This window comes from Streptomyces sp. NPDC005533 (assembly GCF_042871845.1).
Taxonomy (GTDB): Bacteria; Actinomycetota; Actinomycetes; order Streptomycetales; family Streptomycetaceae; genus Streptomyces.
On the sequence record NZ_JBIAJH010000013.1, the window covers coordinates 1 to 209452 of the forward strand.

The following is a 209452-nucleotide window of genomic DNA, read 5'->3' on the forward strand; positions in this document are numbered from 1 at the left end:
ACCTTCGAAGCGACCGCTCCGATCCCCGCCGCCACAGCGGCATGAGACGGCTCTCAAGAGCCCGTCACTGCGGCTTGACAGCATCATTGGGAATCTCCTTCGGGCACACGGCGGGGGCGCGCCAGCGGAATCGGAAGCGGAATCGGGCCCAGCGGCGCCGCCCCCCGGCGGCGCCACGTGCGGCCCTTCCTGTCCTGGCCCGGCCAAGCTAGCCCCCCGCACCACGCCTTTCGCCTGCTCCGACCCCCTGGAGCGGATCCTTAGGGTCCTCTTAAGGAAGGAGTAAGGACGGGCTCAGGAAGCGGGCTTCGGGTGGGTTGCCGTCCGGGTGTGGGGGCTACGCTCCGGGGATGAGGCGAGCAGAGGTTCTCAAACGAGTCATCGGCATCCTCACGGAGGCCCAGGAGATCCGCCGGGCGGCGGAGGCAGGCGAGGACGACGACGGCCCGGAAACGGACAGCCGCGTGGTCACCAACCTGCTGAACGAGATGCTGCCCTCGATCAGCGTGCCGGCCGACTCGTCGCCCGAGCAGGTGGCCCGGCTGGTCGCGCAGGCGCTCGGACCCGCCCTGCAGACCATGGTCGCCGGGTTCAGCCTGGCCTTCACGAGCCTCGCCATCGAGCACGACAGCGGCCGGACGGACGTCTCCGCGATCGAGGTCCTGCAGCGGCTCGCCCTTGAGGTGGAGGCCGGGTTCTTCGACGAGGACGCGTAGCCGACACGCCGACAGGCCGGCCGGGCCGGCCGGGCGGTGCGGGGACCGGCCGTGCCCGGCCGCGCCCCTACGTGGTCAGGGCGCGCAGGCCGGCCGCGGAGCGGGCCTGGTCGTCCAGGGCGTCGAGGGCACGGACGGCCTGGGCGGCCGCCTCCGGATCGCTCGTGGCGAGCCCGCTCTCGGCGAACTCGTCCTCGTCCAGCCGCAGGACGGAGGTGAGGTCCGCCGAGACCCACAGGTCCAGGTCCAGGTCCTCCACGAGGATCTCACCGGCCCGCACCAGGGCCGGGCGGGTCACGTCGCAGTACCAGCCCTTCAGGACCCCGTCGCCGGTCCACACCTCCTTGATCGCGTACCACCGCGTGCGCCAGAAGTGCTCGACGAACACGTCGCCCGGCTCGAAGCGGACGAAGCCGAAGTCCCGCACGCCCTCGGCCGCCCAGGGGGCGCGTACGGAGATCCGGTCGCCGTCGTCGGCGACCTGCGTCGCCGGATAGCGGATCTTGGTCCGTCCGGCCTTGGTCAGGACGACGGTCAGCTGCTGGGTCACGCTGTCTCCAGTTCCTTCGTCTCGGATCGACGCGGCGGTCGTGCGGCAGACGCTACGGGCGCTTTCGCGCCGGGCGCCTCCCAATTAACCGGCGATGGGGGACAATCACCCGCGTGACCTCGACGAACCTGAAGATCACCCTTGACGGCTCGGCCGGGGCGGCCGCCCCGTACGAACAGTTGCGCGCGCAGATCGCGGACCGGGCCCGGTCGGGAAAGCTCCCGGCGGGCTTCAAGCTGCCGACGGTACGGGGGCTCGCGGAGGACCTCGGGCTGGCCGCGAACACCGTGGCGAAGGCGTACCGGGCGCTGGAGGCGGACGGGGTGATCGAGACGCGGGGCCGCAACGGGACCTTCGTCGCGGCGGCGGAGGGCGCGTCCCGCGAGGCCGCGTCCGCTGCGCAGGCCTATGCGGAACGGGCCCATCGCCTCGGCCTGACGCAGGCCGAGGCGGTCGCGGCCGCCACCGAGGCCCTCCGCGCCCGGTACGCCGCCCGCTGACCGCCGGGGCTCCGGCCCCTGGCCCCCTCCGGCGCGCCGGCTACAGGTACAGCCCCGCCTCCGACGTGTGCGGCTGCGGCGGCAGGATCGCCGCCGGGCCCGAGCCGCGCCGCAGGGCGAAGAGTTCGGCCAGGCTGGCGCCCTCGCGGGAGACGCCCTCGTCCGTGCCCAGCCAGTCCACCGCCTCCCGGTGGGTCAGCCGGCCGACCTCGATGCGGGCCAGGCAGCGCCCCGGCCGGACCACCGCGGGGTGGAGCCGTTCCAGGTCCTCGTTGGTCGTCACGCCGACCAGTACGTTGCGGCCCTGCCCCAGCAGCCCGTCGGTCAGGTTCAGCAGGCGTGACAGCGCCTGCCCCGCGGTGTGCCGCGCCTCGCCGCGGATCAGCTCGTCGCAGTCCTCCAGCAGCAGCAGCCGCCAGCGGCCCTTCGACGTGCCCTCGTCCTCGCCGATCGCGATGTCCATCAGGTAGCCCACGTCGTTGAACAGCCGCTCCGGGTCCAGTACGCAGTCCACCTGGCACCAGTCCCGCCAGGACCGGGCCAGCGTGCGCAGGGCGGAGGTCTTGCCCGTGCCGGGCGGGCCGTGCAGCAGGAGGAGCCGGCCCGCGATGTCGTCCGGGGTCACCTTCATCAGCCGGTCCATCGCCCCGGCCACCGGCGCGGTGTAGTTCGGCCGCACCTCCGCCCAGGTCCCGGCCGCGATCTGGCGGGTCGTCCGGTACGGTCCGCGGCGCGGGGAGACGTACCAGAAGCCCATGGTGACGTTCTCCGGCTGCGGTTCGGGTTCGTCCTGCACCCCTTCCGTGGCCTCGCCGAGGACCTTTTCCGCGAGTGCGTCGCTGACCGCCGTGACGGTCACGTCCGCGCCGCGGCTCCAGCGGGAGACGAGCACGGTCCAGCCCTCGCCCTCGGCGAGGACGGCGCTGCGGTCGCTGTCGCGCGCCGAGCGCAACACCGTGGCCTCCGGCGGCAGGAGGGTCGCGTCCACCTTGACCCGCTCGATCGACACGCTGTGCGAGTACGGCTGCTCACCGGAGGCGAACCGGCCGAGGAACAGCGCATCGACGACGTCCGACGGCGAATCGCTGTCGTCGACGTTGAGCCGGATCGGCAGCGCGTCATGCGGGTTGGCTGGCATGGCGCCCATGATCCGGCACACCGTGCCCCCGTGCACCCGTGTTTCGCCGGATCGGGTGCTCGAGTTCCCTCTTCAAACGCGTTCGGAGTGAAGATTCGGGCCGCAACTCTGCCCCGAACATTCTTGGCATGAACACTTCCAGACAGGCGCGGCTGCTTGTACCACGGACTCAGGAGTAACCCCCACAAGGAGCCGCACACATGAGCATGAGACTGTCGCGCTTCGCCGCCCTCACCTCCTCCGTCTTACTCGCCGCGGGCGCCGCCCTGTTCGGCGCCCCCCAAGCCACCGCCGCCGCCGACTTCGGCTACGTCGCCCTGGGCGACTCGTACTCCTCCGGCGTCGGCGCCGGCGGCTACGACGGCGCGAGCGGCGACTGCAAGCGCACCCCCCGCGCCTACCCGGCCCTGTGGGCCGCCGCCCATTCCCCCCAGACCTTCTCCTTCACCGCCTGCTCGGGCGCTCGTACGGGTGACGTCCTCGCCAACCAGCTCGCCCCGCTCAACTCCGGCACCGACCTGGTCAGCATCACCATCGGCGGCAACGACGCGGGATTCTCCGACGTCATGACGACTTGTGTGCTCCAGTCCGAAGCCACCTGCGTGAGCCGCGTGAACCAGGCCAAGGCCTACGTGGACTCCACCCTTCCCGGCCGGCTCGACCAGGTCTACGACGCCATCGACAGCCGCTCGCCCGCCGCCCACGTCGTCGTCCTCGGCTATCCCCGCTTCTACAAGCTGAACGGCACCTGCACCACCGGCCTGACCGAGGGCGAACGCGCCGCCATCAACGGCGCCGCCGACTACCTCAACGCCGCCATCGCCAAACGCGCCGCCGACCACGGCTTCACCTTCGCCTCGGTCGCCGGAGCCTTCACCGGTCACGAGATCTGCTCCGGCAACGCCTGGCTGCACAGCGTCAACTGGCTGAACATCGGCGAGTCGTACCACCCGACCGCCGCCGGGCAGTCCGGCGGCTACCTGCCCGTCTTCACCAACGCGGCCTGATCCGCTCCGCCGGCCGCGGGGCTCGCCGCCGCGCTCGCCGTCGGCGAGGGCGGTGACGCACTCGCCGCGGGGGAGGAGGCCCCGGCCGTCGGGGTCTCCTTCCGGCACGTCACGGACGTGGCCACCCACGGGGTGGCCACCTCCGCCGGCCCCCGCACCTCCAGCCGGACCGCGTCCTCGAAGGTCGCGTCCGGGACGTGCGCGAGCTCGACGTGCTCCAGCTGCCGGCTCCGCGTGCCGCCCGCCTCGTACGTGACGGACTGCCAGCCGCGGCCGGAGGTCCGCCCGCTCCGCGTGGCCCAGCGGTACTCCAGCACCACCGGGACCCGCTCCACCTCGACGGTGGCGGTGAAGGCGGGCGCGTGGTCCTCGGGCGGCGGACAGCTGCCCGTGTAGGTGGAGCGCACGGCGACGACGTACACCGAGACGTGCTGACCCGCGGTGGCCGAGGCGGAAGCCGAGACCGCAGCCGACGGCGAGGCGGAGGGAGGAGCCGAAGGGCTGCTCGTGGAGGCGGTCCGGGCCGTGGTCGCCGCGCCCGTCGGAGCGCCCGAGCCGCCGCCGCGGCCGTCCGTGTCCCCGCGGTCCTTCAGCAGCACCCACCCCAGCGCGACCAGGGCGAGGGCCAGCACCGCGATCCCGGCGGCCAGCACCAGCCCGGCCCGGCCCTCGCGTTCCGCCGGTCCGGGCCCCCGTCCCGCTCCGGACACCGGCGGCGTGGGCTGCCCGTACGGTCCCGCCGGCGCGCCGGGCGCGCCGACCGCCCCCCGGCCCGCCCGTACCCCACCATCCCGCGGCTCGTGCCCGTGGTGTGCGACGGCCGTCGGCGAGTCCGGGCCCGACACCGGGCCGCCGGAGGCCCGTACGGTCCCGCCCGCGCCCACCACCCGCAGCGTCCGGGCCGCCTCCGCCGCGGGCAGCCGCTCGGCCGGGTCCTTGCGCAGCAGTCCCTCCAGTACGGCCTCCAGCGGCCCCGCCCGGCGCGGCGGCGGCACCTGCGCGTCCACCACGGCCCGCAGCGTGTCCAGCGGGGTGGCCCGGCGGAACGGCGTGACCCCCTCGACGGCCGCGTAGAGCATGACCCCGAGCGACCACAGGTCCGACGCGGGTCCCGGATCGCGTCCCAACGCCCGCTCGGGCGCCAGGAATTCGGGGGACCCGACCACCTCGCCGGTCATGGTGATCGCGGAGGAGCCCTCCAGGCTGGCGATCCCGAAGTCGCTGAGCACCACCCGGCCGTCATTGGCGATCAGTACGTTGCCCGGCTTCACGTCCCGGTGCAGCACCCCCGCGTCGTGCGCGGAGCGCAGCGCGGCCAGCACCTGTTCCCCGATGTGCGCGGCGCGCTGCGGAGCCATCGGCCCCTCGGCCTCCAGTACGTCGGCCAGCGAGAGCCCGCGCACCAGCTCCATGACGATCCAGGGCCGCCCGTCCTCGGACGCCACGTCGTAGACGGTGACGACCCCGCGGTGCGAGACGCGGGCCGCGGCCCATGCCTCCCGCTCCAGCCGCCGGTACATGCGCTGCAGTTCGGCGGGGTCCAGTCCGGCGGGCGCCCGTACCTCCTTGACCGCCACGTCGCGGGCCAGCACCTCGTCGCGGGCCCGCCACACGACGCCCATCCCGCCGCGGCCGATCGGTTCGAGCAGCCGGTAGCGCCCCGACACGACGCGATCGGAGTTCGTTTCCTCACTCACACGGGCCCCCCGAGTGCGTCACCTGCGCCCGCGTGTCATCGGGCGATCACTCCAAGTTAGCGCAGCGTGCGCCAAGTGACCCCGGTCGTGACGGGACTCGCGGCGCGACCTTCCGCAGCGTCACCTCTGTGCGGAGAGTGACGGTCGACTCCGCTGAGTAACCGTCAACTCCCCGTCCCCATAGGGGTAATTCACACCACCGGGATACCCGGGGGCGACGCGGGGGCGATAGGGTTAACCTGCCCGGGCCGGGTGCCCTCGTACGGGTGGGGAGAGAACATGGAACAGATAGCTATGCGCAGCAGGCCGCCCCGCGTGCCTGCCATCACCTGCGGCGGCGGTGCGACCAGTTCGCGCCTCGACCGCCATCTCGCCGTGCTGGGCGGACCCGCCGTCCCGCACCGGGAGACAGCGGAGGCGACGCTGCTGATGCGCGAGCTCACCTCCCGCGACCACACGCACCGTCTGCGGAGCCGGAGCGCGCGCGTCTCGCTCTTCGCGCCGCTGCGCCGTCTGCGTCGCACGCTCTTCGGCAGCCGCCGTTCGTAACCGTCCCCGCACCGCGGCCGCTCGCCCTCGGGCCTGCGGCCTCCCGGCCCTACCCGATCACACCGTCCCGGCGCAGTTCCGAGATCTGCGCGTCCGCCATCCCCAGGGCGCGCAGCAGGGCTTCGGTGTGTTCGCCCAGCGCGGGCACCGCACCCATGTGCGGTGCCGCGCCGCCCGGCAGCCCGATCGGCGGCAGCAGGGCCCGCAGCGGACCGGCCGGTGACCCCACCTCCCGCCAGCGGTCCCGGGCCGCCAGCTGCGGATGCCCGGCCAGCTGGGCCACCGAGTTCAGTCGTGCGCAGGCGATGCCCGCCGCCTCCAGCCGACCGATCGCCTCGTCCGCGCCCAGCCGTCCCAGGGCCTCCGCCACGACCGCGTCGGTCTTCTCCCGGTTCGACGTGCGTGCCGTGTTCGTCGCGTACGCCGGATCGTCCGCCAACTCCGGCCGCTCCAGCACCTGTCGGGCCAGCCGCACCCACTCCCGGTCGTTCTGCACCGACAGCAGCACCCGGTCCCCGTCGGCCGTCGGGTAGGCGTCGTACGGCGCGATCACCGCGTGCGCGAGTCCGGTGCGCACGGGCTGCTCCCCGCCGTGCATCGTGTGGTGCAGCGGATGCCCCATCCACTCGGCCAGCGCGTCCAGCATGGACACCTCCACCCTGCCCCCGCGCCCGGTGACCCCCCGGCGCAGCAGCGCGGCGAGGACACCCGAGAAGGCGTACATGGCCGCCGCGATGTCCGCCGCCGGGATCCCCGCCTTGACGGGCTGCTCCGGGGTTCCGGTCACGGAGACCAGCCCCGCCTCGCACTGCACGAGCATGTCGTAGGCCCGCTTGTGGGCGTACGGGCCCTCGGGGCCGTAGCCGGAGACGTCCACGGCGACCAGCCGCGGGTAACGCGCGCACAGCGCGGCCGAATCGAGGCCGAGCCGGGCGGCGGCGCCCTGCGCGAGGTTCTGCACGAACACGTCGGCGCCGGCGAGCAGGCCGTGCAGCACCTCCCGGCCGCGCGGGTCCTTCAGGTCGAGCGCGATCGACTCCTTGCCCCGGTTGGCCCAGACGAAGTGCGAGGCGAGGCCGTGCGCGGCGGTGTCGTAGCCGCGCGCGAAGTCGCCGCCGTCGGGACGCTCGACCTTGATCACCCGCGCGCCGAGGTCGGCGAGCTGTCGGGTGGCGAAGGGGGCCGAGACGGCCTGTTCGACGGCGACGACCGTGACACCGTCCAGCGGGAGCGGTTCGGAAGCCGGTCCGGAGGACGGTTCGGAGGCCGGTGGTTCAGGAGCCGTTGCGGTAGCCATGGGCCCTGCCTACCGGCTCGGACGGGAACTGTCACCCCACGCGGTGGTGACATCCGTCATCCGCGCGCTGCCTCCCCGCGGGCGAACCTGCGCGTGGCCAGCGGCACGAACAGCACGAGGAGCAGCAGCGACCACAGCAGGGCCCCGGCCACGGGATGCGCCGCGGGCCAGGCCGCGCCCGCCGGCGCCTCGGCCCCGGCGTTCCCGCACAGTTCGCGCACGGCGGTGGCGACGGCGCTGATCGGGTTCCACTCGGCGACCGCGCGCAGCCACCCGGGCAGACCGGCGGTCGGCAGGTACGCGCTCGACAGCATCGGCAGGACGAAGGTGGCGCTGCCGAGCTGGCCCGCGGCCTCCTCGCTGCTGCTGAGCAGGCCGAGGTACGTGCCCACCCACGCGGTGGCGAAGCGGAACAGCAGGAGCACGCCCAGGGCGCCCAACGCGCCGGGCAGGCCGTTCTCGATCCGCCAGCCCATCGCCAGCCCCACCAGCATCAGCGGCACCATCGATACGCCCGTGGTGAGCAGATCGGCCGCCGTCTGCCCGAGCGGGACGGCGGTGCGGCTCATCGGCAGGGTGCGGAAACGGTCCATCACGCCGCGGTGGGCATCCTGCGCCGCCGTGAACATGCCGGTCATCAGGCCGTTCGCGGCGGTCGCCGCGAGCAGTCCCGGCACCAGGAACTCCCGGTACTCGGCGCCCGGCATCGCGAGGGCGCTGCCGAAGACGTAGCCGAAGAACAACAGCATGGTGATCGGCATGGTCTGGGTGAGGATCAGCAGCGCGGGGGCGTGCCGGGCCTTCTGGAGCTGGCGGGTGAAGACGGCTCCGCCGTCGGACAGCAGGGTGCTCATGCGGCGTACTCCTGGTGGGTGGGTCGGGCCTGGGTGAGGCGCAGGAACACCTCGTCGAGGGTGGGCGGGCGCAGGCCGGCGTCGGTCACCGCAACGCCGGCCGTGTCGAGCTCCCGGATGATCCGGGGCAGGGTGAGCCCGCTGTCGAGGACGGTCGCACCGACGGTCAGCCGCTCCTCGTCGAGCACGGGCCGGCCCCCGGTGAGCTGGTCGAGGACGCAGGCGGCGCCGGACAGCGCCGCGCGGTCGGTGACCGTGACCTCCGCGTAGGCGCCGATGCGGGCCTTGAGCGCGGCCGGGGTGCCGGTGGCGGCCACCCGGCCGCGGTCGACGACCACGATGTCGTGGGCGAGCCGGTCGGCCTCCTCCAGGTACTGGGTGGTGAGCAGCACGGTGGTGCCCTCCTGCGCGAGTTCGCGCACCGCGCTCCAGATCTGCTCCCGGGCCGCCGGATCGAGGCCGGTGGTGGGCTCGTCGAGGAACAGCACCCGGGGGCGGGTCACCAGCCCGGCGGCCAGGTCCAGGCGCCGCTTCATACCGCCGGACCAGGTGCCGGACACCCGGTCGGCGGCCTCGGCGAGCCCGAACCGCTCCAGCAGTTCGTCGGCGCGGGCCCGGCCCGCGGAGCCGCGCAGTCCGGCGAGCCGGGCGAAGAGCCGGAGGTTCTCGCGGCCCGTCAGGTCCCCGTCGACGGAGGCGTACTGGCCGGTGACCCCGATCGCGCGGCGGACGGCCGCGGGCTCGCGGGTGACGTCGTGGCCGGCGACGAGGGCGCGGCCGGCGGTGGGCGCCGTGAGGGTGGTGAGGATCCGGACGGCGGTGGTCTTGCCCGCGCCGTTGGGGCCGAGGAGACCGCAGACCGTGCCCTCGGGGACGGCGAGGTCGAGGCCGCGCAGGGCATGGACCTCCCCGTAGCTCTTCTCCAGACCCTCACTAAGTACAGCGTACGTAGAAGTCATGTGCCACACCGTACCTCACTACGTACGCCGTACGTAACTAAGATGGAGGCGAGACGACGAGGTGATCTGAGCGATGACAGCCGGCGGGCGACCCGCTGAACCCGAAGTGATCTGGTCCCGGCCGCAGCGGGCCGGCCGCGGCCCGAGGCCCGCGCACAGCCGCGAGTCCATCGCGGCCGAGGCGGTGCGCGTCGCCGACGCGGAGGGGATCGAGGCCGTCTCGATGCGGCGCGTGGCCGCCGGGATCGGTGCGGGGACGATGTCCCTCTACAACTACGTGCCGCGCAAGGAGGACCTGTACGAGCTGATGGTCGACGCGGTCAGCGGGGAGTACGAGTTCACCCCGCCGACGGGCGACTGGCGCGCCGACCAGCTGGCGCTGGCCCGGCAGACGCGCGCGCTGATGCACCGCCACCCCTGGCTGCCGCGGCTGCTGAGCCCCGTGTACGGATTCGGCCCGAACGCCCTGCGCTACCTGGAGTACAGCCTGGACTGCCTGGCGCCGCTGGACGTTCCGGACGCCGAGAAGCTGGAGCTCGTCGCCGCGGTCAACGGCACCGTCGCGACCTACGTGGCGGGCGAGCTGGCGCTGGCCGAGCGGGCCCGGACCCTGCCGTGGAGCGAGGCGGAGGAGCAGGGCGTACGGACGGCCTGGCTCGGCTCCCGGCTGGCCACCGGGGAGTACCCGCGGCTGGCGGCGGCCCTCACGGGCGGCGGCCCGGTCCCGGGCGCGGGTCTGGACATGGCGGCGGTGTTCGACCGCTCGGTGTCACGGCTGCTGGGCGCCTGGGGGTCGTAGGGGGCTGCGTCCGGACGTCGTGGGCGCGGGGTGGCCCGGCGCGGGTGGGGCTACGCCGGTTCGTCCGCGCGGACGCTGTGCGTGCGGGGTTCGTGCGGGCGGGCGTCGAGGGCGCGGGTCGTCCCTGCCCGGGTGGGGCCACGCCGGTTCGCCCGGGCGGGGTTCGGTGGCGCGGCGCTCAGAGCAGTGCGAACTGCCCGCCTGGGCCCTCCTCGTGGTGGTCCAGCACCGAGGCCGGCCGCCGGGCCCAGCCCGGTGGCGGCAGCACCCCGGCCGCGCGCAGCCCCTCGGTCGACAGGCCCGGCCCCGGCTCGAACGCGGCCCGTTCCGGCGCCAGATCGGCCAGCAGCGCCAGGGTCGTCACCAGGGCGAGCAGCTCCGAGGTCCAGCTCTGCGGCCACTCGGCGGGCCCCAGCGCCGCCAGCCCGTCGGCGTCCGGGCCGCGGTGTGCGGTGCGCGCGGCGAACCACGCCTCCAGCACCCGCACGCCCTGCGCCTCGTACTCCCAGGCCCCGGCCGACACGGGGGAGACCGTTCCGCTCCCGAGACTCAGCGTCTCGCTCTCGGCGTCGTACGCCAGCCCCTCCGGCCACGCCCCGACCGCCGAGCGGACGTACGGGCGCCGGCCGCCCGGCAGCCGCGGCGGCTCCCCTCCGCGCGCCCCGCGCAGCTGGACGGTGAGCAGCCGGTGCCCCAGCTCCAGTCCGGCCCGCCAGCGCGCGGGATCGGCCGCGAGCGGGACCTCCCGGCCGCGCGGTCCCGGCCTGCCCGCGGCGAGCACCCAGCACAGGAAGTCCTCGGGGGTGACCCAGCCCCCGTAACGCTCGCCCAGCAGGGGCAGCAGGCCCGGGGCGAGGTTGGGCTCGGCGCCGCCGGGGCGCCGGTGCAGCGGGCGGATCCGGCCGAGCCGGCCGGCCGGGAGGTGCGCGGTGACCAGCGGCTCGGGGGTCTCGACGAGGAACACCTGGTGCTCGTCCCGGACCCGCCAGAGCTCCGGACGGGCCGTGTCGATCAGCCGTTGGTCGGGCAGCAGCCACTGCTCGTCGAAGGCCTCGCGGAGCACCCGTACGGGGTCGGGGCAGGGGCCGGGCGCGTCGGCGAAACGGGCCGTGGCCGCCGAGCGCTGGCCCGGCAGCGCGGCCGCGCCGGCGGCGGGCGTACGGACCCGGCTCGGGCGGAACAGCCGCTCCCGCTCGGCCCCTTCGGAGCCGGTCAGGGCGGCCCAGCGGGCGCGCAGGGCCGCCGGATCGGGTGCGGCCACCCAGTCCCGGCCCAGGCGCAGGGCGCCCACGGCCCAGGGCATCAGATCGTCCAGCAGCGGTACGTCTTCGCTCACGCCGCCGATGGTAGCGACGGGATCCGATGGCCGGGCTGCGTCCAGGCCGAAGCGCTACGCTCCTTATGTACGCAATCTACGGAATGTGCGCATACGTGAGGCGTGCGTACGGGATCGACCGAGGAGACGGTCATGAGCCAGTACGACGAATACTCGACTCCGTCGCAGGCCGAGGGCGAGCGTCTCGACGAGGACATGGACGAGAAGCAGCGCAAGGAGCGGCACCCCCAGACGATGCGGACCACCCCGTCCCAGGCGGAGGGCGAGCGCGCCGCGGAGACCGACGAGAAGTAGGCCGCCCACGAGGCGGGCCCCGTCAGTGCCGTCAGTGGGCGTCGACCGTCACGGTGAAGGAGAAGCGGTCGCCGCGGTAGCGGATCCGCGCCACGTCCACCACGCGGCCGTCCTCGTCGTACGTCACGCCCGTGTAGTGCAGGATCGGGCTGAGCAGCGGGACCTGGAGCAGCTCGGCCGTCTCCGGGTCGGCGAGCCGGGCCTCGACCGTGTCCGTGATGCGGCTGATGCGGACGCCCACGACGTCCCGCAGCACCTTGGTCATCGGCCAGCGCTCCAGGTCGGCGAGGTCCACGGCCTCGGCGAACTCCGGCAGGACCGCGTTCTCCACCCAGTTCGTCGGCTCGCCGCTCTCGCGGTCGTGGCGCAGCCGGCGGTAGGTGACCACCTCCGGGGTGGCCGGGAAGTGCTCCAGCAGCTCCCCGGCCACGGGTGTGCGCCCGTGGCCGAGGATCGTCGTGCGATCACCCGACTGCTGGGCCACGATCGCGTCGACCGAGCCCAGCAGCCGGACCGGGGTGCTGCGCAGCGCGCCCGGTTCGATGAAGGTGCCGCGCCGCCGGTGCCTGCTGATCAGCCCCTCGCCCTCCAGCTCCTTGAGCGCCTGCCGCATGGTCAGCACGCTCACCCCGTAGTGCTCGGCGAGCTGCTCCTCGGTGGGCAGGCGCAGCGAGGCGTCCGGAGTGCGCCCGAGTATCGAGGCGCGCAGGGACTGCGACACCTGATACCAGAGCGGCAGCTTCCGGTTCAGTACCAGCGAGTCGGGGGCGAAGGCGGTCACGGGGGTCACGGGTGGATCTCCGAACGGGGCTGGACAGGGGTGACGTGCAGCGCATGCAGGGTATGCAGTGCAGGTCAGGCGCGGAAGTGGCGCTGCAGACCCTGCCACACGTCGTCGTAACCGCGCTGGAGGTGATCGGCGCCGGCCGCCTGGGCGGTGGCGGTGATCGGCCAGCGGGTCTCGAACATGAAGGCCAGGCCGTCGTCGATCTTCTGCGGCTTCAGCTCGGCGGCGCTCGCCCGGTCGAAGGTCTCCCGGTCCGGGCCGTGCGCGGACATCATGTTGTGGAGCGAGCCGCCGCCGGGGACGAAGCCCTCGGCCTTGGCGTCGTAGGCGCCCTCGACGAGGCCCATGTACTCGCTCATCACGTTGCGGTGGAAGTAGGGCGGCCGGAAGGTGTCCTCGCCGACCAGCCAGCGCGGGGCGAAGACCACGAAGTCCACGCCCGCCAGGCCCGGGGTGTCGGAGGGCGAGGTCAGGACCGTGAAGATCGACGGGTCGGGGTGGTCGTAGCTGATCGACCCCAGGACGTTGAAGCGGTGCAGGTCGTAGACGTACGGGACGTGGCTGCCGTGCCAGGCGACCACGTCGAGCGGGGAGTGGTCGTAGGTGGCCGACCAGAGGTTCCCGCAGAACTTGTTGATCACCTCGGTCGGGCGCTCCACGTCCTCGTACGCGGCCACCGGGGCCTGGAAGTCGCGTGCGGCGGCGAGGCCGTTGGCGCCGATCGGGCCGAGGTTCGGCAGTTCGAAGGGCTGGCCGTAGTTCTCGCAGACGTAGCCGCGGGCGTCGGCGTCCAGCAGCTCGACGCGGAAACGGACCCCGCGCGGGATGAGGGCCATGTCACCCGGCCGGGCGGCGAGCAGGCCCAGTTCGGTGCGCAGGAGCAGGCCGCCGCGCTCGGGCACGATCAGCAGCTCGCCGTCGGAGTCGCTGAACACCCGGTCCGTCATGGACGCGTTGGCGGCGTAGAGGTGGATGGCCATGCCGGTGCGCTGGGCCGCGTCGCCGTTGCCGCCGAGGGTCCACAGGCCGGACAGGAAGTCGGTGCCGGGGGCCGGATCGGGCAGCGGGTTCCAGCGCAGCCGGTTCGGGTCCGCCGGGGCCTCGGTGAAGGGGGCGGTGCGCAGGGCCCCGTTCTCGGTCCGGGTGAAGGGCGGGTGCGCGGCCGAGGGGCGGATCCGGTAGAGCCACGAGCGGCGGTTGTGGGTGCGGGGCTCGGTGAAGGCGCTGCCGCTGAGCTGCTCGGCGTAGAGGCCGAGGGGGGCGCGCTGGGGCGAGTTCCGGCCGAGCGGCAGGGCGCCGGGGACGGCCTCCGAGCTGTGCTCGTTGCCGAAGCCGGTGAGGTACTCCAGTGCCTCCGCCGTCTTCCGGGCCTGCTCGTTGCCGGCCTGCTCGCTCATGTGCTGCTCCCGCTCCGTCGAAGGAATCCTATGGTTGACAGTAGGATTCCGCGGCCCGTGCGTCAACGGGATCCCGGAGAGTTGTGTTCCGGGTGGCTGGGGAGTGGTGTTCCGGGCGGTCCGGGGGTCGCGTTTCCGGATGGGGGTCCCGGGAGTCGGCGCCGGAGGTCCGGGACGGATTCGTGCAGAGGGGGATCCCAAAAGATGAACATTGCTCTACTCTCACGCGCATGTCGTGGACCCGCAGGTTCCCTGCCGTGCCGGCGGCGCTCCTCGCCGCCCTCCTTGCCCTCCTGACCCTCCTCGCCGCCGCGCCCGCCGCCCGCGCGCACGAGGAACGCCCGATCACCCTCCCCGACGGCTCCGGATCCGTACCGCAGTACCGCGACGCGGAGCCCGACCTGGTCGTCTGCAAGACCGACCGGCCCGCCTTCGAACGCCGGATATCCGCCTTCCCGGACGAGCTCCGCCGGCGCAACCTCGCCCTGTACGAGCGGTGCGAGAAGAGCGGCTACCGCCACCTCCAGGAGGCCGTCGACGCCGTCGACCGGCCCGGGATGAACATCGCGATCCTCCCCGGCCTGTACGAGGAGGAGCCCTCGCTCCCGAAGCCGACGGGGGAGTGCGCCGCACTGAAGGCCCCCGAGTCCTCGCTCGGCTACCAGATCCTGTCGTACGAGCAGCAGGCCCGCTGCCGGCACAACCAGAACCTCGTCGCGATCCTCGGCAAGACGAACCTGCAGATCGAGGGCACGGGCGCGTCACGGCTCGACGTGGTCGTCGACGCGAAGTACCAGAAGCTGAACGCCATCCGGGCCGACAAGTCCAACGGCATCTACTTCCGCAACTTCACCGCCCAGCGCACCACCTTCAACTCGCTGTACGTGCTCGCAGGCGACGGCTTCGTCATCGACGACGTGCTGACCCGCTGGAACGACGAGTACGGCTTCCTGACCTTCGCCAGCGACCACGGGCTCTACAAGAACTGCGAGTCGTACGGCAACGGCGACTCCGGCATCTACCCCGGCAGCGCCTCCGACATCAACGACGGCCGCGGCTACGACGTCCCGCGCTACTCCATCGAGATCACCGGCTGCCGCAGCCACCACAACATGGTCGGCTACTCGGGCACTGCGGGGGACTCGGTCTGGGTGCACGACAACGAGTTCGACCAGAACATGGGCGGCGCCTCGATGGACAGCGCCTTCCCCGGCCACCCCGGACTCCCCCAGAACCACGCCAAGTTCGAACGGAACCTGATCCACGACAACAACCAGGACTACTACCACCACGTCGCCGACGGCACCTGCGCCAAACCGCCGATCGAACGCGGCTACGAACGCGGTGTGGTCTGCCCGCAGATCTCCATGCCGCCCGGCACCGGCATCATCACCGCGGGCGGCAACTGGAACCTCTACGAGGACAACTGGGTCTACGGGCACCGGCGCGCGGGCTTCTTCCTCAGCGCCGTCCCCGCCTTCATCCGGGGCGAGGAGAAGTGGTCGAAGCAGACGGACACCTCCCACCACAACCGGTACGCCGGCAACGTCATGGGCAAGGACAAGTCCGGCGCCGCCCGCCCCAACGGCATGGACGTGTGGTGGGACGGGCAGGGCCGCGGCAACTGCTGGCAGGACGGCCCCGACGGCTCCACCCCCGGCACGGTCCCCCAGTGCGGTGAGCGCCGGGGCGCCGTCTCCGGCGCCTCGGCCCGGCTGGTCGGGGAACCGGTCAAGCTGGTCCAACTCCTCGTCTGCGCCGACTACAACGTCCAGGCGCGCAAACTCCCTGCCGGCTGCGACTGGTACGGCGCGCGCGGCCTGGAACGGGTGGAGACCCAGCTCGCGCTCGCCGTGGCCGCGGTCCTGCTGTTGGTCGGCGGGGTCCTGTGGTGGCGCCGCCTGCGGGGCTCCCGGCTGGGCACGGTGGCCACCCTCCTGGGCCTGGCCGGCCTCGCCCTGGACGTGGCCGGCTCGACCACGGCGATGACCGCCACCTTCGTCCCGGCCCTCGCCCTCCTCCTGCTGGGCCTGTGGTGGACGGGCGTCGGCCTGGCCCTGCGCCCCACCCGCCCCTGGCTGGCCCGCCTGACCCTGCTGCTGGCCGCGCTCACCCTGCTGGACGCCTTCGACAAGGCCGTCCTGATGATCCCCTGGACCCCCCTCAGCCCCGCCTGGGCCCGCGCCCTGGTGGCCGTCGTCTGGACCCTGTGGGCAGTCGTGGCCTCAGCCCGCACCGACACCCCCGCCCCAGCAGCCACCCACCCCCCGACCCCTACAGACACTGCGGCCACCGCAGCCCCCGCCGACCCCGCAGGCGCTGCCGGCCGCGCAGGCACCGCAGACGCAGGTGGCCCCGCAGGCACCGGAGGTCCTACTCGCACCGCTGCCACTGCCGGCCCCGCAGGCAACGCAGGTTCCGCTAGAGCTGCCGGCCGCGCAGGCGCTGCCACCACCGGCGACACCGCAGACCCGGCAAGGGCTGCCGGGACCTCAGCCCCCTCCGACCCCGCAGCCACGGCCGGCACCGCAGGCCGCGCTCCGATCCACCCCGCGGCGTCCACCGAGGCGCCGACCCGCCCGGACCCGGCCCCGTGAGCGCCGCCGCGCCCTTGCCGAGCGCCCCGACCACAGGAGGCCAGCCGTGACCGGCCGCCCCGACCACGAGATCCGGTGCGACGCCTGCTGTACGCCGCCCCGCGCGGCCCGCAGGACCCGCCGGGCCGCCCGCAGCGCGGCCCTGCTCGCCCTCGCCCTGCTCCTGGCGTGCGGCGCGGCGACGGGCTGCGGCGGGCGGGCCACCACCCACCACAAGCCCGGCACGAGCCACGAACAGGCCTCCGGCAACGTCGGCACCCTGCTCGCCACGGACGACGGCGCCGGCCACCGGCTCCGCGAGGTCCCGGCCCAGGGCGCGCCGGAGGTCCAGCTGGCGGTCCGCCCGGACTCCGAGGACGGCTGGAACCTCCAACTGACGGTGAAGAACTACCGCTTCACCCCCGACAGCACCGGCGGCGCCGCCCTCCCGGGCGCCGGCCACGCCCACCTGGAGCTCGACGGACGCAAGGTCGCCCGGCTGTACGGCCCGTGGTTCCACCTGCCCGCCGCACAGGTCCCCGAGGGCGCGCACACCCTGACCGTCCGCCTCTACGCGGACGACCACACCGCCTGGGCGGTGTCCGGCAAGCCGGTGGAGGCCACGGCCCAGCTCACGGCCACCGTCCCGGGCGCCTCCGCGGGCCACAGCCACGGGGAGACCGAGGCCGCGCCGAAGCCATCGGATCCGCAGCAGGCCGCCCGGACCGTCACCGTCACCGTCCGGGACGGCAAGGTCAGCCCGGCCCCCGCCCGCACCGAGCTGCGGCGCGGGGAGCGCGTCGCCCTGCGCGTCACGAGCGACCGAGCGGACACCCTGCACGTCCACGGCTATGACAAGGAGCTCGCCCTGCCGGCAGGCCAGGAGGCCACCCTGATCCTGACGGCAGACCGCACGGGCCTCTTCGAGGTCGAGACCCACGGGTCCCACCTCGTCCTGACCCAGCTCCTCGTCCGATGACCCCACCGGGCGACGGAGGGTCGCGGACCCGGGCGGGGCGGCGGTGAGCCCCGCCGGTTCCGGCCCCGTCGGCTTCGGCAGCGCCACCTCCGGCTTCGGCGCCTCCGGCTTCGGCGCGTCCGGCCTCGGAGCGTCGGGCGCCGACGCGTCGGGCCTCGGCGGTGGCGGCGTCGGTCAGGGCGTGGTCCTTCACCCGACCGATCCACTCGCCGTGCTCGCGCACGGGATCGGCTCCCAGCACGATCTGCCGATCTCGCCCTTCTACGCCTTCGCCGGCGCCTTCGCCGCGCTGTTCGTCTCCTTCCTCGCGCTCGGCCTCCTCTGGTCCACCTCCCGCTTCGGCGGCGAGCACTCGGGGCTCGCCCTGCCCGCCGGCCTCCAGCGGGTGGCCGACGCGCCGACCACCCGAATCGCCCTGCGCGGACTGGGACTCACCGCCGGACTCGCCGTCCTGCTCCACCTCCTCCTCGGTCCCGACGACCCCGCGCACAACCCCGCTCCCGGCGCCGTCTACGTCCTCCTCTGGGTCGGACTCGTCCCCGCCTCCCTCCTCCTCGGCCCCGTCTGGCGCCTGCTCAATCCGCTCCGCACCCTGCACCGCCTGCTCTCCCGGGCCCTGCGCCGCGGCCCCGACCGCCCCCTCCCCGCCCGGCTGGGCCAATGGCCCGCAGCCGCCGGGCTGTTCGGCTTCACCTGGCTCGAACTCGTCGCTCCCGATCCCGCATCCACCACCACCCTCCTGATCGCCCTCACCGGCTACGCCACCGTCCAGCTACTGCTCGCCGCCCGCTTCGGCGAGCGCTGGTTCGACGACGGAGACGCCTTCGAGGCGTACTCCGCCCTCCTCGCCCGGCTCTCCCCCCTCGGCCGTCGCAGCGACGGCCGCCTCGTCCTCCGCAACCCCTTCCACGGACTCGACGCGACGCCCGAGCGGCCCGGACTCGTCGCCGCCGTCTGCGTCCTGCTCGGCTCCACCGCCTACGACGGCTTCTCCGACAACCCCTCCTGGATCAACGCCGTACAGACCTCCCCCCTCGGCCGCACCCCCGCGGCCACGCTCGGACTGCTCGCCTCCATCGCCCTCGTCGCCACCCTGTACTGCCTGTGCGCGGCCGCCACCCGCCTCGTCAGCGGCCCGCACCCCGGCCCGCTCACCGCCTTCGCGCACTCACTCGTGCCGATCGCGCTCGGCTATCTCATCGCCCACTACTTCTCCCTCCTGGTAGTCGAAGGACCACGCACAGTAAGCATGGCACTGGGCACTGACAACGCCCCCGAACCCGCCCCACCACTGGGTCCCGGCGCCCTCGCCACCCTCCAGGTCCTCGCCGTCGTCACCGGCCACGTGCTCGGCGTCGTCGCCGCCCACGACCGCTCCGTACGCCTTTTCCCGCCCGCGAAGGCGGTGGCCGGCCAACTGCCACTGCTGGCGCTGATGATCACGTATACGGTCGGGGGCCTCAGCCTCCTGCTGAACTGAGGCCCCTGCCGACCCCGGAAGCGAGGAGCGGCATGATGGACCCCGTGCCTCCCGCCCACTCACTGCGCCGTACGCCCGTCCAGCAGCGCAGCGCCGACCGGCTCGCCCGGATCCTCGACGCCTGTGCCGAGCTGCTGGACGAGACCGGGTACGAGAACCTCAGCACCCGCGCCGTCGCCCTGCGCGCCGGAGTGCCGATCGGCTCCGTCTACCGCTTCTTCGGCAACAAGCGGGCCATGGCGATCGCCCTCGCCCACCGCAACCTGGACCGCTACGCCGACGGCATCGCGGACCGGCTCGCCGGCCTCCCCGCCACCGACTGGCGGCCCGTCGTGGACGCCGTACTGGACGAGTACCTGGCGATGAAGCGCAGCGTCCCCGGATTCGCGCTCGTCGACTTCGGCGTCCCCGCGCCGCCTGCCGAGGGTCCGGAGGCCGACCCCAACCACCAGGTCGCCGCCCGCCTGACCGAACTGCTCTCCACGCACCTCGGCCTGGCCCCGGACGCCGTACTGGAGCGGGCGGTCCTCGTCGCCGTCGAGGCCACCGACGCCCTCATCCAACTGGCCTTCCGGACCGACCCGGCCGGTGATCCCGACATCGTCGCCGAGACCCGCGCGATGATGCAGGCGTACCTCGCCCGCGTACTGGACTGACCCCCGCGCCCTCCGCTTCCCCGACCCCCGGGGCCCCGGCCCCGGCTCCGGCGTGCGTTCCACGGCCCGGACTCGGTCCCGCAGGCCCCTCCCCTCCCTCCCTACCGGTCGGTATGCTCGGTGTTCCCCGCGTGCCCGTGCCGTTGCCTGCCGCCCATGGAGGGCCCATGCCCCGCACCGCCCTGCGCATCTGCCCCCTCTGCGAAGCCACCTGCGGCCTCACGCTGACCATCGAAGGCACCGCGGTCACCGGCGCCCGCGGTGACCGCGACGACGTGTTCAGCAAGGGCTTCATCTGCCCCAAGGGCGCCGCCTTCGGACAGCTCGACGCCGACCCCGACCGCCTCCGCACCCCACTCGTCCGGCGTGACGGACGACTGCGGGAGGCCACCTGGGAGGAGGCCTACGACGCCATCGCCGCCGCCGTCCCCGCACTCGTGCGGGAGTACGGCGCCCAGTCGGTCGGCGTGGTCCTCGGCAACCCGAACGTCCACACCATGGCCGGCGCCCTCTACCCGCCGCTGCTCCTCAAGGCCCTGGGCACCCGCAACCTGTTCACCGCCAGCACGCTCGACCAGATGCCCAAGCACGTCTCCAGCGGGCTGCTCTTCGGTGACCCCTTCGCCATCCCGGTCCCCGACCTCGACAGGACCGACTTCCTGCTGCTCCTGGGCGCCAACCCCGTCGAGTCCAACGGCTCCTTGTGCACCGCCCCCGACTTCCCCGGCAAGCTCAAGGCGCTGCGCGCCCGCGGCGGCACCCTGGTCGTCGTCGACCCGCGCCGCACCCGGACCGCCGCGCTCGCCGACCGTCACCTCCCGCCGCGCCCCGGCAGCGACGCCCTGCTGCTCGCCGCCCTCGCGCACACCCTGCTCGCCGAGAAGCTCGCCGCCCCCGGCGCGCTCGAAGAACGGATCGAGGGACTCGGGGAACTCGAGGCCGCCCTCGGGAGTTTCACTCCTGAGGCCGTCGCCCCCGCCTGCGACCTCCCGGCCGACGAGATCCGCACCCTCGCCCGCGAGCTCGCGGCCGCGCCGACCGCCGCCGTCTACGGGCGGATCGGCAGCTGCACCGTCGAGTACGGCACGCCGGCCAGCTGGCTGGTCGACGTGCTGAACATCCTCACCGGCAACCTCGACAGGCCGGGCGGAGCCCTCTTCCCGCTCCCGGCCGCCGGCCCGCGGCCCCGCCCCGCCGGGCCCGGCAAGGGGTTCGCCATCGGCCGCTGGCACAGCCGGGTCAGCGGTCACCCCGAGGTCAAGAGCGAACTGCCCACCGCCGCCCTGGCCGAGGAGATCGACACCCCGGGGGAGGGGCGGATCCGCGCCCTCATCGCCATCGCCTCGAACCCGGTCCTGTCCGCACCCGACGGAGACCGGCTCGACCGGGCCCTGGCCGGCCTCGACTTCATGGTCTCGGTCGACCCGTACCTGAACGAGACCTCACGCCATGCCCACGTCGTCCTGCCACCGCCGCCGCCCTCGCAGAGCGCCCACCACGACTTCGCCTTCAACGGCTTCGCCGTCCGCAATCAGGTCCGCTACACCCGCGCCGCCGTCCCGCTCGAAGCCGGCCGCCTCGACGAGTGCGAGATCCACGCGCGCCTCGTCCTGGCCGTCTCCGGCATGCACGGATCGGCCGGACCGGAGGCCGTCGACGAACTGGCCGTCCAGGGCACCCTGGCCAAGGAGACCGCCGACCCGGGCTCGCCCCTGCACGGGGAGGACCCGGCACGCCTCGCCGGCCTCCTGACGGGCGAGAACGGCCCCGAGCGCCGGCTCGACCTCATGCTCCGACTCGGACCGTACGGGGACCGGTTCGGCGCGGCGGACGAGGGAGAGCTCAACCTGGAGCGGCTGCTCGCGCACCCGCACGGCATCGACCTGGGCCCGCTGCGGCCCCGGCTCCCGGGCGTGCTGAGGACCCGCAGCGGCAGGATCGAGCTGCTCCCGGACCCGATCGCGGCCGAGCTCCCCAAGCTGCGCGCGGCGCTCGCCGACCGCCCCGCCGCCCTGGTGCTCGTGGGCCGCCGCCATCTGCGGTCCAACAACAGCTGGTTGCACAACGTCCCGGCCCTCACCGGAGGTTCCAACCGCTGCACCCTCCAGATCCACCCGCAGGACGCCGACCGGCTGGGCCTCACCGACGGCGGCCGGGCCAGGATCAGCGCCGAAGGCGGAAGCCTGGAGGTGCCGGTGGAGGTCACCGACGCCGTCCGCACCGGTGTGGTGAGCCTTCCGCACGGCTGGGGCCACGACCGCGCGGGCGCCCGCCTCGCGGTGGCTGCCGCGGCGCCCGGCGTCAACGTCAACCAGCTGCTCAACGGCACCCGACTCGACAGGCTGTCCGGCACGGCCGTGCTCAACGGCTTCCCCGTCGAGCTCACACCCCTGCCCTGAGCTGGGGTTTTGCTCGTATTGCTCACGCGTGGACGTCTTGTTGGCCCCAGGAGGCGGCACCTACCTTCCCCCCATGCTGACCTTCCTCGGCTTCGCCATGATCGCGACCTTCCTGGTGCTGATCATGATGAAGAAAATGTCGCCCATCGCGGCCCTCGTCCTCATCCCCGCACTCTTCTGCGTGTTCGCAGGCAAGGGCGCGCACCTCGGCGACTACGTCATCGACGGCGTCGGCAAGCTCGCGCCGACCGCCGCCATGCTGATGTTCGCCATCGTCTACTTCGGCGTGATGATCGACGTCGGCCTCTTCGACCCGGTCGTGCGCGGCATCCTGCGCTTCTGCAAGGCGGACCCGATGCGGGTGGTGGTCGGTACGGCCGTCCTCGCCGCGATCGTCTCGCTCGACGGCGACGGATCGACCACCTTCATGATCACCGTCTCGGCCATGTACCCGCTGTACAAGCGGCTCGGTCTGAGTCTGGTGGTCATGACGGGCGTTGCGGCGACGGCCAACGGCGTCATGAACACCCTGCCCTGGGGCGGCCCCACGGCCCGCGCCGCCACCGCCCTCAAGCTCGACGCCGCCGACATCTTCGTCCCGATGATCCCGGCCCTCGCGGTGGGCCTGCTCTTCGTGTTCGTCCTGGCGTACGTCCTCGGCGTGAAGGAGCGCCGCCGGGTCGGCCTCCTCGTCCTCCCCGGCGGGGCGACCGAGTCGGAGTCGGAGGCACAGCGGGAGTCGGGGCAGGAGTCCGCGGCCCTCGTCGCGGCCGGCTCCGGCCTCAGCACCACCGGTGGCGCCCCGGCCGCCACCCTCGCCCCCGCCCCTGGCTCGGGCCCGGAGTCCGGCGCCGGTCCCGCTTCCGGTCCCGGTGCCGAGTCCGCGGAGGCCCCCGGGTCCGCCGCCCCCGGCGACCACGGCAGCGCCGGCGCCGACGGCGGCTTCCAGGGCCTCGATCCGCAGCGCCCCACCCTGCGCCCGCGCCTCTATTGGTTCAACGCCGCTCTCACCGTCGCGCTCCTCACCGCGATGATCACGGAGCTGCTGCCCATCCCGGTGCTGTTCCTCCTCGGCGCCGCCCTCGCGCTCACGGTCAACTTCCCGCACATGCCCGACCAGAAGGCCCGGATCGCCGCCCACGCCGACAACGTCCTCAACGTCGCCGGAATGGTCTTCGCCGCCGCCGTCTTCACCGGGGTCCTCACCGGCACCGGCATGGTCAAGCACATGGCCGACTGGCTCGTCGGCGCCATCCCCGAGGGCATGGGCCCGCACATGGCGCTGGTCACCGGGCTGCTCAGCCTGCCGCTCACCTACTTCATGTCCAACGACGGCTTCTACTTCGGGGTCCTGCCCGTCCTCGCCGAGGCCGGCGCCGCCCACGGGGTCTCCCCGCTGGAGATCGCCCGCGCCTCCCTCGTCGGCCAGGCGCTGCACATGTCCAGCCCGCTGGTGCCGGCCGTCTACGTGCTCGTCGGCATGGCCAAGGTCGAGTTCGGCGACCACACCCGGTTCACCGTGAAATGGGCGGCTCTGACCTCTCTCGTCGTCCTCGCGGCAGGGATGCTTTTCGGCATCATCTGACCCCGGGCACCCTGGCCGATAAAAACTACCGCCGCTAGTTTGTAGGGTGTCGGGGAGGTCGGACCCACGCGCAGACGCGTACGCACTCGGGAGGAACGCCATGAAGGCCCAGGACGGGATGTACATCGACGGCGCGTGGCGGCCCGCCGTCGGAGCCGACCGCATCGAGGTCGTCAACCCGGCCGACGGCGAGGTCATCGCCGAGGTCCCGGCCGGCACCGCCGAGGACGTGGACGCGGCCGTACGCGCGGCCCGTGCGGCCCTGCCCGGCTGGGCGGCCACGCCTGCGGCCGAGCGCGCGGCCCTGATCGGAGCGCTCCGCGACGCACTGCAGGCCCGCAAGGGCGAGCTGACCGAGACCGTCACCGCAGAACTGGGCGCCCCGCTCCCCTTCGCGAAGGCGGTCCACGTCGGAGGGTCGATCGCCGTCACCGCCTCCTTCGCCGAGATGGCCGCCTCGTACGCCTTCGAGGAGCGCCTCGGGAACTCCACCGTCCTGCTGGAGCCGGTCGGTGTGGTGGGCGCCATCACGCCCTGGAACTATCCGCTGTACCAAGTCGTTGCAAAAGTGGCGCCCGCTCTCGCCGCCGGCTGCACCCTCGTCCTCAAGCCGGCCGAGGACACCCCGCTGACCGCACAGCTCTTCGCCCAGGCCGTGCACGACGCGGGGATCCCGGCCGGAGTCTTCAACCTGGTGACCGGTACCGGTCCGGTCGCCGGGCAGGCGCTGGCCGCGCACGAGGGGGTCGACTTCGTCTCCTTCACCGGCTCCACCGCCGTGGGCAGGAAGATCGGCGCCACGGCCGGCGCCGCCGTCAAGCGCGTCGCCCTCGAACTCGGCGGCAAATCGGCCAATGTCATCCTGCCCGGGGCCGACCTCGCCAAGGCCGTCGCGGCAGGCGTCGGCCACGTCATGAACAACTCCGGCCAGAGCTGCAACGCGCTCACCCGGATGCTCGTCCACCGCGACCAGTACGAGGAGGCGGTCTCGCTCGCGGCCGCCGCCGTCGCCGAATACCCCACCGGCGACCCCCGCGAGGCCGGCACCCGCATCGGCCCCGTCGTCAACGCGAAGCAGCACGAACGCGTCCGCGGCTTCATCGCCAAGGGCGTGGAGGAAGGCGCGCGCCTCGTCGCGGGCGGGCTCGACGCGCCTCAGGAGCAGGGCTACTTCGTGACCCCCACCGTGTTCGCCGACGTCACCCCCGACATGACCATCGCCCAGGAGGAGATCTTCGGCCCCGTGCTGTCGATCCTCGCCTACGAGGACGAGGAGGAGGCCCTGCGCATCGCCAACGGCACCGTCTACGGCCTCGGCGGCGCCGTCTGGGCCGCGGACGAGGAGACGGCCGCGGCCTTCGCCCGGCGCATGGACACCGGCCAGGTGGACATCAACGGCGGCCGTTACAACATCCTCGCGCCCTTCGGCGGCTACAAGCAGTCGGGCGTCGGCCGCGAGCTGGGCCCCCACGGCCTGGCGGAGTACCTCCAGACCAAGTCCCTGCAGTTCTGATCCCGCGACACCGCAGCGCTCCCCGCCCCTCCACCCTCCCCAGCACCGGAAAGACGAGACGACGACCATGGTCCGCGCCGCCATCCTGCCCGCCGTCGGAGCCCCGCTGGAGATACGGGAGATCGTGCTGCCCGATCCCGGTCCCGGGCAGGTCCGCGTACGGCTCGCCGCAGCCGGGGTCTGCCACTCCGACCTCTCCCTCACCAACGGCACCATGCGGGTGCCCGTGCCCGCCGTCCTCGGCCACGAGGGCGCGGGCACGGTCCTCGCCGTCGGCGAGGGCGTCACGCACGTCGCGCCCGGCGACGGCGTGGTGCTCAACTGGGCCCCGTCCTGCGGGAAGTGCCACCACTGCACCATCGGTGAGGTGTGGCTCTGCGCCAAGGCGCTCAGCGGGGTCGGCGCGGTCTACGCGCACGACGCGCAGGGCACCGAGCTGCACCCCGGGCTGAACGTGGCCGCCTTCGCCGAGGAGACCGTCGTGGCGGCCGACTGCGTGCTGCCCGCGCCCGCCGGGATCCCGCTGGCCGAGGCCGCCCTGCTCGGCTGCGCCGTCCTCACCGGCTACGGGGCCGTCCACCACAGTGCCCAGGTCCGGCCGGGCGAGTCGGTGGCCGTCTTCGGCGTCGGCGGGGTCGGCCTGGCCGCCCTCCAGGCCGCCCGGATCGCGCAGGCGGGCCCGGTCATCGCCGTCGACGTGTCCCCGGCCAAGGAGGAACTGGCCCGCGCGGCCGGGGCCACGGAGTTCGTCCTCGCCTCCGACACGACCGCCCAGCAGATCCGCGCGCTCACCGGCGGGCAGGGCGCGGACGTCGCCGTCGAGTGCGTCGGCCGGGCCGACACCATCCGCGGAGCCTGGGAGTCCACCCGCCGCGGCGGCCGCACCACGGTCGTCGGCATCGGCGGCAAGGACCAGCAGGTCACCTTCCACGCCCTGGAGATCTTCCACTTCGCCCGCACCCTCACGGGCTGCGTCTACGGCAACAGCGACCCCGCCCGCGACCTGCCGGTGATCGCCGAACACGTCCGCGCCGGCCGCCTCGACCTCGGCGCCCTGGTCACCGACCGCATCACCCTCGACGACATCCCGGCCGCCTTCGACGCCATGCTGGCGGGCAAGGGCGCCCGCTCCCTGGTCATCTTCTAGCGGTACCGGCCCCGGGCCCCGTCCGGTCCCTCCCCGCGCCCGCGCGGCCGTGATCAAGGGGGGCCCGGGTGTCATGCGGTTTCCTGCACCGCCTCGTACTGGAGGGCCAGGCCGTCCAGCAGGGCCGCGAGGCCCGTCTCGAAGGCGCCCTCGTCCACCTCGCGCTGCCGCTCGGCCAGCAGGTGGGCCTGGCCCAGGTGGGGGTAGTCGGCCGGGTCGTACGCGGCGCGGTCGTCCACGAAACCCCGGGCGAAGGAGCCCACGGCCGAGCCCAGGATGAAGTACCGCATCAGCGCGCCGATCCGGGTCGCCTGCGCCGGCGGCCAGCCGGCCGCCGTCATCGCGCCGAACACCGCGTCCGCCAGCCGCAGTCCGGCCGGGCGGCGCCCCGGCCCGCGGGCCAGCACCGGCACGATGTTCGGATGGTCCGCCAGGGCGTCGCGGTACGAGTGCGCCCACGCGTGCAGGGCGGCCCGCCAGTCCAGGCCGCCGTCGAACATCGACAAGTCGACCCGTGCGCTCACCGCGTCCGCCACCGCGTCCAGGATCTCGTCCTTGGTGCGGAAGTGGTTGTAGAGCGAGGGTCCGCTGACGCCGAGCGCCGCCGCCAGTCGCCGTGTCGACACCGCCTCCAGCCCCTCGGCGTCCACCAGCGCGCCGGCCGCCTCGACGATGAGGTCGCGGCTGAGGAGGGGCTTGCGCGGTCTGGCCATGCGCCACATAGTAGGGCCCGGCCGCCATAAACTACCGGTGCTAGTTAAAGCCCCGGACGACACGCCCGGAGGTGCCCGGTGAACCTGGAGCTGAGCGAGGAGCAGAGCGCCGTACGCCGGCTCGCCCGCGAGTTCACCGAGCGCGAGGTCGTCCCGTACGCCGCCGCGTGGGACCGCGCCGAGAGCGTCGACCGGTCCATCGTCAAGAAGCTCGGCGACCTCGGCTTCCTCGGCCTGACCGTCCCCGAGGAGTACGGCGGCTCCGGCGGCGACCACCTCGCCTACGTCCTCGTCACCGAGGAGCTCGGACGCGGCGACTCCGCCGTGCGCGGGATCGTCTCCGTCTCCCTCGGCCTGGTCGCCAAGACGATCGCGGCGTGGGGGACCGAGGAGCAGAAGCACGCCTGGCTGCCCCGCCTCTGCTCCGGCGAGGCGCTCGGCTGCTTCGGCCTGACCGAGCCCGGCACCGGCTCCGACGCGGGCGCCCTCACCACCCGCGCCGTGCGCGAGGGGGACGCGTACGTCATGAGCGGCAGCAAGATGTTCATCACCAACGGCACCTGGGCCGATGTGGTGCTGCTCTTCGCCCGCACCGGCGACGAGCCCGGCCACCGCGGGATATCCGCCTTCCTCGTCCCCACCGACACGCCGGGCCTGACCCGCCGCGAGATCCACGGCAAGCTGGGCCTGCGCGGCCAGGCCACCGCCGAGCTCGCCCTCGACGGCGTCCGCGTCCCCGCCTCCGCGCTGCTCGGCCCCGGGGGCAAGGGCTTCTCGGTCGCCATGTCCGCCCTCGCCAAGGGCCGGATGTCGGTCGCCGCCGGCTGCGTCGGCATCGCGCAGGCGGCCCTGGACGCGGCCGTCTCGTACGCCGCCCAGCGCGAGCAGTTCGGCAAGCCGATCGCCCACCACCAGCTGGTGCAGGAGCTGATCGCCGACATCTCCGTCGACGTGGACGCGGCCCGGCTGCTGACCTGGCGGGTCGCCGACCTCATCGACCGCGGCCAGCCCTTCGCCACCGAGTCCTCCACCGCCAAGCTCTTCGCCTCCGAGGCCGCCGTGCGCGCCGCGAGCAACGCCCTCCAGGTGCACGGAGGCTACGGCTACATCGACGAGTACCCGGCCGGCAAACTGCTGCGCGACGCCCGCGTCATGACCCTGTACGAGGGCACCAGCCAGATCCAGAAACTGCTCATCGGCCGTGCCCGCACCGGGGTTTCCGCCTTCTGAGCCCCGGCCGGCCGAGCCGGATGAGTACCCGTATGAGTACGTGTGCGGATGTGTCCGACACCGCCGCGCCCGATGCTCGACCCATGAACGAGACACCGGTCAAGCAGCAGAGCACGGGGGCGTACTACGGCCAGGCCGTCGCCTCCTTCGGCATCGCCATCGGCGCCGTGTCCGTGGGGATCTACAACCTGGAGGCGAACGGCTGGGTCCGTGCCTTCCTCGGCATCGCGGTCCTCTACCTGACCACCTCGGCCTTCACCCTCGCCAAGGTGATCCGTGACCGCCAGGAGGTCACGCAGATCGTCAGCAGGGTGGATCAGGCCAGGATGGAGAAGATCATGGCCGAGTACGACCCCTTCTCGCCTAAGTAGTCGGCCCGTCCGCACTAAGCGCTTGCTCACCCTCCGGTAGGGTGTTCACTTCCACTCGGTGAAGACACGGTGAAGAGGTGAGCGGGCGATGGACAGCGCGGAGGAGACGGTCGAGCGTGACCGGCCGTGGTCCGAGGTCACGCCCGACGCCGCCCGGCGGCTGCTCGTCGCCGCCGTCGAGGCCTTCGCCGAGCGCGGGTACCACGCCACCACCACGCGTGACATCGCGGGCCGGGCCGGCATGAGTCCGGCCGCGCTCTACATCCACTACAAGACCAAGGAAGAGCTGCTCCACCGGATCAGCCGGATCGGCCACGACAAGGCGCTGGAGATCCTGACCACCGCGGCCGAGGGGCCCGGCTGCGCCGCCGAGCGGCTCGACGCCGCCGTGCGGTCCTTCGTGCGCTGGCACGCGGCGCACCACACGACCGCGCGCGTGGTCCAGTACGAGCTCGACGCCCTCGCTACGGAGCACCGCTCCGAGATCGTGGCACTGCGCCGGCAGAGCGACGCCGCCGTCCGCCGGATCCTCGCCGACGGGGTCGCGGCGGGGGAGTTCGACGTGCCCGACGTACCGGGCACCACCCTCGCGGTGCTCTCGCTGTGCATCGACGTGGCCCGCTGGTTCAACGCGGCCGGACAGCGCACGCCCGACGAGGTCGGCGGGCTCTACGCCGACCTCGTGCTCCGCATGGTGGCCGCGCGGCCGCGCCCCCGGAAGCAGCCCGCCTGAGGCAGCCCGCCTGAGCGGTCCGCGTGAAGCGGTCCGCGTGAAGCGGTCCGCGTGAAGCAGTCCGCCTGAGACGGCTGCCCGAAGCGGTCCGCCGGGGGCGGTCCGTCCGTCAGAAGTAGTACCGGGACACCGACTCGGCCACGCACACCGGCTTGTCGCCGCCCTCGCGTTCGACCGTCACCGTGGCCGTGACCTGCACGCCCCCGGCCGCCTCCGTGACCTCCGTGATCGCGGCCGTGGCGCGCAGCCGCGAGCCGACCGGCACCGGCGCGGGGAAACGGACCTTGTTCGTCCCGTAGTTGAGACCCATCTTCATGCCCTCGACCCGCATGATCTGCGGCACCAGGGCGGGCAGCAGGGACAGCGTCAGATAGCCGTGCGCGATGGTGGAACCGAAGGGTCCGCCCGCGGCCCGCTCCGGGTCCACGTGGATCCACTGGTGATCGCCCGTGGCGTCCGCGAAGAGGTCGATCCGCTTCTGGTCCACCTCCAGCCACTCGCTGGGGCCGAGTGGCGCGCCGATCCCGGCGCGCAGTTCCTCGGCGGACGTGAAGACCCTCGGCTCGGACATGCCTGTTCCTGCCTCTCACGGACGAATAAGCGCTTGCTCAGCATGCTGGGACCGCATGTGTATGTCAACGGACCTCCGACTACCCTCGGCCGGGTGCCGCAGATTCCCGAGAAAGTCCACGAGCTCACCGTCGGCCAGCTGTCCGCCCGTAGCGGCGCGGCCGTCTCCGCACTCCACTTCTACGAGGCCAAGGGCCTGATCAGCAGCCGCCGCACTGCCGGCAACCAGCGCCGATACACCCGTGACGCGCTGCGCCGCGTCGCCTTCGTGCGCGCCGCCCAGCGCGTCGGCATCCCGCTGGCCAGCATCCGCGACGCCCTGGCCCGGCTCCCCGAGGAACGCACGCCCACCCGCGAGGACTGGGCCCGCCTCTCCGAGGCCTGGCGCACCGAGCTCGACGAGCGGATCATGCGGCTCGGACGGCTGCGCGACCACCTCACGGACTGCATCGGCTGCGGCTGTCTCTCGATGAAGACCTGCGCCCTGTCCAACCCCGACGACGTCTTCGGCGAGCGCCTCACCGGCTCGCGGCTGTAACCCCCGGGGCGGCCGCGCCCCGCCGTATCAGTTCCCGGGCCGCCGCCACCAGTTCGGCGGTCGACCGCGCCGGCCGCCCGTCCGGCAGGTGCAGTACGTCGCCCACGCCGGTGCGCGCACCCGTTCCGCAGCGCGCGGCCAGCCGCAGCACCGGCCAGGCGGCCGCCTCCCGCCCGTACACCAGGACCGCCACCGGAGGCAGCCCGCGCAGCCCCGCCACCAGCGCCGGATCGGCCTCCGCGAGCTCGACCGCGAGCCGGACCCGCCCGGGCTCGCGCACCGGCCAGGCCAGGAACCGTGCCATCGGCTCCGGGCCGGCCGGTCCGCCCACCGGCACCACCGCGTCCACCGACACCCCGCGCGCCAGCAGCGCCCGCCCCAGCTCCCCGGCCCCCGGCTCCCCGAAGTGCACCACCGCCCGGTCCGGCAGCACCGTCCACGACCGCACCCGCTCCAGCCGCCCCGCCGGATCGCGCTCGGCCCCGATGGCCGCCGGCACCGACAGCGGTACGTGGACCCCCGCGCCCCGCATCGCCGCCAGCACCGGTCCCACCACCCGCGGCGAGAGGCTCTCCCGCCCGCACGGCGTCCGCGGGTGCACCAGCACCTCACCGGCGCCCGCGGCCACCGCCGCCAGCGCCGACTCCGTCAGATCCGCCGGCGACATCGGCACGGCCGGGCCGTCGGCGGCGCTCCGGGCGCCGTTCACCGACGCCAGCAGCACGGTCCTCACGCCGCTCCCGCCGCGGGCGTCTCCGCCAGCGCCGGTCTCGGCACCACGATCCCGCAGCCCGCGCACACCGGCCCGTCCCAGGCCCAGGCGCCCTCCCACGGCCCCATCGCCGTCACCGCCGGCCACCGCAGCTCGGTGTCCCCGCAGACCGGGCACCCCGTCCCGGGCTCCGACTCCAGCGCCCGGACCAGCCGGCGCAGCACCTCGCCCAGCGCCCCCTCCGGCCGCACGCCCGGATCCGCGCACCGCACCACCGCGTCCCCGCTCCCGCCCCACGCCCACTCCGGCCGGCGCAGCCCGTCGTGCTTCTCCCGGCGGCGCCGCTCCGCGAACTGGCGCTCGTACGCCAGCCAGACCGCCCGCGCGTCCTCCAGCTCCTCCAGCGCGGCGACCAGCCGCAGCGGATCCGCCCCCCGGTCCTCGGGGGCGATCCCGTGCCGGTCGCACAGGTGCCACCACGTGGCCCGGTGCCCGTAGGGCGCGAACCGCTCCAGGCAACGGCGCAGCGAGTGGCGCCGCAAGGCCCGGTCATTGCGCGCGTCGCGCACCTGGTAGGCCAGACTCCGGAATCCCGCCATCACACCATCACCTCCGCCGATGTGCCCAACATGCCCTGCCGGGGCCGGGCGCATGCGGGGGCGGTCGAGGCGTGCGGGTGGCACATGGCCGGAAGTCAGCGCCCCATGCGCCCCGCGGCCACCACCACCCGGGCCAGTTCCTCGTGGCAGATGTCGCTGTGCGCCCCCGAGGGAGCACCGCCGCGGCGGACCACCGAGCCCGCGTCCACACTGACGCAACCGGCCGTCGGCACCCCCTCGCGCAGGGCGGTGGCGAGGCTCAGCCGCGGCGCGCCCGGCACCGCCTGCACCCCGTCGTGCCCGAGGGCGCCCCACCGCTCGTCGAAGCCGAGCACTCCGGCCGAATCCCCTGCCATCCGGGAGGCCAGCGGGTAGAACAGCCCGAGGGCCGAGTCGTGCGGGGAGTGGCAGGCCACGACCGGCCCGTCGACCCTGCGCTGGAGGCCGCGCAGGGCGCCGCCGTTGTTCCGGTCGTGCGGCAGCCGGTCGGCGAACGCGTAGTGGGAGAACGCCCCCTGGAGCAGGGTGACCGACTTCACGTACCGGGCGCCGTCCGGCACCGCGCGCAGCGCGAAGGACACGACCCGCGCGCCGAAGCTGTGTCCGATCAAGTGGAAGCGCAGGGCCGGGCGCTCGGCGGCCAGCTGGGCCAGCACCGGGCCGAGGCCGCGGTCGCCGACCACACCCGCCCGCTTTTTCATCTTGTAGTACGTCGCCTGCCGCAGCAGCTCCTTGGCGCCGCCCCACAGACCGCGCAGGGCGCCGTCGACCGCGAAGGCCTGACCGCCGACCGCCGACGCCGGCCCGTCGGCCCCGAGGACCAGCCCACCGGCCCCGGGGCCCGGTCCGCCGGACGCCGAAGCGGGCCCCTCGGCGCCGCCGGCCGCCGCGCCCGCCGCGACCAGGGCCACGGAGAGGGCCCGGCACACCTCCAGCACGTCGTCCGTGAAAAGGGCCGGAACCGCCACAGCCGCCACCGTGGGCGCCGCGTCCACCCCCGCCAGCTCCCGTACGAGCGCGCCGAACTCGATGAACGCGGCCGGCGACTCCGGCCGTTCCTCCAGCAGCTCCGCCACCCGGTCCAGCTCCGCCTGCCGTCCCGGCCAGAACTGCGCGAGCGCCCGCCGGGTGAGGGGGTCCAACGCCGTGCCGAAGCCGGGTTCCCCGAGGGTGCCGGGTGCGTCGAAGTCGGGGATCGGCTCGTCGGAGAACCGCATCGAGGGCCATACGACGCCTACGTACCCCAGCCGTACCCCCGACCCCACCAGCGCCGGGAAGGGGGCGAAGAAGCGGTCGTAGAGCCGGGTCGCGGTGGACCGGTCGCTGTTCCAGCCGTGCGCGAAGACCAGTACGTCCGTGGCCTCCATGCGGGCCACCGTGCCCTGAGTGGCCCGGTCCACGTCCCCCTCGGAGTCGAAGGTCAGCTCCGCGTACGGCCCCACGCCGATCCCGGCCGTGAGCCCGGGCCCGTTCCTCGCCGTGAGTCCGGCCGCCGTCCCGGGCGCCGTGATCCCGAGCCCGGCCGTCCCGTGCATGGTCGCCCCGTGCCCGGTCGTCGCCTGCCCGGTCGTGCCGAACCCGCCGCCGATGTCCGCCATGACGTCCCCCTCCATGCCGTGCCTCCGGTGCTGTCAGCATCCTGCTGACGCGCCCGCCCGGCCAGCCCCCCGACGCGGTCGGCTCACTCGTAGAGGAGGTACTCCCCGCGCGCCGCCGAGAACCGCGCCAGCCCCGCCGCCCAGTCGCCCACGACCTCCTCCACCCCGGCCCCCGCGTCCACCATCGTCCGCACCCGGTCCGAGCCGGTCAGCCGGTCGATCCAGTGGTCCGTCCGCCAGCCGAAGCCGCTCCACGCCCGCCGCGCGGTGACCAGCAACCCGATTCCCGCCCGTACCGGGTCGAAGGCCTCCCGGTCGTGGACGATCAGCCGGACCCCGCCGCACACCTTCCCCACGTGCTTCGAGAAGGTCGGCGTGAAGTACGCCTCCCGGAACCACACCCCGGGCAGGCCCAGCGCGTTCGCCGCCTCCGCCCACCGACGGTCGATCCCCTCCGCCCCCACCACCTCGAAGGGCGTGGTCGTGCCGCGCCCCTCGGAGAGGTTCGTCCCCTCGAACAGGCAGGTGCCGGCGTACGCGAGGGCCGTGTCCGGGGTCGGCATGTTCGGGCTCGGCGGCACCCAGGGCAGCCCGGTCTCCCCGAAGAACGACTGCCGCCGCCACCCGGACATCGCCACCGTCCGCAGCCGCACCGGACGGTCGGACAGGAACTCGCCGTTGAAGAGCAGGGCCAGTTCGGCCGCCGTCATCCCGTGCGCGAGCGCGATCGGCTCCCGGCCCACGAAGCTCGCGTACGGCCGCTCCAGCACGGGCCCCGCCGCACGGCGGCCGCCCACCGGATTCGGCCGGTCCAGCACCACCACCGCCTTGCCGGCGAGCGCGGCCGCGCGCATGCAGTCGTAGAGGGTCCAGATGTAGGTGTAGAAGCGCGCCCCCACGTCCTGGATGTCGAAGACGACGGTGTCGACCCCGGCCGCCGTGAACACGTCCGCGAGCCGCTGCCCGCTCTTGTCGTACGTGTCGTACACCGGCAGCCCGGTCGCCGGATCACGGGAGGCCCCCTCGGAGTCGCCGGCCTGCGCCGTGCCGCGGAACCCGTGCTCGGGCCCGAACACCGCGACCAGGTCCACGCGTTCGTCCGCGTGCAGGACGTCGACCAGGTGGCGGGCGTCGGCGGTGATCCCGGTGGGGTTGGTGACCACCCCGACCTTCTGCCCGGCCAGGAGGGCGTACCCGTCCGCGGCGAGCCGCTCGAAGCCGGTACGCACCCGGTCCGCCGACGCCCCCGCGGCAGCCCCCGCCGTTCCCACGGCCGCCACGGCTCCGACGGCCCCCACGGCCCCCGCCGTTCTCACCGATCCCAAGGCCCCCGCCAGTCCCAGCACCCCGCGTCGCGACAGCGTCATCCGGCCACGCTAGGGGTCCGACCCCTTCCACCCGCACATACCGACTGGTTAGTCTGCCGCCATCCGCATCGGATATCCGGCACTCGGCACTCGGCCGCCGGCCCCCGGCCCCCGGCCTCCGGCCGCACGAAAGGTGATCCCCGTGAACGCGTACCAGGACCAGCGAGTCGTCGTCACCGGCGCGGGCGGCGGCATCGGCGCCGCCCTCGCACACCGCTTCGCGGCCGAGGGCGCCACGGTCGTGGTCAACGACCTCGACCCGGCCAAGGCCGCCTCGGTGGCGGGCGCGATCGGGGCCCGGGCGATCGCCGTGCCGGGCGACGCCTCGGCGATCGTGGCCGAGGCCCGCGAGGCCCTCGGCGGGACGGTCGACGTCTACTGCGCCAACGCCGGACTCGCCTCGGGCGGCGACGCCTTCGCCGACGAGGCCGTCTGGGAAGCGGCCTGGGACACCAACGTCATGGCCCACGTGCGCGCCGCCCGACTGCTGCTGCCGGACTGGCTGGAGCGGGGCACCGGCCGCTTCGTGTCCACCGTCTCCGCCGCGGGACTGCTGACCATGATCGGAGCGGCCCCGTACAGTGTCACCAAGCACGGCGCGCTCGCCTTCGCCGAATGGCTCTCGCTGACCTACCGCCACCGCGGTGTCCAGGTCCACGCGATCTGCCCACAAGGGGTGCGCACCGACATGCTGACCGCCGCGGGCTCGGCGGGCGAATTGGTCCTGGCGCCGACCGCGATCGAGCCGGAAGCGGTCGCGGACGCACTGTTCGACGCCATGGAGAAGGGCCGGTTCTTGATCCTCCCGCACCCCGAGGTCGCCGACTTCTACGCAGCCCGCGCCACCGAGCCGGACCGCTGGCTGAGCGGCATGAACCACCTCCAGCAGAAATGGGAGACCCGGTGACCTCCTCGTACGCCGCCCGGCCGTGGCTGGGGCTGCTCGCCCCGGCCCAGCGGGAGCCCGTAGCGCCACCGCCCACCGTGCTGCACGCCTTCCGCGAGGCCGCCGCCCGGGCGCCGGAGCGCACCGCGCTCGCCTACTTCGACGGCCGGATCGGTTACGCCGAGGCCGACGCGCTCTCCGACTCCGTCGCCGGTCACCTCGCGGCGCGCGGCGTGCGCCGCGGGGACCGGGTCGCGGTCATGCTGCAGAACACCCCGCACTTCGTGCTGTCCGTCCTCGCCGCCTGGAAGGCCGGGGCCGTCGTCGTCCCGGTCAACCCGATGTACAAGGCCGGCGAGGTCCGGCACGTCCTGCGCGACTCGGGGGCCGCCGCGCTCGTCTGCGACGGCCGCGCGTGGACGGAGTACCTGGACGGGGCCGCGCGGGACACCGCCGTACGGACCGTCCTGACCGCCTCGGACCTGGACTTCCAGACGCGCGACGACCCCCGCGTCCTCGACCCCCGCGTCTTCGACCCGCGGCCCGGACCGGACGCGTCCGGTCCGCGGGCCCGGCCCGGCCTGCCGGCCCAGCGCGGACCGGCCGCCCCGGACGGGCCCGCCCCCGACGGGCCCGCCGCCGCCGTACCCGCCCCCTCGTCCGGAGCGGACACCGCCGACCTCCTCACCGTGGCCCGCGGCGGGCGCCCCGCGCCGGACGACCCGCGGCTCACCGCCGCCGACACCGCCCTCATCAGCTACACCTCCGGCACCAGCGGCACCCCCAAGGGCGCCATGAACCCCCACGGCGCGCTCACGTACAACGCCGTACGGCAGGTCACCTCCCACCCCCTCCCCGAGGGGGCCGGCTACTTCGCCCTCGCGCCCCTCTTCCACATCACCGGCATGGTCTGCGAGCTCGCCGCCTGCTTCGTCAACGCCGGCACCCTGGTCCTCGCCCACCGCTTCGAGGCGGGGACCGTCCTCGACGCCTTCCTCGAACACCGCCCCGCCTACACCGTCGGCCCGGCCACCGCCTTCATGGCCCTCGCCGCGCACCCCGCCGTCACCCCCGACCACTTCGCCTCGTTCCAGGTGATCTCCTCCGGCGGCGCCCCGCTCCCGCCCGCCCTCGTCGAACGCCTGCGCGCCGCCTTCGGCTTCTACCTCCGCAACGGCTACGGCCTGACCGAGTGCACCGCCCCCTGCGCCAGCGTGCCCGTCCACCTCGAGGCCCCCGTCGACCCGGCCTCCGGCACCCTCTCCGTGGGCCTGCCCGGCGCCGACACCGTCGTCCGCATCCTCGACGAGCAGGGCACCGAGGTCCCCTTCGGCGAGACCGGCGAGATAGCCGTCCGCGGCCCCCAGGTCGTGCCCGGCTACTGGGGGCTGCCCGCGGCGTCCGCGCAGGCCTTCCCCGGCGGAGAACTGCGCACCGGGGACGTCGGTTTCATGGACCCCGAGGGCTGGCTCTACGTCGTCGACCGCAAGAAGGACATGATCAACGCCTCCGGCTTCAAGGTCTGGCCGCGGGAGGTCGAGGACGTGCTCTACACCCACCCCGCCGTCCGCGAGGCCGCCGTGGTCGGCGTCCCCGACCCGTACCGCGGCGAGAGCGTCAAGGCCTACGTGAGCCTGCGCCCCGGGGCCTCGGCGGAGCCGGAGGAACTGTCCGCCTACTGCGCCGAGCGCATCGCCGCGTACAAATACCCGCGTCAGGTGGAGATCCTGCCTGTCCTTCCGAAGACGACCAGTGGCAAGATCCTGCGACGGGAACTGCGCGATCGCGGCTGAAAACAGTCGGACGGTCGTACAGCTGGTCGCAGTGACCAGGCAGGAATCAGGAAGGGAAGGTCAGCGCCATGGCGGTCAGGACCACCGAACCCGCAGGCACGCACGAGGCCCCGGTACCCCAGCGGCTGCTGGCCGTCGCCACCCGGCTCTTCGCCGAGCGCGGCTACGACCGCACCTCCGTCCAGGAGATCGTCGAGGCGGCCGGGGTCACCAAGGGCGCCCTCTACCACTACTTCGGGTCCAAGGACGACCTGCTGCACGAGGTGTACGCGCGGATGCTGCGCCTGCAGCAGCAGCGGCTCGACGCGGTGGCCGACTCCGACGCGCCCGTCGAGGAGCGGCTGCGGGCGGCCGCCGCCGACGTGGTCGTCACGACCATCGAGAACCTCGACGACGCGATGATCTTCTTCCGGTCGATGCACCAGCTCAGCCCCGAGAAGTTCAAGCAGGTCCGGGCGGAACGCCGGCGCTACCACGAGCGCTTCCGGGCCCTGGTCGAGGAGGGCCAGCGCACCGGGGTGTTCTCCAGCGCCACCCCCGCCGACCTCGTCGTCGACTACCACTTCGGCTCCGTGCACCACCTGTCCACCTGGTACCGGGCGGACGGCCCGCTCACCCCGCAGCAGGTCGCCGACCACCTCGCCGACCTGCTGCTGCGCGCGCTGCGTCCCTGACGGGTCACCGCTCCAGCGCGGGGTAGTCGGTGTAGCCCTCCGCCCCCCGGACGTACATCAGGAACTCCGGGCGGAGCTCGTTGAGCGGCGCGCCGGTGCGCAGCCGCTCCACGAAATCGGGGTTGGCGAGGAAGCCGCGGCCGAGGGCGACCAGATCGGCGCCCGCGGCCAGCAGCAGCTCGCCGCGCAGCCGGCCGCCGTCGGCCGCGACCTCCTCGTGGGTGAGCGCGGGGTTGGCGATCAGCGTGCCGGGCCAGGCCCGCCGGATCCCGGTGAAGGCGGGCTGGTCCGGGGCGGCGTGGACCTGGTGCAGATAGGCCGGTCCGACGTCCGCCAGCGCCTTGACCAGCGCCGGGTAGATCTCCTCGGTGTCGCCCTCCTCGACGCCGTTGACGTTCACTCCGGGTGAGATCCGTACGCCGACCCGCTCGGGGCCGATCGCCTCGGCGACGGCCCGCACCACCTCCACGGTGAACCGGATCCGCCCCTCCACCGACCCGCCCCACCCGTCGGTGCGCAGGTTGGTGTTCCGCGCGAGGAACTGGTGGAGCAGGTGGCCGTTGGCGGAGTGCACCTCCACGCCGGCGAAGCCCGCCTCGACGGCGTGGCGGGCGGCGTCCGCGAAGTCGGCGATGGTCGAGCGGATGTCCTCGGCCGTCATCTCCCGGGGCACGACGGCCTCCCGCAGCCCGCCGGGCGTGTGCAGCGGTTCGGGGAACCGCACCGCGGACGGGGCGAGCGGGACGTGCCCGCTGGTGTCGGGGTGGCCGACCCGGCCGCCGTGCTGGAGCTGGAGGAACATCCGCCCGCCGGCCGCGCGCACGGCCTCGGTGACCCGGCGCCACCCGGCGATCTGCGCCGGGCTGTGGATGCCGGGGATGTGCGGATAGGTCTGGCCGACGGCGTTCGGGGTGGTGCCCTCGGCGATGATCAGACCGGCCGAGGCGCGCTGCGCGTAGTACGTGGCCATGAGCTCTCCGGGGACCCCGTCGGCCCCGGCGCGGTTGCGCGTCAGCGGGGCCATCACCAGACGGCTGGGCAGCTCCAGGCCGCCGAGGCGGGCCGGTTCGAAGAGGCGGGATGCGGTGGGAGCCTGCTGTGTCTGCGTCATGCCGGTACCGTAGAACCTGACATTGATGTCAGAATCAAGACCGAGGTGGGCCATGCGGATCGGGGAACTGTCGGCGCGCACCGGCGTCGGCGAGCGTTCGCTGCGCTACTACGAGACCCAGGGCCTGCTCGTGTCCGACCGCACGCCCGGCGGCCACCGGGACTTCTCCGAGCGGGCCGTGGACCGGGTCATCCGCATCCAGGAGCTCTACGCGGCCGGCCTGAACAGCACGAAGATCGCGCGGATCCTGCCCTGCATGCGGGACGAGGACGGCGGCCCGTCCGTGCGCGCCACCCCACAGCTGGTGGCCGAACTGTCCGCCGAGCGGGAGCGGATCGACCAGCTGATCGGCGACCTCCTCCGCTCCCGCGAGGTCCTGGACGAGGTCATCGACGCGGCGGCGGGCCGCGCCGGCGCCTGACCCACGGCCCGGCCGCGGTTCAGGCGCAACGGCCGCACGCCCGGGCCCCTACATGTGGCGCTTCAGCTCCCGCCGCGCCAGCGACCGCTGGTGGACCTCGTCCGGACCGTCGGCCAGCCGCAGCGTCCGCGCGGCCGCCCACAGTTCGGCCAGCGGGAAGTCCTGGCTCACCCCGCCCGCGCCGTGCAGCTGCACCGCGTCGTCCAGGATCCGTACGACCGCCCGCGGGGTAGCGATCTTGATCGCCTGGATCTCGGTGTGCGCGCCCCGGTTCCCGACCGTGTCCATCAGCCAGGCAGTCTTCAGCACCAGCAGCCGCAACTGCTCCACCGTGACCCGGGCGTCGGCGATCCAGTTCTGTACGACGCCCTGGGCGGCCAGCGGCTTGCCGAAGGCGGTACGGTCCACCGCGCGCCGGCACATCAGCTCGATCGCCCGCTCCGCCATGCCGATCAACCGCATGCAGTGGTGGATGCGGCCCGGGCCGAGCCGGGCCTGGGCGATGGCGAAGCCGCTGCCCTCCTCGCCGATCAGGTTCGCCGCCGGGACCCGCGCCCCGTCGAAGACCACCTCGGCGTGGCCGCCGTGGTCGTGGTCCTCGTACCCGTAGACCGTCATGGCGCGCCGCACCTCGACCCCGGGGGTGTCGCGCGGGACCAGGATCATCGACTGCTGACGGCGCGGATCAGCGCCTTCCGGGTCGGTCTTGCCCATCACGATGAAGATCTTGCAGTCCGGGTTCATGGCCCCGGAGATGAACCACTTGCGCCCGGTGACCACGTACGCGTCGCCGTCGCGCTCGATCCGCGTCTCGACGTTCGTCGCGTCCGAGGAGGCCACCTCGGGCTCGGTCATCGCGAAGGCGGAGCGGATCTCCCCGGCCAGCAACGGCTCCAGCCACTGCTTCTTCTGCGCCTCGTCGCCGAACTGCGCGAGCAGCTCCATGTTCCCGGTGTCCGGGGCCGCGCAGTTCGTCGCCGTCGGCGCCAGGTGCGGGCTGCGGCCGGTGATCTCGGCGAGCGGGGCGTACTGGAGGTTGGTCAGCCCGGCGCCGTGGCCGCCGCCCGGGAGGCCGTGCTGGTCCTGGTCCACGAAGAAGAGGTTCCACAGGCCCTGGCGGCGCGCCTCGGCCTTCAGTTCACCGAAGACGGCCGGGGTGTCCCAGGGCGAGGCCAGCCGTGCGCGCTGCTCGGCGGCGACGGGCTCCGCCGGGTAGACGTACTCCTCCATGAACGCGAGCAGCCGCTCGCGGAGTTCCTCGGTCCGGGCGTCGAATGCGAAATCCATGGGTGCGTGCCTCAGCCTTCCTGGAGTTCCTGCAGGGTGGTCAGTCCGTGCTCGATGAAGACCGGCACCAGCTCGCCGATCTGGTCGAAGCCCGCACCGACGGTCTGCCCGAGCGTGTAGCGGTAGTGGATGCCTTCGAGGATCACCGCGAGCTTGAACCATGCGAAGGCCGTGTACCAGGCGATGCCGCCGGTGTCCCGGCCGGAGCGGGCGGCGTACCGCTCGACCAGCTCGGCGGGCGCCGGATGGCCCGGTGCGCCGCTCGTCGTACTGACCGGAGAGGCGGTCAGGCCCAGGTCGGAGCTGTACATCACGAGCAGCCCGAGGTCGGTCAGCGGATCCCCGAGCGTGGACATCTCCCAGTCCAGCACCGCCCGGATCGTGTCGTCCGGGCCGCCGATCAGGACGTTGTCGAGCCGGAAGTCCCCGTGCACGACCGTCGGGGCGGGGGAGACGGGCAGGGTCCGGCCGAGCGTGCCGTGCAGCTCGTCGATCCCGGCGAGCTCGCGCCCCCGGGAGGCCGCGAGCTGCTTGCCCCAGCGGCGCAGCTGCCGGTCGAGGAACCCCTCGGGCCGGCCGAAGTCGCCCAGGCCCACCGCCTCCGGTTCCACCGCGTGCAGGTCGACCAGGGTGTCCACCAGGCCCAGCACCGCCCGCCGGGTGCGCTCCGGGCCGAGCGCGCCGAGCTCGCCGGCCGTCCGGTACGGCACCCCGTCCACGTACTCCATGACGTAGAACGGCGCCCCGAGCACGGCCTCGTCCTCGCACAGCAGCACCGGCTCGGGCACCGGCACGGCCGTGCCGTGCAGCGCCTCGATGACCCGGTGCTCGCGCCGCATGTCGTGCGCGGTGGCCAGGACGTGGCCCAGCGGCGGCCGGCGCACCACCCAGCGGGCGGCCCCGTCCGTGACCTCGTACGTGAGGTTCGACCGGCCGCCTTCGATCAGCCGGCCGCGCAGCGGTCCGGTGACGAGGCCCGGCCGCACGCGGTCGAGATGACCGCGCAGCCGCTCCAGTTCCAGGCCGCGCGGGTCGGCCGGGGCTGAGGTCATGGGTGCGCACCTCCGTGCGGAGTGGTGAGTACAGCGGAAGGCCATCATGCCGACCAGTCGGTATGCCGTCCAGAGCGCAGGGCGAAAGAAGACCTTCCGCCCGGCGATGTCACCTCACGCGTGACACAGGATCGGCGTTCCGCCGTTCATCACCGTCATGTCCTTCAGGACCGCCAGGATGTCCAGCGGCACCCCCTCCGGCTCCCCGGCCAGTTCCGCGTACGCCCGGTGCACGTTCGCCACCAGCCGCTCGCTCTCCCGCCACGCGCCGAACTCCCCGAGATCGGCCTGCTGGGCCACCTCCAACGGGGACAGCCCCTTCGCCCGCCCCTCGCGGGCGAGTTCGGCCACGTACCGCAGGTAGCGCTCGGTGGCCTCGTAGGCCGAGGCGTCGGTCAGGGGCCCGTGACCCGGGACGACCGTCTCCGCGTCCAGCGAGCGCAGCAGCTCCAGGGCCCGCAGCGAGCCGGCGAGGGAGCCCATGGCCAGGAACGGGGTCCCCTCCGCGAAGACCAGGTCCCCGGTGAAGACCACCCGCTGCCGGGGCAGCCACACGACCGAGTCCCCGGTGGTGTGCGCCACGCCCGGGTGGATGACCTGCACCTCCGTGTCGCCCACGTGCACGGTCGCCCGGTCGCTGTAGGTGAGGTCGGGCGCGGTGATGTCGATCGCGCCGAAGTCGGTGGCGGGCCAGATCAGCTCCAGCTGGTGCCCGGCGGCGAGCTGCTCGGCGCGCGCGTGGTCGTGCCCGAGGACCAGCGCCTCGGGGGTGAAGACGCCGTTGCCGTAGGTGTGGTCGCCGTGGTGGTGGGTGTTCACCACGGTGCGGGGGAGCGGCACCCCGGCCGCCAGGACCGCGTCGCGCAGCGCCAGGGCCCGCCGCTCGGTGGCGGCGGTGTCTATGAGCAGGGTCCGGCCGCCGTCGCTGACGAAGCCGGCGTTGTTCAGGCACCAGCCGCCGTCCGGCTGGACGTAGGCGTACACCCCCGGCGCGGGCTGGACGAGGTACGGCTCTTCGACGGGCATCTGTGCTCTCCCCGGGTCGCTTTGACGGGCGGTCAGCATCCTGCCAGCCGTCGTCGCGCCGGGGGAGAGCGGGTCCGCGGCGCCGCTCGGGGGCGTGCTGCTCAGGGGCGCCGGTCAGTGGTCGTCGTAGTGCCCGTCGTGAGCGGCGTGCCGGTGCCCGTCGTGCAGGTAGTCGACGTGGTCACCGTGCCGGACCGTCTCGTGCCCGCAGTCCGCGCCGTGTGCGTGGTCGTGGCCCTCGTGGGCGGTGTGCCCGGCGGGCTCGCACTCGTCCCAGTGCCCCGAGTGCTCCCGGTGCAGATGGCCGTCGTGCGCGTAGTCGACGTGGTCGCCGTGCCGGACCGCCTGGTGCCCGCAGTCCGCACCGTGCGTGTGCTGGTGCGTGGGGTGTTCGTGGTGCAGGGTCGTCATGCGGCCGAGATTAGTGTGGATCACCGGGTATCGCCCGTTGTGTCCGAGCGACGCGCAAAACCGCGATCATCGGACCGGCGGCCGGGACCCGGGGGTCAGAGGACCACCGCCACCGCGAACAGCGCCAGCGCCACCGTGCATCCCGCCGCCGCCAGCGCCGCCCGCGGCGAGAGCCCCCGCGGCCGGTCCGTCGCCAGCGCCCGGATCCGCCGGTGCGCCACCGCCAGGAACGCCAGCCAGAGCAGGGCGGTCACCGCCGCCCCCGCGGCCGTCACCGGCGTCGCGGATCCGTGCAGGGCCTGCCGCATGCCCAGTACCGCGACCACCGAGCAGGCCAGCGTCGTACGCCGCCACGCCAGCCGGGTCCGCTCCGGCTGGAGCCCGGCGTCGCGCGTCTCCCCGTAGGCGGTCACCGGCCCCGCGTCCAGCCCAGCAGCACGACCACCACCATCGCCACCGCGACCAGCCCCACCCCCAGGCTCAGCACCACGGGGAACCGCGACAGCGGCAGGTCCTCGCCCCGCCGCATCGCCCGCTCGCACCGCACCCAGTGGTTCACCGCCCGCAGCGCACAGGCCGCGCCCACCGCGAGCAGCGCGACGGACATGCCGACCCGCACCCCCCAGCGCAGGTCGGGCAGGAACTGGTCGACGGCGAAACCGCCGCCCACCAGGGCCAGGGCGGTCCGGATCCAGGCCAGGAAGGTCCGCTCGTTGGCCAGCGAGAAGCGGTAGTCGGGGGTCTCGCCCTCGTCCTTCAGCCGCGCGGGTGCGAACCAGAGGCGCACGTCCTTGACGAAGTCGATCACCCGGCCAATCTACTGGCCCGCCTCCCGGAACCCGCGCAGCCGCCGGTAGGCCTCCAGCCCGTCCGGCACCCAGGCCCAGTCCCCGTCCTCCACCCGCCGGTCCAGCTCCTCCTGCGTGAGGTGCGTGTGCCAGTCGACCTCCGACACCTGGGGGGCCACCGGCAGCTCGCACCGCACCTCGTGCACGTACGACCACCAGGCCCCGCCCGGCCCCTCGTACAGGAACTTGAACAGCGGGGTCGGCTGCGGCAGCCCCCGGACGCCCAGCTCCTCCTCGGCCTCCCGCAGCGCGGCCTGTGCGTAGGTCTCGCCCGCCCCCAGCACCCCGCCCACGAACATGTCGTAGTGCGAGGGGAAGACGAGCTTCGAGGCGGTGCGCCGGTGGACGAAGATCCGCCCCTGCGCGTCCCTCGCCTGCACGAACACGCAGCGGTGGATCAGCCCGCGGGCGTACACCTCGCCCCGCGGGGCCTGCCCGGTGACCCGGTCCTCCCGGTCCACCACGTCCAGTACTTCATCAGCGGCACTCACATGGCTCATCCAACCACCCCTGTTGACTGGTTACCGCTCCGTAGCCAAGGATCTGCCCCACCACCGACGGAGGACGGGTAGCCGCATGACGTACGACGCAGACGTGATCGTGATCGGAGCCGGGCTCGCGGGCCTCGTGGCCACCGCCGAGCTCGTCGACGCGGGCCGCAAGGTCATCCTGCTCGACCAGGAGCCGGAGCAGTCCATCGGTGGCCAGGCGCACTGGTCCTTCGGCGGCCTGTTCCTCGTGGACTCGCCCGAGCAGCGCCGGATGCGGATCAAGGACGGTCACGCGCTCGCCCTCCAGGACTGGCTGGGCACCGCCGGCTTCGACCGCGAGGAGGACGCCTGGCCGCGCCGCTGGGCCGAGGCCTACGTCGACTTCGCGGCCGGTGAGAAGCGCTCCTGGCTGCACGCCCAGGGCGTCCGCTTCTTCCCCGTCGTCGGCTGGGCGGAGCGCGGCGGCTACGACGCCAACGGCCACGGGAACTCCGTCCCCCGCTTCCACATCACCTGGGGCACCGGCCCCGGCCTCGTCGCGCCCTTCGAACGGCGCGTCCGGGCCGGCGCGGCCCGCGGCCTCGTCCGGTTCGCGTTCCGCCACCGGGTCACCGGGCTGTCCGCCACCGCCGGCGCGGTGGACACCGTCACGGGCGAGATCCTGGCGCCGTCCGGCGTCGAACGGGGCGCCGCGAGCAGCCGCGAGGTCACCGGGGCCTTCTCCCTGCGGGCCCAGGCCGTGATCGTCACCAGCGGCGGCATCGGCGGCAACCACGACCTGGTGCGCGCCCAATGGCCCGCCCGGCTCGGCACCCCGCCGCAGCGGATGCTCTCCGGGGTCCCGGCGCACGTGGACGGCCTGATGCTGGGCATCGCGGAGGCGGCCGGCGCCAGCCACATCAACAAGGACCGGATGTGGCACTACACCGAGGGCATCCAGAACTGGAACCCGATCTGGGCCCGGCACGGCATCCGGATCCTGCCCGGCCCGTCCCCGCTGTGGCTGGACGCCACGGGCAAGCGGCTGCCCGTACCGCTGTTCCCCGGCTTCGACACCCTCGGCACCCTCGACCACATCATGAAGACCGGGCACGACCACACGTGGTTCGTGCTCAACCAGCGCATCATCGGCAAGGAGTTCGCGCTCTCCGGCTCCGAGCAGAACCCCGACCTCACCGGCAAGTCGATCCGCGACGTGATCACCCGCGCCCGTCAGGCCGTACCGGGCCCGGTCAAGGCGTTCATGGACAACGGCGCCGACTTCGTCGTCGAGCGCGACCTGTCCGCCCTGGTCCGCGGGATGAACGCGGTGACCAAGGAGGACCTCCTCGACGAGGCGGCCGTCCGGGGCGAGATCGTGGCGCGCGACCGCGAGATGGCCAACCCGTTCACCAAGGACCTCCAGGTCACGGCCATCCACGGCGCCCGCAGGTACCTGGGCGACAAGCTGATCCGCACGGCCGCGCCGCACCGCATCCTCGACCCCGCCGCGGGGCCGCTGATCGCGGTACGGCTCTCGATCCTGACCCGCAAGTCCCTGGGGGGCCTGGAGACCGACCTCTCCTCGCGCGTCCTGACCGGGGCGGGCGAGCCGCTGCCGGGCGTCTACGCGGCGGGCGAGGCGGCCGGGTTCGGCGGCGGCGGGGTCCACGGCTACCGGGCCCTGGAGGGGACCTTCCTCGGCGGGTGCATCTTCTCGGGCCGCGCGGCGGGCCGCGCCGCGGCCCTCGCGACGGCCTGACGATCCCGCCGACCTGCCCGGCCGGTCCCGCCGGGCAGGCCGGCCGGAGCCTCCCCGCAGACCAGCCGCTCGGTGACCCGGAACCGTTCCGCGATCCCGAGCGTGTCGTCGTCGACGGGGAACCCCGGATCGCCGACGGCCGCGCGCACCGGGTCGCCGTGCCGGAACTCCTCGTGTGCCGTACGCCATTCGGCCACCGACGCGAATCCCTCGCCCTCGTCGAGCCCGTGCGCCAGCCCGACGCCCCCGAGCCGCAGCACCTCCACGGCCGTCACCTCGGTACGGCCGCGACCAACGGGTCGCCCAGCGGGCCGGGGAATCCCAGCAGGTAGGGAGCAGGAGCGTCACGAGTGGTCACGGGGGCCACCCCGTCACGCCGCCACCACGTCCTCCCGAACCCGCACAACCAGCCCAACTCGTATCGACATCCGGGCAGTTGAAACCCGCCACGCAGTGGACTGGACCTTGACTCGGACGCGTGCGTACCGCTTTGCTGTGCGTGATCACCGGTGCGCTCACCGGCACGATCTCCCGACCACCAGGCCGAACCGCTCGCGTGCGCCCTGCGCGCGTTTTCGGCCGCCGCCGACCTTCGTCCGCCCGCGTCCTGGAGGGAAACCCGCGGATGTCCCCGCCTCCGCCGCCCCTCGGCCGCGCCCGCAAGCGGGAAGCCCAGCTCTTCGACCCGGCCCTCTGCGACGCCGAACTCGTCGACGTCCGCTCCCAGTTCACCCAGGGCCGGTGGGCCAGGGCCCGCGCCCTCCTCGTCGGGACCGGCGACGACTGGGACCGCCGGGCCCACCGTGTCGTCGTCCTCGGCCAGACCCCGGCCGCCACCGCCTGGGCCCGCGAGTGGCTGCTCGCCGAGCCGGAGAGCGCCGACGCCGCCACCCTCCTCGCCTGCGCCACCGTCTTCACCGCCCTGCGCCACAAGGGCACCCCCGCCGCCGCCGAGCAGGCCTGCCGCCGGGCCGCCGCCCTGCACCCCGCCGACCCGACCCCCTGGCTCGGGCTGCTCCTCCTCTCCCGCGCCTTCGGCAGCGAGGAGGAGTTCAGCCGCCACTTCGACCAGGTCCGGGCCCGCCACCGCGAGCACCACCACGCCCACCACCTGATGGTCGCCCGGCTGGCCGAACGCGCCCTCGCCTCCGGCCAGGACCCGCTCCACGAGGTCTACGACTTCGCGGCCTGGGCCGCCGAGGAGTCCCCGGCCGACTCCCCGCTCGCCGTGCTCCCCGTCGTCGCGCACGCCGAGCGCTACCGGGTCCTCGCCGCCACCCACGGCCACACCCCCGAGACGGCCGCCGCCCACTGGGCCGGCCGCCGCGCCCGCCAGGTCCTGCGCTCCGCCTTCGACTGGTGGCTGGAGTGGGAGCGCGACGACCACCCCCGCAACCGCGTCGACCTCAACTTCCTCGCCCACGCCAAACTCTGCGAGGGCCGCCCCGCCGAGGCCGCCGCCCTCTTCCACCGGATCGGCAGCCACGCCACCCCCGCGCCCTGGTCCTATCCGGACCGGGACCCGCAGAAGGCCTTCCTCGCCGCGCGTAGCGTCGCGCTCGGCACCGCCTGACACCGGACACACCGGCCCCCGAAGAACCGCGCCCCGAAGAACCGCGCCCCGCAGAACCGCCCCCGAGAGAACCGCGCCCCCGAAAGGACGCCGCCATGCCGACGGGCAGATCCACCACGCTCCAGGACCCGGCAGAGATCCGTACGTACAAGGGCCAGGACCGCGCCCTGCGCGCCGACCGCCTCGGCACCGCAGGACTGCTCCTGTCCGTACTCGCCGCCAGCGCGCCCCTGATGGTCGTCGCCGGCGTCATGCCCACGACCTTCGGGGTCATGGGCATCGTCGGCCAGCCGCTGCTCTTCGTCATCCTCGGCGCCGTCCTCGCGCTCTTCAGCATCGGCTACGCCGAGATGAGCCGGCACGTCCACAACGCCGGCGCCTTCTACGCGTACATAGCCCGCGGCCTCGGCCCCACCGCCGGCGCCGGTGCCTCCTTCGTCGCCCTCGTCGCCTACAGCGCCATGCAGTGCGGCGTCTACGGCATCCTCGGCTTCGAGATCTCCGGCCTGTTCGCCACCTACCTGGAGATCGAGGTCTCCTGGTGGATACCGGCCCTGCTGGCCGTCGCCCTCACCGGCGCGCTCGGCTGGCTCAAGATCGACCTCAACGCGAAGGTCCTCGGGGTCCTCCTCCTCATCGAGTGCGCCCTCGTCGTAGCCTTCGACCTCGCCGCGCTCGCCGAACCCGGCGCCGAAGGCCTCTCGCTGCACGCCTTCAACCCCGAGACCCTCAGCGGAGCCGGCCTCGGCACCGCCCTCTGCTTCTGCATCGCCGCCTTCGTCGGCTTCGAGCAGTCCCCGGTCTACGCCGAGGAGACCAGCAAGCCGCACATCGTCGTCTCCCGGGTGATGTTCCTCGCCGTCGGCTTCGTCGCCCTCTTCTTCGCCCTCAGCGCCTGGGCCCTCACCGTCGCCACCGGTCCCGCCGAGGTCGTGAAGACCTCCGCCGAAGCCGGCCCAGGCCTCCTCTTCCAGCTCACCGAGAGCCGCCTCGGCGCCACCTTCACCGACGTCCTGCACGTCCTCTTCGTGACCGGCATGTTCGCGGCCATGCTCAGCTTCCACAACGTGGTCGCCCGTTACGCCTTCGCCATGGGCCGCGAGGGACTCCTCCCCGCCGCCTTCGGCCGGACCAACGCCGGCACCGGCGCACCCGGCACCGGTTCCCTCCTGCAGACCGGCATCGCCGCCCTCGTCGTGATCGCCTTCGCCGTCACCGACGACCTGCCCGCCGGCGACCCCACCGCCCCCGTCCTGCACCTGTTCACCTGGATGGGCAGCGTCGGCGCCCTCGGCGTGACCCTCCTCATGGCCGCCGCCTCCTTCGCCGTCATCGCCTTCTTCGTCCGCCGCGGCACCGCCGGCGCCCAGGTCTGGCGCCTCGTCGCGGCCGGCGCCGCAGGCCTCGCGCTGCTCGCCATCGCCGTCTACACCGTCAAGGACTTCGGCGTCCTCGTCGGCGCCGAGAAGGGCTCCGCGCTCAGCTGGCTCCTGCCCGCCGTCATCGGCGCCGCCGCCGTGGCCGGCCTGCTCTACGGAGCGCTGCTGCGCCGAAGCCGCCCCGAGGTGCACGCCCGCATCGGCCTGGGCAACGAGGCCTTCCGCCTCGACCAGGCGGCAGGGGCCGACAGCGCCGACTGACCTCGCTTTCGAGTCCCTACGAAGCCCCCGAGACCCCTTTCCAAGGTCGTCGGGGGCTTCGACGCATGAGGGGCCGATTTTGGCGGGTGGCGGACCCTCATGGTCTCCTGGGGCGACAAAATCACCGGACCGCGACACAGGGGACACCACCCAGCTCCCCTGCGCCGTGGAACGGACCTGCCGTCCGACCCCACGAAGGCGAAGTCATACATGAGTGACCTGAGTGACCGCACCTTGACCGAGGCTCCAGCCCCGGCGTCTTCCCGCCATGTCGACGCCGGTGACGAGGGCTACAGCAAGGACCTCAAGTCCCGCCACATCAACATGATCGCGATCGGCGGAGCGATAGGCACCGGGCTGTTCCTCGGCGCCGGCGGCCGCCTCGCCGGTGCGGGCCCCTCCCTCGCGATCGCCTACGCGGTCTGCGGAGTCTTCGCCTTCTTCGTCGTCCGCGCGCTCGGCGAGCTCGTCCTGTACCGCCCCTCCTCCGGTGCCTTCGTCTCCTACGCCCGCGAGTTCATGGGGGAGAAGGGCGCCTACACGGCCGGCTGGCTGTACTTCCTGAACTGGTCGACCACCACGGTGGCCGACATCACGGCCGCCGCGACGTACGCCCACTTCTGGTCGCTGTTCACCGACGTCCCCCAGTGGGTCCTCGCGTTCATCGCCCTCGCCGTCGTCCTCACCGCCAACCTGATCTCGGTGAAGTACTTCGGCGAGATGGAGTTCTGGTTCTCCCTGGTCAAGGTCGCCGCCCTGGTGATCTTCCTGATCGTCGGCATCTGGCTCGTCGCCACCAGCCACGAGATCGGCGGCCACACCCCGGGCCTCTCCTCCATCACCGACAACGGCGGGATCTTCCCCTCGGGGGTGCTCCCGATGCTCCTGGTCATCCAGGGCGTGGTGTTCGCGTACGCCTCCGTCGAACTCTGCGGCGTCGCCGCCGGCGAGACCGAGAACCCCGAGAAGATCATGCCGAAGGCGATCAACTCGATCATGTGGCGCGTGGGCCTCTTCTACGTCGGTTCGGTCGTCCTCCTCGCCCTCCTGCTGCCCTACACCGAGTACAGCTCGGACCAGAGCCCCTTCGTCACCGTCTTCGACAAGCTGGGGGTCCCCGGCGCCGCCGGCGTCATGAACCTGGTCGTGCTCACCGCGGCCCTCTCCAGCCTGAACTCCGGCCTCTACTCCACGGGCCGCATCCTGCGCTCCATGGCCGTCTCCGGCTCCGCGCCGAAGTTCACCGGCCTCATGAACAAGGGCAAGGTGCCGTACGGCGGCGTCCTGTTCACCGCCGCCTTCGGCATCGCGGGTGTAGGCCTGAACGCCTGGATGCCGGGCGAGGCCTTCGAGATCGTCCTCAACCTCGCCTCCATCGGCATCCTCGGCACCTGGGCGATGGTCATGATCTGCTCGCTGTTCTTCTGGCACCGCGCGAAGAACGGGCTGGTCGAGCGCCCGTCGTACCGCCTGCCGTGGGCCCCGTACACGCAGATCGTGACCCTGGTCTTCCTCGTCACGGTCCTGGTCCTGATGTGGAGCGACGGCGGCGTCGGCCGCACCACCGTCATGTTCCTCCCGGCCATCGCGGCCGCCCTGGTCGGCGGCTGGTTCCTGGTCCGCGGCCGCGTGGCGGAGATCGCCGCCTCCCGCGACTGACCCCCACGCCGAGACGACGAAGGACCCCGCCCACCGGCGGGGTCCTTCGTCGTACGGGCCCCCGTCGTCGACCCGGCACGGCCGGGCGCCGCGAGCACACCGGGAAGTCCGGAAAGTCCGGGAAACGCAGAAAACCCCGCCGAAGTGGGGTTCTCTCGCTGGTGTCCGAGGGGGGACTTGAACCCCCACGCCCGATAAAGGGCACTAGCACCTCAAGCTAGCGCGTCTGCCATTCCGCCACCCGGACAAGGTGTCTGTCTCGCGTCCCTCGCGGGCCGTTCCGACGTGGAAAACATTACCAAACATTCCGGGGTCCTCGATCACACCCCCCGACGGCCGGGGATCGCCCTTGGGGAGAGCGTCCCGGGACGCGAGGATGGAGGGGTTCGGTACTGATCAGTGGGAGGAAGCAGCGTGAGCGAGTCGAGCGCGGGCAGGACCGTCTCCGGCGAGGACGAGGTAGTCGACCTCTGCCGGGACCTCATCCGGATCGACACCAGCAACTACGGAGACCACTCGGGCCCCGGGGAGCGCAAGGCGGCGGAGTGGGTCGCCGAGAAGCTCGCCGAGGTCGGGCTGGAGCCGCAGATCTTCGAATCGCACAAGGGCCGGGCCTCGACCGTGGCGCGGATCGAGGGGGAGGACCCCTCGCGGCCGGCGCTGCTGATCCACGGGCACACCGACGTGGTTCCGGCCAACGCCGCGGACTGGACGTACGACCCGTTCGCGGGCGAGATCGCCGACGGCTGCCTGTGGGGCCGCGGCGCCGTCGACATGAAGGACATGGACGCGATGACGCTGGCCGTCGTGCGCGACCGGATGCGCAGCGGCCGCAAGCCCCCGCGCGACATCGTGCTCGCCTTCCTCGCGGACGAGGAGGCGGGCGGCATCTACGGGGCCCGGCACCTGGTCGACAAGCACCCCGGCCTGTTCGAGGGCGTCACGGAGGCGATCGGCGAGGTCGGCGGCTTCTCCTTCACGGTGAACGAGAACCTGCGCCTCTACCTCGTGGAGACCGCCCAGAAGGGCATGCACTGGATGCGGCTCACGGTGGAGGGCACCGCGGGCCACGGCTCCATGACCAACAACGACAACGCCATCACGGAGCTGTGCGAGGCCGTGGGGCGGCTCGGCCGCCACCAGTGGCCGGTGCGGGTGACCAAGACCGTACGCAGCTTCCTGGACGAGCTCTCGGACGCGCTCGGGACCCCGCTGGACCCGGACAACATGGACGAGACGCTCGCCAAGCTCGGCGGCATCGCCAAGATGGTCGGCGCGACGCTGCGCAACTCGGCCGCCCCGACGATGCTCGGCGCCGGCTACAAGGTCAACGTCATCCCCGGCCAGGCCACCGCCCACGTCGACGGCCGCTTCCTGCCGGGCTACGAGGACGAGTTCTTCGCCGACCTGGACCGCATCCTCGGCCCGCGCGTGAAGCGGGAGGACGTGCACGGCGACAAGGCGCTGGAGACCGACTTCGACGGGCGGCTGGTGGACGCCATGCAGGGCGCCCTGAAGGCCGAGGACCCGATCGCGCGCGCGGTCCCGTACATGCTCTCGGGCGGTACGGACGCCAAGTCCTTCGACGACCTCGGCATCCGCTGCTTCGGCTTCGCGCCGCTCCAGCTGCCGCCGGAGCTGGACTTCGCCGGGATGTTCCACGGCGTGGACGAGCGCGTGCCCGTGGACGGACTGAAGTTCGGCGTGCGGGTGCTCGACCGGTTCCTCGACAACGCCTGAGATTCGAGAGGGTGTGCGCACGCCACTGAGAAGAGTGAATGCACTCATACGCTCGTAGCCCCGGTGATCCCTCCTCGTTACAGGTGGTGCGGTCCGCGGCTGGGACCGCATTGCCTACTAGGAGGAACAATGATCAAGAAGGTTGTCGCCGCTGCGGCTGCCACCGGTGGCCTGGTTCTCGCGGGTGCGGGCCTGGCTGTCGCCGACGCGGGTGCCCAGGGTGCGGCCATCGGCTCGCCCGGTGTCCTGTCCGGCAACGTCGTCCAGGTTCCGGTCCACGTTCCCGTGAACGTCTGCGGCAACTCGGTCTCCGTCATCGGCCTGCTGAACCCGGCCTTCGGCAACACCTGCGTCAACGCCTGACACGTTTGAGGTCTTGGGCCCCGGAGCGCAATCCAGCGCTCCGGGGCCACCGGGCTTTCCGGCCCGGATTCTCATCTTCGGCGTACCAGGCGGGGGAGCCTGGACGGCCTGGCCGCCGAGAGCGGCCGAAACGCACTCACCAGGGGACGAGTACACATGCGACGACCGGCACAGGTCACCAGGAAGACCCTGATCACCATGGCTGCCGCGGGGGGTGTCCTCGCGCTGGGCGGGGGCCACGCACACGCGGACTCCCACGCGACGGGGCACGCGGCGAACTCTCCGGGACTGCTGTCCGGGAACACCGTGCAGGCGCCCGTGGACGCACCGGTGAACGCCTGCGGGAACACGGTCACGGTGGTGGGAGGCCTCAACCCGGCCTTCGGGAACCAGTGCGCCAACGGCGGCCACGGCAAGCCGGGCCACCCGGGCAACCCCGGTCATCCGGGCAACCCCGGTCATCCGGGCAACCCCGGTCACCCGGGCAACCCCGGACACCCGGGCGGGGGCGACGAGCCGTGTGACGACCACCCGGGCCACCCCGGCACGCCGGGCGGCGAGCACCCCGGAAACCCCGGAAACCCCGGCAATCCGGGCACTCCGGGTGGCGAGACCCCGGGGAACCCGGGCCACCCCGGCAACCCGGGAGGCGGGACGCCCGGCACCCCGGGCAACCCCGGCACCCCGGGCGGCGAGCTTCCCGGGAACCCGGGCACTCCCGGTACGCCGGGCGGTGAGACCCCGGGGAACCCGGGCCACCCCGGTACGCCGGGCACGGGCACCCCGGGTACGCCGGCCAACCCCGGCACGGGATCCGTCACGCCCGTCACCCCGATCACGCACCCCGGCCCCGGGACCGGCACGTGGACCGGGGGCGACTCCGGGCAGTCGGCGGCTCTCGCCGCCACCGGCTCCGGTGACGTCCTCACCGCCGGCCTCCCGATCGCGGGCGGCCTGCTGCTGGCGGGCAGCGTGCTCTACCGGCGCGCCCGTAACGCCGCCTGACGGCTGCTTCCGACGCGGGCCCCGCCCCCGGGGCCCGCGTCACCAGGTCGCGCGGACCTGGCGGATGATCCGGCGGCGCAGTCGCACGCGGCGACTGCCGTCCCGGTACAGGCTCAGGCGGTCGAGTTCCCAGTTCCCGTACTCGGCATGGTCGGTCAACAGGCGGGTCGCCTCGCTGCGAGGGACCCCGCGGGGCACGTACACGTCGACAAATTCGTATTCCGGCATCGCATCTATTGTGCGGGCAGAGCCCTGCTACGGATAGCGTCTGCTCTATGTCTGATGCCGCTCTTCCCACTGTTGCCGAGGTACGCGCCGCCGCCGAGGCGGTCAAGGCCGCGCTCGACCGTCACCTCGCCGCGGTCGAGCGCAGGATCGGGGACGAGGACCCCGACGTCTACGCGGCGTTCAACGAACTCGCCGCCGCGGCCGAGGTGTACGACGAACTCCTCTACGACCGCCACGACGAGGTCACCCCCTTCGAGATCCCCACGCCCGAGGACGGCGTGCCGTACACCGGCCCCGCCGAGCCCGCCGCCTTCAGCGTGCTCATCCGCCGCGACTACGCCGTCGTCGAGCCGCCGCGGCTGATCGCCCAGGCCGAGCGGATCGCCGCGCACGACCGGGACGCCGAGTTCGTCCAGGACGGCGGCACCGCCGAGGCGCTGGGCGTCCTCTTCGGGGAGTACGAACCCGACGAGATCGCCTCCCGCTTCAAGGACTTCGGCCTGGAGGAGGGTGACTCCACGCTCTGGATCGCCGCCTCGGAGGAGATGGCGGAACCGGGGGAGTGGCTCAACTCGCCCTTCGGGAACATCGATCCGCAGGACGTGCTGCACCGGTTCGACGTCAGCTCCGTCTTCGACGAGGAAGAGGACGACGACGAGGACGAAGACGCGGACGAGACCGCGGAGCCGGGGCTGACCCCGGCCTGACCCCCCGCCCGTCCCCCGTCCGGCACCCGCCCGGCACCCGTGGCCCCCGCCCCGTAGGGCGGGGGCCACGGCCCCAGGTCACTCCGCCTGCTCGCCCGCCGTCGCGAGCGCCTTCAGCAGGCCCGCCAGCCGTGTCGTACGCGGCTTCGGCAGCACCTCGGCCACCGCGTGCGGCAGCGCCTGGTCGACGCCGTGCACCACCGACAGGTGCCGCTCGGCCCGACCGAACGCCGTGTACACCCAGTCCCGCGACAGCGCCTGCGCCGCGTCACCCGGCAGCACGACGACCACCGCCGGCCAGCGCGTGCCGACGGCCTGATGCGCCGTCACCGCCCAGCCGTGCCGCACCCGGGACTCGACCAGGTCCTTCGGTACGACGATCCGCTCGCCCGCCCGGTCCAGGTGCAGGCCCTCGGCGTCGGCCGACACCACCCGGGCCGGCAGGGCCCGCCCGGGGGACGGCACGTGGACGACCCGGTCGCCCGGGTCGAAGCCGCCGAACCGGCCGGGACCGGGGTTCAGCCGCTCCTTGAGCGCGGCGTTCAGCGCCCGCGTCCCCGCGGCGCCGCCGTGGCCCGGGGTGATCACCTGAACGCCGTCCGCCGGGATCCCGAAGGCCCGCGGCACCGACTCGGCCACCAGCTGCACGGCCCGGTGCACGGCCTCGCCGGCGTCCTTCACGGGGACGATGACGACCTCCTTGCCGGGGGCGTCGACCTGGTTCAGCTCGCCGATCCCGACCCCGGAGACGAGCTCCCCGAGGGGGCCCGGATCCGGCGTGCGGGAGACGACCTGGGGGCACGTACGGGCCGCCAGCACATCGGCGAACACCCGTCCGGCCCCCGCGGACCCGAGGACCCCGGGGTCCCCGGAGAGCACCAGCCGAGCCCCGTCCGGCACGGACTCCACCAGTGCGGCCGCGGTCTCCACGTCCAGCTGCGGCGCGTCCAGCACCACGAGGAGGTCCAGCGCGAACTGCCCGTCCGCGTCCCGCCCGGGCCCCTCCGCCCCCGACAGCAGCCCCGCCACGGTCACGGAGTCCGGGCCGGCGGGGGAGTGCGCGGCCGGCCAGGCCCGCAGCCCCAGCTCCCGGGCCGCCGCGACCAGGGCGAACACCTCGGCGCGCGCGGCCTCGCCGCCGGTGTGGGCGACCAGGCCGTGACCCGCGACCGTACGGATCAGTTCGGCGGCGGACGGGCCCGGCGCGGCCGCGGCGGCCTGCTCCCAGTCCGCCGTGCCGCCGAAGGTGCCGGCCAGCCGGGCCAGGCCGTCGGCCAGGCTCTCCTCGGCCATGGCGGCGCCCTCCAGGCCCACGAGGAGACGTACGGGCTGCTCCTCGCCCTCCTCGACCGGCGGCCCGAGGGGCTCGTGGAAGACCAGCACGGAGCCGTCCGCGATGGCCCGCTCCAGTGCTTCGGCCGGATCCGGTACGCCGTACTGGGCCAGGGCCTTCTCCAGGACCGGGGCCTCCAGCGCGGTGTGCCCCTTGAGCCCGGCCTGGGTCAGCAGCCAGCCCACCAGGACGGTGGTGCGGCGCTCGTCCCCGGGGCCGGCCCCGGAGCCCAGCAGGGAGCGGGCGAAGCCGTCCGCCTGGGTCGGGCGCACGGCGGGCAGCGACAGCAGCCGCCAGGGGTTCTCGGCGAGCTGCTCGGCGGCTCCCTCGCCGAGGGCCGCCGCGGCCGGATCGGCCAGGTCCTCGGGGGCGCCACCGCGGGCCAGCACGGCCCGTACGTCCTCGACGGCGTCGGCGGAGGGCGCCGCCGCGGTCACCGGCGCCGGGGCGGCCGGACGGGGCGCGGCGGGGGCGGGGGCGGGCCTGCGGGGCGCGGCCGGGGCCTCGTCGAAGTACACGGCGGGGGGCTTCTCCCCGCTCTCCACGGCCCGTACGGCGGCCAGCAGATCGGCGGCCTTCCCGCTGAGCTTGGCCCCGGCCTCGACCGGCGCCTCCCGCTCCGCCTTGCGCCGGGCGATCCGCTCCCGCTCGACCTTCTGCGCGGCGAGCTCGGCCTGCGCCTCGGTGAGCGCGGGCGCCGCCGGGGCCTCGGCGGCCGGCTCGGCGGGTTCCGCCGCGTCGGCGTCGGCCTCCGCCTCGGCGTCGGTCTCGGGCGCCGCGGGGCTCTGCCCCTCCCCGCTCCCGGCGGCCGGATCCGCTGCGGCCCCGGCTCCGCCCGACCCGGGCTCGTGCGCGCCTTCCTCGGCTGCGGACGTCTCGACCTCCGGGGCGGCCGGGTCCTCCGCGGCAGCGGTATCGGCCTGAGGGTCCGTACTCACAGCGTGCTCCAGTCCTGATCGGGGTAGCGGTGCACCGGAGCCGAAACATCGTCCAGCGCCCGGCAGATCTCCTCGGGAAGACTAAGGGCCTCCACCGACAGTGCCGCCGCGAGCTGCGCCGACGTCCGTGCGCCCACGATCGGCGCGACCACCCCGGGCCGGTCCCGGATCCACGCGAGGGCCACTTCGAGCGGGGTCACGGCCAGCCCCCGGGCCGCCGTCACCACCGCGTCCACGATCCGGCCCGCCGCCTCGTCGAGGTACGGGTCCACGAAGGCGGCCATGGCGTCCGAGGCGCCCCGGGAGTCCGCCGGCACGCCGTCCCGGTACTTGCCCGTCAGCACCCCGCGCCCCAGCGGGGACGAGGGCAGCAGGCCGATCCCGAGGTCCAGCGCGGCCGGCAGCACCTCCCGTTCCACGCCGCGTTGCAGCAGCGAGTACTCCATCTGCGTCGAGGCGATCCGGGTCCGTACGCCCGGCGCCGCGAGCTGCCACGTCGCCGCCTTCGCGAGCTGCCAGCCGCAGTAGTTCGACACCCCGGCGTACCGGGCCCGGCCGCTGCTCACCGCCAGGTCCAGCGCCTGGAGGGTCTCCTCCAGCGGGGTCGCCGGATCGAAGGCGTGCACCTGCCAGAGGTCGACGTAGTCGGTCCCGAGCCGCTCCAGCGAGGCGTCGAGGGCGTCGAGCAGGTGCCCCCGCGAGCCGTCGAACCGCCGGTCCCGGTCCGGCACGCTCCCCGCCTTGGTCGCGATCACCAGGTCCCGGCGCGGGACGAGGCCGCCCACCAGCCGCCCGAGGAGGTACTCCGCCTCCCCGCCCCCGTACACGTCGGCCGTGTCGACGAGCGTGCCGCCCGCCTCCCAGAAGGTCTTCACCTGCTCGGCGGCGGCTTCCTCACCGATGTCGCGGCCCCAGGTGAGGGTGCCGAGGCCGATCCGGGAAACGCGCAGTCCGGTGCGGCCGAGATGCCTCTGCTCCATGAGCGCTGAGACTACTGGGGCGCTGACGCGGAACGCCCTGGCACGCTACAGTCCCCGCACACCAACGTTACTGATCGGTAAACCGGTAAGGGGACGACACATGCGGCTCGGCATCAATCTCGGTTACTGGGGCGCGGGCATGGACGGCGACAACCTCGCCGTCGCCCAGGAGGCCGACCGCCTGGGCTACGACGTCTGCTGGGCCGCCGAGGCCTACGGATCCGACGCCCCGACCGTGCTCGCCTGGGTCGCCGCCCAGACCGAGCGCATCGACGTCGGCTCCGCGATCATGCAGATCCCGGCCCGCCAGCCCGCGATGACCGCCATGACGGCGGCCACCCTCGACTCCCTCACCAAGGGCCGCTTCCGGCTCGGTCTCGGCGTCTCCGGCCCGCAGGTCTCCGAGGGCTGGTACGGCGTCACGTTCGACAAGCCGCTCGCACGGACCCGGGAGTACGTGGAGATCGTCCGCAAGGCGATGAGCCGTGAGCGCCTCACCTACGACGGCGAGCACTGGACCCTGCCGCTGCCGGGCGGACCGGGCAAGCCCATAAAGCTGACCGTGCACCCCGAGCGCGAGCACATCCCGCTCTACATCGCCGCCATCGGTCCGAAGAACCTGGAGCAGACCGGCGAGATCGCCGACGGCGCCCTGCTGATCTTCCCGGCCGCCGAGCACCTGGAGGCCACCGCGCTCACCCACATCCGGGCGGGCCGCGAGAAGGCCGGGCTGACCATGGACGGCTTCGACGTCTGCCCGACCGTGCCGCTGGCCCTCGGCGAGGACGTGAACGCGCTCGCGGACATGTTCCGCCCCTACACCGCCCTGTACGTCGGCGGTATGGGCAGCCGGAAGCAGAACTTCTACAACCAGCTGGCCCAGCGCATGGGCTACGAGAAGGAAGCCGCCGAGATCCAGGACAAGTACCTGGCGGGCGACAAGACCGGCGCGGCCGAGGCCGTCCCGCACGCGCTGATCGACTCGACCACGCTGCTCGGCCCCGTCGCCCGCATCGCGGACGGGATGCGGGCCTACGCGGAGGCCGGGGTCACCACCCTCACCCTGGCGCCGGCCGGCTTCACCCTGGACGAGCGGATCGCCGCCCTGCGGGCCGGCACCGAGGCCATGGAACTGGCCGGTCTGGCCTAGGAAGACCCGGGGCCAAAAGGAGTCTGCGGCCGTGGTGGGGGCTCGGGGGGTCTTCCCCGCCACGGCCGACACAGCCAACAACGCCCCGGGTGCCCGCGGGGTTACGCGCGGCGGTCCATCCCCCCGTTTCGTTCATTCGGACGAGTAGCGCGACCTCTCGGTTGCCGGTCCCCACGCCCGGCGTTTGACTCGGTTCATGCTCTCTGCCCGCAGCGTGTTCCAGGAGATCGTCGACCACGACGACTCCTTCCGGCTGTTCTGCTCCATCGCCGCCAGCGGGGAGACCCAGGGCGGTTGGGAGAACGCCCGCATCGCGGCCCTGGTGCCCCACGCCATGCGCGACCTCGCACCCAAGATCACCCGGCACGGCGCCGACGAGGACAAGCACGGCCGCATCTTCAACGCGCTGCTGCGCAAGCGCGGCCTGCGGCCCGTCCCCGTCCCGCCCGAGACCGACTACACGATGCTGCTGGAGCGCCGCGGGATCGGCCTCGCCCACGACAAGCTGCGCCGCGAGCAGGCGCTGAGCGAGCAGGACATCGTCGTCTACCTCGCCCACAGCCGCGTCACGGAACAGCGCGCCGCCGACCAGATGGACCTGCTCGTCAGGTACTTCGGCGACCACCCCGAGCTCGGCAAGGCCATCCACATGATCAGCGACGACGAGGCCAACCACCTCGCCTACTGTCACGAGGAACTGCTGCGCCTCGCCCGCGCGGGCCACGGCCGCACCATCCAGCGGGTGCTGCGCGAGAGCGCGCTCGCGGAGATCAGCGTCTACCGGGAGGTCAGCCTCGCCGTCATGGCCCACATGGGACGGCTGCTGGACTGGTCCGCGCCGAAGGCGGCCGCGCTCGCCGCCGGCATCCGCGCCGCGTACGCGTACGAGCGGTTCAGCGGCTGGCACCGGATGGTCGACCTGCGGATGCCCCAGCGCCGCGACGCGCTGGGCGGCGCACCGGTCACGGCCGCCGAGTTCGCCCAGATCGAGACAGCCTAGAGCCAGCCCCGGCGCTTGAACATGCGGTGCAGGCCGAGGCAGATGCCCACCATGACCACCACCACCGCCGGGTAGCCCCAGACCTGCCTGAGCTCCGGCATGTGGTCGAAGTTCATCCCGTAGATCCCCGCCACCATCGTGGGGACGGCCGCCATCGCCGCCCAGGCCGAGATCTTGCGCATGTCGTCGTTCTGCCGCAGGCCCATCTGCGCGAGGTGCGCGGACAGCGCGTCCGACAACAGCCGGTCCAGGCCCTCGATGTACTCGCTCGCCTTCGTCAGGTGGTCGGCGACGTCGCGGAAGAAGGGCTGGGCGTGCTCGTGGACGAAGGGCACCTCCCCGAAGGCGAGCCGGTCCATCGGCTGGAGCAGCGGGTTCGTCGCCCGCCGGAACTCCAGCACCTGCCGCTTGAACCCGTAGATCCGGGCGGCGGTGTTCTTGGTGTCCGAGGGGTTCGGCGAGAACACCTCGGCCTCCAGCTCCTCCAGGTCCACCTGAAGCTCGGCCGCCACCTCGATGTAGTGGTCCACCACCGCGTCGGAGACCGCGTACAGCACCGCCGTCGGACCGTGCCGCAGCACGTCCGGCTCCTGCTCCAGCCGGCGGCGGACGGCGGCCAGCGGAGCCCCCTCGCCGTGCCGGACGGTCACGACGAACGAATCGCCCACGAACACCATCAGCTCGCCCGCGGTCACCGTGTCGGTGTCCTCGTCGTACTGCACCGGCTTGAGGACGACGAACAGGGAATCGTCGTACACCTCCAGCTTCGGACGCTGGTGCGCGGTCAGCGCGTCCTCCACCGCCAGCCTGTGCAGCCCGAACTCGCGGCTGACGTGGTCGAACTCCTCCTCCGTCGGCTCGTACATGCCGATCCAGAGGAAGGCGTCACCGGTCGCCCGCGCCTCGTCGAGGGCGTCGGAGAGGTCCTCCTGTCCCTCGGTACGGCGGCCGTCCCGGTAAATCGCGCAGTCGACAATCACGCGGCGCATTCTTCCCTGCCCGCGACCCGTCCGCACGCCACCGGCACCGCATACGCTGGCACCCATGGCCACGCTGATCCTCGTACGACACGGGCGGTCCACCGCCAACACCGCAGGGCTGCTCGCCGGGTGGACCCCGGGAGTGGGCCTCGACGAGCGCGGCGCCGAGCAGGCCGCCGCCCTTCCCGGAAGGCTGGCCGGCGTGCCGCTCGCCGCCGCCGTCACCAGCCCGCTGCAACGCTGCCGGGAGACCCTCGCACCCCTGCTGGCCGCACGGCCGGAGCTGGAAGTGCACACCGACGAGCGGATCGGCGAGTGCCACTACGGCGACTGGTCCGGCCGCAAACTCTCCGAGCTCGCCGACGAACCTCTGATGAAGATCGTCCAGCAGCACCCCTCGGCCGCCGCCTTCCCCGGCGGCGAGTCCATGCGCGCCATGCAGGCGCGCGCCGTGGACGCGGTACGGGAGTGGAACGCGCGGGTCGAGGACGAGCACGGCGGCGACGCCGTCTTCCTGATGTGCTCCCACGGCGACATCATCAAGTCCCTTGTCGCCGACGCCCTCGGGATGCACCTGGACCTCTTCCAGCGCATCCACGTCGACCCCTGCTCGGTGACCGCCATCCGGTACACGCCGACCCGACCGTTCGTGTTCCGGCTGGGCGACACCGGGGACTTCGGCCCGCTCGTGAAGCGTCCGGCCGAACCGGAAGCCATCGCCTCCGACAAGGACGCCGAGGACACCGGGAACGCGGTCGTGGGAGGCGGCGCGGGCGCGGCGTGATCGGACGGCGCAGTAGGGTGGACGGGCCACAAGGGCGCAGACCTGCCCCTGCCGCCGAGACTTGGAGACTGGACGTGCCCCGTCAGGTGTTCCTCTACGACCCCCCGGACCGCTTCGTGGCCGGCACGGTCGGTCTGCCGGGACGCCGTACGTTCTTCCTGCAGGCCTCCTCCGGCCCCCGCGTCACCAGCGTCTCCCTGGAGAAGACCCAGGTCGCGGCGCTGGCCGAGCGGATGGACGAGCTGCTGGACGAGGTCGTGCGGCGCACCGGCGGCAACGCCCCGGTGCCGGCCGTCGCCCCCGCCGAGGCCGCCGACACCGCCCCCCTCGACGTCCCCGTCGAGGAGGAGTTCCGCGTCGGCACCATGGCCCTCGCCTGGGACGGCGAGGAGCAGCGGATGATCGTCGAGGCCCAGGCCCTGGTGGAACTCGACGCCGACTCCGACGAGGACCTCGCCGAAGCGGAGGAGCGGCTGCTCCAGGACGAGGAGAACGGCCCGCCCATGCTGCGGGTCCGCCTCACCGGCGCCCAGGCCCGGGCGTTCGCCAAGCGGGCCCTGGACGTGGTCAACGCCGGCCGCCCGCCGTGCCCGCTGTGCAGTCTGCCGCTGGACCCGGAGGGGCACGTGTGCCCGCGCCAGAACGGCTACCGGCGCCAGGGGTGACCGACACGGGGGAGATCGAGGAACTGCTCGCCAAGGGCGAGCTGACCGTCGTCGGCCGGATCCGCGAGGCGTCCAACGCCGTGCTGCTGTGCACCGTCACGCACGAGGGCGCCAGCGCCGACTGCGTGTACAAGCCCGTCAAGGGCGAGCGGCCGCTGTGGGACTTCCCCGACGGGAGTCTCGCCCAGCGCGAGGTCGCCGCCTACCTGGTCTCCGAGGCCACCGGATGGGGCCTGGTGCCCACCACCGTGCTCCGCGACGGACCGTACGGCGAGGGCATGGTCCAGCGGTGGGTCGAATCCGCGGAACCGGAGGGGGACACCGGCGGACTCCTCGCGCTCGTCGACGGCGAGGAGGCGGGGGAGGGCTGGAAGCCCGTCGCCCTGGCTGAGGTCGGGGAGGGCCGCACCGCGCTCCTCGTCCACGCCGACGACCCGCGGCTGCGCCGGCTCTCCGTACTCGACGCCGTGATCAACAACGGCGACCGCAAGGGCGGCCACCTGCTGCCCGCCCCCGACGGCCGCCTCTACGGCATCGACCACGGCGTGACCTTCCACGCCGAGGACAAGCTGCGCACCCTGCTGTGGGGCTGGGCGGGGGAGCCGCTGACCGACGAGGCGCGCGAGGTGCTGACCGGGCTGGCCGCCGAGCTGGCCGAGGGCGCCCCGCTCGCCACCCGGCTGGCCGAACTGATCACCTCCGTCGAGCTGGCCGCCGTACGGGCCCGCGTGGCGCACCTGCTGCGCACCGGAACCCACCCGCAGCCGTCCGGCCAGTGGCCGTCCATCCCCTGGCCACCGGTCTGAACCGGCCATCCGTCACACGCACAGATCCGGCCAGAGCGCAAGAGTGCCGATCAAGACAACAGTGCAGGTCCGGTTCGTTTCCGGAACATGCGTCCGGTTAGGCTCGAGACATGCATGCCTGGCCCGCTTCTGAGGTCCCCGCCCTTCCTGGCAAGGGCCGCGACCTCCAGATCCACGACACCGCGACCCAGGGGACGATCACCCTCGCCCCCGGTCCCGTCGCCCGTATCTACGTCTGCGGCATCACCCCGTACGACGCGACCCACATCGGTCACGCGGCGACCTACAACGCGTTCGACCTCGTGCAGCGCGTGTGGCTCGACACCAAGCGGCAGGTCCACTACGTCCAGAACGTCACCGACGTGGACGACCCGCTCCTGGAGCGGGCGCTGCGCGACGGCCACGACTGGACCGAGCTGGCCGAGCGCGAGACCGCGCTCTTCCGCGAGGACATGACCGCCCTGCGGATGCTGCCGCCGCAGCACTACATCGGAGCCGTCGAGGCCATACCCGGCATCGTGCCGCTGGTCGAGCGGCTGCGGGACGCGGGCGCGGCGTACGAGCTCGACGGGGACGTCTACTTCTCGGTCGAGTCCGACACGCACTTCGGCGGGGTCTCGAACCTCGACGCCGAGGCGATGCGGCTGCTCTCGGCCGAGCGGGGCGGCGACCCCGACCGGCCCGGGAAGAAGAACCCGCTGGACCCGATGCTGTGGATGGCCGCCCGTCCGGGCGAGCCGAGCTGGGACGGCGGCTCGCTGGGCCGCGGCCGGCCGGGCTGGCACATCGAGTGCGTCGCCATCGCCCTGGACCACCTGGGCATGGGCTTCGACATCCAGGGCGGCGGCTCCGACCTGGCCTTCCCGCACCACGAGATGGGCGCCTCGCACGCCCAGGTGCTGACGGGCGAGTTCCCGATGGCCAAGGCCTACGTGCACGCGGGCATGGTCGCCCTGCACGGCGAGAAGATGTCGAAGTCGAAGGGCAACCTCGTCTTCGTCTCCGCCCTGCGGCGCGCCGGCGTGGACCCGGCGGCGATCCGCCTCGCCCTGCTGTCGCACCACTACCGGGCCGACTGGGAGTGGACCGACGACGTCCTCGCCGAGGCGGTGGCCCGGCTGGAGCGCTGGCGCGCGGCCGTGTCCCGGCCGGACGGCATCGCGGCGGACGCGGTCCTCGAAGAGGTCCGCGAGGCCCTGGCGAACGACCTGGACGCCCCCGCGGCGCTCGCGGCCGTGGACCGCTGGGTGGAGCTGCAGAACGCCACCGACGGCGACGACGAGTCGGCCCCCGGCCTCGTCTCGCGCACCGTCGACGCGCTCCTCGGCGTGGCCCTGTAAGCACCCTTCGCGCTGCCCCCGGCCCCACCCGGACCGGGGGCAGCGCCCTGTCCGGGTCCGGGCAGGGCCCGGGCGGGGACGGCTCCGCACAGCGGCAGCCACCCCGCGCCCGCCCGCTACGGGCTACGCCTCCGGCGGCTCGGGGGTGTCGTCCTCGCCGGGGGACGGGGCGGTCGGCGGCTCCGGATCCTCCCCGGAGGGGTCCGGCTTGCGCTTCGGGGGCCGCGTCAGGCCGGACGACGTGTCCCGCAGGTACGTCGGGTCACCCGGCTCGGCGGCCGGTCCCGCCGCCGGATCCCGCCGCCGCAGGTACCGCTCGAACTCCCGGGCGATCGCGTCGCCCGACGCCTCCGGCAGGTCCGCCGTGTCCCGCGCCTCCTCCAGCGTCTGGACGTACTCCGCCACCTCGCTGTCCTCGGCGGCCAGTTGGTCCACGCCCAGCTGCCACGCCCGCGCGTCCTCCGGCAGTTCGCCCAGCGGGATCCGGATGTCGATCAGGTCCTCCAGCCGGTTCAGCAGGGCCAGCGTCGCCTTCGGGTTGGGCGGCTGCGACACGTAGTGCGGCACCGCCGCCCACAGCGACACCGCCGGGACACCCGCGTGCGTACAGGCCTCCTGAAGGATGCCCACGATGCCCGTCGGGCCCTCGTACTTGGTCTCCTCCAGGTCCATCGTCCGCGCCAGGTCCGCGTCCGAGGTGACCCCGCTCACCGGCACCGGCCGGGTGTGCGGCGTGTCCCCGAGCAGCGCCCCGAGGATGACCACCATCTCCACGCCCAGTTCGTGGGCGAAGCCCAGGATCTCGTTGCAGAACGACCGCCACCGCATGGACGGTTCGATCCCCCGGACCAGCACCAGGTCGCGCGGCTTCGCCCCGCCGATCCGGACCACCGACAGTCGCGTCGTCGGCCACGTGATCTTCCGTACCCCGTTGTCCAGCCACACCGTCGGCCGGTTGACCTGGAAGTCGTAGTAGTCCTCGGCGTCCAGAGCCGCGAAGACCTCGCCCTTCCACTCCCGGTCCAGGTGTGCGACCGCACCGGAGGCCGCGTCACCCGCGTCGTTCCAGCCCTCGAACGCGGCCACCATGACCGGGTCGATCAGCTCGGGCACGCCCTCAAGCTCGATCACCCAGGTCTCCTTCCGAAGTTCCCTTGCGTACGTGGTCAGCCTAAGCCTTGATACGACGCCGGCCACAGCCCACGACAGAGGGGCGGTTCCCCTCGGAACCGCCCCTCTTCCCCACCTGCGTGACAGCTATGCCTTGCCGCCCAGCATCTCCTCGACGCGGGCCCGAACGGCCTCGTCGTCCAGGCCGCGGATCGTCACCGTCGTACGGCGGCGCAGCACGTCGTCGACCGTCTCGGCCCACTCGTTGTCGCGGGCGTAGGCGACCTGCGCCCAGATCTCCGGACCGTCCGGGTGGATGCGCTCGGCCAGCGCCGGGTCCTCGTTCGCCAGGCGCGCGATGTCGAAGGCCAGCGAGCCGTAGTGCGAGGCGAGGTGGCGGGCGGTGAGCGGGTCCATCCGGGTGCCCGGCTCACGGTCCACCAGCAGCCGGTGCGCGACCGCGTTGGGGTTGGCGACACCGGGCAGCGCGATCCGGCGCACGAGGGACTTCACCGGCTCCATGTCCTCGGTCAGCGGGCTGCCCGGGAGCTTCGCCAGCTTGTCCATGACCACGCGGCCGATGTGGCGGTACGTCGTCCACTTGCCGCCGGCCACCGACAGCATGCCGCCGGCGCCCTCGGAGACGACCGTCTCGCGCTTGGCCTTCTCCACGCCGCCGGGGCCGCCGGGCAGCACCCGCAGGCCCGCGAAGGCGTACGTCATCAGCGAGCGGTCGAGGTCCGCGTCCTTCACCGAGAAGGCCGCCTCGTCCAGGATCTGCGCGATGTCGGCCTCGGTGGCGCGCACGTCGCCCGGGTCGCCCTCGTACACCTCGTCGGTGGTACCGAGCAGCAGCTGGTCCTCCCACGGGAGGGCGAAGGTGATGCGGTACTTGTCGATCGGGGTGGCCATGGCGGCCTTCCACGGCGACTTGCGCTTCATGACGATGTGCGCGCCCTTGGAGAGGCGGATCGACGGCATCGAGTGCTTGTCTTCCATGCGCCGCAGGTGGTCCACCCACGGGCCGGTGGCGTTGAGCACGACGCGCGCGTCGACCCCGAACTCGGTGCCGTCGAGACGGTCCTTGAGCTCGGCGCCGGTGACCCGGCCCCGCGTCTTGCGGAGCCCGGTCACCTCGGCGTGGTTGAGGACCACCGCGCCCGACTCGACGGCCGCGCGGACCGTCATGACGGCCACGCGGGAGTCGTTCATCTGGTGGTCGTAGTAGACCGCGACGGCCTTGAGGTTGTCCGTCTTCAGGCCCGGGTTGTCGGCGGCGGCACGGGCCGGCGATATGACCTTGCCCATGCCGTCGCCGAAGGCCGAGAGGGCGGAGTAGGCGAAGACGCCCGCGCCCAGCTTGGCCGCACCGACCGGTCCGCCCTTGTAGACCGGCAGGTAGAAGGTGAGCGGGTTGACCAGGTGCGGGGCCACGTCCTTGGCCAGCACCCGGCGCTCGTGGTGGTTCTCCGCGACCAGCTTGACCGCGCCGGTCTGCAGGTAGCGCAGACCGCCGTGGACCAGCTTGGAGGAGGCCGAGGAGGTGGCGCCGGCGAAGTCGCCGGCGTCCACCATGGCAACCCGCAGGCCCGACTGCGCGGCGTGCCAGGCCACCGAGGTGCCCAGGATTCCACCGCCGATGACCAGCAGGTCGTACGTGGCCTTCGACAGCTGGTCACGGGTCTCGGCGCGGCTCGCGTTCGAACCGGCGGTCGGGTGCGTACCCAGGGCGGGAACGCTCTGCAGGCTGCTCATATCTCTTTAGCTCCTCGTCGATTGACTCAGCTGAGTGCGGTCAGCTGGCGTCTTCGTCGTCGACCCAGCCCATGGACCGCTCCACGGCCTTGAGCCAGCTCTTGTACTCGCGGTCCCGCTGCTCGGCGGGCATCCGCGGGGTCCACTCCGCCGCGCGGCGCCAGTTGGCGCGCAGGGCGTCGGTGTCGGGCCAGAAGCCGACGGCCAGGCCGGCGGCGTAGGCGGCGCCGAGGCAGGTGGTCTCGGCGACCATCGGGCGCACCACGGGGGCGTCCAGGAAGTCCGAGAGCGTCTGCATCAGCAGGTTGTTGGAGGTCATGCCGCCGTCGACCTTGAGGGCCGCGAGCTCGACGCCCGAGTCCTTGGTCATGGCGTCGGTGATCTCGCGGGTCTGCCAGGCGGTGGCCTCCAGGACGGCACGGGCGATGTGCGCCTTGGTGACGTACCGGGTCAGGCCGGCGATCACACCGCGGGCGTCGGAGCGCCAGTACGGGGCGAACAGACCGGAGAAGGCCGGCACGAAGTAGGCGCCGCCGTTGTCCTCGACCGAGGACGCCAGGGTCTCGATCTCGGCCGCGGACTTGATCAGGCCCATCTGGTCGCGCATCCACTGGACGAGCGAGCCGGTGACGGCGATGGAGCCCTCCAGCGCGTAGACCGGCTTCTGGTCGCCGATCTGGTAGCCGACCGTGGTCAGCAGGCCGCTGTAGGAGTTGATGATCTTGTCGCCGGTGTTCATCAGCATGAACGTTCCGGTGCCGTACGTGGACTTGGCCTCGCCCTCGGCGAAACAGGTCTGGCCGAAGAGGGCGGCCTGCTGGTCACCGAGCGCCGAGGCGACCGGGACACCGGCGAGGACGCCGTCCTTGACGTGCCCGTAGACCTCGGCGGAGGACTTGATCTCGGGGAGGACGTTGAGCGGGACGCCCATCGACTCCGCGATCTTCTCGTCCCACGCCAGGGTGTGCAGGTTCATGAGCATGGTGCGCGAGGCGTTGGTGACGTCGGTGACGTGCACGCCGCCCTGGGCGCCACCCGTGAGGTTCCAGATGACCCACGAGTCCATGGTGCCGAAGAGGATGTCGCCGGCCTCGGCGCGCTCGCGCAGGCCCTCGACGTTGTCGAGCAGCCAGCGGACCTTAGGGCCGGCGAAGTAGCTCGCCAGCGGCAGGCCGGTCTCGCGGCGGAAGCGGTCCTGGCCGACGTTGCGGCCGAGCTCCCGGCACAGGGCGTCGGTGCGGGTGTCCTGCCAGACCAGCGCGTTGTGCACCGGCTCGCCGGTGTGGCGGTCCCACAGGAGGGTGGTCTCGCGCTGGTTGGTGATGCCGACGGCCTTGACGTCGGCGGCGGTGATCTCGGCCTTCGCGATGGCCCCGGCGACGACCTCCTGGACGTTGGTCCAGATCTCGGCGGCGTCGTGCTCGACCCAACCCGGCTTCGGGAAGATCTGCTCGTGCTCCTTCTGGTCGACGGCGACGATGCGGCCGTCACGGTCGAAGACGATGCAGCGGGAGGAGGTGGTGCCCTGGTCGATCGCGGCGATGAAGGGGCCGGTGCTGCTGGTCATGTGGCTGCTCCTGGCAGGTCTGGTCAGTAGGCGGAATCAGGAGGGCGGTGCGGATCTTACGAACGCGGCCGTGCTGATCAGGCGAACGCGATGTTGTAAAGACCACCGGCGAGTGCGGCACCGACGAGCGGGCCGACCACCGGGATCCAGGAGTACCCCCAGTCGGAGCCGCCCTTGTTGGGCAGCGGGAGCAGGGCGTGCACGATGCGCGGACCGAGGTCGCGCACCGGGTTGATGGCGTAGCCGGTCGGGCCGCCGAGCGAGAGGCCGATGCCGACGACCACGAACGAGGTGATCAGGACGCCGATGACACCGAGGCCCTTGCCGTCGTCCTGGAGGCCCTGGGTGAGGATCGCCAGGACCAGGACGGCGGTGCCTATGATCTCGGTCGCGAGGTTCTGTACGACATTACGGATCTCGGGGCCCGTGGAGAAGATGCCGAGCACGGGACCGGCCACGTCGTGCGGGTGCGGGTCCTCCGGACCGAGCTTGGCGTCGCGGATGTGCTCCGGGTCCGCCAGGTGCACGCGGAACTGGCCGTAGTAGGTGATCCACATCAGGACCGCGCCGAGCATGGCGCCGAGCAGCTGGCCGGCGAAGTAGACCGGGGTGTCGCCCCACTCGCCGGTCTTGACCGCGAGGCCGACGGTGACCGCCGGGTTGAGGTGCGCACCCGAGAGCGGCGCGGAGACGTAGGCGGCGATCAGTACGGCGAATCCCCAGCCGAACGTGATGGCGAGCCAGCCCGCGTTGCGGGCCTTGGAGCTCTTGAGCGTCACTGCGGCGCAGACGCCACCGCCGAGCAGTGTGAGCAGGGCGGTACCGATGGTCTCGCCGATGAAGATGTCGGAGCTGGACACCCGCGACTCCTTACGTACGTCCAGGGGTGGGCGGACACCGGGTCCCTCCGGTGGTTCCGCGCACTCGGTGAGTGCTGCACCGGTCCATGGCCTTGTCGCATACTAGCGCGTATTGCCGGTAGCTGTTCGACAATGCCGACCGATGAACGGCAGTTTTCCGCCCAGGTGAAGAATGCGTCAAGGGCTGGCCAGGCCAAAGTGTCGGATCGTTACCACTCGGTGCGATCAACCAAATCCAGCCATTCGATGGCCAGGATGTGGCGAAAAATGGGCATGATGCGGCCAGGGTGTGGCCGCATCGTGCTAGAGGGGGCTCAGAACCGGCCTGCGCCGAGATCGCGTGAAACCGCGCGCGCACAGTCCCGCACCGACGCCACGAGGGACGCACGGGGCTCCCCGGACTCCCCGCAGACCCGCTCCACGGCGCCCGCCACCGCCACCGCGCCGACCGGCATCCGGCGCCGGTCGTGGATCGGCGCCGCCACCGAGGCGAGCCCCTCCCACGTCTCCTCGACGTCGGAAGCCCAGCCCCGCGCCCGCGTCAGGCTCAGGACCTCTTCGAAACCGACACCGTCCGTGACCGTCCGAGGGGTGAACGCCTCACGCTCCGCCTCCGTCACCTGGGTGTGCGCGACGGGGTCGTACGCGGACAGCACCTTGCCCAGCGCGGTGGAGTGCAGCGGCTGCATGGCCCCCACCTCCAGCACCTGGCGGCTGTCGTCGGGCCGGAACACGTGGTGCATGATCAGCACCCCGCTCTTGTGCAGCACCCCCACGTACACGCTCTCGCCGCTCGCCCGGGCCAGGTCGTCCGTCCAGACCAGGGCGCGGGCGCGCAGCTCGTGCACGTCCAGGTAGCTGTTGCCCAGGCGCAGCAGCTCCGCGCCCAGCTGGTAGCGACCGGAGGCCGGGTCCTGCTCCACGAAGCCCTCGGCCTGCAAGGTGCGCAGGATGCCGTGCGCCGTGCCCTTGGCCAGTCCGAGCGAGGAGGCCACGTCGGAGAGCCCCAGCCGGCGCTCTCCGCCCGCCAGGAGCCGCAGCATCGCAGCGGCTCGTTCGAGCGACTGGATGTTCCGTGCCATCGCGCAGCCTCCTGCTGACCTTGCTGTCATTACTGACCATCTTGATGCGGTTCGACAATGCTGAACAGTATCGGTCGATGTCGACCTTGCGCACGAGGGGGAACTGTTCGCCGTACCGTCGCCGGGACACCCTTGGCAACCCCCGCCACAGAATGCAGTCCGCCACGTGGGACACCCGCACCGGGGCAGGTGCCTCGCGGTTACGCTGACGACGTGCACCCTTGACACAGAGGGGGTGCAAAGCCGACAGCCGTCGCATCCCAGGGAGCACAACCATGGCTTCGTTGCCCAACCCGCCCGCCGACACCCAGACCCGGGCCGATGCCCTGCGAGAGGCGCTCGCGACCCGTGTGGTCGTCGCCGACGGGGCCATGGGAACGATGCTCCAGGCGCAGGACCCCACGATGGAGGACTTCCAGCAGCTGGAGGGCTGCAACGAGGTCTTGAACGTCACCCGTCCCGACATCGTGCGTTCGGTGCACGAGGCGTACTTCTCGGTGGGTGTGGACTGCGTCGAGACGAACACGTTCGGTACGAACTATGCGGCGCTGGCCGAGTACGACATCGCCGAGCGCAACTTCGAGCTGTCCGAGGCGGGTGCGCGGATCGCCCGCGAGGTCGCCGACGAGTTCACCGCGGACACCGGGCAGCAGCGTTGGGTGCTCGGCTCCATGGGCCCCGGCACGAAGCTGCCCACCCTGGGCCACATCGCCTACGGCCAGATCCGTGACGCCTACCAGATCAACGCCGAGGGTCTGATCACCGGCGGTGCAGATGCGCTGCTGGTGGAGACCACCCAGGACCTCCTCCAGACGAAGTCCTCCATCATCGGTGCCCGCCGGGCGATGGAGGCGCTGGGGGTGAGTGTGCCGCTGATCTGCTCGGTGACGGTGGAGACCACCGGCACGATGCTCCTGGGTTCGGAGATCGGTGCGGCGCTGACGGCGTTGGAGCCGCTGGGCATCGACATGATCGGGCTGAACTGCGCCACCGGTCCCGCCGAGATGAGCGAGCACCTGCGCTATCTGGCGCGCAACGCCCGGATCCCGCTGTCCTGCATGCCCAACGCCGGCCTGCCCGTCCTGACCAAGCAGGGCGCGCACTACCCGCTGACCGCCCCCGAGCTGGCGGACGCCCAGGAAACCTTCGTCCGCGAGTACGGGCTGTCCCTGGTGGGTGGCTGCTGTGGTACGACGCCGGAGCATCTGCGGCAGGTGGTGGAGCGGGTCCGCGGCACGGCGGTCGTCCCGCGCGATCCGCAGCCCGAGCCGGGCGCCGCCTCCCTCTACCAGACGGTGCCGTTCCGTCAGGACACCTCCTACATGGCGATCGGTGAGCGGACGAACGCGAACGGGTCGAAGAAGTTCCGTGAGGCGATGCTGGAGGGGCGCTGGGACGACTGTGTGGAGATGGCGCGGGACCAGATCCGTGAGGGCGCGCACATGCTCGACCTGTGTGTCGACTATGTGGGCCGCGACGGGGTCGCGGACATGGAGGAACTCGCGGGTCGTTTCGCGACTGCCTCCACGTTGCCGATCGTGTTGGACTCGACCGAGGTTCCCGTGATCCGGGCGGGTCTGGAGAAGCTGGGTGGGCGTGCGGTCATCAACTCGGTGAACTACGAGGACGGTGACGGTCCCGAGTCCCGTTTCGCGAAGGTCACCCGGCTGGCCCAGGAGCACGGTGCGGCGTTGATCGCGCTGACCATCGACGAGGAGGGTCAGGCCCGCACCGTCGAGCACAAGGTGGCCATCGCCGAGCGCCTGATCGAGGACCTGACGGGGAACTGGGGGATCCGTGAGTCGGACATCCTCATCGACACCTTGACCTTCACGATCTGCACCGGTCAGGAGGAGTCGCGGGGCGACGGCATCGCCACGATCGAGGCGATCCGCGAGCTCAAGCGCCGCCACCCCGACGTCCAGACCACCCTCGGCCTGTCCAACATCTCCTTCGGTCTGAATCCGGCGGCGCGGGTGCTGCTGAACTCGGTGTTCCTGGACGAGTGTGTGAAGGCCGGTCTGGACTCGGCGATCGTGCACGCCTCCAAGATCCTGCCGATCGCCCGGTTCGACGAGGAGCAGGTCACCACCGCCCTGGATCTGATCTACGACCGGCGTGGTGAGGGCTACGACCCGCTGCAGAAGCTGATGGCCCTGTTCGAGGGCGTCAACACCAAGTCGCTGAAGGCCGGGCGGGCCGAGGAGCTTCTCGCGCTGCCGTTGGACGAGCGGTTGCAGCGGCGGATCATCGACGGGGAGAAGAACGGCTTGGAGGCCGACCTCGACGAGGCGCTGGAGACCCGGCCGGCCCTGGACATCGTCAACGACACCCTGCTGGAGGGCATGAAGGTCGTCGGTGAGCTGTTCGGGTCGGGGCAGATGCAGCTGCCGTTCGTGCTGCAGTCGGCGGAGGTGATGAAGACGGCGGTGGCCTATCTGGAGCCGCACATGGAGAAGACCGACGACGAGGGCAAGGGCACCATCGTCCTGGCCACCGTCCGCGGGGACGTCCACGACATCGGGAAGAACCTTGTCGACATCATCTTGACGAACAACGGCTACAACGTCGTCAACATCGGTATCAAGCAGCCGGTCTCCGCGATCCTGGAAGCCGCGCAGGAACACAAGGCCGACGTGATCGGCATGTCGGGTCTGCTGGTGAAGTCCACCGTGATCATGAAGGAGAACCTTCAGGAGCTCAACCAGCGCAAGCTGGCCGCCGACTACCCGGTGATCCTCGGCGGCGCCGCCCTCACCCGCGCCTACGTCGAACAGGACCTCCACGAGATCTACGAGGGCGAGGTCCGCTACGCCCGCGACGCCTTCGAAGGCCTGCGCCTCATGGACGCCCTCATCGCCGTCAAGCGCGGCGTGCCCGGCGCGACCCTGCCCGAGCTCAAGCAGCGCCGCGTCGCCAAGCGCGACACGCCCGCCCTCCAGGTGGAGGAGCCCGAGGAGCCGGGCGGCCGCTCGGACGTGTCCGTCGACAACCCGGTGCCCACCCCGCCCTTCTGGGGCACCCGCGTGGTGAAGGGCATCCCGCTCAAGGACTACGCCTCCTGGCTCGACGAGGGCGCCCTCTTCAAGGGCCAGTGGGGCCTCAAGCAGGCCCGTGCGGGCGGGGCCACGTACGAGGAGCTCGTCGAGAGCGAGGGCCGCCCGCGGCTGCGCGGCCTCCTGGAGAAGCTGCACACCGAGAACCTGCTGGAGGCGGCCGTCGTCTACGGCTACTTCCCCTGCGTCTCCAAGGGCGACGACCTGATCATCCTCGATGACGACGGCAACGAGCGGACCCGCTTCACCTTCCCGCGCCAGCGCCGCGGCCGCCGGCTGTGCCTGGCCGACTTCTTCCGCCCGGAGGAGTCCGGCGAGACCGACGTCGTCGGCCTCCAGGTGGTCACCGTCGGCTCGAAGATCGGCGAGGCCACAGCCAAGCTCTTCGAGTCCGACTCCTACCGCGAGTACCTCGAGCTGCACGGCCTCTCCGTCCAGCTCGCCGAGGCCATGGCCGAGTACTGGCACGCCCGCGTCCGCGCCGAGCTCGGCTTCGGCGGCGAGGACCCGGCCCAGGTCGAGGACATGTTCGACCTCAAGTACCGCGGCGCCCGCTTCTCGCTCGGTTACGGTGCCTGCCCCGACCTGGAGGACCGCGCCAAGATCGCGGACCTCCTGCAGCCGGAGCGGATCGGCGTCCACCTGTCGGAGGAGTTCCAGCTCCATCCGGAGCAGTCCACGGACGCGATCGTGATTCACCACCCCGAAGCGAAGTATTTCAACGCACGCTGAGGTCAACCGACGTACACTTGTCGGTCCCATACAGGCCGGTCGCCTGTTCCCAGGGGAATGCCCCGCGGGAAGAGGTGACCGGCCTTCTCGTCCCTTCGAGAGGTACGCGCATGACGAGCACCATTCCCGCCCCCGTCGCCCGTACGGCCGACGGTTCGGCCCTGCAGGCGGTGCTGCTCGACATGGACGGCACCCTGGTGGACACCGAGGGCTTCTGGTGGGAGATCGAGGCGGAGATCTTCCAGGAGCTCGGCCACCGGCTGGAGGACGCATGGCGGGACGTGGTCGTCGGCGGCCCGATGAGTCGCAGCGCGACCTTCCTGATCGAGGCGACCGGCGCCGCCATCGGCCTCGCCGAGCTGAGCGTGCTGCTCAACGAGCGCTTCGAGGCCCGCATCGCGGACCGGGTGCCGCTGATGCCCGGCGCCGAGCGGCTGCTCGCCGAGCTGGCCCGGCACAACGTGCCCACCGCCCTCGTCTCCGCCTCGCACCGCCGGGTCATCGACCGCGTCCTGCTCACCCTGGGCCGCGACCGCTTCACGATGACGGTCGCCGGGGACGAGGTCGCCCGTACCAAGCCGCACCCCGACCCGTACCTGTTCGCGGCGCGGACGCTGGGCGCCCACCCCTCGCGCTGCGCGGTCATCGAGGACACCAGGACCGGGGTGGCGGCCGCCGAGGCCGCCGGCTGCCGGGTCGTGGCGATCCCCTCGGTGGGCGTGATCGAACCGGCTCCCGGGCGTACGGTCGTGCGCTCGCTGGAGGACGTGGACCTGGCGTTCCTGCGCTCCCTCATCGCGCCGATGAACTGAGCCGAGGACCGGACGGGTGAGCGGAGCGGGGGAGCCGGGCGGGCGAACCGGGCCGGCGCCCGCCGCTCCCGGCACCACCCCCTGTTACCCACGGCAACATCGGCACGCACGGCTGCCCCCCGATACGGACCGGCACGCCCTGAGCACGCTCCGTACCGAACGGAACGCCTGTGGGATCGAGGTCCAGCGGAAGGATCTTCCGTCGCAGGCCCCGGAGGCTGAAATTCCATCCCATCTCGGACGGTTGCTCAGAGTGAGCTTGGTCACCCGTCAACCCCCCCATGGGCCTGTCCGAGGCCCCCTGCACCTTCCCTTGTGTCCGGATTGATCAGTCCCTGACCGAATCTGCGCCCCCCTGCGCATGAACAGGCAGTTCGCTCCCATCACGGTGCGATTACACCCCAAGTCCGGCCAGTTCCAGCCATCCCGTCCCGGGCCACTAGTGTCAGCGCGGGCACTACGCCGCACCTCTGCCGTCCCGGACGCACACCCCTGTGCCGGGACCGCGTGGACCGATCGTCACTACACCGGCCCGATCGTTCCGCCCTGAACGGGCGACCGCCGCGAAGTGCCCTTTATGCCGCTTTGAGCAAGTGCCGGTTACAGGGAGTACTTCCAGCATGAACCGCAAGACCTTGGTGCTGACGGCCGCGGCCGGACTGCTCACCCCCGTGCTCGCCGCATGCGGCAGCGCGAGCGGCGGAGGAGCAGGATCCGGAGCGATCGTCGTCGGCACCACCGACCGGTTCGAGGCCGCAGACTTCGCTCCCGCCCCCTTCGACCCGGCCTACGCCTACGACGCCGGCGCCTGGAACGTCCTGCGCCAGACCGTCCAGACGCTGATGCACACCCCCCGCGGCGGCGGCCAGCCCGTCCCCGAAGCGGCCTCCTCCTGCCGCTTCACCGACGCCGGCAACGAGAGCTACCGCTGCACCCTGCGCCCCGGGCTGAAGTTCGCCGACGGCGAGCCGCTCACCGCCAAGGACGTCAAGTTCTCCCTCGACCGCGTCCTCGCCATCAAGGACGAGAACGGCCCGTCCTCGCTGCTCTCCACCCTCGACAACGTCGAGGTCAAGGGCGCCGACACCGTCGTCTTCCACCTGAAGACCCCGGACGCGACCTTCCCGTTCAAGCTCTCCACCCCCGCCGCCGGCATCGTCAGCGAGAAGAACTACGACGCCAAGAAGCTCCGCGAGGGCTTCGCCGTGGACGGCTCCGGCCCGTACACGATGAAGGCCGAGGTCAAGGGCAACCAGCTGGTCCGCGCCGTCTTCACCAAGAACCCGCACTACAAGGGCGACCTCAAGCTGCAGAACGACAAGGTCGAACTGCGCACGTTCGCCGACTCCCCGGCCATGGGCAAGGCGCTCACCGACGGGAAGATCCACATGGTCTCCCGCACCCTGTCGCCCGCCCAGATCACGCAGTTCTCCGCGCAGCCGCCCAAGGGCGTCAAGCTCGTCCCGATGCCCGGCCTGGAGATCCGCTACATCGGCTTCAACACCGAGGCGCCCGTCGTCAAGGACAAGGCCGTGCGCCAGGCGCTCGCCGCCGCCGTCGACCGCGGCGCACTGATCTCCAAGGTCTACGGCAAGTCCGCGCAGCCGCTCTACTCGCTGGTCCCCACCACCGTGACCGGCCACGTCAACTCCTTCTACAACAAGTACGGCGAGGCCAACACGGCCAAGGCCGCCGCGCTGCTGAAGGACGCCGGGATCAAGACCCCGGTCAAGCTGACGCTGCACTACACCAACGACCACTACGGCGACGGCACGGCCGCCGAGTTCGAGGCCCTCAAGGCCCAGCTCAACTCCACCCAGCTCTTCGACATCACCGTCCAGGGCAGCGAGTGGGCCGACTTCCGCCCCGCGCAGAAGAAGGGCGACCACGCCGCCTACGGGCTCGGCTGGTTCCCCGACTACGCGGACGCCGACAACTTCCTCGCCCCGTTCCTGGAGCAGGACAACTTCCTGGGCACGCCGTACGCCAACAACACGGTGCGCACCAGGCTCATCCCCGAATCGCGGCGCGCGGCCGACCGAGGCGTCGCCGTTCCCGCGATCACGGAGATACAGGACATCGTCGCCGAGGACGTGCCCGTCCTGCCCCTGTGGCAGGGCAAGCAGTACGTCGCCGCACGCGACGGGATCACCGGAGTGGAGTGGTCGGTCAACGCCATCTCCGACCTCCAGCTGTGGGAGCTCGGCCGCGGCGTAAGCGGCTGAGCAAGGCAACGACCGGCAGCGGGTGTCGCGAGCCGGGCAACGAAACAGTTCGACTGTGAAGGACGTTCGCGTGAATCGACGTAACCAGTGGCTGGCGGCTCCGCTCGGCGCAGCCACCGCCGCCGCGCTGCTCAGCGGTTGCGGTTCGACCGATGGCTCCAATGCCGGCAGCGGCAAGGGCGTGGTCATGGGCATATCCGACAAGGTGAAGTCCACCGACCCCGCCGCGGGCTACGACCCGGGCTCCTGGCTGCTCTTCAACAACGTCTTCCAGTCGCTGCTGAGCTTCCCCAAGGGCGGCACCACGCCCGAGCCCGACGCCGCGCAGTCCTGCGCCTTCGAGGGCGGCGACAGCAAGCTCTACAAGTGCACCCTGCGCGAGGGCCTGAAGTTCAGCAACGGCCACAGCCTCACCGCGAAGGACGTCAAGTTCTCCTTCGAGCGCACGCTGAAGATCAACGACGAGAACGGCCCCGCCGTGATGCTCGCGTCGATCGCCGGCATCGACGCCCCCGACGACAAGACCGTCGTCTTCCGCCTCAAGACCTCCGACGCGACCTTCCCGAGCAAGATCGCCTCCGGTGCGGGCTCCATCGTCGACCACAGCGAGTACCCGGCGGACAAGCTGCGTACGGACAACAAGGCGATCGGCTCCGGCGTCTACAAGCTCGACTCGTTCAACGAGAAGAGCGCCACCTTCTCCGTCAACGAGTCCTACAGCGGCAAGGCCAAGGCCAAGAACACCGGCGTCACGCTGAAGTTCTTCAACGGCGACCAGAGCGGCCTCAAGAAGGTCCTGGAGAGCGGCGACGTGGACTTCGCGTTCCGCGGCCTCGCCGCCAAGGACATCGCCGCCCTCGCCTCGACCAAGACCGGCGACAACAAGGTCGACGTCGTCCAGGGCACCGGCGCCGAGGTCGAGCACATGGTCTTCAACGTCAACGACCCCGTCGTCGGCAAGCTGCCCGTCCGCAAGGCCATCGCCTACCTCGTGGACCGCGAGGCCCTCGTCCGCGACGTGTACGCGGGCACCGCCACCGCGCTCTACTCCATCGTGCCGACCGGCATCGCCGGCCACACGACCCCCTTCTTCGACCGCTACGGCGGCACCCCCCAGCCCGAGAAGGCCAAGGCCGTCCTCAAGGCCGCCAACATCACCGGCAAGGTCAAGCTCACCCTGTACTCGACCCCCTCCCGCTACGGCCCCTCCACGGACCAGCAGTTCGAGGTCATCGCCAAGCAGCTCAACGAGAGCGGCCTGTTCGACGCCGACGTCAAGTCCGTCGAGTTCGAGCAGTACGAGAAGGACATCCAGGACGGCAAGTACGGCATCTACGTGAAGGGCTGGGTCCCCGACTACCCGGACGCCGACAACTTCACGCAGCCGTTCTTCGGCCCGGACAACGTCCTGCGCAACAACTACGACAACAAGGAGATCACCGGGACCATCATCCCGTCGACCTCCGCGAAGTCCGACCGCACCGCGGCCAACACCGACTACAACCGGCTCCAGGACATCGTCGCCGACGAGCTCCCGATCCTCCCGCTCTGGCAGGGCAAGCAGTACGCCGTCACCCGCCAGAACGTGAACGGCCTCCAGTGGTCCCTCGACGCCTCCACCGTCTTCCGCTTCTGGGAGATCAGCAAGGGCTGACCCGACCGGGCCACGCACGACGGGCCGGCAGCCGCACCACGCGGCTGCCGGCCCGTTCCGCCACCCCGCGGCCCTACTGGGCGCCGGGACGCACCAGACCGCTCTCGTACGCGTACACGGCCGCCTGCACCCGGTCGCGCAGCCCCAGCTTCGTCAGCACGTGCCCCACATGCGTCTTGACCGTCGTCTCGCTCACGAACAGGTCCGCCGCGATCTCCGCGTTCGACAGCCCCCGGGCCACCAGCTTCAGCACCTCGACCTCACGCTCGGTCAACGTCCCCAGCGTGTCCGGGACGCTCTCCTCACCCGACGGCAGATGCCCCGCGTACTTGTCCAGCAGCCGCCGCGTGATGCTCGGCGCGAGCATCGCCTCACCGCCCGCCACCACCCGGATCGCCTGCACCAGCTCCGCCGCCGGCGCGTCCTTCAGCAGGAACCCGCTCGCCCCCGCCCGCAGCGCCTCCACCACGTACTCGTCCAGATCGAACGTGGTCAGCACCAGCACCTTCGCCGGACCGTCCCGGCCCGGACCGGTGATCTGCCGGGTCGCCTCCACCCCGTCCATCCGCGGCATCCGGATGTCCATCAGCACCACGTCGGGCTGCAACGCCCGCACCTGGTCCAGCGCCTGCAGACCGTCCCCGGCCTCACCCACCACCGCCAGGTCCTCCTCGGCCTCCAGGATCATCCGGAAGCCGGTGCGCAGAAGTGGCTGGTCGTCGACCAGCAGGACGCGGATGGCCACGGGGTCTACCTCGTATTCGTCGGACGGCTACGGCGGGCCCGTCCATTCTGCCCTGATCCGACGATCATGACGGCGCCGGGCGTTCCGACCCCGGCCGGGGCACGATCGCCAGCGGATACGGCGGGGGAGTCCCCCCGAACTCCGGACACACCGCCTGATGATCACACCAGCCGCACAGCTTCGTCGGCCGCGGCCGCCACTCACCCGACTCCGTCGCCTCCCGGATCGCCTCCCACAGCGCGAGCAGCTTGCGCTCCACCCGCTCCAGGTCCGCCACCACCGGGTCGTACGTCAACACGTCACCACTGCCCAAATACACCAGCTGTAGCCGCCGCGGCACCACCTGCTTCAGCCGCCACACCACCAGCGCGTAGAACTTCATCTGGAACAGCGCACCCTCGGCGTACTCCGGCCGCGGCGCCTTGCCCGTCTTGTAGTCGACGATCCGCACCTCACCCGTCGGCGCCACGTCCACCCGGTCGATGATCCCCCGCAGCCGAAGACCCGACTCCAGCTCCGTCTCCACGAAGAACTCCCGCTCCACCGGCTCCAGCCGCGTCGGGTCCTCCAACGTGAACCAGCGCTCGACCAGCGCCTCCGCCTCCGTCAGCCACCGCGCCAGCCCCGCCCCCTCATCACCCTCCGGGAACAGCTCCGTCAGCTCCGGCTTCGCCTCCAGCAACCGGTCCCACTGCCCCGGCACCAGCGCCTTCGCCCGCGGAGCCGTCCGCTCCGGCGCCGGATGATCAAACAACCGCTCCAGCACCGCATGCACCAACGTCCCGCGGGTAGCCGCAGCACTGGGCTTCTCCGGCAGCTTGTCGATCACCCGAAACCGGTACAGCAGGGGGCACTGCATGAAATCGCTCGCCCGCGAAGGGGAGAGCGAAGCGGGCGCCACCGCACTCGGCGTCACGGCATCGGCTGCGCCTGGCACAGCACCGGGGCTCGTCGTCATGGACAAAACCCTACGACCCGCCACCGACAGCACGCGCATACCATCGACTCCGGCCCCCCTCGCACTGCATGATCGGAGCATCACAGCCCGCTTACGCACTGCGGACCACACTGGAAACACCGATCCCCGGAACTCCCTCCGGGGAACCCCGAGGAACGAAGGACAGCCGTGGCAGACACCGACGAGACCGGCGAGCGCGCGGGCCGGCGCTCAGGACCGGGCGGCGGACTCCTCATGGGCCGCCCCTTCGGCGTACCCGTCTACGTCTCGCCCAGCTGGTTCCTCGTCGCCGCCCTCATCACCTGGGTCTTCGGCGACCAGCTCGACCGCATCCTGCCCGACCTCGGACCCGTCCGCTACCTCGTCTCCCTCTTCTTCGCCGTCGCCTTCTACGCCTCCGTCCTCGTCCACGAACTCGCGCACACCGTCGCCGCCCTCCGCTTCAAACTCCCCGTGCGCCGCATCCAGCTCCAGTTCTTCGGCGGAGTCTCCGAGATCGAGAAGGAATCCGAGACCCCCGGCCGCGAATTCGTCCTCGCGTTCGTCGGCCCCCTCCTCTCCCTCCTCCTCGCCGGCGCCTTCTACCTCGGCATGAAAGCCGTCGAACCGGCCAGCGTCCCCGGCGTCCTCCTCGCCGGCCTGATGATCTCCAACCTCCTCGTCGCCGCCTTCAACCTGCTCCCCGGCCTCCCCCTCGACGGCGGCCGCATGCTCCGCGCCGTCATCTGGGGCATCACCGGCAAGCCCATGGCCGGCACCGTCGCCGCCGCCTGGGTCGGCCGCGGCCTCGCCGTCGCCGTCCTCCTCGGCCTGCCCCTGCTCACCCACACCGGACTCCTCGGCAACCGCACCCAGGAGATCGGCGGCATGAACACCGTCATGGACGCCCTGCTCGCCGCCATCCTCGCCGCCATCATCTGGACCGGAGCGGGCAACAGCCTGCGCATGGCCCGCCTGCGCGCACACCTGCCCGAACTGCGCGCCCGCACCCTCACCCGACGCGCCATCCCCGTCGAGAACGCCACCCCCCTCTCCGAAGCCCTCCGCCGCGCCAACGAAGCCGGCGCCCGCGCCCTCGTCGTCGTCGACGGCCAAGGCGACCCCACCGCCATCGTCCGCGAGAGCGCCATCGCCTCCGTCCCCGAACACCGCCGCCCCTGGGTCGCCGTCAGCACCCTCGCCCAGGACCTCACCGACGGCATGAAGGTTTCCGCGGAACTCACCGGCGAGGAACTCCTCGACCGCCTCCGCGCCACCCCCGCGAGCGAGTACCTCGTCCTCGAACCCGGCGGCACCATCTACGGCGTCCTGTCCACCCTCGACGTCGAAAAGGCCTTCGTGAAGGCCATGGCACGGCCCCAGTCCTGAAGCCAATACACTGGTCACATGTCCGAACCGACCGGTGCCGCCCGCCGACGCGGGCCCTTCGAGGTCGGGGACCAGGTTCAGCTCACCGACCCCAAGGGCCGCCACTACACGTTCACGCTCGAAGCCGGGAAGAATTTCCACACCCACAAGGGTTCCTTCCCCCACGACGAGCTGATCGGTGCCCCCGAGGGCAGTGTTGTCCGTACCACGGGCAACGTCGCCTACCTCGCGCTGCGTCCCCTGCTCCCCGACTATGTCCTGTCCATGCCCCGCGGCGCCGCCGTGGTCTACCCCAAGGACGCCGGCCAGATCCTGGCCTTCGCCGACATCTTCCCCGGCGCCCGCGTCGTGGAAGCGGGCGTCGGCTCCGGCTCCCTGAGCAGCTTCCTGCTGCGCGCCATCGGCGACCAGGGCATGCTCCACAGCTACGAGCGCCGCGCGGACTTCGCCGAGATCGCCACCGCCAACGTGGAACGCTACTTCGGCGGCCCCCACCCGGCCTGGCAGCTGACCGTCGGCGACCTCCAGGACAACCTGTCCGACACCGACGTCGACCGCGTCATCCTCGACATGCTCGCCCCCTGGGAGTGCCTCGAGGCCGTCTCCAAGGCACTCGTTCCCGGCGGCATCCTCTGCTGCTACGTGGCCACCACCACCCAGCTGTCCAAGACCGTCGAGTCCATCCGCGAGATCGGCTGCTTCGCCGAGCCGCAGCCCTGGGAATCGATGATCCGCAACTGGCACGTCGAGGGCCTGGCCGTCCGCCCGGACCACCGCATGATCGGCCACACCGGCTTCCTCGTCACCGCCCGCCGCCTCGCCGACGGCGTCGAGCCGCCCATGCGCCGCCGCCGCCCGGCCAAGGGCGCCTACGGCGAGGACTACGACGGCCCCGGCAGCGACCGCTCCGCCTGACCGCTCCGCGTCACCGCACCGCCGACCCAACACGACGGCGCTGTGGCGCAGTTCCCCGGACCGACCGGGAACTGCGCCACAGCGCCTTTTCGTTGTCCGGGTGCCGACCCCCGTCCCGTCCGGGAACACACCGGACCGGACCCAGCCGTTCCACCCCCGTGTGAGGTATGGCACGATGCTGGCTCCCCGTCACCCTTCGCACAGGAGACACCCCGCGTGCTGCACAGCCCCGCCGAGCTGACGCCGATCCCGGACACCCTGGCGCACAGCATGGCCAGGCCCCTCCACTGGCTCGCCACGGCCACCGCCATGGCCGCCGTCATAGCCACAGCGGGACTCGTACAGCCGGCCACCGGCACCCCTGCCGCCACGCCGGGCCCCACCGCGAACGGCCCCCAGGCCGCCGCTCCCGACGCCGCAGCCGCCACCTACCCCCTCGACTGCAACGGCGCCCCCCAGACCGTCACCGCCACCGCCCAGGGCGACCTCGACGGCGACGCCCGCCCCGAGACCGTCGCCGCCGTCCGCTGCGCAGCCGGCTCCGGCACCCCGCCCCACGCGATCTACGTCCTCACCCAGGACCGCACCGAAGGCGCCCGCCCCCGCGTCGTCGCCACCCTCCTCGACACCGGAAAACGACAGACCGCCACGGAACTCACCGTGCGCGACCGCGTCGTCACCGCCACCCTCCTCGGCTACTCCGCCCCCGCCGTACCGCGCTGCTGCCCCGACACGAAGCAGCTCGCCAAGTGGCGCTGGAGCGACGGAAAATTCCGCCAGGAGCTGACGGACTCAGCCGCCAGGAGTGTTTGAAACGTCACTCGGCGTCAGGACCGAACACTTCCACCCTGTCCGAAACGCGCCTTACGTGAATACAGTCCCCCGGGCATTCCTTCGCCGAGTCGACCACGTCCTGGAGCAGCGTCAACGGAACCGGAGTGGTCGCCCCCGCGTCCTGCAGCAGCTCGTCCTCAGGGCTCTTCACGTACGCCAGACCATCGATGTCCAGCTCGAACACCTCCGGCGCGTACTGCGCACAGATGCCGTCCCCGGTACACAGGTCCTGGTCGATCCAGACCTCAAGCGGCTCGCCGGCCTCACCGGCCGCGCCCGTCGGAGCCTCGTGCTGCACGGTCATATCTCCTGCCGTTCCCTGCGCTGAGTGATCCATCCCGGTCACAACCCGCAGCAAGTCGCGCGGGCCCTGACGGGTGTTGAACAGTTCGACCTTACAACCGGCCGCTTCCCGAGTTTGATGGGTGGGTATTTCCTTGGCGTGAGGGAGTACGCAAGGGTGAAGATCGGACACACCTCTACCGTCTTTGTGATCTAGGGGTTTCAATCACCACCAGCCCAGGTAGGGTCAGGAAGCGTCCAGCTCCCCTTGGAGGAGGTGAGGACCGTGGCAGCCCACGACGACGACATCAACCGCGGCATCCGGCCCGGGCGAGGGTCTGAGGACCCCGCCGGCCAGGTTGCCTATCTCGAGCAGGAAATCGCCGTCCTGCGACGTAAGCTCGCCGACTCTCCGCGACACACGAGGATTCTCGAAGAGCGGATCGTCGAGCTGCAGACAAATCTTGCCGGCGTATCCGCACAGAACGAACGACTCGCGAATACCCTCCGTGAGGCCCGGGACCAGATCGTGGCCCTCAAGGAGGAAGTCGACCGGCTCGCCCAGCCGCCGGCCGGCTTCGGTGTCTTCCTGCAGGCCAACGAGGACGGCACCGTCGACATCTTCACCGGAGGCCGAAAGCTCCGCGTGAACGTCAGCCCCAGCGTCGACCCGGAAGACCTCCGGCGCGGCCAGGAGGTCATGCTCAACGAGGCCCTCAACGTGGTCGAGGCCATGGAATTCGAGCGGGCCGGGGACATCGTCACCCTCAAGGAGATCCTCGAGGACGGCGAGCGCGCCCTGGTCGTCGGGCACACCGACGAGGAGAGGGTGGTGAGGCTCGCCGAGCCGCTCCTGGACATCACCATCCGCCCCGGCGACGCCCTCCTGCTCGAACCCCGCTCCGGCTACGTCTACGAGGTCGTCCCCAAGAGCGAGGTCGAAGAACTCGTCCTCGAAGAGGTCCCCGACATCGACTACGACAAGATCGGCGGCCTGGGCGACCAGATCGAGCTGATCCGCGACGCGGTCGAGCTCCCGTACCTCTACCCGGACCTGTTCAAGGAACACGAACTGCGGCCCCCGAAGGGCATCCTGCTCTACGGCCCGCCCGGCTGCGGCAAGACGCTCATCGCCAAGGCCGTCGCCAACTCCCTTGCCAAGAAGGTCGCCGAGGTGACCGGCCAGCCCGCCGGGAAGTCCTACTTCCTGAACATCAAGGGCCCCGAACTCCTCAACAAGTACGTCGGCGAGACCGAGCGGCACATCCGCCTCGTCTTCCAGCGTGCCCGGGAGAAGGCGAGCGAGGGCACCCCCGTCATCGTCTTCTTCGACGAGATGGAATCCCTCTTCCGCACCCGCGGATCCGGAGTCAGCTCGGACGTGGAGAACACCATCGTCCCCCAGCTGCTCGCCGAGATCGACGGCGTGGAAGGCCTGGAGAACGTCATCGTCATCGGCGCCTCCAACCGCGAGGACATGATCGACCCCGCCATCCTGCGCCCCGGCCGCCTCGACGTGAAGATCAAGATCGAGCGCCCGGACGCCGAGGCCGCGAAGGACATCTTCGCGAAGTACCTCAAGGCCTCGCTGCCCCTGCACACGGACGACCTGTCCGAGCACCAGGGCTCCAAGGACGGCACCGTCCACAGCATGATCCAGACCGTCGTCGAGCAGATGTACGCCGAAACCGAGGAGAACCGCTTCCTCGAGGTCACGTACGCCAACGGCGACAAGGAAGTCCTCTACTTCAAGGACTTCAACTCGGGCGCGATGATCCAGAACATCGTGGACCGTGCGAAGAAGATGGCGATCAAGGCCTTCCTCGAGCACAACCAGAAGGGCCTCCGGGTCTCCCACCTCCTCCAGGCGTGCGTGGACGAGTTCAAGGAGAACGAGGACCTGCCCAACACCACCAACCCGGACGACTGGGCCCGAATCTCCGGAAAGAAGGGAGAGCGGATCGTATTCATCCGCACCCTCGTCACCGGAAAGCAAGGCGCGGACACCGGACGCTCCATCGACACGGTGGCGAACACCGGTCAGTACCTCTGAAGCGGAGCGGCTGCGGATGCCCGCCCCGGGCATCCGCAGCCGACTGCTTTACCCGACCGCTTTACCGGCCGCTTTTCAGCCGGTGAAAGGGCGGATTCAATGACGGAAATGATCTCCCCACGAGCGCGCAGTGGTTCTAGGCTCTTCCGTACCGCCGGACGCGCAGTGCGGGGACGGGCACCGCACAGGCACACGCACCGGAGCACCAGCGGTACTTGAGCGCCGCTCCCGAAGGGGAGCGCCGCCGGGCAAGGAGGGCCGCATGACCGTACGGCGAGTAATGGGGATCGAGACGGAGTACGGGATCTCCGTCCCGGGGCACCCGAACGCCAATGCCATGCTCACCTCGTCCCAGATCGTCAACGCCTACGCGGCGGCGATGCACCGGGCGCGACGCGCCCGCTGGGACTTCGAGGAGGAGAATCCGCTGCGGGACGCCCGCGGCTTCGACCTCGCCCGCGAGGCCGCCGACAACAGCCAGCTGACCGACGAGGACATCGGCCTCGCCAACGTCATCCTCACCAACGGCGCACGGCTCTACGTCGACCACGCGCACCCCGAATACAGCTCGCCGGAGATCACCAACCCGCTCGACGCCGTGCTCTGGGACAAGGCCGGCGAGCGGATCATGGCCGAGGCCGCCGTACGGGCGGCCCAGCTGCCCGGCGCCCAGCCGATCCACCTCTACAAGAACAACACCGACAACAAGGGCGCCTCCTACGGCACGCACGAGAACTACCTGATGAAGCGGGAGACCCCCTTCTCGGAGATCGTGCGCCACCTGACCCCCTTCTTCGTCTCCCGCCAGGTCGTGACCGGCGCCGGCCGCGTCGGCATCGGCCAGGACGGCCGCGAGGACGGCTTCCAGATCAGCCAGCGAGCGGACTACTTCGAGGTCGAGGTCGGCCTGGAGACCACCCTCAAGCGGCCCATCATCAACACCCGCGACGAGCCGCACTCCGACGCGGAGAAGTACCGCCGGCTGCACGTGATCATCGGCGACGCGAACCTCTCCGAGATCTCCACGTACCTGAAGCTCGGCACGACCGCACTTGTCCTGTCCATGATCGAAGACGGGTTCATCAACGTCGACCTCGCCGTCGACCAGCCCGTACGCACCCTCCACCAGGTCTCCCACGACCCCGACCTCAAGCACCTCATCACGCTGCGCAGCGGCCGGACACTCACCGCGGTGCAACTCCAGATGGAGTACTTCGAGCTGGCCCGCAAGTACGTGGAGGAGCGTTTCGGCTCCGACGCGGACGAGCAGACCAAGGACGTGCTGGTCCGCTGGGAGGACGTGCTGGGCCGGCTGGAGAGCGACCCGATGAGCCTGTCGGGGGAGCTCGACTGGATCGCCAAGAAGGAGATCCTGGAGGGCTACCGGCGCCGGGACGGGCTGGGCTGGGACGCGGCGCGGCTGCACCTGGTCGACCTCCAGTACTCGGACGTACGGCCCGAGAAGGGCCTGTACAACCGTCTGGCGGCCCGGGGCAAGATGAAGCGACTGGTGGAGGAGTCCGCCGTGGAGCGGGCCCAGAGCAAGCCCCCGGAGGACACCCGGGCCTACTTCCGCGGCCGCTGCCTGGAGCAGTACGCGGACGACGTGGCCGCGGCCTCCTGGGACTCGGTGATCTTCGACCTGCCCGGCCGGGACTCGCTCCAGCGGGTCCCGACGCTGGAGCCCCTGCGGGGGACCCGGAACCACGTCAAGGAGCTCCTGGACCGCTGCCGCACGGCGGAGGACCTGGTGCGGGTGCTTTCGGGGCAGTGAACGCGGCTGAAATGCGGTCGGTCCGGGAATCATGAAGAGAACCGGACTGTGAAAGTACGGGGACGAATGTCGGACCCTCCCTATAGGGTCCGGCGTAGGGTCTGATCTTGAGAGATCCCGAATCCCGGGGTCTCTCGACGTGAGCGTGCGAACCGAGCGGGGTGAGGTAGACATGGCGACCAAGGACACCGGCGGCGGACAGCAGAAGGCGACGCGCTCGACCGAGGAGGTCGAGGAGGCGGCGGTCGAGGAATCGACCGACCTCAAGGAGCGCCAGGAAAAGCTCTCCGACGACGTCGACTCCGTACTTGACGAGATTGACGATGTACTTGAGGAAAATGCCGAGGATTTCGTTCGGAGTTTCGTACAAAAAGGCGGCGAATAGCCTTCGAATCTAAGGCGAACTCGCCAGCATTGGCTCCATGTCCAATGGAACGAAGTGGTGTCCCGGCTGCAGCCGGGACGTGCCGCTGAGCGGGTTCGCCCTAGATCGAAATCGTGGCGACGGCCTTCAGCCGAGGTGCCGTGAGTGCGTGGCGGAGTACGGCGCCGCGCACTACCGGCGCCGCCAGGCTGCAAGAGGCAAGGTCGTCAAGGAGAAAGTGGATGTCCCGTCCGGCCACAAGCTCTGTCGTCAGTGCGGTGAGGTCAAGCCGCACAGCGACTGGCACAAGAACGCGTCGGCGTCTGACGGCTTATCCACTCGGTGCAAGGCGTGCAGGGCCATCCAGGGCCGGGCTGGGCACTTGAAGCGTTCGTACGGCATCACTGAGGCTGAGCGCGACAAGATGATCGCTGCTCAGGGCGGGGTCTGCGCGATCTGTCAGATGGCTCCGGCCGAGCACGTTGATCACGATCATCAGACGGGTAAGGTCCGAGGCGTACTGTGCTTCAGCTGTAACGCAGCCCTGGGGCAGTTCAAGGATCGGCCGGACGTCATACGGCGTGCAGCCGCTTACGTGGAAGGAAACCTGTGGAACCCAACACTCGTAGCACAGGGCGTCTACCGGCAGCCTTCCTGACGCCGGGGTCGTCGTCCTTCATGGACTTCCTGGGCGCGCACTCGCCCGAGATGCTGCCCGGCAACCGCAGGCTGCCGGAGGGTGTCGTCGAGGCGCCGCACGGGACGACCATCGTGGCCGCCACCTTCCCCGGCGGGGTCGTCCTCGCCGGTGACCGGCGGGCGACCATGGGGAACATGATCGCGCAGCGGGACATCGAGAAGGTGTTCCCGGCGGACGAGTACTCCGCCGTCGGCATCGCCGGTACGGCCGGCCTGGCCGTGGAGATGGTGAAGCTGTTCCAGCTGGAGCTGGAGCACTTCGAGAAGGTGGAGGGGACGACCCTGTCCCTGGAGGGCAAGGCCAACCGGCTCTCCACCATGATCCGGAGCAATCTGGGGATGGCCATGCAGGGGCTGGCCGTCGTGCCGCTGTTCGCGGGGTACGACGAGGCCAAGGAGAAGGGCCGGATCTTCTCCTACGACGTGACCGGCGGCCGCTCCGAGGAGCACGGTTACGCCGCCACCGGTTCCGGTTCGATCTTCGCCCGGGGCTCCATGAAGAAGCTCTTCCGCCCCGATCTGACGGAGGAGCAGGCCACCACGCTGGTCGTCCAGGCGCTGTACGACGCCGCCGACGACGACTCGGCGACGGGTGGGCCGGACCTGTACCGCCACATCTACCCGATCGTCACCGTGATCACGGACGAGGGGTTCCGCAGGCTGACCGACGACGAGTCGCAGGAGCTCGCCCGTACGGTCACCAATCGTCGGCTGGAGCAGCCCGACGGCCCGCGCGCCGCCCTGCTCTGACCATCCGTCGCCCCGTAGGAGCCCAGAAGAAAGGGACGGACAGCCGGTGTCGACTCCGTTCTATGTGTCACCCCAGCAGGCCATGGCCGACCGGGCGGAATACGCCCGGAAGGGCATCGCCCGCGGTCGCAGCCTTGTCGTGCTGCAGTACGCCGACGGCATCGTGTTCGTCGGCGAGAACCCGTCGCGTGCGCTGCACAAGTTCAGCGAGATCTATGACCGGATCGGCTTCGCGGCCGCCGGCAAGTACAACGAGTACGAGAACCTGCGGATCGGTGGTGTGCGGTACGCGGATCTGCGCGGGTACACCTATGACCGTGACGATGTGACGGCCCGTGGGCTGGCGAACGTGTACGCGCAGACGCTCGGCACGATCTTCTCCAGTGCGGGTGAGAAGCCGTACGAGGTGGAGCTGGTCGTCGCCGAGGTCGGTGCGACCGCGGCCGGTGACCAGATCTACCGGCTGCCGCACGACGGGTCGATCGTGGACGAGCACGGTTCGGTCGCGGTCGGTGGCAATGCCGAGCAGATCAGTACGTTCCTGGACCAGCGTCACCAGGACGGGATGACCCTGTCGGAGGCGTTGAAGCTGGCGGTGCAGGCGCTGTCCAGTCAGGCGAACGGTGCGGACAAGGCGATTCCGGCCGAGCGGCTGGAGGTGGCGGTGCTGGACCGTACGCGGGCGCAGCAGCGCAAGTTCAAGCGGATCCGGGGCCGGCAGCTGGCGCGACTGCTGGAGGCGGACGTGACGGCGGCGGTGCAGGCCGATGCCGTGTCCAACGACGAGGCGCCGGAGGACGACGCCGAGTAGGACCTTGCCGGCCGGGGCCCCGGTTCGCCGTTCTCGGCGGGCCGGGGCTTCGTCGTGTCCGGGTCCGGGCGCGGTCAGGGGGTGGGGGCGGGGCCGGAGGAGTCGCGGACGACGAGGCGGACGGGAAGGTCGGGGGCGGTCCAGGCGGTGCCTTCGAGGACGGCGAGGAGGGCGGTCATGCCTTGTTCGCCGACGCGTTCGGCGGGGAGGTGGACGGTGGTGAGTTCGGGTTCGACGGCGGTGGCGAGGGCGAGGTCGTCGAAGCCGGTGACGGAGAGGTCCTCGGGGATGCGCAGGCCGAGGCGGCGGGCGGCTTTGCAGGCGCCGGCGGCGAGGATGTCGTCGTCGCAGACGATGGCGGTGGGTCTGCCGTGGGGGGTGGCGAGGGCGGTCTCCACGGCCGTGCGGGCGCCGTCGACGGTGAGGGGGGACCGTACGGTGCGCAGTTCGTTGTCGGGGCCCAGGAGGGCGGCCAGGGCTTCGGCGCGGATGTCGAAGGTCCAGGAGTCGACGGCGGAGGCGAGGTGGAGGTAGCGGCGGTGGCCGAGCGCGAGGAGGTGTTCGGTGATCTGGCGCATGCCGTCGGCCATGGCGAGGTTGACGTGGGCGGCGGCGGTGCCGGCGGCGGGGTCGCTGTCGAGCATGACGAGGGGGAGGGTGTTGCCGCCGATGGCGTCGAGGGCGTCGGCGGCCATGGAGGAGGCGATGACTCCGTCGAGGGCGGCGCGGGCGGAGGCGAAGGGGTCGCGGGCGGGGCCGGTGCCGTCGGGGGAGGGGTAGAGGACGACGCCGAAGCCGTGTTCGGCGGCGACGCGGGCGGCGCCGGTGTAGACGCGGGCGAAGAACTCGTTGGTGAGGGCGGGGACGACGAGGAGGGCGGTGCGGGTGGAGCCGAGGCGGAGGTTGCGGGCGGCGAGGTTGGGGCGGTAGCCGAGGCGGGTGGCGGTTTCGCGGACGAGGGTGGCGGTGCGTTCGGAGACGCGGCCGGGCCATTTGTCGCCGAGGACGAGGGAGACGGTGGCCTGGGAGACCCCGGCGGCGGTGGCCACGTCGCGGCTGGTGGGTCTCGTCACAGGGTGCTCCTGAAGTGCGAGGTCGTGGGTGGGAGAGGGGGTGGTGGGGGGTGGGGGCGGGGTCTGCGGGGTGGACCCGTGGACTGCGGCCATGGTACGTATGACGCGTTAAGTTATACGTATTACTTCGCTACTCCCGGCGGGATCCGGGCAGAAGGGGGCGGACATGGCCGCGGGATACGCGGAGCTGCTGCGGACCCGGCACGCCGCGAGGCTGCTGGTGGGCACGCTCGTGGGGCGGCTGCCCAATGCCACGGGGCCGATCGCGATCGTGCTGTTCACGCGGGCCGAGGGCGGCAGCTACAGCCTGGCGGGGGCGTTGGCCGCCGCGTACGGGCTGGCGAACGCGGTGGGTCAGCCGCTGCTGGGGCGGGCCGTGGACCTGTTCGGGCAGCCGCGGGTGCAGCTGCCGGCCGCGGTGCTGTCCGCGCTGGGCATGGTGGGGCTGGCGCTGGCGGGCACGGGGTCGGCGGTGGCCGCGTACGCCGCGGTGGTGGTCGCGGGGCTCTTCACGCCGCCCCTGGAGGGCGGGCTGCGGGCGCTGTGGCCGGGCGTCCTGGGGGGCCGCGAGGAGAAGGTGCACGCGGCGTACGCGATGGACGCGGTGGCCCAGGAGGTCATGTTCACGGTCGGTCCGCTGCTGGTGACGCTGTTCGTGGCGCTGTGGTCGCCGGCGGGGGCGCTGCTGGCGCTGAACGCGATCGGTGTGCTGGGCGCGCTGTCCGTGGTGGTCAGCGAGCCGTCCCGGAAGTGGCGTTCGGAGCCGCGGGAGGCGCACTGGCTGGGGGCGCTGCGTTCGCGGGGGCTGCTGGCGCTGCTGGGCGCGTTCTTCTTCGTGGGCATGGCGCTGGGTTCGATCACGGTGGCGGGCGTGGCGTACGCGGACGATCACGGCGGTCAGGCGGTGTACGGCTGGCTGATGGCGGCGCTGGGGCTGGGCGCGCTGATCGGTGGCGTGTTCTACGGCGCGCGGCAGTGGGCCGGTGCGCCCGAGCGGCGGCTGCGGCTGCTGGTGGGTCTGCTGGCGGTCTGCTACCTGCCGCTGATGCTGGTTCCGGGTGCGGTGGCGATGACGGGGCTGTCGGCGTTGTCGGGGGTGTTCCTGGCGCCGGCGCTGGCGTGCGCGTTCATCGTGGTGGACCGGCACGCCCCGGCGGGGACGGTGACGGAGGCGTTCTCGTGGCTGGTGACGTTCTTCGGGGTGGGCGCGGCGATCGGTACGGCGGCGGCGGGGCCGGCGGTGGAGCTGGGCGGTACCGCGGCGGGCTTCGGGGTGGCGGGCGTGGCGGGCTTCTCGGCGCTGCTGGTTCTGATGCTCACTCAGCGGGCGCTCGCCCGTGGTGGGCGGAGCCGCGCGGTGGCGGCCTCGTCTGACGGCCTGTCGGAGGGTGTCTGCGACGTGCCGTCGCAGGTGCCGTCGGCGCCCTGATCGGTGGGGAGCGGGATGGGCCGATCGGGCCGTGATCGGGGCGTGGATCGGCCCGCTGACGGGAACTGATCGAAACGGCGCTCCCGAACCCGGTTTCAGAAGAGGGCAGAAGGCGTAATGTTCAGTCATGGACCGCCGCATTTTCGGGCTGGAGAACGAGTACGGCGTCACGTGCACGTTCAGGGGACAGCGCCGACTGTCTCCTGACGAAGTGGCGCGCTACCTCTTCCGCCGTGTCGTGTCATGGGGCCGCAGCAGCAATGTCTTCCTGCGGAACGGCGCCCGCCTGTACCTCGATGTGGGTTCGCATCCGGAATATGCAACTCCCGAATGCGACAACGTGACCGAACTGGTCACCCACGACAAAGCAGGCGAGCGCATTCTCGAAGGACTGCTCGTCGACGCCGAACGCCGCCTGCACGAGGAGGGAATCGCGGGCGACGTCTATCTCTTCAAGAACAACACCGACTCGGCGGGCAACTCGTACGGCTGCCACGAGAACTACCTGGTGGCCCGGCACGGGGAATTCTCCCGCCTGGCGGACATTCTCATTCCGTTCCTCGTCACGCGGCAGCTGATCTGCGGCGCGGGCAAGGTGCTGCAGACGCCCCGGGGCGCGGTCTACTGCGTGAGCCAGCGGGCCGAGCACATCTGGGAGGGTGTCAGTTCCGCCACGACCCGGTCGCGGCCGATCATCAACACCCGGGACGAGCCGCACGCGGACGCCGAGCGCTACCGGCGGCTGCACGTCATCGTGGGTGACTCGAACATGTCCGAGACGACCATGCTGCTCAAGGTCGGGGCCACCGACCTGGTGCTGCGCATGATCGAGGCGGGCACGGTGATGCGCGACCTGACCCTGGAGAACCCGATCCGGGCGATCCGCGAGGTGAGCCACGACATCACCGGTCAGCGCAAGGTGCGCCTGGCGAGCGGGCGGGAGGCCTCGGCGCTGGAGATCCAGCGGGAGTACTACGACAAGGCGGTGGACTTCGCGGAGCGCCGGGGCATCCGTACCGGTGTGGTGGACCAGGTGCTGGAGCTGTGGGGCCGCACGCTGGACGCGATCGACGCGGAGGACCTGGACCGGATCGGGACCGAGATCGACTGGGTCATGAAGTACCAGCTGATCGAGCGGTACCGGGCCAAGCACAACATGACCATGTCGAATCCGCGGGTGGCTCAGATAGACCTCGCGTATCACGACATCCACCGTCGGCGCGGGCTCTACTACCTGCTGGAGCGCAAGGGGCAGGCGGCGCGGATCTGCAACGACCTCAAGATCTTCGAGGGCAAGTCGGTGCCCCCGCAGACGACGAGGGCGCGGCTGCGCGGGGACTTCATCCGCCGGGCGCAGGAGCAGCGGCGGGACTTCACGGTCGACTGGGTGCACCTGAAGCTCAATGATCAGGCGCAGCGGACGGTGCTGTGCAAGGACCCGTTCCGGTCGGTGGACGACCGGGTGGAGAAGCTGATCGCCGGCATGTAGGACCGCAATGTGACATCGCACTCCTTACCGGGGCCCCGTACGTCTCTCGTACGGGGCCCTGTGCACGGCTTAGAGTGGCGGGCGACCGCCTTGCCGTCTGAGATCTGAGGAACACGTGCGCCGACTTGCCGGCCTGCTTGTCGTACCCCTTCTGCTGCTGACCACGGCAGCGTGTGGCGACGACAGCGGCTCCGACTCCGCCCAGATGAAGAACGGGGCGCCCGCGATCACCAAGGGTGCCAAGTTCGGGGAGACGCCCACCCTGTCGAAGGGGCAGGGCACGCCGCCCAAGGAGCTGAAGGTGGTGACCATCAGCGAGGGCACCGGGCAGGTGCTGAAGAAGAACGACATCGCGCAGGTCAACTACCTCGGTCAGGTGTGGGACGGCAAGGAGCCGTTCGACCAGAGCTTCGGCCGGCCCGCGCCGTTCGACCTGACCATCGGTGCCGGAGCCGTCATCAAGGGCTGGGACCAGGGCCTGGAGGGCCAGAAGGTCGGCAGCCGTGTCGAGCTCGTGATCCCGCCGGACCTCGGTTACGGGGCGCAGGGCTCGGAGCCGAAGATCAAGCCGAACGCCACGCTGGTCTTCGTCGTGGACATCGTCAAGGGCGCCACCGTCCCGGCCTCGGCCACGGGCAAGGAGGTCGCCCAGGAGAACAAGGACCTGCCCAAGGTCGGCACGAACACGGACGGCCAGGAGGTCTCCGTGGCCGTCCCGAAGGACGTCGCCGAGCCGGCCAAGCTGGTCTCGAACTACGTCCTGGAGGGCGACGGCCCGGTCGTCAAGGACACCGACTCCGTCGTGGTGAAGTTCAACGGCAAGACGTGGAAGGACGACAAGACCTTCGAAAGCACGTACACCTCCGGTCAGACGGTCACGTGGCCGCTGAAGGAGCTCTCCGTCCCGGGTCTGAAGGACGGCCTGATCGGCAAGAAGGTCGGCAGCCGCATCCTGCTGGTCATCCCGCCGGACCAGGCGTTCGGCGACAAGGAGCAGGGCACCATCCCGGCCAAGTCGACGCTGGTCTTCAGCCTCGACATCCTCGCCGTGATGTAAGACTGTTCCGGTTGACCGTTTCGTACGTATGAGGAGCAGTTCCGTGAGCCAGAAGCTCGAGAAGCCCGAGATCGACTTCCCCGAGGGCCCGGTCCCGACGGACCTCGTGATCGAGGACATCTGGGAGGGCGACGGCGCCGAGGCCAAGGCCGGTTCCATGGTCTCCGTCCACTACGTGGGTGTGGCCTTCTCCACCGGCGAGGAGTTCGACGCTTCGTGGAACCGCGGCTCCGCGCTGCAGTTCCCGCTCGGTGCCGGCCGCGTCATCGCGGGCTGGGACCAGGGCATCGCGGGCATGAAGGTCGGCGGCCGTCGCAAGCTGACGATCCCGGCGCACCTCGCCTACGGTGACCGTGGCGCGGGCGGTGCGATCGCCCCGGGCGAGACGCTGATCTTCGTCTGTGACCTGATGGCCGCCTGATCCACCGGCAGCCGTTCCGAGGGCCCCCGCCGTGAGGCGGGGGCCCTCGCTTTTGTCCGGGACCGCCGGGGCGGTACGGTCAACGGTCACGAGTGTGTCGAGAACGGGGGAAGGGCGTCGATGGCGATTGCCAAGGCCGAGCGGCTGATGAATCTGGCGCTGTGTCTGCTGGGGACCCGTCGGCCGCTGAGCAAGCGCGAGTTGCGCGGCTCCATCGAGGCCTACATGGAGGCCGGCAACGACGAGTCCTTCAACCGCATGTTCGAGCGGGACAAGGACGATCTGCGCGAACTCGGTCTGGTCATCGAGACGGTGGAGAACCTCGACGGCGAAATCGGTTACCTGGCCCGCCGGGACAGCAACCGGCTGCCTCCCGTCTCGCTGGACGCCGAGGAGGCCGCCGCCCTGGGGCTGGCGGCCAAGGTCTGGCAGCAGGCCCGCCTGGCGGGAGCCGCCAGCGGGGCCCTGCAGAAGCTGCGCGCGGGCGGGATGCCCGAGGCGGGCGACCCGTACGAGGGCCAGCACAGTGCCATCGAGCCGCGCATCCCGGTCCACGAGGCGGCCTTCGAGCCGCTGATGCTGGCCTGCCGGGACCGCCGGCCGGTGGTCTTCGACTACCGCAAGTCCACCGCCGCCCGGCCCGAGACCCGGCAGGTGGAGCCGTGGGCGCTGGAGTGCTGGCGCGGCCACTGGTACCTGGCCGGCTACGACCGCGACCGCGGGGCGGAGCGCGTGTTCCGGCTGTCCCGGATCACCGGCAAGGTCCGCTCCCGGGCCGCCAGGTACACGGCGGAGGTGCCCGACGTGGTGACCGTGCGGGAGACCGTGGCGAGCTGGGCCGGGGAGAGCGCGGACCGCTCCGCGCTGATCCGGCTGCGCGCCGGGGCGGGCTACCCGCTGCGGGCCAAGGCCACCGCGGTGTGCGAGGGCACGGACGGCTGGGACGAGCTGGAGATCCCGTACGGGCACGGCCTGGACGCCTGGCTGGTGGAGTTCGGGCCCGACGTCGTCGTGGTGGGGCCCGCCGACCTGCGGGCCGACGTGGTGGACCGGCTGAGGGCCGTCGCCAAGGCCTGAACCGGTTCCGCCGCATTCGAGACCGCCGCATTCCGGATCGCGCATGCGCGACCGGCCCATTCGAAGACGTGCCCTGAGGGGGAGACGTACCAGCATGGCTGCCAACGCCATCGACCAGACCCGCCGCATGCTGTCCCTGGTGACGTACCTGCGCGAGCGCCCCGGGGCGCACGTCGCCGACGTCGCCCGCGCCTTCGGGATCACCGAGGACGAGCTGATCTCGGACCTCGACGTGCTGCCCATGTGCGGGACCAGCTTCCGCGGCGGGGACCTGCTCGACATCGACACCGACGGGGAGCGGATCTGGTGGCGCAACCCCGACGCCTCGGGGGAGTCCACCGCCGAGCCGCTGCGGCTGGCCGCCGACGAGGCGACCGCGCTGCTGGTCGCCGCCCGCGCGGTGGCGACCCTGCCCGGGCTGCGCGAGAGCGACCGGGAGGCCCTGCTGCGGGCCACCGCCAAGCTGGAGGCGGCCGCGGGCGAGGCCGCCGGGGCCAGCTCCCGGCTGTCGGTGACCTTCGAATCGGAGGGCGGGGTCTTCGCGGACGTCGACCGGGCCATCGCGGAGCGCCGGCGGCTGTGGCTGCGCTACTACTCGCCCGCGCGGGACGAGCTCACCGAGCGCAAGGTCGACCCGATCCGGCTCTTCGCGGTGGGGCACACGTACATGGAGGGGTGGTGCCACCTCTCGGAGGCCCGGCGCACCTTCCGCCTCGACCGGGTGGCGGAGATCCGGCTGCTGGACGAGCGGGCCGAGCCGCCGGCCATCGAGCCGCGCGATCTGTCCGAGGGCCTGGTCCAGCCGGCCGCCGAGGACCCGGAGGTCGTCGTCGAGGTCGGTCCCGGCGGGCGCTGGGTCGCCGAGTACTACCCGCACGACAGCGCGGAGGAGCTGGCCGACGGAGGCCTGCGGATCACGCTCCGCAGTCCGGATCCGGCGTCGCTGCGCCGGCTCGCGCTGCGCCTCGGGCGGGAGGGGCGGATCGTCGCCCCCACAGAGCTGGCGGAGAGCGCGCGGAGCGCCGCTCGAGAGGCACTCGCGGGGTACGGGGAACAGGTCTGAGGGGAGCGGGGTCGATGTCGCCAACGTCCGGGCCCGTCGCCTTCAAGGCCTCCTGCCCCGACTGCCGGGCCCGTTTCGAGCTGGCCGCGGGAGCCCTGCGGCTGGCCATCGGCGGCAGCCGGCGGGCCACCTTCTACTCCTTCACGTGTCCTGAATGCGGTGCCTCCGTCCGTAAACCGGCTGGTGAGCGCATTGTGGAGCTGCTGACGGGCGGTGGCGTGAGCACCCTGCGCAGCATCTGAGGCGGGCGGTGGCCTAGGCTCGCCCCATGCTGTGGCCGATGTTCGCAATTGCCCTGGGCTTCCTCGGAGTCGCCGTGCTCGCCGTCCTGGCCGTGCGGGTCTACGCGGAGGTGCGCAGACTCTCCGTGCAGGTCGCGCAGGCCAGCCGGCGGATCACCGATGCCTCGGGTGATCTGGAGCGGGCGGCCACGGACCTGGCCAGGGCGGGTCGCGGCGTGCGACCGTAGCGAACGAGTCGGGCGTGTGACGAGGGGATTGACAACCGGCCAGGACGCAAGACGGGGTATGCCCGGGGATTGCCGGGCGTTAACCCCCTGGGGTTACGATCCTCGGTAGAGAAAGTCCCGGGCGCCCGTATCAGGTGCGCTGCGAACCTCGGAGAAAAGGAAGATTTCTATGGGCAACCTCAGGGGTTGGGAAATCCTCGTCATCGTCGGCGTGATCATCCTGCTGTTCGGCGCCAAGAAGCTTCCTGACATGGCCCGCTCCCTCGGCAAGTCGGCCCGCATCCTCAAGAGCGAGGCCAAGGCCATGAAGAAGGACGGCGAGGCCGAGGACGCGGCCGCCGCGACCGCCGCCGCGGACGCGTCCGCGCAGCAGCCCGTCGCCCCGCGCACCATCCAGGCCGCCCCCGGGGACGTCACCAGCTCCCGCCCGGTCAGCGAGCCGAACCGCGCCGCCCAGGGCTGACGCCTCCGTAGGCGCCAGTCATCTGCAACGAGACAAGGGACGTGGGTTGCTCAAGTCTGCCCGCAAGCAGGGGAAAGCGGACAAGGACGCCGAAGGGCGGATGCCACTTGTCGAGCACCTGCGTGAGCTGCGAAACCGCCTGCTGAAGTCGGTCCTGGCGATCCTGGTGATCACCATCATCTCGGCCTTCTTCTACAGGGACATCATCAACTTCCTGCTGAAGCCGATGCTGGACTCCGTCGGCTGTAGGGACGGCGTGGTGACGCAGCGCAACGGCCACCCCTGCGCCGACATGACCGTGAACGGTCTCATCTCGGCGTTCTCGATCGCCCTGAAGGTCTCGCTGATGTCCGGTGTGGTGCTGTCCGCGCCGGTGTGGCTGTACCAGCTGTGGGCGTTCGCCGCGCCGGGGCTGCACAGCCACGAGAAGAAGTACGCGCGGAGTTTCGTCGCGGTCGGCGCCCCGCTGTTCGGCGTGGGCGCGGTGCTCGCGTACAAGATCCTTCCGCAGACCGCGACGATCATGCTGGAGTTCACGCCCGACCACGCGCGCAACCTGCTGCCCGTCGACGACTACCTCGACCTCGTCACCCGCATGGTGATCGTGTTCGGCCTGGCGTTCGAGCTGCCGCTCCTGCTGATCCTCCTGAACTTCACCGGTGTGCTCACCGGCAAGCGGCTCGGCGGCTGGTGGCGGGGCATGGTCCTCGGCATCACGATCTTCGCCGCCTTCGCCACGCCCACGGGTGACCCGCCGACCATGCTCGCGCTGGCCCTGCCCATCGTCGCCCTGTACTTCCTGGCCCTCGGCATCTGTCTGCTCAACGACCGCAGGCGCCGGCGCAACGACCCCGACGCGGGTCTGAGCGACGACGAGGCCTCCGAGCTGGACCTGACCCCGGCGCCGATCGGCGCGCTGGAGTCGGTGCCCGCCCCCGCCGCGCTGCCCGGCCAGGCCGACGGCGGACGCCAGCGGATCAACGGTTACGACGACGCCACCTGACAGGTACGTTCCGTGGCTGAGCTCTGAGGTCACCCGCTTCGTCAATCCCACCGCCGGACGCGGCCGGGGCGCGCACGCCGCGCAGCCGGCCGCTTCCGCGTTGCGGGCGGCCGGCTTCTCCGTACGGTTCACATACGACCTGGCGATGATCGCGGAGCCGGCCGCCTTCCGGCCGTTCCCGCACCGGATCACCCTCGGCGACGGCCCGGTGATCGAGACGGAGGCGACGCTCGTGGCCGTCCGGGGGGACCCCCAGGGGCGCTGCCGGTGACCGCGGAGTGCGTCCCCGGAGCGGTCCGCCTGCTCACTTAAATGATCGCGACTGTTGTCAGAGGTGGCGGGTAGGCTCGACAGCAAGATGACCGAAGAACTCTCACCCGCCGAGCGGTACGCCGCTGCCCGGATCCGCGCCGCCGAAGAGGCCACTGCCCTGGCCCCCTTCCGCGAGATGTACGAATTCGAACTGGATCCGTACCAGATCGAGGCCTGCAAGGCACTGGAGGCGGGCAAGGGCGTCCTCGTCGCCGCCCCGACCGGCTCGGGCAAGACCATCGTCGGCGAGTTCGCCGTGCACCTGGCCCTCCAGCAGGGCCGCAAGTGCTTCTACACGACGCCGATCAAGGCGCTGTCGAACCAGAAGTACGCCGACCTCGTCAAGCGCTACGGCGCCGACAAGGTCGGCCTGCTCACGGGCGACAACAGCGTGAACTCCGAGGCGCCGGTGGTCGTGATGACCACCGAGGTGCTCCGCAACATGCTGTACGCGGGCTCCCAGTCGCTGCGCGGTCTCGGCTACGTCGTGATGGACGAGGTCCACTACCTCTCCGACCGGTTCCGCGGGGCCGTCTGGGAGGAAGTGATCATCCACCTCCCCGAGTCGGTGACCCTGGTGTCCCTGTCGGCCACCGTGTCGAACGCCGAGGAGTTCGGTGACTGGCTGGACACCGTCCGCGGGGACACCGAGGTGATCGTCTCCGAGGAGCGGCCCGTCCCGCTGTGGCAGCACGTCATGGCCGGCCGCAAGATCTACGACCTCTTCGAGGAGGAGTCCGACCACGGCGGCCGCGGCTCCGCGCGCCGGGAGGTCAACCCCGACCTGCTGCGCATGGCGCGCGAGGAGAACAGCCGCACCTACAACCCGAAGGACCGGCGGCGCGGCAAGATGGTCCGCGAGGCCGACCGCGAGCGGGAGCGGCGCTCCCGCGGCCGGATCTGGACCCCGTCGCGCCCCGAGGTCATCGCCCGGCTCGACGGCGACGGGCTGCTGCCCGCCATCAACTTCATCTTCAGCCGGGCCGGGTGCGAGGCCGCGGTCCAGCAGTGCCTGTACGCGGGCCTGCGGCTCAACGACGAGTCCGCGCGGCTCCGGGTCCGCGAGATCGTCGAGGCGCGCACCGCCTCCATCCCCACCGAGGACCTGCACGTCCTCGGGTACTACGAGTGGCTCGAAGGCCTGGAGCGGGGCATCGCCGCGCACCACGCGGGCATGCTGCCCACCTTCAAGGAGGTCGTGGAGGAGCTGTTCGTCCGCGGCCTGGTGAAGGCCGTCTTCGCCACCGAGACGCTGGCGCTGGGCATCAACATGCCCGCGCGCACGGTGATCCTGGAGAAGCTGGTCAAGTGGAACGGTGAGCAGCACGCCGACATCACCCCCGGCGAGTACACGCAGCTGACCGGCCGGGCCGGACGGCGCGGCATCGACGTCGAGGGCCACGCGGTGGTGCTGTGGCAGCGGGGCATGGACCCGGCGGGGCTCGCCGGCCTCGCGGGGACCCGTACGTATCCGCTGCGTTCCAGCTTCAAGCCCTCGTACAACATGGCCGTGAACCTGGTCAGCCAGTTCGGGCGGCACCGCTCGCGCGAGCTGCTGGAGACCTCCTTCGCCCAGTTCCAGGCCGACCGCTCGGTCGTCGGGATCTCCCGGCAGGTGCAGCGCAACGAGGAGGGCCTGGAGGGCTACCAGGAGGGCATGACCTGCCACCTGGGGAACTTCGAGGAGTACGCGCAGCTGCGCCGCGACCTGAAGGACCGTGAGACGGAGCTGGCGAAGCAGGGCGCCGCCCAGCGCCGGGTGCAGGCGGCCGGTTCGCTGGAGAAGCTCAAGCCGGGCGACATCATCCACGTGCCGACGGGCAAGTTCGCCGGGCTCGCGCTGGTCCTGGACCCGGGCGTGCCGGCCGGGCGGGTCCACGGGCACCGCGGGTACGAGTACGCGGAGGGCCCGCGCCCGCTGGTGCTCACCGCCGAGCGGCAGGTCAAGCGGCTCGCCGCGATCGACTTCCCGGTCCCGGTGGAGGCCCTCGACCGGATGCGGATCCCCAAGACCTTCAACCCGCGTTCGCCGCAGTCGCGTCGGGACCTGGCCTCGCAGCTGCGGAGCAAGGCCGGGCACATCACGCCGGAGCGGCGTGCGCGCGGCCGGGCCGCGGCGGCCGACGACCGCGAGATCGCCCGGCTGCGGTCCGAGCTGCGGGCGCACCCCTGCCACGGCTGCGACGAGCGCGAGGACCACGCCCGCTGGGCGGAGCGCTACCACCGGCTCAAGCGGGACACCCAGCAGCTGGAGCGGCGCATCGAGGGCCGGACGAACACCATCGCCCGCACCTTCGACCGGATCCACGCGCTGCTGACCGAGCTGGACTACCTGCGCGAGGACGAGGTCACCGTGCACGGCAAGCGGCTCGCCCGGCTGTACGGGGAGCTCGACCTGCTGGCCTCCGAGTGCCTGCGGGCCAAGGTCTGGGAGGGCCTCAGCCCGGCCGAACTGGCCGCCTGCGTCTCGGCGCTGGTCTTCGAGTCGCGGCAGTCCGACGACGCCGTCGCGCCGAAGGTGCCGGGCGGCGCGGCGAAGGAGGCGCTGGGCGAGATGGTCCGCATCTGGGGCCGGCTCGACGCGCTGGAGGAGGAGCACCGCATCAACCAGGCGGAGGGCGTGGGCCAGCGCGAGCCGGACCTCGGCTTCGCCTGGGCGGCGTACCAGTGGGCCTCCGACAAGAGCCTGGACGAGGTGCTGCGCGAGGCGGAGATGCCGGCCGGTGACTTCGTGCGCTGGTGCAAGCAGGTCATCGACGTGCTCGGGCAGATCGCGGCGGCGGCCCCCTCGGCCTCCGGCGACAGCGGCAGCACGGTGGCGCGCAACGCCCGCAAGGCCGTGGACGCGCTGCTGCGGGGCGTAGTGGCCTACAGCTCCGTCGGCTAGCCGGTTTTGGGGCTTCCTCTGAAAGCGGGGGCGGCCTGATCTGATCTCTTGCCATGATCGATTCGTCGTGCTCTGTGCGACGATCGGTCCCATGAGTGGGGGAGCAGGCGAGGGCCCGAGACGGGTCGGTCGGCCACGCGCCGACCGGCTGAGACCGGACAGCGGCCGGCCGCCGCGCGAGGAACTGCTCTGCGCGGCGGCTGAGTTGTTCACCGTCCAGGGGTACGCGGCGACCACCACGCGGGCGGTCGCCGGGCGGGCGGGAATGCGCCAGGCCACGATGTACCACTACTTCGGCGGCAAGGAGGAACTCCTCGCCGAACTGCTGGAGTCCACCGTCGCGCCCTCGCTGGTGCTGGCCCGCCGGCTGCTCGCCGACGGCGGCCGGCCCGCCGCGCGCCGGCTGTGGGAGCTGTGCCGCTCCGACGTGCTCCTGCTGTGCGGGGGCCCGTACAACCTGGGGGCGCTCTACCTGCTGCCGGAGGTGGGCGGCGCGCGTTTCGCGCAGTTCCGCCGGATGCGTGCGGAACTCAAGAACGCCTACCGGGTGTTGCTCGACGGGACCTGCGCGGGCGCCGAACTGGCGGGGGACCGGGCGGGGCTGACGCTCCGCAACGACCTGGTCTTCGGACTCATCGAGGGCGTCATGCTGATCCACCGGGCCGATCCGGCGCGGCCGGTGACGGTCTTCGCGGAGGCCACCGCCGACGCGGCGCTGCGGATCGCGGGGGTCGGCCTGCCCGAGGCCTAGACCGTCCCTTCGCAGGTCACGTCCGCAGCGCCTGGGGGCCGGACTCCCAGGCCGCGGGGTCGTCCCAGGCCTGGAGGGTGCGGCCGCTCTCGAAGCGGTGGGCGGCTCCGGTGACCGGGTCGGTGAACTGCAGGACCCGGGCCAGCAGTTGCAGGGGTCGCCGGTAGTCGTCCGGGGCCGGATCTGTCACCTCCGGATACACCGGGTCGCCCAGGATCGGCAGGCCCAGGCCGTTCATGTGCACGCGCAGCTGATGGGTGCGTCCGGTGCGCGGGGTCAGCCGGTAGCGGCCCAGGTCCCTCCGGGTGCCGATCAGTTCGATCAGGCTTTCGGCGTTGGGCTCGGCGCCCGGCACCTCGGTCGCCGCGATCACCCCGCGGGCCTTCTCGATGCGGCTGCGGACCGTGCGCGGCAGCGCGAGCGCCGGGTCGTGGACCGCCAGGGCCTCGTACTCCTTGTGGACCTCGCGCCGCTGGAAGAGCAGCTGGTAGGCACCGCGGTCCTCGGGCCGGATGCTGAACATCACCAGGCCGGCCGTCAGCCGGTCCAGGCGGTGTGCCGGGCTGAGCGCGGGCAGGTCCAGCTCCTCGCGGAGCCGGGCCAGGGCGGTCTCGGTGATGTGGCTGCCGCGCGGGGTGGTCGCCAGGAAGTGCGGCTTGTCCACGACCAGCAGGTGCGGATCCCGGTGGACGACGCGGACCGCGAAGGGCACCGCGGGCTCGGGCTCCATGTCGCGGTGGAACCACAGGTAGCCGCCCGGCTCGTACGGGTCCCGGGCGTGCAGGACCCGCCCGCCGGGGCCCAGCACCCGGCCGGCCGCCAGCAGGCGCGCGACGGAATCGGCGCCGCGGGTGCCGGCGTAGCGGTCGGCGAGGTAGCCGCCGAGGTCCGGCCAGTGGCCGTCCGGGTCGGGCGGCAGCCGCAGCCGGACCGGGTCGATGCCGGCCCGCTGGGGGAGGGGCGAGGGGGGTGCCTGGGCTCTGCGTCTCATCGGGGACAGGCTATGCGGCTACTGCTGGGTGAACGTGCCCATGTGTTCGGCGTCGAGGTACTCGACGCGGAGCGTGCCGTCGGCGAAGAAGACCCCGGTGCGGCCGACCGCGTTCTCGCCCGCGGTCACGAAGCTGAAGGTGTCGCCGTCGTAGTGGGTGAGCGGGAAGCGCAGCGGCTTCGGGCCGAGGGCCAGGGTGAGCGCGCCGTTGTCGTCCGCGGTCACGGTGGCCTTGCCGTAGTAGGGGTTGTCGTAGGTGCCGGTGTACGCGGCGCTGTCCCGGGCGGGCTTCGCGGCGGTGGGCGGGTGCGCGTAGTCGGTGGAGGAGCGGCCCGGGGCCTCGAGCGCCTGGGCGTAGGCGGACGCGGTCAGCGGGAGCCAGTCCGTGCTGACCTTGCCGTGCTCGGCGAAGTCGAAGAAGTCCAGGGCCAGGGCGTCGGGGAGACCGACGGGGGCGCCGTTGGTCAGGACGACGATGCCGAGCTTCTCCAGGGGGAGCATCGTGACGTTGGTGTTGGCGCCGAGCTCGAAGCCGCCGGAGTGGCTCAGGCGCAGGCGGCCGGCGCTGTCGTAGCCGACGTTCCAGCCGAGCCCGTAGAAGCTGGTGGTGCCGACGGCGTTGGTCGGCTGCGACACGATCTCCGGCAGGTGGGTGCGGGCGAGGGCGTCGGCGGGGACGATCCGCTTCCCGTCGAGGGTGCCGCCGGCCAGTTGCAGCCGCAGCCAGCGGGCCATGTCGGTGGCGGTGGAGCTGACACCGCCGGCCGGGGCCTGGGCGTCCGGGTCGCGGACGTAGCGGGGGCTCCAGGTGCCGTCCGCGTTCTTGACGTGGGTGGAGGCGTGGTCGGGGGCGTTGATGAAGGCGGAGAACTCGGTGCTGGTGTGCGTCATGCCGGCGGGCTTGAAGAGGGTGTCCGCGGAGAGCTTCTGCCAGCTGGTGCCCTTGGCCCGGGCGACGGCCTCCGCGGCCGCGGTGAACCCGAAGTTGGTGTAGTCGTAGCTCGCCCGGAACGGGCCGAGGGGCTCCAGGCGGAGGTGGTCGAGGATGTACGCCTGGTCGTAGCCGAGGTCTTCGAGGAGGTCGCCCGCGTGGTCGGGGAGGCCGCTGCGGTGGGAGAGCAGGTCGGCCGTGGTCACGTGGTCGGTGACCCAGGGGTCCTTGAGGGAGAACCCGGGCAGGGTGGTGTGCCGGTCGAACTCGGCGGGGTCGGTGAGGGCGCCGGCCAGGACCGTGGAGGTCACGGGCTTCGACACCGAGGCGATCTGGAAGACGGTGTCGGGGCCGACCTTGCCGCTCTCGCCGGTTCTGCGCAGCCCGTACCCCTTGATGTGGACGACCTTGTCGTCGTGGACGACGGCCACGGACACGCCGGGGACGCCGGTGCGGCGCATCATGTCCGCGACGGTCTGGTCGAGGTGGGCGACGGCCTTGTCGACTGCGTCGTCGCTGATCAGGGGCTGGGGTGGGGGCGGGGGGCTGGGCGCGGCCGCGGCCGCCGTCGCGGTGAGGAGGGTTGCGGCGGTGGCTGCCGCCAGTGCGCGGAGCGTACGCATGACGCCATTGTCCTGCCGGACGGGTGGTCGCGCGCGGGGTGGCTCCCGCCGGGTGGCTCCTGCCGGGGGTGCGGGTGCGAGGCCGCGGGTGCGGCGCCGCTGCCGGGGCTCCGCCCCGGACCCCGCGCGTCAAACGCCGGCGGGGCTGGATTCGGTGCGGCGAGGCTGCGAGATCGGGGCTCCGCCCCGGACCCCGCGCCTCAAACGCCGGCGGGGCTGGCAGGCAGACCTCGGCGGGGTTATGCCGCTGCCGCGTGGTCCTGTTCGGCTTCGATCGTGGCGTTCCAGTCGCGCTTGATCGCGCGCCAGCCCTCGTCCGTTTCGCCCAGGCGCCAGTAGCCCGAGATGGAGAGGCGTTCGCGGGGGATGCCGCGTTCGAGGCGGAGGTGGCGGCGGAGGTCCTTGACGAAGCCGGCCTCGCCGTGGACGAAGGCGTGGACGTCCGCGGAGGGGAACTCCAGGGCGGTGACCGCCTCCACCAGGGCCTGGCCGATCGGGCGGCCGGCGCGGTGCAGCCAGACCGGGACGACGCCGTCCGGGGTGGCGACCTTCAACTCGTCCTGCGGGCCCTCGATCTCCACGAAGGCGTGGACGCGCGTGCCCTTCGGCATCCGCTCCATCGCCGCGGCGATCGCCGGCAGCGCGCTCTCGTCGCCGACCAGGAGGTGCCAGTCGGCCGTCGGGTCCGGGGCGTAGGCGCCGCCGGGGCCGAGGAAGTGCACGCGCTCGCCCGGCTGCACCCGCGCCGCCCAGGGGCCAGCCAGGCCCTCGTCGCCGTGGACGACGAAGTCGAGGGTCAGCTCCCGGTGCGTCGGGTCCCAGCTCCGTACGGTGTACGCGCGCTGGCGCGGCCACTGCGCCCGCGGGAAGTGCGCGCGGATCTCCTCCAGGTCCCAGGGCTCGGGATAGACGACGCCTGCCGGGGGGAACAGGATCTTGACGTAATGGTCGGTGTACTCGCCCGCGCCGAACTCCGCCAGGCCCTCACCGCCCAGCACGAGCCGCACCATGTGCGGCGAGAGCCGCTCGGTGCGTACGACGACGGCGGTGCCGACGGTGCGGGCGCGTCCTTCTGCCACGGTGTCTCCCCTGACTCCCCTGAAACTTAGCCTTACCTAAGTTAGCACCTCAACGGAGCAGTGCACTGTTCAGGCGGGAGACTGCCCCGCCCAGACCCCACCGATGGGCTAGCGCGTCGACCAGTTCCGGCTGCGCGGGCGCCGTCGGAAGGGCCGGGTCGAACGGCGGCAGCGGCACGTCGGAGGCCACCTGGACCACCTTCGGGGCCACCGCCAGATACGGTCGGGACTCGTCCAGCCGCTTGCGCTGAGTGGGGGTCAGCTTCGACTTCGGGTCGTCGACCGCCGCGATGATCCCGGCCAGGCTGCCGTACGCGTCGAGGAGCTTCGCCGCCGTCTTCTCGCCGATGCCGGGGACGCCCGGCAGGCCGTCGCTCGGGTCCCCGCGCAGCAGCGCCAGGTCGGCGTAGCCGGGGCCGTCGACCCCGTACTTCTCGCGCAGCCAGGCCTCGTCGGTCACCTGGAGGGTGCCGACGCCCTTCAGGGGGTACAGGACCCGGCGCTGCCGGGCGTCGTCGACGAGCTGGTAGAGGTCGCGGTCGCCCGTGACGATGTCCACCGGCCCGTCGGCGCGGGCCGTCAGCGTGCCGATCACGTCGTCCGCCTCGTACCCGGCGACGCCCACCCGGGCGATGCCGTAGGCGTCCAGCGCCGTCTCGATGATGGGGACCTGGGGGGCGAGCGTGTCCGGGGTCTCCTCGACGTCGGGTCCGCTCTCGGTCTCCTCGGCGACCCGGTGGGCCTTGTAGGAGGGGATCAGCTCCACCCGCCAGTGCGGCCGCCAGTCGGCGTCCATGCACGCCACCAGATCGTCCGGCCGGTGGTCCTGCACGAGCCGGCCGATGAAGTCGAGCAGCCCGCGCACCGCGTTGACCGGGGTGCCGTCGGGGGCCCGCACGGAGTCCGGCACGCCGAAGTAGGCGCGGTAGTAGAGGGAGGCGGTGTCCAGGAGCATCAGGCGTCGTGTCGTCACGGACACGATGATGCCGCAAGCCTCGGCACGGACCGTGAGCGGTCGGGTACGGGAAGGGCCGTGCACGCGAAACCGGGGGCGGTTGCTGCGTAAGGTGCTTACAGCACACCGATGTGCGACGGACATGGGGAGGGCAGCCCCGACATGAACGACAGGGACGGCACCGACGGTACGGACGGTACGGACGGCCTGCGCGACAAGCTGACCGACAGGGACGAGAAGAGCAAGGACAAGGACGGCAAGGAGCCGCTGCGGGTGGGAGTCGCCGTGCGCAAGCGGCGCCGCGCGCTGCACCTCACGCTGGCCGCCGTGTCGGCGCGCAGCGGCCTGTCGGTGCCCTTCCTGAGCCAGATAGAGAACGAGCGGGCCCGGCCCAGCATGCGGTCCCTGGAGCGGGTCGCGGACGCGCTGGAGACCACGGCCGTCGAGCTGCTGGCCGCCTCCGACACCGCGCGCACCGTGGACCTCGTACGGGCCGGCGACGAGTCGGGGCTCGGCCCCGTCCAGGGCGTACGCCCCCTCGTGCGCGGGCACCACCAGCTGCACGCGCTGGAGTTCACCGGAGATCAGGACGCCGGCCGCGAGTACCAGCACCGCAACGACGAACTGATGTACGTGGTCGAGGGCGCCTGCCAGGTGGAGGCGGAGGGGCGGGCGTACCGGCTGGAGAGCGGGGACGCGCTGTTCCTGTCCGGGGGCGTGCGCCACCGTTGGCGGGCCGTCACCGAGGACACCAGACTCCTGGTGGTCGCGGTGGGCGAGCACATCCACGCCACCTCCGAGCCGCCCTCTCCCGAGCACTGAGCCGGTGCGCGTCGTCTCGCTGGTGCCCTCGCTGACGGAGGCGGTGGCGGTGAGCGCCCCCGGCCTGCTCGCCGGGGTCACGGACTGGTGCACGCACCCCGCCGACCTCGGGGACGCGGTACGGATCGGGGGCACGAAGAACCCCGACGTACGCAGGATCGCGGAGCTGCGCCCCGACCTGGTCATCGCCAACGAGGAGGAGAACCGGGCCCCGGACCTCGCGGCCCTGCGGGCGGCCGGGCTGGAGGTGCTGGTCACCGAGGTACGCGACCTCCCGCAGGCGCTGCGGGAGCTGGACCGGCTGCTGGTGGGGGCCCTGGGGCTGACGAGGCCGGGGTGGCTGGCGGACGCGGAGCGCGCGTGGGCCCGGGCGGAGCCCGCCGCGGCGCTCACCGCTTTCGTGCCGATCTGGCGGCGGCCGTGGATGGTGCTGGGCCGCGACACCTTCGCGGGGGACCTGCTGGCGCGGTTGGGCGTCCGCAACGCGTACGCCGGGCACCCGGAGCGGTACCCGCGGGTTCCGGTGGAGGAGCTCGCCGCGGTCGGCTGCGATCTGGTGGTGCTCCCGGACGAGCCGTACCGCTTCACGGCCGAGGACGGCCCGGAGGCCTTCCCGGACCTGCCCGCCGCCCTGCTCAGCGGCCGCCACCTCACCTGGTACGGGCCTTCGCTGGCCGAGGCCCCGGCCGTGCTGGCCGGGGCCCTGCGGGCGGCCCGCTGAGCCGTGTGCAGGGCCCGTCGGGCCGGTCGGGCCCCGGTCAGCGGGGCAGCAGCACGCCGCTGAAGAGGCCGCGGAGGGTGTGGACGGCGGCCGACAGCCAGGCGGTCACCAGGGCGAGGAAGAGCGCGGTGGCCAGCCAGGCGAAGGCGGTCAGGCCCGTGTGGTGGGCCAGGCCGGTGGCGCCGGTGACGCAGGTGCCGACCGGGAAGGTCAGGGCCCACCAGGTCATGGCGAAGCCCATGCCGGCCCGGGCGGCGCGGACCAGCATGGCGGCGGCGAGGGCCAGCCACAGCAGGGCGAATCCCATCACGGGGACCCCGTAGACGACGGTGAAGGCGCTCAGCGCTCCGGCGTAGGGGGCGCCGATCGACTGGTGGGCGACGTCGGCGAGCTGGTTCACGGCGGTGGTGGACTGGCCGAGGGGGCCGAGGACGAGGAAGAGGGTGGGGGTCAGGGCCAGGGGGAGGGGCCCGCCGACGATCAGCCGGCCGAAGATCAGGGGCAGCATCAGCAGGGTGGCGAGGAGGCTGATGCCGAACATGGCGTAGCAGGCGAGGAGCAGGGCCTCGCGGGGCTGGCCGGCGGGCAGGTGCGGGACGAGCAGGGGGCCGACGGCCGCGGAGACCATGGGGGCGACCAGGGGCAGCAGCCAGACGGGGGTGGCCTGGCGGGGCTCGACCTTGTGGCGCACCACCATCAGATAGGGCACGACCACGGCCATGACCAGGCCGATCGCCGTGCCGGTGGTGAAGAGGACGGCGTCCACGGCGACGGCCGCGCCGGTCCCGACGAGGTCCTTCCCCACGAGGAGGGTGCCCCCGCCGACGGCCAGCAGTGCCATCGACAGACAGCCGTAGAAGGGGGCGACCGCGGGGTCGAGGAGGTGGGCGCGGGCCTGGTCGCGGTGGTGGATCCAGTGGCCGGCGCGGGCGGTGAGCAGCACGGCGAGGACGGCGGCGGACAGCGCCCAGAGGAGCTGGCAGGCCACGCGCTGGCCGGGCAGCTGGTACGGGAGCGTCGCGCCCGCGTTGGCGATGATCGCCGTGCCCATGACGCAGGCGTACCAGTTGGGGCCGAGGTGCCGCAGCGCGGGAGCCTTGTGGGCCCGGACTGCGGGGGTGGTGTGGGTGCGGGGTCGCACGAGGGTGGTGGCCATGCACCCAGCCTCGCGCCGGGGCGGGCAGCGCGGCAGAGGTCATCTCCCTATGAGGCCATAAACTGATGTTATGGGTGATGAGGAGTGGGTTCCGCTGGCGCACCGGGTGCCGGACCTGGGCGCGCTGGAACTGCTGCTCGCGGTCGCGCGGGTCGGCAGCCTGAGTGGCGCCGCCCGGCGGCTGGGCATCACGCAGCCCGCGGCGAGCAGCCGGATCCGGGCGATGGAGACGCGGCTCGGGGTGGCCCTGGTGGACCGCTCGCCGCGGGGCTCGACGCTGACGGCCGAGGGCGCGCTGGTCACGGACTGGGCCCGACGTGTGGTGGAGGCGGCGGAGGCCTTCGACGCCGGCGCGCAGGCCCTGCGGGGGCGGCGGGACTCGCGGCTGCGGGTGGCCGCCAGCATGACGATCGCGGAGTACCTGCTGCCGGGGTGGCTGATCGCGCTGCGCGGGGAACGGCCCGACACGGCGGTGTCCCTGCACGCCGGGAACTCGGCGGTCGTCGCCGAACGCGTCCTCACGCACGAGGCCGACCTCGGCTTCGTGGAGGGGCTGACGGTGCCGGAGGGACTGGACTCGGCGGTGATCGCGCAGGACCGGCTCGTGGTGGCGGTGGCGCCGGGGCACGCGTGGGCGCGGCGCTCGCGGGGGGTCGAGGCGGCGGAACTGGCCGCGATGCCGCTGATCCTGCGGGAACGGGGGTCGGGGACGCGGCAGGTGCTGGACGCCGCGCTGGCCGGGAGCGGGACGCTGGCCGCGCCGCTGCTGGAACTGGCCTCGACCACCGCGGTCAAGGCGGCGGCGCTGAGCGGTGCGGGGCCGTGCGTCCTGTCGGAGCTGGCCGTGGGGGACGAGCTCGCGGCGCGGCGGCTGGTGGAGGTGCCGGTGTCGGGGGCCGCGCTCGGCCGGGCCCTGCGGGCGGTCTGGCCGGCGGGCTCCCGCCCGGCGGGCCCGGCGCGCGACCTGCTGTCACTGACCCGCCGCCTGTCCTAGGTCGTCTCTTTCGGATCTTGCCGGTCAAGCCCGCGTCGTCCGGTGCCGTGCATCGGCGTGTTGGCGGGGCGCCCTTGTACTGGACGTACTGGGGTGCTCCGCCAACACGGCGAGGTGCGGTGCCGGGCGGCGCGGGCGAGGCAAGATCCGGAAGAGACGGCCTGGCCGCAGGCCGCGCCGGTGGCCGGCGCCACGGTCAGGGCACCGGGACCGCCGCGCGGGCGTGGGCGGCGGAGATCAGGGACTCCATCACGCGGGTGTCCTTGTCCCGTTCCGGGTGCCACTGGACGCCCAGGATCCACCGGTCGGGGTCGGGGACCTCGATCGCCTCCACCGTGCCGTCCAGCGCGTGGGCCGACACGATCAGGCCGCGGCCCAGGCGGTCCACGGCCTGGTGGTGGTAGGTCGGGACCTGCGCCTCCTGCGGGACCAGCTCCGCGTAACGGGTGCCCGGGACCGGCCGGACCGGGTGCCAGGAGGTGCCGCCGGGGGCGTCGACGTGGCCGTCGATGTGCTGGATCAGCGTGCCGCCCAGGGCCACGTTCAGCGCCTGCATGCCCCGGCAGATGCCCAGCAGAGGGGTGTCGGAGTCGAGCGCGGCCGCGATCAGGGCCAGTTCCCAGTGGTCGCGGACCGTCGCGGGGGCACCCGTACGGGGGTCGCGCGCGGCGCCGTAGTGGACCGGGTCCACGTCCGGGCCGCCCGCGACCACCAGACCGTCCACCCGGCTCAGCACCTCCGCCGCCGAACCGGGTTCGTCCGGCGGGAGCAGCACGGCCGCGCCGCCCGCCGCCTGGACCAGTTCGTAGTACCCGGTCGGTACGAGGGACGTCGGGAGGTCCCACACCCCGTAGCGGGTGGATTCCTCGACGTAGGTGGTGATGCCGATGAGCGGCCTGGGCACGTTCGTTACCTCCGGCAGGGGGCAGGGCAGGGCAGGAACAGGGTTTCAGTCACGGCTCAGTTCCGCCTCGGCTTCCGCCAGAGCCGCGAACTCCTCCTCGGGCGCCGAGGCCACGAGGTGGTGCCGACTGTAGATCGCGAAGTAGGCGAGGGCGACGGCGTACACGGCCAGCGCGATGAATGCCGCGTCCTTGTCCACCAGGAAGGTGGCGACCAGGGCCGAGAGGGCGAGTACGAAGGCCACCGAGGACGTCAGGATCCCGCCCGGGGTGCGGTACGGGCGCTCCAGGTCCGGCTCCCGGCGGCGCAGCACGATGTGCGAGAGGGCCATCAGGGCGTAGGAGATGGTCGCGCCGAACACCGCGATGTTCAGCATGCGCGCGCCGTTCCCGGTGGCGGCGGCCAGGGCGAAGCCGATGGCGCCGGGGATGACGAGGCCGAGGTACGGGGCCTTGCGCTTCGAGGTGAGCGAGAGGAAACGGGGCAGGTAGCCGGCCCGCGAGAGGGCGAAGAGCTGGCGCGAGCCCGCGTAGATGAGGGAGAAGAAGGACGCCACCAGGCCGGCCAGGCCCGCGTAGTTCACGAAGCGGCTGAGCGCGGTCGGGCCGCCGTCCCCCTCCAGGGCGACGACCAGCGGGTTGCCGGCCGCCTTGACGGCGTCGGCGCCCTGGGCCCCGGTCGCGGCGAAGAAGGTGATCAGCGCCAGCAGGGCGAGGATGCCCATGGAGATGGCGAGCGCCTTCGGCATGGAGCGGACCGGGTCCTTCGCCTCCTCGGCCGCCAGCGGTACGCCCTCGACACCGAGGAAGAACCACATCCCGAAGGGGAACGCGGCCCAGATGCCGAGGACGCCCAGCGGCAGCCAGGAGTTCGAGCCGAAGGCGCTCGCGTCCACCGGGATGTCGTTGAGGCCGTCGGCGCTGAACTCGGTGAGGGCGCCCACGGCGAAGATGAGCAGGGCGGCGACGGCGATCGCGGTCACGACGAGGCTGAAGCGGAGCGCCTCGCCCACGCCCCAGAGGTGGACGCCGATGAAGACCACGAAGCAGCCGAGGTAGACCGGCCAGTTGGAGGTGAGGCCGAAGAGGCCGAGGGACTCGACGTAGTCGCCGATGAAGATGACGATCGCGGCCGGGGCGAGGATGTACTCGATGAGGATGGCGGTTCCGGTGAGGAAGCCGCCCCAGGGGCCCAGGGCCCGGCGGGCGAAACCGTAGCCGCCGCCCGCGGTCGGCAGGATGGTGGACAGTTCCGCGAGGGAGAAGACCAGGCAGGCGTACATCGCGCCCATGAGGACGGTGGCGATGGCGAGGCCGCCGAAGCCGCCCTTGTCGAGGCCGACGTTCCAGCCGGAGAAGTCGCCGGAGACGACGTAGGCGACGCCGAGACCGGTCAGCAGCAGCCAGCCGGCGCTGCCGCGGCGCAGCGTGCGGCGCTCCAGGTAGTCGTCCGCGCCCGGGTCGCCGCCCTCGGCGGACTCGGTGGGTGCGGGTACGGCTGTCAGCCGTGCCTCGATGTCGTCGGCCATCGTGCGCTCCTGCCTCAGGGCAATGGTTGTGGGGCGTACCTTTGCTCTTGTGGAGTGGAGAGCGCAAGACCTCTGCGTTAAACAGAAGTTACGAAACCCTCCCGGCCCCCGGTTCCGGATCCGCTCCCGGCCCCCCGTTCCGGATCCGCTCCGGGCCGCCGTTGCGGTCACCCTCAGGCCAGGAAGCCCCGCAGCAGCGCCGCCGTGCCGCAGCAGTGCTCGCGCATCGTCTCGCGCGCCCCGGCCGCGTCCCGCGCCAGCACCGACTCCACCAGTGCCGTGTGCTGCTGCTGGGAGTGCTCCAGGTTGCGCACGAGCAGCGGGATGCAGTCCAGCAGGTCGTTGACGGTGGCGCGGACGGCCGCGTACTGGGCCGTGAGGGTGGCGGATCCGGCGAGCTCGCACAGGGTCAGGTGGAAGAGCGTGTCCTGGCGGCGGTAGTCGGCGAGCGGGGCGTCGTGCGTGGCCGCCAGCGCGGCGAGCAGCCGTCCGGCGCCCTCCTCGGTCAGTCCCTGGGAGGCGCACAGGCCGGCCGCCCCCACCTCCAGCACCTCGCGGAAGCGCAGCGCGTCCTCGATGTCCACCCCGGCGACGCGCCGGCGCAGCTCCTCCTCGGCGCCGCCCGCCGGGGTGTCGGGGCGGGGCAGCACGAACGTTCCGCCGTACCGCCCGCGTCGGGCCTCCACCAGGCCCTGGTCCTGCAGTACCTTCAGCACCTCGCGCAGGGTGACCCGACTGATGCCCATGCGCTCCGCCAGTTCGCGCTCGGGCGGCAGCCGTTCGCCGCCCGGCACCAGGCCCAGCCGGACCACCTGGAGGATCTGCTCGAGCGCCTCCTCGAACCCGTTGCCCGCCCGCACCTGCCGCAGCACGGGATTCAGCCGCGCGATCGCGTCGCCTTCACTCGCCGTATCGGTCATCTCGGCTCCGCCCCTTCCCAAGCAATGGTTCTATTCAATACCTTAGGCGCACTCGGCTCACCGAAGGAGAGATTCCCGTGGTAGACCGCACGCCGCCGCTCGCGACCGAGGAGCTCCGCGCCCTCGTCGCCAGCGGCGAGATCGACACAGTGGTCCTGGCCTTCCCCGACATGCAGGGGCGGCTCCAGGGCAAGCGGTTCGCCGCACAGTTCTTCCTCGACGAGGTCCTCGAACACGGCACCGAGGGCTGCAACTACCTTCTCGCCGTCGACACGGACATGAACACCGTCGACGGGTACGAGATGTCCTCCTGGGACCGCGGCTACGGCGACTTCGCCATGCACCCCGACCTCGCCACCCTGCGCCGCATCCCCTGGAACCCGGGCAGCGCCTTCCTCCTCGCCGACCTCGCCTGGAACGACGGCTCGCCCGTCGTCGCCGCGCCCCGGCAGATCCTGCGCCGCCAGCTGGAGCGCCTCGCCGAGCACGGCTTCACCGCGATGGTCGGCACCGAGCTGGAGTTCATGGTCTTCCGGGACACCTACGAGGAGGCCTGGAACTCCCACTACCGCGGCCTGACCCCTGCCAACCAGTACAACATCGACTACTCGGTCCTCGGAACCGGCCGCATCGAACCCCTGCTGCGCCGCATCCGCAACGAGATGCAGGCCGCGGGCCTGACCGTCGAGTCGGCCAAGGGGGAGTGCAACCTCGGCCAGCACGAGATCGCCTTCCGCTACGACGAGGCGCTGACCACCTGCGACCAGCACTCCGTCTACAAGACCGGGGCGAAGGAGATCGCTTCCCAAGAAGGCGTCTCGCTGACCTTCATGGCGAAGTTCGACGAGCGCGAGGGCAACTCCTGTCACATCCACCTCTCGCTCGCCGATTCAGACGGACGCAACGCGATGGCCGGGGACGGACCAGGCGGAATGTCACCGGTGATGCGGCACTTCCTGGCCGGCCAGCTGGCCGCGCTGCGCGACTTCTCCCTTCTCTACGCCCCCAACATCAACTCGTACAAGCGTTTCCGGCCGGGATCCTTCGCGCCGACCGCCGTCGCCTGGGGCGTGGACAACCGGACCTGCGCGCTCCGAGTGGTCGGCCACGGCCGCTCCATGCGCTTCGAGAACCGCCTCCCCGGAGGCGACGTCAACCCGTACCTCGCCGTCTCCGGCCTCGTCGCGGCCGGCCTCTACGGCATCGAGAACCGGCTGGAGCTGCCCGACGCGTGCGCCGGCAACGCCTACACCGCCGAATACGCGCACGTGCCGGCCACCCTGCGCGAGGCGGCCGAGCTCTGGGAGAACAGCGAGATCGCCAAGGCCGCCTTCGGCCCCGAGGTCGTCGCCCACTACCGGAACATGGCCCGCGTGGAACTCGACGCGTACGACTCCGCGGTGACCGACTGGGAGCTGCGCCGCTCCTTCGAACGTCTCTGATCCGCCCGGCACCGCACCGCCAACCATCGAACGTCTGTGAGGCACCACGTGTCCGATGAGCTGGACCCACTCAACCTGCGAGTGCTGAACCCGGCCACCGAGGAAACCGTCGCCATCGTCCCGGCCGCCACACGGGACGATGTCGACGCCGCCGTCGCCCGGGCCGCCGCGGCCCAGCGGGCGTGGGCGGCCGCCGCCCCCGCCGACCGGGCCCGGCTGCTGCGCCGCTTCGCCGCGGTCGTCGACGGCCACGTCGAGGAACTGGCGCAGCTGGAGGTCCGCGAAGCCGGCCACACCATCGGCAACGCCCGCTGGGAAGCCGGCAACGTCCGCGACCTCCTCGACTTCGCCGCCGGGGGAGTGGAGCGGCTCTCCGGCCGCCAGATCCCCGTCGCCGGCGGCATCGACGTCACCTTCCTCGAACCCCTCGGCGTCATCGGCGTGATCGCCCCCTGGAACTTCCCCATGCCGATCGCCGCCTGGGGCCTGGCCCCGGCCCTCGCCGCCGGCAACGCCGTCATCCTCAAGCCCGCCGAGACCACCCCGCTGACCGCGCTGCGCCTCGCCGAACTCGCCCTCGAAGCCGGGATCCCCGAGCACCTCTTCCAGGTGCTCCCCGGGCACGGGGCGGTCGCCGGCGACGCGCTCGTCGAACACCCCGGCGTGGCCAAGATCGTCTTCACCGGCTCCACCCGCGTCGGCAAGCAGATCATGGCCAAGTGCGCCGAGCGGGTGAAGCGCGTCACCCTCGAACTCGGCGGCAAGAGCCCCAACATCGTCTTCGCCGACGCGGACCTGGAGGCCGCCGCGGCCGCCGCCCCCATGTCCTTCCTCGACAACACCGGCCAGGACTGCTGCGCCCGCACCCGGATCCTCGTACAGCGCTCCGTGTACGACCGCTTCCTGGAGCTCGTCGCCCCCGGCATCGCCGCCGTGGCCGTCGGCGACCCGCTCGACGAGAAGACGCAGATGGGCCCGCTGATCTCGCGGACCCAGCTGGACCGCGTACGGTCCTTCGTCACCGACGACCTCACCGCGATCCGCGGCACCACCCCCGAGGGCCCCGGCTTCTGGTACCCGCCGACCCTCGTCACGGACGTCACCCCCACCGCGCCCGTGGCCGCCGAGGAGGTCTTCGGACCGGTCGCCGTCGTCCTGCCCTTCGAGGACGAGGAGGACGCCGTACGCCTGGCCAACGCGACCGAGTACGGGCTCTCCGGCTCCCTCTGGACCCGCGACATCGGCCGCGCCCTGCGCGTCTCGCGCGCCGTCGCCGCAGGGAACCTGTCCGTCAACTCCCACAGCAGCGTCCGCTACTGGACCCCCTTCGGCGGCTACAAGCAGTCCGGCCTCGGCCGCGAGCTCGGCCCCGACGCCCTCACCGCTTTCACCGAGACCAAGAACGTCTTCATCAGCACGGAGGCCTGAACCACATGACCAGCCAGAGCCCTGAAGAGATCGTCTGCCGCCGCCTGGTCGGCCGTACCGCCGTCATCACCGGAGCCGGCAGCGGCATCGGCCTCGCCACCGCCCGGCGCCTCGCGTCCGAGGGCGCCCACATCGTCTGCGGCGACATCGACGAGACGGCCGGCAAGGCCGCCGCCGAGGAGGTCGGCGGGACCTACGTGAAGGTCGACGTCACCGACAAGGAGCAGGTCGACGCCCTCTTCAAGACGGCCTTCGACACCTACGGCTCCGTCGACATCGCCTTCAACAACGCGGGCATCTCGCCCCCGGACGACGACTCCATCCTCACCACCGAGCTCGACGCCTGGCGGCGCGTCCAGGACGTCAACCTCACCTCCGTCTACCTGTGCTGCAAGGCCGCCCTGCCCTACATGCAGCGCCAGGGCCGCGGCTCGATCATCAACACCGCCTCCTTCGTCGCGATCATGGGAGCCGCGACCTCGCAGATCTCCTACACCGCCTCCAAGGGAGGCGTCCTGGCCATGTCCCGCGAGCTCGGCGTGCAGTTCGCCCGCGAGGGCATCCGCGTCAACGCCCTGTGCCCGGGGCCGGTCAACACCCCGCTGCTCCAGGAGCTGTTCGCCAAGGACCCCGAGCGCGCCGCCCGCCGCCTCGTGCACATCCCGCTGGGCCGCTTCGCCGAGCCCACCGAGATCGCCGCCGCCGTGGCCTTCCTCGCCAGTGACGACTCCTCCTTCATCAACGCCACCGACTTCCTCGTCGACGGCGGGATCTCCGGCGCGTACGTCACCCCGCTGTAGACCACCGCGGCGCAGACCACCCCGTTCCGGGCCGGCCGGGTGCCGTGAGGCGCCCGGCCGTTCCGTGCCCGAACCCCGAGGAGCAGCATGCGCAGCAACAGAACCGCCACCCTCGCCCTCATCGCGGCCGTCGGCTCCGCTCTCCTGCTGGCCCCGCCCGCCGAGGCGGACCAGAGCCACTGCCGCAGGGCGACGGTGGGAGCCGGCTGGTACGGCGACAACCAGGCCCGGCTCCAGGAGCTCGTCGACCAGTACGGAAGCTGCGGCCCGTACCGGCCCGCCCGGGCCAAACCCGTCGCCGTCTTCGACTGGGACAACACCGTCGTCAAGAACGACGTCGGCGACGCCACCATGTTCTGGCTGCTGCGCAACGGGAAGATCCGCCGCCCCGCCGACTGGGCCGCCACCAGCCGCTTCCTCACCCCGGCCGCCGCCGGCGCCCTCGCCGGCGCCTGCGACGCCCTCGCCCGCCCCGGCGCCCCGCTGCCCACCGGCACCCCCGGCGGAGCCGGCTGCGCGGACGAGATCAACGCCGTCTACGGGACCGCCGCGACCCGCGCCGGCGCCGCCGCCTTCGCCGGCTGGGACCGCCGCACCACCGAGCCCTCGTACGCCTGGCTGCCCCAGCTCATGCAGGGCTGGACCGCCCGCGAGATCCGGGGCTTCGCCGCCGCCGCCCGCGCCGAGAACCTCGCCGCGCCCGTCGGCGCCGTGCAGCAGGTCGGCAGCGGTACCGCCACCGGCTGGGTGCGCTACTACGAGCAGCAGAAGGACCTCATCGGAACGCTGCGCGCGTCCGGCTTCGACGTCTGGATCAGCTCCGCCTCGCCCCAGCCGGTCGTCGAGGTGTGGGCCGAGGGCGTCGGCATCGACGTGGACCACGTCATCGGCATCCGCAACACCACCGCCCACGGCGGGCGGTTCACCTCCCACCTGAAGGGCTGCGGATCCGTCCGGGACGGCGCCGACACGATGATCACCTACATCGACGGCAAGCGCTGCTGGATCAACAAGGAGGTCTTCGGGGTGCGCGGCCCGGCCGCCGAGAAGGTCCGGCCCGCCGGCCGCCGCCAGGTGTTCGCCGCCGGCGACTCCGACACCGACGTCTCCTTCCTGCGCGACGCCACCGCCCTGCGGCTCGTCGTGAACCGCAACAAGAACGAGCTGATGTGCCGGGCGTACGACAACGGCGACGGCCGCTGGATCGTCAACCCCATGTTCATCGAGCCCAAGAAGCAGAAGGCCGGCCCCTACCCGTGCGCGACGACGGGCTACGTCGACCACGACGGCACCAGGGGACCGGTCCTGCGCGACGACGGCGGCGTCATCCCCGACCAGACGGACGCGGTCTTCCAGGACCCGGCCCGCCAGGACCCGGCCCGCCAGGACCCGGCCCGCCAGGTCGGGACCGCCGGGTCAGGACGCTCCTAGAGGAACGTGCGGCCCTCGCCCCGGTAGGTCGGGGCCGTGGCCGTCACCCGGTCCCCCTCCACCAGGTGCAGCGTGTCGAAGCGCTCGCACAGCTCGCCCGCCTTCGCGTGCCGGAACCACACCCGGTCGCCGATCAGCAGGTCGTCGGCCGGGCCGCCCAGCAGCGGTGTCTGCACCTCGCCGGCCCCCTCCTGGGGGTCATAGCGCAGCCCCCGCGGCAGGTACGGAACCGGCAGCCGGTCCGCGCCGGCCGCGCCCGAGGCCGGGTAGCCGCCCCCGAGCACCGTCACCACGCCCACACCGGGCCTGCGCACCACCGGCTGCGCGAACAGCGCCGCCGGACGCCCGCTGAAGGAGGTGTAGTTGTCGAACAGCCGCGGCACGTACAGCCCCGACCCGGCGGCCACCTCCGTCACCGCGTCCTCGGCGACCGTGTACTGCACGCTGCCGGTCCCGCCGCCGTTGACGAACTCCAGGTCCGGTACGACCGCCCGCACGGCCCGCACCACCTCGGCCCGCCGCGCCGCGAGCTCCCTGCGGGCCGCCCCCTGCATCAGCCGTATGGCCCGGGAGCGCAGCGGCCGGCCGGCCGGCGCGTCCCCGACCCCGGCGACGTGGCCCTCGTACGCCATCAGGCCGACCACCCGGAACCCCGGCCGGGCGCAGACCGTACGGGCCAGCGCGGCCAGCTGCGCCGGCTCGCGCAGCGGGGACCGGCGGGCCCCGACCCGGACCCGGCCGCCGAACAGCTGCAGGGCGGTGTCCAGTTCCAGACAGACGCGGATCTCCTCGGCGCCCCCGTCGCGGGCCCCGTCGATCAGCTCCAGCTGCGCCGGATCGTCGACCATCACCGTGACGGCGCCGGCCAGTTTGGCGTCGTTCGCCAGCTCGGCGAAGCCGGCCCGGTCGGCGGACGGATACGCGAGGAGCACGTCCTCGAACCCGGACCGGGCCAGCCACAGCGACTCGGCCAGCGTGTACGACATGATCCCGGCGAACCCGGGCCGGGCCAGCACGCGTTCGAGCAGCGCGCGGCACCGCACCGACTTGCTGGCGACCCGGACCGGCTTGCCGCCGGCCCGGCGCACGAGGTCGTCGGCATTGGCGTCGAAGGCGTCGAGGTCCACGATGGCCAGCGGTGCGTCCAGGTGCGCGGTCGCCCGGTCGTACCGGGCGCGGTCGGCGGCGGGGGAGTTCATGGGCGGCAGCTTGCCAGAGGTCTGTACCGGTGGGTAGGGGTCGGCGACCGCCGGAGGCGGGGACACCGGCGCCGCGGGGCCCCGCCGGGGACCCCGTAGAGTACGGGCAGGCAGCCGTACGGAACGGGGGGCGGAGCCGCCGGATGACCACGACGACACCGCGGACCACGATCCCGGGCGAGCCCGATCCCTGGTCCCCGCCGCCCCAGCCCGCGCACGCCCCGCCGCGCCGCCACCCGGGACGCGTCCTCGCCGCCGCGCTCTGCCTCCTCCTCGGGGGCGGCCTCGTCGGCGGAGCCGCCGTCACCACCTGGGTCGAACACCGCGCCGCGAACCGCCCGTTGCCGGCCGACGCCGCCTACCGCAAGGCCGAGTCGCTGTGGCGGGCCGCGCCCGTGGACAGCCTCTTCCCACCCGTCCTGGCCGGCCCCGCGGCCGGCCCCGGCGGCTCCGACCGGACCTGGACCCGCGTCGCGCTCGCACCCGACGCCGACTGCGCGGCCGCCCTGGCCGCCGACTGGCAGGCCCTGTTGGCCGCCACCGGCTGCACCCGCGTGCTCCGCGCCACCTACACCGACGCCACCCGCAGCTCCCTGATCACCGTCGGCCTGGTCTTCACCCCCGCCGACGCCCCCGCGATGAGCGCCCTCACCGGCCGGATCACCGCCCCGCCGGCCTACGGTTTCGCCGACGGGCAGCGCGCCGCCTGGACCGCGTCCGTACGCGACGAGGCCCCCGTCGTGGTCTACGCCGTCTCCGCCTTCGCCGACGGCCGCCCGCTGGACGCGCCCCGCCCCGCCGAGGACCTGATGAAGAAGGACGCCACCGGAGCCGCCGCGCAGGCGGGCCTCGGGCACGAGGCCAAGGCGGTCGCCGCCCGCATCGGGGACGGCGTGGCGCTGCTCGCCGCACCGCCCGTCACGCCCGCGCCGAAGGCCGCCCGATGAGCCCGCCACGGGCGCTCGGGCGGGCGGCCGCGGCCCTGACCGCCGCCGCCCTCCTCACGGCCGCCACCGCGTTCCCGGCCGCCGCCGACACCATCCGAGACCGCCAGTGGGGCCTGCTCGCGCTCCGCGCCGAGGAGGCCTGGGGCACCACCCGGGGCGACGGGGTGACCGTCGCCGTCCTCGACACCGGGGTCGACGACTCCCACCCCGACCTCGCCGGCCAGGTCCTCGAAGGCACCGACCTCATCGGCATGGGCGCCGGCCGCGGCGACCGGACGTGGGCCCGCCACGGCACCGCCATGGCGAGCATCATCGCCGGGCACGGCCACGGACCCAGCCGCGGCCAGGGCGTCCTCGGCCTCGCCCCGCAGGCGCGGATCCTGCCGGTCCGGGTGATCCTCGAAGAGGGCGACCCGGGCCGGGGCAAGGCCCGCGACAGCAAGGGCGGGGCCCTCGCGGAGGGCATCCGCTGGGCCGCCGACCACGGCGCCGACGTGATCAACCTGTCCCTCGGCGACGACAGCGACTCCGCCCACCACGAGGCGGGCGAGGACGAGGCCGTCCAGTACGCGCTCGCCAAGGGCGTGGTCGTCGTCGCCTCCGCCGGCAACGGCGGCGAGACGGGCGATCGCGTCTCCTACCCGGCCGCGTACCCGGGGGTGATCGCCGTCACCGCCGTCGACCGCCGCGGCAGGAAGGCCACGTTCTCCACGCGCAACTGGTACGCCACCGTCAGCGCCCCCGGCGTCGACGTGGTCATCGCCGACCCCGACCGCTCCTACTACGAGGGCTGGGGCACCAGCGCCGCCGCGGCCTTCGTCTCCGGCGCCGCGGCCCTGATCAAGGCCGAGCACCCGGACCTGTCCCCGGCCCAGATCAAGAAGCTGCTGGAAGACACCGCCTCCGACTCCCCGGCCGGCGGCCGCGACGACGCCCGCGGCCACGGCACGGTGGATCCGGTCGCCGCCCTCCAGGCCGCGGAGTCCACGCGGGCGGAGGCCGCCGTGCCCGCCCCCGCCGCCGCCGGGAGCAGGTACTTCGGCCCCGGCCCCGAGCCGGCCCGCCCGCCCGAGCGCAGCGCCCGGCTCGGCGCCCCCGCGGCCGCGGTCGCCGGAGCGGTGCTGCTCGTCCTGGCCGCCGTACTGGGCCGGCGCCCGCGGCGGGGCGGCCGGGGCCGCGACCGCGGGCCCCTCACCGCGCCCTCGCATCCGGCACAGTAGGGTCGGGTAACTGTGGCGAACATGGCGAACAAGAACATTCCCGACCCGGGCTTCTCCGACGACGACGGCTCGGCCGATCCGCGGCTGACCGCGGCCCTGGCCGCCTGGTCCGAGGACCGGGCCAAGGAGCCCGAGGTGCTGGCCGCCCTCAAGGGGGCCCGGCTGCTGGTCCCCGTCGTCGCCGTCCTCGGTGAGGTGGAGACCGACCCGGAGACGGGCCTCAAGCGCGAGAAGAGCAGCGACATGGCCGTCCCGACGCTCCGGGCCGGCGACCGGCGGGCCCTGCCCGCCTTCACCTCGACCGCCTCGCTCGCGCGCTGGGACCCGGCCGCCCGCCCGGTGGCGGTCCCGCTGCACCAGGCGCTGGCCGCCGCCGCGCACGAGAAGGCCGACACCGTGGTCCTGGACCTGGCCGGGCCCGTCGCCTACCAGCTGACCGGCCCGGCGCTGCTGGCCCTCGCCGAAGGCCGTACGGACGCGGACCCGCTGGCCGACCCCGCCGTACGGGAGGCCGTGCGGGACGCCGTGGCCGCGGAGCCGGCCGTGCTCCGCGCCCACCTCGGCCCGGGCGGCGCCGACGCCGACGGCACCCTCGCGATCGTGCTGGCCGGCGGGGCGCAGGCGCCCGCCGCGGCCCGCCGCGTCGCCGAGGCCCTGGCCGCGGACACCACCCTGCGGGCCCGGCTGGTGCGCGGGCTGGACCTGGCGCTGCTGCTGCCGGACGCGCCGGTCCCGCCCGGTGAGGCGCTGTTCACCCGCTGAGCGGGGCGGAGGAGACAAGAAGACGAGAGGAGAGGCGGGTCACACGGGGGACTTCCCGCGTGACCCGCCTCTCCTCTCGTCGTGGTTCGTGCCCGGCGTACCCGCGCGATCAGGCGAAGACGGGACCCGTGAACTTCTCGCCCGGGCCCTGGCCCGGCTCGTCCGGGACGATCGAGGCCTCGCGGAAGGCCAGCTGGAGCGACTTCAGGCCGTCGCGCAGCGGGGCGGCGTGGAAGGAGCTGATCTCGGTGGCGCTCGCGGTGACCAGGCCGGCCAGGGCCGTGATCAGCTTGCGGGCCTCGTCGAGGTCCTTGTGCTCGGAGTCCGGCTTGTCCAGGCCCAGGTTGACCGCCGCGGCGCTCAGCAGGTGCACGGCCACCGTGGTGATCACCTCGACGGCGGGCACGTCCGCGATGTCGCGGGTCATGGAGTCGTAGTCGGGGGCGCCGTCGGCAGCGGGGTCGGTGGAGGGTGTCGCGTCAGTCATGCGCCCCACGATATGCCGTGCGGCGGGCTTGCAACGCGGGTGCTAGTATGTACATCGACCGGCCGGACACTTCTGTGCCCGGCCCACAAGTGGAGGCTCCGTTTCTCCCACCTGACCGTCCTCCGGGACGGCGGGTCACCGGTCAGGTGGCATCCATCGTTCCGTACGGACGATGGAAAGCTGCCCGAGTCTACGCCCCGCGGTCGCACGCGACGGTGTTCCGGTTGTATTGGAGCCCCTGCCTGTGCCCGGCGGGGCTTTTTTGGTTTCCCGCTGTGGTCGGTCTGACGGAAATACACGTCAGCGGCTGTCTGCCAGGCAGTCGTGTGGTGCTACCGAGGAGGATCCATCAGCACCGAGCCCCGCATCAACGACCGGATTCGCGTTCCCGAGGTACGGCTTGTCGGTCCCAGCGGCGAGCAGGTCGGCATCGTGCCGCTTGCCAAGGCGCTTGAGCTCGCGCAGGAGTACGACCTCGACCTGGTCGAGGTCGCGGCGTCCGCACGCCCGCCGGTCTGCAAGCTCATGGACTACGGCAAGTTCAAGTACGAGTCGGCCATGAAGGCCCGTGAGGCGCGCAAGAACCAGGCGCACACGGTCATCAAGGAAATGAAGCTCCGGCCGAAGATCGACCCGCACGACTATGACACCAAGAAGGGTCACGTCGTTCGGTTCCTCAAGCAGGGCGACAAGGTCAAGATCACGATCATGTTCCGTGGTCGCGAGCAGTCCCGGCCGGAACTCGGCTACCGACTGCTGCAGCGCCTCGCTTCGGACGTCGAGGACCTCGGGTTCATCGAGTCGAACCCGAAGCAGGACGGCCGAAACATGATCATGGTCCTCGGTCCGCACAAGAAGAAGACCGAGGCGATGGCCGAAGCCCGCGAGGCGCAGGCCGCCCGCAAGGCCGAGCGCCAGGGTGTCGCCCACGCCGACGACGAGGCCCCTTCCGAGGACGCCGCCGTCGAGGTCGAGGAGACCACCGAGGTCGCCTCCGCCGACGTCACCGAGGCCCCCGCCGACGAGACGAACGCCGAGGCCTGATCCCGAGGCAGCCCGTCTCGGATCACCGACACAACATGACGCTCCCGCGAGCCGGTCCCGCAACGGACCGGTGGGAGCGCCACCGACGAGGAGATAACGGCGCCATGCCGAAGAACAAGACGCACAGCGGTACCAAGAAGCGCTTCAAGGTCACCGGCTCCGGCAAGGTGCTCCGCGAGCGCGCCGGCAAGCGCCACCTGCTCGAGCACAAGTCGTCCCGTGTCACCCGCCGCCTCACCGGCAACGCGGAGATGGCCCCCGGCGACGCCGCGAAGATCAAGAAGCTTCTCGGCATCTGATGTCCTCCGCTCCCCTCGCGGGAGCGGGACGTCAAGACCGGGACCCCATCGAATTCGGGCCGTGTGAAGACACCCACGGCCCCGCTACAAGGAGTTAAAAAGTGGCACGCGTCAAGCGGGCAGTAAACGCCCACAAGAAGCGCCGGGCAATCCTCGAGGCGGCCTCCGGCTACCGCGGTCAGCGTTCGCGCCTGTACCGCAAGGCCAAGGAGCAGGTCACCCACTCGCTGGTCTACAACTTCAACGACCGCAAGAAGCGCAAGGGCGACTTCCGTCAGCTGTGGATCCAGCGCATCAACGCCGCTGCCCGCCAGAACGGCATGACGTACAACCGCCTCATCCAGGGTCTGAAGGCCGCCAACATCGAGGTGGACCGCAAGATCCTCGCCGAGCTGGCCGTCAACGACGCCAACGCGTTCGCCGCGCTGGTCGAGGTCGCGCAGAAGGCGCTTCCGGCCGACGTCAACGCCCCCAAGGCCGCTGCCTAAGGGCTAGCCGGCCCCGCTTGACGCGGCCGGCCCCCACGGACCCGCAGGCATTCGCCTGCGGGTCCGTGTGCTTTCACCCCGCGCCCCGCGCGCCCACCCGCGCGCCCACCCGCGCCCCCGCTTTCCCGCGCGCCCGCTTTCCCGCGCCCCGCGCGCTTCGGAACCCCGAGAGAGAACCGCTGAGACCATGGGTACCCCCGCCGAGCTGATCTCCCCCCGATCCCCGCGGGTGGCCGCCGCCAGGCGACTGGCGCGGCGCAACTTCCGCACCAAGGAGCGCCGGTTCATCGCCGAGGGCCCGCAGGCGGTCCGCGAGGCCGTCGAGCACCGCGGTCCCACCGGCGCGTCGACCCTGATCGAGCTGTTCGCCACCGTCGAGGCCGCCGAACGCTACGCCGAGATCATCGACGCCGCCCTGGACGCCGGTGCCCGCGTGCACTACGCCTCCGACGAGGTGCTCGCCGAGGTCTCGCAGACCGTCACCCCGCAGGGCCTCGTCGGCGTCTGCCACTTCCTGGACTCCCCGTTCGAGGAGATCCTGAAGTCCGGGCCCAGGCTCGTCGCCGTCCTCGCGCACGTCCGCGACCCCGGCAACGCCGGTACGGTGCTGCGCTGCGCCGACGCCGCCGGCGCCGACGCGGTGGTGCTGACCGACGCCTCCGTGGACCTCTACAACCCCAAGTCCGTACGGGCCTCCGTGGGCTCCCTCTTCCACCTGCCGGTCGCGGTCGGCGTCCCGGTGGAGCAGGCCGTCGAGGGCCTGCGGGCGGCCGGCGTACGGATCCTGGCGGCCGACGGCGCGGGCGAGGACGACCTCGACGCCGAGCTGGACGCGGGCACCATGGGCGGTCCCTCCGCCTGGGTCTTCGGCAACGAGGCCTGGGGCCTGCCCGAGGAGACCAGGGCCCTGGCGGACGCCGTGGTGCGGGTCCCGATCCACGGCAAGGCGGAGAGCCTGAACCTGGCGACGGCCGCCGCCGTGTGTCTCTACGCGTCCGCGCGTGCACAGCGGGCGCCCGGAGGGTGCCGCTCCGTGACCCCCAGCTAGTAATGTGGCGGCCCGGGGGCCCACTGCGCTACTCGGAGATGTGGGGTACGGGGACATGACCGTCGGTACGAACAGCTCACCGGGGGCCGGCACGACGGCCGGTCCACCGGTGTCGGCCGGACCCGGCCCCGCCCAGGTCACACCGCGGGCCGACGCCCTGGCCGGCGTCCCGCCGCAGGCTCCGGCCGGCGCCCGTCCGGGCGGCCCCCCGGACGCCGGGGACCGCGCCGACGCAGAATCCCCGGGGCGCGCCGCACGCGCGCGGCGCCCCGTACCCCCGCAGGCCGCCGCTCCGGCCCCCGCGCTGCGCACGACGGTCGGGACGGCTCCGGACGGCGACGCCCCCGGTGAGGGGCTGGGCTTCGGGATCGACCCCGACAGCCTCCCCGACGGGCTCGTCGTCGCCGACCACACCGGACGCGTCATCTGCTTCAACCGGGCCGCCGCCCGGATGACCGCCACCGACCCCGCCGAGGCCCTCGGCGCCCGCATCGACCGGGCGCTCCCGCTGGAGGACCTCGAAGGCCGTCGCTGGTGGGCGCTGACCGACCCCTACGGGGGCCTCGCCACCCGCCGCGGACAGCCCGAGCGCAACCTCCTGCTCCCCGGCGGCCGGGAGGTCCTGGTCTCCGCCAGCTACGTCCGCACCCACCCCACCGGCCCGCTGCGCCGCCTCGTCGTCACCCTCCGGGGCACCGAGGCGCGCCGCCGCACCGAGCGCAGCCACGCCGAGCTGATCGCCACCGTCGCCCACGAGCTGCGCTCCCCGCTGACCTCCGTCAAGGGGTTCACCGCCACCCTGCTCGCCAAGTGGGAACGGTTCACCGACGACCAGAAGCGGCTGATGCTGGAGACGGTCGACGCCGACGCCAACCGCGTCACCCGCCTGATCGCCGAACTCCTCGACATCTCCCGCATCGACTCCGGCCGCCTGGAGGTGCGCCGCCAGCCCGTCGACATCGCCACCGCCGTCGCCCGTCACGTACAGGCGCTCACCGCGAACGGGCAGGACCCCGAGCGGTTCCTCGTGAGCGTCAGCCGTCCGCTCCCCGATCTGTGGGCCGATCCGGACAAGATCGACCAGATCCTCGGCAACCTCCTCGAAAATGCGGTGCGCCACGGAGAGGGAACGGTCACCATCGGGGTATCGCCGCATGAGAAGGGAACCGCCGTCACCGTGTCCGACGAAGGCCCCGGGATCCCCGAGGAGTCGATGGGCCGCGTCTTCACCCGCTTCTGGCGGGGGAGCAAGCGCGGCGGCACCGGCCTGGGCCTGTACATCGTCAAGGGCATCGTGGAGGCCCACGGCGGCACCATCACGGTCGGCCGCGGCCCCGGCGGCGGCGCCGAGTTCCGATTTATCCTGCCCGTGAGCGCCCCGGCGTACCTCACGCAGTAGCACTGCTGAGCATCCCGCCGGACGGCCCACGGGCTCCTTGCACCCCCAGCGGCCTTTAGACTCGTCCTTTGGCACCTTTGTGTCTCTGTGTCGATCGCTCTGATCGTGCCGTACGGGGACCCACCAGCCAGCCATCGGAAGTACGGGAAGAGATGTCGGCACCGAACAAGTCGTACGACCCTGTCGAGGTCGAGGCACTGAAACCGGAAGAGATCGAGCGCATGCGGGACGAGGCGCTCGCCGCCTTCGCGTCCGCCGGCGACCTCGACGCGCTGCGTGAGGCGAAGACCGCGCACATGGGCGACCGCTCGCCCCTGGCGCTCGCCAACCGCGAGATCGGCGCGCTGCCCCCGCAGGCCAAGGCCGAGGCGGGCAAGCGCGTGGGCCAGGCCCGCGGCGCCGTGAACAAGGCCTTCGGGGCCCGCACGGTCGAGCTCGAGGCCGAGCGCGACGAGCGGGTGCTGGTCGAGGAGGCCGTGGACGTCACGCTGTCCTACGACCGCGTCCCCGCCGGCGCCCGGCACCCCCTGACCACGCTGATGGACCGCATCGCGGACATCTTCGTGGCCATGGGGTACGAGGTCGCCGAGGGGCCCGAGGTCGAGGCGGAGTGGTTCAACTTCGACGCCCTCAACTTCACGCCCGACCACCCGGCGCGCCAGATGCAGGACACCTTCTTCGTCCGGGGCCCCGAGGGCACCGAGGGCGACGAGTCCGGTGTCGTGCTGCGCACCCACACCTCCCCGGTGCAGGCGCGCTCGCTGCTGGAGCGCAAACCCCCCGTCTACATCGTCTGCCCGGGCCGCGTGTACCGCACCGACGAGCTCGACGCGACGCACACCCCGGTCTTCCACCAGGTCGAGCTGCTCGCCGTGGACGAGGGCCTGACCATGGCGGACCTCAAGGGCACCATGGACCACATGGTCCAGGAGCTGTTCGGCGAGGGCACCACCACGCGCCTGCGCCCGCACTTCTTCCCCTTCACCGAGCCGTCCGCCGAGATGGACATGCAGTGCTACGTGTGCCGCGGCGCGTCGGTGGGCAACCCCGACCGTCCGTGCCGCACCTGCTCCAGCGAGGGCTGGATCGAGCTCGGCGGCTGCGGCATGGTCAACCCCAAGGTGCTCGTCGCCTGCGGTGTGGACCCCGAGAAGTACAGCGGGTTCGCCTTCGGGTTCGGCATCGAGCGGATGCTGATGTTCCGTCACAACGTTGAAGACATGCGAGACATGGTCGAGGGTGACGTTCGCTTCACCCGGCCGTTCGGGAGTGAGATCTGATGCGCGTCCCGCTTTCCTGGCTGCGGGAGTACGTCGACCTGCCCGCGGGCGAGACCGGCCGTGACGTGGCCGCCAAGCTGGTCGACGCCGGCCTGGAGGTCGAGACCGTCGAGCAGCTCGGCGGCGGGCTCAAGGGCCCGCTCGTCGTCGGCCAGGTGCTGACCATCGAGGAGCTCGAGGGCTTCCGCAAGCCGATCCGTTTCTGCACGGTCGACGTCGGCCAGGCCAACGGCACCGGCGAACCGCAGGAGATCGTCTGCGGCGCCCGGAACTTCTCCGTCGGCGACAAGGTCGTCGTGGTCCTGCCCGGCGCCGTGCTGCCCGGCGACTTCGCGATCGCCTCGCGCAAGACGTACGGCCGCACCTCGCACGGCATGATCTGCTCCGGCGACGAGCTGGGCATGGGCGACGACGGCACGCACGGCATCATCGTGCTGCCGCACGAGCACGAGGTCGGCACCGACGCGATCGAGCTGCTCCAGCTCGTCGACGAGGTCCTCGACATCGACATCACCCCGGACCGCGGCTACTGCATGTCCATGCGCGGTGTCGCCCGCGAGGCGGCCACCGCCTACGGCCTGCCGCTGCGCGACCCGGCGCTGCTCGACGTGCCCCAGCCGAACTCGTACGGCTACCCCGTCAAGATCGACGACCCGGCGGGCTGCGACCGCTTCACCGCCCGCACGGTGACCGGTCTCGACCCCGACGCGCGCTCCCCGATCTGGCTGACCCGCCGCCTGCAGAAGGCGGGCATGCGCCCGATCTCGCTCGCCGTCGACATCACCAACTACGTGATGCTCGAACTCGGCCAGCCGCTGCACGCCTACGACCGCTCCAGCATCGAGGGCGCCATCGGTGTCCGCCGGGCCGAGCAGGGCGAGAAGTTCACCACCCTCGACGGGGTCAAGCGCACGCTCGACGCCGAGGACCTGGTGATCACCGACAACAGCGGCCCGATCGGGCTCGCCGGTGTCATGGGCGGCGCCAACACCGAGATCGCCGACTCCGTCACCGACCCCGAGACCGGCCAGGTCACCGGGACCACCGACGTGGTCATCGAGGCCGCGCACTTCGACTCCGTGTCGATCTCGCGCACCGCCCGCCGCATGAAGCTCTCCTCCGAGGCCTCCAAGCGCTTCGAGCGGGGCGTCGACCCGCAGGCCGCCGCCGCGGCCGCGCAGCGGACCGTCGACCTGCTCGTGCTCCTCGCGGGCGGCACCGCCGAGGCGGGCGTCACCGAGGTCCTCGCCCCGGGCGCGCCGCGCACCATCGCCATGCCCGCGGACCACCCGGACCGCGTCGCGGGCATGGAGTACGGCCGCGAGACCGTCGTGCGCCGCCTCCAGGAGATCGGCTGCGACGTCTACGGCCAGGACGAGCTCGTCGTCACCGTCCCCTCGTGGCGGCCCGACCTCGCCGCGCCCAACGACCTCGCCGAAGAGGTCATCCGGCTGGAGGGTTACGGGAACCTCCCCTCGACCCTCCCGCAGGTGCCCTCCGGCCGCGGTCTGACCGCCCGGCAGCAGCTGCACCGCCGGGTCGGCCGCGCGCTGGCCGGCGCGGGCTACGTCGAGGTGCTGAGCTACCCCTTCATCGGCGAGGGCGTCTTCGACCAGCTCCAGCTCCCGGCGCACGACGCGTCGCGCCAGGTGGTCAAGCTCGTCAACCCGATCTCCGACGAGGAGCCGGCGCTGCGCACCACGCTGCTGCCGGGTCTGCTCGGCGCGCTGCGCCGCAACGACAGCCGGGGCAGCCACGACCTCGCGCTCTTCGAGACCGGTTCGGTCTTCCGGGCCGGCCCGCAGCCGGGTGTCGCCGTACGGCTGCCCGTCGACCGCCGTCCGACGGACGAGGAGATCGCCACCCTGAACGCGGCCCTGCCCGCGCAGCCGCGGTACGCCGCGGTCGTGCTGGCCGGTGCGCGTGAGCAGGCCGGCTGGTGGGGCAAGGGCCGTCCGGCCGACTGGGCGGACGCGGTCCAGGCCGCCCGCTCGCTGGCCGTCGAGGCCGGCGCGGAGCTCGTCGTCCGCCAGGGCCAGTACGGCCCCTGGCACCCGGGCCGCTGCGCCGAGCTCGTCGTCACCCTCGACGGCCTCGAGCAGGTCATCGGTCACGCCGGCGAACTGCACCCGCGCGTGGTCAAGGCGATGGGCCTGCCGGCCCGCACCAGCGCCATGGAGCTCGACCTGGACCGCCTCGCGGCGGCCGGCGGCGAGGCCCTGCAGGCGCCCCGGATCTCCACCTTCCCGGTGGCGACCCAGGACGTCGCGCTGATCGTGGACGCGTCGGTTCCGGCGTCCTCCGTGGAGGCCGCGCTGCGCAAGGGCGCGGGCGAACTCCTGGAGTCGCTGCGGCTGTTCGACGTGTTCACCGGTGAGCAGGTCGGTGAGGGCAAGAAGTCCCTGGCGTACGCGCTGCGCTTCCGCGCGACCGACCGGACGCTGACCGCCGAGGAGTCCACGGCCGCGCGCGACGCGGCGGTGGCGCTGGCGGGCGAGCGGACCGGGGCGGTGCTCCGGGGGGCGTAGCCGCACCCGCGTAAGGCCAGTTGAGGGCGCATCCGGACCACCGGATGCGCCCTCACTCGTTCGGGTGAGAAGCGCGGAGGCCCGTGTCCGGGGCACCGGTCGGTCGACACAATCGATCCGGCCGGAGGGGAGCCTACGGATGATCACGCGCGGGGAGATGCCCCAGCTGCGCCGGGTGTGCGTCGTGGCCTGGGGCGGCGTCGCGGTGTCCTGGGAGCTGGCCACCTCGGGGCGGCTGGCGCCGAGCCTGGCCACGTGCGCGGCCTTCCTGCTGCTGGCCACCGGCTGGGCCCTGCACGTCCGGAGCGGGCTGCTGGGCGAACTGCGCCGCTCGCAGGAGATCGCGGGCGCCGCGCAGCGGGCGGTGCTGCGGCCGATGCCGGGGCGGATCGACGGCCTGATCTCGGCCGCGGCGCAGCTCTCGGCGAGCCGGGGCGCGGCGGTGGGCGGGGACCTGTACGAGGCGGTGCCGACGGCGCACGGCGTGCGGGTGGTCATCGGAGACGTACGGGGGCACGGGCTGCCGGCGCTGGGCGCGGCGGCGGCCGTGCTCGGGGCCTTCCGCGAAGCGGCGTACGACGAGGCGACGCTGGGCGGCGTCCTGCGGCGGATGGAGCGGGCGCTGGGCCGGCACCTGCGGGACCGGGCGCGCGCGGAGCATCCGGCCGCCTGCACCGGCGAGCCGCAGTCGCCCTCGGCCGAGGAGTTCGTGACCGTCCTGCTCCTCCAGATCGCCCCGGACGGCACCCTGCTGGCCCTGAACTGCGGCCACCCCTGGCCGTACCGCATCCGGCCCGCGCAGCGGCTCACCGACGTGCAGGCCCTGGACGGCGAGACCCTGCCCCCGCTCGGGGTGGTGCCCGTACCGGCGCAGGCGCAGCCGCACCCCGTGGGGGAACTGCGGCCCGGGGAGACCCTGTTCCTGCACACCGACGGAGCTGAGGAGGCCCGGGACGCCGCCGGCGCGTTCTTCCCCCTGCGGAGCGTCCTCGCGCAGGCCCCGGCCCCGCGAACGCCCGCGCGGCTGGTCGCGGGCGTGCACGCGGCCCTGCTCCGGCACACGGGCGGGCGACTCGCCGACGACGTCGCCCTGCTGGTGCTCAGCAACGACCGGTCCTGACCGGCCCGCTGCCGGGGGGCCGGCTCCGCCGGGACCCGGCGACCAACCGGGCGCCGGCGGAGCCGGACACGCCGCCCGCCTGCCATGGAGTGTCGGGCAGACAGCAGGACGGGCGGCGCGGTGCGGGTCGTCGCACTGTACGAGGGGGAGCCGACGACCCGAGCTACCTCTTGGCGAGGCCCTTAAGTGAAGCGCCCGCGGCGGCCCCTGCGGCAGAGTGCGCATCGCATTTATGCGCGTACACGGTTCACACCCCGTGTGAACCGCGCACCCACTAGCCTGAGACCGACGAGCCCCGGGAGCGGCCCATGCAGCCCAACGTCCTGCTCGACGCCCTCCTCGCCGAGGCGGGCATGTCCCATGCCGGACTCGCCGCCTACGTGAACCAGGCGGGCCGCACCCGCGGACTCGCCCTGCGCTACGAACACACCGCCGTGGCCCGTTGGCTGAAGGGCCAGCGGCCCCGGGGGCAGGTCCCCGACCTGATCTGCGAGGTGCTCGGCGGCCGGCTGCGGCGCCCCGTCGGCCTGGACGACATCGGGCTCGGGGCGGCCGACCGGCCCGTCTCCCTGCACGCCTCCCCGCTCAGCGGGTTCGTGGACCGGGCCGCCGCCCTGTGGCGGTCCGACGGGCAGGCCCGGCCCCAGCTGCTCGCCGCCGAAGCGGTCACCGGAACGCCCGCCGTGATCCCGGTCTGGGAGTGGGAGAACCCGCCCGAGGACGCGGACGTCTCCCGCGAGGGCCCGAACCGGATCGGTCCCGAGCACATCGAGATCCTGAAGGCCGCCCGCGCGCACTACGAGCTGATGTACCGCAGGGCCGGCGGAGTGGCCACCCGGGACCGGATCGTCCGCTTCCTTGGCAGTGAGACGGCGCCCATGCTGCGCGGCAGCTACCCCGACGCCCTCGGCCGCCAACTGCACCGGGCCACCGGCTCGCTCGTGGCGGTGGCGGGGATCTGCGCGTACGACTCGGACGCCCACGGGCTCGCCCAGCGCTACTTCCACCAGGCGCTGCGGCTGGCCAAGGCGAGCGGGGACCGCGGGCTCGGGGCGTACGTGATCGCGCTGATCGTCAACCAGTCCCTGCACCTGCGCGAGTACCGCCAGGCCGTCGCCTTCGCCGAGGCCGCGCTGCGCGCCGCCGGCCCGCACACCACTCCGGCGCTGGCCGCCGACCTGTACGCCATGCAGGCCAAGGCGTACGCCCAACTCGGCGACACCGGGGCCGCGCTGGCCTGCATCCGCAACGCCGAGGCGGCGGCCGAGCGGATCCGCCCCGGCACCGAACCGGACGAGACGGGCTACGTACAGCCCGGGCTCGTCAACGTCCAGGTCGCCGAGGCGCTGCTCAGTCTGGGGGACCTGGAAGCGGCCCGGGTCCAGGCGGCCGCCGCCGTCGGCACCCCGGCCCACGACCGCGGGCGGGTGCACCGGCTGGCGATGCTGTGCGAGATCCAGCTGCGCCAGGGCGAGGCGGACCGGGCCGCGGCCTCCGCGGCGGAAATGGCCGAGCGGGCCAGGGGGATGGAGTCGCTGCGGCTGCGCGACCGGCTGCGGGCGGTCCGCGAACAGCTGCTGACCAGCGGTTGTTCGGGCGCGGCGGAGACCGCACAGCTCATCGACGGGGCGCTGCGCGTTCCGCTGTGACAGGTCAGCTGCTGCCATGTTTGCCACCTACTCGAACGGAAGGTGGCACAGCCGTGCAGTGGATGAACCTGAGTGAGCAGACTGTGTACAAGAACCGCTGGTTCGACGTGAACCTCGCCGATGTGGAACTCCCCGACGGCCGGCACCTGGACCATTTCGTGATCCGGCTGCGTCCGGTCGCCGTGGCCACGGCCGTCAACGAGGCCAACGAGGTGCTGCTGCTCTGGCGGCACCGCTTCATCACCGACAGCTGGGGCTGGGAACTGCCCGCCGGGGTGGTCGAGGACGGCGAGGACATCGCGGTCGCGGCGGCGCGCGAGATGGAGGAGGAGTCGGGCTGGCGGCCCGGCCCGCTCCACCACCTGATGACCGTCGAGCCGTCCAACGGGCTGACCGACGCCCGCCACCACCTCTACTGGGCGCAGGGGGCCACCTACATCGGCCATCCCGAGGACGCGTTCGAGTCCTCGCGCCGGGAATGGGTCCCGCTCAAACTCGTGCCGGACATGATCGCGCGCGGGGAGATCCCGGCCGCCAACATGGCGGCCGGGCTGCTCCTGCTGCACCACCTGCGGCTCGGTCAGCCGTAGGGACGCGGGCGCGGCGGGGATCAGGCGTAGGGGTAGAAGCCCGCGCCCGTCTTGCGGCCCAGGCGGCCGGCGTCGACCATCCGCTGGAGCAGCGGGGGAGCGGCGTACAGGGGCTCCTTGTACTCGGCGTACATCGAGTCGGCGATCGAGGCGATGGTGTCCAGGCCGATCAGGTCGGACAGCTTGAGCGGGCCCATCGGGTGGGCGCAGCCCAGCTCCATGCCGTTGTCGATGTCCTCGCGGCTCGCGATGCCCGACTCGAACATCCGGATCGCGGACAGCAGGTACGGGACGAGGAGCGCGTTGACGACGAAGCCGGAGCGGTCCTGGGCGCGGACCGCGTGCTTGCCGAGCACGTTCCGCACCAGGGCCTCGGCCCGCTTGACCGTCTCCTCGCCCGTGGTCAGCGCCGGAATCAGCTCGACGAGCTTCTGCACCGGGGCCGGGTTGAAGAAGTGGATGCCGATGACCTGGTCGGGCCGCGAGGTCGCCACGGCCAGCTTGACCAGCGGGATCGAGGAGGTGTTGGAGGCCAGGATCGCGTCCGGGCGGGTGATCACCTGATCGAGGACCTGGAAGATCTCCGTCTTGACCTGCTCGTTCTCGACGACCGCCTCGATGACGAGGTCACGGTCGGCGAACTCGCCGAGGTCGGTGGTGAAGGTGAGGCGGGCGAGGGCGGCGTCCCGCTCCTCCTCCGTGATCTTGCCGCGTTCGGCGGCCTTCGTCAGGGAGTTGTGGAGCCGGGTCCGGCCGATCTCCAGGGCTTCGCCGGTGGTCTCGGCGACCTTGACCTCAAGGCCACTGCGGGCGCACACCTCGGCGATACCCGCGCCCATCTGGCCACAGCCCACTACGCCGACCCGTGTGATGTCGGAAGGGAGGTCAGTCACTTCGTGCCTTTCGCAGCTCTCCGTCGGCGGGTCCCCCGTACGATTCCGGCGCCCGCCACGCCCCCCGACGTTACTCCCGACCTTGCGCCGGGCGGCGGGCCGGGGCGGGCATGCTGGGCGGACACCGCGCAATGTCACTCAGCGAAACGGAGATGTCACATGACGTACATCGGCCGACGGGCACTGCTGGCCGGAGCCGTGGGGGTGATCGCGGCCGCCACCTCCGGGCCCGCCGCCGCGGCGGCCCGGCGCACGTCCGGCGGGCTCTCCGCCCGCGCCGCCACCGCCGAGTTCCGGGGGATGTGGATCGCCTCCGTGTCCAACGTGGACTGGCCGTCCGAGAGCGGGCTCTCCGCCGAGCGGCAGCGCTCGGAACTGCTGCGGCTCCTGGACACCGCGGTCAAACGCCGGCTCAACGTGGTGGTCCTCCAGGTCCGGCCGGCGGCCGACGCGCTCTGGCCCTCCGAGCTGGAGCCCTGGTCGCAGTGGCTGACCGGTGAGCAGGGGGCCGATCCCGGCTGGGACCCGCTGGGCACGGCGGTCACCGAGGCGCACGCCCGCGGGCTGGAGCTGCACGCCTGGTTCAACCCGTACCGCGTGGCCAACCACACCGACCTCGACCGGCTGGCCGCCACCCACCCGGCCCGGCGCAACCCCGACTGGACCGTCGAGTACGGCGGCAAGCTCTACTACAACCCCGGCATGCCCGAGGTCCGGCGCTTCGTCCAGGACGCCATGTTCGACGCCGTCAACCGCTACCCGGTGGACGCGGTGCACTGGGACGACTACTTCTACCCCTATCCGGCCGAGGGCGAGTACTTCGACGACGACGAGGCGTACGAGGAGCACGGGGGCTCCTTCGCGTCCCGCGCCGACTGGCGCCGCCACAACACCGACACCCTGGTCCAGGAGATGTCCGCGCGGCTGCGGGCCCTGCGCCCGGCGGTCCGGTTCGGCATCAGCCCCTTCGCGGTCTGGCGCAACTCCGACCGCGACCCGCTCGGCTCGCCGACGCGGGCGGGCCTGGGCACGTACGACGACCTGTACGCGGACACCCGCAAGTGGATCCGGGAGGGCTGGATCGACTACATCGTGCCGCAGGCGTACTGGCACATCGGCCACCCGACCGCCGACTACGCCGACGTCGTGCCCTGGTGGGCGCGGACCGTGGCGGGCACGGGCGTGGACCTGTACGTGGGGGAGGCGCTGTACCGCTGCGAGGCGGACAGCACCACCGCGGCGTGGCGCGATCCGGGGGAGCTGTCGAAGCACCTGCGGTTCGCCGCCGGATACCCGGAAGTCCGCGGCCACGTCTACTTCTCGGCGAAGCACGTGGCCGCGGACCCCAACGGAGCGATGGCCCGGGTGGTCGCCGACCACTACGGCTCGGCGGTGCCCCCGCGCTGATTCAGTGGTCGGGCTCTACGGGGTGACGGACCACGCAGTCGGGCCCGGGGGCCATGAGCGCCTCGTGCCCGTCCTGGAAGCGGACCCGGTACGGGGGGGTTCCGTTTTCGCCCAGCACCTGGGTGATCTCGCCCACCTTGTCGTGCTGTCCGACGATCCTGCCGTGCTGCACCAGCTGGTCGCCCTCGGTCGCGCGCATAACTGACCTCCTCGGTGGCGGTCCGATCCGGTGCTAGCAGTTTAGGTCGTTCCGGGGCTGTTTGACCCGTTGGGTGACCGCGATGCAGACGAGGACGGCGCAGGCGGCGACCGGCGCGGCAGGGGTGAGGCGCTCGCCCAGCACCGCCACCGACCAGACCAGGGTCAGCAGCGGCTGGGCGAGCTGGAGCTGGCTTGCGCGCGGTGCGCCGATCTCGGCCATGCCCCGGTACCAGACGTACAGGCCCAGGAAGGTGGAGCCGGCCGCCGCCCAGACCAGCCCGGCCAGCCCGTGGCCGCCGAGGTGCACCGGCTCGAACGCGAGGCCGAGCGCGGAGCCGGCCAGGCTGAGCGGCAGGCACAGGACCAGGGCCCAGCCGATCACCTGCCAGCCGGGCAGGGTCCGGGCGAGGCGACCGCCCTCGGTGTACCCGGCGGCGCACACCAGCAGGGCGCCGAACAGGTAGGCGTCGCCGGCCGAGAGGGCGCCACCGCTCCGCGCGAGGGTGCCGTCACATGCGACGAAGGCGAGGACGACCGCGGCCCCGGCGACGGCCGCCGCCCAGAAGGCGCGCGGGGGCCGGGCGCCGGTGCGCAGCGCGGACAGCGCGGCCGTGGTGAGCGGCAGCAGGCCGACGACGACCGCGGCGTGCGAGGTGGTGGAGGTCGTCAGCGCGAGGGTGGTGAGCAGCGGGAAGCCGACGACCACGCCGCCGGCGACCACGGCGAGGCCGGCCCAGTGCTCGCGGGCGGGCAGCGGGACCCGGCGGGTCAGCAGGAAGGCTCCGGCGATGACGGCGGCGAGGACGCTGCGCAGGGCGACGAGGGACCACGGCCCGAAGCTCTCCAGGCCCCACGCGGTGGCGGGGAAGGTCAGGGAGAAGGCGAGGACGCCGAGGGAGGCGAGGGCGGTACCGCGGCCCACCGGACTCTTGACCGCTATCGCCTTCGGGAGAGTAGCGCTATTCTGTGCTGTCATGTATGAGCGTAGCAGTGTGGCGGAACTGGCGGAATCTCTACGGTCTGAGCTCAACCGCTACTCGGTGGGTGGAAAGCTCCCGTCGAGCCGGGCCCTGGTCGAGCGCTACCGGGTCAGCCCCGTCACCGTGTCCCGGGCCCTGGCGCAGCTCGCCGCCGAGGGCCTCGTCGTCACCCGGCCCGGCGCCGGGGTCTTCCGCGCCTCCCCGCGCACGGCGCCCGCCGCGCCCGGGGACACCTCCTGGCAGGAGGTCGCCCTCAGCGCGGAGGCCCCCGGCGAGATCGTGCCGCGCTCGGTCGACGCTTCCGGGGTGCTGGCCTGCCTGGCCGCACCGCCGCCGGGGGTGATCGGACTCAACAGCGGCTATCTGCACGCCTCCATCCAGCCCGAGCGGGCCATGGCGGCCGCGCTGGCCCGGGCCGGGCGGCGCCCCGGCGCCTGGGACCGGCCGCCCATGGAGGGGCTGCCCGAGCTGCGCGACTGGTTCGCCCGCGAAATCGGCGGGGCCGTCGCGGCCGCCGACGTACTGGTCACCGCGGGCGGGCAGAGCGCGCTGACCACCGCCCTGCGGGCGCTGGCCCCGCCCGGGGCGCCGATCCTGGTCGAATCCCCCACCTATCCCGGGCTGCTGGCCATCGCCCGCGCCTCCGGCTGCCGGCCCGTGCCCGTGCCGGTGGACGCCGAGGGGGTGCGGCCGGACCTGCTCGCCGCCGCCTTCGAGGCGACCGGGGCGCGGGTGTTCGTGTGCCAGCCGCTGTTCCAGAACCCGACCGGGGCCGTACTGGCCCCCGCGCGGCGGGCCGAGGTGCTGCGGATCGCGCACGCCGCCGGAGCCTTCGTGGTCGAGGACGACTACGCTCGCGCCCTCGGCCACGACGACGCCGGTCCGCTGCCCGCGACGCTGGCCGCCGAGGACCACGACGGGGTGGTCGTGCACGTCCGGTCCCTGACCAAGGCCACCTCGCCCAGCCTGCGCGTGGGCGCGCTGGCCGCCCGCGGTCCGGTGGTGGACCGGCTGCGCGCCATCCAGGTCGTCGACACCTTCTTCGTGTCCCGGCCGCTCCAGGAGGCCGCCCTGGAACTGGTCGGCGCGCCCGCCTGGCCGCGCCACCTGCGCACCGTGGCCGCCGAGCTGCGACACCGGCGGGACGTGCTCGCGGGAGCCCTGCGCCGGGAGCTGCCCGGGCTGACCCTCGGTCATCTGCCCTCGGGCGGGTACCAGTTGTGGCTGCGGATGGCCGACGGGGCCGACGACGCGGCCTTCGCGGCGGCGGCCCTGCGCGCCGGGGTGGCGGTGGCCCCGGGCCGCCCCTACTTCTGCGCCGAACCGCCCGGCCCGTACGTCCGGCTGAGCTTCGCCGGGGTGTCGGGGCCGGGGGAGCTGGTGGAGGCCGTCCAGCGGCTGCGGGCCGGACTCGGCGGGTAGGCCGTCCCGTGCGGATCGGGGCCGGCCGCGGGCCGCCGACGGGCGCGTTCCGGAAGGCTTGACCCCCGGCCGTTCGCGGCCCACCATCACCGCATGCATGTTCGGGTTTCGCTCGTTGCCGCAGCCCGTAGTTCCTCGCTGCTCGCCGAGCGCTTCGACGACGACCGCCCGCTGGACGGACCCGGCTGGCGGTCGGTGGAGTCCGCCGCCCGGGACCTCGTGCCCCTGGGCGCGGCCGAGCTGCGCTACTGCTCGCCGACCCCGCGCAGCCGGGCCACCGCCGACGCCCTCGGGTACGCGCCCCTCGCGCAGCCCGCGCTGCGCGAGTGCGACATGGGCCGCTGGCGGGGGCTGACGCTGGCCGAGGTGACCGCCCGCGAACCCGACGCGGTGGACCTGTGGCTCAGCGATCCCCGGGCCGCCCCGCACGGAGGCGAGTCCCTGCTCGCCTTCATCTCCCGGATCGGCGGCTGGCTCGACACCCGGCCCGCCGACGACGGCGGCGCGATCGTGGCGGTGGCCGAGCCCTCGGTGGTCCGGGCGGCCCTGGTCTACGCGCTGCAGGCGCCCCCGCTGACCTACTGGCACGTCGACGTCCGCCCGCTGTCCACCGTGACCCTCACCGGCTGGGCGCGCCGCTGGTACCTCTCCCTCCAGGCCCCGGCGTAAGCACGTCCGAGACCGGCCGGTGGGCCGGGCACCGTCTCGTCGACGGGACGGCCCCGCGCGCGGCCGGACCGACGGGCTGACGCAACCGGCGGAATCGCCGCCGGAGCGGGGCCTTTCCTGCTAGACATCTTCCGTAGGGCGCCCCCGGCGCCGGATCCTCCCGTGCGTCCCTCCCGCCGAGATCCAGAACATTGCATAAACGTGCGGATGTACGTATAGTCATGCCATCGATGAGGAGGGTCCGATGGTGGTACGTGCAGCGGTGGCCGGAGCGAGCGGGTACGCGGGCGGGGAAGTCCTGCGCCTCCTGCTCTCGCACCCCGAAGTGGAGATCGGCGCGCTGACCGCCAACTCCAACGCCGGACAGCTCCTCGGCTCCCTCCAGCCACACCTCGTGCCGCTCGCCGGGCGCACCCTGGAGGCGACCACCGCGCAGGTCCTCGCCGGCCACGACGTCGTCTTCCTCGCACTGCCGCACGGCCAGTCCGCCGCCGTCGCCGCCGAACTCGGCGAGGACGTCCTCGTCGTCGACATGGGCGCCGACCACCGGCTCAAGGACTCCGCCGACTGGGACGCCTTCTACGGCGCCCCGCACGCCGGGACCTGGCCCTACGGCCTCCCCGAGCTGCCGGGCGCCCGCACCGCACTGGAGGGGACCAAGCGCATCGCCGTCCCCGGCTGCTTCCCCACCGCCGTCACCCTCGCGCTCTTCCCCGCCTACCAGGCCCAACTCGCCGAGCCGGAGGCCGTGATCGTCGCCGCAACCGGAACCTCCGGCGCGGGCAAGGCCCTCAAGCCGCACCTGCTCGGCGCGGAGGTGATGGGCTCGGTCACTCCGTACGGCGTGGGCGGCGGCCACCGGCACACACCCGAGATGGTGCAGAACCTGAGCCCCATCGCCGGCCAGCGCGTGTCCGTCTCCTTCACGCCGACCCTCGTGCCCATGGCCCGCGGCATCCTCGCCACCTGCTCGGCCAAGGCCCTCCCCGGCACCACCGCCGAATCGCTGCGCGCCGCCTACGAGAAGGCGTACGCCGACGAGCCGTTCGTCCACCTGCTGCCCGAGGGCCGGATGCCGTCCACCAAATCCGTCCACGGTTCCAACGCCGTCCACGTCCAGGTCGCCTACGACGCGTCCGCCCAGCGGATCATCGCCGTCAGCGCCATCGACAACCTGACCAAGGGCACCGCCGGCGGCGCGGTGCAGAGCATGAACATCGCCCTGGGGCTCCACGAGAGCCTGGGTCTTTCCACGATCGGAGTCGCACCGTGAGCGTCACGGCAGCACAGGGATTCACGGCAGCGGGCATCGCCGCCGGGATCAAGGCCAACGGCAACCCGGACCTGGCCCTCGTGGTCAACAAGGGGCCGCGACTGGCCGCCGCGGGCGTCTTCACCTCCAACCGCGTCAAGGCCGCACCCGTGCACTGGTCCGAGCAGGTCCTGCGCGGCGCCACCGTCAGCGCGGTCGTCCTCAACTCCGGCGGCGCCAACGCCTGCACCGGCCCCAAGGGCTTCCAGGACACCCACGCCACCGCCGAGAAGGTGGCCGCCGTCCTCGGCGACGACGTCAACGCCGGGGAGGTCGCGGTCGCGTCCACCGGCCTGATCGGCGTCCTGCTCCCCATGGACAAGCTGCTCCCCGGCATCGAGACCGCGGCCGCCGCCCTGTCCGAGGACGGCGGCGAGGCCGCCGCCATCGCCATCAAGACCACCGACACCGTGCACAAGACGGCCACCGTCTCCTGGGGGTCCCCCCGCCCGGAGGGTGGGGGAGGCTGGACCGTCGGCGGCATGGCCAAGGGCGCGGGCATGCTCGCCCCGGGCCTCGCCACCATGCTCGTCGTCCTCACCACCGACGCCGACCTGGACAGCGCCACCCTCGACAAGGCGCTGCGCGCCGCCACCCGCACCACCTTCGACCGCGTCGACTCCGACGGCTGCATGTCCACCAACGACACGGTGCTGCTGCTCGCCTCCGGCGCCTCCGGCCGGGTGCCGGCGTACGAGGAGTTCGCCGAGGCCGTGCGCACCGTCTGCGACGACCTGGCCCGCCAGCTGATCGGCGACGCCGAGGGCGCCAGCAAGGACATCCGCATCGAGGTCGTCGGCGCGGCCAGCGAGGACGACGCGGTCGAGGTCGGCCGGTCCATCGCCCGCAACAACCTGCTCAAGTGCGCCATTCACGGCGAGGACCCGAACTGGGGCCGGGTGCTCTCCGCGATCGGCACCACCCAAGCCGCCTTCGACCCGGACCGGCTCAACGTCGCCATCAACGGCGTGTGGGTCTGCAAGAACGGCTCGGTCGGCGAGGACCGCGACCTGGTCTCGATGAAGGACCGCGAGGTCCGCATCACCGCCGACCTCGCCACCGGCGACGAGTCGGCCGTCATCTGGGCCAACGACCTGACCGCCGACTACGTCCACGAGAACAGCGCGTACTCCTCATGAGCGACGAGAAGGCCGGCCAGCCCGGCACCGCCCGCAAGCACACCGCCCTGCCCAAGGCGCAGATCCTCATCGAGGCGCTGCCCTGGCTCACCCGCCACAACGGCAAGATCGTCGTCATCAAGTTCGGCGGCAACGCCATGATCGACGAGGACCTGAAGGCGGCCTTCGCCCAGGACGTCGTCTTCCTGCGCCAGGCCGGCCTCAAGCCGGTCGTCGTGCACGGCGGCGGCCCCCAGATCAACGCCCAGCTCGACAAGCAGGGCCTGGTCAGCGAGTTCAAGGCCGGCCTGCGCGTCACGACCCCGGAGGCCATGGACGTCGTACGGATGGTCCTGGCGGGCCAGGTCCAGCGCGAGCTGGTCGGACTGCTCAACCAGCACGGGCCGCTCGCCGTCGGCATGACCGGCGAGGACGCCCACACCATCACGGCGACCAAGCACAGCCCGGAGATCGGCGGCGAGGTCATCGACATCGGGCGGGTCGGCGAGATCACCGCCATCGACACCGGCGCGATCGAGGCGCTGCTCTCGGACGGCCGGATCCCGGTCATCTCCTCCATCGCCCGCAGCGCCGACGACCACCACGTCTACAACGTCAACGCCGACACGGCGGCCGCCGCGCTCGCCGCCTCGCTGGGCGCCGAGACGCTGATGGTCCTCACCGACGTCGAGGGCCTGTACGCCGACTGGCCGCACAGCGACGAGGTCATCAGCCGGCTCACCGTCAGCGAGCTGGAGAAGCTGCTGCCCGAGCTGTCCAGCGGCATGGTGCCCAAGATGGAGGGGTGCCTGCACGCCGTGCGCAACGGCGTGAACACCGCCCGCGTGCTCGACGGGCGGGTCCAGCACTCGATCCTGCTGGAGATCTTCACGGACTCGGGCATCGGCACGATGGTCGTGCCCGACCCACAGCCCGGACGACAGCCAGGGGGAGCGCAATGACGAAGGGCACCGGCAACCAGGAATACGGCGCGCGCTGGCAGGGCGCGCTGACCGACAACTACGGAACCCCCGCCCTCGCGCTCGTGCGCGGCGAGGGCGCCCAGGTGTGGGACGCCGACGGCAAGCAGTACACCGACTTCGTCGGCGGCATCGCCGTCAACGCGCTCGGGCACGCCCACCCGGCGATCGTGGCGGCCGTGACCGAGCAGGTGTCCACCCTCGGCCACGTCTCCAACCTGTTCATCTCCGAGCCGGTCGTCGCGCTCGGCGAGCGGCTGCTCCAGCTCTTCGGCCGCCCCGGGAAGGTCTTCTTCTGCAACTCCGGGGCCGAGACGATCGAAGCCGCCTTCAAGATCGGCCGGCTGACCGGGCGGACCCACATGGTCGCCACCGACGGCGGCTTCCACGGCCGGACCATGGGCGCCCTCGCCCTCACCGGCCAGCCGAAGAAGCAGGAGCCCTTCCTGCCGCTGCCGGGTGACGTCACGCACGTCCCCTTCGGTGACGTCGAGGCCCTGCGGGCCGCCGTCACCGAGGAGACCGCGCTCGTCGTCATCGAGCCCATCCAGGGCGAGAACGGCGTGGTCGTGCCCCCGCCCGGGTACCTGACGGCCGCCCGCGAGATCACCCGCGCCACCGGCACCCTGCTCGTCCTCGACGAGGTCCAGACCGGCATCGGCCGCTGCGGCCAGTGGTTCGAGCACCAGGCCCACGAGGACGTCGAGCCCGACGTCGTCACCCTCGCCAAGGGACTGGGCGGCGGTCTGCCCATCGGGGCGGTGGCCCTCTTCGGCGCCGCGGCCGACCTGTTCCGGCCCGGCCAGCACGGCACCACCTTCGGCGGGAACCCGGTCGCCTGCGCCGCCGGCCTCGCCGTGATCGACACCATCGCCTCCGAGGGACTGCTCGACCAGGTCAAGGCCCGGAGCGAGCGGCTGCGCTCCGGGATCGAGTCCTCGGGGCACCCGCTGGTCTCCCACGTCAGGGGCGCGGGCCTGCTGCTGGGTATCGTGCTGACCGAACCGCTCGCACCCCAAGTGCAGCAGGCGGCTCAGGACGCCGGCTTCCTGGTCAACGCGCCCGCCCCCGACGTCGTACGGCTCATGCCCCCGTACGTACTCACCGAGGCCGAGGCTGACGCGTTCCTCCGGGCCCTGCCCGGCATCCTCGACGCAGCCAACGGGGACGGAACCGAAGAATGAGACGACGATGAGCCAGGCGCAGGACAACGAGCAAGGCGGACAGGCCGTCCCGCAGACCCGCACCGCGCGCCACCGCCGGATCGTGGACATCCTCAACCGGCAGCCGGTCCGCTCGCAGAGCCAACTGGCCAAGCTGCTCGCCGACGACGGGCTGAGCGTCACCCAGGCGACGCTCTCCCGCGACCTCGACGAGCTGGGCGCGGTGAAGATCCGCAACACCGGGGGCGAGCTGATCTACGCGGTGCCCAGCGAGGGCGGCTTCCGCACCCCGCAGGCACCGCTCGGCGAGTCCGCGAAGGAGGAGCGCATGCGGCGCCTCTCCGGGGAGCTGCTGATCTCCGCGGAGGCCTCCGCGAACCTCGTGGTCCTGCGCACCCCGCCGGGTGCGGCGCAGTTCCTCGCCTCGGCGATCGACCAGGCCGAGCTCCGCGCGATCCTCGGCACGATCGCCGGCGACGACACCCTGATGCTGATCAGCCGCGACCCGGCGGGCGGCCAGGCCCTCGCCGACCACCTCCTGCGGCTGGCGCAGAAGGAGGGCTAGCGGGGCGGTCCGGGGCGCCGGAAATCCGGTGCCGCGCCGGGGCCGGCCGACATAGCCTCGGGGCGTGCTCCGATTCGTCCTCGCCCTGTCGGTGTCCCTCGTGACCGCCGCCGTGTACGGGCCCATCGGCCTGCGGTGGCGGCGTCGGGCCCGGATCCGCCGCGCGATCCGCCGCCTCGTCGCCGCCGTCGACCCGGAGCCCTACCACGCCGCCCTGCTGCGCGACGAGGCGACCGGGGCGGCGGCCGCCGAACTCGTCCTCGGCGGGTACCTCCGCATCGACGCGGAAGGAGCGGCGTTCCTGACCGAGGAGGGCCGCGACCCGGCCCGCACGCCCGTCCACCCGCTGCCCGCGGCCCTGTGGGAGGCCGTACGCCGCCACGATCCCGAGCCCGTGTCGATCGGCTGGATCCACCGGTCCGACGGGGAGTACCGGGGGCGGCTCAGCGCGTACGCGAGGGAACGCGACGCCCTGCTGCCCGTTCTCCCGAAGATGCCGGACGGCGAGGGGAGCAAGCTGTCGGCCTGCTGCGGCTGCGTGGGCATCGTCCTGGTGATGTTCTTCTGGTGCCTGGCGGGCGTGCTGCTGGTGGCCGAGCGCCCGCACGGCGTACGGGAATGGGCCTGCGCCGTGGTGGCCGGTCTCGGCCTGGTGGCCCTGCTGTTCGCCGAGCGGGCCGGCAGGACGGTCCGGGCCGGAACGGAGTGCGGCGACCCGTTGGGTGACCTGATCCGCGCCGAGCCGCACCCGGCCTTCGAGGCGCTGGACGAAGAGCAGCGGATCCACGTGCTGCGGAGCGCCGGTGACCACACCTGGCGCGGCGCCGACCAGGTCGTGGAAGAGGACGACGGTCAGGACGAGGACGACGCGTGGCTGGACGACAAGGTCTGGTGGGAGGACGCGTACGAGTACCGGGCCGCCGACGAGGACGAGCTGGAGCCCGAGCCCAAGCCCGAGCCCCGCGGACCTAGTAGCGGGTGACGGCGAGCGGCCCGTCCTCCGTGCCGATGGCGATGTGCGGGCGCCGGCGCGGGTTCGCCCAGCGCAGGATCGCCCGCATGGCCCGCTCGGGCACGGACACACAACCGGCCGTCGCACCCTTGCCGTTGACGTGCAGGAAGATCCCGGCGCCCCGGCCGCGCACGGGCCGCTCGTAGTTGAAGGCGATGAGGAGCGCGTGCGTGTACTGCTTCTCGTACGTCACCAGGTGCTCGGCCTCGCCCGGCGCGCAGTCCGCGGGCAGCGGCTCCACCCAGCGGTTGTAGTGGGCCGAGGCGTTGTCCTGGCACCACCAGGAGTCGCCCCGCACCCGCCGGTAGCGGACCTCCGTGCCGGCCGGCGCCCGCCGGATCCCGAAGGCGTACGGGAGCGCGTACAGGCCCGTCGGCGTGGTGCTGGTGCCCTGCGTGCGGGTCGCGCCCTCGGTGAGGCCGTTCGACCCGAAGCGGGCGGGCGCGCTCCCGGCCTCGTGCCAGCCCCCGGACCACCGGTCCCACCAGGTCAGCCGACCGGTGGTGGATCCGGGCGCGGGGGCGACGGCGATGATCAGCTGACTGCCGCCGCCGGTGTCGGCGAGCCGGAACGGCAGGGGCGCGGGGGCCTGCGGCAGCAGGCTGCTGACGATCAGTGAGCCGGTGACGAGAGCGGTACGCAGCACATGTCAGACGGTACGGGGCGGAAGGGGCAGAGGCAGTGCAGGCAGGCCGTCGAGGCTCGTCTCGATGAACTCCTTCTTCTCGCAGTACGCGGCGAACTCCTCGTCCGTCTTGCGGCCGAAGTACTCCGCGTGGAGGGTGCGCTCGCCCTCGTACTCCATGAACGGGACGGCGTAGCCGCACGTGTCCGCGATGCGGCGGGCGTGGACGAGGACGATCGCCCGCGCGGACGGCCCGTCGGCGTCGCCGAACAGGGGGATCAGCTCGACCCAGCGGGGGTCGTCGCGGAAGACCGCCTCGCCCTCGCCGTGGATGCGCACGATGTTCGGCGGTCCGCTGAAGGCGCACCACATGAGGGTGATCCGGCCGTTCTCGCGGACGTGCGCGACGGTCTCGGCGCCACTGCCGCCGAAGTCCAGGTAGGCGAGGGTCTGTTCGTCGATGACCACCAGGGTTCCGGCGCGGCCCTTGGGGGACAGGTTGACGTGACCGTCGGCCGCGAGCGGTGCGGTCGCGGTGAAGAAGACCGGCTGCGCTTCGATGAACTGCCGCAGCCGGCCGTCTATGCGTTCGTAGAGCTTTCCCATGCCGATCAGTATCCGTGCGCCCCGCTCCCCGTGCGGGGGAGCCCGAGCTGTGAGCGCATCCGCTCCAGGACGTAGCCGCTGAACACCCCGGTGCAGCGGTCCAACAGGGCGCCGACCTCCGGATCCCGGGCCGGCAGGGCGGGCGGCCGGTAGGGGGACCACAGGCTCCCCAGGCGTTGCCCGGCGAGCACGCGCAGCCCCGCGTCCTCGTCCGTCAGCAGGTCCACGGAGGCCCGCAGTCCGGCCACCCCGCCCCGGGCGTGCAGGACGCGGTACGCCGCCAGGCGGGTGTGGCGCGGCAGGCCGGGCGCGATGCGGGCCAGCAGCCAGTCGGCGGGCAACTGCCCCGCCGAGGCGCGCAGGCTGCGGGAGGCCTCCCGGGCCACGCTCGGCGAGGGGTCGTCCAGCAGGGGCCGCAGCAGCCCGAGGTCGGTGACGTCCAGGTGCCGCAGCCCCGCGACGGCCGCCGCCCGGACCGCCCCGGAGGGGTGGTCGAGCAGGGCGCGCAGCAGCGGGGCGTCCGCGCGGGCGGCGCACTCGGCGAAGCCGGTCACGGCGTACCGCGTGATCCGGTCCGGGTCCTCCACCAGCGCGCGGAGGTACGCGTACGGATCGCCGCCGTCCTGGCGCAGCAGCCATCGGGCGCAGGCCCGGACCGTTCCGGAGCGGTCGGTGAGGTGGTGCGCGGCCTCGGCGGCGCGGCCGGCCCGGCGCAGGGCGCTCACCCCGGCGGCCCGGACCATCGGGAGGTGTCCGCCCAGCAGGGCGTCGACGGCCGCGTCCGCGTCGGCTTTCGCGGCGGTGGCGACGGCCGCGTCCGCGTCGCGCGGCCCCCCGGTGGCCAGCGCCGCCAAGGCGGCGTCGGTCCACAGCGTGCCCGTCACCGGGTCCTGCTCGACGGCGGCCCGCCGGGCCAGTCCCCGTACGCCGAGCAGCCCGCGGTCGAGGGTGATCCGGGTGGCGAAGCGCCGGGTCTCCAGGTCCGGGCTCCACCGCAGCCACGCCAGTACGGTGTCGGGCTGCTCGCCGGTGCGGGTGTGCGCGGGCCGCTCGGCCCGCCACCAGGTCGCGGGCCGGGCCGGCCGCCACCACGGGGCGAGGACGGGGTCCTCGGCGCGCAGGGCGGCCTCGAACCGCTCCAGCGCCCAGGCGCCCTGCTCCCGCCGGCCCAGCCGCAGGACCAGCGGGGTCAGGTCGGTCAGGGTCCGCGCGGGGTCGGCGGTCAGAGCCGCGCCCAGGATCCGGCGGGCGCGTTCGCGTACCGCCGGGACCCAGTCGGCACACCGGATCGCGACGAGCGGGAGCACGGGATCCGGCCCGTCGAGCGCGGCCTCGCGGATCCGCCCGTCCCGGTGGCACAGGCGGGTCTCCGGGCGGTCGAAGCACGGCAGCGAGCCGCCGTGGGCGCGGGCCCGGCGGACCTCTTCGTCGAACGCGGTCCAGGCCGCCGGCCGGTCGGGGAGGCGGACTCCGCCGATCCCGACGCGCCGGCCGGCGAGCAGTCCCGCCGCGGCGGCCCGCCCGGTCTGCGCGTCCTGTCGGTCCCAGGCGCTCATGTTCCTCCCCTGTCCACGCGTACCCGGCGAGCCTAGGCGGTCGCCGGGTGGTCACGCGCCCCATATTCGCCCTGGTCAGGAGGCTCGCGGTGGCGTCGATTGACGAAACATACGGAGTAGTGCATAGTTATGCCTGTCGTTGAATGCACCGTAAGGAGAAACCCGTGACCGAGCGCGTCGTACTCGCCTACTCGGGCGGCCTGGACACCTCCGTCGCCATCGGCTGGATCGCCGAGGAGACGGGCGCCGAGGTCATCGCCGTCGCCGTGGACGTCGGCCAGGGCGGCGAGGACCTGGACGTCATCCGCAAGCGCGCGCTCGACTGCGGTGCGGTCGAGGCCGAGGTCGCCGACGCGTCGGACGAGTTCGCCAACGAGTACTGCCTCCCGGCGATCAAGGCCAACGCCCTCTACATGGACCGGTACCCGCTGGTCTCGGCGCTCTCCCGGCCGGCCATCGTCAAGCACCTGGTCGCCGCCGCCAAGAAGCACGGCGCCACGACCGTCGCCCACGGCTGCACCGGCAAGGGCAACGACCAGGTCCGCTTCGAGGCGGGCATCGTCGCCCTCGCCCCGGACCTCAAGTGCATCGCCCCGGTCCGTGACTACGCGATGACCCGCGACAAGGCGATCGCCTTCTGCGAGGAGAAGCAGCTCCCGATCGCGACCACCAAGAAGTCCCCGTACTCCATCGACCAGAACGTCTTCGGGCGCGCCGTCGAGACGGGCTTCCTGGAGGACATCTGGAACGCGCCGATCGAGGACATCTACGAGTACACCTCGAACCCGGCCCTGCCGCGCGAGGCCGACGAGGTCGTCATCTCCTTCAAGGAGGGCGTCCCGGTCGCCATCGACGGCAAGCCCGTCACCGTGCTCCAGGCGATCCAGCAGCTCAACGACCGCGCCGGCGCCCAGGGCGTCGGCCGGATCGACATCGTCGAGGACCGTCTCGTGGGCATCAAGTCCCGCGAGGTGTACGAGGCCCCGGGTGCGATCGCGCTGATCACCGCCCACCAGGAGCTGGAGAACGTCACCGTCGAGCGCGAGCTGGCCCGCTACAAGCGGCAGGTCGAGCAGCGCTGGGGCGAGATGGTCTACGACGGCCTGTGGTTCTCCCCGCTCAAGCGGGCGCTGGACGGCTTCATCAACGAGGCCAACCAGCACGTCACCGGTGACATCCGGATGACGCTGCACGGCGGTCGCGCCGTCGTCACCGGCCGGAAGTCCGACGAGTCGCTCTACGACTTCAACCTCGCGACCTACGACTCGGGCGACACCTTCGACCAGTCCAAGGCGCAGGGCTTCATCGAGATCTTCGGCCTCTCCTCGAAGATCGCGGCGCGGCGCGACCTCGCCTGACCGTTCAGCAGTACGTGACCGCCTCCCCGTTTCCTCCGCGGCGGGGAGGCGGTTTCACATCCACAAGCATGCCGTACACGCCATGCAGTCTTGAGGAGCAGTAGCTGTGAGCAGCAACAAGGGTGACGTCCGGCTCTGGGGCGGCCGGTTCGCCGACGGTCCCGCCGAGGCCCTGGCGAAGCTGTCCGCGTCGGTCCACTTCGACTGGCGCCTCGCGCCCTACGACATCGCCGGCTCGCGCGCCCACGCCCGCGTGCTCCACAAGGCGGGCCTGCTCACGGCCGAAGAGCTCGACCGCATGATCGCCGGACTGGACCGGCTGGAGGCCGACGTCGCCGACGGCTCCTTCACCGGCACCATCGCCGACGAGGACGTGCACACCGCCCTGGAGCGGGGCCTGCTGGAGCGGCTCGGCGCCGACCTCGGCGGCAAGCTGCGCGCCGGGCGCTCCCGCAACGACCAGGTGGCCACCCTCTTCCGGATGTACCTGCGCGACCACGCCCGGATCATCGGCGGTCTGATCGCGGACCTCCAGGACGCGCTGGTCGGCCTCGCCGAGAGCCACGCGGACGTGGCCATGCCGGGCCGCACGCACCTCCAGCACGCGCAGCCGGTGCTCTTCGCCCACCACGTACTGGCCCACGTGCAGTCCCTGTCCCGGGACGCGGAGCGGCTGCGGCAGTGGGACACCCGGACCGCGGTCTCCCCGTACGGATCGGGGGCGCTGGCCGGCTCCTCGCTGGGCCTGGACCCGGAGGCGGTCGCCGCCGACCTGGGCTTCGAGCGGGGCTCGGTCGGCAATTCCATCGACGGCACGGCCTCGCGCGACTTCGTCGCCGAGTTCGCCTTCGTCACCGCGATGATCGGGATCAACCTGTCCCGGATCGCGGAGGAGATCATCATCTGGAACACGAAGGAGTTCTCCTTCGTCACCCTGCACGACGCCTTCTCCACCGGTTCGTCGATCATGCCGCAGAAGAAGAACCCCGACATCGCGGAGCTGGCGCGCGGCAAGTCGGGCCGGCTCATCGGCAACCTGACCGGGCTGCTCGCCACGCTCAAGGCGCTGCCCCTGGCGTACAACCGGGACCTCCAGGAGGACAAGGAGCCGGTCTTCGACTCCTGCGACACCCTCGAAGTCCTGCTGCCGGCCTTCACCGGCATGATGGCCACCCTCACGGTCAACCGCGAGCGCATGGAGGAGCTGGCCCCGGCCGGCTTCTCGCTCGCCACCGACATCGCGGAGTGGCTGGTCAAGCAGGGCGTGCCGTTCCGGGTGGCGCACGAGGTGGCCGGCGAGTGCGTCAAGGAGTGCGAGGCGCTCGGCATCGAGCTGGACGAGCTCACGGACGAGCAGTTCGCGAAGATCTCGGAGCACCTGACCCCCGAGGTCCGTACCGTCCTCAACGTCAAGGGCGCCCTCGCCTCCCGCAACGGCCGCGGCGGAACCGCCCCCTCGGCGGTGGCGGTGCAGCTGACCGAGCTGAAGGCCGACCTGGTCATCCAGCACGCCTGGGCGGTCCACAAGCAGTAGCCCGTACGCCCGGAGGGGCGGTGGGAGCCCGTCGGCTCCCACCGCCCCTCCGGCGATTCCCGGCCTGCTCCGGTTCGGCCCGACGCGGGGGAGGGCTCCCCGGCTCGTCCGGGTGAACCGTGTCGTCAGGGTCGCATCACGACACGTGTCCACCCGTGTGCTGCGCCGCCCATGCGGCCAGGGCGTCGAAGTCCTCGCGGACCAGGCCGATCCGCTCGTCGATCCGCAGCAGCAGCGCGGGCGCCGGGTGGTGGAGCTCGACGTACTCGTGGTCCATGGGCCCGATGTCGTCGTCGATCCAGGCGAAGGGGCGCCCGTCCGCGTAGGCGACGACGTACTGCGTCTTCCAGAAGGTGCCGCGCGGCGCCCGGCCGTGCATCGACGGCCAGTCGACGAACGGTAGTCGGGGCAGGCCGAGGTGGGGGCCTATCCAGTCGTTCGCCTCGTCCTTCCAGGTCGTGGCCCACACCGGTTCGTACGCGTCCGCCAGCGCGAGCAGCTCCTCCCCGTGGGCGGGATTGAGCCAGACCCGCAACGGCTTCGCGCTCTCCGCCTGCCGCCAGCCCGTCGGCCGCATCCGGTGGGTGGTGTAGCCCTCGGGGCGGCGCTGGGCCTTGGCCGCGTAGGGGTTCAGCGGTCCGTCGACGTCGATCAGCAGCAGCGGCTTCATCAGGGCAGGATCGCGTCCCGGCCGCTCCGGGGCAGCCCATTTTCGAGCCGAATGAGACATCGAAGTCTCATTCGGGGTATGCTTGTCTCATGGCCATGGATCGTGACCAGGTGCTCCGCGACGCGGCCGCCCTGCTCTCCCGCAAATCGACCGCCACGATGGACGAGGTCGCCCGCGCCGCCGGGATCGGGCGCGCGACCCTCCACCGGCACTTCGCCGGGCGCGACGCCCTCGTACGGGCACTCGAAGAGCTCGGCATCCGCGAGTTCGAGGTGGCGTTCGACAACGCCCGCCTCGACGAGGGCACGGCCGTGGAGGCGCTCAGACGCCTCGTCGCCGAGGCCGAGCCCAACGCCGAACTACTGGCCTTCCTCGTCACCGAGAACCAGCTGTTCGAAGGCGACCAGATCAACGAGGGATGGTCCCGGCTCGACGCCCGCGTCACGGCCCTGTTCCGGCGCGGCCAGGAAGAGGGCGACATCCGGATCGACCTGAGCCCCGCATGGCTCACCGAGGCCCTCTACGGCCTCATCGGCAGTTGCGCCTGGGCCGTCATGGACGGCCGGGTCGCCGCCAAGGACTTCCAGTACATGATCATCGAGCTGCTGCTCGGTGGCGCCAGACGGAGTGTGGAGAAATGAGCCGTACCGAACAGCTGCGCAGGCGGACGGAGACGGAGGACAAGAGCAGGGGACGCTGGCTCGCGCTCTCCGTGCTCGTCCTGGCCGTGCTGCTGGTCGCGGTCGACGCCACCGTACTCGGCCTCGCCACCCCCTCCCTCAGCGAGGACCTCAAGCCGTCCGGCACCCAGCTGCTGTGGATCGGCGACATCTACTCCTTCGTCATCGCCGGACTCCTGGTGTCGATGGGCAGCCTCGGCGACCGCATCGGCCGAAAGAAGCTGCTCCTCGTCGGCGCCACCGCCTTCGGCGCCGTCTCCGTCCTCAACGCCTACGCCACCAGCCCCGAGATGATGATCGTCGCCCGGGCCCTGCTCGGCGTGGCCGGCGCCACCCTGATGCCGTCCACCCTCGCGCTGATCCGCAACATCTTCCACGACCCCAAGGAGCGCAGCCTCGCCATCGGCATCTGGGGCGCCACCGCCTCGGCCGGCGCGGCCATCGGCCCCGTCGTCGGCGGAGCCCTGCTCCAGCACTTCTGGTGGGGCTCGGTCTTCCTCATCAACCTGCCCGTGATGGTCGCCCTGGTCCTCGTCGGCATCAAGCTGCTGCCCGAGTCCAAGAACCCGGTCGCCGGCCCCTGGGACCTGGTCAGCGTCGCCCTCTCCCTCGTCGGCGTCATCAGCGTGGTCTACGCCGTCAAGGAAGTCGCCACCCACGGTCTGACCTGGGAGGTCGTGGCCACCGCCGGTCTCGGCGCGGGCGCCCTGTGCGCCTTCGTCCGCCGCCAGTTCACCCTGTCGTCCCCGCTGCTCGACATGCGGCTCTTCAAGCACCGCGGCTTCTCCGGCGCGGTCCTCGCCGACCTGCTCACCGTCTTCGGCCTCTCCGGACTGGTCTTCTTCCTCTCGCAGTTCCTCCAGCTCGTGCAGGGCCGCGGGCCGCTGGAGGCCGGCCTCGCCGAACTGCCCGCCGCCGTCGGCGCGGTGGTCACCGGCCTGATCGCGGGCAGGTACGCCCGCCGGTACTCCGTACGGTCCATCGTGGCCGGCGGCCTCGCCGCCATCGGCGTGGCCCTGGCCGTCCTGACCGTGATCCACAAGGAGAGCGGCTACCCGGTGCTCGGCGCGGCCCTGCTCGTCGTCGGCCTCGGCGCCGGTTTCTCCTTCACCGTCACCGCCGACGTCATCCTCTCCAGCGTGCCCAAGGAGCAGGCCGGTTCGGCCTCCGCCGTCTCCGAGACCGCGTACGAACTCGGCGCCGCCCTCGGCATCGCCCTGCTCGGCTCCATCGTCACCGGCGTCTACCAGGGCTTCACCGCCCCCGAAGGCGCCGCGGGGCCGGTGGCCGACGCCGCGCACGAATCCCTCGGCGGGGCCGTCGAGGCCGCCAAGGCGGTGGACCCGGCCACCGCCACGCAGATGGTCGGCGCCGCCCAGGACGCGTTCGTGGACGGGCTGCGACTGGCCTCCGGCGTCGGCGCGGCCGTACTGCTGGCCACCGCGGTGGCCGCCTGGTTCCTGCTGAAGGGCCAGCGGCTCCAGGAGAGCGTCGAGCACTGACGTACGTACTGCCAAAGGGCGCCTTTCCGGCCAGAGTTGACAGTCCGTAGAACTGCGGGACACCATCCCGGCGATGGAGATCAACGATCTGACCCCGGCGGAACGCCGCGTCTGGGAGGCCTTCCCGCGCGGCGACGGGGTCGACTTCCGCGCCGCACCCGAGGACAGCTCCGTCGACGGAGCCGGCTGGGGCCCGGAGCGCACCCTGCGCGCCGAGGTGCTGCGGGCGATCCTGCTGGGGGCCTGCCCGGTCGTACAGGGCCGGATCCCCGGTCTCAAGATCAAGGGCGCGAGGATCGTGGGCAAGCTCGACCTGCGCTACGCCGTCATCGCCCACCCCATCCGGCTGCGCGACTGCTGGTTCGAGCGCAAGCCCCTGGTCTACGGGGCCCAGCTGCGCGCCCTGGTCCTCGGCCACTCCACCCTGCCCGGCCTGACCGCCTCCACGTTGCGCGTCGAAGTGGTCCTGCGCCTCTCCCACTGCCGGATCGCCGGACCCGTGCGGCTCCAGGGCGCCAAGATAGCCGGGGGCCTCTTCCTCCAGGGGGCCGTGATCGGCCCCACGGCCGGCGAGGAGGAGGACGAGCCCCCGCTCCAGCTCAACCACGTCGAGGTCCACACCGACATCATCGCGAACGACCTGACCGTGCACGGCCAGCTCCGCCTCAACGGGGCCACCGTCGGCGGCCAGATCCAGCTCGACCGCGCCCAGCTGCTCGCGCCCGGCGCCATCGCCCTGCACGCCGAGACCCTGACCGTCGGCACCGACCTGCGCGCGCACCGGATGAAGGTCCGCGGCATGGTCAACCTCACCGGCTCGCGCATTCCGGGCCAGGCCAACCTGACCCGCGCCGACCTCGACAACACGGGCGGGACCGCCCTGCGCGCCTCCAGCTGCGCGATCGGCGAACTGTGGCTGCGCCGGTGCGACCAGATCCGGGGCGACGTGAACCTGCGCCGCTCCACCATCGACCTGCTCCACGTCGATCCGGAGGCCTGGCCCGCGCGGATCGCCATCGACGGCCTCACCTACCGCGCCCTCGCCCCGCACCTGCCGGCCGAGCAGCGGCTGCCCGCGCTGGAGCGGGAGGAATCCGGATACCTCACGTACGCCTACGAGCAGCTCACGGCGGCCTACCGGACGGCGGGCGACGAGACGGCCGCCCGGACCGTCCAGCTCGCGAAGCTGCGCCGGCACCGCCGCACGCTGCCCCGGGCCGCCCGGGTCTGGGGGCTGCTCCAGGACGTCACCGTCGGCTACGGCTTCCGGCCGCTGCGTGCGGCGGGCTGGCTGCTGGCCCTGCTGATGACCGGGACGCTCGCGTACGGGATCGACCCGCCACGCGCCCTGAAGGCGGGGGAGGCGCCGGACTTCAACGCGCTGTTCTACACGATCGACCTGATGGTCCCGATCGTCAGTTTCGGCCAGGAGGCGGCCTTCGCGCCGAGCGGCTGGTACCAGTGGTTGTCGTACCTGCTGATCGTGACCGGCTGGATCCTCGCCACCACCACGGCGGCGGGCGTCAGCCGGTCACTCCAGCGGCAGTAGGAACGACGGGGACTACGCGGCCTTCGCCTTGGTGGCGTACATGTCCACGTACTCCTGGCCGGAGAGCCGCATGACCTCGGCCATCACCGAGTCGGTGACGGCGCGCAGCACGTAGCGGTCGCGGTCCATGCCCTCGTAGCGGGAGAACTCCATCGGCTCGCCGAAGCGGACGGTCACACGGCCCGGGCGCGGCATGCCGGCGCCGCCGGGCTGGAGCTTGTCGGTGCCGATCATCGCGAACGGCACCACGGGGGCCCCGGTCATCAGGGTCAGGCGGGCGATACCGGTACGACCGCGGTAGAGCCGGCCGTCGGGGGAGCGGGTGCCCTCCGGGTAGATGCCGAAGATCTTGCCCTCTTCGAGGATCCGGCGGCCGGTCATCAGGGCCGCGACTCCGCCGTTGGCGCCGTCACGGTCCACGGGGATCATGCCGGAGCCGGTGAAGAACCAGGCCATGGCGCGGCCCTTGATGCCCTTGCCGGTGACGTACTCGTCCTTGCCGATGAAGTGGACCGTACGGTCGCACACCAGCGGCAGGATCATGGAGTCGATGAAGGTGAGGTGGTTGCCCGCCAGGATCACCGGGCCGTCGCCGGGGATGTTCTCGATGCCCTCCACACGGGTGCGGAACATCATGCGCATGACCGGTCCGACAGTGGCTTTGATGAGGCGCGTACGGAACAACGTGGGCCCTCCGGCATCGAAAAGCGGTTCTGGCACCCACCACGCGGCGGTGGTGCAGGTGAGGACGATACTCGCGGGTCACGTCCGAGCGCACATCGGGTTCACGTGTCGGATACGGAGTGTTGACACACGTTTCCGCCAAGTTCCCCGGATGTGCCGTCGCCGCACCCCCTCCGGCCACCGCCTTTTGCCTACCATCGGCACGCCGATCACGGGCCGCGAGACGCCGGGAAATCAGAGATCCCGGGACCGCGGGCCCGTCACGACGACGAGGAGTGGCACTCATGACACAGGGTGGGGCAGCGCGGCGCACGGTCCTGGGGGCGGCCGTCCTGGCGGCCGGTGGCGGCATCACCGGACTCGCGGCGGGATCCGCGTCCGCCACGAGCGGCGGACACGGCGACGGGGGATACCGGGACCTCCCCCACCCCACGGTCATCGGCCACCGCGGCGCCAGCGGCTACCGCCCGGAGCACACCCTCGGCTCCTACCAGCTGGCCCTCGACCTGGGCGCCGACGTCATCGAGCAGGACCTGGTCCCGACGAAGGACGGGCACCTGGTGTGCCGGCACGAGAACGAGATCGGCGGCACCACCGACGTCGCCGACCACCCCGGCTTCGCCGCCCGGCGCACCACGAAGTCCGTCGACGGGGTCTCCGTCACCGGCTGGTTCACCGAGGACTTCACCCTCGCCGAGCTGAAGACCCTGCGCGCGAAGGAACGCATCCCCGCCGTCCGCCAGCGCAACACGCTCTACGACGGCCAGTGGGCCGTCCCCACCTTCGAGGAGGTGCTGCGCTGGGCCGACCGCGAGGGCAAGCGGCGCGGCAAGCGGGTCTGGCTGCACGTCGAGACCAAGCACCCCAGCTACTTCCGCGGCCTCGGCCTCGGCCTGGAGGAGCCCCTCGCCAAGCTGCTGCGCCGCTACGGGCGCGACGGGCGGGGCGCGGCCGTCTTCCTCCAGTCCTTCGAGCCCTCCAGCATCCAGCGCCTCTCCCGGCTGGTCGCCGCACCCCGGGTGGTGCTGCTCTCCGCGGCGAACACACGTCCCTGGGACTTCGAACAGGCCAAGGACCCGCGGACGGTCGCGGACCTGGTCACGCCCGATGGCCTGAAGTGGATCTCCGGCTTCGCCCAGGGCATCGGACCCACCATGGACCTGATCCTCCCGCGCACGGCGGACGGCCGCCTCGGCACCCCGACCACCCTGGTGAAGGACGCGCACGCGCGCGGGCTGGTGCTGCACCCCTACACCGCGCGCAACGAGAACAGCTTCCTGCCGGCCGAGTACCGCAAGGGCACGGATCCGGCCGCCTACGGCGATGCCCTCGCCGCCTTCCGGACCTACTTCGAACAGGGCATCGACGGAATCTTCACCGACAACCCGGACACCGGACTGCTCGCGGCCGAGGCCTTCCGTCCGGGCCGACGCCCCGTCAACAGCTGAGCGCCGCTTCCCGAACGAGTGGGCCGGGCCCGGCGGGGAAACCGCCGGGCCCGGCCCACTCGTCCCGCCCGGCATGGACCTGCTGAAGGCTGACCTCTTTGAGAAGCTCGGCCCGCTGCTCTCCGCGGAGGCGGCGGCGGAGGCCGCGGGCACCGGAGTGGACGCGGCCGACCTGGAACAAGCCGTCTGGGTCAGGCTGCTGGAGCGCGGCCGGCGCGCCCCCGATCCGGCCGAGCCGGCGGAACCGGCCCGCTGGCTGCGCCGGGCGGTACGGGCGGAGGCCCGCCCGGCCCGGCGCCGGGCCCGCCGGGAGATCCCGTACGACGGCCCGCCGGCCGGCGACAGCCCGGGAGGCGACCGGGCCGTCGGGCACGAACCGGCCGCGGGAGCCGCACCGGAAGACGCCCTCCTGGACCGGGAGGTGAACCGCGCACTCCGATCGGCGGTCGCCCGGTTGCCCGGACGCTGTCCCGAGCTGATGAAGGCACTTCTTTCGCCCAGAGACCTCACTTACCGTGAAATCGCAGGAGAGTTGGGTATCTCACAAGGAAGTTTGGGGCCCGTCCGTTCCCGTTGCCTGGGATGTCTGCGCAGAATGCTGGCTGCAGAGGTTGCGGCTCCTGGCCTTCGGGGAAAGGAGCGGTAGACCAACGGGCTACCAGGTGAGCTGGAGGCATGCGCACATGGGCATGAGCGTGACCATTTCGGCGGCGGCTGCCGAGGACGCTGAGCAGATCTTCAAACTGCAGTACCTGGCCTTCCAGCGCGAGGCCGAGCTGTACGGCAACTACCTCATCCAGCCGCTCACCCAGTCCCTGGACTCCCTCAAGGGGGAGCTCGCCACGGACACCGTCCTGGTGGCCCGGCTCGGCGACGAGATCGTCGGCACCGTGCGCGGCAGCGTGGACGAGGACGGCACCGGCAAGATCGCCAAGCTGTGCGTCCACCCCCGCCTGCAGGGCCACGGGCTCGGCGCGCGCCTGCTGCGTGCGGTCGAGGAGGCCCTCGCGGGCCCCGGCACCACCACCCGCTTCCGTCTGCACACCGGCCACAAGAGCGAGTCCAACCTGCGCCTCTACCGCAAGGCCGGCTACGTCAAGGTCGGCGGCCGCACGGCGTCCGATGGGGTCCAGCTGGTGATCCTGGAGAAGGAGGCCAAGGACCCGACCGACTTCGCGGTCAGCGCGTAGTCGTCCGGCGCTGAGCGCTCAGCGTTCGGCGTTCAGCGCTTCGTGCGCAGCCAGAGCATCCCGGTGACCGGCAGGATCACCGGGATGAACAGGTAGCCCATCCCGAAGGCCGACCACACGGTCGTGTCGGGGAAGTCGTCGGGGTTCACCAGGGTCCAGGTGCCCACGGCCAGTACGCCGGCGAGCTCGGCGGCGCAGCAGACCAGCGCCGCCTTGCGGGCCGTCTCCCCGCCGCGCACCAATGAGTAGGTGATGAAGGCGTAGGCCAACGCCGCCACCGCCGACAGCGAGTAGGCGAGCGGCGCCTTGTCGAACTCGGTGGAGATCTGGAAGGCCGAGCGCGAGACCGCGCCCACCACCATCACCCCGTAGAGCCACACCAGCAGCAATCCGGGCCCGGAGACCAGCCGCTTGCGCCCGGCGGGAGTGGCGGTCTTCGTCTCAGCGTCAGGCACCGGTGGTTCCCCAGATGTCGTAGAGCCGTACTTCGAGGACGGCGAGGACGACCGCGCCGGCGGCCACCGTCACCGATCCCCACCTGGTCCGCTCGGTCAGCGAGAGCATGCCGGCCGCCGGCACCGCCGCGAAGGCGCCCAGCAGGTACGACACGAAGATCACCGTGCCCTCGTCGGGCTTCTCGCCCTGCCCGAGCTTGACCAGGCCGATCACCAGCTGGGCCAGCACCAGCACGGTCACGACGGCCATGCCGATGAAATGCCAGTCCTTGGTCGGCTGGTCCCGCCATGCGGCGTGGCCGCACCAGGCGGCGAGGGCGAGTGCGGCCACGCCGATGGCGACCGTCAGGGCGTCGAGCATGCAGCGAGGGTATTACGCGCCGAAAGACCCGATGCGCGCGCCCCTTCCGGGAAGGTGGTCTTGACCACAGCGCCCCCCTCGGTCGGACCGCGGGCCGGTGTGCCCGTATGGGGTCCGATCAGCGCATCGACGCAGGTCAGGACAGTGGTACGAGGACGGGCGCGGGTCCAAGCCGTCCGGTATGCGGGCGGATCCCGTCCGCTATCCGGACAGCGTTGATCGGTCAGGGGAGACGTCTGCTTTACTTGGGCCCATGACCACGACGAGCAGCCGCACCCTTGCGACCGAGGCGACGATGACGCCCGGTGCTCGTTGTATGTGTCGAATGTGCGCCTTCTGAGGGCCCCTTCCTGAGCCTCGCGCCCCGAAGCGAGACCAGCCGCGCCAGACGTCACCCGCTGATGGACAGCACGGCTCACTCCTGCCCCGCGCATGCGCCCAAGCCATCGTTTTCTGACGGTTCGTCCCGTATCGCGTCCCCAGATGTTCGCCCCGTGCCCGGCACCCCGCTGCGCCGCGCACTCGACAGCGACGGAAATCCTGTGATCACCACATCGGGCCTCACGAAGGTCTACCAGTCCCGTGGCCGCGAGGTCACCGCCCTGGACGGCGTCGATCTCCACGTCCGCGAGGGCGAGGTCTACGGAGTCATCGGCCAGAGCGGCGCCGGCAAGTCCTCCCTGATCCGCTGCGTGAACCTGCTGGAGCGCCCCACCACCGGCACCGTGAGCGTCGACGGAGTCGACCTCACCGCGCTCGCCGGCCGCGGTCGCCGCGCCGGCAAGGAGCTCCGTGAGGCCCGCAGCCGCATCGGCATGGTCTTCCAGCACTTCAACCTGCTGTCCTCGCGCACCGTCCAGGGCAACGTCGAACTGCCCCTGGAGATCCTCGGCGTCTCCGGCCGCGAGCGCTCCCGCAAGGCCCTCGAACTCCTCGACCTGGTCGGCCTCGCCGACAAGGCCAAGGCCTACCCCACCCAGCTCTCCGGCGGCCAGAAGCAGCGCGTCGGCATCGCCCGCGCCCTGGCCGGCGACCCCAAGGTGCTGCTCTCCGACGAGGCCACCAGCGCCCTGGACCCCGAGACCACCCGCTCCATCCTCGGGCTGCTGCGCGACCTCAACCAGCAGCTCGGCCTCACCGTGCTGCTCATCACGCACGAGATGGACGTCGTCAAGACCGTCTGCGACTCGGCCGCCCTCATGAAGAACGGCCGCGTCGTGGAATCCGGCACGGTCGCCGAACTGCTCGCCACCCCCGGCTCCGAGCTCGCCGGCGAGCTCTTCCCGGTCACCGGCACCGCCACCGGACCCGACCGCACGGTCGTCGACGTCACCTTCCACGGCGAGGCCGCCGCCCAGCCGGTCATCTCGCAGCTCTCGCGCACCTACAACATCGACATCTCGATCCTCGGCGCCGCGATGGACACCGTCGCCGGCCGCCTGATCGGCCGCATGCGCATCGAACTGCCCGGCCGCTACGAGGACAACGTCGTCCCGGTGGGCTTCCTGCGCGAACAGGGCCTCCAGGTCGACGTCATCGACGAGGCCGAGCAGACCGACGAGATCGACGAGATCGACGACGAACTGGCCGCACTGGTCAAGGATGGTGCGAAGTGACCTGGTCCGAGATGCAGCCCCTGCTCACCCAGGGCACCTACGACACCCTCTACATGGTGCTGTGGTCCACCCTGGTGACCGTGCTCGGCGGACTGCCCATCGGCATCCTGCTCGTGCTCACCGACAAGGGCGGCCTGCTGCAGAACCAGCCGCTCAACAAGGTCCTCGGCGTGATCGTGAACATAGGCCGCTCGCTGCCGTTCATCATCCTGCTGATCTTCCTGATCCCGGTCACCACAGCGGTCGTCGGCACCTTCATCGGCCCCACCGCCATGATCGTCCCGCTCGCCATCGGCGCCGTCCCCTTCTTCGCCCGGCTCGTCGAGACGGCCGTCCGCGAGGTGGACCACGGCCTGATCGAGGCCGTCGAGTCCATGGGCGGCGGAATCCCCACCCTCGTCGGCAAGGTGCTCCTGCCGCAGGCCCTGCCCTCGCTGGTCGCCGGTGTCACCACCACCGTCATCACCCTCGTCGGCTACTCCGCCATGGCCGGAGCCGTCGGCGGCGAAGGCCTCGGCTCCAAGGCCATCACGTACGGCTTCCAGCGCTTCGAGACCGGCTTCATGGTCGCCACCGTCGCGGTCCTGATCGTCCTCGTCACGGTGATCCAGCTGATCGGCGACGGCGTGGTCCGCCTCCTGGCCCGCCGCGGCCGCACCGCCTGACCGGCCCCCACGGGCCGCCCCGACTTTCCCACCCCACAGAGCCCGCACTTGTCGTGCTTGGGCCACCACCAGCAAGTCCTCGGTACTTGTTCAGCAAGAAAGGCACTCTTCGTGCGTAAGAACATCAAGCTCACCGCCCTCGCCGCCACGGCCACCGCGCTCACCCTCGGCCTCACCGCCTGCGGCAGCTCCTCGGACCCGTCCTCCACCAAGGCCGACGGCGGCAAGACCGACGAGAGCAAGCCGCTCGTCATCGCGGCCTCCCCGAGCCCGCACGCCGACATCCTGAACTTCGTCAAGGACAACCTCGCGGCGAAGGAAGGCCTGAAGCTCGACGTCAAGGAGTTCACGGACTACGTCCTGCCGAACACCGCGACCGAGCAGGGCCAGGTCAACGGCAACTTCTTCCAGCACAAGCCGTACCTCGACGACTTCAACAAGAAGAACGGCACGCACATCGTGCCCGTCGTCAACGTGCACCTGGAGCCCCTCGGCCTCTACTCCAAGAAGGTCAAGGCGATCGCCGACATCAAGGCCGGCCAGACCATAGCCGTCCCCAACGACACCACCAACGAGGGCCGCGCGCTCCAGCTGCTCGCCGCGAACAACCTGATCACCCTCAAGGAGGGTGTCGGCACCAGCGCCAAGCTGTCCGACATCACCGACAAGAAGGGCCTGGAGTTCAAGGAGCTGGAGGCCGCCACGGTCCCGCGCGCCCTGAACGACGTGGACGCCGCCGTCATCAACGGCAACTACGCCCTCGAGGCCAAGCTGGCGCCCGCCAAGGACGCGCTGATCCTGGAGAAGGCCGAGGGCAACCCCTACGCCAACTTCCTCGCCGTCAAGGACGGAAACCAGAACGACCCGCGGATCCAGAAGCTCGCCAAGCTCCTGAACTCCGACGAGGTCAAGAAGTTCATCGACGAGAAGTACCAGGGCTCGGTCATCCCGGCCTTCGGCACCCCGGCCTCCTGAGCCGGCGGGCCGACAGCCCCCGGGCACGGCCCCGCAGTCAGGAATCTCGGCCCCGCACGCCGCTGACGGCGCGCGGGGCCGAGCTCTGCCCGCTCCCGGGCAACCCGGCCCTGCACATCCCCCGGTCGATGCTGCATGCTGTGGCCTACGACCCGTAGAGGCGGATCCGCATGAACGGTCCCTCACCACGGTCGCATCGCACCACGGTCGCACCACGTTTCTCAGGCATGGAGCTGCGCATGACTACCACCTTCCCGGACGTCACCATCAGCACGGACCGGCTGGTGCTGCGCCCCTTCGAGGAAGAGGACGTCACCGCGCTCACCGAGATGATGAACGACGAGTACGTCACCGCCTGGACCACCGTGGCCCACCCCTACACCCACGCCGACGCGCACCGCTGGGCCACCCGGGACGCCCACGCCGAACGCACCGAGGGCCGCGGCATCGTCTTCGCCGTCACCGAGTTCCTCACCCAACGCCTCGTCGGCATCGTCCACCTCCAGAACACCAACTGGCGGACCCGCGCCACCGAGGTCGGCTACGTCACCGCCCCCTGGGCCCGCGGCGAGGGCTACGCCAGCGAGTCCGTACTGGCCGTCGCCCAATGGCTCTTCCGCGGCCAGCGGTTCGAGCGCCTCGAACTGCGCACCGCCGCCGACAACACCGCCTCCCAGCAGGTGGCCCAGAAGATCGGCTGCATCAGCGAAGGCGTCCTGCGCAACGCGTGGATAGTGCGCACGCAGACCCCCGACGGCCACTGGACCGACACCCGCACCGACCTCATCGTCTGGAGCCTCGTCCCCGAGGACCTCGACGACGACGGCGACGGCTACGAGGGATACGACTCCTACGACGGCTACGCGGGCAGCACCTCCTTCGGGCAGCGGGCCGACGCGCACGGCCGCACCGTCGGCGCCGACTGGAACTGACCCTATGACCGGGTAGTCTCACCGTGCCCGCCCCCCGACGAAGCTTCGCCCGCCCCCACCACCAGGAGACTGACGACGATGGCCGACCGGGTCACGGTGATCGGCTGGGACGGCTCGCCCCTGACCGCGGCCGCCCGGTCCGCGCTCTCCGCCGCCACCCTCGTGGCCGGCGCCGCGCACCACCTCGCGCTCCCCGAGGTCCCGCCCACCGCAGAACGCGTCCGCCTCGGCAGCCTCGAACTCGCCGCCCGCCGCATCGCCGCCCACCGCGGCACCGCGGTCGTCTTCGCCGACGGGGACCCCGGCTTCTTCGGCGTCGTACGCACCCTGCGCGCCCCGGAGCACGGCCTCGAGGTCGAGGTCGTCCCGGCCGTCTCCTCCGTGGCCGCAGCCTTCGCCCGCGCCGGCATGCCCTGGGACGACGCCCAGGTCGTCGTCGCCCACCCCCGCACCCTGCGCCGGGCCGTCAACGTCTGCCGCGCCCACGCCAAGGTCGCCGTCCTCACCTCGCCCGGCGCCGGCCCCGCCGAACTCGCCCTGCTCCTCGAAGGAGTCCACCGCACCTTCGTCGTCTGCGAGGAACTCGGCACGGACCGGGAGCAGGTGAGCGTCCTCACCTCCGACAAGGCCGCCGACCACAGCTGGCGCGACCCGAACGTCGTCATCGTCATCGGCGGCGCGGGACAGGCCCCTGCCGCCGAACCGGGCTGGCTGCTCGGCCAGGGCGCCGCCCACTCCGCCGAGCGCGGCTGGGCCCGCCCGCAGCCCGACACCGGCGAAGGGGAGTCGGCGCAGCTCCGCGCCGCCCAGCTCGCCCGGCTCGGCCCGCGCACCGGCGACCTCGTCTGGGACATCGGCGCCGGCTCCGGCGGCCTGGCCGTGGACGCCGCCGCGCTCGGCGCCGCCGTCATCGCCGTCGACGCCGACCCGCTCGCCTGCGAACGCGTAACTGCCGCCGCCCGCAAGCGCGGAGTGCAGCTCCAGGTCGTCGCCGGACGCGCACCGCACGCCCTGGAGAGCCTGCCCGAGCCCGACGTCGTCCGCGTCGGCGGGGGCGGGGCCGAGGTCGTCGCGGCCGTCGCCGACCGTCGCCCCGAACGGATCGTCAGCCACGCCTCCACCCGCGACGAGGCGGAGGCCATCGGCCGTGCGCTCACCGAACACGGGTACGCCGTCGAGTGCGCGCTGCTCCAGTCCGTCGCCCTGGACCCCCGCACCTGGGCCGAACAGGACCGTTCCGTGGTGTTCCTCCTGTCGGCAGAACGCCCTGTGACCCGCTGAGACGAGGGCCGGGGTAGGCTGGCCGATCGTCGTACTGCCTCGACGTTTCGGGCATGGCGACACCGCCGGAACGCGCGACGTGGCGCAGTCCACAGAGGACCACGGCGGTTATGGCCGCCACGATGGCTAACGGGCGCGACAATGCTTAGTGGTTGTCGTGCAGGCGGATGTGAGACGGACCCGTCGCACGCCGGCCCCGCACGGCAACTCCGCTTGGAGGCCTCGTGGGCGACCGGGCGACCGACGAGGCAGAACCGATGGGCGAGGGGTAAGCATGACTGACACCGGCCAGGTACCGGGCGAGGGTCTCCCGGACAGTGCGGGCATGGTGGATCAGCAGGGCGTCCCCGCTCCGGTCCGGACGCCGGCACCGATTCCCGGCGGCTACGCCTTCCAGGACCTCATGGACAACCCGGCCGAGCCGGAGGACGAGGAACTGCTGCTGATGCCGAGCGGCCAGGGCGCGTGGAGCGACCCGCAGGTCGTCCCGCCGGCCCCCGTCTTCCCCGTGGACCCCCAGCTCTCCGAGCCGCCGGCGTACGCCGACGCGTCCTACGGCGCCGGACCCGGCTACCCCGAGGCCCCGGCGTACCCCGAGCAGGCCGGGTACCCCGAGCCCACCGCGTACCCCGGCTTCCCCCAGCCCTCCTTCCCCGACGCCGGCTACAGCGCGGGCGCGCACGAGGCGGGCGGCCGTGACTCCGGCGCGCTCGACCTCGGCGGCCTCGTCGGCGCGCCGCCCGCGGCCCCCGCCGCTCCGGTGGCCCCCGCGACCCCCGTCCGGCGCCCGCTGCACATGGGCCCGCCCGTGCCCGACGCCACCGGCGGAGTCGTACGTTCCCTCGCGGACCGCGGCCCGGCCGCGGCCCCCGCCCCGGCCGCCCCGACGGCCACCGTGCCCAGCGGCCCGGCGGTGCCCGCGCCGCTCCGCCAGGCGGGGCCCCCGACCACGGGCCCGGAGTACCTCGACGTCCCCCGTGCGGAGGCCGTCGCGTCCCCCGCCCCGCAGCCGGGCGAGATCCCGCCGCAGGCCGGGGCCCCCTGGGGCGCGGAGCCGGTGGCCGCTCCGGAGCCGGTCGAGGCCGCGCCCGAGCCGGAGGCGCAGGCCGCGCCCGAGCAGGCCGTCGAGGCCGCGCAGCCGCCCGTCGAGCCGGAGCCGCTCGCGGTGCCCGCAGAAACGGTGGTTCAGCCCGAGCAGCCGGCGCAGCCCGAGCAGCAGTCCGAGGTCGTCGTGGCAGAGGCGGCGCCCGCGGCAGCCGAGCCCGTCGCGCCGGTCGCGGTGCCCGAGCCGATCGAGGCCGCGCAGGAGGCCGTCGACCCGGCCGAGGCCGTCGCCGTCGAGCCGGTCCGGCCCGAGCCCGTCGAGGCCCGGCCCGAGCAGGTCGCCCCCGTCGAGGCGGTCGCCGTCGTCCAGCCCGAGCCCGTCGAAGCCGTCGCACCGGATGCGCCCGAAGCCGCGCCGCAGCCCGTCACCCCCGTCGCGGAGCCGGTCGAAGCCCAGCCGGAGCCCGTCGAGCCGGAGGTGATCGAGGTCGCCCCCGAGCCGGTCGCCCCGGCCGAGGCCGTCGCGGTGGAGCCGGTGCAGCCGGAGGCCGTCGAAGCCGGGCCCGAGCCGGTCGCCCCCGCCGAGGCCCAGCCGGAAGCCCAGCCCGAGGCGCCCGCCCCGGCCGAGCACGCGGGCGACCCGGCCCCCGCCTACGACGACGCCGAGCGCGAGGCCGTCCTGCGCGTCATGCGCGAGCGCCGCGACATCCGCAAGGGCTTCCGTACCGACCCGATCCCGCACGAGGTGCTGCTCCGCGTCCTGGAAGCGGCCCACACCGCGCCCAGCGTCGGCCACTCCCAGCCCTGGGACTTCGTCGTCATCCGCTCCGCCGAGACCCGCCGGACGATGCACGAGCTCGCCCAGCGCCAGCGCGAGGCCTACGCGAAGTCGCTGCCCAAGGGCCGGGCGAAGCAGTTCAAGGAACTCAAGATCGAGGCCATCCTCGACACCCCGGTGAACATCGTCGTCACCGCCGACCCCACCCGCGGCGGCCGCCACACCCTCGGCCGGCACACCCAGCCGCAGATGGCCCCGTACTCCTCGGCCCTCGCCGTCGAGAACCTCTGGCTCGCCGCGCGCGCCGAAGGCCTCGGCGTCGGCTGGGTCAGCTTCTTCGACGAGCGCGAGATGGTCCGCGAGCTCGGCCTGCCGGAGCACCTGGAGGTCGTCGCCTACCTGTGCGTCGGCTACGTCGACGAGTTCCCGGAGGAGCCCGAGCTGGCCCAGGCCGGCTGGTCCCAGCGGCGGCCCCTCTCGTGGGTCGTCCACGAGGAGACGTACGGGCGCCGCGCACTGCCCGGCGAGGAACCGCACGACCTGCTCTCGGAGACGGTCGCCAGCATCCGCCCGCTCGACGCGAAGGCGCTCGGCGAGGCGTGGGAGCGGCAGAAGCGCATGACCAAGCCCGCCGGGGCCCTGGGCATGCTGGAGATCATCTCCGCGCAGCTGGCCGGCCTGTCCAGGGTCTGCCCGCCGCCGATCCCGGAGCCGGCCGCCGTGGCGATCTTCGCCGGCGATCACGGCGTGCACGCCCAGGGCGTCACCCCCTGGCCGCAGGAGGTCACCACGCAGATGGTGGCGAACTTCCTGGGCGGCGGCGCGGTGTGCAACGCATTCGCCAACCAGGTCGGCGCCGAGGTCTGCGTGATCGACGTCGGCGTCGCCGGCGACCTCCCGGCCACCCCGGGCCTGCTCCCGCGCAAGGTCCGCCCGGGCACGGCCGACCTCTCGGTCGGCCCGGCGATGACCCGCGAGGAGGCCGTCGCGGCCGTCGAGGTCGGCATCGAGACGGCCCGCGACCTGGTGGCGGCGGGCAACAAGGCCCTCCTCACCGGCGAGATGGGCATCGCCAACACCACGGTCTCCGCCGCCCTCATCTCGGTCTTCACGGGCGTCGACCCGGCGGAGGTCACCGGCCGCGGCACCGGCATCAACGACGAGACGCACGCCCGCAAGGTCGACGTCGTCCGCCGCGCCCTGGAACTCCACCAGCCGGACCCGGCGGACCCGATCGGCGTCCTGGCGGCCATCGGCGGCCTGGAGCACGCGGCGATCGTCGGCCTGCTCCTGGGCGGAGCCTCCCTGCGGACTCCCGTGATCCTGGACGGCGTCAGCGCGGGCGCGGCCGCCCTGGTGGCCCGGGCCATCGCCCCCGAGTCCCTCTCGGCGTGCATCGCGGGACACCGCAGCGCGGAGCCGGGGCACGTGGCGGCCCTGAACAAGCTCGGCCTGCGCCCCCTGGTCGACCTGGACCTCCGCCTCGGCGAGGGCACGGGCGCGCTGCTGGCCCTCCCGCTGGTCCAGAGCGCGGCCCGTGCGATGCACGAGGTGGCCACCTTCGACTCGGCCGGCGTCACAGAAAAATAACCCGGCCGCCAAACGCCCCGCCCGCGCCTCAATCGCCGGCGGGGCTGGCCATGCGCGGCCGCCCGGATGGTGTCGGGCGCGGCTCACTGCCCGGGGCTCCGCCCCAGACCCCGCGCCTCAATCGCCGGCGGGGCTGAATGTGCGCGGCGAGGCCGGATGGTGGGTGGCGGGTGCGGCTCACTGCCCGGGGCTCCGCCCCCGACCCCGCGCCTCAAACGCCGGCGGGGCTGAATGTGCGCGGCGCGACCGGATGGTGGGTGGGCGGGCGCGGCTCACTGCCCGGGGCTCCGCCCCCGACCCCCCGCCTCAATCGCCGGCGGGGCTGAATATGTGCGGCGCGATGGTAGGGGGCCGTGGGGTGGGGACACTCCGGGGCGTCCCCGCAGGTCGAGCGAACCCATCGCCGGGCAACGGGCCGGTCAGGCCAAGGGTTCGCGAGCCGAGGAGACGTCCCGGAGGGGCACCGCCCCACCCCGAAGCCGCCCCCCGGCCCTCGGGCTCACGGCCGGGATCCCGGGCACGGGTGCTGGGCCGGGCAGGGCGGCGGCCGTCGCGGCACCGCCTCACCCCGAAGCCGCCCCCCGGCCCCCGGGCTCGCGGCCGGGATCCCGGGCACGGTGCTGGGCCGGGTCGAGGCATCGGCCCCCGCGGCCCGCGGCCCGGCCCGGGCGCACCTCGAAGCCGTCCGCCGGCTCCGGCCCAGCCGGACGGGGCCCCGTGGGGTCGGCGTGGGACCCGTCCGCGCTGCGGGACGGGCCGCGCCGTATGGTGGACCAGCACCGCATCACCGCACGTCAGTACCCCGCCGCTCCAGCGCCGCAGCGGCACCCAAGAGCACCGCACCGCCGCCCCCCAGGAGCCGCAACCGCCATGGCCGACACCCCCGCCTACCCCGTAGGACTTCGACTCGCCGGCCGCCGCGTCGTCGTCATCGGCGGCGGCCAGGTCGCCCAGCGCCGCCTCCCCGCGCTCGTCGCGGCCGGCGCCGACGTCCTGCTCGTCTCGCCCTCCGCCACCCCCTCCGTGGACGCCATGACCGAGACCGGTGAGATCCGTTGGGAGCGCCGCCGCTACGAGGACGGCGACCTGGCCGGCGCCTGGTACGCCCTCATCGCCACCCGGGACCGGGCCGCGAACGACGCCGCCTCCGCCGAGGCCGAGCGCGAGCGGATCTGGTGCGTGCGCGCCGACGACGCCGAGGCCGCCACCGCCTGGACCCCGGCCACCGGCCGCGTGGAGGGCGTCACCGTCGCCGTGCTGAGCGGCAACGACCCCCGCCGCTCCGCCGCCGTCCGGGACGCCGTCGTCGAGGGGCTGCGCGACGGCACCCTCACGGCCGCCCGCCCCCGCACCCCCGGCGTCGCCCTCGTCGGCGGCGGGCCCGGCGACCCCGACCTCATCACCGTGCGCGGCCGCCGCCTCCTCGCCGAGGCCGACGTCGTCATCGCCGACCGGCTCGGCCCCCGTGACCTGCTCGACGAGCTCCCCCCGCACGTCGAGGTCATCGACGCCGCGAAGATCCCGTACGGCCGGTTCATGGCCCAGGAGGCCATCAACAACGCGCTGATCGAGCACGCCAAGGCCGGCAAGGCCGTGGTGCGGCTCAAGGGCGGGGACCCGTACGTCTTCGGCCGCGGCATGGAGGAGCTCCAGGCCCTCGCCGAACAGGGCATCCCCTGCACCGTCGTGCCCGGCATCTCCAGCTCGATCTCGGTGCCCGGCGCCGTCGGCATCCCGGTCACCCACCGCGGTGTGGCCCACGAGTTCACCGTGGTCAGCGGGCACGTCGGGCCCGACGACGCGCGCTCCCTCGTGGACTGGGCCGCCCTCGCCCGGCTCACCGGCACCCTGGTGATCCTCATGGGCGTCGACAAGATCGGCCTGATCGCCGAGGCGCTCGTACGCCACGGCCGCGCGGCCGACACCCCCGTCGCGGTCGTCCAGGAGGGCACCACCGCCACCCAGCGCCGGGTGGACGCCACCCTCGCCACGGTCGGCGAGGTCGTCCGCGCCGAGGAGGTCCGCCCGCCGGCCGTCATCGTCATCGGCGAGGTCGTCCGCGTCAACGCCCCCGGAACCAGCGCCCCCAGCACCAGCGCCTGACAGGCCGTTGGCACCGCACCCAGGACAAGGCAGTATCACCCTGTGGCTGATCTCATCACCGTCGAGGACCCCGACGACCCGCGCCTGCGCGACTACACGGGCCTGACCGACGTCGAACTGCGGCGCAGGCGCGAGCCCGCCGAAGGACTCTTCATCGCCGAGGGCGAGAAGGTCATCAGACGCGCCAAGGACGCCGGCTACGAGATGCGCTCGATGCTGCTCTCGGCCAAGTGGGTCGACGTCATGCGCGACGTCATCGACGAACTCCCCGCTCCGGTCTACGCCGTCAGCCCCGAGCTCGCCGAACGCGTCACCGGCTACCACGTGCACCGCGGCGCCCTCGCCTCCATGCAGCGCAAGCCGCTGCCCACGGCCGAGGAGCTGCTCGCCACGACCCGCCGCGTGGTCGTCATGGAAGCGGTCAACGACCACACCAACATCGGGGCGATCTTCCGCAGCGCCGCCGCCCTCGGCATGGACGCGGTGCTGCTGTCCCCCGACTGCGCGGACCCGCTCTACCGCCGCTCGGTGAAGGTCTCCATGGGCGCCGTGTTCTCCGTTCCGTACGCCCGTCTGGAGGCCTGGCCGAAGAGCCTGGACTCGGTGCGGGAGGCGGGCTTCAAGCTGCTCGCCCTCACCCCGCACGAGAAGGCCTCGCCGATCGACGTGGCCGCGCCGCAGTCCCTGGAGCGGGTCGCGCTGATGCTCGGCGCCGAGGGGGACGGCCTCTCCACGCAGGCGCTGGTCGCCGCCGACGAGTGGGTACGGATCCCGATGGCGCACGGCGTGGACTCGCTGAACGTCGGCGCGGCCGCCGCCGTCGCCTTCTACGCCGTGGCCCAGGGCCGCGAGACGGCGTAGCGACGCCCCGCGGGCAGCGTACGGCCGCCCGGCCCAGCTCGTCTCTTCCGGATCTTGCCTCGCCCGCGCCGCCCGGCACCGCACCTCGCCGTGCACCGGACGACGCGGGCTTGACCGGCACGATCCGAAAGAGACGACCTAGAGCTTCTGGGCCGCGGCGATGCCCAGCGCCACGATCAGCGTGACCAGCACGAACACGATCAGCCGCTGCCGCATCAGCCGCGGGTCCGGCCGTGACGGGCGTCGTCCGGTCCCGGTCGTCCTGGGCGCCGGGCGGCCGCCCGTACGGCCCGAGGTCGGCCGGGAGGACGGGCCGCCGGGGTTGCGTGGATTGCGGGAGGACGAGGGCCGCGAGTGCGGCCCGCCCGGGGATCCGCCCGTGCCCCGGGGCGTGGTGGAGCCGCCGGTACGACGCTCCGTGCGCTGCTCCGCGTAGTCCTCGGGGAGCCGGCCCGTCGGCCGTTCGGTCCGGGCCCGCTGCGCCGGCGGGCGGCCCTCCGACAGTCCCTGTGCCTCGCGGGCCGCGATCTCCTTGAGCCGCATCGACAGCTGGAGCGTGCTGGGCCGCTCCTCGGGATCCTTGGCCAGGCATGCCCGTACGAGGGGCGCCAGCGCGTCCGGGACGCCCTGGAGGTGCGGCTCCTCGTGCACCACGCGGTAGAGCATGACCTCGGAACTGCCGTGCCCGAAGGGCGAGTCGGCGGTCGCCGCGTAGGCGAGGGTGGCGCCGAGGGCGAAGACGTCGGTGGCGGGGGTGACGGCCGCGCCGCGCACCTGCTCGGGCGCGAGGAAGCCGGGGGAGCCGACGGCCGTTCCCACATGGGTGAGCGTGCTCGCCCCGGTGGCCCAGGCGATCCCGAAGTCGATGATCCGCGGGCCCTTGGGGGAGAGCAGGATGTTCGAGGGCTTGAGGTCCCGGTGGACGACACCCGCCTCGTGCACGGCGACCAGCCCCTCGGAGAGCGCGGCGCCGACGGCGGCGATCTGCGCGGCCGTCAGGGGGCCCTCCTCGGCCACCTTGTCGTGCAGCGAGGGGCCGGGGACGTACTGGGTGGCGAACCACGGCCGCTCGGCCTCCAGGTCCGCCGCCACCAGCCGCGCCGTGCAGCCGCCCCGGATCCGCCGGGCGGCGGACACCTCGCGGGCGAACCGAGAGCGGAACTCCTGGTCCTCGGCGAGGTCCGGCCGGATGACCTTGAGCGCGACGCGCTGTCCGCGCCGGTCCGATCCCAGGTAGACCACGCCCATGCCGCCGGCACCGAGCCGCCGGTGCAGCCTGAACGAGCCGACGACACGCGGGTCCTCGCGCCGGAGCCGCATCATCGCCATGTCCACCCCGCTGACCGGTCGTCCTGTTGACGTGGCACAGCTTACGGACCATCCGGCATGCGTGCTCAGAGGCCGCGCCCTCGCCGTGGGATTCGATTGTCAGTGCGGCACAGCACACTTGAGGGAGCATCAGGGGGTTCGGGCGGCAGCGCGGAGCGGGTGGTCGGCGCGACCAAGCGGCCCTTGGATCAAGGGGATTGGGGCCTGGGGGCGGGTGCGGGAGCGCCCGGGTGCACCCGTATGCCGCCCACGCGCGAGTGGATCTTGCCGAGGGCCGGTGGACGGACACGCATCAACAGGGAGTGACGGAAGTGAGAGAAGTCACTACCCTCCGGTCATCCCCTCCGGGAAGACCCCGACAGCGGGGGAGCGGCCTCCACCCAGGGGAGTACACGGACGAGGCCCCGTCATCCTCCTGGAGGCCCGGCAATGGGTACGAAGGCATGAGGCCAGGGGCCGCCCGCCCGCCTAGTGTTGAAGACAAGCGGCGGGTGGCGCACTCGTCCCCCGAGGTCACAAGCCCGCCGCTGCCAAACGACAGGGAGAGGGCCATGGCGGACATCGCACGGCAGGGACGCAAGGCATTCGCGTTCAACGGCCACGAGTCCGGCACCCGCCACCCGCTGGTGGCCGCGGCCATGGTGCTCCCCCTGGCCGCCCTGCTGCTCTTCCTCTTCGGAGGCTTCGATCAGCTGGCGGCACAGGCGTCGTCCGTGGGTCTGATGCCGGGGCGCTGAGCGGCGCCCCGGGCCCGGGAGAGCGGTCCGGGCCGGGACATCGGTCGTCGAACCCCGTGGGGACGGGGGAGCGACGGACGGACGGCAGGTGAAGGGTGCTGCCCGTACGGCTGGGGAGTCGGACGGGCAGCACCCTTTTTCGTGCCCCGCTCGGACGGGGAAAGGGAACGCGAAAGCCCCGGCCGAGGAGACGGCCGGGGCTTTCATCGGTGCGCGATACTGGGATTGAACCAGTGACCTCTTCCGTGTCAGGGAAGCGCTCTCCCGCTGAGCTAATCGCGCGGGAACCACGGCTCGGAAGCCGCAGGTCGGACAGGTGATGCCAGGTGCTGCGTGCGCGATACTGGGATTGAACCAGTGACCTCTTCCGTGTCAGGGAAGCGCTCTCCCGCTGAGCTAATCGCGCGGGGATCCTTGCGGATCAGTGGACGATACTGGGATTGAACCAGTGACCTCTTCCGTGTCAGGGAAGCGCTCTCCCGCTGAGCTAATCGTCCTTGGAGGTGGAGACGGGATTTGAACCCGTGTAGACGGCTTTGCAGGCCGTTGCCTCGCCTCTCGGCCACTCCACCATGGAGCTGCAGGGGTTCTCGGGAAGATCCCCCACTTCGAGCGGACGACGAGACTCGAACTCGCGACATCCACCTTGGCAAGGTGGTGCTCTACCAACTGAGCTACGTCCGCAGGTCACCGTGTTCACTCCGGGGTTTTCCCCCTTCGCTCCCTGGCGACGAGTTGAACTCTAGCGGATTCCCGGGCCAGCTCAAAAACGCGTTTCCGCAGCGTGCTGCCGCTCGATCACCACAGGTCACCCCTCCGTCACCCCACCGGCGCGGCGTCGTCACCGGTCATAGACTCGCAGCCGTGCACGACCTGCCCCCCATGGCCCGCTTCGGCGGCCTCCTCGCGACCGACCTCCGGGACGTCACCAGCGATCCCGCGGCCCTCGACTCCACCGGCTTCTGGGCGGTGGCCGCCGGCTTCGAAGGGCGGCTCGTCTGCGCGCGCTTCGGGGACGTGCGCCCCGATCCGGTCCCCGCGCCGGTCCCGGGCGCCTGGCGCGGCCCCGACGCCGACCAGTGGACCTCCTCGCTCGACCGGACCGCGTACGTCGACGGCGTGCGCCGCATCCGCGAGCACATCGCCGCAGGTGAGGTCTACCAGGCCAACCTCTGCCGGGTGATGTCCGCGCCGCTGCCGCACCCGGACCGCGCCGATGTCGACGCCCTCACGGCGCTCCTCGCCCGCGGCAACCCCGCCCCCTTCGCAGGAACGATTCGGCTGGCCGCGCACGGCGTGGAGATCGCCACCGCCTCCCCGGAGCTGTTCCTGCGCCGCACCGGCCGCCGCATCGAGTCCGGACCCATCAAGGGCACCGGCCGCACCGCCGCCGACCTGCTCCCCAAGGACCACGCCGAGAACGTGATGATCGTGGACCTTGTACGCAACGACCTTGGCCGGGTCTGCGCCACGGGCTCCGTCACCGTCCCCGAACTGTGCGCCGTCGAGGAGCACCCGGGCCTGGTCCACCTCGTCTCCACCGTGAGCGGCGAGCTCGCCGACGGCGCCGGCTGGCCCGAGCTGCTCGCCGCCACCTTCCCGCCCGGCTCCGTCACCGGCGCGCCCAAGTCCTCCGCCCTGCGGATCATCGAGGCTCTGGAGACCGCCCCGCGCGGTCCCTACTGCGGCGGCATCGGCTGGGTCGACGCCGACCGGGGCACCGCCGAGCTCGCCGTCGGCATCCGCACCTTCTGGATCGACCGCGAGACCCCCGGCGGCCCCAGCCTGCTCTTCGGGACCGGCGCCGGCATCACCTGGGGCTCCGACCCCGACCGCGAGTGGGCGGAGACCGAACTGAAGGCCGCCCGGCTCCTGCGGGTCGCGGCGGGCCACGAGAGCACCGGCACCCAGGGGGCGAACGGGACGATCGGAAGGACCGCACCATGAGGATCTGGCTCGACGGAGCACTGCGGGACGTCGACAACGCCCACGTGTCCGTCCTCGACCACGGGCTGACCGTCGGCGACGGCGTCTTCGAGACGCTGAAGGCGGAGCGCGGCCGGGCCTTCGCCCTCACCCGCCACCTGGAACGGCTCACCCGCTCCGCCCGGGGACTCGGCCTGCCCGACCCCGACCTCGACGAGGTGCGCCGCGCCTGCGCCGCCGTACTGGAGGCCAACCCGGTGGAGCAGGGACGGCTGCGCCTCACCTACACCGGCGGGGTCGCCCCCCTCGGCTCCGACCGCGGCGACGCCGGCACCACCCTGATCGCCGCCGTCGCGCCGTCCGTGCGCCGCCCGGACGCCACCGCCGTCGTCACCGTCCCCTGGGTGCGCAACGAGCGCTCCGCCGTGGCCGGCCTGAAGACCACCTCGTACGCCGAGAACGTCGTCGCCCTCGCCGCCGCGCACCGGGCCGGGGCCTCCGAGGCGCTCCTCGCCAACACCGTGGGCCGGCTCTGCGAGGGCACCGGCTCCAACGTCTTCGTCGTCATCGACGGGGAACTGCACACGCCGCCGCTGAGCTCCGGCTGCCTGGCGGGCATCACCCGGGCCCTCATCCTCGACTGGGCCGGGGCGAAGGAGACCGACCTGCCCTTCGACGTGCTGGAACGCGCCGAGGAGGTCTTCGTGACCTCCTCCCTGCGCGACGCCCAGGCGGTCGTCCGGATCGACGACCGCGAACTGGGGAGGGGCCCCGGACCGGTCACGGCCGAGGTGATGCGGATCTTCGAGGTGATGGCCGGATCGGACATCGATCCGTGAACCCTGGTGACGCGGGACCGCGGGGCAGGTAGAACTCGAAGTGATGACCACCACCCTGCGGCCCGCACAGCCGCTCCAGCAGCACAGTGACGGCACCCGCTCGCGGACCTACGAGGTGCGGGTCAACAGCCGCCACGTCGGCACCCTCGAACTGGCCACCAGGTCGGCCGCCCAGCCCGGGACCGGCGTGATCCGGGACCTGTGGATCGACGAACCGGACCGCCGGCGCGGACGCGGCACGGTCGCCGCGCTCGCCGCCGAGGAGGTGCTGCGCTCCTGGCGCTGCACCGGCATCGCCGTGTCGGTGCCCGCCGACGCCGGGGCGGCGCTGCGGCTGGCCACCGCCCTCGGCTACCGGGAGACCGGCCGGGTCATGGTCAAGGAGCTGCCGGCGCAACCGCCCGTGCTCCCCGCGGGATGCACGGGCCGCCCGATGACCCCGGCGGAGTTCGACGCCTGGCTGGAGGTGGAGATCGTCGAGTACGGCCCCCGCCTCGTCTCCCCGGGCATGACCGAGGAGCAGGGCGTGGCCGCGTCCCGCGCCGAACACGCCCGGATGCTCCCGGCCGGACGGGAGACCCCCGGCACGGCCTTCCACGTGGTGGAGGGCCCGCAGGGCGAGATCCTGGGCAGCGTGTGGGTGGGGGAGCGGGAACTGCCCGCCCTCGGCACCGTCCCCTACGTGTACGACGTCCGGGTCGAGCCCGCACACCGCGGCCGGGGCCACGGCCGGACCCTCATGCTGCTGGCCGAACACAGCGCACTGGCGGCCGGCGCCCGGCACCTCGGGCTGTACGTGGTCGAGGGCAACACCCCGGCCCGGCGGCTCTACGAGTCGCTCGGCTACCGGGACACCACCGTCAACGCCGTCAAAGAGCTGATCTAGGTCGTCTCTTCCGGATCTTGCCGGGCGGCGCGGGCGAGGCAAGATCCGGAAGAGACGGCCCAGGCGCTCAGGAAGCGAGCAGGCGGTCGGCGATCTCCTCGATGCGGGCGCGCAGGCCGTCCTGGCTCTTGCCGCCGTCGAGGCGCTCGCCGTCGATCACGTACGTCGGGGTGCCGGACACGCCGATCGCCTTGCCCTCGGCCTGGTCGGCGTCGACGATCAGGATGTGCCGCCCGTCGATCAGGGCGGTGTCGAACTCCTCGACGTCCAGACCCAGTTCGCGCGCCACGTCCAGCAGCACCGGCTCGCCGCGCTCGGCCAGCTCGGCGGTGCGCGCCAGGACGGCCTCCGCGTAGGGCCACCCCTGCCCCTGCTCGACGGCCTCCTCGGCCGCCTGCGCCGCGGCGAAGGCGTGCTTGTGCTTCTCCAGGGGGAAGTGGCGCAGCCGGATGTCCAGCCGGTCGCCGTAGCGGGCCCGCAGGGCGCGGACGTCGTCCAGGGCGCGGTGGCAGTCCGGGCACTGCAGTTCGCACCAGACGTCGAGGATCACGGAATCGGTCATACCGACAGTCTCCCAGCCCCGGCCGGGCCCACCTACCGGGCCCTGGGGAGGAGGCGCGACCCGGAGATGTCCCCGAGATCCGCCCGGGGGCGGCCGTGGACCTGGCCGTCGTGATGACGGGCGGTGCAGGATGGACAGGGACAGATCGCCCTGCCGCCGACAGTCCGGAGGACCGCATGCTCGCCGAGACCATTTGCTCCGCGGTGTCCGCGGCGGGCCTGGGCATCGCCGCACTGACCGCCTACCGCAAGCGCTTCCTGACCGCCGCGCGGATCACCGCGTACGCGCTCGTCCCCATCGGCCTGGTCCTCACCGGCGTCGTGGAGTGGCTGACCGGCATCGTCTTCAACCCGACCGTGTGGATCGGCTTCGGGCTGCTGGCGCTGTCCTGGGCGCTCTTCGCCGCCACGCGGGCCGTCGAGCGCCGCCGCCTCGGCCCGTCCGGCGAGCCCGCGCGGAAGAAGACCAAGGGAGGCCGGGCCCCGGAGGCCGTGGCCCCGGCCGCCTCCGCGCCGTCCCTCGGCGCCGCCGGAACCGGCGCGCAGCGCGATCCCGCGCCCGGCCGCAAGCCGGCCGCGGCCGCTCCCGCCGACGACTTCTCCGACATCGAGGCGATCCTCAAGAAGCACGGCATCTGACCCCCGTCCACCCGGGTCCGACCCACAGGTCCACGAGATCGGGCGAACTGCCGCACGGTTGTTGGCGTGTTGAGGGGCGGGCGGGCGTGCGCTGCGCCATCATCGCCCGACATGCTCGAGACTTCGCAGAGTGAGCCCTCGGTGCCCGTGCCGGTACCCGCCCCCGTCGAGGAGGAGCCGCGAGGCTGCCTCTTCGCGCTCTCCCAGCCGCCCCTGATGATCTTCCTAGCGGTGATCGGCGTCCTGCTGCTGCTCGCCGCCGTGCACGACCTCTTCATGCTCTGACAGCCCCGCGTCGGCCTCCTTGCGCCGGGCCCGGTACGCCGCGACGTGCAGCCGGTTCCCGCAGGTCCGGCTGTCGCAGTAGCGCCGGGAGCGGTTGCGCGACAGGTCCACGAAGGCGCGCCGGCAGTCCGGGGCCTCGCAGCGGCGCAGCCGTTCGTGCTCGCCGGAGACCACGATGAAGGCCAGGGCCATGCCGCCGTCGGCCGCCAGGTGGTCGTCGACCGACGCGCCGGGCGCGAAGTAGTGGACGTGCCAGTCGTAGCCGTCGTGGTCGGTCAGCTGCGGGGTGGTGCCCGCGGTGGCCACGAGCTCGTTGACGAGTGCGGCGGCCGCACGCGGGTTCGGTGCGGCGAAGACCTGGGCGAACTTGGCGCGCACGGTCCGTACGCCGGCCAGGTCGCGGGCGCCGAGCTCGCCGACGTCACTGATCGCGTACTCCTGGACGAAGGCGCGCAGCGCGCCCACGTCCGAGAGCCCGTCGGGCTGGTCGGCCTCGGCCGCGGTGTTCACCAGCGCGACGACGACGTCGAGCGCGCGACGGGTGTCGTGGGGGATCTGCACGGGGTCTCCCTAGGGGGCCGGGCCTGCGGCGACGGGAGGCGCCGCCGCTGCCGCCCGACTCTAGCGGGTCCCCCGGCAGCACACCGGCGCCGTCCTCGCGGGTGGTTCCCGCGGGGACAGCGCCGGCACTGCCGTATGAGGTTGTCCGCCCCGCACCGTCGCCCCGAGTCGGACGGTGTCGAGCGGCTGTAGGCCTGGCTCAGCTTTCGGCCAGGATGTGGGAGAGCTCCTTGTCGAGGTCGAAGTGCCGGTGCTCGGTCCCGGGTGGAACCGCGGCGTCCGTCCGCTTGAGGAACGACTCGAGTGCTCGGGCGGGTGCTTCGAGCAGTGCTTCTCCCTCCGGTGAGCTCAGGGCGATGCAGACGACGCCCTGACCGTGGCTGCGGGACGGCCAGACGCGGACGTCGCCGGTACCGGTGGGCCGGTGGAGGCCCTCAGCGAGGAGATCGCGGGCGAATACCCATTCGACCGTCTCCTCGGCGCCGGTGTGGAAGGTGGCGTGCACGGCGTAGGGGTCGGCCGTGTCATACCGCAGGCCCGCGGGAACAGGCAGTGAGGACTCGCTCGACACAACGAGGCGCAGGTGCAGCTCGCAGCTGACCGTGGTGTTCATAAGCGCCAGGGCCTTTCGCTCAGTGTGCGCTCGGGGATTCGCACGTCGGCGAAATCGACATGCCACCTACGGTGCCGTTGTAAACCCCTCTGACCGTTTTGCGGACCTCTGGGTCCCTCGGACGGCGGATCCAAACCACCATTCACGTGTGCTTCCGGCTCCGGTAGATTCGACCCCATGAATACGGGGAGTGACCGCGGAACCAACGAGTCCGCCGCCGAGGAATCCGCCGCGCGCGCCACGGACGCCACCGAGGGCGCGGAAACCGCGGCCGACGAGCCCGAGGCGCCGCACGTGTCGAAGGCGCCCGCCTTCATCAAGGCCCGCCGGGGCCTGCACCTCAGCTGGCAGGTCGGCGTCTTCGTCGTCGGCCTCGCCGTGATCGCCGCCGGTGTGGCCATGCTCGTCCTGCCCGGCCCCGGCTGGGTCGCGATCTTCGCGGGCCTGGCGATCTGGGCCACCGAGTTCGCCTGGGCCCACCTCGTGCTGCGCTGGACCAAGCGCAAGGTCACCGAGGCGGCGCAGAAGGCGCTCGACCCGAAGGTCCGCCGCCGCAACATCATCCTGACCAGCGTGGGCCTCGTCGTCGCGGGCGCGCTGATCGGCTTCTACCTGTGGAAGTACGGGCTCGTCATGCCCTGGAACCTCAAGGACCAGTGATGGCGGAGAGCACCGCTGACATGCGGTAATGTTTGCGGTGCGTCCGGGCGATTAGCTCAGTGGGAGAGCACTTCGTTCACACCGAAGGGGTCACTGGTTCGAACCCAGTATCGCCCACCCGGACCAGAGGCCCGGAGACTTCACCGTCTCCGGGCCTCTGGCGTTACCCCAGCCGTCCGATCGCGTCCCGCAGCCGCCGGGCGTCGCGCAGCCGCTTCTCGTACGTCGCTCCCACCGCCAGCAGCAGCAGGCCCGCCAGGGCCGGCGGCACCCAGCGCGGGAGCGCCCCCGCGACCTGCACCACGTACGGGGCCAGCTCGTGCACCGCGACCACCGCCAGCGCCGCCCCGCCCAGCAGCAGCGGGGCCTGCAGCCGCCGCCGGGCCCCGATCAGGGTCAGCGCCAGCGCGGTCAGCCCCAGCAGCAGCGGACGCACCCAGCCCCGGTCGTCCAGGGCCGCCAGCAGGCTCGGCAGCAGGGTCGCCGCCAGACCCGGGCCGTACGCCGTCCAGGACGAGGCCCGGGCGTCCCCGCGGCGGCGCAGGAAGCCCACCACGAGGGCCGGCGCCGTCACCGGCAGCGTGTAGGCCTCGGGCGTCGTGACCCCGGCGTCGGCCAGCCGGACCCAGGTCGCCGCGACGAACAGCGCCCCCGCCGCCCAGCCCACCGCGCGCCGCTCCGGGCGCACCGCGGCCCCCGCACAGACCACCGCGGCCAGGGCCAGGACCAGGGCCAGGGTCCCCGGCCGCCCGGCCGACAGCCCCACCGCCAGGGCGCCCGCGACGGCCGCCGCGATCTCCACGGGCACCCGTACGGCGCCCAGCCGCGGCCCGAGCGCCGCCGCCAGCGCCGGGACCGCGAGCACCGGCAGCGCCCACCAGACCACCGCCAGGTCCGTCACCGCGGCCGCCGCCACCAGCACCCCGGTGGCGTACCCGACGGCGCACACCGCGGCCCCGGCGCGGACCGGGCGCGGAGCGGGCCCGTACGCCGCTCCCACGGCGCAGGCCGCCCCCAGCAGCCCCCACACCGCGAAGGTCGCCGTCCGGCCGTCCAGCGCCCCCACGGACACGTTCGCGGCCCCCACCAGCCCGCACACGGCCGCCGCGATCCCGGCGCCGCGCACGGCGGAGCGGACGGCCAGGACCCCGGCCGCGCCCGTGACCGCCAGCTGGGCGGTGAACACCGCCGCCGCCGGGAAGCCGAGCAGCACCGGGGCCGTGAACAGCCCGGCCCAGGCCAGGACCACCGCCACGACCAGGGGCTCCGGCCGCGCCAGCACCCGCGACAGCCACCAGGCCGCGCCCGCTGCCGTCAGCAGGACCAGCACCCCCGCGGCGCCCGGCGCGTACGCCGTCGGGGCCGGAGCTGTCACCGCCCAGACCTCCTCCAGCACCCGCAGCCGCGCCAGCAGGGTGGGAACCACCGCGGCGGCCGCCGACAGCGCCGCCAGGGCCGTCACCGACACCCCGGCCCGCGCCAGGCCGCGCCGCACCGCCGCCGGCAGCGCGGAGACGCGTACCGCCGCGAGCAGCGGGAGCGCCACCAGCAGGTGCACCAGGACCAGCCACGCACCCTCGCCGACCGAATCCGTCAGGGCCGGCCGGGCCGTGCCACCGAGCGCCACCACCGCCGCCAGACCGCCCACCAGCGCGGCGCCCCAGGCGCGCGGCTCCCGCCAGGCCGCCGCCACGCCCAGCGCCGCGCCCGCCAGCAGCAGCGCCGCCGGAGTCAGCGCCTGCCCGGCCGACCCCGCCGACCACGACTCGGCCACACCGATCACCAGCGCCGCCGTGGTCAGCACGGCCGCGGGGGCCGCCGCCGCACGGGCCCGCAGGGCGAGCGCCCCGTCCAGCGCCGCCGTCGCCAGCAGCGCCCAGCCGAGCGCCAGCGTCCCCCCGTGCGCGGCCAGAGTGGCCAGCGGCAGCGGGAACTGCGCCGCCAGCACCGCCGCCGGCAGCGGGATCCGCAGCTTCCGCAGGGCCGAGCCGTACCCGGCCCACACCGCCGCCAGCACCGCGGCCGCCCCCGCCGCGTACCCGAAGCCGTTCGCGTCCGGCATGCCGACCGCGTACAGCCCGTACGCGTCCAGCACCGTCAGCAGCAGCCCCACCGCGGCGACCGACTCCGCCGTCGAACCGAGCCCCCGGCGCAGCAGCGGCACGGGCACGAGCAGCGCCGCCGCCGTCACCCCCGTCAGCACCGCCGAACGCCCGGCGATCCCCATCGACCCCCAGCTGACCAGCGTGAAGGCCAGCGCGGCCACGGCCAGCAGCACGGCGCCCAGGACGAGCAGCACGTTCTGCGCGCTTGGGGCCGAGGTCTCCTTCGGCGGTCCGGCGGGCACCTGCCCCCAGCCGGCGGGAGCGGGTCCGGACTGCCGCAGGAGGCGCAGCAGCCAGTCCCGGCGGGCCAGCAAATGGACCCGCCGGGCATCGAGTTGTGCCAGCTCGCGGTCGATGAGCGCCAGCTCTTCGGCCGGCGGCAGAGGGGTGTTCATACCGGGAGTGTGGCGGCGGTCACGCCGTCAGGACATGGGCGGGCGTACTCAGATCCGCACTGAGTACGCACGGGGAGGGAAGCGGTTTGAACCAGCCGCGAGCCTTCTGTATTGTTCAGTGCGTTCCCGGGCGATTAGCTCAGCGGGAGAGCACTTCGTTCACACCGAAGGGGTCACTGGTTCGATCCCAGTATCGCCCACCGGGACAGGCCGGTCCGTCGCGAGACGGACCGGCCTTCCGCATGTACGGGGCCGGGCGCGGCCTACGCCGCCGTCGACAGGTCTGGCCGCAGCGGCCAGTGCGGATCGACCGGCTCCGGCGTCCCCTGCCGAGCGAACCACGCCTGCAGGCCCCGCGCCTGCGCCGCGTGCCAGACCGCCTGCAGCGTGTGCAGCTCCGCCGGCGACAGCCGCTCCAGCCGGGCCGCGAACCGCCGCCCCACCGCCCGCACGAGCTCCAGCGAGGCCATCGCGTCCGCCGCCGCGTCGTGCGCGCCCTCCAACTCGATCCCGTAGTGCGCGCACAGGTCCGTCAGCGTCCGCCGCCCCTTGCGGTAGCGGTCGAGGTGCTTGTCCAGCACCCGCGGATCCAGCACCGTCAGCGGCCGGTCGTTCAGGTACCGGGCCAGCGAAGAGGCCCGGTGCCGCCGCAACTCCCTGTCCAGCAACGTCAGATCGAACGGCGCGTTCATCACCACCACCGGCCGGCCGGCCACCTGCTGCTCCCCGAGCGCCCGCGCTATCTCCTCCACCACCGGCGCCGGCCAGCGTCCGTGACGCTGCAGGTGCTCGTCGGTGAGCCCGTGCACCTCCGTCGCCCCGGGGGGCACCGGAACGCCGGGATTGACCAGCCAGCGGGTGGTGCGGACCCGGCCCCCCGCACACTCCTGCACGATGAGCGCGGCGGACACGATCCGGTCCTGCTCGACGTCCACCCCGGTGGTCTCCGTGTCGAATGCGGCCAGCGGCCCCTCGTACCAGCGTGTCATGGCGAACTCCTCGTCCCCGGTCGGCAGATGCGGCGCACCCGGATCACGCCACACCTTCGCCCGCATCGGTGATACCCGGGCTGTTTGCCCCGTACGCCGTTTGCGATGACCCGGGTGCGGCAACAACACCCCTGGGGGGCCGTACACATGACCGGTCGTCACCCCATCCCACACCCACGGCAGAGCCCGCAAGGCATGGGGAGCCGGCCATGGCGCTCGCGCAGCCCGAACCGGGCGGGGTGCTGGCGGGGCAGATCGATCCGCGCACCGGAGCACCGGACGACGCGCGGACCGGACCGCTGCGCGGCACACTCGCCACCACCGCCTGCATGGAAACCCTCCAGGTGGGATACCTGCACGCCGTCGCCGCCGCGGCCGGCTGCTCGCTCTCCCAGCCCTTCCCGGACAACGGCATCGACTGGCACGTCAGCCACGGCGCCCCCGAGCACGTCGTCGACGACGAGGTCACCATCAAGGTGCAGTTGAAGGCGACCTACCAGATACCGCCCCGGCCGGCCGGGCCCACCTTCTCGTTCACCCTCGACAACGAGCACCTGGTGAAACTGGCCCGCACCCCGGTCGCCGTCCACAAGATCCTCGTCGTGATGCTCGTCCCGCGGGAGCGCGACCAGTGGCTCGCCGCCGGCCACGACCGGCTCGACCTGCGGCACTGCTGCTACTGGACCAATCTCGCCGGACACCCGGTGACCGGCCGGCGCCGGACCACCGTACGGATCCCGACCACGCGGATCTTCGACGACCGGGCGCTCTGCGAGATCATGACCCGGGTCGGGTCGGGAGGGACACCCTGATGCACTGGCACTCGCCGAACCTGGAACCGCTGCCGTCCCCGGACTGCGGAGGGTTCGCGGACTCCGCGCACCCCGTCGCCCCCGATCCCGCACAGGTGGATCCGGCCGTGCTCGGCGCGCTGCTGCACCGGCACGGATGGCTGCGCCGGGGCGGGGCCGCCGGACGCTACGGCCGCTGGACGCCGCCCGCCACGCACCCGACGGCCCGCCCCGCCACCAGCCTGCTCGTCCCCGAGAGCCGCACCTTCCCCGACTGCGCCGACCTGCTCGAGGAGGCGATCACCGCGCTCACCCGCAGCGGCCTGCCCTCCGCGCGGGAGGTGCTCTACGGGCTGAGCGTGCCCAGCGACGAGATCCGCTGGGACCGGGAGATACCGCAAGGGGCGTACGGACTCCAGGGCGAGGCCGCGTGGACGGTGCAGGAGCAACTGCGCTCGGCCGCCCGGCAGTTGCTGCTCGCCGGCGCCCTGGCCGAGCGGGCCCGCGCCGGGTACCACGGGGCCCGGCACCGGGCGCAGGCCGAACGGGCCCTGGACGGGGTGCTGGTGGGCCCGCACCCGGGCGGCCGGCGGCTGACCGCGTACGTACCGGTCGACGGCGGCCGGGGGACCGTGACCCGGCTCCACCACGCCCTGCACGCGGCCCGCGAGGCCGTGGACTACCGGCGGGCCACCGGCGGCATGGAGGCCTTCGACGCCGCCGTGCGGGCCGGGGTCAGCCGGGAACTGGCCGAGGCGCTGATCGCGCTGGTCCGGGGCACGGAAGGAGCCCGGATCGCCCTGGCCTGGGCGCCGGCGGCGGGGGTCCCGGCGGGCTGCGCGGCCCGGCCGGAGCCGGTGGAGTTCTCCCCGGGCGACCTGCCGGTGCTGCGGGACGCGGCGGCGCGGTACACCCGGGACGAGCCGGCCGTCCCGGTCCGCATCGCGGGGGCGGTGGTCCGGATGCGGCGCTCGGCCCCGGGCGGCGGGGGCACGGTCCGGCTGCGGGTCCTCGCGGGGGCGGAGGCCCCGTACGTGCGCGCCGCGCTGGACGAGGAGGCGTACCGGGTGGCGGGGCACGCGCATCTGGTCGGCCTGCCGATCCGCGTGAGCGGGCGGCTGCAGCGGCGGGGCGGCTTCCGCCGGCTGACGGACGCGACGGGGGTGGCGCCGGTGCCGCTGGACGAGGTCGAGCGGGACCGCCTCATGAAGTCGCTGGACGAGCCCTTCGACCCCGCGGACGTCCTGCCGACGGACGACTAGCTCGCCCCCGCGTCTCAGGACGGTACGGCGGCGAGGATCAGGCAGGAGTGCGGCGGAACGAGGCCATGACCAAGTCCGGGGCGGGGGAGAAGTCGGGGCCCCGGGTGAAGCCCAGGCGTGCGTAGAGGGAGAGCGCGGGGGTGTTGGCGGCGCCCGTGGTGACCTTGACGGGGCGGCCCGGGAAGAGGTCGGTCAGGGCGTGGCGCAGGAGCTGGGAGGCGATGCCCCGGCGGAACCACGCCGGGGACACGCAGACGCGGTCGAGGGAGACGTCCCCGTCCGGCTCCTCCTCCCAGGCGAGGAAGCCGGTGAGCTCCCCGCTCCCGTCGCAGACGGCGCCGATCCAGTCCAGCTCCTGCCGGCGCATCTGCGCGAGGCTCTCGCCGAGCGCCGGGATGCCGTCGAAGCCGATCAGCTCCGCCTCCACCGCGTACGCCGCCCGCCCGATCCGGTGCACGGCCCTCGCGGTGGCGTCGTCGGTCAGGTCCAGTCGGCGGATCCGTGGGTTCGGCATGCCGATTAGGCTCGCACAATCCGGCCCCGCCGGCGGGCGAGGCGCCGGGTGCGGGGCGCAGCCCGGGGCGGGCCCGGGCCGGCCCGCGCGGTAACCGTTTAGCGGCGCGGCCACTCCGCTCGGTACGATTCACGCGCGCAGTGTTCGCTCGCGCACCCCCAGAGTTCAGGAGAGACCGGTGTCAGACGTCCGTGTGATCATCCAACGCGATTCCGAGCGGGACGAGCGCGTGGTGGCCACGGGCACTACGGCGGCCGAGCTCTTCGCCGGCGAGCGCACCATCGTCGCCGCGCGCGTCGCGGGCGAGCTGAAGGACCTCGCGTACGAGGTGAAGGACGGCGAGACCGTCGAGCCGGTGGAGATCTCCTCCGAGGACGGCCTGAACATCCTGCGCCACTCGACCGCGCACGTCATGGCGCAGGCCGTGCAGGAGCTCTTCCCCGAGGCCAAGCTGGGCATCGGCCCGCCGGTCCGGGACGGCTTCTACTACGACTTCGACGTGGCCCGGCCCTTCACCCCGGAGGACCTGAAGGCCGTCGAGAAGAAGATGCAGGAGATCCAGAAGCGCGGCCAGCGCTTCTCCCGCCGCGTCGTCACCGACGAGGCGGCCCGCGAGGAGCTCGCCGACGAGCCGTACAAGCTGGAGCTCATCGGCATCAAGGGCGCCGCGTCGACCGACGACGGCGCGAACGTCGAGGTGGGCGGCGGCGAGCTGACCATCTACGACAACCTCGACGCGAAGACCGGCGAGCTGTGCTGGAAGGACCTCTGCCGCGGTCCCCACCTGCCCACCACCCGCAACATCCCGGCCTTCAAGCTCATGCGCAACGCCGCCGCCTACTGGCGCGGCAGCGAGAAGAACCCGATGCTCCAGCGCATCTACGGCACCGCGTGGCCGTCGAAGGAGGAGCTGAAGGCCCACCTCGACTTCCTCGCCGAGGCCGAGAAGCGCGACCACCGCAAGCTCGGCAACGAGCTGGACCTCTTCTCCATCCCGGACGAGATCGGCTCCGGCCTCGCCGTCTTCCACCCGCGCGGCGGCATCATCCGCCGGACCATGGAGGACTACTCGCGCCGCCGGCACGAGGAGGAGGGCTACGAGTTCGTCTACTCCCCGCACGCCACCAAGGGCGCCCTCTTCGAGAAGAGCGGCCACCTGGACTGGTACGCGGAGGGCATGTACCCCCCCATGCAGCTCGACGGTGGTACCGACTACTACCTCAAGCCCATGAACTGCCCGATGCACAACCTGATCTTCGACGCGCGCGGCCGCTCCTACCGCGAACTGCCGCTGCGCCTGTTCGAGTTCGGCACCGTGTACCGGTACGAGAAGTCCGGCGTGGTGCACGGCCTGACCCGTGCCCGCGGCTTCACCCAGGACGACGCGCACATCTACTGCACCCGTGAGCAGATGGCGGAGGAGCTCGACCGCACGCTCACCTTCGTGCTGAACCTGCTGCGCGACTACGGTCTGACCGACTTCTACCTGGAGCTGTCGACCAAGGACCCGGAGAAGTTCGTCGGCTCGGACGAGGTCTGGGAGGAGGCGACCGCGGTCCTCCAGCAGGTGGCCGAGAAGCAGGGCCTCCCGCTGACCCCCGACCCGGGCGGCGCGGCCTTCTACGGCCCGAAGATCTCCGTGCAGGCGCGCGACGCCATCGGCCGTACCTGGCAGATGTCGACCGTGCAGCTGGACTTCAACCTGCCGGAGCGCTTCAACCTGGAGTACACCGCCCCGGACGGCTCCCGCCAGCGCCCGGTCATGATCCACCGCGCGCTGTTCGGCTCCATCGAGCGCTTCTTCGCCGTCCTGCTGGAGCACTACGCGGGCGCCATGCCGCCGTGGCTGGCCCCGGTCCAGGCCGTCGGCATCCCGATCGGCGACGGGCACGTGGAGTACCTCCAGGAGTTCGCCGCCGAGGCGAAGAAGAAGGGCCTGCGGGTCGAGGTGGACGCCTCCTCCGACCGCATGCAGAAGAAGATCCGCAACCACCAGAAGCTCAAGGTCCCGTTCATGATCATCGTCGGTGACGAGGACATGGCGGCGGGCACGGTCTCCTTCCGCTACCGCGACGGTTCGCAGGAGAACGGCATCGCCAAGGACGAGGCCCTGGCCAAGCTGGCCAAGGTCGTCGCGGACCGCGTCCAGGTCTGATCCGCGCGCCGGTCCCCTGAGCAGGGCCCCCGGGAAGTGATCACTTCCCGGGGGCCTTCCTCGTCGGCGAAGGCAAGGTCATATGCTTGCCGCCATGACGATTGAGCCGGAGCAGCAGATCGGTGTGGGCACGCAGGACGCGTTCCAGCGTCTGTGGACGCCCCACCGGATGGCCTACATCCAGGGGGAGAACAAGCCGACCGGCCCGGAGGCCGGGGACGGCTGTCCCTTCTGCGGGATTCCGGAGATGTCCGACCAGGACGGCCTGGTCGTGGCCCGTGGCCGGCACGTCTACGCCGTGCTGAACCTCTACCCGTACAACGGCGGCCACCTCATGGTCGTCCCGTACCGGCACGTCGCCGACTACACCGAGCTCGACGCCCTGGAGACGGCCGAACTCGCGGACCTCACGAAGCGGGCGATGGTCGCGCTGCGCAAGGCGTCGGGTGCGCACGGTTTCAACATCGGCATGAACCAGGGCGCCGCCGCCGGGGCCGGCATCGCCGCGCACCTGCACCAGCACATCGTGCCCCGCTGGGGCGGGGACACGAACTTCATGCCGGTCGTCGGCCACACCAAGGTGCTGCCGCAGCTGCTGGCGGACACCCGCCAGATGCTCGCCGACGCCTGGCCCGTCGCCTGATCGGCGACTGATCGGCGCCTGATCCGCGCGGATCAGCCGGCCGGCCGGTCCCCGCGGCCCTCGCGGCCCTCGCGCCACGTCCGCAGGACGGCCTCGACGTCGAATTCGGTCAGGCCCAGGGGCGGTCCCGGCGGGGGCCTGAGCAGGGCGGCCCGGATCTTCTCGTTGACCGCCGTGAGGACGTCCCGTACCTGACGCTCGGAACGGGCCGCGAGGGCGGTCTCCCGGGCGTCCTCGGCCTCCTTGCGCAGCGCGAGCGCCGGGGGCAGGACGGCGAAACCCTCGCGGTGCAGCTTGCCCTTGACCCACCACAGCTCGTCGTACGGCGCGTCGAGGGAGGCCAGCGGCTTGCCGTAGCCGGGCAGGTTCTCGAATTCGCCCCGCTCGGCGGCCTGCCGGATCTGCCGGTCCACGAAGGACTCGACGCTGACGCCGGGCGGTTTGCGCTCGGTCATGGTCCCTCCTGCGGGTAGCCCTCCGCCTGGCCCCAGGCTACCTACGCGTCGTAGACGTCGGCCTTGCGCGGCGCCGGCTCCTGGATGAGGCCGCTCATGATCGAGGAGCGGTTGGTGAAGCGGTCGGTGTCGACGCCGTTCTCCTCCAGCACCCTGAAGGTGGCGGCGTGGATCGCCCGCAGGACCGGAGCCACCGTGCGCAGGGCGTCGTCGGCCATGAACCGGTGGCGCCACATCGAGCTCGCCCAGACGTGCCGCAGACCGAAGGGCTCGGGCAGGACCAGCTTGCCGCCGAAGAAGTCCAGGATCGGCGGGTACCAGGTCAGCGGGGCCCGCACGGCCAGCCGTACCACCTCCTGGGCGTCCACCAGCGCCAGCGGGCGCTCCACGGTCTCCCAGAAGCGGATGCTCTTGGGGACCTCCACCACCGGGGCCGCGGACTTCGTCGTGAACAGACCGTGTACGGGGCCCAGGGCGTGCGCGGTGACGTCCACGCGCAGGGTCTTGTAGAGCACGGTGACCGTGACCAGCATGTTGATGACCAGTTGGCCGTCCCAGAGCGGGTACTGGATGCCCAGGTAGTGCCGGTTCCCGGCGTTGAACTGCTGCTCGTTGCAGATCCGGGTGATCTCGTGCGGCTTGACGAGGAAGGCGTCGACGTTCTCGCCGGTGGGGCGGGCGACCTCGGCCGCGCCCTCGCCGACCGGGGTGACGATCCAGTGCTGGATCGCGGCGGGCGGGAAGCCGCCGGTGTGCAGGGGGCCCCGCTCCAGCTTGCGCAGCTCGGCGTCGATCCCGCGTATGACGTCCCAGCTGCGGAAGGGGTGGATCTCCATCCCCTCGGTCCTGGGGGCGAGCTCCTCGGCCATCTGCCAGCTGCCCCAGCGGGTGCCCATGCCGAGGATGCCCTTGGGACCCGCGTAGAAGACCTGGTTGCTGCGGTCCTCGGCGGTGAGCTTGGCGAGCTGGTGGCGCAGGTCCTCGCGGGCCTTCTCGTCCGGGTTGCCCGGCACGGCCTCGGGGATCTTGGCACCGATCCCGTCGCCGGAGAGCAGTCCGTCCCAGCGGGCGCGCAGGTCCCTGGCGGTGGCCTCGCAGGTCCGGCGGGCGAGCAGCCAGCCCAGGGCCGGGGCGATGATCATGCCGCGTGCGTAGAGGCCGAGGAAGCCGGTGAGCGGCAGCCGGAACATCAGGATGGCGACCACGACGCCCACGCCGACCAGGATCGTGGTGCCGATCCAGGAGCCGCGCCCCTTGCCGGCCAGGCTCTTGCGGAGCTGGAACAGGCCCAGCCACAGGAGCAGACCGGGCAGGAACAGCACCCCGCAGACCAGCGTGATCAGCCGGAGCCGGCGGTCGCGCTCCTTGCGGATGCGGGAGGCGGCCAGGCAGTGCTCGACGACGGTCTGCGGATCGGCCCCGAAGGACTGGATCAGCGGCTTGCGGCCCGGGCCGAGGGTGCGGGCCTCGACGGCCCGGCAGAAGGCCTCGCCGAGGCTGGGCTCGAACAGGGAGATCTTCGGGGGCTTGACCGTGGCCGGGTGGAGCTCGCTGTTCGCGGTGAGTATCTTCTCCAGCCTGCAGTCCTTGCCGCCGTCGCGGTACGCGGCCGAGGCCAGGGCGTTGGTCGCCGCCGTCTGCCCCCCACCACCCTGGAGAGGAATCTGCGCTCCGGGCCTGAAGTCGAATCCGTCGTCCGCCACCGCTGCCCCCATCGCTGTGCGTTCATGCTCTTTTGGTGCGCCGACGAGCCTATCGGCGGATCTCGCCCCATGGTCATGGGACAGGGAAATGCCGCCCACCGCAAGCGGGTTGGGTGGGCGGCTTTCCCGTCGCTATGTCAACTAGCTTCCCTTCTCAGCCTGTTCGCGCACCTTTTCGGCGATCTGGGGTGGCATGGGCTCGTGGCGGGCGTAGGCCCGGGCGAAGCGGCCCGTACCGTGCGAGACGGAGCGCAGCTCGACGGCGTAGCGGCCGATCTCGATCTCGGGGATCTCGGCGCGGACCCGGGTGCGCCCCGGGCCGGCCTGGTCGGTGCCGACGACGCGGCCGCGGCGGCCCGCGAGGTCGCTCATCACCGGCCCCACGTACTCGTCGGGGATGAGGACGGCGAGCTCGGCGACCGGTTCGAGCAGGTCGATGCGGGCCTCGGCGGCGGCCTCCCGCAGGGCGAGGGCGCCGGCCGTCTGGAAGGCGGCGTCGGAGGAGTCCACCGAGTGCGCCTTGCCGTCGAGGAGGGTGACGCGGACGTCGACCAGCGGGTAGCCGGCCGCGACCCCGCGGGCGGCCTGGCCGCGTACGCCCTTCTCCACGGACGGGATGAACTGGCGGGGCACGGCGCCGCCGACGACCTTGTCGACGAACTCGATGCCGCTGCCCGGCGGCAGCGGCTCCACCTCGATCTCGCAGATGGCGAACTGGCCGTGGCCGCCGGACTGTTTGACGTGCCGGCCGCGGCCGGCGGCCTTGGCGCCGAAGGTCTCGCGCAGGCTCACCTTGTGCGGGACGGGGTCGACCTGGACGCCGTAGCGGGTGCGCAGCCGCTCCAGGGCGACGTCCTGGTGGGCCTCGCCGAGGCACCACAGGACGAGCTGGTGGGTGTGCGGGTTCTGCTCCAGCCGCATGGTGGGGTCCTCGGCGACGAGCCGGGCCAGGCCCTGGGAGAGCTTGTCCTCGTCGGCCTTGCTGTGGGCCTCGATGGCGAGGGGGAGCAGCGGGTCGGGCATGGTCCACGGCTCCATGAGGAGCGGGTCGTCCTTGGCGGAGAGGGTGTCGCCGGTCTCCGCGCGGGTGAGCTTGGCCACGCAGGCCAGGTCGCCGGCGATGCACCGGTTCAGGGCGCGCTGCTGTTTGCCGAAGGGGGCGGTGAGGGTGCCGATCCGCTCGTCGACGTCGTGGTCCTCGTGGCCGCGGTCGGCGAGCCCGTGCCCGCTGACGTGGACGGTCTCCTCGGGGTTCAGGGTGCCGGAGAACACGCGGACGAGCGAGACGCGCCCGACGTAGGGGTCGGAGGAGGTCTTGACGACCTCGGCGACGAGGGGGCCGGCGGGATCGCAGGTGACCTCGGGACGGGCGGAGCCGTCGGGCCGGGTGACGGTGACGGCGGCGCGTTCCAGCGGGGTGGGGAACCCGCCGGTGACCAGTTCGAGGAGTTCCACCGTGCCGAGCCCCTGGCGGGCGCCGTCGCCGGCGGGCGCGGCCATCAGGACGGGGTGGAAGGCGCCGCGGGCGACGGCCCGCTCCAGGTCGTCCACGAGGGTCTTGACGTCGATGTCCTCGCCGCCGAGGTAGCGGTCCATGAGGCTCTCGTCCTCACTCTCCGCGATGATCCCCTCGATGAGGCGGGAGCGGGCGTCGGCGATCAGCGCGAGCTCGGCGGGGTCCGGGTCGCGCTCCACGCGCTCGCCGGAGGAGTAGTCGTAGACGCGCTGGGAGAGCAGGCCGAGGAGGCCGGTGACGGGGGCGTGGCCGTCCGGTCCGGCGGGCCCGTGCAGGGGGAGGTAGAGGGGGATGACCGCGTCCGGGTCCTCGGCACCGAAGATCTCGCCGCAGACGGTGGTCATCTGCGCGTAGTCGGAGCGGGCGGCCTCCAGGTGCGTCACGACGATGGCGCGGGGCATGCCGACGGCCTCGCACTCGTCCCAGACCATGCGGGTGGCCCCGTCGATGCCGTCCGAGGCCGAGACGACGAAAAGGGCCGCGTCCGCGGCGCGCAGACCGGCCCTGAGTTCCCCCACGAAGTCGGCGTATCCGGGGGTGTCCAGGATATTGATCTTGATCCCGCCCCATTCGACGGGGACGAGGGAGAGCTGTACGGAGCGTTGCCGGCGGTGCTCGATCTCGTCGTAGTCGGAGACGGTGGCGCCGTCCTCGACGCGGCCGGCGCGGTTGACCGCTCCGGCGGTCAGGGCGAGGGCCTCGACCAGCGTGGTCTTGCCCGATCCGCTGTGGCCGACCAGCACGACGTTCCGGATGGAGGAGGGGCGGTCGGCCGTCAGTGCCCTGCCGGCGGCTCCGGCGTGGTGTGAAGTGGCTCCCATGGTGCTCGTACCTCCCGGTGGTGACGGTGAGGAGGGTGGGTTCCGTGACCGGTTTCCCGATCGGTGGCGTGATCGGTTCCTCGCGCGCTTCCGCGGATGAGGAACACGGGGTTCTTCGAGCTTTGCACTGGTGTCACACCGCGTCCATACGTCGTACCGGGCGCGTACGCGGGGCGCACCGGAGGGCGTCCGTGACGTGAAGTACGTCTTACGCGGCACGAACCGGTGGGTGCGGGGCGTTCGGGCGGCGGCGCGCTGGCTACGATGGGCCAGCCGGTGGCCGTGGTGGCCGTGCGGCCCAGCGACCCTCCGGGAAGGCCATGCTGAACAAGTACGCGCGTGCATTCTTCACGCGTGTTCTCACGCCATTCGCCGCTTTTCTGCTCCGGCGGGGGGTGAGCCCGGACGCGGTCACCCTGATCGGCACGGCCGGAGTGGTGGCGGGAGCGCTGGTCTTCTTCCCCCGCGGCGAGTTCTTCTGGGGCACGATCACCATCACCCTCTTCGTCTTCTCCGACCTGGTGGACGGGAACATGGCCCGCCAGGCCGGGATCTCCAGCCGCTGGGGAGCCTTCCTCGACTCCACCCTGGACCGGGTGGCGGACGCGGCGATCTTCGGCGGTCTCGCGCTCTGGTACGCCGGATCCGGGAACGACAACGTGCTCTGCGCGGTGGCGATCTTCTGCCTGGCCAGCGGCCAGGTGGTGTCGTACACCAAGGCGCGCGGCGAGTCGATCGGGCTGCCGGTGGCCGTCAACGGGCTGATCGAACGGGCCGAGCGCCTGGTGATCTCGCTGGTCGCGGCCGGTCTCTCGGGCCTGCAGACCTTCGGCGTGCCGTCCTGGATCGGGGTGCTGCTGCCGATCGCGCTGTGGATCGTGGCCGTGGGCTCGCTCGTCACCCTGATCCAGCGGGTGGTCACCGTACGCCGCGAGTCGGCCGAGGCCGACGCCGAGGCCGCCGCCGCCGACGGTGGCGCCGCCTGATGGGCAGCGCACAGGACAAGCTGGTCAGCGGGCTGTACGGGCTCGGCTGGGCCGGGGTCAAGAAGCTGCCCGAGCCGGCCGCGGTGGCCCTCGGCCGGCGGATCGCGGACTTCGTGTGGAAGCGGCGCGGCAAGAGCGTGCTGCGGCTGGAGTCGAACCTGGCCCGGGTGGTGCCCGACGCCGGCCCGGAGCGGCTGCGCGAGCTGTCCCGGGCGGGCATGCGCTCGTACATGCGGTACTGGATGGAGTCCTTCCGGCTGCCGACCATGGACCCGCAGCGGTTCGGCACAGACGTCGAGTTCGAGGACGAGCACATCCTGCGCGACGCCCTCGCCTCCGGGCGCGGGGTCGTCGTCGCGCTGCCGCACCTCGCCAACTGGGACCTCGCCGGGGCCTGGGCCATCGGCCACATCGGGGTGCCGTTCACCACGGTCGCCGAGCGGCTCAAGCCCGAGAGCCTCTACGACCGCTTCGTGGCCTACCGGGAGAGCCTGGGCATGGAGGTCCTGCCGCACAGCGGCGGCGCCGCCTTCGGCACGCTCGCCCGCCGGCTGCGCTCCGGCGGACTGGTCTGCCTGGTCGCCGACCGGGACCTGTCGGCCTCCGGGGTCGAGGTGGACTTCTTCGGCTCCACGGCGCGGATGCCGGCCGGGCCCGCGCTGCTGGCCCAGCAGACGGGCGCGGTCCTGCTCCCGGCCACCCTGCACTACGGCGACACGCCGAAGATGTACGGCCGGATCCATCCCGAGGTGGCCGTGCCGAAGACGGGCACCCGGATCGAGAAGACCGTCGTCATGACGCAGGCGGTGGCCGACGCCTTCGCCCGGGGCATCGCCGAACACCCGGAGGACTGGCACATGCTGCAGCGACTGTGGCTGGACGACCTGGAGGAGCGCGCGCTGTGAGGATCGGCATCGTGTGCCCGTACTCGTGGGACGTGCCCGGTGGCGTCCAGTTCCACATCCGGGATCTGGCCGAGCACCTGATCCGTCTCGGCCACGAGGTGTCGGTCCTGGCCCCGGCGGACGACGAGACCCCGCTGCCGCCCTACGTGGTCTCGGCCGGGCGGGCCGTGCCGGTGCCGTACAACGGCTCGGTCGCCCGCCTGAACTTCGGGTTCCTCTCCGCCGCGCGGGTCCGCCGCTGGCTGCACGACGGCACCTTCGACGTGATCCACATCCACGAGCCGGCCTCGCCCTCGCTGGGGCTGCTGTCCTGCTGGGCGGCGCAGGGCCCGATCGTGGCCACGTTCCACACCTCGAACCCGCGCTCGCGCGCCATGATCGCGGCGTACCCGATCCTCCAGCCGGCCCTGGAGAAGATCAGCGCGCGGATCGCGGTGAGCGAGTACGCGCGGCGCACGCTGGTCGAGCACCTCGGCGGCGACGCGGTCGTCATCCCCAACGGCGTCGACGTGGACTTCTTCGCCAAGGCCGACCCGAACCCCGACTGGTCCGGGCAGACCCTGGGCTTCATCGGCCGCATCGACGAACCGCGCAAGGGCATGCCGGTGCTGATAGCGGCCTTCCCGAAGATCGTGGAGGCCTGTCCGGACGTACGGCTGCTGGTCGCGGGCCGCGGCGACGAGCAGGAGGCGGTGGCCTCGCTGCCCGCGGAGCTCCGCCCCCGGGTCGAGTTCCTCGGCATGGTCTCGGACGAGGACAAGGCACGGCTGCTGCGCAGCGTCGACGTGTACGTCGCCCCGAACACCGGAGGCGAGAGCTTCGGCATCATCCTCGTTGAGGCTCTGTCGGCGGGCGCCGCGGTCCTGGCCTCGGACCTGGACGCCTTCGCGCAGGTCCTGGACCAGGGCGGGGCCGGCGACCTCTTCGCCAACGAGAACGCCGACGCGCTGGCCACGGCGGCGATCGCCCTCCTGCGGGACCCGGCCCGCCGCGAGCGGCTCAGCGCCAGCGGCTCGGCGCACGTCCGCCGCTTCGACTGGTCCACGGTCGGAGCGGACATCCTGGCCGTCTACGAAACGGTCACGGACGGCGCGGCGGCGGTCGCCGAGGACGAGCGGGGCACCGGCCTCCGCACCCGCCTGGGCTTCTCGAAGGACACCTCGGCCTGACCCCACCGGGCGGGCCCCGCAGCCCGTCAGGGGCGATGAGGGCCGGGGCCGCGGGGAGCGGTAAGGTCGCGCAGCGTGATCGAAACCCTTGTCTGGATCGCCCTGGCTCTCGGAGTCATCGGGGTCTACCTGAGCTGGACCGCGGGCCGGCTGGACCGGCTGCACTCGCGGATGGACGCCTCGCGGGCCGCGCTCGACGCGCAGCTCGTACGGCGGGCCTCCGTGGTGCTGGAGGTGGCCGCCTCCGGCGTGCTCGACCCCGCCTCCTCCCTGGTGCTGTACGAGGCCGCGCACGCCGCCCGGCAGGCCGAGGAGGAGCACCGGGAGGTCGCCGAGAGCGAGCTCAGCCAGGCGCTGCGGGCCGTCTTCGCCGACGCCGACCAGGTCGAGGTGCTCAAGGCGGCGCCCGGCGGGGTGCAGGCCACCGAGGAGCTGGCCGCGGCCGTCCGCCGGGTGCCCATGGCCCGCCGCTTCCACAACGACGCCGTACGGGCCGCCCGCGCGCTGCGTCGCCACCGCAAGGTCCGCTGGTTCAGACTGGCCGGGCACGCGCCGTTCCCGCTGGCCTTCGAAATGGACGACGAGCCGCCGGTGGATCTTGCCGACCGGCCCACCTAGGGCCGTGGGGGACAAATGAAGGAGCCACAGGCTCCACATTGGCCCTTGTAGTGGACTGACCCGTGCGGTTTCCTCAGGCAGGTAGTACCCGTCTTCCTTTCGAGTTCCCTTCGAGTGAGGTCATCCGTGAGCACGCTTCCCACCTCCCCCCAGTCCGCCGAGTCGGCGATCGGCACCTCGCGCGTCAAGCGCGGCATGGCCGAGCAGCTGAAGGGCGGCGTGATCATGGACGTGGTCAACGCCGAGCAGGCGAAGATCGCCGAGGACGCGGGCGCCGTGGCCGTCATGGCCCTGGAGCGGGTCCCGGCCGACATCCGCAAGGACGGCGGGGTCGCCCGCATGTCGGACCCCAACATGATCGAAGAGATCATCGAGGCCGTCTCCATCCCGGTCATGGCCAAGTCGCGCATCGGCCACTTCGTCGAGGCCCAGGTCCTGCAGTCCCTCGGCGTCGACTACATCGACGAGTCCGAGGTCCTGACCCCGGCCGACGAGGTCAACCACTCCGACAAGTGGGCGTTCACCACCCCCTTCGTCTGCGGTGCCACCAACCTGGGCGAGGCCCTGCGCCGCATCGCCGAGGGCGCGGCCATGATCCGCTCGAAGGGCGAGGCCGGCACCGGCAACGTCGTCGAGGCCGTCCGTCACCTGCGCCAGATCAAGAACGAGATCGCCCGTCTGCGCGGCTACGACAACAACGAGCTGTTCGCCGCCGCCAAGGAGCTGCGCGCCCCGTACGAGCTGGTCAAGGAGGTCGCCGAGCTCGGCAAGCTCCCCGTGGTGCTGTTCTCGGCCGGTGGCGTCGCCACCCCCGCCGACGCCGCGCTGATGCGCCAGCTCGGTGCCGAGGGCGTCTTCGTCGGCTCCGGCATCTTCAAGTCGGGCGACCCGGCCAAGCGTGCCGCCGCCATCGTGAAGGCCACCACCTTCTACGACGACCCGAAGATCATCGCGGACGCCTCCCGCAACCTGGGCGAGGCCATGGTCGGCATCAACTGCGACACCCTCCCCGAGTCCGAGCGCTACGCCAACCGCGGCTGGTAGTCACATGAGCACCCCCGTGATCGGTGTCCTGGCGCTCCAGGGCGACGTACGGGAGCACCTGATCGCCCTGGCCGCGGCGGACGCCGTGGCCAGGCCGGTCCGGCGTCCCGAGGAGCTCGCCGAGATCGACGCCCTGGTGATCCCCGGCGGCGAGTCCACGACCATGTCGAAGCTGGCCGTGCTCTTCGGCATGCTGGAGCCGCTGCGCGAGCGCGTGGCCGCCGGCATGCCCGTGTACGGCACCTGCGCCGGCATGATCATGCTGGCCGACAAGCTCCTGGACGGCCGTGAGGACCAGGAGACCCTGGGCGGCATCGACATGATCGTCCGCCGCAACGCCTTCGGCCGCCAGAACGAGTCCTTCGAGGCGAAGATCGACTTCGCGGGCATCGAGGGCGGCCCGGTGGAGGGCGTCTTCATCCGCGCCCCCTGGGTCGAGTCCGTCGGCGGCGCCGCCGAGGTGCTCGCCACGTACGACGGCCACACGGTCGCCGTGCGCCAGGGCAACGTCCTCGCCACCTCGTTCCACCCGGAACTGACCGGAGACGACCGAGTTCACGCGTACTTCGTCGACATGGTGCGCGCGGGGCTGTAACGGCGTCCCGGTAGGATCTGAGGCGAACATTGTTGGTGACGCGAAGGAGACAGGCAGATGTCCGGCCACTCTAAATGGGCTACGACGAAGCACAAGAAGGCCGTGGTTGACGCCAAGCGCGGCAAGCTCTTCGCGAAGCTGATCAAGAACATCGAGGTCGCGGCCCGTATGGGCGGTGCCGACGTCGACGGCAACCCGACCCTCTTCGACGCCATCCAGAAGGCCAAGAAGAGCTCGGTCCCGAACAAGAACATCGACTCCGCGGTCAAGCGCGGCGGCGGCCTCGAGGCCGGCGGCGCCGACTACGAGACGATCATGTACGAGGGCTACGGCCCGAACGGCGTCGCGGTGCTCATCGAGTGCCTCACCGACAACCGCAACCGCGCCGCCTCCGACGTCCGCGTCGCCATGACCCGCAACGGCGGCTCGATGGCCGACCCGGGCTCGGTCTCGTACCTGTTCAACCGCAAGGGCGTCGTGCTCCTGCCCAAGGGCGAGCTCACCGAGGACGACGTCCTGGAGACGGTGCTCGAAGCCGGCGCCGAAGAGGTCAACGACCTCGGCGAGAGCTTCGAGATCATCAGCGAGGCCACCGACATGGTCGCGGTCCGCACCGCGCTCCAGGAAGCCGGCATCGACTACGACTCGGCCGACTCCAACTTCCTGCCGACCATGCAGGTCGAGCTGGACGAAGAGGGCGCGCGCAAGATCTTCAAGCTGATCGACGCGCTGGAGGACAGCGACGACGTGCAGAACGTCTTCGCCAACTTCGACGTCTCCGACGAGGTCATGGAGAAGGTCGACGCCTGAGCGCAGACCGTGCAGCAGCGGGCCGACGGGGACACACCCCTGTCGGCCCGCTGCTTTGTCAGTGGTGCCCGATAACCTGCACCGACACGGACGGATGAGCGAACGAGGGGGGCGAAGGTGCGCGTACTGGGCGTGGACCCGGGGCTGACGCGATGTGGTGTCGGCGTCGTCGAAGGTGTCGCCGGCCGCCCCCTGACGATGCTCGGGGTCGGGGTCGTACGCACGCCCGCGGACGCGGAGTTGGGACACCGGCTGGTCGCCGTCGAGCAGGGCATCGAGGAATGGCTCGACACGCACCGGCCCGAAGTGGTCGCCGTGGAACGGGTGTTCAGCCAGCACAACGTCAGCACCGTGATGGGCACCGCCCAGGCGAGCGCCGTCGCGATGCTGTGCGCCGCCCGCCGCGGGATACCGGTCGCCCTGCACACCCCGAGCGAGGTCAAGGCCGCCGTCACCGGCAGCGGCCGGGCCGACAAGGCCCAGGTCGGCGCGATGGTCACCCGGCTGCTGCGGCTGGCCGAACCGCCCAGGCCGGCGGACGCCGCCGACGCCCTCGCCCTCGCCATCTGCCACATCTGGCGGGCCCCCGCCCAGAACCGCCTCCAGCAGGCGGTCGCCCTGCACGCCTCTGGCTCGAAAGGCCGTACCCGATGATCGCCTTCGTCAGCGGCCCCGTCGCCGCGCTCGCCCCCACCCTTGCCGTGATCGAGGTCGGGGGAGTGGGCATGGCCGTGCAGTGCACGCCCAACACCATCGCCGGCCTGCGGATCGGGGAACAGGCCCGGCTGGCCACCTCCCTGGTCGTACGGGAGGACTCGCTCACCCTGTACGGCTTCGCCGACGACGACGAGCGACAGGTCTTCGAGCTCCTCCAGGGCGCGAGCGGCGTCGGGCCGAGGCTGGCGCAGGCGATGCTCGGCGTGCACCGCCCGGACGCGCTGCGGCTGGCCGTCTCCACGGGAGATGAGAAAGCGCTGGTGGCGGTGCCCGGCATCGGCAAGAAGGGCGCGCAGAAGCTGCTGCTGGAACTGAAGGGCAAGCTGGGCGCCCCCCTGGGCGCGGGCGCCCTGGTGGGGGCGCAGCGGGCCGTCGCCAGTGGGCCCGCCCCGTGGACCGAACAGCTGTCCGCCGCGCTGATCGGGCTGGGCTACGCGTCGCGCGAGGCGGAGGAGGCCGTCTCGGCGGTGACGCCGCAGGCCGAAGCCGCGATCGCCGCCGGCGGTTCGGCCCCGGTCCCGCAGCTCCTGCGAGCCGCCCTCCAGTCCCTGAACCGAGCCCGCTAGCCGCCCGCCGCCGCCGGGGACCGGACCCGCACCTCACCCCCGGCGAGGCCGAAGGGCTCCGCCCCGCACCCCGCTCCTCGTACGCCGCAGGGGCCCGACCACCCGCACGCGAACGATAGGGCAGAGTGACACCGTGAACTGGGACGACGAGACCAACGCAGACGAGAGCGAGCGACTCGTCGCGGCCTCGGCGGACGGCGAGGACACCGCCGTCGAGGCGGCGCTGCGGCCCAAGGACCTCGGGGAGTTCGTCGGCCAGGAGAAGGTCCGCCAGCAGCTGGACCTGGTCCTGAAGGCGGCCAGGCAGCGCGGGGCCACCGCCGATCACGTCCTGCTCTCCGGCGCGCCCGGCCTCGGCAAGACCACGCTCTCGATGATCATCGCGGCCGAGATGGGCGCGCCCATCCGCATCACCTCCGGCCCCGCCATCCAGCACGCCGGCGACCTCGCCGCCATCCTGTCCTCCCTCCAGGAGGGCGAGGTCCTCTTCCTCGACGAGATCCACCGCATGTCCCGGCCCGCCGAGGAGATGCTCTACATGGCCATGGAGGACTTCCGCGTCGACGTGATCGTCGGCAAGGGTCCCGGGGCCACCGCGATCCCGCTGGAGCTGCCGCCCTTCACCCTGGTCGGGGCCACCACCCGGGCCGGACTGCTGCCTCCGCCGCTGCGGGACCGCTTCGGCTTCACCGGGCACATGGAGTTCTACGCCCCCGAGGAGCTGGAGCGCGTCATCCACCGCTCCGCCCGTCTCCTCGACGTGGAGATCGACACCGACGGCGCCGCCGAGATCGCCGGGCGCTCCCGCGGGACCCCGCGCATCGCCAACCGCCTGCTGCGCCGCGTCCGCGACTACGCCCAGGTCCGGGCGGACGGCGTGATCAACCGGGAGGTGGCCGGTACCGCCCTCCAGGTGTACGAGGTGGACGCGCGCGGCCTCGACCGGCTGGACCGGGCCGTCCTGGAGGCGCTGCTCAAACTGTTCGGCGGCGGTCCCGTCGGGCTCTCCACCCTCGCCGTGGCCGTGGGGGAGGAGCGGGAGACCGTGGAAGAGGTCGCGGAGCCCTTCCTGGTCCGCGAGGGCCTGCTCGCGCGCACCCCCCGGGGACGGGTCGCGACGCCCGCCGCATGGGCTCACCTGGAGCTCGTCCCGCCGCAGCACGGTGGGAGTGGATCAAGCGGACAACAGGGCTTGTTCGGGGCCTGACGGCGCGGAGGTTCGCCCCCTCAGGAACTGCGGTGCCATGCTGGGCGTTGTTCCATCGGTGCGGACTCGCCTAGACTCCGCCGATGCCGACCCTTCGGGTCGGTATGCCCACCCCCCGTAGAAAAGGCCGCCGTCCGCGTGCGGTCGTGCGAAGGATCTCCGTCCCGTGAATCTCGTGACACTCCTCCCGTTCATCGTGCTCATCGGGGCGATGTTCCTGATGACCCGCTCCGCGAAGAAGAAGCAGCAGGCAGCCGCGCAGATGCGCGACCACATGACGCCCGGCACCGGGGTCCGCACCATCGGCGGCATGTACGCCACGGTGAAGGAGATCGGTGACGACACCGTCACCCTCGAGGTGGCTCCCGGCGTCCACGCGATCTTCGCCAAGAACGCCATCGGCGCCGTGCTCGACGACGCGGAGTACAACCGCATCGTCCACGGCATCAGCGATGACGTGACGACCGACACGCCGGTCGTCCCGGACGACGCCTCCTCCCTCACCGAGGAGCCGAAGACGGACCTCGTCAAGGACAAGGGCGAGGACGAGGCTCCCAAGCTCGACCTGGGCAAGAAGGACGGGGCCGAGGGCGACGAAGAGCCCAAGGACGGCAAGACCGACGGCGAGGCCGGCGCGAAGTAGCGCGCGGCCGGGGACCGTGGAGGCGCCGGACCGGCGGCCGAAGCGGTCCCCGTCAGTGACACTTCTGCGGGGGGCAGGGGTCCCCACCACACATTTCGTGGCCGTCCGCGCGCTGACCCGGCGCGGGGCGGTTGGACAGGGAGAAACGACAAGGTGGCAGCACCGAAGAAGGGCCGGCGGCCCACGGGGGCTCAGGGGAGGCCGGGGCGTGCCCTGGCGATCATCCTGATCGCGATGGTGGCGCTCACCGCGGGGATGTTCATCTCCAAGCAGACGACTCCCCGGCTGGGCATCGACCTCGCCGGCGGCACGAGCATCACGCTCAAGGCCAAGAGCGAGCCCGGCAAAGAGAACGCCATCAACGAGACCAACATGAACACGGCGGTCGGCATCATCGACCGCCGCGTCAACGGTCTCGGCGTGTCCGAGGCGGAGGTCCAGACCCAGGGCCGCGACCACATCATCGTGAACATCCCCAAGGGGACGAACGAGCAGCAGGCGCGCGAGCAGGTCGGCACGACCGCCCAGCTCTACTTCCGCCCGGTCATCGCGTTCGCGGACGGCGCCCCAGCCGCGCCCGAGGGCACCCCGAGCCCGAGCCCCTCCGCGAGCGGCTCCGGTGCCCCCAAGGCCGAGGACGGCAAGAAGGCCAGCCCCTCCGCCACCCCGTCGTCCAGCGCCACTTCCCAGGGCCGTGCGCTCAGCGAGGCCCTCAAGGCCCCGGCCGCCACCGCCACTCCCTCGCCCTCGGCGAGCGAGTCGAAGAAGGCAGACGACACCAAGGCCCCGTCCCCGTCCGCGTCCGCTCCTGCGACGGGTGACGAGGCGGCCGCCGCCGACCTGCAGGCCAAGTTCGCCGCGCTCGACTGCACGGACGAGAAGCAGCGCGCCGCCATCAAGGGCGCCAAGCCCACGGACCCGACGCTCGCCTGCGGTCAGCGCGGCGGAGCCTGGGGCAAGTGGGTCCTGGGCCCGGCCGCGGTCGAGGGCAAGGACGTGAAGAGCGCCAAGGGCGTCATCGACCCGCAGTCGGGTCAGTGGATCGTCACGATGGACTTCAACGACCGCGGCTCCGACGCCTTCGCGAAGGTCACCGGCGAGCTGGCGGCCAAGCAGATGCCGCAGAACCAGTTCGCCATCGTGCTCGACGGCGACGTGGTCTCGGACCCGTCCGTCAGCCAGGCGATCATGGGTGGCAACGCCCAGATCTCGGGTGGCTTCACCCAGCAGTCCGCGCAGGACCTGGGCAACATGCTCTCGTACGGCGCCCTGCCGCTCTCCTTCAGCGAGGACAGCGTCACCACCGTCACCGCCGCCCTCGGCGGCGAGCAGCTGCGGGCCGGCCTGATCGCCGGTGCCATCGGTCTGCTGCTCGTGGTGATCTACCTGCTGGTCTACTACCGGGGCCTGGCGTTCGTCGCCATCCTGAGCCTCCTGGTCTCCGCGATCCTGACCTACACGATCATGGCGCTGCTCGGGAAGGGCATCGGCTTCGCGCTGAACCTGCCCGCCGTCTGCGGCGCGATCGTGGCGATCGGCATCACGGCGGACTCGTTCATCGTGTACTTCGAGCGCATCCGTGACGAGATCCGCGAGGGCCGCACCCTGCGTCCGGCCGTCGAGCGGGCCTGGCCGCGCGCCCGGCGCACGATCCTGGTCTCCGACTTCGTGTCGTTCCTCGCCGCCGCGGTGCTGTTCATCGTGACCGTCGGCAAGGTGCAGGGCTTCGCCTTCACCCTGGGTCTGACGACCCTGCTCGACGTGGTCGTGGTGTTCCTCTTCACCAAGCCCGTCATGACGCTGCTGGCGCGCACGAAGTTCTTCGCCAGCGGTCACCCGTGGTCCGGGCTGGACCCGAAGCGGCTGGGTGCCAAGCCCCCGCTGCGCCGGTCCCGCCGTACCGGTTCCGCCCCCGCCCCCGTCGAAGCAAAGGAGGCGTGAGAGATGTCGAAGCTGGGAGATCTCGGCGCCAAGCTGTACCGCGGTGAGGTCGGCTACGACTTCGTCGGCAAGCGTTTTCTCTGGTACGGCGTTTCCATCCTGATCACCATCACGGCGAT

Annotated in this window: 196 protein-coding genes, 8 tRNA genes and 3 pseudogenes; 134 read left to right on the forward strand and 73 right to left on the reverse strand. The window is 72.5% G+C overall.

Annotated features, from left to right (window positions below):
• Positions 1–350: 350 nt before the first annotated feature.
• On the forward strand, positions 351–716 hold the full coding sequence (locus ACFYP3_RS15340) for a hypothetical protein (RefSeq protein ID WP_388831799.1): 366 nt from the start codon (positions 351–353) through the stop codon (positions 714–716).
• 67 nt (positions 717–783) lie between these two features.
• Here ACFYP3_RS15340 and ACFYP3_RS15345 read toward each other — a convergent pair whose 3' ends face one another.
• On the reverse strand, positions 784–1266 hold the full coding sequence (locus ACFYP3_RS15345; protein WP_388831801.1) for a DUF402 domain-containing protein: 483 nt from the start codon (positions 1264–1266) through the stop codon (positions 784–786).
• 113 nt (positions 1267–1379) lie between these two features.
• On the opposite strand from ACFYP3_RS15345, the gene ACFYP3_RS15350 reads away from it, so the two are divergent.
• Positions 1380–1766, forward strand: a complete 387-nt coding sequence (locus ACFYP3_RS15350) for a GntR family transcriptional regulator (RefSeq protein WP_388831803.1) — start codon at positions 1380–1382, stop codon at positions 1764–1766.
• Between the two features lie 40 nt (positions 1767–1806).
• On the opposite strand, the gene ACFYP3_RS15355 is transcribed toward ACFYP3_RS15350, so the two are convergent.
• Positions 1807–2904 (reverse strand): DUF5925 domain-containing protein, encoded by a 1098-nt coding sequence (locus ACFYP3_RS15355; protein WP_388831805.1) that lies wholly within the window; start codon positions 2902–2904, stop codon positions 1807–1809.
• A 206-nt stretch (positions 2905–3110) separates the two neighbouring features.
• On the opposite strand from ACFYP3_RS15355, the gene ACFYP3_RS15360 reads away from it, so the two are divergent.
• A complete protein-coding gene (locus tag ACFYP3_RS15360; protein WP_388832174.1) occupies positions 3111–3911 on the forward strand; it encodes an SGNH/GDSL hydrolase family protein in 801 nt (266 codons plus the stop codon).
• Here the strand turns inward: ACFYP3_RS15360 and ACFYP3_RS15365 are convergent.
• Positions 3881–5608 carry a serine/threonine-protein kinase gene (locus ACFYP3_RS15365; protein WP_388831807.1) on the reverse strand — a complete coding sequence of 576 codons (1728 nt, stop codon included), beginning with the start codon at positions 5606–5608 and terminating at the stop codon, positions 3881–3883. The two genes, ACFYP3_RS15360 and ACFYP3_RS15365, sit on opposite strands and share 31 nt — an antisense overlap.
• Positions 5609–5887: 279 nt before the next feature.
• Here ACFYP3_RS15365 and ACFYP3_RS15370 point away from each other — a divergent pair, with 279 nt between their 5' ends.
• Positions 5888–6157, forward strand: coding sequence for a hypothetical protein (locus tag ACFYP3_RS15370; protein WP_388831809.1), 270 nt, complete (start codon positions 5888–5890; stop codon positions 6155–6157).
• Positions 6158–6206: 49 nt separating this feature from the next.
• On the opposite strand, the gene ACFYP3_RS15375 is transcribed toward ACFYP3_RS15370, so the two are convergent.
• Genes ACFYP3_RS15375 through ACFYP3_RS15385 form a run of 3 tightly spaced genes read right to left on the reverse strand, consistent with a single transcriptional unit; the run spans position 6207 to position 9267 of the window.
• A complete protein-coding gene (locus ACFYP3_RS15375; protein ID WP_388831811.1) occupies positions 6207–7454 on the reverse strand; it encodes a CaiB/BaiF CoA transferase family protein in 1248 nt (415 codons plus the stop codon).
• Positions 7455–7510: 56 nt separating this feature from the next.
• Positions 7511–8308, reverse strand: a complete 798-nt coding sequence (locus tag ACFYP3_RS15380; protein ID WP_388831813.1) for an ABC transporter permease — start codon at positions 8306–8308, stop codon at positions 7511–7513.
• Complete coding sequence (locus ACFYP3_RS15385; protein WP_388831815.1) at positions 8305–9267, reverse strand: ATP-binding cassette domain-containing protein; 963 nt, start codon at positions 9265–9267, stop codon at positions 8305–8307. Before ACFYP3_RS15385 ends, ACFYP3_RS15380 begins: the two co-directional genes overlap by 4 nt.
• 73 nt (positions 9268–9340) lie before the next feature.
• On the opposite strand from ACFYP3_RS15385, the gene ACFYP3_RS15390 reads away from it, so the two are divergent.
• Positions 9341–10066: a TetR/AcrR family transcriptional regulator gene (locus ACFYP3_RS15390; protein ID WP_388831817.1), complete on the forward strand. Its 726-nt coding sequence runs from the start codon at positions 9341–9343 to the stop codon at positions 10064–10066.
• A 178-nt stretch (positions 10067–10244) separates the two neighbouring features.
• Here ACFYP3_RS15390 and ACFYP3_RS15395 read toward each other — a convergent pair whose 3' ends face one another.
• The gene (locus tag ACFYP3_RS15395; RefSeq protein WP_388832177.1) at positions 10245–11369 is read right to left on the reverse strand and encodes a type ISP restriction/modification enzyme; all 1125 of its coding nucleotides are present in this window, start codon (positions 11367–11369) and stop codon (positions 10245–10247) included.
• Between the two features lie 165 nt (positions 11370–11534).
• Here ACFYP3_RS15395 and ACFYP3_RS15400 point away from each other — a divergent pair, with 165 nt between their 5' ends.
• Entirely contained in the window at positions 11535–11696 is a 162-nt protein-coding gene (locus ACFYP3_RS15400; RefSeq protein WP_388831819.1) for a hypothetical protein, read from the forward strand.
• Positions 11697–11727: 31 nt separating this feature from the next.
• On the opposite strand, the gene ACFYP3_RS15405 is transcribed toward ACFYP3_RS15400, so the two are convergent.
• Together ACFYP3_RS15405 and hmgA are read right to left on the reverse strand one after the other, a co-directional pair.
• The gene (locus ACFYP3_RS15405; protein ID WP_388832180.1) at positions 11728–12477 is read right to left on the reverse strand and encodes a GntR family transcriptional regulator; all 750 of its coding nucleotides are present in this window, start codon (positions 12475–12477) and stop codon (positions 11728–11730) included.
• A gap of 74 nt (positions 12478–12551) precedes the next feature.
• A complete protein-coding gene (gene hmgA, locus ACFYP3_RS15410) occupies positions 12552–13880 on the reverse strand; it encodes a homogentisate 1,2-dioxygenase (protein WP_388831821.1) in 1329 nt (442 codons plus the stop codon).
• Between the two features lie 230 nt (positions 13881–14110).
• Between hmgA and ACFYP3_RS15415 the strand changes: the two genes are divergently transcribed.
• From ACFYP3_RS15415 to ACFYP3_RS15450, 8 genes are all read left to right on the forward strand, one after another.
• Positions 14111–16477, forward strand: a complete 2367-nt coding sequence (locus tag ACFYP3_RS15415) for a right-handed parallel beta-helix repeat-containing protein (RefSeq protein ID WP_388831823.1) — start codon at positions 14111–14113, stop codon at positions 16475–16477.
• 142 nt (positions 16478–16619) lie between these two features.
• Positions 16620–17435, forward strand: a complete 816-nt coding sequence (locus ACFYP3_RS15420) for a hypothetical protein (RefSeq protein WP_388832183.1) — start codon at positions 16620–16622, stop codon at positions 17433–17435.
• Positions 17436–17616: 181 nt separating this feature from the next.
• Entirely contained in the window at positions 17617–18915 is a 1299-nt protein-coding gene (locus ACFYP3_RS15425; RefSeq protein ID WP_388832186.1) for a hypothetical protein, read from the forward strand.
• Between the two features lie 35 nt (positions 18916–18950).
• Positions 18951–19571, forward strand: coding sequence for a TetR family transcriptional regulator (locus ACFYP3_RS15430; RefSeq protein ID WP_388832189.1), 621 nt, complete (start codon positions 18951–18953; stop codon positions 19569–19571).
• A gap of 167 nt (positions 19572–19738) precedes the next feature.
• Positions 19739–21970 (forward strand): molybdopterin-dependent oxidoreductase, encoded by a 2232-nt coding sequence (locus ACFYP3_RS15435; RefSeq protein WP_388831825.1) that lies wholly within the window; start codon positions 19739–19741, stop codon positions 21968–21970.
• Between the two features lie 73 nt (positions 21971–22043).
• Entirely contained in the window at positions 22044–23555 is a 1512-nt protein-coding gene (locus ACFYP3_RS15440; RefSeq protein ID WP_388831827.1) for a CitMHS family transporter, read from the forward strand.
• Between the two features lie 100 nt (positions 23556–23655).
• Entirely contained in the window at positions 23656–25068 is a 1413-nt protein-coding gene (locus ACFYP3_RS15445) for an aldehyde dehydrogenase family protein (RefSeq protein WP_388831829.1), read from the forward strand.
• Between the two features lie 67 nt (positions 25069–25135).
• Positions 25136–26215 carry a Zn-dependent alcohol dehydrogenase gene (locus ACFYP3_RS15450; RefSeq protein ID WP_388831831.1) on the forward strand — a complete coding sequence of 360 codons (1080 nt, stop codon included), beginning with the start codon at positions 25136–25138 and terminating at the stop codon, positions 26213–26215.
• Between the two features lie 71 nt (positions 26216–26286).
• Here ACFYP3_RS15450 and ACFYP3_RS15455 read toward each other — a convergent pair whose 3' ends face one another.
• On the reverse strand, positions 26287–26937 hold the full coding sequence (locus ACFYP3_RS15455; RefSeq protein WP_388831833.1) for a TetR/AcrR family transcriptional regulator: 651 nt from the start codon (positions 26935–26937) through the stop codon (positions 26287–26289).
• A gap of 69 nt (positions 26938–27006) precedes the next feature.
• Between ACFYP3_RS15455 and ACFYP3_RS15460 the strand changes: the two genes are divergently transcribed.
• The 3 genes from ACFYP3_RS15460 to ACFYP3_RS15470 all read left to right on the forward strand — a co-directional run bounded on the left by ACFYP3_RS15460 (position 27007) and on the right by ACFYP3_RS15470 (position 29262).
• Positions 27007–28158, forward strand: a complete 1152-nt coding sequence (locus ACFYP3_RS15460) for an acyl-CoA dehydrogenase family protein (RefSeq protein WP_388831835.1) — start codon at positions 27007–27009, stop codon at positions 28156–28158.
• 83 nt (positions 28159–28241) lie between these two features.
• On the forward strand, positions 28242–28529 hold the full coding sequence (locus tag ACFYP3_RS15465; protein WP_388831837.1) for a YiaA/YiaB family inner membrane protein: 288 nt from the start codon (positions 28242–28244) through the stop codon (positions 28527–28529).
• Positions 28530–28617: 88 nt separating this feature from the next.
• Positions 28618–29262 carry a TetR/AcrR family transcriptional regulator gene (locus ACFYP3_RS15470; protein WP_388831839.1) on the forward strand — a complete coding sequence of 215 codons (645 nt, stop codon included), beginning with the start codon at positions 28618–28620 and terminating at the stop codon, positions 29260–29262.
• 109 nt (positions 29263–29371) lie between these two features.
• Here the strand turns inward: ACFYP3_RS15470 and ACFYP3_RS15475 are convergent, their stop codons facing one another.
• Positions 29372–29833: a MaoC family dehydratase gene (locus ACFYP3_RS15475; protein WP_388831841.1), complete on the reverse strand. Its 462-nt coding sequence runs from the start codon at positions 29831–29833 to the stop codon at positions 29372–29374.
• Positions 29834–29926: 93 nt separating this feature from the next.
• Between ACFYP3_RS15475 and soxR the strand changes: the two genes are divergently transcribed.
• Positions 29927–30370, forward strand: a complete 444-nt coding sequence (gene soxR, locus ACFYP3_RS15480; protein WP_388831843.1) for a redox-sensitive transcriptional activator SoxR — start codon at positions 29927–29929, stop codon at positions 30368–30370.
• Here the strand turns inward: soxR and ACFYP3_RS15485 are convergent.
• From ACFYP3_RS15485 to ACFYP3_RS15500, 4 genes are all read right to left on the reverse strand, one after another.
• Positions 30351–31103: a 3-keto-5-aminohexanoate cleavage protein gene (locus tag ACFYP3_RS15485; RefSeq protein WP_388831845.1), complete on the reverse strand. Its 753-nt coding sequence runs from the start codon at positions 31101–31103 to the stop codon at positions 30351–30353. The genes soxR and ACFYP3_RS15485 overlap by 20 nt on opposite strands.
• Positions 31100–31681, reverse strand: coding sequence for a hypothetical protein (locus ACFYP3_RS15490; protein WP_388831847.1), 582 nt, complete (start codon positions 31679–31681; stop codon positions 31100–31102). Before ACFYP3_RS15490 ends, ACFYP3_RS15485 begins: the two co-directional genes overlap by 4 nt.
• A gap of 95 nt (positions 31682–31776) precedes the next feature.
• Positions 31777–33294 carry a serine-threonine protein kinase gene (locus ACFYP3_RS15495; RefSeq protein ID WP_388831849.1) on the reverse strand — a complete coding sequence of 506 codons (1518 nt, stop codon included), beginning with the start codon at positions 33292–33294 and terminating at the stop codon, positions 31777–31779.
• A gap of 68 nt (positions 33295–33362) precedes the next feature.
• Positions 33363–34646, reverse strand: coding sequence for an exo-beta-N-acetylmuramidase NamZ domain-containing protein (locus ACFYP3_RS15500; protein ID WP_388831851.1), 1284 nt, complete (start codon positions 34644–34646; stop codon positions 33363–33365).
• 133 nt (positions 34647–34779) lie between these two features.
• Between ACFYP3_RS15500 and ACFYP3_RS15505 the strand changes: the two genes are divergently transcribed.
• The 3 genes from ACFYP3_RS15505 (at position 34780) to ACFYP3_RS15515 (ending at position 37999) form a co-directional block, all read left to right on the forward strand.
• Complete coding sequence (locus ACFYP3_RS15505; protein ID WP_388831853.1) at positions 34780–35553, forward strand: SDR family oxidoreductase; 774 nt, start codon at positions 34780–34782, stop codon at positions 35551–35553.
• Complete coding sequence (locus tag ACFYP3_RS15510; RefSeq protein WP_388831855.1) at positions 35538–37325, forward strand: AMP-binding protein; 1788 nt, start codon at positions 35538–35540, stop codon at positions 37323–37325. The genes ACFYP3_RS15505 and ACFYP3_RS15510 overlap by 16 nt, the downstream gene beginning before the upstream one ends.
• A 68-nt stretch (positions 37326–37393) precedes the next feature.
• Positions 37394–37999 carry a TetR/AcrR family transcriptional regulator gene (locus ACFYP3_RS15515; protein ID WP_388831857.1) on the forward strand — a complete coding sequence of 202 codons (606 nt, stop codon included), beginning with the start codon at positions 37394–37396 and terminating at the stop codon, positions 37997–37999.
• A 4-nt stretch (positions 38000–38003) separates the two neighbouring features.
• On the opposite strand, the gene ACFYP3_RS15520 is transcribed toward ACFYP3_RS15515, so the two are convergent.
• Positions 38004–39110: an alkene reductase gene (locus tag ACFYP3_RS15520; protein WP_388831859.1), complete on the reverse strand. Its 1107-nt coding sequence runs from the start codon at positions 39108–39110 to the stop codon at positions 38004–38006.
• Positions 39111–39162: 52 nt separating this feature from the next.
• On the opposite strand from ACFYP3_RS15520, the gene ACFYP3_RS15525 reads away from it, so the two are divergent.
• Complete coding sequence (locus ACFYP3_RS15525) at positions 39163–39531, forward strand: MerR family transcriptional regulator (RefSeq protein ID WP_388831861.1); 369 nt, start codon at positions 39163–39165, stop codon at positions 39529–39531.
• A 48-nt stretch (positions 39532–39579) separates the two neighbouring features.
• On the opposite strand, the gene ACFYP3_RS15530 is transcribed toward ACFYP3_RS15525, so the two are convergent.
• From ACFYP3_RS15530 to ACFYP3_RS15560, 7 genes are all read right to left on the reverse strand, one after another.
• Positions 39580–40818, reverse strand: coding sequence for an acyl-CoA dehydrogenase family protein (locus ACFYP3_RS15530; RefSeq protein WP_388831863.1), 1239 nt, complete (start codon positions 40816–40818; stop codon positions 39580–39582).
• An 11-nt stretch (positions 40819–40829) separates the two neighbouring features.
• On the reverse strand, positions 40830–41870 hold the full coding sequence (locus ACFYP3_RS15535; protein ID WP_388831865.1) for a phosphotransferase family protein: 1041 nt from the start codon (positions 41868–41870) through the stop codon (positions 40830–40832).
• Between the two features lie 114 nt (positions 41871–41984).
• Complete coding sequence (locus ACFYP3_RS15540; protein WP_388831867.1) at positions 41985–42896, reverse strand: MBL fold metallo-hydrolase; 912 nt, start codon at positions 42894–42896, stop codon at positions 41985–41987.
• A 114-nt stretch (positions 42897–43010) separates the two neighbouring features.
• Positions 43011–43307 (reverse strand): hypothetical protein, encoded by a 297-nt coding sequence (locus ACFYP3_RS15545; RefSeq protein ID WP_388831869.1) that lies wholly within the window; start codon positions 43305–43307, stop codon positions 43011–43013.
• 95 nt (positions 43308–43402) lie between these two features.
• Positions 43403–43720 (reverse strand): DUF202 domain-containing protein, encoded by a 318-nt coding sequence (locus ACFYP3_RS15550; protein ID WP_388831871.1) that lies wholly within the window; start codon positions 43718–43720, stop codon positions 43403–43405.
• The gene (locus tag ACFYP3_RS15555) at positions 43717–44115 is read right to left on the reverse strand and encodes a YidH family protein (protein WP_388831873.1); all 399 of its coding nucleotides are present in this window, start codon (positions 44113–44115) and stop codon (positions 43717–43719) included. Before ACFYP3_RS15555 ends, ACFYP3_RS15550 begins: the two co-directional genes overlap by 4 nt.
• A gap of 9 nt (positions 44116–44124) precedes the next feature.
• Entirely contained in the window at positions 44125–44655 is a 531-nt protein-coding gene (locus tag ACFYP3_RS15560) for an NUDIX hydrolase (RefSeq protein ID WP_388831875.1), read from the reverse strand.
• A gap of 76 nt (positions 44656–44731) precedes the next feature.
• Here ACFYP3_RS15560 and ACFYP3_RS15565 point away from each other — a divergent pair, with 76 nt between their 5' ends.
• The gene (locus tag ACFYP3_RS15565) at positions 44732–46387 is read left to right on the forward strand and encodes an FAD-binding dehydrogenase (RefSeq protein ID WP_388831877.1); all 1656 of its coding nucleotides are present in this window, start codon (positions 44732–44734) and stop codon (positions 46385–46387) included.
• Between the two features lie 62 nt (positions 46388–46449).
• Here ACFYP3_RS15565 and ACFYP3_RS15570 read toward each other — a convergent pair.
• Positions 46450–46665: pseudogene (locus ACFYP3_RS15570) on the reverse strand (RNA-binding protein); the annotation flags it as partial.
• A gap of 347 nt (positions 46666–47012) precedes the next feature.
• Between ACFYP3_RS15570 and ACFYP3_RS15575 the strand changes: the two are divergent.
• The 3 genes from ACFYP3_RS15575 to ACFYP3_RS15585 all read left to right on the forward strand — a co-directional run bounded on the left by ACFYP3_RS15575 (position 47013) and on the right by ACFYP3_RS15585 (position 51259).
• Positions 47013–47960, forward strand: coding sequence for a hypothetical protein (locus ACFYP3_RS15575; RefSeq protein WP_388831879.1), 948 nt, complete (start codon positions 47013–47015; stop codon positions 47958–47960).
• Between the two features lie 95 nt (positions 47961–48055).
• Positions 48056–49600 (forward strand): APC family permease, encoded by a 1545-nt coding sequence (locus ACFYP3_RS15580; RefSeq protein WP_388831881.1) that lies wholly within the window; start codon positions 48056–48058, stop codon positions 49598–49600.
• Positions 49601–49819: 219 nt separating this feature from the next.
• Positions 49820–51259, forward strand: a complete 1440-nt coding sequence (locus ACFYP3_RS15585) for an amino acid permease (RefSeq protein WP_388832192.1) — start codon at positions 49820–49822, stop codon at positions 51257–51259.
• 159 nt (positions 51260–51418) lie between these two features.
• Here ACFYP3_RS15585 and ACFYP3_RS15590 read toward each other — a convergent pair.
• A tRNA-Leu gene (locus ACFYP3_RS15590) sits at positions 51419–51506 on the reverse strand.
• 167 nt (positions 51507–51673) lie between these two features.
• Between ACFYP3_RS15590 and ACFYP3_RS15595 the strand changes: the two genes are divergently transcribed.
• The 3 genes from ACFYP3_RS15595 to ACFYP3_RS15605 all read left to right on the forward strand — a co-directional run bounded on the left by ACFYP3_RS15595 (position 51674) and on the right by ACFYP3_RS15605 (position 54367).
• The gene (locus tag ACFYP3_RS15595; protein WP_030720340.1) at positions 51674–52999 is read left to right on the forward strand and encodes a M20/M25/M40 family metallo-hydrolase; all 1326 of its coding nucleotides are present in this window, start codon (positions 51674–51676) and stop codon (positions 52997–52999) included.
• Between the two features lie 129 nt (positions 53000–53128).
• Positions 53129–53362: a chaplin ChpH gene (chpH, locus tag ACFYP3_RS15600; RefSeq protein ID WP_388831883.1), complete on the forward strand. Its 234-nt coding sequence runs from the start codon at positions 53129–53131 to the stop codon at positions 53360–53362.
• 156 nt (positions 53363–53518) lie between these two features.
• Entirely contained in the window at positions 53519–54367 is an 849-nt protein-coding gene (locus ACFYP3_RS15605) for a chaplin (protein ID WP_388831885.1), read from the forward strand.
• Positions 54368–54406: 39 nt separating this feature from the next.
• Here the strand turns inward: ACFYP3_RS15605 and ACFYP3_RS15610 are convergent, their stop codons facing one another.
• Positions 54407–54595 carry a DUF5703 family protein gene (locus ACFYP3_RS15610; protein WP_030388705.1) on the reverse strand — a complete coding sequence of 63 codons (189 nt, stop codon included), beginning with the start codon at positions 54593–54595 and terminating at the stop codon, positions 54407–54409.
• A gap of 47 nt (positions 54596–54642) precedes the next feature.
• Here ACFYP3_RS15610 and ACFYP3_RS15615 point away from each other — a divergent pair, with 47 nt between their 5' ends.
• Complete coding sequence (locus tag ACFYP3_RS15615; RefSeq protein ID WP_388831887.1) at positions 54643–55302, forward strand: hypothetical protein; 660 nt, start codon at positions 54643–54645, stop codon at positions 55300–55302.
• Positions 55303–55380: 78 nt separating this feature from the next.
• Here ACFYP3_RS15615 and ACFYP3_RS15620 read toward each other — a convergent pair whose 3' ends face one another.
• Together ACFYP3_RS15620 and ACFYP3_RS15625 are read right to left on the reverse strand one after the other, a co-directional pair.
• Positions 55381–57573 carry an ATP-dependent RecD-like DNA helicase gene (locus ACFYP3_RS15620; protein WP_388831889.1) on the reverse strand — a complete coding sequence of 731 codons (2193 nt, stop codon included), beginning with the start codon at positions 57571–57573 and terminating at the stop codon, positions 55381–55383.
• Entirely contained in the window at positions 57570–58553 is a 984-nt protein-coding gene (locus tag ACFYP3_RS15625; protein WP_388831891.1) for an aldo/keto reductase, read from the reverse strand. The genes ACFYP3_RS15620 and ACFYP3_RS15625 overlap by 4 nt, the downstream gene beginning before the upstream one ends.
• A gap of 100 nt (positions 58554–58653) precedes the next feature.
• On the opposite strand from ACFYP3_RS15625, the gene ACFYP3_RS15630 reads away from it, so the two are divergent.
• Positions 58654–59703, forward strand: coding sequence for an LLM class F420-dependent oxidoreductase (locus ACFYP3_RS15630; RefSeq protein ID WP_388831893.1), 1050 nt, complete (start codon positions 58654–58656; stop codon positions 59701–59703).
• 196 nt (positions 59704–59899) lie between these two features.
• Complete coding sequence (locus tag ACFYP3_RS15635; RefSeq protein WP_388831895.1) at positions 59900–60703, forward strand: ferritin-like domain-containing protein; 804 nt, start codon at positions 59900–59902, stop codon at positions 60701–60703.
• Here ACFYP3_RS15635 and corA read toward each other — a convergent pair.
• Complete coding sequence (gene corA / locus ACFYP3_RS15640; RefSeq protein WP_388831897.1) at positions 60700–61692, reverse strand: magnesium/cobalt transporter CorA; 993 nt, start codon at positions 61690–61692, stop codon at positions 60700–60702. The two genes, ACFYP3_RS15635 and corA, sit on opposite strands and share 4 nt — an antisense overlap.
• A gap of 55 nt (positions 61693–61747) precedes the next feature.
• On the opposite strand from corA, the gene ACFYP3_RS15645 reads away from it, so the two are divergent.
• The 4 genes from ACFYP3_RS15645 (at position 61748) to mshC (ending at position 65278) form a co-directional block, all read left to right on the forward strand.
• Entirely contained in the window at positions 61748–62467 is a 720-nt protein-coding gene (locus ACFYP3_RS15645; protein ID WP_388831899.1) for a histidine phosphatase family protein, read from the forward strand.
• Positions 62468–62541: 74 nt separating this feature from the next.
• On the forward strand, positions 62542–63132 hold the full coding sequence (locus tag ACFYP3_RS15650; protein WP_319723570.1) for a DUF3090 domain-containing protein: 591 nt from the start codon (positions 62542–62544) through the stop codon (positions 63130–63132).
• A complete protein-coding gene (locus tag ACFYP3_RS15655) occupies positions 63096–63938 on the forward strand; it encodes an SCO1664 family protein (RefSeq protein ID WP_388831902.1) in 843 nt (280 codons plus the stop codon). The genes ACFYP3_RS15650 and ACFYP3_RS15655 overlap by 37 nt, the downstream gene beginning before the upstream one ends.
• A gap of 110 nt (positions 63939–64048) precedes the next feature.
• A complete protein-coding gene (gene mshC, locus ACFYP3_RS15660; protein WP_388831904.1) occupies positions 64049–65278 on the forward strand; it encodes a cysteine--1-D-myo-inosityl 2-amino-2-deoxy-alpha-D-glucopyranoside ligase in 1230 nt (409 codons plus the stop codon).
• Between the two features lie 123 nt (positions 65279–65401).
• Here mshC and ACFYP3_RS15665 read toward each other — a convergent pair whose 3' ends face one another.
• The 5 genes from ACFYP3_RS15665 to ACFYP3_RS15685 form a co-directional block, all read right to left on the reverse strand.
• The gene (locus ACFYP3_RS15665; protein ID WP_388831906.1) at positions 65402–66409 is read right to left on the reverse strand and encodes a PAC2 family protein; all 1008 of its coding nucleotides are present in this window, start codon (positions 66407–66409) and stop codon (positions 65402–65404) included.
• Between the two features lie 126 nt (positions 66410–66535).
• Positions 66536–68143 carry an FAD-dependent oxidoreductase gene (locus tag ACFYP3_RS15670; protein WP_388831908.1) on the reverse strand — a complete coding sequence of 536 codons (1608 nt, stop codon included), beginning with the start codon at positions 68141–68143 and terminating at the stop codon, positions 66536–66538.
• A gap of 40 nt (positions 68144–68183) precedes the next feature.
• Positions 68184–69710 (reverse strand): glycerol kinase GlpK, encoded by a 1527-nt coding sequence (glpK, locus tag ACFYP3_RS15675; protein WP_388831910.1) that lies wholly within the window; start codon positions 69708–69710, stop codon positions 68184–68186.
• A gap of 77 nt (positions 69711–69787) precedes the next feature.
• A complete protein-coding gene (locus ACFYP3_RS15680; protein ID WP_030720390.1) occupies positions 69788–70570 on the reverse strand; it encodes an MIP/aquaporin family protein in 783 nt (260 codons plus the stop codon).
• Positions 70571–70884: 314 nt separating this feature from the next.
• Complete coding sequence (locus tag ACFYP3_RS15685; protein ID WP_388831911.1) at positions 70885–71652, reverse strand: IclR family transcriptional regulator; 768 nt, start codon at positions 71650–71652, stop codon at positions 70885–70887.
• 275 nt (positions 71653–71927) lie between these two features.
• Here ACFYP3_RS15685 and metH point away from each other — a divergent pair, with 275 nt between their 5' ends.
• From metH to ACFYP3_RS15705, 4 genes are all read left to right on the forward strand, one after another.
• Complete coding sequence (gene metH / locus ACFYP3_RS15690) at positions 71928–75440, forward strand: methionine synthase (RefSeq protein ID WP_388831912.1); 3513 nt, start codon at positions 71928–71930, stop codon at positions 75438–75440.
• Between the two features lie 110 nt (positions 75441–75550).
• Positions 75551–76252, forward strand: a complete 702-nt coding sequence (locus ACFYP3_RS15695) for an HAD family hydrolase (RefSeq protein WP_388831914.1) — start codon at positions 75551–75553, stop codon at positions 76250–76252.
• Between the two features lie 620 nt (positions 76253–76872).
• Positions 76873–78477, forward strand: a complete 1605-nt coding sequence (locus tag ACFYP3_RS15700; RefSeq protein WP_388831916.1) for an ABC transporter substrate-binding protein — start codon at positions 76873–76875, stop codon at positions 78475–78477.
• 70 nt (positions 78478–78547) lie between these two features.
• The gene (locus ACFYP3_RS15705; protein WP_388831918.1) at positions 78548–80131 is read left to right on the forward strand and encodes an ABC transporter substrate-binding protein; all 1584 of its coding nucleotides are present in this window, start codon (positions 78548–78550) and stop codon (positions 80129–80131) included.
• 73 nt (positions 80132–80204) lie between these two features.
• On the opposite strand, the gene ACFYP3_RS15710 is transcribed toward ACFYP3_RS15705, so the two are convergent.
• Complete coding sequence (locus ACFYP3_RS15710) at positions 80205–80876, reverse strand: response regulator transcription factor (protein WP_030722859.1); 672 nt, start codon at positions 80874–80876, stop codon at positions 80205–80207.
• Between the two features lie 64 nt (positions 80877–80940).
• Complete coding sequence (locus ACFYP3_RS15715) at positions 80941–81834, reverse strand: RecB family exonuclease (protein WP_388831920.1); 894 nt, start codon at positions 81832–81834, stop codon at positions 80941–80943.
• Between the two features lie 234 nt (positions 81835–82068).
• Between ACFYP3_RS15715 and ACFYP3_RS15720 the strand changes: the two genes are divergently transcribed.
• The 3 genes from ACFYP3_RS15720 (at position 82069) to ACFYP3_RS15730 (ending at position 84930) form a co-directional block, all read left to right on the forward strand.
• Positions 82069–83202, forward strand: coding sequence for a site-2 protease family protein (locus tag ACFYP3_RS15720; RefSeq protein ID WP_388832195.1), 1134 nt, complete (start codon positions 82069–82071; stop codon positions 83200–83202).
• A gap of 18 nt (positions 83203–83220) precedes the next feature.
• Positions 83221–84117 (forward strand): tRNA (adenine-N1)-methyltransferase, encoded by an 897-nt coding sequence (locus tag ACFYP3_RS15725; protein ID WP_030016358.1) that lies wholly within the window; start codon positions 83221–83223, stop codon positions 84115–84117.
• Between the two features lie 270 nt (positions 84118–84387).
• A complete protein-coding gene (locus tag ACFYP3_RS15730) occupies positions 84388–84930 on the forward strand; it encodes a hypothetical protein (protein ID WP_388832198.1) in 543 nt (180 codons plus the stop codon).
• 4 nt (positions 84931–84934) lie between these two features.
• Here ACFYP3_RS15730 and ACFYP3_RS15735 read toward each other — a convergent pair whose 3' ends face one another.
• On the reverse strand, positions 84935–85255 hold the full coding sequence (locus ACFYP3_RS15735; RefSeq protein ID WP_030722847.1) for a ferredoxin: 321 nt from the start codon (positions 85253–85255) through the stop codon (positions 84935–84937).
• A 264-nt stretch (positions 85256–85519) separates the two neighbouring features.
• On the opposite strand from ACFYP3_RS15735, the gene arc reads away from it, so the two are divergent.
• The 6 genes from arc (at position 85520) to prcA (ending at position 91684) form a co-directional block, all read left to right on the forward strand.
• Positions 85520–87286: a proteasome ATPase gene (gene arc / locus ACFYP3_RS15740; protein WP_319730019.1), complete on the forward strand. Its 1767-nt coding sequence runs from the start codon at positions 85520–85522 to the stop codon at positions 87284–87286.
• A 262-nt stretch (positions 87287–87548) separates the two neighbouring features.
• Positions 87549–89060 carry a depupylase/deamidase Dop gene (gene dop, locus ACFYP3_RS15745; protein WP_388831923.1) on the forward strand — a complete coding sequence of 504 codons (1512 nt, stop codon included), beginning with the start codon at positions 87549–87551 and terminating at the stop codon, positions 89058–89060.
• Between the two features lie 172 nt (positions 89061–89232).
• The gene (locus ACFYP3_RS15750) at positions 89233–89445 is read left to right on the forward strand and encodes a ubiquitin-like protein Pup (protein WP_030233608.1); all 213 of its coding nucleotides are present in this window, start codon (positions 89233–89235) and stop codon (positions 89443–89445) included.
• Between the two features lie 37 nt (positions 89446–89482).
• A complete protein-coding gene (locus ACFYP3_RS15755) occupies positions 89483–90082 on the forward strand; it encodes an endonuclease VII domain-containing protein (protein WP_388831925.1) in 600 nt (199 codons plus the stop codon).
• Complete coding sequence (gene prcB, locus ACFYP3_RS15760) at positions 90034–90873, forward strand: proteasome subunit beta (RefSeq protein ID WP_327734672.1); 840 nt, start codon at positions 90034–90036, stop codon at positions 90871–90873. Before ACFYP3_RS15755 ends, prcB begins: the two co-directional genes overlap by 49 nt.
• A 46-nt stretch (positions 90874–90919) precedes the next feature.
• Positions 90920–91684: a proteasome subunit alpha gene (gene prcA / locus ACFYP3_RS15765; RefSeq protein ID WP_388831927.1), complete on the forward strand. Its 765-nt coding sequence runs from the start codon at positions 90920–90922 to the stop codon at positions 91682–91684.
• Positions 91685–91758: 74 nt separating this feature from the next.
• Here the strand turns inward: prcA and ACFYP3_RS15770 are convergent, their stop codons facing one another.
• Complete coding sequence (locus ACFYP3_RS15770) at positions 91759–92757, reverse strand: LacI family DNA-binding transcriptional regulator (protein WP_388831929.1); 999 nt, start codon at positions 92755–92757, stop codon at positions 91759–91761.
• A gap of 166 nt (positions 92758–92923) precedes the next feature.
• Between ACFYP3_RS15770 and ACFYP3_RS15775 the strand changes: the two genes are divergently transcribed.
• From ACFYP3_RS15775 to ACFYP3_RS15840, 14 genes and pseudogenes are all read left to right on the forward strand, one after another.
• Entirely contained in the window at positions 92924–94186 is a 1263-nt protein-coding gene (locus tag ACFYP3_RS15775) for an MFS transporter (protein ID WP_388831931.1), read from the forward strand.
• Positions 94187–94313: 127 nt separating this feature from the next.
• Positions 94314–95675 carry a Pup--protein ligase gene (pafA, locus tag ACFYP3_RS15780; RefSeq protein ID WP_030016332.1) on the forward strand — a complete coding sequence of 454 codons (1362 nt, stop codon included), beginning with the start codon at positions 94314–94316 and terminating at the stop codon, positions 95673–95675.
• Between the two features lie 115 nt (positions 95676–95790).
• Positions 95791–96732 carry an FKBP-type peptidyl-prolyl cis-trans isomerase gene (locus ACFYP3_RS15785; RefSeq protein WP_388831933.1) on the forward strand — a complete coding sequence of 314 codons (942 nt, stop codon included), beginning with the start codon at positions 95791–95793 and terminating at the stop codon, positions 96730–96732.
• A 28-nt stretch (positions 96733–96760) separates the two neighbouring features.
• The gene (locus tag ACFYP3_RS15790) at positions 96761–97153 is read left to right on the forward strand and encodes an FKBP-type peptidyl-prolyl cis-trans isomerase (RefSeq protein WP_388831935.1); all 393 of its coding nucleotides are present in this window, start codon (positions 96761–96763) and stop codon (positions 97151–97153) included.
• Between the two features lie 120 nt (positions 97154–97273).
• Entirely contained in the window at positions 97274–98230 is a 957-nt protein-coding gene (locus ACFYP3_RS15795) for a helix-turn-helix transcriptional regulator (protein WP_388831937.1), read from the forward strand.
• Positions 98231–98324: 94 nt separating this feature from the next.
• Entirely contained in the window at positions 98325–99293 is a 969-nt protein-coding gene (locus ACFYP3_RS15800; protein WP_365483776.1) for a WYL domain-containing protein, read from the forward strand.
• A gap of 14 nt (positions 99294–99307) precedes the next feature.
• Positions 99308–99535 carry a hypothetical protein gene (locus tag ACFYP3_RS15805; RefSeq protein ID WP_388831939.1) on the forward strand — a complete coding sequence of 76 codons (228 nt, stop codon included), beginning with the start codon at positions 99308–99310 and terminating at the stop codon, positions 99533–99535.
• Between the two features lie 26 nt (positions 99536–99561).
• On the forward strand, positions 99562–99762 hold the full coding sequence (locus ACFYP3_RS15810) for a hypothetical protein (RefSeq protein ID WP_388831941.1): 201 nt from the start codon (positions 99562–99564) through the stop codon (positions 99760–99762).
• A 169-nt stretch (positions 99763–99931) separates the two neighbouring features.
• Positions 99932–100225: a Sec-independent protein translocase subunit TatA gene (gene tatA / locus ACFYP3_RS15815; protein WP_388831943.1), complete on the forward strand. Its 294-nt coding sequence runs from the start codon at positions 99932–99934 to the stop codon at positions 100223–100225.
• A gap of 46 nt (positions 100226–100271) precedes the next feature.
• Positions 100272–101228 carry a twin-arginine translocase subunit TatC gene (tatC, locus tag ACFYP3_RS15820; protein WP_388831945.1) on the forward strand — a complete coding sequence of 319 codons (957 nt, stop codon included), beginning with the start codon at positions 100272–100274 and terminating at the stop codon, positions 101226–101228.
• Between the two features lie 16 nt (positions 101229–101244).
• A pseudogene (locus ACFYP3_RS15825) lies at positions 101245–101355 on the forward strand (sphingosine kinase); the annotation flags it as partial.
• Between the two features lie 18 nt (positions 101356–101373).
• The gene (locus tag ACFYP3_RS15830; RefSeq protein WP_388831947.1) at positions 101374–101499 is read left to right on the forward strand and encodes a hypothetical protein; all 126 of its coding nucleotides are present in this window, start codon (positions 101374–101376) and stop codon (positions 101497–101499) included.
• An 87-nt stretch (positions 101500–101586) separates the two neighbouring features.
• Entirely contained in the window at positions 101587–104427 is a 2841-nt protein-coding gene (locus ACFYP3_RS15835; protein WP_388831949.1) for a DEAD/DEAH box helicase, read from the forward strand.
• Between the two features lie 91 nt (positions 104428–104518).
• Positions 104519–105178 (forward strand): helix-turn-helix domain-containing protein, encoded by a 660-nt coding sequence (locus ACFYP3_RS15840; protein ID WP_388831951.1) that lies wholly within the window; start codon positions 104519–104521, stop codon positions 105176–105178.
• Positions 105179–105194: 16 nt separating this feature from the next.
• Here the strand turns inward: ACFYP3_RS15840 and ACFYP3_RS15845 are convergent, their stop codons facing one another.
• The 4 genes from ACFYP3_RS15845 to ACFYP3_RS15860 all read right to left on the reverse strand — a co-directional run bounded on the left by ACFYP3_RS15845 (position 105195) and on the right by ACFYP3_RS15860 (position 109757).
• Entirely contained in the window at positions 105195–106169 is a 975-nt protein-coding gene (locus tag ACFYP3_RS15845; RefSeq protein WP_388831953.1) for a pseudouridine synthase, read from the reverse strand.
• An 18-nt stretch (positions 106170–106187) separates the two neighbouring features.
• Entirely contained in the window at positions 106188–107723 is a 1536-nt protein-coding gene (locus ACFYP3_RS15850; protein WP_388831955.1) for a serine hydrolase, read from the reverse strand.
• A 239-nt stretch (positions 107724–107962) separates the two neighbouring features.
• Complete coding sequence (locus ACFYP3_RS15855) at positions 107963–108802, reverse strand: siderophore-interacting protein (RefSeq protein WP_388831957.1); 840 nt, start codon at positions 108800–108802, stop codon at positions 107963–107965.
• A gap of 49 nt (positions 108803–108851) precedes the next feature.
• Entirely contained in the window at positions 108852–109757 is a 906-nt protein-coding gene (locus tag ACFYP3_RS15860; protein WP_388832202.1) for a 5'-3' exonuclease H3TH domain-containing protein, read from the reverse strand.
• A 273-nt stretch (positions 109758–110030) separates the two neighbouring features.
• On the opposite strand from ACFYP3_RS15860, the gene ACFYP3_RS15865 reads away from it, so the two are divergent.
• Together ACFYP3_RS15865 and ACFYP3_RS15870 are read left to right on the forward strand one after the other, a co-directional pair.
• Positions 110031–110579 (forward strand): XRE family transcriptional regulator, encoded by a 549-nt coding sequence (locus ACFYP3_RS15865; protein ID WP_351295765.1) that lies wholly within the window; start codon positions 110031–110033, stop codon positions 110577–110579.
• A 4-nt stretch (positions 110580–110583) separates the two neighbouring features.
• On the forward strand, positions 110584–111300 hold the full coding sequence (locus ACFYP3_RS15870) for a helical backbone metal receptor (protein WP_388831959.1): 717 nt from the start codon (positions 110584–110586) through the stop codon (positions 111298–111300).
• Between the two features lie 37 nt (positions 111301–111337).
• On the opposite strand, the gene ACFYP3_RS15875 is transcribed toward ACFYP3_RS15870, so the two are convergent.
• Positions 111338–112456 carry a TDT family transporter gene (locus ACFYP3_RS15875; RefSeq protein ID WP_388831961.1) on the reverse strand — a complete coding sequence of 373 codons (1119 nt, stop codon included), beginning with the start codon at positions 112454–112456 and terminating at the stop codon, positions 111338–111340.
• Between the two features lie 70 nt (positions 112457–112526).
• Here ACFYP3_RS15875 and ACFYP3_RS15880 point away from each other — a divergent pair, with 70 nt between their 5' ends.
• On the forward strand, positions 112527–113450 hold the full coding sequence (locus ACFYP3_RS15880) for a LysR family transcriptional regulator (RefSeq protein ID WP_388831963.1): 924 nt from the start codon (positions 112527–112529) through the stop codon (positions 113448–113450).
• A gap of 196 nt (positions 113451–113646) precedes the next feature.
• Here ACFYP3_RS15880 and ACFYP3_RS15885 read toward each other — a convergent pair whose 3' ends face one another.
• The 3 genes from ACFYP3_RS15885 to ACFYP3_RS15895 all read right to left on the reverse strand — a co-directional run bounded on the left by ACFYP3_RS15885 (position 113647) and on the right by ACFYP3_RS15895 (position 116801).
• Entirely contained in the window at positions 113647–114354 is a 708-nt protein-coding gene (locus ACFYP3_RS15885; protein ID WP_388831965.1) for a gamma-glutamyl-gamma-aminobutyrate hydrolase family protein, read from the reverse strand.
• 45 nt (positions 114355–114399) lie between these two features.
• Complete coding sequence (gene eat / locus ACFYP3_RS15890) at positions 114400–115881, reverse strand: ethanolamine permease (RefSeq protein WP_388831967.1); 1482 nt, start codon at positions 115879–115881, stop codon at positions 114400–114402.
• A gap of 173 nt (positions 115882–116054) precedes the next feature.
• Positions 116055–116801: a FadR/GntR family transcriptional regulator gene (locus ACFYP3_RS15895; RefSeq protein ID WP_388831969.1), complete on the reverse strand. Its 747-nt coding sequence runs from the start codon at positions 116799–116801 to the stop codon at positions 116055–116057.
• A gap of 77 nt (positions 116802–116878) precedes the next feature.
• On the opposite strand from ACFYP3_RS15895, the gene ACFYP3_RS15900 reads away from it, so the two are divergent.
• The 4 genes from ACFYP3_RS15900 to ACFYP3_RS15915 all read left to right on the forward strand — a co-directional run bounded on the left by ACFYP3_RS15900 (position 116879) and on the right by ACFYP3_RS15915 (position 121902).
• The gene (locus tag ACFYP3_RS15900; RefSeq protein WP_388831971.1) at positions 116879–118243 is read left to right on the forward strand and encodes a glutamine synthetase family protein; all 1365 of its coding nucleotides are present in this window, start codon (positions 116879–116881) and stop codon (positions 118241–118243) included.
• Between the two features lie 48 nt (positions 118244–118291).
• Positions 118292–119671 carry an aldehyde dehydrogenase family protein gene (locus tag ACFYP3_RS15905; protein ID WP_388831974.1) on the forward strand — a complete coding sequence of 460 codons (1380 nt, stop codon included), beginning with the start codon at positions 118292–118294 and terminating at the stop codon, positions 119669–119671.
• A 5-nt stretch (positions 119672–119676) separates the two neighbouring features.
• Positions 119677–120471, forward strand: a complete 795-nt coding sequence (locus ACFYP3_RS15910; protein WP_365483727.1) for a 3-oxoacyl-ACP reductase — start codon at positions 119677–119679, stop codon at positions 120469–120471.
• An 87-nt stretch (positions 120472–120558) separates the two neighbouring features.
• Positions 120559–121902, forward strand: a complete 1344-nt coding sequence (locus ACFYP3_RS15915) for a haloacid dehalogenase-like hydrolase (protein WP_388831977.1) — start codon at positions 120559–120561, stop codon at positions 121900–121902.
• Here ACFYP3_RS15915 and ACFYP3_RS15920 read toward each other — a convergent pair.
• Positions 121899–123101 carry an amino acid deaminase/aldolase gene (locus ACFYP3_RS15920; protein WP_388831980.1) on the reverse strand — a complete coding sequence of 401 codons (1203 nt, stop codon included), beginning with the start codon at positions 123099–123101 and terminating at the stop codon, positions 121899–121901. The two genes, ACFYP3_RS15915 and ACFYP3_RS15920, sit on opposite strands and share 4 nt — an antisense overlap.
• Before the next feature lie 143 nt (positions 123102–123244).
• Between ACFYP3_RS15920 and ACFYP3_RS15925 the strand changes: the two genes are divergently transcribed.
• Genes ACFYP3_RS15925 through ACFYP3_RS15935 form a run of 3 tightly spaced genes read left to right on the forward strand, consistent with a single transcriptional unit; the run spans position 123245 to position 126030 of the window.
• Positions 123245–124048, forward strand: a complete 804-nt coding sequence (locus tag ACFYP3_RS15925) for a hypothetical protein (protein WP_388831982.1) — start codon at positions 123245–123247, stop codon at positions 124046–124048.
• Positions 124045–125268, forward strand: coding sequence for a type VII secretion-associated serine protease mycosin (gene mycP, locus ACFYP3_RS15930; protein WP_388831985.1), 1224 nt, complete (start codon positions 124045–124047; stop codon positions 125266–125268). Before ACFYP3_RS15925 ends, mycP begins: the two co-directional genes overlap by 4 nt.
• 21 nt (positions 125269–125289) lie before the next feature.
• On the forward strand, positions 125290–126030 hold the full coding sequence (locus tag ACFYP3_RS15935; protein ID WP_388831988.1) for an SseB family protein: 741 nt from the start codon (positions 125290–125292) through the stop codon (positions 126028–126030).
• 109 nt (positions 126031–126139) lie between these two features.
• On the opposite strand, the gene ACFYP3_RS15940 is transcribed toward ACFYP3_RS15935, so the two are convergent.
• Positions 126140–126517 carry a DUF1844 domain-containing protein gene (locus ACFYP3_RS15940; protein ID WP_388831991.1) on the reverse strand — a complete coding sequence of 126 codons (378 nt, stop codon included), beginning with the start codon at positions 126515–126517 and terminating at the stop codon, positions 126140–126142.
• A 324-nt stretch (positions 126518–126841) separates the two neighbouring features.
• Here ACFYP3_RS15940 and infC point away from each other — a divergent pair, with 324 nt between their 5' ends.
• The 10 genes from infC to ACFYP3_RS15990 all read left to right on the forward strand — a co-directional run bounded on the left by infC (position 126842) and on the right by ACFYP3_RS15990 (position 137962).
• Entirely contained in the window at positions 126842–127561 is a 720-nt protein-coding gene (infC, locus tag ACFYP3_RS15945; RefSeq protein WP_037805393.1) for a translation initiation factor IF-3, read from the forward strand.
• Between the two features lie 104 nt (positions 127562–127665).
• Complete coding sequence (rpmI, locus tag ACFYP3_RS15950; RefSeq protein WP_030012385.1) at positions 127666–127860, forward strand: 50S ribosomal protein L35; 195 nt, start codon at positions 127666–127668, stop codon at positions 127858–127860.
• A 101-nt stretch (positions 127861–127961) separates the two neighbouring features.
• The gene (gene rplT / locus ACFYP3_RS15955; RefSeq protein WP_007263143.1) at positions 127962–128348 is read left to right on the forward strand and encodes a 50S ribosomal protein L20; all 387 of its coding nucleotides are present in this window, start codon (positions 127962–127964) and stop codon (positions 128346–128348) included.
• Between the two features lie 187 nt (positions 128349–128535).
• Positions 128536–129396 (forward strand): TrmH family RNA methyltransferase, encoded by an 861-nt coding sequence (locus ACFYP3_RS15960; RefSeq protein ID WP_385817103.1) that lies wholly within the window; start codon positions 128536–128538, stop codon positions 129394–129396.
• A 55-nt stretch (positions 129397–129451) separates the two neighbouring features.
• Positions 129452–130795 (forward strand): ATP-binding protein, encoded by a 1344-nt coding sequence (locus ACFYP3_RS15965; protein WP_388831996.1) that lies wholly within the window; start codon positions 129452–129454, stop codon positions 130793–130795.
• Positions 130796–130947: 152 nt separating this feature from the next.
• On the forward strand, positions 130948–132075 hold the full coding sequence (pheS, locus tag ACFYP3_RS15970; RefSeq protein WP_388831999.1) for a phenylalanine--tRNA ligase subunit alpha: 1128 nt from the start codon (positions 130948–130950) through the stop codon (positions 132073–132075).
• Positions 132075–134603: a phenylalanine--tRNA ligase subunit beta gene (gene pheT, locus ACFYP3_RS15975; protein WP_388832002.1), complete on the forward strand. Its 2529-nt coding sequence runs from the start codon at positions 132075–132077 to the stop codon at positions 134601–134603. Before pheS ends, pheT begins: the two co-directional genes overlap by 1 nt.
• Positions 134604–134742: 139 nt before the next feature.
• Positions 134743–135723: a PP2C family protein-serine/threonine phosphatase gene (locus ACFYP3_RS15980; RefSeq protein WP_388832005.1), complete on the forward strand. Its 981-nt coding sequence runs from the start codon at positions 134743–134745 to the stop codon at positions 135721–135723.
• Between the two features lie 308 nt (positions 135724–136031).
• Entirely contained in the window at positions 136032–137372 is a 1341-nt protein-coding gene (locus ACFYP3_RS15985) for a transcriptional regulator (protein ID WP_388832008.1), read from the forward strand.
• Positions 137373–137434: 62 nt separating this feature from the next.
• Positions 137435–137962: an NUDIX hydrolase gene (locus tag ACFYP3_RS15990; protein ID WP_388832206.1), complete on the forward strand. Its 528-nt coding sequence runs from the start codon at positions 137435–137437 to the stop codon at positions 137960–137962.
• Between the two features lie 20 nt (positions 137963–137982).
• Here ACFYP3_RS15990 and ACFYP3_RS15995 read toward each other — a convergent pair whose 3' ends face one another.
• Positions 137983–138855, reverse strand: coding sequence for a 3-hydroxybutyryl-CoA dehydrogenase (locus ACFYP3_RS15995; RefSeq protein WP_030706157.1), 873 nt, complete (start codon positions 138853–138855; stop codon positions 137983–137985).
• Between the two features lie 159 nt (positions 138856–139014).
• Between ACFYP3_RS15995 and ACFYP3_RS16000 the strand changes: the two genes are divergently transcribed.
• The gene (locus ACFYP3_RS16000) at positions 139015–140262 is read left to right on the forward strand and encodes a glycoside hydrolase family 10 protein (protein WP_388832011.1); all 1248 of its coding nucleotides are present in this window, start codon (positions 139015–139017) and stop codon (positions 140260–140262) included.
• 1 nt (position 140263) lies between these two features.
• On the opposite strand, the gene ACFYP3_RS16005 is transcribed toward ACFYP3_RS16000, so the two are convergent.
• Complete coding sequence (locus ACFYP3_RS16005; protein ID WP_351298059.1) at positions 140264–140461, reverse strand: DUF1918 domain-containing protein; 198 nt, start codon at positions 140459–140461, stop codon at positions 140264–140266.
• A 33-nt stretch (positions 140462–140494) separates the two neighbouring features.
• Complete coding sequence (locus ACFYP3_RS16010; protein ID WP_388832015.1) at positions 140495–141439, reverse strand: DMT family transporter; 945 nt, start codon at positions 141437–141439, stop codon at positions 140495–140497.
• On the opposite strand from ACFYP3_RS16010, the gene ACFYP3_RS16015 reads away from it, so the two are divergent.
• The 8 genes from ACFYP3_RS16015 to ACFYP3_RS16050 all read left to right on the forward strand — a co-directional run bounded on the left by ACFYP3_RS16015 (position 141438) and on the right by ACFYP3_RS16050 (position 149654).
• Positions 141438–142865 carry a PLP-dependent aminotransferase family protein gene (locus ACFYP3_RS16015; RefSeq protein ID WP_388832018.1) on the forward strand — a complete coding sequence of 476 codons (1428 nt, stop codon included), beginning with the start codon at positions 141438–141440 and terminating at the stop codon, positions 142863–142865. The genes ACFYP3_RS16010 and ACFYP3_RS16015 overlap by 2 nt on opposite strands.
• A 93-nt stretch (positions 142866–142958) precedes the next feature.
• Positions 142959–143534: a histidine phosphatase family protein gene (locus tag ACFYP3_RS16020; protein WP_388832021.1), complete on the forward strand. Its 576-nt coding sequence runs from the start codon at positions 142959–142961 to the stop codon at positions 143532–143534.
• 244 nt (positions 143535–143778) lie between these two features.
• Entirely contained in the window at positions 143779–144807 is a 1029-nt protein-coding gene (gene argC, locus ACFYP3_RS16025; RefSeq protein ID WP_388832024.1) for an N-acetyl-gamma-glutamyl-phosphate reductase, read from the forward strand.
• A complete protein-coding gene (gene argJ, locus ACFYP3_RS16030) occupies positions 144804–145985 on the forward strand; it encodes a bifunctional glutamate N-acetyltransferase/amino-acid acetyltransferase ArgJ (protein ID WP_388832027.1) in 1182 nt (393 codons plus the stop codon). The genes argC and argJ overlap by 4 nt, the downstream gene beginning before the upstream one ends.
• Entirely contained in the window at positions 145982–146926 is a 945-nt protein-coding gene (argB, locus tag ACFYP3_RS16035; RefSeq protein ID WP_388832031.1) for an acetylglutamate kinase, read from the forward strand. Before argJ ends, argB begins: the two co-directional genes overlap by 4 nt.
• Complete coding sequence (locus tag ACFYP3_RS16040) at positions 146923–148128, forward strand: acetylornithine transaminase (RefSeq protein ID WP_388832034.1); 1206 nt, start codon at positions 146923–146925, stop codon at positions 148126–148128. The genes argB and ACFYP3_RS16040 overlap by 4 nt, the downstream gene beginning before the upstream one ends.
• Before the next feature lie 7 nt (positions 148129–148135).
• On the forward strand, positions 148136–148672 hold the full coding sequence (locus ACFYP3_RS16045; RefSeq protein WP_030765547.1) for an arginine repressor: 537 nt from the start codon (positions 148136–148138) through the stop codon (positions 148670–148672).
• 64 nt (positions 148673–148736) lie between these two features.
• Complete coding sequence (locus tag ACFYP3_RS16050) at positions 148737–149654, forward strand: hypothetical protein (RefSeq protein ID WP_388832039.1); 918 nt, start codon at positions 148737–148739, stop codon at positions 149652–149654.
• Here the strand turns inward: ACFYP3_RS16050 and ACFYP3_RS16055 are convergent.
• The 3 genes from ACFYP3_RS16055 to ACFYP3_RS16065 are packed head-to-tail and all read right to left on the reverse strand — an operon-like array spanning position 149641 to position 152471.
• Positions 149641–150327 (reverse strand): L,D-transpeptidase, encoded by a 687-nt coding sequence (locus tag ACFYP3_RS16055; protein WP_388832209.1) that lies wholly within the window; start codon positions 150325–150327, stop codon positions 149641–149643. The two genes, ACFYP3_RS16050 and ACFYP3_RS16055, sit on opposite strands and share 14 nt — an antisense overlap.
• A gap of 6 nt (positions 150328–150333) precedes the next feature.
• Positions 150334–150915 carry a pyridoxamine 5'-phosphate oxidase family protein gene (locus ACFYP3_RS16060; protein ID WP_388832042.1) on the reverse strand — a complete coding sequence of 194 codons (582 nt, stop codon included), beginning with the start codon at positions 150913–150915 and terminating at the stop codon, positions 150334–150336.
• A 5-nt stretch (positions 150916–150920) separates the two neighbouring features.
• Complete coding sequence (locus ACFYP3_RS16065) at positions 150921–152471, reverse strand: hypothetical protein (protein WP_388832045.1); 1551 nt, start codon at positions 152469–152471, stop codon at positions 150921–150923.
• Positions 152472–152635: 164 nt separating this feature from the next.
• On the opposite strand from ACFYP3_RS16065, the gene ACFYP3_RS16070 reads away from it, so the two are divergent.
• Together ACFYP3_RS16070 and argH are read left to right on the forward strand one after the other, a co-directional pair.
• Positions 152636–153829: an argininosuccinate synthase gene (locus ACFYP3_RS16070; protein ID WP_362134688.1), complete on the forward strand. Its 1194-nt coding sequence runs from the start codon at positions 152636–152638 to the stop codon at positions 153827–153829.
• Between the two features lie 106 nt (positions 153830–153935).
• The gene (argH, locus tag ACFYP3_RS16075) at positions 153936–155363 is read left to right on the forward strand and encodes an argininosuccinate lyase (RefSeq protein WP_388832049.1); all 1428 of its coding nucleotides are present in this window, start codon (positions 153936–153938) and stop codon (positions 155361–155363) included.
• Between the two features lie 136 nt (positions 155364–155499).
• On the opposite strand, the gene ACFYP3_RS16080 is transcribed toward argH, so the two are convergent.
• Positions 155500–156033: an HAD domain-containing protein gene (locus tag ACFYP3_RS16080; RefSeq protein ID WP_388832052.1), complete on the reverse strand. Its 534-nt coding sequence runs from the start codon at positions 156031–156033 to the stop codon at positions 155500–155502.
• Positions 156034–156122: 89 nt separating this feature from the next.
• Here ACFYP3_RS16080 and ACFYP3_RS16085 point away from each other — a divergent pair, with 89 nt between their 5' ends.
• The 3 genes from ACFYP3_RS16085 to ACFYP3_RS16095 all read left to right on the forward strand — a co-directional run bounded on the left by ACFYP3_RS16085 (position 156123) and on the right by ACFYP3_RS16095 (position 159764).
• A complete protein-coding gene (locus ACFYP3_RS16085) occupies positions 156123–156674 on the forward strand; it encodes a TetR/AcrR family transcriptional regulator (protein WP_030706189.1) in 552 nt (183 codons plus the stop codon).
• The gene (locus ACFYP3_RS16090; RefSeq protein WP_388832055.1) at positions 156671–158215 is read left to right on the forward strand and encodes an MFS transporter; all 1545 of its coding nucleotides are present in this window, start codon (positions 156671–156673) and stop codon (positions 158213–158215) included. Before ACFYP3_RS16085 ends, ACFYP3_RS16090 begins: the two co-directional genes overlap by 4 nt.
• 73 nt (positions 158216–158288) lie before the next feature.
• Positions 158289–159764 carry a membrane-associated oxidoreductase gene (locus ACFYP3_RS16095; protein WP_388832057.1) on the forward strand — a complete coding sequence of 492 codons (1476 nt, stop codon included), beginning with the start codon at positions 158289–158291 and terminating at the stop codon, positions 159762–159764.
• 12 nt (positions 159765–159776) lie between these two features.
• Here the strand turns inward: ACFYP3_RS16095 and ACFYP3_RS16100 are convergent, their stop codons facing one another.
• Positions 159777–160406 (reverse strand): 1-acyl-sn-glycerol-3-phosphate acyltransferase, encoded by a 630-nt coding sequence (locus ACFYP3_RS16100; RefSeq protein ID WP_037805411.1) that lies wholly within the window; start codon positions 160404–160406, stop codon positions 159777–159779.
• Between the two features lie 326 nt (positions 160407–160732).
• Here ACFYP3_RS16100 and ACFYP3_RS16105 point away from each other — a divergent pair, with 326 nt between their 5' ends.
• The 3 genes from ACFYP3_RS16105 to ACFYP3_RS16115 all read left to right on the forward strand — a co-directional run bounded on the left by ACFYP3_RS16105 (position 160733) and on the right by ACFYP3_RS16115 (position 163086).
• Positions 160733–161896: a glycerophosphodiester phosphodiesterase gene (locus ACFYP3_RS16105; protein ID WP_388832060.1), complete on the forward strand. Its 1164-nt coding sequence runs from the start codon at positions 160733–160735 to the stop codon at positions 161894–161896.
• 73 nt (positions 161897–161969) lie between these two features.
• Complete coding sequence (locus ACFYP3_RS16110) at positions 161970–162542, forward strand: RNA polymerase sigma factor (RefSeq protein ID WP_388832063.1); 573 nt, start codon at positions 161970–161972, stop codon at positions 162540–162542.
• 37 nt (positions 162543–162579) lie between these two features.
• On the forward strand, positions 162580–163086 hold the full coding sequence (locus tag ACFYP3_RS16115; RefSeq protein ID WP_365477619.1) for a GNAT family N-acetyltransferase: 507 nt from the start codon (positions 162580–162582) through the stop codon (positions 163084–163086).
• A 32-nt stretch (positions 163087–163118) separates the two neighbouring features.
• Here ACFYP3_RS16115 and ACFYP3_RS16120 read toward each other — a convergent pair whose 3' ends face one another.
• The gene (locus ACFYP3_RS16120) at positions 163119–163541 is read right to left on the reverse strand and encodes a hypothetical protein (RefSeq protein ID WP_388832066.1); all 423 of its coding nucleotides are present in this window, start codon (positions 163539–163541) and stop codon (positions 163119–163121) included.
• The gene (locus ACFYP3_RS16125; protein ID WP_351289598.1) at positions 163534–163902 is read right to left on the reverse strand and encodes a hypothetical protein; all 369 of its coding nucleotides are present in this window, start codon (positions 163900–163902) and stop codon (positions 163534–163536) included. The genes ACFYP3_RS16120 and ACFYP3_RS16125 overlap by 8 nt, the downstream gene beginning before the upstream one ends.
• Positions 163903–164444: 542 nt before the next feature.
• Here ACFYP3_RS16125 and ACFYP3_RS16130 point away from each other — a divergent pair.
• The 8 genes from ACFYP3_RS16130 to ACFYP3_RS16165 all read left to right on the forward strand — a co-directional run bounded on the left by ACFYP3_RS16130 (position 164445) and on the right by ACFYP3_RS16165 (position 175747).
• Positions 164445–165518: a methionine ABC transporter ATP-binding protein gene (locus tag ACFYP3_RS16130; RefSeq protein WP_388832212.1), complete on the forward strand. Its 1074-nt coding sequence runs from the start codon at positions 164445–164447 to the stop codon at positions 165516–165518.
• Complete coding sequence (locus tag ACFYP3_RS16135) at positions 165515–166183, forward strand: methionine ABC transporter permease (RefSeq protein ID WP_388832069.1); 669 nt, start codon at positions 165515–165517, stop codon at positions 166181–166183. Before ACFYP3_RS16130 ends, ACFYP3_RS16135 begins: the two co-directional genes overlap by 4 nt.
• Positions 166184–166294: 111 nt before the next feature.
• Positions 166295–167158, forward strand: coding sequence for a MetQ/NlpA family ABC transporter substrate-binding protein (locus ACFYP3_RS16140; protein ID WP_388832072.1), 864 nt, complete (start codon positions 166295–166297; stop codon positions 167156–167158).
• A 239-nt stretch (positions 167159–167397) separates the two neighbouring features.
• A complete protein-coding gene (locus tag ACFYP3_RS16145; protein ID WP_388832075.1) occupies positions 167398–168090 on the forward strand; it encodes a GNAT family N-acetyltransferase in 693 nt (230 codons plus the stop codon).
• Positions 168091–168168: 78 nt separating this feature from the next.
• Complete coding sequence (gene cbiE, locus ACFYP3_RS16150) at positions 168169–169371, forward strand: precorrin-6y C5,15-methyltransferase (decarboxylating) subunit CbiE (RefSeq protein WP_388832078.1); 1203 nt, start codon at positions 168169–168171, stop codon at positions 169369–169371.
• Between the two features lie 274 nt (positions 169372–169645).
• On the forward strand, positions 169646–172783 hold the full coding sequence (gene cobT, locus ACFYP3_RS16155; RefSeq protein WP_388832081.1) for a nicotinate-nucleotide--dimethylbenzimidazole phosphoribosyltransferase: 3138 nt from the start codon (positions 169646–169648) through the stop codon (positions 172781–172783).
• A gap of 870 nt (positions 172784–173653) precedes the next feature.
• Positions 173654–174886, forward strand: coding sequence for a uroporphyrinogen-III C-methyltransferase (cobA, locus tag ACFYP3_RS16160; protein ID WP_388832084.1), 1233 nt, complete (start codon positions 173654–173656; stop codon positions 174884–174886).
• Between the two features lie 42 nt (positions 174887–174928).
• Positions 174929–175747, forward strand: coding sequence for an RNA methyltransferase (locus ACFYP3_RS16165; protein WP_362803242.1), 819 nt, complete (start codon positions 174929–174931; stop codon positions 175745–175747).
• A gap of 138 nt (positions 175748–175885) precedes the next feature.
• Here ACFYP3_RS16165 and ACFYP3_RS16170 read toward each other — a convergent pair whose 3' ends face one another.
• Entirely contained in the window at positions 175886–177076 is a 1191-nt protein-coding gene (locus ACFYP3_RS16170) for a serine/threonine-protein kinase (RefSeq protein ID WP_388832088.1), read from the reverse strand.
• A 551-nt stretch (positions 177077–177627) separates the two neighbouring features.
• Here ACFYP3_RS16170 and ACFYP3_RS16175 point away from each other — a divergent pair.
• Positions 177628–177813 carry a hypothetical protein gene (locus tag ACFYP3_RS16175; RefSeq protein ID WP_030706226.1) on the forward strand — a complete coding sequence of 62 codons (186 nt, stop codon included), beginning with the start codon at positions 177628–177630 and terminating at the stop codon, positions 177811–177813.
• Between the two features lie 210 nt (positions 177814–178023).
• Here ACFYP3_RS16175 and ACFYP3_RS16180 read toward each other — a convergent pair.
• The 5 genes from ACFYP3_RS16180 to ACFYP3_RS16200 all read right to left on the reverse strand — a co-directional run bounded on the left by ACFYP3_RS16180 (position 178024) and on the right by ACFYP3_RS16200 (position 178497).
• Positions 178024–178095 (reverse strand) — tRNA-Val (locus tag ACFYP3_RS16180).
• Positions 178096–178147: 52 nt separating this feature from the next.
• Positions 178148–178219, reverse strand: a tRNA-Val gene (locus ACFYP3_RS16185).
• Positions 178220–178238: 19 nt separating this feature from the next.
• Positions 178239–178310, reverse strand: a tRNA-Val gene (locus tag ACFYP3_RS16190).
• A gap of 1 nt (position 178311) precedes the next feature.
• Positions 178312–178385 (reverse strand) — tRNA-Cys (locus ACFYP3_RS16195).
• Positions 178386–178424: 39 nt separating this feature from the next.
• Positions 178425–178497, reverse strand: a tRNA-Gly gene (locus ACFYP3_RS16200).
• Between the two features lie 180 nt (positions 178498–178677).
• Here ACFYP3_RS16200 and ACFYP3_RS16205 point away from each other — a divergent pair.
• Genes ACFYP3_RS16205 through ACFYP3_RS16215 form a run of 3 tightly spaced genes read left to right on the forward strand, consistent with a single transcriptional unit; the run spans position 178678 to position 181464 of the window.
• Positions 178678–179760, forward strand: coding sequence for a chorismate-binding protein (locus ACFYP3_RS16205; protein ID WP_388832091.1), 1083 nt, complete (start codon positions 178678–178680; stop codon positions 179758–179760).
• Positions 179757–180578, forward strand: coding sequence for an aminotransferase class IV (locus ACFYP3_RS16210; RefSeq protein ID WP_388832094.1), 822 nt, complete (start codon positions 179757–179759; stop codon positions 180576–180578). Before ACFYP3_RS16205 ends, ACFYP3_RS16210 begins: the two co-directional genes overlap by 4 nt.
• A 43-nt stretch (positions 180579–180621) precedes the next feature.
• The gene (locus ACFYP3_RS16215) at positions 180622–181464 is read left to right on the forward strand and encodes a GNAT family N-acetyltransferase (protein WP_388832097.1); all 843 of its coding nucleotides are present in this window, start codon (positions 180622–180624) and stop codon (positions 181462–181464) included.
• Positions 181465–181531: 67 nt separating this feature from the next.
• On the opposite strand, the gene ACFYP3_RS16220 is transcribed toward ACFYP3_RS16215, so the two are convergent.
• Positions 181532–182026, reverse strand: coding sequence for a DsbA family protein (locus tag ACFYP3_RS16220; protein ID WP_388832100.1), 495 nt, complete (start codon positions 182024–182026; stop codon positions 181532–181534).
• A gap of 176 nt (positions 182027–182202) precedes the next feature.
• On the opposite strand from ACFYP3_RS16220, the gene ACFYP3_RS16225 reads away from it, so the two are divergent.
• Together ACFYP3_RS16225 and ACFYP3_RS16230 are read left to right on the forward strand one after the other, a co-directional pair.
• Positions 182203–182664 carry a hypothetical protein gene (locus ACFYP3_RS16225; protein ID WP_388832103.1) on the forward strand — a complete coding sequence of 154 codons (462 nt, stop codon included), beginning with the start codon at positions 182203–182205 and terminating at the stop codon, positions 182662–182664.
• Between the two features lie 111 nt (positions 182665–182775).
• Positions 182776–182949, forward strand: coding sequence for a hypothetical protein (locus ACFYP3_RS16230; RefSeq protein ID WP_388832105.1), 174 nt, complete (start codon positions 182776–182778; stop codon positions 182947–182949).
• Here ACFYP3_RS16230 and ACFYP3_RS16235 read toward each other — a convergent pair.
• Together ACFYP3_RS16235 and ACFYP3_RS16240 are read right to left on the reverse strand one after the other, a co-directional pair.
• Entirely contained in the window at positions 182890–183510 is a 621-nt protein-coding gene (locus ACFYP3_RS16235; protein ID WP_388832108.1) for a CGNR zinc finger domain-containing protein, read from the reverse strand. The genes ACFYP3_RS16230 and ACFYP3_RS16235 overlap by 60 nt on opposite strands.
• A gap of 199 nt (positions 183511–183709) precedes the next feature.
• On the reverse strand, positions 183710–184123 hold the full coding sequence (locus ACFYP3_RS16240; RefSeq protein WP_030011909.1) for an SsgA family sporulation/cell division regulator: 414 nt from the start codon (positions 184121–184123) through the stop codon (positions 183710–183712).
• 177 nt (positions 184124–184300) lie between these two features.
• Between ACFYP3_RS16240 and ACFYP3_RS16245 the strand changes: the two genes are divergently transcribed.
• Together ACFYP3_RS16245 and ACFYP3_RS16250 are read left to right on the forward strand one after the other, a co-directional pair.
• Positions 184301–184783, forward strand: a complete 483-nt coding sequence (locus ACFYP3_RS16245) for a TIGR02611 family protein (protein ID WP_388832112.1) — start codon at positions 184301–184303, stop codon at positions 184781–184783.
• Between the two features lie 45 nt (positions 184784–184828).
• Positions 184829–184900: transfer RNA gene (locus tag ACFYP3_RS16250), tRNA-Val, on the forward strand.
• Positions 184901–184946: 46 nt separating this feature from the next.
• Here ACFYP3_RS16250 and ACFYP3_RS16255 read toward each other — a convergent pair.
• On the reverse strand, positions 184947–187283 hold the full coding sequence (locus ACFYP3_RS16255; protein WP_388832115.1) for an SCO7613 C-terminal domain-containing membrane protein: 2337 nt from the start codon (positions 187281–187283) through the stop codon (positions 184947–184949).
• 128 nt (positions 187284–187411) lie between these two features.
• On the opposite strand from ACFYP3_RS16255, the gene ACFYP3_RS16260 reads away from it, so the two are divergent.
• Positions 187412–187483 (forward strand) — tRNA-Val (locus ACFYP3_RS16260).
• 63 nt (positions 187484–187546) lie between these two features.
• Here the strand turns inward: ACFYP3_RS16260 and ACFYP3_RS16265 are convergent.
• On the reverse strand, positions 187547–188272 hold the full coding sequence (locus tag ACFYP3_RS16265) for a 3'-5' exonuclease (protein WP_376615470.1): 726 nt from the start codon (positions 188270–188272) through the stop codon (positions 187547–187549).
• A gap of 209 nt (positions 188273–188481) precedes the next feature.
• Between ACFYP3_RS16265 and ACFYP3_RS16270 the strand changes: the two genes are divergently transcribed.
• Together ACFYP3_RS16270 and ACFYP3_RS16275 are read left to right on the forward strand one after the other, a co-directional pair.
• Positions 188482–189084 carry a DUF4365 domain-containing protein gene (locus tag ACFYP3_RS16270; RefSeq protein ID WP_388832119.1) on the forward strand — a complete coding sequence of 201 codons (603 nt, stop codon included), beginning with the start codon at positions 188482–188484 and terminating at the stop codon, positions 189082–189084.
• The gene (locus ACFYP3_RS16275; protein WP_388832122.1) at positions 189084–190325 is read left to right on the forward strand and encodes a hypothetical protein; all 1242 of its coding nucleotides are present in this window, start codon (positions 189084–189086) and stop codon (positions 190323–190325) included. Before ACFYP3_RS16270 ends, ACFYP3_RS16275 begins: the two co-directional genes overlap by 1 nt.
• A 37-nt stretch (positions 190326–190362) precedes the next feature.
• On the opposite strand, the gene ACFYP3_RS16280 is transcribed toward ACFYP3_RS16275, so the two are convergent.
• Positions 190363–190839, reverse strand: coding sequence for a GNAT family N-acetyltransferase (locus ACFYP3_RS16280; protein WP_388832125.1), 477 nt, complete (start codon positions 190837–190839; stop codon positions 190363–190365).
• A 178-nt stretch (positions 190840–191017) separates the two neighbouring features.
• Between ACFYP3_RS16280 and thrS the strand changes: the two genes are divergently transcribed.
• The gene (thrS, locus tag ACFYP3_RS16285; protein WP_388832128.1) at positions 191018–192994 is read left to right on the forward strand and encodes a threonine--tRNA ligase; all 1977 of its coding nucleotides are present in this window, start codon (positions 191018–191020) and stop codon (positions 192992–192994) included.
• An 82-nt stretch (positions 192995–193076) separates the two neighbouring features.
• Positions 193077–193637, forward strand: a complete 561-nt coding sequence (locus ACFYP3_RS16290; RefSeq protein ID WP_388832131.1) for an HIT family protein — start codon at positions 193077–193079, stop codon at positions 193635–193637.
• Between the two features lie 32 nt (positions 193638–193669).
• Here the strand turns inward: ACFYP3_RS16290 and ACFYP3_RS16295 are convergent, their stop codons facing one another.
• From ACFYP3_RS16295 to ACFYP3_RS16305, 3 genes are all read right to left on the reverse strand, one after another.
• Entirely contained in the window at positions 193670–194092 is a 423-nt protein-coding gene (locus tag ACFYP3_RS16295) for a DUF1992 domain-containing protein (RefSeq protein ID WP_388832134.1), read from the reverse strand.
• Between the two features lie 41 nt (positions 194093–194133).
• Positions 194134–195795 (reverse strand): hypothetical protein, encoded by a 1662-nt coding sequence (locus ACFYP3_RS16300; protein WP_388832137.1) that lies wholly within the window; start codon positions 195793–195795, stop codon positions 194134–194136.
• Between the two features lie 141 nt (positions 195796–195936).
• Positions 195937–198132: an elongation factor G-like protein EF-G2 gene (locus tag ACFYP3_RS16305; protein WP_388832140.1), complete on the reverse strand. Its 2196-nt coding sequence runs from the start codon at positions 198130–198132 to the stop codon at positions 195937–195939.
• Between the two features lie 320 nt (positions 198133–198452).
• Between ACFYP3_RS16305 and pgsA the strand changes: the two genes are divergently transcribed.
• The 13 genes and pseudogenes from pgsA to ACFYP3_RS16370 all read left to right on the forward strand — a co-directional run.
• Positions 198453–199118, forward strand: coding sequence for a phosphatidylinositol phosphate synthase (pgsA, locus tag ACFYP3_RS16310; protein ID WP_388832143.1), 666 nt, complete (start codon positions 198453–198455; stop codon positions 199116–199118).
• On the forward strand, positions 199118–200023 hold the full coding sequence (locus ACFYP3_RS16315; RefSeq protein ID WP_388832146.1) for a phosphatidylinositol mannoside acyltransferase: 906 nt from the start codon (positions 199118–199120) through the stop codon (positions 200021–200023). Before pgsA ends, ACFYP3_RS16315 begins: the two co-directional genes overlap by 1 nt.
• Positions 200020–201192 carry a glycosyltransferase family 4 protein gene (locus ACFYP3_RS16320; RefSeq protein ID WP_388832149.1) on the forward strand — a complete coding sequence of 391 codons (1173 nt, stop codon included), beginning with the start codon at positions 200020–200022 and terminating at the stop codon, positions 201190–201192. Before ACFYP3_RS16315 ends, ACFYP3_RS16320 begins: the two co-directional genes overlap by 4 nt.
• A 75-nt stretch (positions 201193–201267) precedes the next feature.
• Positions 201268–201810: a hypothetical protein gene (locus tag ACFYP3_RS16325; protein WP_388832152.1), complete on the forward strand. Its 543-nt coding sequence runs from the start codon at positions 201268–201270 to the stop codon at positions 201808–201810.
• 126 nt (positions 201811–201936) lie between these two features.
• On the forward strand, positions 201937–202854 hold the full coding sequence (gene pdxS, locus ACFYP3_RS16330; protein WP_030010552.1) for a pyridoxal 5'-phosphate synthase lyase subunit PdxS: 918 nt from the start codon (positions 201937–201939) through the stop codon (positions 202852–202854).
• A 4-nt stretch (positions 202855–202858) separates the two neighbouring features.
• The gene (gene pdxT, locus ACFYP3_RS16335; protein ID WP_362803182.1) at positions 202859–203449 is read left to right on the forward strand and encodes a pyridoxal 5'-phosphate synthase glutaminase subunit PdxT; all 591 of its coding nucleotides are present in this window, start codon (positions 202859–202861) and stop codon (positions 203447–203449) included.
• Between the two features lie 57 nt (positions 203450–203506).
• A complete protein-coding gene (locus tag ACFYP3_RS16340) occupies positions 203507–204259 on the forward strand; it encodes a YebC/PmpR family DNA-binding transcriptional regulator (RefSeq protein WP_388832157.1) in 753 nt (250 codons plus the stop codon).
• A gap of 117 nt (positions 204260–204376) precedes the next feature.
• Positions 204377–204913, forward strand: a complete 537-nt coding sequence (ruvC, locus tag ACFYP3_RS16345) for a crossover junction endodeoxyribonuclease RuvC (protein WP_388832159.1) — start codon at positions 204377–204379, stop codon at positions 204911–204913.
• Complete coding sequence (gene ruvA / locus ACFYP3_RS16350) at positions 204910–205542, forward strand: Holliday junction branch migration protein RuvA (RefSeq protein WP_388832162.1); 633 nt, start codon at positions 204910–204912, stop codon at positions 205540–205542. The genes ruvC and ruvA overlap by 4 nt, the downstream gene beginning before the upstream one ends.
• 133 nt (positions 205543–205675) lie before the next feature.
• The gene (gene ruvB / locus ACFYP3_RS16355) at positions 205676–206749 is read left to right on the forward strand and encodes a Holliday junction branch migration DNA helicase RuvB (protein WP_388832165.1); all 1074 of its coding nucleotides are present in this window, start codon (positions 205676–205678) and stop codon (positions 206747–206749) included.
• A gap of 166 nt (positions 206750–206915) precedes the next feature.
• The gene (yajC, locus tag ACFYP3_RS16360; protein ID WP_388832168.1) at positions 206916–207392 is read left to right on the forward strand and encodes a preprotein translocase subunit YajC; all 477 of its coding nucleotides are present in this window, start codon (positions 206916–206918) and stop codon (positions 207390–207392) included.
• Positions 207393–207545: 153 nt separating this feature from the next.
• Positions 207546–209333: a protein translocase subunit SecD gene (gene secD, locus ACFYP3_RS16365; RefSeq protein ID WP_388832171.1), complete on the forward strand. Its 1788-nt coding sequence runs from the start codon at positions 207546–207548 to the stop codon at positions 209331–209333.
• 3 nt (positions 209334–209336) lie between these two features.
• Positions 209337–209452, forward strand: a pseudogene (locus ACFYP3_RS16370) (protein translocase subunit SecF); the annotation flags it as partial.

What these genes read in the sequence shown, in the direction of transcription:
- pgsA (WP_388832143.1), top strand. Translation starts at nt 198,453, where the DNA reads ATGCTGAACAAGTACGCGCGTGCATTCTTCACGCGTGTTCTCACGCCA.
- ACFYP3_RS15725 (WP_030016358.1), top strand. Translation starts at nt 83,221, where the DNA reads ATGTCCGAACCGACCGGTGCCGCCCGCCGACGCGGGCCCTTCGAGGTC.
- ACFYP3_RS16230 (WP_388832105.1), top strand. Translation starts at nt 182,776, where the DNA reads ATGCTCGAGACTTCGCAGAGTGAGCCCTCGGTGCCCGTGCCGGTACCC.
- ACFYP3_RS15415 (WP_388831823.1), top strand. Translation starts at nt 14,111, where the DNA reads ATGTCGTGGACCCGCAGGTTCCCTGCCGTGCCGGCGGCGCTCCTCGCC.
- glpK (WP_388831910.1), bottom strand. Translation starts at nt 69,710, where the DNA reads ATGACCAGCAGCACCGGCCCCTTCATCGCCGCGATCGACCAGGGCACC.
- ACFYP3_RS15810 (WP_388831941.1), top strand. Translation starts at nt 99,562, where the DNA reads ATGCTGTGGCCGATGTTCGCAATTGCCCTGGGCTTCCTCGGAGTCGCC.
- ACFYP3_RS15615 (WP_388831887.1), top strand. Translation starts at nt 54,643, where the DNA reads ATGTCTGATGCCGCTCTTCCCACTGTTGCCGAGGTACGCGCCGCCGCC.
- ACFYP3_RS16270 (WP_388832119.1), top strand. Translation starts at nt 188,482, where the DNA reads ATGGCGCTCGCGCAGCCCGAACCGGGCGGGGTGCTGGCGGGGCAGATC.
- argB (WP_388832031.1), top strand. Translation starts at nt 145,982, where the DNA reads ATGAGCGACGAGAAGGCCGGCCAGCCCGGCACCGCCCGCAAGCACACC.
- ACFYP3_RS16100 (WP_037805411.1), bottom strand. Translation starts at nt 160,406, where the DNA reads ATGCGCATGATGTTCCGCACCCGTGTGGAGGGCATCGAGAACATCCCC.
- cobA (WP_388832084.1), top strand. Translation starts at nt 173,654, where the DNA reads ATGGCCGACACCCCCGCCTACCCCGTAGGACTTCGACTCGCCGGCCGC.
- ACFYP3_RS15850 (WP_388831955.1), bottom strand. Translation starts at nt 107,723, where the DNA reads ATGCGTACGCTCCGCGCACTGGCGGCAGCCACCGCCGCAACCCTCCTC.
- ACFYP3_RS16105 (WP_388832060.1), top strand. Translation starts at nt 160,733, where the DNA reads ATGACACAGGGTGGGGCAGCGCGGCGCACGGTCCTGGGGGCGGCCGTC.
- ACFYP3_RS16280 (WP_388832125.1), bottom strand. Translation starts at nt 190,839, where the DNA reads ATGCCGAACCCACGGATCCGCCGACTGGACCTGACCGACGACGCCACC.
- ACFYP3_RS15475 (WP_388831841.1), bottom strand. Translation starts at nt 29,833, where the DNA reads ATGTCCGAGCCGAGGGTCTTCACGTCCGCCGAGGAACTGCGCGCCGGG.
- ACFYP3_RS15605 (WP_388831885.1), top strand. Translation starts at nt 53,519, where the DNA reads ATGCGACGACCGGCACAGGTCACCAGGAAGACCCTGATCACCATGGCT.
- ACFYP3_RS15635 (WP_388831895.1), top strand. Translation starts at nt 59,900, where the DNA reads ATGCTCTCTGCCCGCAGCGTGTTCCAGGAGATCGTCGACCACGACGAC.
- ACFYP3_RS15435 (WP_388831825.1), top strand. Translation starts at nt 19,739, where the DNA reads ATGCCCCGCACCGCCCTGCGCATCTGCCCCCTCTGCGAAGCCACCTGC.
- ACFYP3_RS16265 (WP_376615470.1), bottom strand. Translation starts at nt 188,272, where the DNA reads ATGACACGCTGGTACGAGGGGCCGCTGGCCGCATTCGACACGGAGACC.
- ACFYP3_RS16145 (WP_388832075.1), top strand. Translation starts at nt 167,398, where the DNA reads ATGACTACCACCTTCCCGGACGTCACCATCAGCACGGACCGGCTGGTG.
- ACFYP3_RS16170 (WP_388832088.1), bottom strand. Translation starts at nt 177,076, where the DNA reads ATGGCGATGATGCGGCTCCGGCGCGAGGACCCGCGTGTCGTCGGCTCG.
- ACFYP3_RS15400 (WP_388831819.1), top strand. Translation starts at nt 11,535, where the DNA reads ATGAGCCAGTACGACGAATACTCGACTCCGTCGCAGGCCGAGGGCGAG.
- ruvA (WP_388832162.1), top strand. Translation starts at nt 204,910, where the DNA reads ATGATCGCCTTCGTCAGCGGCCCCGTCGCCGCGCTCGCCCCCACCCTT.
- ACFYP3_RS15685 (WP_388831911.1), bottom strand. Translation starts at nt 71,652, where the DNA reads ATGGCACGGAACATCCAGTCGCTCGAACGAGCCGCTGCGATGCTGCGG.
- ACFYP3_RS16240 (WP_030011909.1), bottom strand. Translation starts at nt 184,123, where the DNA reads ATGAACACCACGGTCAGCTGCGAGCTGCACCTGCGCCTCGTTGTGTCG.
- ACFYP3_RS16040 (WP_388832034.1), top strand. Translation starts at nt 146,923, where the DNA reads ATGACGAAGGGCACCGGCAACCAGGAATACGGCGCGCGCTGGCAGGGC.
- hmgA (WP_388831821.1), bottom strand. Translation starts at nt 13,880, where the DNA reads ATGAGCGAGCAGGCCGGCAACGAGCAGGCCCGGAAGACGGCGGAGGCA.
- ACFYP3_RS15530 (WP_388831863.1), bottom strand. Translation starts at nt 40,818, where the DNA reads ATGGATTTCGCATTCGACGCCCGGACCGAGGAACTCCGCGAGCGGCTG.
- ACFYP3_RS15720 (WP_388832195.1), top strand. Translation starts at nt 82,069, where the DNA reads ATGGGCCGCCCCTTCGGCGTACCCGTCTACGTCTCGCCCAGCTGGTTC.
- ACFYP3_RS15895 (WP_388831969.1), bottom strand. Translation starts at nt 116,801, where the DNA reads ATGACCGATACGGCGAGTGAAGGCGACGCGATCGCGCGGCTGAATCCC.
- ACFYP3_RS15700 (WP_388831916.1), top strand. Translation starts at nt 76,873, where the DNA reads ATGAACCGCAAGACCTTGGTGCTGACGGCCGCGGCCGGACTGCTCACC.
- pdxT (WP_362803182.1), top strand. Translation starts at nt 202,859, where the DNA reads ATGAGCACCCCCGTGATCGGTGTCCTGGCGCTCCAGGGCGACGTACGG.
- ACFYP3_RS15845 (WP_388831953.1), bottom strand. Translation starts at nt 106,169, where the DNA reads ATGAGACGCAGAGCCCAGGCACCCCCCTCGCCCCTCCCCCAGCGGGCC.
- ACFYP3_RS15375 (WP_388831811.1), bottom strand. Translation starts at nt 7,454, where the DNA reads ATGGCTACCGCAACGGCTCCTGAACCACCGGCCTCCGAACCGTCCTCC.
- ACFYP3_RS15355 (WP_388831805.1), bottom strand. Translation starts at nt 2,904, where the DNA reads ATGCCAGCCAACCCGCATGACGCGCTGCCGATCCGGCTCAACGTCGAC.
- ACFYP3_RS16045 (WP_030765547.1), top strand. Translation starts at nt 148,136, where the DNA reads ATGAGCCAGGCGCAGGACAACGAGCAAGGCGGACAGGCCGTCCCGCAG.
- ACFYP3_RS15440 (WP_388831827.1), top strand. Translation starts at nt 22,044, where the DNA reads ATGCTGACCTTCCTCGGCTTCGCCATGATCGCGACCTTCCTGGTGCTG.
- ACFYP3_RS16060 (WP_388832042.1), bottom strand. Translation starts at nt 150,915, where the DNA reads ATGGGAAAGCTCTACGAACGCATAGACGGCCGGCTGCGGCAGTTCATC.
- ACFYP3_RS16080 (WP_388832052.1), bottom strand. Translation starts at nt 156,033, where the DNA reads ATGAAGCCGCTGCTGCTGATCGACGTCGACGGACCGCTGAACCCCTAC.
- ACFYP3_RS15795 (WP_388831937.1), top strand. Translation starts at nt 97,274, where the DNA reads ATGGCGATTGCCAAGGCCGAGCGGCTGATGAATCTGGCGCTGTGTCTG.
- ACFYP3_RS16255 (WP_388832115.1), bottom strand. Translation starts at nt 187,283, where the DNA reads ATGAACACCCCTCTGCCGCCGGCCGAAGAGCTGGCGCTCATCGACCGC.
- ACFYP3_RS15380 (WP_388831813.1), bottom strand. Translation starts at nt 8,308, where the DNA reads ATGAGCACCCTGCTGTCCGACGGCGGAGCCGTCTTCACCCGCCAGCTC.
- ACFYP3_RS16215 (WP_388832097.1), top strand. Translation starts at nt 180,622, where the DNA reads ATGACCACCACCCTGCGGCCCGCACAGCCGCTCCAGCAGCACAGTGAC.
- ACFYP3_RS15470 (WP_388831839.1), top strand. Translation starts at nt 28,618, where the DNA reads ATGGACAGCGCGGAGGAGACGGTCGAGCGTGACCGGCCGTGGTCCGAG.
- ACFYP3_RS16210 (WP_388832094.1), top strand. Translation starts at nt 179,757, where the DNA reads ATGAGGATCTGGCTCGACGGAGCACTGCGGGACGTCGACAACGCCCAC.
- ACFYP3_RS16340 (WP_388832157.1), top strand. Translation starts at nt 203,507, where the DNA reads ATGTCCGGCCACTCTAAATGGGCTACGACGAAGCACAAGAAGGCCGTG.
- ACFYP3_RS16000 (WP_388832011.1), top strand. Translation starts at nt 139,015, where the DNA reads ATGACGTACATCGGCCGACGGGCACTGCTGGCCGGAGCCGTGGGGGTG.
- ACFYP3_RS15875 (WP_388831961.1), bottom strand. Translation starts at nt 112,456, where the DNA reads ATGGCCACCACCCTCGTGCGACCCCGCACCCACACCACCCCCGCAGTC.
- ACFYP3_RS16010 (WP_388832015.1), bottom strand. Translation starts at nt 141,439, where the DNA reads ATGACAGCACAGAATAGCGCTACTCTCCCGAAGGCGATAGCGGTCAAG.
- ACFYP3_RS16220 (WP_388832100.1), bottom strand. Translation starts at nt 182,026, where the DNA reads ATGACCGATTCCGTGATCCTCGACGTCTGGTGCGAACTGCAGTGCCCG.
- dop (WP_388831923.1), top strand. Translation starts at nt 87,549, where the DNA reads ATGACCGTACGGCGAGTAATGGGGATCGAGACGGAGTACGGGATCTCC.
- ACFYP3_RS15500 (WP_388831851.1), bottom strand. Translation starts at nt 34,646, where the DNA reads ATGACGCTGTCGCGACGCGGGGTGCTGGGACTGGCGGGGGCCTTGGGA.
- ACFYP3_RS15490 (WP_388831847.1), bottom strand. Translation starts at nt 31,681, where the DNA reads ATGGCGGGATTCCGGAGTCTGGCCTACCAGGTGCGCGACGCGCGCAAT.
- ACFYP3_RS15495 (WP_388831849.1), bottom strand. Translation starts at nt 33,294, where the DNA reads ATGGAGGGGGACGTCATGGCGGACATCGGCGGCGGGTTCGGCACGACC.
- ACFYP3_RS15510 (WP_388831855.1), top strand. Translation starts at nt 35,538, where the DNA reads ATGGGAGACCCGGTGACCTCCTCGTACGCCGCCCGGCCGTGGCTGGGG.
- tatA (WP_388831943.1), top strand. Translation starts at nt 99,932, where the DNA reads ATGGGCAACCTCAGGGGTTGGGAAATCCTCGTCATCGTCGGCGTGATC.
- ACFYP3_RS15790 (WP_388831935.1), top strand. Translation starts at nt 96,761, where the DNA reads ATGAGGAGCAGTTCCGTGAGCCAGAAGCTCGAGAAGCCCGAGATCGAC.
- ACFYP3_RS15880 (WP_388831963.1), top strand. Translation starts at nt 112,527, where the DNA reads ATGGGTGATGAGGAGTGGGTTCCGCTGGCGCACCGGGTGCCGGACCTG.
- ACFYP3_RS16020 (WP_388832021.1), top strand. Translation starts at nt 142,959, where the DNA reads ATGCATGTTCGGGTTTCGCTCGTTGCCGCAGCCCGTAGTTCCTCGCTG.
- ACFYP3_RS15910 (WP_365483727.1), top strand. Translation starts at nt 119,677, where the DNA reads ATGACCAGCCAGAGCCCTGAAGAGATCGTCTGCCGCCGCCTGGTCGGC.
- pafA (WP_030016332.1), top strand. Translation starts at nt 94,314, where the DNA reads ATGGACCGCCGCATTTTCGGGCTGGAGAACGAGTACGGCGTCACGTGC.
- ACFYP3_RS15830 (WP_388831947.1), top strand. Translation starts at nt 101,374, where the DNA reads ATGATCGCGGAGCCGGCCGCCTTCCGGCCGTTCCCGCACCGGATCACC.
- ACFYP3_RS15940 (WP_388831991.1), bottom strand. Translation starts at nt 126,517, where the DNA reads ATGACTGACGCGACACCCTCCACCGACCCCGCTGCCGACGGCGCCCCC.
- chpH (WP_388831883.1), top strand. Translation starts at nt 53,129, where the DNA reads ATGATCAAGAAGGTTGTCGCCGCTGCGGCTGCCACCGGTGGCCTGGTT.
- ACFYP3_RS16275 (WP_388832122.1), top strand. Translation starts at nt 189,084, where the DNA reads ATGCACTGGCACTCGCCGAACCTGGAACCGCTGCCGTCCCCGGACTGC.
- ACFYP3_RS16225 (WP_388832103.1), top strand. Translation starts at nt 182,203, where the DNA reads ATGCTCGCCGAGACCATTTGCTCCGCGGTGTCCGCGGCGGGCCTGGGC.
- ACFYP3_RS16095 (WP_388832057.1), top strand. Translation starts at nt 158,289, where the DNA reads ATGGAGATCAACGATCTGACCCCGGCGGAACGCCGCGTCTGGGAGGCC.
- ACFYP3_RS15580 (WP_388831881.1), top strand. Translation starts at nt 48,056, where the DNA reads ATGCCGACGGGCAGATCCACCACGCTCCAGGACCCGGCAGAGATCCGT.
- metH (WP_388831912.1), top strand. Translation starts at nt 71,928, where the DNA reads ATGGCTTCGTTGCCCAACCCGCCCGCCGACACCCAGACCCGGGCCGAT.
- cobT (WP_388832081.1), top strand. Translation starts at nt 169,646, where the DNA reads ATGACTGACACCGGCCAGGTACCGGGCGAGGGTCTCCCGGACAGTGCG.
- ACFYP3_RS15915 (WP_388831977.1), top strand. Translation starts at nt 120,559, where the DNA reads ATGCGCAGCAACAGAACCGCCACCCTCGCCCTCATCGCGGCCGTCGGC.
- eat (WP_388831967.1), bottom strand. Translation starts at nt 115,881, where the DNA reads ATGGCCGACGACATCGAGGCACGGCTGACAGCCGTACCCGCACCCACC.
- ACFYP3_RS15990 (WP_388832206.1), top strand. Translation starts at nt 137,435, where the DNA reads ATGAACCTGAGTGAGCAGACTGTGTACAAGAACCGCTGGTTCGACGTG.
- ACFYP3_RS15630 (WP_388831893.1), top strand. Translation starts at nt 58,654, where the DNA reads ATGCGGCTCGGCATCAATCTCGGTTACTGGGGCGCGGGCATGGACGGC.
- ACFYP3_RS16005 (WP_351298059.1), bottom strand. Translation starts at nt 140,461, where the DNA reads ATGCGCGCGACCGAGGGCGACCAGCTGGTGCAGCACGGCAGGATCGTC.
- ACFYP3_RS15395 (WP_388832177.1), bottom strand. Translation starts at nt 11,369, where the DNA reads ATGCCCTGGGCCGTGGGCGCCCTGCGCCTGGGCCGGGACTGGGTGGCC.
- ACFYP3_RS15980 (WP_388832005.1), top strand. Translation starts at nt 134,743, where the DNA reads ATGATCACGCGCGGGGAGATGCCCCAGCTGCGCCGGGTGTGCGTCGTG.
- ACFYP3_RS15840 (WP_388831951.1), top strand. Translation starts at nt 104,519, where the DNA reads ATGAGTGGGGGAGCAGGCGAGGGCCCGAGACGGGTCGGTCGGCCACGC.
- ACFYP3_RS16090 (WP_388832055.1), top strand. Translation starts at nt 156,671, where the DNA reads ATGAGCCGTACCGAACAGCTGCGCAGGCGGACGGAGACGGAGGACAAG.
- ACFYP3_RS15390 (WP_388831817.1), top strand. Translation starts at nt 9,341, where the DNA reads ATGACAGCCGGCGGGCGACCCGCTGAACCCGAAGTGATCTGGTCCCGG.
- ACFYP3_RS16115 (WP_365477619.1), top strand. Translation starts at nt 162,580, where the DNA reads ATGGGCATGAGCGTGACCATTTCGGCGGCGGCTGCCGAGGACGCTGAG.
- ACFYP3_RS16295 (WP_388832134.1), bottom strand. Translation starts at nt 194,092, where the DNA reads ATGACCGAGCGCAAACCGCCCGGCGTCAGCGTCGAGTCCTTCGTGGAC.
- ACFYP3_RS15805 (WP_388831939.1), top strand. Translation starts at nt 99,308, where the DNA reads ATGTCGCCAACGTCCGGGCCCGTCGCCTTCAAGGCCTCCTGCCCCGAC.
- ACFYP3_RS16015 (WP_388832018.1), top strand. Translation starts at nt 141,438, where the DNA reads ATGTATGAGCGTAGCAGTGTGGCGGAACTGGCGGAATCTCTACGGTCT.
- ACFYP3_RS15775 (WP_388831931.1), top strand. Translation starts at nt 92,924, where the DNA reads ATGGCCGCGGGATACGCGGAGCTGCTGCGGACCCGGCACGCCGCGAGG.
- ACFYP3_RS15545 (WP_388831869.1), bottom strand. Translation starts at nt 43,307, where the DNA reads ATGACGACCCTGCACCACGAACACCCCACGCACCAGCACACGCACGGT.
- ACFYP3_RS16110 (WP_388832063.1), top strand. Translation starts at nt 161,970, where the DNA reads ATGGACCTGCTGAAGGCTGACCTCTTTGAGAAGCTCGGCCCGCTGCTC.
- ACFYP3_RS15430 (WP_388832189.1), top strand. Translation starts at nt 18,951, where the DNA reads ATGGACCCCGTGCCTCCCGCCCACTCACTGCGCCGTACGCCCGTCCAG.
- ACFYP3_RS15835 (WP_388831949.1), top strand. Translation starts at nt 101,587, where the DNA reads ATGACCGAAGAACTCTCACCCGCCGAGCGGTACGCCGCTGCCCGGATC.
- ACFYP3_RS16065 (WP_388832045.1), bottom strand. Translation starts at nt 152,471, where the DNA reads ATGAGCGCCTGGGACCGACAGGACGCGCAGACCGGGCGGGCCGCCGCG.
- ACFYP3_RS15385 (WP_388831815.1), bottom strand. Translation starts at nt 9,267, where the DNA reads ATGACTTCTACGTACGCTGTACTTAGTGAGGGTCTGGAGAAGAGCTAC.
- ACFYP3_RS15520 (WP_388831859.1), bottom strand. Translation starts at nt 39,110, where the DNA reads ATGACGCAGACACAGCAGGCTCCCACCGCATCCCGCCTCTTCGAACCG.
- ACFYP3_RS15560 (WP_388831875.1), bottom strand. Translation starts at nt 44,655, where the DNA reads ATGAGCCATGTGAGTGCCGCTGATGAAGTACTGGACGTGGTGGACCGG.
- ACFYP3_RS15965 (WP_388831996.1), top strand. Translation starts at nt 129,452, where the DNA reads ATGACCGTCGGTACGAACAGCTCACCGGGGGCCGGCACGACGGCCGGT.
- ACFYP3_RS15935 (WP_388831988.1), top strand. Translation starts at nt 125,290, where the DNA reads ATGGCGAACAAGAACATTCCCGACCCGGGCTTCTCCGACGACGACGGC.
- ACFYP3_RS15575 (WP_388831879.1), top strand. Translation starts at nt 47,013, where the DNA reads ATGTCCCCGCCTCCGCCGCCCCTCGGCCGCGCCCGCAAGCGGGAAGCC.
- ACFYP3_RS16305 (WP_388832140.1), bottom strand. Translation starts at nt 198,132, where the DNA reads ATGGGAGCCACTTCACACCACGCCGGAGCCGCCGGCAGGGCACTGACG.
- rpmI (WP_030012385.1), top strand. Translation starts at nt 127,666, where the DNA reads ATGCCGAAGAACAAGACGCACAGCGGTACCAAGAAGCGCTTCAAGGTC.
- ACFYP3_RS15445 (WP_388831829.1), top strand. Translation starts at nt 23,656, where the DNA reads ATGAAGGCCCAGGACGGGATGTACATCGACGGCGCGTGGCGGCCCGCC.
- ACFYP3_RS15730 (WP_388832198.1), top strand. Translation starts at nt 84,388, where the DNA reads ATGGCCAGGCCCCTCCACTGGCTCGCCACGGCCACCGCCATGGCCGCC.
- pheT (WP_388832002.1), top strand. Translation starts at nt 132,075, where the DNA reads ATGCGCGTCCCGCTTTCCTGGCTGCGGGAGTACGTCGACCTGCCCGCG.
- ACFYP3_RS15860 (WP_388832202.1), bottom strand. Translation starts at nt 109,757, where the DNA reads ATGCTCCTGGACACCGCCTCCCTCTACTACCGCGCCTACTTCGGCGTG.
- ACFYP3_RS15515 (WP_388831857.1), top strand. Translation starts at nt 37,394, where the DNA reads ATGGCGGTCAGGACCACCGAACCCGCAGGCACGCACGAGGCCCCGGTA.
- ACFYP3_RS15800 (WP_365483776.1), top strand. Translation starts at nt 98,325, where the DNA reads ATGGCTGCCAACGCCATCGACCAGACCCGCCGCATGCTGTCCCTGGTG.
- ACFYP3_RS15985 (WP_388832008.1), top strand. Translation starts at nt 136,032, where the DNA reads ATGCAGCCCAACGTCCTGCTCGACGCCCTCCTCGCCGAGGCGGGCATG.
- ACFYP3_RS15750 (WP_030233608.1), top strand. Translation starts at nt 89,233, where the DNA reads ATGGCGACCAAGGACACCGGCGGCGGACAGCAGAAGGCGACGCGCTCG.
- ACFYP3_RS16175 (WP_030706226.1), top strand. Translation starts at nt 177,628, where the DNA reads ATGGCGGACATCGCACGGCAGGGACGCAAGGCATTCGCGTTCAACGGC.
- mycP (WP_388831985.1), top strand. Translation starts at nt 124,045, where the DNA reads ATGAGCCCGCCACGGGCGCTCGGGCGGGCGGCCGCGGCCCTGACCGCC.
- ACFYP3_RS15735 (WP_030722847.1), bottom strand. Translation starts at nt 85,255, where the DNA reads ATGACCGTGCAGCACGAGGCTCCGACGGGCGCGGCCGGTGAGGCCGGC.
- ACFYP3_RS15610 (WP_030388705.1), bottom strand. Translation starts at nt 54,595, where the DNA reads ATGCCGGAATACGAATTTGTCGACGTGTACGTGCCCCGCGGGGTCCCT.
- pheS (WP_388831999.1), top strand. Translation starts at nt 130,948, where the DNA reads ATGTCGGCACCGAACAAGTCGTACGACCCTGTCGAGGTCGAGGCACTG.
- ACFYP3_RS15625 (WP_388831891.1), bottom strand. Translation starts at nt 58,553, where the DNA reads ATGGAGCAGAGGCATCTCGGCCGCACCGGACTGCGCGTTTCCCGGATC.
- ACFYP3_RS15755 (WP_388831925.1), top strand. Translation starts at nt 89,483, where the DNA reads ATGTCCAATGGAACGAAGTGGTGTCCCGGCTGCAGCCGGGACGTGCCG.
- ACFYP3_RS15715 (WP_388831920.1), bottom strand. Translation starts at nt 81,834, where the DNA reads ATGACGACGAGCCCCGGTGCTGTGCCAGGCGCAGCCGATGCCGTGACG.
- ACFYP3_RS16315 (WP_388832146.1), top strand. Translation starts at nt 199,118, where the DNA reads ATGGGCAGCGCACAGGACAAGCTGGTCAGCGGGCTGTACGGGCTCGGC.
- ACFYP3_RS16085 (WP_030706189.1), top strand. Translation starts at nt 156,123, where the DNA reads ATGGCCATGGATCGTGACCAGGTGCTCCGCGACGCGGCCGCCCTGCTC.
- mshC (WP_388831904.1), top strand. Translation starts at nt 64,049, where the DNA reads ATGCATGCCTGGCCCGCTTCTGAGGTCCCCGCCCTTCCTGGCAAGGGC.
- ACFYP3_RS15925 (WP_388831982.1), top strand. Translation starts at nt 123,245, where the DNA reads ATGACCACGACGACACCGCGGACCACGATCCCGGGCGAGCCCGATCCC.
- ACFYP3_RS15340 (WP_388831799.1), top strand. Translation starts at nt 351, where the DNA reads ATGAGGCGAGCAGAGGTTCTCAAACGAGTCATCGGCATCCTCACGGAG.
- ACFYP3_RS15370 (WP_388831809.1), top strand. Translation starts at nt 5,888, where the DNA reads ATGGAACAGATAGCTATGCGCAGCAGGCCGCCCCGCGTGCCTGCCATC.
- ACFYP3_RS16245 (WP_388832112.1), top strand. Translation starts at nt 184,301, where the DNA reads ATGAATACGGGGAGTGACCGCGGAACCAACGAGTCCGCCGCCGAGGAA.
- ACFYP3_RS15645 (WP_388831899.1), top strand. Translation starts at nt 61,748, where the DNA reads ATGGCCACGCTGATCCTCGTACGACACGGGCGGTCCACCGCCAACACC.
- corA (WP_388831897.1), bottom strand. Translation starts at nt 61,692, where the DNA reads ATGCGCCGCGTGATTGTCGACTGCGCGATTTACCGGGACGGCCGCCGT.
- ACFYP3_RS16125 (WP_351289598.1), bottom strand. Translation starts at nt 163,902, where the DNA reads ATGCTCGACGCCCTGACGGTCGCCATCGGCGTGGCCGCACTCGCCCTC.
- ACFYP3_RS15695 (WP_388831914.1), top strand. Translation starts at nt 75,551, where the DNA reads ATGACGAGCACCATTCCCGCCCCCGTCGCCCGTACGGCCGACGGTTCG.
- cbiE (WP_388832078.1), top strand. Translation starts at nt 168,169, where the DNA reads ATGGCCGACCGGGTCACGGTGATCGGCTGGGACGGCTCGCCCCTGACC.
- ACFYP3_RS15565 (WP_388831877.1), top strand. Translation starts at nt 44,732, where the DNA reads ATGACGTACGACGCAGACGTGATCGTGATCGGAGCCGGGCTCGCGGGC.
- ACFYP3_RS15465 (WP_388831837.1), top strand. Translation starts at nt 28,242, where the DNA reads ATGAACGAGACACCGGTCAAGCAGCAGAGCACGGGGGCGTACTACGGC.
- argC (WP_388832024.1), top strand. Translation starts at nt 143,779, where the DNA reads ATGGTGGTACGTGCAGCGGTGGCCGGAGCGAGCGGGTACGCGGGCGGG.
- ACFYP3_RS16290 (WP_388832131.1), top strand. Translation starts at nt 193,077, where the DNA reads ATGCTTGCCGCCATGACGATTGAGCCGGAGCAGCAGATCGGTGTGGGC.
- ACFYP3_RS15535 (WP_388831865.1), bottom strand. Translation starts at nt 41,870, where the DNA reads ATGACCTCAGCCCCGGCCGACCCGCGCGGCCTGGAACTGGAGCGGCTG.
- ACFYP3_RS15670 (WP_388831908.1), bottom strand. Translation starts at nt 68,143, where the DNA reads ATGAGCAGCCTGCAGAGCGTTCCCGCCCTGGGTACGCACCCGACCGCC.
- ACFYP3_RS15920 (WP_388831980.1), bottom strand. Translation starts at nt 123,101, where the DNA reads ATGAACTCCCCCGCCGCCGACCGCGCCCGGTACGACCGGGCGACCGCG.
- ACFYP3_RS15960 (WP_385817103.1), top strand. Translation starts at nt 128,536, where the DNA reads ATGGGTACCCCCGCCGAGCTGATCTCCCCCCGATCCCCGCGGGTGGCC.
- ACFYP3_RS15540 (WP_388831867.1), bottom strand. Translation starts at nt 42,896, where the DNA reads ATGCCCGTCGAAGAGCCGTACCTCGTCCAGCCCGCGCCGGGGGTGTAC.
- ACFYP3_RS15525 (WP_388831861.1), top strand. Translation starts at nt 39,163, where the DNA reads ATGCGGATCGGGGAACTGTCGGCGCGCACCGGCGTCGGCGAGCGTTCG.
- ACFYP3_RS15455 (WP_388831833.1), bottom strand. Translation starts at nt 26,937, where the DNA reads ATGTGGCGCATGGCCAGACCGCGCAAGCCCCTCCTCAGCCGCGACCTC.
- ACFYP3_RS15360 (WP_388832174.1), top strand. Translation starts at nt 3,111, where the DNA reads ATGAGACTGTCGCGCTTCGCCGCCCTCACCTCCTCCGTCTTACTCGCC.
- ACFYP3_RS15450 (WP_388831831.1), top strand. Translation starts at nt 25,136, where the DNA reads ATGGTCCGCGCCGCCATCCTGCCCGCCGTCGGAGCCCCGCTGGAGATA.